Source organism: Nocardia sp. NBC_00508 (assembly GCF_036346875.1).
GTDB lineage: Bacteria > Actinomycetota > Actinomycetes > Mycobacteriales > Mycobacteriaceae > Nocardia.
In genome coordinates this window covers 6,707,272-6,937,957 of record NZ_CP107852.1, presented here as the reverse complement: position 1 = coordinate 6,937,957, position 230,686 = coordinate 6,707,272, and the positions used below count along the sequence as shown (strand labels likewise).

General features: G+C 65.0%; 181 protein-coding genes, 1 tRNA gene and 23 pseudogenes (2 of these 205 running past the window's edge). 91 read left to right on the top strand and 114 right to left on the bottom strand.

What is annotated here, in order from left to right; translation table 11 throughout:
- The 3 genes from OHA40_RS31165 to OHA40_RS31155 all read left to right on the top strand — a co-directional run.
- Positions 1–277, top strand: partial view of a D-sedoheptulose-7-phosphate isomerase gene (locus OHA40_RS31165; RefSeq protein ID WP_330230389.1) — the 3' portion only. 260 nt of this gene lie to the left of the window's left edge; the window shows 277 of its 537 coding nt (coding positions 261–537); the start codon falls outside the window, past its left edge; it ends in the stop codon at positions 275–277.
- Positions 278–530: 253 nt separating this feature from the next.
- Entirely contained in the window at positions 531–1,790 is a 1,260-nt protein-coding gene (locus OHA40_RS31160; RefSeq protein ID WP_330230388.1) for a cation:proton antiporter, read from the top strand.
- Positions 1,791–1,846: 56 nt separating this feature from the next.
- A complete protein-coding gene (locus OHA40_RS31155; protein ID WP_330230387.1) occupies positions 1,847–2,029 on the top strand; it encodes a hypothetical protein in 183 nt (60 codons plus the stop codon).
- Between the two features lie 514 nt (positions 2,030–2,543).
- Here the strand turns inward: OHA40_RS31155 and OHA40_RS31150 are convergent.
- Both OHA40_RS31150 and OHA40_RS31145 read right to left on the bottom strand, forming a co-directional pair.
- Entirely contained in the window at positions 2,544–3,221 is a 678-nt protein-coding gene (locus OHA40_RS31150; RefSeq protein WP_330230386.1) for a GntR family transcriptional regulator, read from the bottom strand.
- 49 nt (positions 3,222–3,270) lie between these two features.
- Positions 3,271–4,518, bottom strand: coding sequence for an amino acid permease (locus OHA40_RS31145; protein ID WP_330230385.1), 1,248 nt, complete (start codon positions 4,516–4,518; stop codon positions 3,271–3,273).
- A 210-nt stretch (positions 4,519–4,728) separates the two neighbouring features.
- Between OHA40_RS31145 and OHA40_RS31140 the strand changes: the two genes are divergently transcribed.
- A complete protein-coding gene (locus OHA40_RS31140) occupies positions 4,729–5,634 on the top strand; it encodes an IS5 family transposase (RefSeq protein ID WP_330228469.1) in 906 nt (301 codons plus the stop codon).
- Positions 5,635–5,855: 221 nt separating this feature from the next.
- Here OHA40_RS31140 and OHA40_RS31135 read toward each other — a convergent pair whose 3' ends face one another.
- Genes OHA40_RS31135 through OHA40_RS31110 form a run of 6 tightly spaced genes read right to left on the bottom strand, consistent with a single transcriptional unit; the run spans position 5,856 to position 12,286 of the window.
- Positions 5,856–6,857 (bottom strand): proline racemase family protein, encoded by a 1,002-nt coding sequence (locus tag OHA40_RS31135; RefSeq protein WP_330230384.1) that lies wholly within the window; start codon positions 6,855–6,857, stop codon positions 5,856–5,858.
- Positions 6,857–8,299, bottom strand: a complete 1,443-nt coding sequence (locus tag OHA40_RS31130) for an FAD-dependent oxidoreductase (protein WP_330230383.1) — start codon at positions 8,297–8,299, stop codon at positions 6,857–6,859. Before OHA40_RS31130 ends, OHA40_RS31135 begins: the two co-directional genes overlap by 1 nt.
- Positions 8,296–8,628 carry a (2Fe-2S)-binding protein gene (locus tag OHA40_RS31125; RefSeq protein ID WP_330230382.1) on the bottom strand — a complete coding sequence of 111 codons (333 nt, stop codon included), beginning with the start codon at positions 8,626–8,628 and terminating at the stop codon, positions 8,296–8,298. The genes OHA40_RS31130 and OHA40_RS31125 overlap by 4 nt, the downstream gene beginning before the upstream one ends.
- On the bottom strand, positions 8,625–9,857 hold the full coding sequence (locus tag OHA40_RS31120; protein ID WP_330230381.1) for an NAD(P)/FAD-dependent oxidoreductase: 1,233 nt from the start codon (positions 9,855–9,857) through the stop codon (positions 8,625–8,627). Before OHA40_RS31120 ends, OHA40_RS31125 begins: the two co-directional genes overlap by 4 nt.
- Positions 9,854–11,326 carry an aldehyde dehydrogenase family protein gene (locus OHA40_RS31115; RefSeq protein WP_330230380.1) on the bottom strand — a complete coding sequence of 491 codons (1,473 nt, stop codon included), beginning with the start codon at positions 11,324–11,326 and terminating at the stop codon, positions 9,854–9,856. Before OHA40_RS31115 ends, OHA40_RS31120 begins: the two co-directional genes overlap by 4 nt.
- 48 nt (positions 11,327–11,374) lie before the next feature.
- On the bottom strand, positions 11,375–12,286 hold the full coding sequence (locus OHA40_RS31110; protein WP_330230379.1) for a dihydrodipicolinate synthase family protein: 912 nt from the start codon (positions 12,284–12,286) through the stop codon (positions 11,375–11,377).
- A gap of 270 nt (positions 12,287–12,556) precedes the next feature.
- Here OHA40_RS31110 and abaF point away from each other — a divergent pair, with 270 nt between their 5' ends.
- The gene (gene abaF, locus OHA40_RS31105) at positions 12,557–13,933 is read left to right on the top strand and encodes a fosfomycin efflux MFS transporter AbaF (protein ID WP_330230378.1); all 1,377 of its coding nucleotides are present in this window, start codon (positions 12,557–12,559) and stop codon (positions 13,931–13,933) included.
- Positions 13,934–14,527: 594 nt separating this feature from the next.
- Entirely contained in the window at positions 14,528–15,442 is a 915-nt protein-coding gene (locus OHA40_RS31100; protein ID WP_330230377.1) for an MBL fold metallo-hydrolase, read from the top strand.
- Positions 15,443–15,775: 333 nt separating this feature from the next.
- Here OHA40_RS31100 and OHA40_RS31095 read toward each other — a convergent pair whose 3' ends face one another.
- Positions 15,776–16,144 (bottom strand): VOC family protein, encoded by a 369-nt coding sequence (locus OHA40_RS31095; protein WP_330230376.1) that lies wholly within the window; start codon positions 16,142–16,144, stop codon positions 15,776–15,778.
- A 63-nt stretch (positions 16,145–16,207) separates the two neighbouring features.
- On the opposite strand from OHA40_RS31095, the gene OHA40_RS31090 reads away from it, so the two are divergent.
- Entirely contained in the window at positions 16,208–16,666 is a 459-nt protein-coding gene (locus tag OHA40_RS31090; protein ID WP_330230375.1) for a MarR family winged helix-turn-helix transcriptional regulator, read from the top strand.
- Between the two features lie 705 nt (positions 16,667–17,371).
- Here the strand turns inward: OHA40_RS31090 and OHA40_RS31085 are convergent.
- Positions 17,372–18,700: an IS630 family transposase gene (locus OHA40_RS31085; protein WP_330230310.1), complete on the bottom strand. Its 1,329-nt coding sequence runs from the start codon at positions 18,698–18,700 to the stop codon at positions 17,372–17,374.
- A 213-nt stretch (positions 18,701–18,913) separates the two neighbouring features.
- On the opposite strand from OHA40_RS31085, the gene OHA40_RS31080 reads away from it, so the two are divergent.
- Positions 18,914–19,906 (top strand): GlxA family transcriptional regulator, encoded by a 993-nt coding sequence (locus tag OHA40_RS31080; protein WP_330230374.1) that lies wholly within the window; start codon positions 18,914–18,916, stop codon positions 19,904–19,906.
- Positions 19,907–19,989: 83 nt separating this feature from the next.
- On the opposite strand, the gene OHA40_RS31075 is transcribed toward OHA40_RS31080, so the two are convergent.
- The 11 genes from OHA40_RS31075 to OHA40_RS31030 form a co-directional block, all read right to left on the bottom strand.
- On the bottom strand, positions 19,990–20,328 hold the full coding sequence (locus OHA40_RS31075; RefSeq protein ID WP_330230373.1) for a hypothetical protein: 339 nt from the start codon (positions 20,326–20,328) through the stop codon (positions 19,990–19,992).
- A complete protein-coding gene (locus tag OHA40_RS31070) occupies positions 20,312–20,512 on the bottom strand; it encodes a hypothetical protein (protein WP_330230372.1) in 201 nt (66 codons plus the stop codon). The genes OHA40_RS31075 and OHA40_RS31070 overlap by 17 nt, the downstream gene beginning before the upstream one ends.
- A 159-nt stretch (positions 20,513–20,671) precedes the next feature.
- Complete coding sequence (locus OHA40_RS31065; RefSeq protein WP_330230371.1) at positions 20,672–21,529, bottom strand: SAM-dependent methyltransferase; 858 nt, start codon at positions 21,527–21,529, stop codon at positions 20,672–20,674.
- 180 nt (positions 21,530–21,709) lie between these two features.
- On the bottom strand, positions 21,710–22,315 hold the full coding sequence (locus OHA40_RS31060) for a TetR/AcrR family transcriptional regulator (RefSeq protein ID WP_330230370.1): 606 nt from the start codon (positions 22,313–22,315) through the stop codon (positions 21,710–21,712).
- A gap of 46 nt (positions 22,316–22,361) precedes the next feature.
- The gene (locus tag OHA40_RS31055; RefSeq protein WP_330230369.1) at positions 22,362–23,330 is read right to left on the bottom strand and encodes a hypothetical protein; all 969 of its coding nucleotides are present in this window, start codon (positions 23,328–23,330) and stop codon (positions 22,362–22,364) included.
- Positions 23,331–23,933: 603 nt separating this feature from the next.
- Positions 23,934–24,308 carry a bacterial transcriptional activator domain-containing protein gene (locus OHA40_RS34830; RefSeq protein WP_442944087.1) on the bottom strand — a complete coding sequence of 125 codons (375 nt, stop codon included), beginning with the start codon at positions 24,306–24,308 and terminating at the stop codon, positions 23,934–23,936.
- Between the two features lie 102 nt (positions 24,309–24,410).
- Positions 24,411–24,917: a hypothetical protein gene (locus OHA40_RS31050; protein ID WP_330230368.1), complete on the bottom strand. Its 507-nt coding sequence runs from the start codon at positions 24,915–24,917 to the stop codon at positions 24,411–24,413.
- 903 nt (positions 24,918–25,820) lie between these two features.
- Positions 25,821–27,068, bottom strand: coding sequence for a lipase family protein (locus OHA40_RS31045; protein WP_330230367.1), 1,248 nt, complete (start codon positions 27,066–27,068; stop codon positions 25,821–25,823).
- 335 nt (positions 27,069–27,403) lie between these two features.
- Entirely contained in the window at positions 27,404–27,655 is a 252-nt protein-coding gene (locus OHA40_RS31040) for a hypothetical protein (protein ID WP_330230366.1), read from the bottom strand.
- Between the two features lie 133 nt (positions 27,656–27,788).
- The gene (locus OHA40_RS31035; RefSeq protein ID WP_330230365.1) at positions 27,789–28,745 is read right to left on the bottom strand and encodes an MBL fold metallo-hydrolase; all 957 of its coding nucleotides are present in this window, start codon (positions 28,743–28,745) and stop codon (positions 27,789–27,791) included.
- Complete coding sequence (locus OHA40_RS31030) at positions 28,745–29,443, bottom strand: TetR/AcrR family transcriptional regulator (protein WP_330230364.1); 699 nt, start codon at positions 29,441–29,443, stop codon at positions 28,745–28,747. Before OHA40_RS31030 ends, OHA40_RS31035 begins: the two co-directional genes overlap by 1 nt.
- A 110-nt stretch (positions 29,444–29,553) precedes the next feature.
- Here OHA40_RS31030 and OHA40_RS31025 point away from each other — a divergent pair, with 110 nt between their 5' ends.
- The 3 genes and pseudogenes from OHA40_RS31025 to OHA40_RS31015 all read left to right on the top strand — a co-directional run.
- Positions 29,554–29,934, top strand: coding sequence for a hypothetical protein (locus tag OHA40_RS31025; RefSeq protein ID WP_330230363.1), 381 nt, complete (start codon positions 29,554–29,556; stop codon positions 29,932–29,934).
- Between the two features lie 147 nt (positions 29,935–30,081).
- Positions 30,082–30,579, top strand: coding sequence for a GNAT family N-acetyltransferase (locus OHA40_RS31020; protein WP_330230362.1), 498 nt, complete (start codon positions 30,082–30,084; stop codon positions 30,577–30,579).
- A 257-nt stretch (positions 30,580–30,836) separates the two neighbouring features.
- Positions 30,837–30,947: pseudogene (locus OHA40_RS31015) on the top strand (group II intron maturase-specific domain-containing protein); the annotation flags it as partial.
- Positions 30,948–31,261: 314 nt separating this feature from the next.
- On the opposite strand, the pseudogene OHA40_RS31010 reads toward OHA40_RS31015, so the two are convergent.
- Positions 31,262–31,449 (bottom strand): annotated as a pseudogene (locus OHA40_RS31010) (transposase); the annotation flags it as partial.
- A gap of 109 nt (positions 31,450–31,558) precedes the next feature.
- A complete protein-coding gene (locus tag OHA40_RS31005) occupies positions 31,559–32,431 on the bottom strand; it encodes a TetR/AcrR family transcriptional regulator (RefSeq protein WP_330230361.1) in 873 nt (290 codons plus the stop codon).
- A 63-nt stretch (positions 32,432–32,494) separates the two neighbouring features.
- Between OHA40_RS31005 and OHA40_RS31000 the strand changes: the two genes are divergently transcribed.
- The gene (locus tag OHA40_RS31000) at positions 32,495–34,228 is read left to right on the top strand and encodes a right-handed parallel beta-helix repeat-containing protein (protein WP_330230360.1); all 1,734 of its coding nucleotides are present in this window, start codon (positions 32,495–32,497) and stop codon (positions 34,226–34,228) included.
- Positions 34,229–34,446: 218 nt separating this feature from the next.
- Positions 34,447–34,692, top strand: a complete 246-nt coding sequence (locus OHA40_RS30995; RefSeq protein ID WP_330230359.1) for a hypothetical protein — start codon at positions 34,447–34,449, stop codon at positions 34,690–34,692.
- Between the two features lie 864 nt (positions 34,693–35,556).
- Here OHA40_RS30995 and OHA40_RS30990 read toward each other — a convergent pair.
- The 8 genes from OHA40_RS30990 to OHA40_RS30955 all read right to left on the bottom strand — a co-directional run bounded on the left by OHA40_RS30990 (position 35,557) and on the right by OHA40_RS30955 (position 43,771).
- Positions 35,557–35,952 carry a hypothetical protein gene (locus OHA40_RS30990; protein WP_330230358.1) on the bottom strand — a complete coding sequence of 132 codons (396 nt, stop codon included), beginning with the start codon at positions 35,950–35,952 and terminating at the stop codon, positions 35,557–35,559.
- A 188-nt stretch (positions 35,953–36,140) separates the two neighbouring features.
- Entirely contained in the window at positions 36,141–37,016 is an 876-nt protein-coding gene (locus tag OHA40_RS30985) for an MBL fold metallo-hydrolase (protein ID WP_330230357.1), read from the bottom strand.
- 29 nt (positions 37,017–37,045) lie between these two features.
- Positions 37,046–37,816 carry an SDR family NAD(P)-dependent oxidoreductase gene (locus OHA40_RS30980; RefSeq protein ID WP_330230356.1) on the bottom strand — a complete coding sequence of 257 codons (771 nt, stop codon included), beginning with the start codon at positions 37,814–37,816 and terminating at the stop codon, positions 37,046–37,048.
- Positions 37,813–39,252, bottom strand: a complete 1,440-nt coding sequence (locus tag OHA40_RS30975; protein WP_330230355.1) for an MFS transporter — start codon at positions 39,250–39,252, stop codon at positions 37,813–37,815. Before OHA40_RS30975 ends, OHA40_RS30980 begins: the two co-directional genes overlap by 4 nt.
- Positions 39,253–39,302: 50 nt before the next feature.
- Positions 39,303–40,484 (bottom strand): thiolase family protein, encoded by a 1,182-nt coding sequence (locus OHA40_RS30970; protein ID WP_330230354.1) that lies wholly within the window; start codon positions 40,482–40,484, stop codon positions 39,303–39,305.
- Positions 40,484–41,974, bottom strand: a complete 1,491-nt coding sequence (locus tag OHA40_RS30965; RefSeq protein WP_330230353.1) for a CoA-transferase — start codon at positions 41,972–41,974, stop codon at positions 40,484–40,486. The genes OHA40_RS30970 and OHA40_RS30965 overlap by 1 nt, the downstream gene beginning before the upstream one ends.
- Positions 41,971–42,705 carry a 3-oxoacyl-ACP reductase FabG gene (gene fabG / locus OHA40_RS30960; RefSeq protein ID WP_330230352.1) on the bottom strand — a complete coding sequence of 245 codons (735 nt, stop codon included), beginning with the start codon at positions 42,703–42,705 and terminating at the stop codon, positions 41,971–41,973. Before fabG ends, OHA40_RS30965 begins: the two co-directional genes overlap by 4 nt.
- Positions 42,698–43,771, bottom strand: a complete 1,074-nt coding sequence (locus tag OHA40_RS30955) for a LacI family DNA-binding transcriptional regulator (protein ID WP_330230351.1) — start codon at positions 43,769–43,771, stop codon at positions 42,698–42,700. The genes fabG and OHA40_RS30955 overlap by 8 nt, the downstream gene beginning before the upstream one ends.
- Positions 43,772–45,181: 1,410 nt before the next feature.
- Here OHA40_RS30955 and OHA40_RS30950 point away from each other — a divergent pair.
- The gene (locus OHA40_RS30950) at positions 45,182–46,249 is read left to right on the top strand and encodes a dTDP-glucose 4,6-dehydratase (protein ID WP_330230350.1); all 1,068 of its coding nucleotides are present in this window, start codon (positions 45,182–45,184) and stop codon (positions 46,247–46,249) included.
- On the opposite strand, the gene OHA40_RS30945 is transcribed toward OHA40_RS30950, so the two are convergent.
- Both OHA40_RS30945 and OHA40_RS30940 read right to left on the bottom strand, forming a co-directional pair.
- Positions 46,246–47,175, bottom strand: a complete 930-nt coding sequence (locus OHA40_RS30945; protein WP_330230349.1) for a class I SAM-dependent methyltransferase — start codon at positions 47,173–47,175, stop codon at positions 46,246–46,248. The genes OHA40_RS30950 and OHA40_RS30945 overlap by 4 nt on opposite strands.
- Positions 47,176–47,312: 137 nt before the next feature.
- Positions 47,313–47,783, bottom strand: coding sequence for a MarR family winged helix-turn-helix transcriptional regulator (locus OHA40_RS30940; protein ID WP_330230348.1), 471 nt, complete (start codon positions 47,781–47,783; stop codon positions 47,313–47,315).
- Between the two features lie 96 nt (positions 47,784–47,879).
- On the opposite strand from OHA40_RS30940, the gene OHA40_RS30935 reads away from it, so the two are divergent.
- Genes OHA40_RS30935 through OHA40_RS30925 form a run of 3 tightly spaced genes read left to right on the top strand, consistent with a single transcriptional unit; the run spans position 47,880 to position 49,968 of the window.
- Entirely contained in the window at positions 47,880–48,542 is a 663-nt protein-coding gene (locus OHA40_RS30935) for an NADPH-dependent FMN reductase (protein ID WP_330230347.1), read from the top strand.
- Positions 48,543–48,554: 12 nt separating this feature from the next.
- Positions 48,555–49,508 carry an alpha/beta fold hydrolase gene (locus OHA40_RS30930; protein WP_330230346.1) on the top strand — a complete coding sequence of 318 codons (954 nt, stop codon included), beginning with the start codon at positions 48,555–48,557 and terminating at the stop codon, positions 49,506–49,508.
- A gap of 43 nt (positions 49,509–49,551) precedes the next feature.
- The gene (locus OHA40_RS30925; RefSeq protein ID WP_330230345.1) at positions 49,552–49,968 is read left to right on the top strand and encodes an SgcJ/EcaC family oxidoreductase; all 417 of its coding nucleotides are present in this window, start codon (positions 49,552–49,554) and stop codon (positions 49,966–49,968) included.
- Positions 49,969–50,270: 302 nt separating this feature from the next.
- Here OHA40_RS30925 and OHA40_RS30920 read toward each other — a convergent pair whose 3' ends face one another.
- The gene (locus OHA40_RS30920) at positions 50,271–50,393 is read right to left on the bottom strand and encodes a hypothetical protein (RefSeq protein WP_330230344.1); all 123 of its coding nucleotides are present in this window, start codon (positions 50,391–50,393) and stop codon (positions 50,271–50,273) included.
- A gap of 54 nt (positions 50,394–50,447) precedes the next feature.
- On the opposite strand from OHA40_RS30920, the pseudogene OHA40_RS30915 reads away from it, so the two are divergent.
- Positions 50,448–50,828: pseudogene (locus OHA40_RS30915) on the top strand (transposase); the annotation flags it as partial.
- Between the two features lie 386 nt (positions 50,829–51,214).
- Here the strand turns inward: OHA40_RS30915 and OHA40_RS30910 are convergent.
- Both OHA40_RS30910 and OHA40_RS30905 read right to left on the bottom strand, forming a co-directional pair.
- Positions 51,215–51,892, bottom strand: coding sequence for a response regulator transcription factor (locus tag OHA40_RS30910; RefSeq protein WP_330230343.1), 678 nt, complete (start codon positions 51,890–51,892; stop codon positions 51,215–51,217).
- A 37-nt stretch (positions 51,893–51,929) separates the two neighbouring features.
- Positions 51,930–53,147, bottom strand: a complete 1,218-nt coding sequence (locus OHA40_RS30905; RefSeq protein ID WP_330230342.1) for a sensor histidine kinase — start codon at positions 53,145–53,147, stop codon at positions 51,930–51,932.
- Positions 53,148–53,417: 270 nt separating this feature from the next.
- Between OHA40_RS30905 and OHA40_RS30900 the strand changes: the two genes are divergently transcribed.
- Complete coding sequence (locus tag OHA40_RS30900) at positions 53,418–55,574, top strand: MMPL family transporter (RefSeq protein ID WP_330230341.1); 2,157 nt, start codon at positions 53,418–53,420, stop codon at positions 55,572–55,574.
- Between the two features lie 113 nt (positions 55,575–55,687).
- Positions 55,688–56,671 (top strand): NAD(P)-dependent alcohol dehydrogenase, encoded by a 984-nt coding sequence (locus tag OHA40_RS30895; RefSeq protein ID WP_330230340.1) that lies wholly within the window; start codon positions 55,688–55,690, stop codon positions 56,669–56,671.
- A 422-nt stretch (positions 56,672–57,093) separates the two neighbouring features.
- Here OHA40_RS30895 and OHA40_RS30890 read toward each other — a convergent pair whose 3' ends face one another.
- The 4 genes from OHA40_RS30890 to OHA40_RS30875 all read right to left on the bottom strand — a co-directional run bounded on the left by OHA40_RS30890 (position 57,094) and on the right by OHA40_RS30875 (position 60,016).
- A complete protein-coding gene (locus OHA40_RS30890) occupies positions 57,094–57,642 on the bottom strand; it encodes a TerD family protein (protein ID WP_330230339.1) in 549 nt (182 codons plus the stop codon).
- 372 nt (positions 57,643–58,014) lie between these two features.
- Positions 58,015–58,143, bottom strand: coding sequence for a hypothetical protein (locus OHA40_RS30885; RefSeq protein WP_330230338.1), 129 nt, complete (start codon positions 58,141–58,143; stop codon positions 58,015–58,017).
- Positions 58,144–58,335: 192 nt separating this feature from the next.
- Positions 58,336–59,127 (bottom strand): ABC transporter permease subunit, encoded by a 792-nt coding sequence (locus OHA40_RS30880; protein ID WP_330230337.1) that lies wholly within the window; start codon positions 59,125–59,127, stop codon positions 58,336–58,338.
- Positions 59,117–60,016, bottom strand: coding sequence for an ABC transporter ATP-binding protein (locus OHA40_RS30875; protein ID WP_330230336.1), 900 nt, complete (start codon positions 60,014–60,016; stop codon positions 59,117–59,119). The genes OHA40_RS30880 and OHA40_RS30875 overlap by 11 nt, the downstream gene beginning before the upstream one ends.
- Before the next feature lie 142 nt (positions 60,017–60,158).
- Here OHA40_RS30875 and OHA40_RS30870 point away from each other — a divergent pair, with 142 nt between their 5' ends.
- The 5 genes from OHA40_RS30870 to OHA40_RS30850 all read left to right on the top strand — a co-directional run bounded on the left by OHA40_RS30870 (position 60,159) and on the right by OHA40_RS30850 (position 65,529).
- Entirely contained in the window at positions 60,159–60,563 is a 405-nt protein-coding gene (locus OHA40_RS30870) for a GbsR/MarR family transcriptional regulator (RefSeq protein ID WP_442944086.1), read from the top strand.
- A gap of 286 nt (positions 60,564–60,849) precedes the next feature.
- A complete protein-coding gene (locus OHA40_RS30865; protein ID WP_330230335.1) occupies positions 60,850–61,425 on the top strand; it encodes a TetR family transcriptional regulator in 576 nt (191 codons plus the stop codon).
- Positions 61,385–62,290, top strand: a complete 906-nt coding sequence (locus OHA40_RS30860) for an ABC transporter ATP-binding protein (protein ID WP_442943851.1) — start codon at positions 61,385–61,387, stop codon at positions 62,288–62,290. Before OHA40_RS30865 ends, OHA40_RS30860 begins: the two co-directional genes overlap by 41 nt.
- Positions 62,287–63,807 carry a hypothetical protein gene (locus tag OHA40_RS30855; RefSeq protein WP_330230333.1) on the top strand — a complete coding sequence of 507 codons (1,521 nt, stop codon included), beginning with the start codon at positions 62,287–62,289 and terminating at the stop codon, positions 63,805–63,807. Before OHA40_RS30860 ends, OHA40_RS30855 begins: the two co-directional genes overlap by 4 nt.
- A gap of 240 nt (positions 63,808–64,047) precedes the next feature.
- Positions 64,048–65,529 (top strand): SulP family inorganic anion transporter, encoded by a 1,482-nt coding sequence (locus tag OHA40_RS30850; RefSeq protein ID WP_330230332.1) that lies wholly within the window; start codon positions 64,048–64,050, stop codon positions 65,527–65,529.
- A 496-nt stretch (positions 65,530–66,025) separates the two neighbouring features.
- On the opposite strand, the pseudogene OHA40_RS30845 reads toward OHA40_RS30850, so the two are convergent.
- Together OHA40_RS30845 and OHA40_RS30840 are read right to left on the bottom strand one after the other, a co-directional pair.
- A pseudogene (locus OHA40_RS30845) lies at positions 66,026–66,304 on the bottom strand (CBS domain-containing protein); the annotation flags it as partial.
- Positions 66,305–66,527: 223 nt separating this feature from the next.
- Positions 66,528–68,072, bottom strand: a complete 1,545-nt coding sequence (locus tag OHA40_RS30840; RefSeq protein WP_330230331.1) for an alanine/glycine:cation symporter family protein — start codon at positions 68,070–68,072, stop codon at positions 66,528–66,530.
- A gap of 328 nt (positions 68,073–68,400) precedes the next feature.
- On the opposite strand from OHA40_RS30840, the gene OHA40_RS30835 reads away from it, so the two are divergent.
- The 5 genes and pseudogenes from OHA40_RS30835 to OHA40_RS34825 all read left to right on the top strand — a co-directional run.
- A complete protein-coding gene (locus OHA40_RS30835; RefSeq protein WP_330230330.1) occupies positions 68,401–68,838 on the top strand; it encodes a hypothetical protein in 438 nt (145 codons plus the stop codon).
- 171 nt (positions 68,839–69,009) lie between these two features.
- Positions 69,010–69,858, top strand: a complete 849-nt coding sequence (locus tag OHA40_RS30830; RefSeq protein WP_330230329.1) for an alpha/beta fold hydrolase — start codon at positions 69,010–69,012, stop codon at positions 69,856–69,858.
- A 792-nt stretch (positions 69,859–70,650) separates the two neighbouring features.
- Positions 70,651–71,361: a hypothetical protein gene (locus OHA40_RS30820; protein ID WP_330230328.1), complete on the top strand. Its 711-nt coding sequence runs from the start codon at positions 70,651–70,653 to the stop codon at positions 71,359–71,361.
- A 108-nt stretch (positions 71,362–71,469) separates the two neighbouring features.
- Entirely contained in the window at positions 71,470–71,913 is a 444-nt protein-coding gene (locus tag OHA40_RS30815; RefSeq protein WP_330230327.1) for a DUF6653 family protein, read from the top strand.
- 180 nt (positions 71,914–72,093) lie between these two features.
- Positions 72,094–72,270, top strand: a pseudogene (locus OHA40_RS34825) (hypothetical protein); the annotation flags it as partial.
- Between the two features lie 91 nt (positions 72,271–72,361).
- Here OHA40_RS34825 and OHA40_RS30810 read toward each other — a convergent pair.
- From OHA40_RS30810 to OHA40_RS30790, 5 genes are all read right to left on the bottom strand, one after another.
- Positions 72,362–72,988: a hypothetical protein gene (locus tag OHA40_RS30810; RefSeq protein ID WP_330230326.1), complete on the bottom strand. Its 627-nt coding sequence runs from the start codon at positions 72,986–72,988 to the stop codon at positions 72,362–72,364.
- Between the two features lie 448 nt (positions 72,989–73,436).
- Complete coding sequence (locus OHA40_RS30805; protein ID WP_330230325.1) at positions 73,437–73,841, bottom strand: GbsR/MarR family transcriptional regulator; 405 nt, start codon at positions 73,839–73,841, stop codon at positions 73,437–73,439.
- A gap of 287 nt (positions 73,842–74,128) precedes the next feature.
- Positions 74,129–75,139 carry a phosphatase PAP2 family protein gene (locus OHA40_RS30800; protein WP_330230324.1) on the bottom strand — a complete coding sequence of 337 codons (1,011 nt, stop codon included), beginning with the start codon at positions 75,137–75,139 and terminating at the stop codon, positions 74,129–74,131.
- A 934-nt stretch (positions 75,140–76,073) separates the two neighbouring features.
- Positions 76,074–76,229, bottom strand: coding sequence for a hypothetical protein (locus OHA40_RS30795; protein ID WP_330230323.1), 156 nt, complete (start codon positions 76,227–76,229; stop codon positions 76,074–76,076).
- A 427-nt stretch (positions 76,230–76,656) separates the two neighbouring features.
- The gene (locus tag OHA40_RS30790) at positions 76,657–78,276 is read right to left on the bottom strand and encodes a Na+/H+ antiporter NhaC family protein (protein WP_330230322.1); all 1,620 of its coding nucleotides are present in this window, start codon (positions 78,274–78,276) and stop codon (positions 76,657–76,659) included.
- A 958-nt stretch (positions 78,277–79,234) separates the two neighbouring features.
- On the opposite strand from OHA40_RS30790, the gene OHA40_RS30785 reads away from it, so the two are divergent.
- Together OHA40_RS30785 and OHA40_RS30780 are read left to right on the top strand one after the other, a co-directional pair.
- Positions 79,235–79,504 carry a hypothetical protein gene (locus OHA40_RS30785; protein WP_330230321.1) on the top strand — a complete coding sequence of 90 codons (270 nt, stop codon included), beginning with the start codon at positions 79,235–79,237 and terminating at the stop codon, positions 79,502–79,504.
- Positions 79,505–79,724: 220 nt separating this feature from the next.
- Positions 79,725–79,955: an SDR family oxidoreductase gene (locus OHA40_RS30780; RefSeq protein ID WP_330230320.1), complete on the top strand. Its 231-nt coding sequence runs from the start codon at positions 79,725–79,727 to the stop codon at positions 79,953–79,955.
- Between the two features lie 789 nt (positions 79,956–80,744).
- Here the strand turns inward: OHA40_RS30780 and OHA40_RS34820 are convergent.
- Positions 80,745–80,957 (bottom strand): hypothetical protein, encoded by a 213-nt coding sequence (locus OHA40_RS34820; RefSeq protein WP_442943850.1) that lies wholly within the window; start codon positions 80,955–80,957, stop codon positions 80,745–80,747.
- A gap of 911 nt (positions 80,958–81,868) precedes the next feature.
- Between OHA40_RS34820 and OHA40_RS30770 the strand changes: the two genes are divergently transcribed.
- Complete coding sequence (locus tag OHA40_RS30770) at positions 81,869–83,500, top strand: peroxidase family protein (protein WP_330234442.1); 1,632 nt, start codon at positions 81,869–81,871, stop codon at positions 83,498–83,500.
- 28 nt (positions 83,501–83,528) lie between these two features.
- On the opposite strand, the gene OHA40_RS30765 is transcribed toward OHA40_RS30770, so the two are convergent.
- The 7 genes from OHA40_RS30765 to OHA40_RS30735 all read right to left on the bottom strand — a co-directional run bounded on the left by OHA40_RS30765 (position 83,529) and on the right by OHA40_RS30735 (position 89,646).
- Positions 83,529–83,711 (bottom strand): hypothetical protein, encoded by a 183-nt coding sequence (locus tag OHA40_RS30765; RefSeq protein ID WP_330230319.1) that lies wholly within the window; start codon positions 83,709–83,711, stop codon positions 83,529–83,531.
- Positions 83,712–84,635: 924 nt separating this feature from the next.
- Entirely contained in the window at positions 84,636–85,490 is an 855-nt protein-coding gene (locus tag OHA40_RS30760) for a haloalkane dehalogenase (protein WP_330230318.1), read from the bottom strand.
- 11 nt (positions 85,491–85,501) lie between these two features.
- Complete coding sequence (locus tag OHA40_RS30755; RefSeq protein WP_330230317.1) at positions 85,502–85,876, bottom strand: pyridoxamine 5'-phosphate oxidase family protein; 375 nt, start codon at positions 85,874–85,876, stop codon at positions 85,502–85,504.
- Positions 85,873–86,688 (bottom strand): SDR family oxidoreductase, encoded by an 816-nt coding sequence (locus tag OHA40_RS30750; RefSeq protein WP_330230316.1) that lies wholly within the window; start codon positions 86,686–86,688, stop codon positions 85,873–85,875. Before OHA40_RS30750 ends, OHA40_RS30755 begins: the two co-directional genes overlap by 4 nt.
- 95 nt (positions 86,689–86,783) lie before the next feature.
- Complete coding sequence (locus OHA40_RS30745) at positions 86,784–87,296, bottom strand: hypothetical protein (protein ID WP_330230315.1); 513 nt, start codon at positions 87,294–87,296, stop codon at positions 86,784–86,786.
- 140 nt (positions 87,297–87,436) lie between these two features.
- On the bottom strand, positions 87,437–88,141 hold the full coding sequence (locus tag OHA40_RS30740) for a DUF4158 domain-containing protein (protein ID WP_330230314.1): 705 nt from the start codon (positions 88,139–88,141) through the stop codon (positions 87,437–87,439).
- Between the two features lie 506 nt (positions 88,142–88,647).
- On the bottom strand, positions 88,648–89,646 hold the full coding sequence (locus OHA40_RS30735) for a methyltransferase (protein WP_330230313.1): 999 nt from the start codon (positions 89,644–89,646) through the stop codon (positions 88,648–88,650).
- 508 nt (positions 89,647–90,154) lie between these two features.
- On the opposite strand from OHA40_RS30735, the gene OHA40_RS30730 reads away from it, so the two are divergent.
- The 3 genes and pseudogenes from OHA40_RS30730 (at position 90,155) to OHA40_RS30720 (ending at position 92,958) form a co-directional block, all read left to right on the top strand.
- Positions 90,155–91,027: an alpha/beta hydrolase gene (locus tag OHA40_RS30730; protein ID WP_330230312.1), complete on the top strand. Its 873-nt coding sequence runs from the start codon at positions 90,155–90,157 to the stop codon at positions 91,025–91,027.
- Positions 90,958–91,425 (top strand): DUF427 domain-containing protein, encoded by a 468-nt coding sequence (locus tag OHA40_RS34815; RefSeq protein WP_442943849.1) that lies wholly within the window; start codon positions 90,958–90,960, stop codon positions 91,423–91,425. Before OHA40_RS30730 ends, OHA40_RS34815 begins: the two co-directional genes overlap by 70 nt.
- Positions 91,426–91,516: 91 nt before the next feature.
- Positions 91,517–92,958: pseudogene (locus tag OHA40_RS30720) on the top strand (NF041680 family putative transposase).
- Between the two features lie 29 nt (positions 92,959–92,987).
- On the opposite strand, the gene OHA40_RS30715 reads toward OHA40_RS30720, so the two are convergent.
- On the bottom strand, positions 92,988–94,316 hold the full coding sequence (locus tag OHA40_RS30715; RefSeq protein WP_330230310.1) for an IS630 family transposase: 1,329 nt from the start codon (positions 94,314–94,316) through the stop codon (positions 92,988–92,990).
- A 456-nt stretch (positions 94,317–94,772) separates the two neighbouring features.
- Between OHA40_RS30715 and OHA40_RS30710 the strand changes: the two are divergent.
- The 3 genes and pseudogenes from OHA40_RS30710 (at position 94,773) to OHA40_RS34805 (ending at position 96,031) form a co-directional block, all read left to right on the top strand.
- Positions 94,773–95,726, top strand: a pseudogene (locus tag OHA40_RS30710) (transposase).
- 55 nt (positions 95,727–95,781) lie between these two features.
- Positions 95,782–95,928, top strand: a complete 147-nt coding sequence (locus OHA40_RS34810; RefSeq protein ID WP_442943848.1) for a hypothetical protein — start codon at positions 95,782–95,784, stop codon at positions 95,926–95,928.
- Positions 95,929–95,950: 22 nt separating this feature from the next.
- Positions 95,951–96,031, top strand: a complete 81-nt coding sequence (locus tag OHA40_RS34805) for a hypothetical protein (RefSeq protein ID WP_442944085.1) — start codon at positions 95,951–95,953, stop codon at positions 96,029–96,031.
- A gap of 72 nt (positions 96,032–96,103) precedes the next feature.
- On the opposite strand, the pseudogene OHA40_RS34800 reads toward OHA40_RS34805, so the two are convergent.
- Positions 96,104–96,508 (bottom strand): annotated as a pseudogene (locus OHA40_RS34800) (helix-turn-helix domain-containing protein); the annotation flags it as partial.
- Between the two features lie 1,441 nt (positions 96,509–97,949).
- Between OHA40_RS34800 and OHA40_RS30700 the strand changes: the two are divergent.
- The 7 genes from OHA40_RS30700 to OHA40_RS30670 all read left to right on the top strand — a co-directional run bounded on the left by OHA40_RS30700 (position 97,950) and on the right by OHA40_RS30670 (position 107,065).
- The gene (locus tag OHA40_RS30700) at positions 97,950–98,330 is read left to right on the top strand and encodes an antibiotic biosynthesis monooxygenase family protein (protein ID WP_330230308.1); all 381 of its coding nucleotides are present in this window, start codon (positions 97,950–97,952) and stop codon (positions 98,328–98,330) included.
- A gap of 53 nt (positions 98,331–98,383) precedes the next feature.
- Positions 98,384–98,914, top strand: a complete 531-nt coding sequence (locus OHA40_RS30695; protein WP_330230307.1) for an SDR family NAD(P)-dependent oxidoreductase — start codon at positions 98,384–98,386, stop codon at positions 98,912–98,914.
- Complete coding sequence (locus OHA40_RS30690; protein WP_330234441.1) at positions 98,803–99,165, top strand: SDR family oxidoreductase; 363 nt, start codon at positions 98,803–98,805, stop codon at positions 99,163–99,165. Before OHA40_RS30695 ends, OHA40_RS30690 begins: the two co-directional genes overlap by 112 nt.
- A 43-nt stretch (positions 99,166–99,208) precedes the next feature.
- Entirely contained in the window at positions 99,209–99,523 is a 315-nt protein-coding gene (locus OHA40_RS30685; RefSeq protein WP_330230306.1) for a hypothetical protein, read from the top strand.
- Positions 99,524–100,071: 548 nt separating this feature from the next.
- Positions 100,072–102,435, top strand: coding sequence for a hypothetical protein (locus OHA40_RS30680; protein ID WP_330230305.1), 2,364 nt, complete (start codon positions 100,072–100,074; stop codon positions 102,433–102,435).
- A 139-nt stretch (positions 102,436–102,574) separates the two neighbouring features.
- Positions 102,575–103,972, top strand: a complete 1,398-nt coding sequence (locus OHA40_RS30675; RefSeq protein WP_330230304.1) for a radical SAM/SPASM domain-containing protein — start codon at positions 102,575–102,577, stop codon at positions 103,970–103,972.
- A 9-nt stretch (positions 103,973–103,981) separates the two neighbouring features.
- Positions 103,982–107,065 (top strand): glycine--tRNA ligase, encoded by a 3,084-nt coding sequence (locus tag OHA40_RS30670; protein WP_330230303.1) that lies wholly within the window; start codon positions 103,982–103,984, stop codon positions 107,063–107,065.
- 134 nt (positions 107,066–107,199) lie between these two features.
- Here OHA40_RS30670 and OHA40_RS30665 read toward each other — a convergent pair.
- Positions 107,200–108,003, bottom strand: a pseudogene (locus OHA40_RS30665) (transposase); the annotation flags it as partial.
- Positions 108,004–108,036: 33 nt separating this feature from the next.
- On the opposite strand from OHA40_RS30665, the gene OHA40_RS30660 reads away from it, so the two are divergent.
- Both OHA40_RS30660 and OHA40_RS30655 read left to right on the top strand, forming a co-directional pair.
- Positions 108,037–108,348 carry a transposase gene (locus tag OHA40_RS30660; protein WP_330230302.1) on the top strand — a complete coding sequence of 104 codons (312 nt, stop codon included), beginning with the start codon at positions 108,037–108,039 and terminating at the stop codon, positions 108,346–108,348.
- A gap of 20 nt (positions 108,349–108,368) precedes the next feature.
- Positions 108,369–108,914: pseudogene (locus tag OHA40_RS30655) on the top strand (DDE-type integrase/transposase/recombinase); the annotation flags it as partial.
- Between the two features lie 89 nt (positions 108,915–109,003).
- Here OHA40_RS30655 and OHA40_RS30650 read toward each other — a convergent pair.
- Both OHA40_RS30650 and OHA40_RS30645 read right to left on the bottom strand, forming a co-directional pair.
- A pseudogene (locus OHA40_RS30650) lies at positions 109,004–109,501 on the bottom strand (IS30 family transposase); the annotation flags it as partial.
- Positions 109,502–109,562: 61 nt separating this feature from the next.
- A pseudogene (locus tag OHA40_RS30645) lies at positions 109,563–110,024 on the bottom strand (ATP-binding protein); the annotation flags it as partial.
- A 124-nt stretch (positions 110,025–110,148) separates the two neighbouring features.
- Between OHA40_RS30645 and OHA40_RS30640 the strand changes: the two are divergent.
- Genes OHA40_RS30640 through OHA40_RS30625 form a run of 4 tightly spaced genes read left to right on the top strand, consistent with a single transcriptional unit; the run spans position 110,149 to position 113,898 of the window.
- Entirely contained in the window at positions 110,149–111,330 is a 1,182-nt protein-coding gene (locus tag OHA40_RS30640) for a tyrosine-type recombinase/integrase (RefSeq protein WP_330230301.1), read from the top strand.
- Positions 111,327–113,306, top strand: coding sequence for a tyrosine-type recombinase/integrase (locus OHA40_RS30635; RefSeq protein WP_330230300.1), 1,980 nt, complete (start codon positions 111,327–111,329; stop codon positions 113,304–113,306). Before OHA40_RS30640 ends, OHA40_RS30635 begins: the two co-directional genes overlap by 4 nt.
- The gene (locus OHA40_RS30630; RefSeq protein ID WP_330230299.1) at positions 113,306–113,485 is read left to right on the top strand and encodes a hypothetical protein; all 180 of its coding nucleotides are present in this window, start codon (positions 113,306–113,308) and stop codon (positions 113,483–113,485) included. Before OHA40_RS30635 ends, OHA40_RS30630 begins: the two co-directional genes overlap by 1 nt.
- Positions 113,416–113,898, top strand: coding sequence for a DUF6262 family protein (locus tag OHA40_RS30625; protein ID WP_330234440.1), 483 nt, complete (start codon positions 113,416–113,418; stop codon positions 113,896–113,898). The genes OHA40_RS30630 and OHA40_RS30625 overlap by 70 nt, the downstream gene beginning before the upstream one ends.
- 568 nt (positions 113,899–114,466) lie before the next feature.
- Here the strand turns inward: OHA40_RS30625 and OHA40_RS30620 are convergent.
- A pseudogene (locus tag OHA40_RS30620) lies at positions 114,467–114,877 on the bottom strand (ATP-binding protein); the annotation flags it as partial.
- On the bottom strand, positions 114,874–116,229 hold the full coding sequence (locus tag OHA40_RS30615) for a Mu transposase domain-containing protein (RefSeq protein WP_330230298.1): 1,356 nt from the start codon (positions 116,227–116,229) through the stop codon (positions 114,874–114,876). The gene OHA40_RS30615 and the pseudogene OHA40_RS30620, both read right to left, overlap by 4 nt.
- A gap of 184 nt (positions 116,230–116,413) precedes the next feature.
- On the opposite strand from OHA40_RS30615, the gene OHA40_RS30610 reads away from it, so the two are divergent.
- Positions 116,414–117,052 (top strand): hypothetical protein, encoded by a 639-nt coding sequence (locus OHA40_RS30610; protein ID WP_330230297.1) that lies wholly within the window; start codon positions 116,414–116,416, stop codon positions 117,050–117,052.
- Positions 117,053–117,323: 271 nt separating this feature from the next.
- Here OHA40_RS30610 and OHA40_RS30605 read toward each other — a convergent pair whose 3' ends face one another.
- From OHA40_RS30605 to OHA40_RS30585, 5 genes are all read right to left on the bottom strand, one after another.
- Entirely contained in the window at positions 117,324–118,466 is a 1,143-nt protein-coding gene (locus OHA40_RS30605; RefSeq protein ID WP_330230296.1) for a hypothetical protein, read from the bottom strand.
- A 31-nt stretch (positions 118,467–118,497) separates the two neighbouring features.
- Positions 118,498–119,868 carry a hypothetical protein gene (locus tag OHA40_RS30600; protein WP_330230295.1) on the bottom strand — a complete coding sequence of 457 codons (1,371 nt, stop codon included), beginning with the start codon at positions 119,866–119,868 and terminating at the stop codon, positions 118,498–118,500.
- 222 nt (positions 119,869–120,090) lie between these two features.
- On the bottom strand, positions 120,091–120,942 hold the full coding sequence (locus tag OHA40_RS30595) for a hypothetical protein (protein WP_330230294.1): 852 nt from the start codon (positions 120,940–120,942) through the stop codon (positions 120,091–120,093).
- 6 nt (positions 120,943–120,948) lie between these two features.
- Positions 120,949–121,269: a helix-turn-helix domain-containing protein gene (locus tag OHA40_RS30590; RefSeq protein WP_330230293.1), complete on the bottom strand. Its 321-nt coding sequence runs from the start codon at positions 121,267–121,269 to the stop codon at positions 120,949–120,951.
- 6 nt (positions 121,270–121,275) lie between these two features.
- The gene (locus tag OHA40_RS30585) at positions 121,276–122,286 is read right to left on the bottom strand and encodes a tyrosine-type recombinase/integrase (RefSeq protein ID WP_330234439.1); all 1,011 of its coding nucleotides are present in this window, start codon (positions 122,284–122,286) and stop codon (positions 121,276–121,278) included.
- Between the two features lie 299 nt (positions 122,287–122,585).
- Between OHA40_RS30585 and OHA40_RS30580 the strand changes: the two genes are divergently transcribed.
- Positions 122,586–122,906 (top strand): hypothetical protein, encoded by a 321-nt coding sequence (locus tag OHA40_RS30580; protein ID WP_330230292.1) that lies wholly within the window; start codon positions 122,586–122,588, stop codon positions 122,904–122,906.
- 146 nt (positions 122,907–123,052) lie between these two features.
- Here the strand turns inward: OHA40_RS30580 and OHA40_RS30575 are convergent, their stop codons facing one another.
- Genes OHA40_RS30575 through OHA40_RS30550 form a run of 6 tightly spaced genes read right to left on the bottom strand, consistent with a single transcriptional unit; the run spans position 123,053 to position 126,271 of the window.
- Positions 123,053–123,496, bottom strand: coding sequence for a YbaB/EbfC family nucleoid-associated protein (locus OHA40_RS30575; RefSeq protein WP_330230291.1), 444 nt, complete (start codon positions 123,494–123,496; stop codon positions 123,053–123,055).
- The gene (locus tag OHA40_RS30570; RefSeq protein ID WP_330230290.1) at positions 123,493–123,969 is read right to left on the bottom strand and encodes a DUF7674 family protein; all 477 of its coding nucleotides are present in this window, start codon (positions 123,967–123,969) and stop codon (positions 123,493–123,495) included. Before OHA40_RS30570 ends, OHA40_RS30575 begins: the two co-directional genes overlap by 4 nt.
- Entirely contained in the window at positions 123,966–124,250 is a 285-nt protein-coding gene (locus OHA40_RS30565) for a hypothetical protein (protein ID WP_330230289.1), read from the bottom strand. Before OHA40_RS30565 ends, OHA40_RS30570 begins: the two co-directional genes overlap by 4 nt.
- Positions 124,247–125,656, bottom strand: coding sequence for a WXG100-like domain-containing protein (locus tag OHA40_RS30560; protein ID WP_330230288.1), 1,410 nt, complete (start codon positions 125,654–125,656; stop codon positions 124,247–124,249). The genes OHA40_RS30565 and OHA40_RS30560 overlap by 4 nt, the downstream gene beginning before the upstream one ends.
- Positions 125,657–125,953 (bottom strand): WXG100 family type VII secretion target, encoded by a 297-nt coding sequence (locus OHA40_RS30555; RefSeq protein ID WP_330230287.1) that lies wholly within the window; start codon positions 125,951–125,953, stop codon positions 125,657–125,659.
- 3 nt (positions 125,954–125,956) lie between these two features.
- Positions 125,957–126,271 carry a WXG100 family type VII secretion target gene (locus tag OHA40_RS30550; protein ID WP_330230286.1) on the bottom strand — a complete coding sequence of 105 codons (315 nt, stop codon included), beginning with the start codon at positions 126,269–126,271 and terminating at the stop codon, positions 125,957–125,959.
- 267 nt (positions 126,272–126,538) lie between these two features.
- Here OHA40_RS30550 and OHA40_RS30545 point away from each other — a divergent pair, with 267 nt between their 5' ends.
- Together OHA40_RS30545 and OHA40_RS30540 are read left to right on the top strand one after the other, a co-directional pair.
- Positions 126,539–127,081: a GNAT family N-acetyltransferase gene (locus tag OHA40_RS30545; protein ID WP_330230285.1), complete on the top strand. Its 543-nt coding sequence runs from the start codon at positions 126,539–126,541 to the stop codon at positions 127,079–127,081.
- Between the two features lie 137 nt (positions 127,082–127,218).
- Positions 127,219–127,758, top strand: a complete 540-nt coding sequence (locus OHA40_RS30540) for a GNAT family N-acetyltransferase (RefSeq protein WP_330230284.1) — start codon at positions 127,219–127,221, stop codon at positions 127,756–127,758.
- 184 nt (positions 127,759–127,942) lie between these two features.
- Here the strand turns inward: OHA40_RS30540 and OHA40_RS30535 are convergent, their stop codons facing one another.
- Both OHA40_RS30535 and OHA40_RS30530 read right to left on the bottom strand, forming a co-directional pair.
- On the bottom strand, positions 127,943–128,389 hold the full coding sequence (locus OHA40_RS30535) for a GNAT family N-acetyltransferase (protein WP_330230283.1): 447 nt from the start codon (positions 128,387–128,389) through the stop codon (positions 127,943–127,945).
- A protein-coding gene (locus OHA40_RS30530; protein ID WP_330230251.1) for an IS3 family transposase occupies positions 128,386–129,548 on the bottom strand; the annotation gives its coding sequence in 2 pieces (ribosomal slippage) (positions 128,386–129,261 and positions 129,264–129,548; 1,161 coding nt in all). The genes OHA40_RS30535 and OHA40_RS30530 overlap by 4 nt, the downstream gene beginning before the upstream one ends.
- Positions 129,549–130,316: 768 nt before the next feature.
- Here OHA40_RS30530 and OHA40_RS30525 point away from each other — a divergent pair.
- Positions 130,317–130,574, top strand: coding sequence for a helix-turn-helix domain-containing protein (locus OHA40_RS30525; RefSeq protein WP_330230282.1), 258 nt, complete (start codon positions 130,317–130,319; stop codon positions 130,572–130,574).
- Between the two features lie 581 nt (positions 130,575–131,155).
- Positions 131,156–132,367 (top strand): UDP-N-acetylglucosamine--N-acetylmuramyl-(pentapeptide) pyrophosphoryl-undecaprenol N-acetylglucosamine transferase, encoded by a 1,212-nt coding sequence (locus tag OHA40_RS30520; protein ID WP_330230281.1) that lies wholly within the window; start codon positions 131,156–131,158, stop codon positions 132,365–132,367.
- Here OHA40_RS30520 and OHA40_RS30515 read toward each other — a convergent pair.
- The 3 genes from OHA40_RS30515 to rfbB are packed head-to-tail and all read right to left on the bottom strand — an operon-like array spanning position 132,349 to position 135,513.
- The gene (locus tag OHA40_RS30515) at positions 132,349–133,476 is read right to left on the bottom strand and encodes a DegT/DnrJ/EryC1/StrS family aminotransferase (RefSeq protein ID WP_330230280.1); all 1,128 of its coding nucleotides are present in this window, start codon (positions 133,474–133,476) and stop codon (positions 132,349–132,351) included. The two genes, OHA40_RS30520 and OHA40_RS30515, sit on opposite strands and share 19 nt — an antisense overlap.
- A gap of 2 nt (positions 133,477–133,478) precedes the next feature.
- Positions 133,479–134,501: an ATP-grasp domain-containing protein gene (locus tag OHA40_RS30510; protein WP_330230279.1), complete on the bottom strand. Its 1,023-nt coding sequence runs from the start codon at positions 134,499–134,501 to the stop codon at positions 133,479–133,481.
- A 1-nt stretch (position 134,502) separates the two neighbouring features.
- Entirely contained in the window at positions 134,503–135,513 is a 1,011-nt protein-coding gene (gene rfbB / locus OHA40_RS30505) for a dTDP-glucose 4,6-dehydratase (RefSeq protein WP_330230278.1), read from the bottom strand.
- 193 nt (positions 135,514–135,706) lie between these two features.
- Here rfbB and OHA40_RS30500 point away from each other — a divergent pair, with 193 nt between their 5' ends.
- From OHA40_RS30500 to OHA40_RS30490, 3 genes and pseudogenes are all read left to right on the top strand, one after another.
- Positions 135,707–136,678 carry a helix-turn-helix domain-containing protein gene (locus OHA40_RS30500; protein WP_330230277.1) on the top strand — a complete coding sequence of 324 codons (972 nt, stop codon included), beginning with the start codon at positions 135,707–135,709 and terminating at the stop codon, positions 136,676–136,678.
- Positions 136,675–137,241, top strand: a complete 567-nt coding sequence (locus OHA40_RS30495) for a peptide deformylase (RefSeq protein WP_330230276.1) — start codon at positions 136,675–136,677, stop codon at positions 137,239–137,241. The genes OHA40_RS30500 and OHA40_RS30495 overlap by 4 nt, the downstream gene beginning before the upstream one ends.
- A gap of 172 nt (positions 137,242–137,413) precedes the next feature.
- Positions 137,414–137,680: pseudogene (locus OHA40_RS30490) on the top strand (cytochrome P450); the annotation flags it as partial.
- A 72-nt stretch (positions 137,681–137,752) separates the two neighbouring features.
- Here OHA40_RS30490 and istB read toward each other — a convergent pair.
- Together istB and OHA40_RS30480 are read right to left on the bottom strand one after the other, a co-directional pair.
- Positions 137,753–138,550: pseudogene (gene istB, locus OHA40_RS30485) on the bottom strand (IS21-like element helper ATPase IstB).
- 503 nt (positions 138,551–139,053) lie between these two features.
- A pseudogene (locus tag OHA40_RS30480) lies at positions 139,054–139,819 on the bottom strand (transposase family protein).
- 779 nt (positions 139,820–140,598) lie between these two features.
- Here OHA40_RS30480 and OHA40_RS30475 point away from each other — a divergent pair.
- The 4 genes from OHA40_RS30475 (at position 140,599) to OHA40_RS30460 (ending at position 145,490) form a co-directional block, all read left to right on the top strand.
- Complete coding sequence (locus OHA40_RS30475; protein ID WP_330230275.1) at positions 140,599–141,855, top strand: hypothetical protein; 1,257 nt, start codon at positions 140,599–140,601, stop codon at positions 141,853–141,855.
- Between the two features lie 5 nt (positions 141,856–141,860).
- Positions 141,861–142,961, top strand: a complete 1,101-nt coding sequence (locus OHA40_RS30470; RefSeq protein WP_330230274.1) for a phenazine antibiotic biosynthesis protein — start codon at positions 141,861–141,863, stop codon at positions 142,959–142,961.
- 8 nt (positions 142,962–142,969) lie between these two features.
- Positions 142,970–144,331, top strand: a complete 1,362-nt coding sequence (locus OHA40_RS30465; RefSeq protein WP_330234438.1) for an aldehyde dehydrogenase family protein — start codon at positions 142,970–142,972, stop codon at positions 144,329–144,331.
- 109 nt (positions 144,332–144,440) lie between these two features.
- Entirely contained in the window at positions 144,441–145,490 is a 1,050-nt protein-coding gene (locus tag OHA40_RS30460) for a zinc-dependent alcohol dehydrogenase family protein (RefSeq protein ID WP_330230273.1), read from the top strand.
- A 657-nt stretch (positions 145,491–146,147) separates the two neighbouring features.
- On the opposite strand, the gene OHA40_RS30455 is transcribed toward OHA40_RS30460, so the two are convergent.
- Positions 146,148–146,438, bottom strand: coding sequence for a hypothetical protein (locus OHA40_RS30455; protein WP_330230272.1), 291 nt, complete (start codon positions 146,436–146,438; stop codon positions 146,148–146,150).
- Between the two features lie 80 nt (positions 146,439–146,518).
- A pseudogene (locus tag OHA40_RS34795) lies at positions 146,519–147,079 on the bottom strand (NAD-dependent epimerase/dehydratase family protein); the annotation flags it as partial.
- A 668-nt stretch (positions 147,080–147,747) separates the two neighbouring features.
- On the opposite strand from OHA40_RS34795, the gene OHA40_RS30450 reads away from it, so the two are divergent.
- The 3 genes and pseudogenes from OHA40_RS30450 to OHA40_RS30440 all read left to right on the top strand — a co-directional run.
- The gene (locus OHA40_RS30450; RefSeq protein WP_442944084.1) at positions 147,748–148,752 is read left to right on the top strand and encodes an alpha/beta hydrolase; all 1,005 of its coding nucleotides are present in this window, start codon (positions 147,748–147,750) and stop codon (positions 148,750–148,752) included.
- A 40-nt stretch (positions 148,753–148,792) separates the two neighbouring features.
- A complete protein-coding gene (locus tag OHA40_RS30445) occupies positions 148,793–149,203 on the top strand; it encodes a hypothetical protein (protein WP_330230270.1) in 411 nt (136 codons plus the stop codon).
- A 464-nt stretch (positions 149,204–149,667) separates the two neighbouring features.
- A pseudogene (locus OHA40_RS30440) lies at positions 149,668–149,861 on the top strand (AMP-binding enzyme); the annotation flags it as partial.
- A 12-nt stretch (positions 149,862–149,873) separates the two neighbouring features.
- On the opposite strand, the gene OHA40_RS30435 reads toward OHA40_RS30440, so the two are convergent.
- On the bottom strand, positions 149,874–150,449 hold the full coding sequence (locus OHA40_RS30435) for a TetR/AcrR family transcriptional regulator (RefSeq protein ID WP_330230269.1): 576 nt from the start codon (positions 150,447–150,449) through the stop codon (positions 149,874–149,876).
- A gap of 63 nt (positions 150,450–150,512) precedes the next feature.
- Here OHA40_RS30435 and OHA40_RS30430 point away from each other — a divergent pair, with 63 nt between their 5' ends.
- A complete protein-coding gene (locus OHA40_RS30430; RefSeq protein ID WP_330230268.1) occupies positions 150,513–150,911 on the top strand; it encodes a nuclear transport factor 2 family protein in 399 nt (132 codons plus the stop codon).
- A 254-nt stretch (positions 150,912–151,165) separates the two neighbouring features.
- Here the strand turns inward: OHA40_RS30430 and OHA40_RS30425 are convergent, their stop codons facing one another.
- Positions 151,166–151,591, bottom strand: a complete 426-nt coding sequence (locus OHA40_RS30425) for a hypothetical protein (RefSeq protein WP_330234501.1) — start codon at positions 151,589–151,591, stop codon at positions 151,166–151,168.
- Between OHA40_RS30425 and OHA40_RS30420 the strand changes: the two genes are divergently transcribed.
- From OHA40_RS30420 to OHA40_RS30365, 12 genes are all read left to right on the top strand, one after another.
- A complete protein-coding gene (locus OHA40_RS30420; protein ID WP_330230267.1) occupies positions 151,487–152,278 on the top strand; it encodes an aminotransferase class I/II-fold pyridoxal phosphate-dependent enzyme in 792 nt (263 codons plus the stop codon). The genes OHA40_RS30425 and OHA40_RS30420 overlap by 105 nt on opposite strands.
- The gene (locus OHA40_RS30415; protein WP_330230266.1) at positions 152,268–153,029 is read left to right on the top strand and encodes a tryptophan 2,3-dioxygenase; all 762 of its coding nucleotides are present in this window, start codon (positions 152,268–152,270) and stop codon (positions 153,027–153,029) included. Before OHA40_RS30420 ends, OHA40_RS30415 begins: the two co-directional genes overlap by 11 nt.
- Before the next feature lie 121 nt (positions 153,030–153,150).
- Entirely contained in the window at positions 153,151–154,035 is an 885-nt protein-coding gene (locus tag OHA40_RS30410; RefSeq protein ID WP_330230265.1) for an amidohydrolase family protein, read from the top strand.
- A gap of 587 nt (positions 154,036–154,622) precedes the next feature.
- The gene (pxpA, locus tag OHA40_RS30405) at positions 154,623–155,372 is read left to right on the top strand and encodes a 5-oxoprolinase subunit PxpA (protein WP_330230264.1); all 750 of its coding nucleotides are present in this window, start codon (positions 154,623–154,625) and stop codon (positions 155,370–155,372) included.
- Positions 155,369–155,620, top strand: coding sequence for an acetyl-CoA carboxylase (locus OHA40_RS30400; RefSeq protein ID WP_330230263.1), 252 nt, complete (start codon positions 155,369–155,371; stop codon positions 155,618–155,620). Before pxpA ends, OHA40_RS30400 begins: the two co-directional genes overlap by 4 nt.
- Complete coding sequence (locus tag OHA40_RS30395) at positions 155,617–156,966, top strand: acetyl-CoA carboxylase biotin carboxylase subunit (protein WP_330230262.1); 1,350 nt, start codon at positions 155,617–155,619, stop codon at positions 156,964–156,966. Before OHA40_RS30400 ends, OHA40_RS30395 begins: the two co-directional genes overlap by 4 nt.
- The gene (locus OHA40_RS30390) at positions 156,963–157,850 is read left to right on the top strand and encodes a 5-oxoprolinase subunit B family protein (RefSeq protein ID WP_330230261.1); all 888 of its coding nucleotides are present in this window, start codon (positions 156,963–156,965) and stop codon (positions 157,848–157,850) included. The genes OHA40_RS30395 and OHA40_RS30390 overlap by 4 nt, the downstream gene beginning before the upstream one ends.
- Positions 157,840–158,826, top strand: a complete 987-nt coding sequence (locus tag OHA40_RS30385; protein ID WP_330230260.1) for a biotin-dependent carboxyltransferase family protein — start codon at positions 157,840–157,842, stop codon at positions 158,824–158,826. Before OHA40_RS30390 ends, OHA40_RS30385 begins: the two co-directional genes overlap by 11 nt.
- A 4-nt stretch (positions 158,827–158,830) precedes the next feature.
- Positions 158,831–159,019: a tautomerase family protein gene (locus OHA40_RS30380; protein ID WP_330230259.1), complete on the top strand. Its 189-nt coding sequence runs from the start codon at positions 158,831–158,833 to the stop codon at positions 159,017–159,019.
- A complete protein-coding gene (locus tag OHA40_RS30375) occupies positions 159,016–160,065 on the top strand; it encodes an LLM class flavin-dependent oxidoreductase (RefSeq protein ID WP_330230258.1) in 1,050 nt (349 codons plus the stop codon). The genes OHA40_RS30380 and OHA40_RS30375 overlap by 4 nt, the downstream gene beginning before the upstream one ends.
- A gap of 500 nt (positions 160,066–160,565) precedes the next feature.
- Positions 160,566–162,020: an NAD-dependent succinate-semialdehyde dehydrogenase gene (locus OHA40_RS30370; RefSeq protein WP_330230257.1), complete on the top strand. Its 1,455-nt coding sequence runs from the start codon at positions 160,566–160,568 to the stop codon at positions 162,018–162,020.
- Between the two features lie 749 nt (positions 162,021–162,769).
- Entirely contained in the window at positions 162,770–163,360 is a 591-nt protein-coding gene (locus OHA40_RS30365; protein ID WP_330230256.1) for a TetR family transcriptional regulator, read from the top strand.
- On the opposite strand, the gene OHA40_RS30360 is transcribed toward OHA40_RS30365, so the two are convergent.
- The 9 genes and pseudogenes from OHA40_RS30360 to OHA40_RS30320 form a co-directional block, all read right to left on the bottom strand.
- A complete protein-coding gene (locus OHA40_RS30360; protein WP_442943847.1) occupies positions 163,357–163,599 on the bottom strand; it encodes a hypothetical protein in 243 nt (80 codons plus the stop codon). The two genes, OHA40_RS30365 and OHA40_RS30360, sit on opposite strands and share 4 nt — an antisense overlap.
- Positions 163,596–163,811: a transposase gene (locus tag OHA40_RS30355; protein ID WP_330234437.1), complete on the bottom strand. Its 216-nt coding sequence runs from the start codon at positions 163,809–163,811 to the stop codon at positions 163,596–163,598. The genes OHA40_RS30360 and OHA40_RS30355 overlap by 4 nt, the downstream gene beginning before the upstream one ends.
- A gap of 310 nt (positions 163,812–164,121) precedes the next feature.
- Positions 164,122–165,933 (bottom strand): acyl-CoA dehydrogenase, encoded by a 1,812-nt coding sequence (locus OHA40_RS30350; RefSeq protein ID WP_330230255.1) that lies wholly within the window; start codon positions 165,931–165,933, stop codon positions 164,122–164,124.
- Positions 165,934–165,968: 35 nt separating this feature from the next.
- Complete coding sequence (locus OHA40_RS30345; protein WP_330230254.1) at positions 165,969–166,916, bottom strand: acyltransferase domain-containing protein; 948 nt, start codon at positions 166,914–166,916, stop codon at positions 165,969–165,971.
- Positions 166,917–166,933: 17 nt separating this feature from the next.
- Positions 166,934–167,893 (bottom strand): 3-oxoacyl-ACP synthase III family protein, encoded by a 960-nt coding sequence (locus OHA40_RS30340; RefSeq protein ID WP_330230253.1) that lies wholly within the window; start codon positions 167,891–167,893, stop codon positions 166,934–166,936.
- 224 nt (positions 167,894–168,117) lie between these two features.
- Positions 168,118–168,936: an SDR family NAD(P)-dependent oxidoreductase gene (locus OHA40_RS30335; protein ID WP_330230252.1), complete on the bottom strand. Its 819-nt coding sequence runs from the start codon at positions 168,934–168,936 to the stop codon at positions 168,118–168,120.
- A 604-nt stretch (positions 168,937–169,540) separates the two neighbouring features.
- Positions 169,541–170,703 (bottom strand): IS3 family transposase gene (locus tag OHA40_RS30330; protein ID WP_330230251.1). Its coding sequence is split into 2 segments (ribosomal slippage): positions 169,541–170,416 and positions 170,419–170,703, totalling 1,161 coding nucleotides; the frame shifts between segments, so codons are not numbered across the junction.
- A gap of 272 nt (positions 170,704–170,975) precedes the next feature.
- Positions 170,976–172,115, bottom strand: a pseudogene (locus OHA40_RS30325) (IS3 family transposase).
- Between the two features lie 60 nt (positions 172,116–172,175).
- Complete coding sequence (locus OHA40_RS30320; RefSeq protein WP_330230250.1) at positions 172,176–172,511, bottom strand: hypothetical protein; 336 nt, start codon at positions 172,509–172,511, stop codon at positions 172,176–172,178.
- Positions 172,512–172,714: 203 nt separating this feature from the next.
- Between OHA40_RS30320 and OHA40_RS30315 the strand changes: the two are divergent.
- A pseudogene (locus tag OHA40_RS30315) lies at positions 172,715–173,924 on the top strand (IS4 family transposase).
- A gap of 265 nt (positions 173,925–174,189) precedes the next feature.
- Here the strand turns inward: OHA40_RS30315 and OHA40_RS30310 are convergent.
- The 5 genes from OHA40_RS30310 to OHA40_RS30290 all read right to left on the bottom strand — a co-directional run bounded on the left by OHA40_RS30310 (position 174,190) and on the right by OHA40_RS30290 (position 181,695).
- Positions 174,190–174,480 (bottom strand): SDR family oxidoreductase, encoded by a 291-nt coding sequence (locus OHA40_RS30310; protein WP_330230249.1) that lies wholly within the window; start codon positions 174,478–174,480, stop codon positions 174,190–174,192.
- Between the two features lie 107 nt (positions 174,481–174,587).
- Positions 174,588–174,755 carry an SDR family NAD(P)-dependent oxidoreductase gene (locus OHA40_RS30305; RefSeq protein WP_330230248.1) on the bottom strand — a complete coding sequence of 56 codons (168 nt, stop codon included), beginning with the start codon at positions 174,753–174,755 and terminating at the stop codon, positions 174,588–174,590.
- Positions 174,742–175,566, bottom strand: a complete 825-nt coding sequence (locus OHA40_RS30300) for a polyketide synthase dehydratase domain-containing protein (protein ID WP_330230247.1) — start codon at positions 175,564–175,566, stop codon at positions 174,742–174,744. Before OHA40_RS30300 ends, OHA40_RS30305 begins: the two co-directional genes overlap by 14 nt.
- Positions 175,553–180,469: an SDR family NAD(P)-dependent oxidoreductase gene (locus tag OHA40_RS30295; RefSeq protein WP_330230246.1), complete on the bottom strand. Its 4,917-nt coding sequence runs from the start codon at positions 180,467–180,469 to the stop codon at positions 175,553–175,555. Before OHA40_RS30295 ends, OHA40_RS30300 begins: the two co-directional genes overlap by 14 nt.
- On the bottom strand, positions 180,469–181,695 hold the full coding sequence (locus OHA40_RS30290) for an acyltransferase domain-containing protein (protein ID WP_330230245.1): 1,227 nt from the start codon (positions 181,693–181,695) through the stop codon (positions 180,469–180,471). Before OHA40_RS30290 ends, OHA40_RS30295 begins: the two co-directional genes overlap by 1 nt.
- Before the next feature lie 766 nt (positions 181,696–182,461).
- Between OHA40_RS30290 and OHA40_RS30285 the strand changes: the two genes are divergently transcribed.
- The gene (locus tag OHA40_RS30285; RefSeq protein WP_330230244.1) at positions 182,462–183,094 is read left to right on the top strand and encodes a LysE family translocator; all 633 of its coding nucleotides are present in this window, start codon (positions 182,462–182,464) and stop codon (positions 183,092–183,094) included.
- Positions 183,095–183,186: 92 nt separating this feature from the next.
- Here OHA40_RS30285 and OHA40_RS30280 read toward each other — a convergent pair whose 3' ends face one another.
- The 5 genes from OHA40_RS30280 to OHA40_RS30260 all read right to left on the bottom strand — a co-directional run bounded on the left by OHA40_RS30280 (position 183,187) and on the right by OHA40_RS30260 (position 206,615).
- A complete protein-coding gene (locus tag OHA40_RS30280) occupies positions 183,187–186,621 on the bottom strand; it encodes a protein kinase domain-containing protein (protein WP_330230243.1) in 3,435 nt (1,144 codons plus the stop codon).
- A 514-nt stretch (positions 186,622–187,135) separates the two neighbouring features.
- On the bottom strand, positions 187,136–187,333 hold the full coding sequence (locus OHA40_RS30275) for a hypothetical protein (RefSeq protein WP_330230242.1): 198 nt from the start codon (positions 187,331–187,333) through the stop codon (positions 187,136–187,138).
- 137 nt (positions 187,334–187,470) lie between these two features.
- Complete coding sequence (locus OHA40_RS30270) at positions 187,471–204,861, bottom strand: helix-turn-helix domain-containing protein (protein WP_330230241.1); 17,391 nt, start codon at positions 204,859–204,861, stop codon at positions 187,471–187,473.
- A gap of 35 nt (positions 204,862–204,896) precedes the next feature.
- Complete coding sequence (locus OHA40_RS30265) at positions 204,897–205,181, bottom strand: hypothetical protein (RefSeq protein WP_330230240.1); 285 nt, start codon at positions 205,179–205,181, stop codon at positions 204,897–204,899.
- Positions 205,182–206,033: 852 nt separating this feature from the next.
- On the bottom strand, positions 206,034–206,615 hold the full coding sequence (locus OHA40_RS30260; RefSeq protein WP_330230239.1) for a TetR family transcriptional regulator: 582 nt from the start codon (positions 206,613–206,615) through the stop codon (positions 206,034–206,036).
- 172 nt (positions 206,616–206,787) lie between these two features.
- On the opposite strand from OHA40_RS30260, the gene OHA40_RS30255 reads away from it, so the two are divergent.
- The 4 genes from OHA40_RS30255 (at position 206,788) to OHA40_RS30240 (ending at position 209,972) form a co-directional block, all read left to right on the top strand.
- Positions 206,788–207,624, top strand: coding sequence for an alpha/beta fold hydrolase (locus OHA40_RS30255; protein WP_330230238.1), 837 nt, complete (start codon positions 206,788–206,790; stop codon positions 207,622–207,624).
- Between the two features lie 39 nt (positions 207,625–207,663).
- The gene (locus OHA40_RS30250) at positions 207,664–208,230 is read left to right on the top strand and encodes a DUF3224 domain-containing protein (protein WP_330230237.1); all 567 of its coding nucleotides are present in this window, start codon (positions 207,664–207,666) and stop codon (positions 208,228–208,230) included.
- A gap of 531 nt (positions 208,231–208,761) precedes the next feature.
- A complete protein-coding gene (locus OHA40_RS30245; protein ID WP_330230236.1) occupies positions 208,762–209,640 on the top strand; it encodes a LysR family transcriptional regulator in 879 nt (292 codons plus the stop codon).
- Between the two features lie 131 nt (positions 209,641–209,771).
- On the top strand, positions 209,772–209,972 hold the full coding sequence (locus OHA40_RS30240; RefSeq protein ID WP_330230235.1) for a hypothetical protein: 201 nt from the start codon (positions 209,772–209,774) through the stop codon (positions 209,970–209,972).
- Between the two features lie 120 nt (positions 209,973–210,092).
- On the opposite strand, the gene OHA40_RS30235 is transcribed toward OHA40_RS30240, so the two are convergent.
- The 3 genes from OHA40_RS30235 to OHA40_RS30225 form a co-directional block, all read right to left on the bottom strand.
- Positions 210,093–210,308 carry a hypothetical protein gene (locus OHA40_RS30235; protein ID WP_330230234.1) on the bottom strand — a complete coding sequence of 72 codons (216 nt, stop codon included), beginning with the start codon at positions 210,306–210,308 and terminating at the stop codon, positions 210,093–210,095.
- A 132-nt stretch (positions 210,309–210,440) separates the two neighbouring features.
- A complete protein-coding gene (locus OHA40_RS30230) occupies positions 210,441–210,740 on the bottom strand; it encodes an integrase core domain-containing protein (protein ID WP_330230233.1) in 300 nt (99 codons plus the stop codon).
- Positions 210,741–210,864: 124 nt separating this feature from the next.
- On the bottom strand, positions 210,865–211,293 hold the full coding sequence (locus OHA40_RS30225) for an IS3 family transposase (protein ID WP_330234436.1): 429 nt from the start codon (positions 211,291–211,293) through the stop codon (positions 210,865–210,867).
- 621 nt (positions 211,294–211,914) lie between these two features.
- On the opposite strand from OHA40_RS30225, the gene OHA40_RS30220 reads away from it, so the two are divergent.
- Positions 211,915–213,147, top strand: coding sequence for an IS256 family transposase (locus OHA40_RS30220; protein ID WP_330230232.1), 1,233 nt, complete (start codon positions 211,915–211,917; stop codon positions 213,145–213,147).
- A gap of 104 nt (positions 213,148–213,251) precedes the next feature.
- Here the strand turns inward: OHA40_RS30220 and OHA40_RS30215 are convergent.
- From OHA40_RS30215 to OHA40_RS30205, 3 pseudogenes are all read right to left on the bottom strand, one after another.
- Positions 213,252–213,457: pseudogene (locus OHA40_RS30215) on the bottom strand (IS3-like element ISMysp3 family transposase); the annotation flags it as partial.
- A gap of 14 nt (positions 213,458–213,471) precedes the next feature.
- Positions 213,472–215,125: pseudogene (locus tag OHA40_RS30210) on the bottom strand (IS4 family transposase).
- A 137-nt stretch (positions 215,126–215,262) separates the two neighbouring features.
- A pseudogene (locus OHA40_RS30205) lies at positions 215,263–215,770 on the bottom strand (DDE-type integrase/transposase/recombinase); the annotation flags it as partial.
- A gap of 55 nt (positions 215,771–215,825) precedes the next feature.
- Here OHA40_RS30205 and OHA40_RS30200 point away from each other — a divergent pair.
- The gene (locus tag OHA40_RS30200; RefSeq protein WP_330230231.1) at positions 215,826–216,092 is read left to right on the top strand and encodes a transposase; all 267 of its coding nucleotides are present in this window, start codon (positions 215,826–215,828) and stop codon (positions 216,090–216,092) included.
- A 221-nt stretch (positions 216,093–216,313) separates the two neighbouring features.
- Here the strand turns inward: OHA40_RS30200 and OHA40_RS30195 are convergent, their stop codons facing one another.
- The 5 genes from OHA40_RS30195 to OHA40_RS30175 form a co-directional block, all read right to left on the bottom strand.
- The gene (locus tag OHA40_RS30195; protein ID WP_330230230.1) at positions 216,314–216,613 is read right to left on the bottom strand and encodes a hypothetical protein; all 300 of its coding nucleotides are present in this window, start codon (positions 216,611–216,613) and stop codon (positions 216,314–216,316) included.
- 29 nt (positions 216,614–216,642) lie between these two features.
- Complete coding sequence (locus OHA40_RS30190; protein WP_330230229.1) at positions 216,643–217,653, bottom strand: tyrosine-type recombinase/integrase; 1,011 nt, start codon at positions 217,651–217,653, stop codon at positions 216,643–216,645.
- Positions 217,650–218,237, bottom strand: coding sequence for a hypothetical protein (locus OHA40_RS30185; RefSeq protein WP_330230228.1), 588 nt, complete (start codon positions 218,235–218,237; stop codon positions 217,650–217,652). The genes OHA40_RS30190 and OHA40_RS30185 overlap by 4 nt, the downstream gene beginning before the upstream one ends.
- 875 nt (positions 218,238–219,112) lie before the next feature.
- Positions 219,113–219,197 (bottom strand) — tRNA-Leu (locus OHA40_RS30180).
- Positions 219,198–219,331: 134 nt separating this feature from the next.
- Positions 219,332–220,204 (bottom strand): NAD(P)-dependent oxidoreductase, encoded by an 873-nt coding sequence (locus OHA40_RS30175; protein ID WP_330230227.1) that lies wholly within the window; start codon positions 220,202–220,204, stop codon positions 219,332–219,334.
- A 142-nt stretch (positions 220,205–220,346) separates the two neighbouring features.
- Between OHA40_RS30175 and OHA40_RS30170 the strand changes: the two genes are divergently transcribed.
- Entirely contained in the window at positions 220,347–220,703 is a 357-nt protein-coding gene (locus OHA40_RS30170; RefSeq protein ID WP_330230226.1) for a winged helix-turn-helix transcriptional regulator, read from the top strand.
- 170 nt (positions 220,704–220,873) lie between these two features.
- A protein-coding gene (locus OHA40_RS30165; protein WP_330230225.1) for an SDR family NAD(P)-dependent oxidoreductase crosses the window boundary here: on the top strand, positions 220,874–230,686 show its 5' end (the start). It continues 11,745 nt past the right edge of the window; only the first 9,813 of its 21,558 coding nucleotides appear in the window; its start codon is at positions 220,874–220,876; its stop codon lies beyond the right edge, outside the window.

Here is a 230,686-nt window from a genome sequence, read left to right as displayed (position 1 = left end):
TGTCGTCGCGGCGGCCGTGGAGGCGAACGGTCTCGGAATGCTCACTCTTGCGGTAACTGGCCCCTTCGGCAGCCCGCTGGCGAAAGTGTGTGACGAGGTAGTGCCCGTCGAGTCGGCGGCGATTTCGACGATTCAGGAATGCCATCTGCTGATCACCCATGAACTGTGCGGCGCCATCGATGCGGCCCTGGCATCGGAAAACGCCGGGGCCGGCGCCGATCAAGCCGCTGACCTACGACGTGGCACAGCCACAGCCATTCGGGTACCTGGTGAGTGACGTGCTCGCTGACTACGACTGTAGTGCTGAGGTCTCGCGGGTGTCGCCCGAGGCTACGGTGCCGTGTTGAGTGAGGTCGCGAAGCAGGGGTGGCCGGGCGTGGAATGGCCGCGATGTCCGCCCTGCTCACCCAGCTAGGGTGGGCGTCCGAGTCCGAGTTGCGTGGCGCCACAGACCTTCTCCGGGCGAAGTATGAGGATAGATGTGCCGCGCCGGGGCTTCAGCCCGTCGCGGCACGGCGAAGGGGTCGAGCATGTCGAGTGGTCAGGTTGTGGTCGTCTTCGTCGACCTTGTCGTCATCATGGTGGCGGCGAGAGCGACGGGGTGGCTGGCGGAGAAGGTCGGACAGCCTGCGGTGATCGGGGAGATTGCGGCTGGGATCGTGGCGGGCCCGACGGTACTCGGCCCCGCTGTCTCGGGTGCGCTGTTTCCGCATGAGGCCCGCTCATATCTGAGCCTGCTGGCCAGCGTCGGCATCGCCGTGTTCATGTTCCTGGCAGGCTTGGAACTCGACGGTTCGGTGTTCTCGGGCCGGCGCCGCACGATCCCGGTGGTGTCGACCGCCGCCTACGCCGTGCCGTTCCTGCTGGGTTGTGGGCTGGCGGCGGTGGCGCTGTCGCGTCACCGGATTGGGGACGGTCGGTACTTCGCGCTGTTCCTCGGCTGTGCTCTTGCGGTCACGGCGTTTCCCGTGCTGGCGCGGATCCTGCACGATCACAGGCTGATCCGCACACCGATTGGGCAGATCAGCCTTGCGTGCGCCGCAGTGGTCGATCTGCTGGCGTGGTCGGCGCTGGCGGTTGTGCTGGCTTTCGCGAACCCGGTCATCGGCGGGCAGTGGCGGTGGGCGGTCCTGATTCCGGTGGTCGGGCTGACGTGGTGGGTGGTGCGGCCGGTGCTGATGCGGCTGGCCTCGTTCGGCACCGATCAGACGATGATCGTGGTCGGCATCGGGGGTGCATTGCTGCTGGGGGCGGTCACCGAGTGGGTCGGGCTGCACTTGGTCTTCGGGGCTTTCGCGTTCGGGCTCGTGTTCCCGCGCGGGCGCCGCGCTGCGGTCGAGTCCGGCGCTCGGGTGCTGAGCTCGGTCCTGTTGCCTGCGTTTTTCGTGGTTGCGGGCCTGGCGGTCGACCTGGGCGCGCTCGACGCGACCGCGCTGGGCGAGTTGGCGATCATTGTGGCAGCCGCGGTGCTGGGAAAGGTCGGCAGCGTGTACGCCGTAGGGCGCATGGTCGGCTTGGGGGCTCGCGCGGCGGCGGGAGTTGCGGCGTTGCTGAACACCCGCGGGTTGACCGAGCTGGTGATCCTCAATGTCGGGCTCAGCGTGGGGCTCATCACCGGGCCGCTCTATTCGCTGTTGGTGGTGATGGCGCTGGTGACGACGGCGATGACAGCGCCGATGCTGCGCTTGGTCGGCGTGACCTCGGCCCGCAGTGTCGTCCAGGCAGCACCACATGACGACGGTGCTGGTGCGGGCGCCGAGGGGACCTCCGTCAGGACACGGACGGCGTAGATTTCGATGCGCAGCGGATCCGAGGGTGCGGCAGCGATGTGGGGTTAGGAGTTCGGGTGAGACGGGTCGGGGTGGACAGCGAGTTCGGGGAGCTGCGGTCGGTGGTGATGCGTCACGCCGGGCCGGTCACGCTGGATCTGTTCGGGCCGCTGGATCCGGTGCTGGCGCGGCAGCGCGAGACCAGCCGGTGGGCGCCGTATTCGCCCGAACGTGCGCGCGCAGCAGCACCGCTTCATTGATCTCCTGCGCGGCCGCGGTGTGGAAGTGGTGCTCGCCGAGCAGGTGCCGGGCTCCTACGGCCAGCACTACACGCGCGATATCGGTTCGTCATCGACGATGTTTTCGTGGTGTCCCGGTTGCATTCGCGGCGGCGGCAAGGGGAGTTCGCGGGAGTTCGGTGCCTGGTGGAGCGCATCGAGCGGGTCGCCGACCTCGATGCAGGCACGATCGAGGGCGGTGACGTTATGCTGCAGACGGGCTGGTGCTGGTCGGCCTCAGCGAGGAGACCTCGCCGGCCGGGGTCGATGCGCTGCGTTACCAGCTCGACCGGCTCGGCAGCGACCGCACCGTCCGGCCGATCGCGTGATGGTGCCGCGCCATTGGATGCGCGCCGCGGCGCGCGGTGTCGGTGCCTCTTCTCAGCCGCACAGTTCGGCTTGTTCGGACTCGGTGCGGTGCCCGGCTGGGCGTTTGGCCAGTGCATCGGCCTGGGCCGGCGCGCCGCCACTTCAGCGCCCGCGCGTTTCCGAGTGGCTACGAGATCTGTTCGTCGGGTGCGTTCCCGGCGGCCCAGATGCCGCGCACGTGTCCGATGTGCTTGCGTAGAAAGAGCTCGACTTCCTCGCCTTGGCGACGTTCGATCAGGTCGATGATCGTGTGGTGCTCCTGCGCCGATTTCTCCAGTTCGCCGCGCTCGACGAGCGCGGCGAGGCCGAACAGCCGAGTCTGGGCGCGCAGGTCACTGACGATCTGTGATAGCCGGGGATTGTGGCAATAGTCCAGCAGCATCAAGTGGAACCGCTGGTCGGCGTCGATGTACTCGACCAGATCGCCGCGCTTGGCCGCGTCGACAATTTTGTCGGCCTGCGCGCGCAGACCCGGGATATCGGAATCGGGGATCTCGTCGATGATCGAGCGGACGCTCGGCGGTTCGAGCAGCATCCGGATCCGGGCGATCGAATCGAGGTCCTCCTCGGAGGTCTCGGTGACGCGAAAGCCCTTGTTCGGCACCGAGGTCACCAAACCCTGCTTGACCAGATCCAGCATCGCCTCGCGCACCGGCGTCGGCGAGACGCCGAACCGCTCGGACAGCCACGGCGCCGAGTAGAGCACCCCGGGCTCGAGCTCACCGGAGATGATCGCCGCACGCAGCGCATCCAAGACATGGTCGCGCAAGGTGTGCCGCTTGACAGTGTCCAACCGCTCAATCATCAATGCGCTCCGCGTTCCTCCTGTGGGCGGGCCTGGACTCTAAGCATAGTTAGCTCTCTACCTCGTTCAGTTTCGAGTTCCGATAGCCGAAGCCCCAGTACAGCGCAAGACCCAGCACCAGCCAGACGATGAAACGCAGCCAGGTGACCCAGTCGAGGTGGCTGATCAGCCAGACCGAGAACCCGATCCCGACCAGCGGCACCAGCGGCACCCACGGGGTGCGGAATGCCCGCTCGGCGTCCGGTCGGGTCCAGCGCAGCCGCCACACGCCCAGTGCGACGACGATGAACGCCATCAGGATCCCGACGTTGGTGAGTTCCGCGGCTTCCCGGATCGGCAGGAAGCCGGCGATGAGGGCCGAAACGACGCCGACCGGCCAGATCACCCGGGTGGGCACCTTGCGGGTGGGACTGCTCTCGCCGAAGTACGAGGGCAGCAGACCGTCGCGGCTCATGGCGAAGCCGACGCGGGTGACGGCGAGCATATTCGCGAACGCCGAGGTGGTGACGCCGACGACGGCGCCGACCGCGATGACCAGGCCGAGGATGCCCATCCCCACCGTGTCGAACGCACTGGAGAACGGTGAGGACACATTGATATCGGTGTAGTTGACCATGCCCACTATGACGAGACAGACCAGCAGGTAGACGACCGATGCGATGCCCAGGCTGATCAGAATGGCCTTCGGCATCAGTTTCTTGCCGTCCTTGGATTCCTCCGCGGCCGCGCTCATCGCGTCGTAGCCGTACACCGCGAAGAACGCCAGCGCCGCACCGGACACCGCGCTTCCGACCCCGAACGGGAAGAACGGCATGTAGTTGCCCGCCTTGATGTGGAATGCGCCCGCGACGACCACCACCGCGACGATCAGCATCTTCAGAGCGACGAGTCCGGTTTGTACGCGGGCGGATTCGCGGGTTCCGCGCGAGAGCAGGAATGCCAGCAGCAGACAGAGCAGGACCGCGAACAGGTCGACCTTGTGACCGGATCCCGTGCCCGGCGCGCCGAGTGCCCAAGTGGGCAAGTCGAATCCGATGTAATGCGTGATGTAGTTCAGGTACCCGGATACGGCGATCGCGACGACGGACACGATGGCGGTGTACTCGAGCAGGAGGTCCCAGCCGATCATGAAGCCGATGATCTCGCCGAGCGCGACATAGGAATAGGTATAAGCCGAGCCGGCTTTCGGTACCATCCCGGCGAATTCGGCGTAGCACAGGCCGGCCGCCCCGGATGCGATGATCGCGATCGCGAACGAGATGAGCACGGCCGGGCCCGACACCTCGTTGGCTATCACGCCGGCGAGCGAAAATACGCCTGCCCCAACGAGTCCGCCGAGACTGAGCGCGACTAGGTTCTGTCTCGAAGTGAAGTGATGGGTGGCACCGCTGTGCGGTGCCACCCATCAGCATGTTCGGTGAAAGTTGTTGGCCGCTTTGGCATATGGGTGAGGTCTCCGGTATTTCGGGTTAGCGACCAAGCAAACCTGAATAGTCCCGGAGACCTCGTGCCCAGCGTAGCGGTGGCGGGGCGGGCGGATCTGACCGATGCCCAGTGGGCGCGGTTGGAGCCGTTGCTGCCTCGACCGAAGAAGGCGGGCCGCCCGCCGAAGTGGACGAAACGGCAGCTCATCGACGGGATCCGGTGGCGGACCCGGGCCGGGGTGCCATGGCGCGACGTTCCCGCCGAGTACGGGTCCTGGCAAGCGGTCTACGGATTGTTCCGACGCTGGCAGCGAGCCGGCGCGTGGGCGGCGATCGTGACATCGCTGCAGGTGCTGGCCGACGCGGCCGGGGTGATCGACTGGCAGGTCAGTGTGGACTCCACGATCGCTCGGGCCCACCAGCACGCTGCTGGTGGGCGCCGCGACAGCGACCGGCAGGCCGAACCGCCAGCCGGGCCTGGTGAACGCGAGCCGGCCGATCACGGGTTGGGGCGCTCTCGGGGTGGGTGGACCAGCAAGCTGCATCTGGCGTGTGAGCAGGGCTGCCGGGTGTTGTCGGTGCTGGTCACCGCGGGTCAGGCCGGTGACAGTCCTCAGTTCACGGCGGTGTTGGACGGTATCGCGGTGCCGAAACTCGGAGGCGGACGTCCGCGGGTGCGGCCGGTGCGGGTGTTGGCCGACAAGGCGTATTCCAGTCGCGGTAACCGGGAGTGGTTACGTCGTCACGGGATCAGAGCAACGATCCCGGTCCCGTCCGATCAGGCCGCGAACCGGCTGCGCCGCGGCCGGGCCGGTGGGCGGCCGCCGACGTTCGATCCGGTGATCTACCGTGACCGCAACGCTGTCGAACGCGGCATCAACCAGCTCAAACAGCATCGGGCCGTGGCCACCCGGTTCGACAAACTCGCCGTCCGCTACCAAGCCACGATCCACATCGCTGTCATCAACCAATGGCTTCGACACTCGTGAGACGACCGGCCACAGGCCAGCCCTCACCACTTCGAGACAGAACCTAGTTGCCACAGGCCCATGCTCTTCTTGAAGTCGCCGGTGTCAGCGACGGTCACGGGCATTCGTCGCATCACCCCACTTCTGGTGATGGGTGGACGTGGGCGTCGGGTGACGACAGACATTGTCGTGGCCTTTCGAGATGGGTGGGTGACCGGAGGGGAAGTGTGGGAGGTCTCGTCCTAGAAGACGAAGCCCTGAGGGAAGGGGTCGGACGGGTCGAGCAGGTAGTTCGCCGTCCCGGTCAGCCATGCGCGGCCGGTGATAGCGGGCACGATCGCAGGGGCGCCACCGACGGTGGTGGTGTCGACGACATGCGCCTGGAAGGTGGTACCGATGAACGAATCGTTGTGCAGCACTTGGTCACCGGAGAGCAGCCCGCGGGCGTGCTGGCGGGCAAGTAGTGCGGAGGTGCCTGTGCCGCAGGGGGAGCGGTCGAACCAGCCCGGGTGGATGGCCATCGCGTTGCGGGTGTGTGTGGGCTCGGCGGCCGGGTCCAGGAACAGTACGTGCTTGCACCCGGCGATCTGCTTGTCCTCGAGGTGTACCGGGCACCGGAACTCGTTGATGGCATGCATGATTCGCAGGCCAGAGTCGAGAATCCGGTCCTTGTCCGCGCGGTCGAACGGTAGCCCGAGCGAGCCGAGATCGACGATGGCGTAGAAGTTTCCGCCGTAGGCCATGTCGTAGCGCACCGTGCCGAAGCCGGGCACCTCGACATTGTTGTCCAGGCTGTCGCAGTACGCGGGAACATTGCGCAGGGTGACCGAGTCCGCGTGGCCGCCGCTGACAGCCACTGAGGCCACCACCCGCCCGGCGGGGGTGTCGAGCCGAATCTCGGTGACGGGCTCGGTGACCGGCACCATGCCTGCCTCGACCAGCGCGGTCGCTACGCCGATAGTGCCGTGTCCGCACATCGGCAGCAGTCCGCTGACCTCGATGAACAGCACGCCGTAGTGCCCGTCGTCGGTGGTTGCGGGCTGCAGGATCGCCCCGCTCATCGCCGCGTGTCCGCGCGGCTCGTTGACCAATAGTTTGCGCAGTCCGTCGAGGTGTTCGGCGAAATACATCCGCCGGGCCGCCATCGTGTCGCCGGGGACCGTGGCGACTCCGCCGGTGACCACGCGGGTCGGCATCCCCTCGGTGTGGGTGTCGATCGCGGAGATGATCATGGTGCTACGCATCAAGACTGTCCTTCACTGTCGAGATCGGCGAGTTCGCGCAGCCGCACCGGGGCGGCCAACGGGCGCCAGGCGGGGGTGGCCGCCGCCAGGCCCTGGGTATCGGCCGTGGGGGAGGCGCCGCCGTCGGGGCATGGCCTGCCCCGCAGCGCCTCGATATTCGCCGCGCAGATCCGGCCCTGGCATGGCCCGAGTCCGGCGCGGGTGGCCAGCTTGGCGGGCCGGTAGCCGTCGCCGCTGGCACGGGCCCAGGCGGCGGCCAGTTCACCACGGCTGGTGCCCTCGCACCGGCAGATCACGGTCTCGGGTCGCGACCAGGTCAGCACGCCGGGCCGGATGGGGTGCGCGGCCGCGAGCCGTGCGACGAACTGCTCGGCCGTGCGGTGACGGGCACGCAGCACACGGTCCGCGGTGGGGTCGGCGCCCGCCGCCGCCAGCCCCGCGACGGTCCCTTCGACGGTGGCGACCTGGGAACCGCCGATGCCGGTGACTTCCCCTGCTGCCCAGACGCTTTCGTTGGAGGTGCGCTGGGTGTGATCGACGCGGACAAAGCCATCGGAGGTGAGCTGTGCCCCGGCGGCGACCGCGAGTTCGTGCTGCGGGGTGAATCCGTGCGAGACCGCGACCGCGTCCACCGCCACCGTGGCGTGGCTGCCGGGAATCGGCGCCCAGTTCTCGTCGAGGCGGGCAATGGTGGCCTCCTCGACCCGGCCATCGCCGGCCACTGCGACCACCGCTCGGGCCGTGCGCACTGGGATGTGATGTCGCACAAGACAACTGGCGTATTCGATCAACTCAACGGCCTTGCCGACGCTGTGTCGAAGCTGCCAGGGCCGGGCGGCCCAATGTGGGAGGACCCGGCGGCCCGGATTGGCCTCGAGCACCGCGCGGACGTCGGCGCCGCCTTCGGCCATCGACTGCGCGACCGGCAGCAGGAACGGGCCGGTGCCGGAGAGCAATACGGACCGTCCGACCAGCACACGCTGGGTCTTGGCGAGAGTCTGCGCGGCGCCCGCGGTGTAGACGCCGGGCAGGTCCCAGCCGGGGAATGGGCACACCCGGTCGTAGGCGCCGGTGGCGAGTACCAGTGCGTCGCCCTGGACCACCCGGTGTGTCCGCCGGTCGCCCTCGACGCCCAGCAGCAAACGCACGGCCGGGCAGCCGCCCCCTGGATGCCGTTCGATCTGGTAAACCGCTGCCCACGAGAGGTATTCGCAGCGCGGGTGATCGATCAGCAGGCGCGCCCGACGCTCTGCCGCGGCATATCCGTGCCCGATGCTCAGCGGGTGCCGCACTCCGTAGGCGGCCGGGACGCGACGGTTGTACTGGCCGCCGAGCGCCTCGTTCGCATCGATCAGCGTCACGGTTGCCCCGTGGAGCAGCGCGGATTCGGCCGCGGCCGTGCCTGCTGGGCCACCGCCGATCACAACCACGTGCCTGTTCATCGCGCGCCTCCGTTTGCCTTGGGCGAGCGGGTCACGCGGGTCTGGGTGGTGACTGCGTCGCCATCGCGGGCAGGGCGGCGGCACAGCCGAATGTCGGGGACGCCGTTGACGGTGGCGACGCAGTCGAAGCAAATGCCGATGGCACAGAACACGCCGCGTGGGGCTCCGGTCGGTGCGGTGCGCCAGTGTGAGCGGTCGGCGGCCAGCAGCACCGAGGCGAGCGTCTGACCGTGCACGCCTGGAATCGGCGTGCCGTCGACGGTGATCGTCATTGGCCGGTCGGCGCGACCGACGGGGTCGGTATCCGGCCGAATGAGGTGGGAACTCAACGGGAAATCCTCTCGTTCGGTCCGGTAGGGCTGGATTCCATCACTGCGGGCCGGTCGACGGCGAAGGCCGCGATATCGACCTCGTCCGGTTGACCGGCGAGCGCGGATGTCAGCAGTTGTGCGGTGCCGACCGACAGACCGATACCTGCTCCCTCGTGACCGGTTGCGTGCCACAGCCCGGGCAGTCGCGGATCAGGTCCGATCACCGGAAGGTGGTCATCGACGTATGGGCGGAAGCCGCCGTAGGCGCGCATGATCGCGATATCGGCCAGAATCGGGTACAGCCGCAACGCCTTGCGCGCGATGGCGGCCAGGCTGTCCGGGCGCAGTCGGTTATCGAAGCCGCACTGGCGCCGTGACGAGCCGAGCAGCAGCGGGCCGCCGCGGGTAGATTCGACCACGGCCGAGGACTGCAGTGCCGTGTCCGAACTGCCGACGGCGCCTACGTAATCCGCGTCGTAGACCTTATGGAAGACGGTCGGCGGCAGCGGCGCGGTGATCAGCACGTCGCCCCGGCGCGGCTTGACGGCGATCGGCGCGCCGAGCAGACCCGAGACCGGGCCCGACCACGGTCCGGCCGCGTTGATCACGATGTCGGCGTGCCGTGGTCCTTTGGTCGTCTGCACCCCGATCAGCCGACCGTCGCGCACGATCGAACCGGTGATCGCACAGCACGTTTCGACGACCGCGCCTGCCGCGACCGCAGACCCGATCAGGGCGGCAGCGGCGCCGACCGGCTGGACCTGGGCATCATCGGGGTAGTACACGGCCGCGGCCACGTCCCGGGTCAGCGCGGGTTCGGCCTCGGCCAGTCGGTCCGCATCGAGGTCCTCGCACCGCACCCCGGCCGCGCGCTGGCCTCCAGCGAATTCGGTCAGCGCGGCAGCGCCCGCAGCGGTGGTGGCAACCACGATGCCGCCCTTGGGTTCCCATTCGACGGCCGCGACATCCTCGGGGAGCCGCTCGGCGACGCGCTCGAGGATGCCGGGCCACAGTCGGCGCGACAGCTGGGCAAGCTCCAGCTCGGGCCCGGGGCCCTTGTCCGAGACGAGCACGTTGCCCTCGCCGTGGGCGGTGGTGCCCGAGGCCAGCCCACCCGCCTCGCAGACCCGCACCGACGCACCGGCCAGCGTGAGGCGGTCCGCTAGCGCGCACCCGATCATGCCGCCACCGATGATCAGCACCTCGGTACCCCGCAGGGACGTCGCGCCGGACGAGTCGAAAGTCATTGCGGGCGAGCCCCGTTCACCGATCGCGGAATGCCGAGCGGGTTGTCCGTCCGCAATTCCGGCGGCAACAGCTCGTCCGGCACCGACTGGTATGCGACCGGGCGCAGGAAGCGCGCGATGGCCGCGGTGCCCACCGAGGTGGTGGCCGGTGTGGTAGTGGCCGGGTAGGGTCCGCCGTGCTGCTGCGCATAGGTGACGGAAAGCCCTGTGGGCCAACTGTTCCAGAGCATCCGCCCGGCCGCGCCCGCGGCGGCGGTGAGCAGTGCGCGGGTGGTGTCGTCGGCTCGGTCGCCGAATACCGTGACGGTCAGCTGGCCGTCCACCGCGCGGGCCAGCTCCAGCAGCTCCGTGGTGTCCCGATAGCTCGCCAATAGCGTTGCTGGGCCGAACATTTCGTGCATCAGCTCGTTGAGGTCGGCGAGCACCGTCCGCGCCGTCGTGGCAAGTAGCAGGGCCTCTCCGGGTCCGCCGCCTGCCAGCACTTGCACATTCGGGTGTTTGCGCACCTGCTCGACGGCGGCGGCGAATCCGGCCGCGATCACGTCGTTGAGCATTTCGCCCGTCGGCACCGGGCGGGTGCGGATCAGCTCGACCAAGTCGCTGAGCACCGCCGAATCCGCTGGCACCACGACCAGTCCCGGCTTCGTACACACCTGGCCCGCATTCGAACTCACCGCGGTCAGCAGCCCCTCAGCGATCTCTGCTGACCGCGCCCGCGCGGCCTCGGCGGTGACGAACACCGGGTTGATCGAGCCCAACTCCCCATAGAATGGGATCGGCACGGGCCGACGGCACGCCAGGTCGTACAGCGCCCGGCCCCCGGCCGTGGAGCCGGTGAACGCGGCGGCTGCCATGGCCGGATGGGTGAGCACCTGCACCCCGGCGTCGCGCCCGAAAACCAGCCCGACGGTCCCGGCCGGTGCGCCGCATTCGGCAAACGCCTCATCGACGAGCCGGCCGACCGCGAGTGACAACGCCGGGTGGCCGGGATTGGCCTTGACGATCACCGGACATCCGGCGGCCAGCGCGGAAGCGGTGTCGCCGCCCGCGACGGAGAACGCGAATGGGAAGTTGCTCGCCGCGAAGTTGAGCACAGGTCCCAGCGGGATATTCATCCGGCGCAGGTCGGGCCGCGGCGCACCCATCGGCCATTCGGCGTCTGCGGTGTCGATGCGCACGTCGAGGAACGCGCCGTCCAGCACCGTCTGTGCGAACAGGCGCAACTGGAAGCTGGTGCGCTGCAACTCGCCGACCAGCCGCGGTTCGGCCAGATGCGTCTCCCGCATCGCCAGCGGGATCAGTACGTCGGCGTGCGCGTCGAGCCGATCCGCGATGCCGTGCAGTATTCGGGCTCGGTCGGCCAGTTCCATCGCCGCCCAGGGTCCGGCAGCCGCTGCGGCGGCAGCGACCGCGGCATCGACCTCCTCCGCCGTCGTGTCGGCGACGGATTCGGCCATGATTCCGGTCATCGTCTGCTCCTCGCTTCCCGTAATCACCGTCGTCCGTGGGTCTTTCGGCTACCGGTAGCCCTTGGCCAGCACGTCGCGGGTATCGGCGCTGATCTTCTCGACCAGCTCCGGCGCGAGCGGGACCCGCGGCGGGCGGCATGCTCCGCCGGTGCGACCGGCCAGATCCATGGACAGCTTGATCGCGTGCACGAATTCGGTCTTGGAGTCCCAGCGCAGCAGCTTGTGCAGGTCGCGGTACAGCGGAAGCGCCTTGTCCAGGTCCCGGTTCACCGACGCGTTGTACAATTCCACCGTCGCCTGGGGGATCGCGTTCGGGTACCCGGCCACCCAGCCGACCGCGCCCGCGATGCCGAGCTCGAGGACCACATCGTCCGAGCCGATGAGCACATCGAGTTCGGGGGCGAGTTCCTTGATCTCGTAGAAGCGCCGCACGTCGCCGGTGAACTCCTTGACCCCGACGATCAGCCCCTCGGCATGCAATTCGGCCAGGATGTCCGGGGTCAGGTCGATGCGGGTGTCGATCGGGTTGTTGTAGGCCACGATCGGCAGCCCCACCTTCGCCACCGTGCGGTAGTGATCCATGATCGAATCCCGCTCGCCGCGATAGGTGTTGGGCGGCAACAGCATTACGGCGTGCGCCCCCGCTTCGGCGGCCTGTTCGGCCCACTTGCGCGCCTGCAGCGCCCCATATGCGGCTATGCCCGGCATCACCGCGAATCCCGCCTGAGCCGCCGCGATGGCCGTGGTCACGACCTTCGCCCGCTCATCATCGGCGAGGGTCTGGTATTCCCCCAGCGATCCGTTCGGGCTCACGCCGTGGCAACCGTTGGCGGCCAGCCACCGCACGTGCTCGGCGTACGCGTCGTAGTCGACCGAGTAGTTCTCGGTGAAAGGCAGGGTCGTCGCGACCAGAACCCCGTGCCACGGCTTATTCGCAGCCGACGTGGTCGTTTCGGACATGTAAGCCTCCATCTGTGTGGTAGTCCGGGAACTGCGCCCGGGCCGCTGTCACACGGTGCGGTGTGACATTGCACTGAAGCTAGCGCGAGTTGTTGGTCACATGCAACCCCTTGCGTGAGCGCCGTCACTTACCTACAGTGCAATGTCACACATCACATCGTGTCGGTTTCCGCTCTCCACATCCGCCATTCGATCCGAAGCGGCGCGCGGAAACTCGAGGTGCTCGGATTTGCCCGATGCGCCGTTCTCTCTCCGACGAAGGTGAACACCATGACCGCTCTCGACAACACCGCACCCGCGTCGCATGCCGAGTCCGCTCCGCCCAATGCCGCCGGGCCGAGACCCGCAGGGCTGCGCCGTATCGTGGCCGCGGCCATGGCAGGCGCTGTCGCCGAGTGGTACGAGTTCTTCTTATACGGCACCGCCTCGGCGCTCGTCTTCGGTGAGGTGTTCTTCCGGTCCAGCGGGAATGCCGTAGACGGGATCATCGCGGCATTCGCGCTGTATGCGGTCGGGTTTCTTGCTCGGCCCTTCGGCGGGCTGCTGTTCGGGCACTTCGGTGACCGCGTCGGGCGCAAGGCCCTGTTGCAGCTCAGCCTGGTCGTCGTCGGTATCACCACATTCCTCATGGGCTGCCTGCCCACCTTCAACGCGATCGGGTACTGGGCGCCGATCCTGCTGGTGACGCTGCGCCTGATCCAGGGTTTCGCATTCGGCGGCGAGTGGGGTGGGGCGGTGCTACTCGTCAGTGAGCACAGTCCCGATCACCGCCGCGGCTTCTGGGCCAGCTGGCCGCAGTCCGGGGTGCCGCTGGGCAATGTGCTCGCGACCGTCGTGCTGTTGGTGCTGTCGGCGAATCTGTCCGACGAGCAGTTCCTGTCCTGGGGCTGGCGCATCGGGTTCTGGCTGTCGGCCATCGTCGTGCTCGTCGGGTACTGGGTGCGGTCCAGTGTCGACGACGCGCCGATCTTCGTCGAGGCGCAGGCCAGGATCGAAGCGGACAAGCGGCGCGCGCTCGGCATCGTCGAGGTGCTGCGGTTCCATTGGCGCGAGGTGCTGATCGGCATCGGCGCCCGCTTTGCGGAGAACATCCTCTACTACATCGTGGTGACCTTCTCGATCACCTATCTCAAGTTGATGGTGAAGGTGGAAACAGCGCCGATCCTCGCGCTGATGCTCGCGGCCCACCTACTGCACTTCTTCATGATTCCGGCGGCGGGGCTGCTCTCGGATCTGATCGGCCGGCGTCCGGTCTACCTCACCGGCGCCGTGCTCACCGCCGGATGGGGATTCGTGGCTTTTCCGATGATGGACACCGGAAATTACACGGTCATCATTGTCGCGATCACGCTGGGTCTCGCCATCGAATCACTCACCTACGCACCGTATTCCGCGCTGATGACCGAGATGTTCCCCACCCACGTCCGCTATACGGCGCTGTCGTTCTGCTATCAGGTCGCACCGATCCTGGCCGGATCGCTGGCGCCGCTGATCGCCATCAGCCTGCTCAACGGATTCCACAGCTCGGTACCGATTTCCCTGTATCTGGTTGCGGCGGCCACGATCTCGGTGATCGCGGTCGGCCTTGCAAGGGAGACTGCGGGAAAGTCGCTGCGGACGGTCGACGCGGAGGCTGCCCGGCGCTGACGGCCTGCGGCCCCTTCCAGTGACCGGCACCCCGAAGAGGCCTTCGCCACGACGGGGTCGATGATGTCACCGGAAGCGGGCTACGTGTGGCCTTGGCCAGCAATGATAACTAGATGATTGCGAAGCCCATCGAACCCCGCTGCCAGCCGTCGCGACGGCGATCTGAAGATCGCGACCGTCTCGTCGGTCTTTCGGTTTTCCCTGCGGTCATCCAGTACGTATGTAAGATCATTGCCCGGGAGAGGCATCCAAGGAGGCGCCCGTGGTAGCACTGATCGCGGTCGTGGTCATTCACAGACTGCGGATGCTCATAAGTAGCTGATGCAACCGGGTCGAGCTGTTCAACGATGCAGACTGTCAGATGGCTCGTGTCGGCGTCTCCCGGCGACAGGCACACCATCGACGCCACCGCGCAAACCCGCGAATCCGGCGGCGAAAGGCTGACGTTTGGAACGTCGCGGGCGCTGCGACCGGTTGGCCGGAACCTCACCTCGCGACATCTTCGAGTCGAGTAGGACCGACAACCGAATCAGACGGGCGCCCACTGGTCGGCGGTGGCGATCGTGCCACATTTCGGCAATCGAGGAGACAATCATGAGCTTGGACAACCCCTCGCATTCCGGCAGACCGGGGCTGGATGAGTTGGTTCCGTCGCGCTACGCGGTGCAGGTCGGCGAGATCGACGTGCTGGTGATCAGCGACGGGGTGCTACCGATCGCAGCCGAGACGATCGCCTACAACGCTGACCCGACCGACCTGGCGGCCTGGCTGGACGACATGTTCCTGCCGCCGGACGTGCTCGAGTGGCCGCTGAACGTTGTCGTGGTGCGTAGCGGCGACCGGACCGTGCTCATCGACGCTGGGCTAGGCGTGGAGTTCCCCAACTTCCAGCAGGCCGGGCGGTTGGCTCTGCGACTGGAGGCCGCCGGGATCGACGCCGCATCCGTGACCGACGTGGTGCTCACCCACATGCACATGGACCACATTGGTGGGCTGCTCGGCGACGGGCTGGGGCGCGGGCTGCGTCCGGATCTGCGGGTCCACGTGGCCGCCACCGAGGCCGAGTTCTGGGAGTCGCCCGATTTCTCCCGCACCTCCATGCCGGCGGGGGTGCCGGACGCGCTTCGGTCGGCCGCCACACGGTTCCTGGAGGAGTACCGCGGCCGGCTGCGGCCGTTCGAGACGGAGTACGAGGTGGCGCCGGGGGTGGTCGCCTGTCGCACCGGCGGGCACACCCCCGGGCACAGCGTGGTCCGCCTGGCGTCCGGCGGCGACCGTCTGACGTTCGCCGGAGACGCCGTGTTCCAGGTGGCGTTCGACCGCCCCGACTGGTTCAACGGCTTCGAACACGACCCTGAGGAGGCTGCCCGCGTCCGCGTCCGTCTCTTGCAGGAGCTGGCGGCCAGCCGCGAGGCGCTGGTGGCCACTCACTTGCCGTTCCCCTCCATCTGCCACGTGGCGACCGCCGGCAACGCCTTTCGTTGCGTTCCGGCTGTCTGGGACTTCTGACCGCTTCTGTTTCGAGGTCAACTGGTCAGATCGTGCTGATCTACCAACTGGGCCTGATCCGTGTGGATTTCGCCATCGAACAGTTTCCAGTAGAAGCGTTCATCGCCGCGGCGGCTGGTGCGTGTCGGGTCAGGATCGCGGCCACCGTCGGAGCCACGTCGGCCGGGATACGGCCAGCCGCGCACTGGAGTACGCACTCGTTACGGGCGACGGGGCCGCCGCTGGTCGGTATAGGTATCACCCTGGGGTAAACAAACGTCGCCCGGATTCTCGAGCCTCGGGCGCAACCGCGGTCTGCGGGGGGCCGGTGATCGTCCGCTGGCGTTCGGCTTGTCAGGCGCGGTCGTGGAGAGTGACCTGGTAGCCGTCGGGGTCGGCGAAGGTGAATGTCCGACCGAACGGGCCGTCCATCGGTGCGGAGACGATGGTGTGACCGTCGGCGACCAGAGCATCGTGAATGGCCTGGACGTCTGTGGCGTGCAGCCAGATCGCGGCACCGATGCCGGGCTGAGCAACAGATGCGAGATCGGTGCCGGGAACGAGGTCGCGGAGTGCGAACGCGATCGGCTTCGTCTCGAAGACGACGGCGTGCGGAGGTCCGCTCTGCGAGCGGACGAGGCCGAGGTACTGCTCGTAGAACGCCTGCGAAGCGTCGAGGTCGCGCGCTTGGAGCGAGATGAAGTCGGGGCCGGTGGCGGGCATGATGATGCTCCTTCTCGTTATGTCAGCTTTCTGACACGAGTCAATCTATGTCAGACTTCTGACATGAGTCAAGACGGTATCGGCGTCGACCTGGAGACGTCACTGGGCTACCTGCTGAAAGAGGCGTCGAGCGCCCTCCGTGCAGCCATGGAGGAGGTGCTGCGGCCGCTCGGTATGAGCGTGACGCACTACTCCTGCCTCGAACTGCTGGCTCAACGACCGGGCTTGTCGAACTCCGAGCTCGCGCGGGGCGCGTTCGTGACCCGGCAGACGATGAACGTGCTACTCCAGACCCTGGAACGAGACGGCCACGTGACCAGGCCTGCGCAGGCACCCGTCGGGAAGGTTCTTCCCACGCGGCTCACGCCTCGCGGCCGACGGAGCCTCGAGAAGGCGACCGTAGCGGTCCGGTCCGTCGAGGTCAGAATGCTGGCCGGCATGACCGAGACCGAGCAGTCAGACGCGTTCCGGATCCTGCAGAGCATGATCCATTCCCTGCGCGATCGAAACGACGGTGCATAGCCGTTCCAGTTTGCCTATGGTCAGCACGACGCCGACGCCGAGCCCTCAGCAAGGCGCGGGTGAGCGATGGATCAGTGGCTCTCGAGGGAGGTCTTCCGTCGCTGGCCGAGCATCCCTGTCCGACAATGAGAATCGGGAACTGACCGTATGCTGGTCTCCCTGGCCGAAGCCGTCGACCGCTACCGAAGTGAGGCCGGCCCTTGACCACAACGCTCGTATGATCGAGGGCTACGACAAGCGCAGGCTGCATCCCGGAATAGTGCTTACCAGCGACGGTGGCTACGAGGCCCACGAGTCGTTCCACTTCCGTTGGAACAACATGAGCCGGGCACTCCATCGGAGCGACAGCCTGTGGATCTGCAAGAGCTGCTGGACCGCTGCCGCGAAGGAGCATGGCCGTGGAGAGTGCCATCGGTGCAGAGATTGGAGCCCTTGCGGGAACGACTGCAGACTCACTCGGATCTACTGCGTGACCTGCGGTACCTCACAGCCGATTGGCTAGTGGCAATCGAAGGTCTGCTCGCAGTCGGCGGAATTTCGCAGGCCTAACGTGGGCCAGGCGCCTTCCATGTGGCTGGCCGTTATCGAGTGTCGAATCGGTTCGCAGGAAGTTCAGGCGGTTCGAGATCGGATCTCATCGCCGGTTACACCTCTGCTGTCTACGGTGCGCGGGTCTGGCCGCTACTCTGCAATCCCTGTGGCCCACTAGTGTCCTGCGCCTGAAATTCGTTGAAGATATTTAGCGAGTGATTCGAGGATCTCTTCCGCGGTTTTGCGCCAGACGAATGGTTTCGGGTCGGCATTCCATTGCTCGATCCAGGCTGTGATGTCTTTGTCCAGTGCCGCAACGCTTTTGTGGACTCCGCGGCGCAGAAGTTGGTCGGTAAGGAACCCGAACCAGCGCTCGACCTGGTTGAGCCATGAGGAGCCGGTCGGGGTGAAATGCATATGGAAGCGTGGATGTTTGGCCAGCCAGGCGTTGATCGTCGGTGTCTTGTGGGTAGACAAGTTGTCGCAGACCAGGTGTACGTCCAGTTCCGCGGGCACGGCCTTGTCGATCGCGATGAGGAATTTCTTGAACTCGGCCGCGCGGCGGCGGGAGTACAGCTTGGAGATCACGGCTCCGTCGGCGATGTCGAACGCCGCGAACAGGCTGGTCACGCCGTGGCGGACGTAGTCGTGGGAGTATCGCTCGGGCATGCCGGGCATCATCGGCAGCACCGGTTGCGAGCGGTCCAGTGCCTGGATCCCGGACTTCTCGTCCACACACAACACGACCGCCTTCTCCGGCGGATTGTGATACAGCCCGACCACATCGACGACCTTGTCCACGAACAACGGATCGGTCGAGAGTTTGAAGCCGTCGGCCACATGCGGTTTCAGATCGAACTTGCTCCAGATCCGCCCAATCGTCGACGGCGACAAGCCGCTTCGTTTGGCCATCGAGGTCCGCGACCAATGCGTCGCGTCTGCCGGCTTCTGCTCCAGGGTCATCGTGACCACTTCTTCGACCTTGTCCAGCAGGATCGACGGGGGCCGTCCCGGACGCGTCTCGTCGGACAACCCCTCGAGACGTCTCTGCGCGAAACGCCTCCGCCACTTACCCACAGTCTGGGCCGTGATACCCAACTCGGCTGCCACATCCTGATTGGATTTACCTGCCGCACAACCCAATACGATCCGGCAACGCTCCGCGAGCGCCTGCGACGACTTCGCTCGACGCGCCCACCGCTGCAACGTCTCACGCTCATCGCCGGTCAACACGATCTCGGCCACCGGCCGCCCACCACGATCACGATCACCCAGCCCTTCCAGACCCTCGGCGGCGAACTGCCCGCGCCATCTCGCCGCCGACCCCACCGAGACACCGACAAGCCGCGCGGCACCCGCATTCGACATACCCTCAGCGCAGGCCAGCACGATCCGAGCTCGTTGCGCCTCACGCCGATCCGGCGACTCCGCCATGCGCGCAAGCTCCACACGCTCAGCGTCGGACACAACGATCTCAACAGCAGAAGGCCCACGATGCGACACACAAACAGCCTAACAACTTAGGGGACGCATTTCAGGCGCGACACACTAGTGGGTGCGCGCCCGTTAGTTCGTCGGGGGATTGCTTTGCGCTGCACGGCCGAGAAATAGTGGCTCTGGAACCAGGTGGTCTCAACATCAGGCGCCGATCATCGGTGGCGTAAGATATGAGCAACCATGAGCGGCGCAAACGGCACATCTGGTGCAATTTCCCACTTGGATATCGCGATCCTCGTTGTGGACGGGGTAGCCGACTTCAGTTTGGCCGCTCTGCTCGATGTGCTGGGTGTCGCGAACGTCTTGCGTGAGGAGCTCGATCCGCCGCCCATGCCGTGGCATGTCGGTACGGTGTCACTCGGCGAAAGGGTCCGCACCGGCCAGGGCCATATTGTGCCGACACTTCCGTTCCCCGATACTCCAGAGGAACTCGGCAGAATAATCGTGCCTGCGGTGAGCGTGATACGCCCGGAAGGGATCGTCGAAATGGTCTCGTCGCCGCCGATGCAGCCGGTCCTGGACCGAATAAGGCGCGCTTACGACAATGGGGCCCACCTTGCGGCGGCATGCACGGGGACCTTCTTCCTGGCCGAAGCGGGAGTGCTGGACGGCTCCACGGCAACGACCAGTTGGTGGCTCGGCCCGACCTTCCGTCAGCGATATCCGCGGGTCGATCTCGACGAGAAACAGCCGTTGTGCCAGGGCGACCACGTCACCACAGCAGCGGCTTCGCTGTTCCAGTTGGATCTGGCGTTATCACTGCTGAATGACCGGAGTCCCGCGCTTGCCCAACTGGTCGCCCGGTACTTGACAATAGGTAACCGGCAGACACAGGCGAACTTCCTCCTGCCAGACGTGGTGGCCAGGAGTAATCCCTTGATCGCCGAATTCGAGCGATGGGTCCGTGCTCATCTCGCCGAACACTTCCGAATCTCCTCTGTAGCAAGCGAACTGGGCCTAACGGAACGCACCCTGCAGCGTGCCACCCATGCCGAACTCGGTATGTCGCCCAAAGACTTTGTGGACGACATCCGCTTGGAGCACGCCGCGCAGCTGCTGCGGACAACGTCGCTGACTATCGACGCGGTGGCGAACAGGGTGGGCTATCTCAGCTCGAACCCTCTGCGCGAACTCGCTCGCCGCCGCCGGGGCATGTCGATCGCGGAAATGCGCGTCACCGGCCTCCCCGTGCTGACGTCATGGAATAGCTGAAACAACCTTCCCCGCACCTCGGGCACCACGACCTGCACGCACCTCGACCAGATGCCGCATAACGCCCGTTGGTTCGTCGGGGGTTATGCGGCGAGTGGGCGGGGTGCGTGCAGGTCGTGGCGGCCGAGCTTGTGTAGTAGGCGGTCGAGGTCGTTGCGGGTGAAGGTCCAGTCGAACGGGCGGGCGGTGACGTTGTAGTGGTTCCGGAAGGCCAGTAGCCGGTCGGCGGCGGCATCGAGATCGGCAAAGTCGTTGGGGCACAACGCTTTTCGCTGCACGATCGAGAAGTAGACCTCCACCTGATTCAACCACGACGCGTGCACCGGCAGGTGGATCATGTGCGCGTTGGGGTGGGCGTCGTTGAGCCGTTTCGCGGCAGCCCAGTTGCGGTGGGAGGCCCCGTTGTCAACGATCCAGAACACCCGCCGCGCACCTGGCATACGGTTCTTGGGTCATGATCTGGGCGGTGAGCCGGGAGAATGGTGCGATGCCGGTGGTGGGCTCGCAGCGGCCGATGACGTGGGCGCGGTGCACGTCGTGGGCGGCGAAGTAGGCGAGCGTGCCGCGGCGGCGGTATTCAGAAATCTGCCGACGACGAATTATCAAGTGCAGCAGGACGTTTCGCTGTCGAACCGGGCGCGACGCGCCGATAGAGCGCGAAGGCGGGACGTTCGTCTCCGACGATCGGAGACTCTGCGGTAGCGTGGCCGCGTCCTCGCCCATCCAAGGAGTGTGGGCGGCAGCGGTTGGCTCGGTTCGCGCCGTTCACTGCTGTGCGTGGCGCAGTCGCGCGGTGACCAGCCAGCCCTCGCCGCTGCCCTCCAGGGCATGGTCGAATGCTCGGGGGACGGGCCGGTGATAGGACCGGGCGAGTACGCGTATGTCGCGAACGGCGGACACCCAGCCGTGCCTGCCGAACCAGGCGCCGAGGTCGCCGACCGGGCCGCCGCGCCACAGTCGCACCAGTTCGTCCGATACGGCCGCCCGGGCTTGCCGCAGCAACGGTGAGTCCTCGGCATGATCGGCGGCCAGCTCGCACCCGGGCGCCGACAATGCGGTGATGCGTGCGATCAACTGGTCTGCCGCGTCGGCGGGCAACGCGTAGAGAATCCCCTCGAGTAGCCAAATCGTCGGCACGTCGGGACTGAACCCGGCGTCGCGCAAGGCTGTCGGCCAGTCGTCGAGAAGGTCCGCCGGGACCTCGATGTGCGCACATGCGGGACGCGCGCCGGTGCCCGTCAACGCGTCACGCTTGAACCGCAGCACATCACCGAAGTCGATCTCGAACACCCGGACATCACCGGGCCAGGCCAACCGGTAGGGGCGTGTGTCCAGTCCTGACGCCACCAGCACCACCTGCGTGCATGTGTCGCCGGCGGCATCGAGTATCACCTCGTCGAAGAATCTGGTGCGGATCGCGACCTGGTCGGCCATCAGCGCGGCGAAGTCGTAGCCACCTACCGGTGCCGCGGTGAGAAACCCGCCGGAGCCACCCGCCGCGTCCAGAAAGCACTGCGCATAGGGGTCGCTGAACAAGCGGTCGGGCCGGTCGTGTTCCAACGCCCGCAATGCCGCGACCCCCAGTGCCGTAGTTCCGATGCCGTGCAATGGCGTTGATTCCATGTCCAACCCTTTCATAAACAGAGTGCTCGTTCGTTTTAAATACTCGACTCATGCGCGGATCCTTGTCAATCAGAACGTTTGTTCTAAGTGCTGTGCGATGCGGGTGTGCGAGCTGCCGGATCATTGCGGTCGTGTTTCCCTGCGGGAGAGCCGGTTCCAGCTCGATGACGCGGGTAGCCGTCACTCGACCGCAGCGGCGGCGGGCAGCAGCGGGTACAGCCCTTTGGCGTAGGCCTTCGCGCCTACGCCGTCCAGCAGTGCCTGCTGGAACAGGAAGCCGGGGCCGACGGTCGTGAGCGTGCGGGCGATATCGGCAGGTTTGGCGGTGGGATCGACCAGTCCCTCCTGCTGGTATCGCTTGATCAGCCGTGTGAATGCGTTGTGCAGGGTCCGATAGTTCTCGGCGAGCAGTGCACCCAGGGTGGGATTGCGCACCGCTTCTGCCCACACCTGGACCACCAGTGCCGCGAAATCGCGGCGATTGTCCTGCTTGTCCAGCACGCCGAGCAAACGCTCCAGGACCTCGGCCAGCGGAGGCAACTCCGCGTCTGCGAGTACATCGTCGAAGTCGGCTGTGATCTCGGCCAGGACCTCTTCGACGATCGCGGCAACCAAGGCTTCCTTACTGGGGAAATAGCCGTAGACCGCACCGGCGGACAATCCTGACTCGGTGAAGATGTCCTGCATCGAGGTCGCGTGAAACCCCGACCGTGCGAAACAGCGCCGAGCTGCGTCAACGACCTGGCGTCGGCGCGCGTCGCGATAACCCTGAGTGAGACGTGGCATGACGTCATCATAGAGAACAAATGTTCCGTTTATGGGCTGGCCGGACTCAGGCGACGGAAACCGGTTCGGGCACCGAAGTATCGGCGGACCGGCCTGGACGCAGCGCTGCGACGGTGAGGACAGCAAGTGCGGTTGCCGTCCACGTCAACAGGACGAGTGTGGGTGCTAGGGCCGCGGCACCGTCGAAGAAGGCCACCGAACGCAGCAGCGACGCACCGGCACCCGGTGGCAGCAGCTGGCCGATCGTGCCCCAGGGGCGCGGCAGCATCTCCGGCCCGGTCGATGCCGCCGACAGCGGGTTGCCCAGCAGCAGGAAGGTCAGGCCCCCGATGCCCAGGCCGATCCGACCGGAGACGACACCGGCCGCCACGATCGTTGCCGATACCGCGACCGACACCAACCCGATGACACCCGCGAGAGCGAGATGCGGCCCGGGCAGCAGCGACAGGACTGTCGCGACGATCGCCGCGCTGGACAGCCCGGCGCCGGCCGCGTAGAGGCCGAGTCCGGCCAGGCGTGCTCCGATCGATGGCACGGCGAGGCTGAGCAGGTACCCGGCGGCCAGGCTGGAGACGACCAGTGGCAGCACCATCGCGGCGAAGCCGCCGCCACCTGCGTCATCGGGATCTGTCGGGACGACGTCTTCGATCAGCGGGACGGGGGCGCCCGACAACTGCTGCGCGATCCGGGTCAGTTGCTGCGCGACCGCCGGGCTGGCCGCCGACGCGATCAGCACCGTTGGCGCGCCACCGTCGGTGACGATCGCTCCGTATGCCTCCCGATCTGTGATCGCGGCATGTGCCGCCGCCGCGTCGACCACGGTCACAATGTCGAAAGCCTCGGCGTCGCGCGCTCGCAAGCCGTCCGCCATCGCCGCGGCGCCCGGCCCGGACACCGCGACAGGCAGGTCTCGCGGTGCGAGCTCGGACGCCGGCCACGCGAACGCGATCAGCATCACCGCTTGCAGCACGGTCGCGGCAACGGCCACCGCAATCGCCTGGTACCTGACTGTCATGAAGACACATCCTTAAACCGAACATCAATTCTGTTTGTTGGACACACCTTCGCAGTAGATCCAGCGTTTGTCAAGAACGAAGGTTCGTTTTATGTTGAATCCTCGCACTGCGGCGACTGCCCCCGTTCGAGTCGGATCATGTTGCGGGACTGGTGAGCCGCGAGAACGACGAATTTTCCTGTAGGTGTTGTGCAGCAATACATTTCACGTCATTCCGTACGGCACCCTGCCCAAGTTTGCGAAAAGTCGCGCTTAGAACTCGGTTCAGAATGAGTCGGCGGTGTCGGTTTGTCTTGCCGCGCAACATTTCTGAGACACGTGGGGTGGTTGATGAGGTTGTGGCAGATGAGCTGCGGGCGAGACTGGAGGCGTTGATTCCGGTGCAGCAACGGCGCTTTCGGTATCCGGGGCGCCGACGGATCGATGACCGCGCGGCGCTGGAAGGCGTCCTGCGATCTGCTCGCGGATCGCACCGCGCCACACCGGCGGTCGATGTCCCGTGAACGGCAAGGCGATCCTGGCGGTGCTGCTGTACGTCGCTCTGGTGGTGGCCGTGACCTGGCTGTTCGTCGCCGGGTGGGCTCATGGCGGCTACCTGTGAATTCATCCGGCCCGTTCGATGCGTTTCCAGAGTCGCAGTGCGCTTCGGCTCGGATCGACGCCGAGTTCGCGACGAATCGTTTCCAGATAGCGGGCGAGTTGTGACCGTGCGGCCACTACGTTGCCTTGCAGCAGACTGACCTCGGCGATCGCCGTGGACGCCGCCTCCGAGTAGGGATCCCGCTCCAGGACCGACAGAGCGATCGGGAGTGCTTTGTGAGGCAGGCCGCGGATCAGGTAAAGGCGCAGCAGGCGGCTCTCCGAATACCGGTGTGCGACCTCATGTTCCCTGCGACAGGAGTCGAAGGCGTCGTCGAAGGTGTTCTCCGGCAGGAAGATTCGTTCGTTGTAGTCCAGCAGCGCCTCGTACGACGCTATCGCTGCCTCGATGTCGCCGTGCGTCTCGGCGGCTTTTCCGGCAGCGTAGAGTTATTCGACCTCGACGACGTCGGTCCACCAGCAGTCGGCGAAGTCGAACCACTACCGGCCCTTGCCATCGGAGCGGATGAAGGTGGACGGCTGCCGGGCGGCCAAACCAGGCTCGAGCAGATGCCGTAGGTAATGCAGCGTCACATGCAGCCGATTCGGGTTGCTGCGCGAGCGACGGCCAGGCCAGAGCAGCTCATTCAGCTGCGGCGACTCGATGCGGACACCCTCGTTCAGCAGGAACCATTTCAGCAGCGTGCGGGCGCTCGTGCGCCCCAGCTCGGCCGCATCGTCGATCGGATCGCCGTCGCGCGAGATCTGGAACGGCCCGAAAAAGCGCGCCGCAAAGTGGTGTGTCGCGGCGGTCGGTCGGTCTCGAACCTCGTTCCGCGCGCGTGCATGCCGTTCCGGCATTTGGGCCTCCCCTCCCAGGCTGAGCCGCATCGAGCAACAGGGGGCGTCGTTGTCCCGGTAGCCGGCCCCGCCCGGATGCGTCGTGCCGATGGTTCCGGGGCCGAAACCGAGCTGTGTGGTCGGTTTACGAAGGCTCATCCCGGACACCGTGATCTTGGGCCGAGTCTAGTGAATACCCGGGAACTTTCGTGATCCTTCCGTGCGACGTAAGCGCACCGGAAGTGGCCGCCGTAATAGTGCTCAAGCGAGGAGGACCATGGCATCAGCGGCGCAATCCGTTGGCGCAGAGGGTAATCGGCCGAGCACCTCAAGGCGCGGCTGTGGCACTCGGCCGCGTGATCGGCCACCAGGAATGCGCGACCCGCTGGGCGGCCCGGGCGCGGCATGCGCGACCTGGACCCGTCGCACGACGCCGTCGAGCAAGGTCGCCTGCTGGTCGTCGACCTGCTGGGCGGATGGATGAGGCGACATTCACGAAAGTGCTGCGGCCCAGGCTGATCGGCGGACAGCTACTGCACCGGCTCTTCCGGAGTGGGACTCCGCGAAAACCGGGGTACATCATCTCAGGACACGCCGGGAGGATTCACTATCTCTCACGCACTCGACGGTGAGGGTGTGCAAGGCGCGGGTGAAGATCTCATTGGTGGTGCGGTAGCTGTTGCGCTCGTCCCGCAGTTCGCCGATACGCGCTTTCAGCTGCGCGACTTTTGTTGTGCAGCTTGGTTTCCCGCTCGGTTGTTCCCTCTCGGGCCCGGCGTAGGCGGCGACCGGCGGGCGAAGCGCGGGGCGCATGCGGCATGTGGTGCAAGGGAGTTGGTGCAGAAGGCGTTCCAGCCTACTGTTCGCGTGGTCAGTGCACGTATGTATATCGGGTGCGGGAGTGGAGGTCGACTAGTCGTGGCGGCCGACTGCCGAGACCGACGCTGGACCTCGTCGACTGATCTGTTGTCGCCGAGCTGCCCGCCGGAGAGTCGACCGCCACGTCCTGCGCCGTTGGAGCGCTTTCGCCCGGATTGAATCTCGCGTGCCACCGAGTGCGGGCCCGGCGCATCAGTTCATGCGGCGGTGGGGGTCGAACTCGGCGGTGACGCGGTCCACGAGCTTCTTGGCTTCGGGGCTGTCGTGGTCGGTGGGCAGCTCCACGGGCTGTCCGTTGATCGGGACGGTTACCGGCCGACGGTTCGCCAGTACCTTCCCGGCACCGTCGCCGAGCGGTGCACCGGCCGAGGCCAGGAGGCGGCCCATCACGGTATCGGCGCCGACCGGCGGGAGGGCTACGACGCCCTGCGGCCACTGGACGCCTTTGATTTCGAAGAACTCATGGTAGCCGCCTATGTGCTGGTACCCGACCTGTTGCAAGTACAATTCGTCTGGCGTCGAGCCTTGCGTTTGATTTATTTCTTTGTTGAACGTTCCTTGGAACACGCCGCTGGTGGGGTCGAAGTGTGCATATTGGCCTGATACGGACGCCTGCGTCTTGAGCAAGTCGAACACAATCTTCATACCATCGGGAGCAGGCTGGTTGTTCTTGGAGTAGAGAGCCTTGGCGCCATCGATGTCGGGCGGGTTCCACATGTGCGGGACGATGTCGAGGTCGTTGGCGTAGCGCTGCACTCGTTGCAGCCGTTGGGTGGTGTAGTTGACGAATTCCTGATTGCAGAAACTCGGTCCGGCGGTCGAGAGCACACTGATTCTGGCTTTCTCGGAATTGTCCCATAGCCACTGGGTGTCGCGCAGGAACAGGGCCAGCGTGGGTGATAGGGCACCGCCGAGGCTGTGGCCGGTGACGGTCAGGTCGATCGCCTTGTCGCCGAGCGTGCTCAGGAACTCGGGCAAAGTGTGACCGGCACCGGGACGGGGGCCGGAAGGTTTGAGACTTATGAGGGTTTTCACCCCGATGGCCGTGCCGATCGTGTGCAGGGCGGCGCTATTCGCGAACCACGGCGTCTGGAGAATGAAGGAGTCCTCGACGAGCCAGTCGAACACCAGTGCGTCGGTGCTGCCGGCCATGGCGATCACGTACCGGGAGCGATCCTCGATGCTTCGCACCATGTACAGGGCGTTGACCGCGTACAAGTCGGTGTCGAACAGCGCGACTCCGGGACCCCAGACGATCTCCCACCCTCCGATGACCTCCTGGTTGGTGTCGAGATACTGCTGGATCTTCTGATAGAGCGTCCCCTCCAGGTCGCTGTCTTCTTTGCTGATGCTGTTGACCAGATTCGCGTACTCGCACAGCTGGTATGTGATCTTGTCTTGCAGAGTCGGCTCGTTGATCGTCGTGGATTGTGCAGTCATGTACCGCTCCTTACCGTATGAGTTTCATCCGAAACAGAGAGGAGAAAGCGGTGACGCGAATTCACACGGGACAGATCATCCCGGACAGGTAGCTGTGGATACGAGTCCAGAAGAGAGCGTACGAACAATTGATCGAGTTGCGCTTCACACCTTTCGGATGATGCACGGAGCACCGTCTACGAGCACCGCACGGTAGGTCCCGCGTGGCCACCTGGAAACTGCCGGGGCTCTACAGCGGCCTGATGTCGGCGGCTTGCTCGCTTGGGCTGTCCGGCCCGCAGATCCGTATGGCGCCGACCTCGCGCAGATCGGCGAGCGTGCCGGTCAAGCCATTTTCACCGTGATCTCCGGCCGATCAGAGCTGCCACTTCGCTCCGGATGAGGTCGCAAGGGCGGCCTTCTCCGTCGGGGCTGGCGGCGCGAAACCCGCCGACTCGGGCTTCGCGGCGGCGGTCGGCGATGTGCCGTGTGTCGGGGAAATCATCACCGGCGTCAATGCCTGTCGACCGGAGCACCTGTAGCTGAAAGTTGGGGGAGATGTCAGGCCAGATGCCGCGAATCTGGCCTTCGGAGGTCGCTTTGATCATGTCGGCCCGCAATGACTTTCACCGGAATCGGAATGCCGCGACGTCGGCGGCGAGGTCGTCGCCGACGAACGAGTCGGCGAATGCGGCTGGGGTCGACCCGCGACATGACGCCCACACCATGTGCGCGCGTGGATCATCGGACCAACGCTGCGCGGATGCCGTCCAGCCACCGGTAGGTGAGTAGGATGTTCAGTCGATGCAGCGAGGCCGCCAACCTGCGGAATGGCTCGGTGGCGGGCAGTTCGATATCCCAGGTGGGCAACTCGTCGTAGAGTTCCTCGACCGGAGTACCCGACTCGTGGGCGGAGGCGACCGCGGCCGCGAGGTGTTCACAGTAGGAGATAAGGCCCGATATGCCGGGTTCGGCGTCGCCGAGGAAACCGTGCCCCGGCACCAGGGTATCCAGCGGAAGGATGGCCCGCATGGTGCGCAATGTCCGGGCGTAGCCGAGCGGATCGCCGATCAACATCATCGGGACGACCCCGGCAGGCATAGCAAAGTTGCCGGTCCAGGCCACCCTGGCATCGGGGACGTAAACGATGGTGTCGCCGGACCCGTTGCCCGGCCCCAGGTGCCACAAGTGCACGACACGGCCACCGAGATCGATCTCGCAGAACCGGTCGAACACCACGTCCGGACGCCGCCAGGTGCGCACGGTCTCGAGTGAATCGTCGCCGTACATGCTCTCGGTTCGTATTCGCTTCTCCGCCGCGAGATCGGTCATCGCGGCCTTGTTCAAGCGCGAGGAGAAGATCGTCACCTCATCGGCGAACGCAGCGTTGCCGAAAGTGTGATCGCCGTGGAATGTGGTGTTGGCCAGGTATCTGATCGGTTTGCCGGTCAGCTCGGCGGCCACGTCCTGAATGTGACGGCCGATCCCAGGGGTGATTCCGGAATCCACGACCAGCGCCGCGTTCTCGCCCACGATCAGTCCGTTGTTGTCTTTGGGGAACTGGTTGGCCATCAATGCCCAGGCGCCCTCGCCGACTTCACGCGGCTGCAGGCGCAGACCTGCGGGACTGAGATTCGGCGCGACGAAATCGGCTGGCCTTTCGTCGAATTCGGTGACGACAGGCAGGTGGCAGTACATCAGTTGATCCTCTCGGGGGTGATGACACATTTCAGGAAGAACGACACGTGGTCCTCGACCAGCGCGCGGGCCGCCGCCAGGTCGGAATCACCGGTGTCAGCACGCAAGTGCAGCAGGCGGGGAATCTGCAACGGCGCGAACAGTTCCCAGACCAATTGCCGAGCCGGGATATCGGAGCGAACGAGACCGTCGCGCTGCCACTGCAGGAACGGTTCCTGTAGCCGATCGCGGGCCGCTTCGATCGCGAGCGCCAAGCCGCCGGGCCCGCCGTCGCCGGTGCCGTCGCGCAGCAGCACGCTCAGGAAGCGCCGCGCCCTCGGCTCGGACCAGCCGTCCATCACCCGGGCGACCAATTCCGGCACCGCGTTACGCGGACCAGCCGCACACAGCGAAGCCACGTCGATTCCCAGCGCCTCGAACGATGCCGGCCCTGCTTCTTCGAACAGTGCGTCGTAGATCGCCTGCTTGCTCGCGAAGTGCCCGTAGATCGCGCTGTCACGCACCCCGGTATCGGCGGCGATCTGCCGCACGGTCGTCGCCGCAAAGCCTTGGCGGGCAAACCGATCCAACGCCGCACCCAGCAATAGGTCACGGGTGGCGGGACCGCCGCTCTTGGGCGGACGGCCGCGTGGCCTGGTCTGAGAAGTCTCCGTCACCACATTATTTAATAAGCGCTCACTCAATTTTGTCAACCACACGTCCGCTAATGTGGCCCCGTCGTCGCAGCAGCCTGACGTGTGGCGCCTCGCATGCGCATCGCCGACCGGCACGAACGCACCAAGACCACCGGCAAGGAGCCGCGACAGTCGTGACCGACCAGGACGAACGTGACGCGATCATCGCCGCCATGGAACGGCTCTTCGCCGGAACGCCACTGCGGTCCTCCGGCAACCTCGACATCATCAGCCTGGCCGAGGAATCAGGGCTGAAGCGAAACAAGCTGACCCACAAGCACACCGACCTCAAAGACCGTTTCTACGCCGAACGTCGAGCACGTGAAGGAACAACCGACCGGGAAGCCAAGCTGCACAACGAAATCGCGCGACTCAAAGTGCGCATCGACGAACTCCGGGAAGAGCGCGACAACTACCGCACCGCCAACGAGGTCTTCGCCCGCGCCCTGAACGCTCTCACCATCGAAACGACAACCTACGGCGCGCCACCAGCCGGTCGCGAACCACACACCTGACAGTCATCGATACCCACCGGCACCACCCAGCCGACTGATCATCCGGGTCCTCCCAAACGACATCTCGGCCGCCACGACTTCACCACCCGCACAACACCACTACCGGCAACACCGCGAAAGTCCGGGGAAGTTCACGAGCACGCTTGCGTGAGGTGCTCGCTCCTTCGACCGGACCCCGCCCAGCGGGCGCGACTCGAAGAGATCCACGACAACCTCGAAGATCATCACGTCGTCGGCGGCGACGCCGAGCGGCGGGCGGCCGTGCACCGCGCTGGCTGGTCCGACTTCGGCTCCCGCCTCACCACAGAGAGCTACCGCAACGTCATGGCCGCCTACCCCTACCGGGAGCAGACCGACCTCGTTGTCCTCGCACCCGACGGCGAGTGGGTGGCCTCGGCACTGGGCTGGTACGACGATGTCAACAAGGTCGGTCTCGTCGAGCCGGTTTCCTGCGCTCCAGCGTTCAGAGGCTGCGGTCTGGCCAAAGCAGTCAACATCGCCCTCCTACACACATTCCGATCCCTCGGGGCGACCCAGTCGGCGATCCTGCCCCGCGGCGACCAGGCATATCCCGCGCCAGCGCACCTATATCAGTCCATCGGCTACCAGCCCGGCCCCCGCACCCTGCACTACACGCGGAACTGATCCATCCTGCGTGCCGCACAGCCCGCGTTCGTCAGCCACGACCAGTACCGATCTACACATCGGCCAGCCCCACGACAACCCAGCAGCAGTTTTAGTTCAGAGAACGCGACGGGTTCGACTTCCTCGGTTTCCGCATCCAGTGGAAACGCAAACGGGGAACACGGACGTGGTTCGTCTACACGTTCATCGCTGATCGCCCGTTCCGGGCGGTGAAGGCGAAGAGCCGTGCCCTGACACATCGAGTCAGCCAAGCAGACATGGGCGCGGTGGTCGGCAGGATCAACCAGATCCGGCGTGGCTGGACGACCTATTTCCGGCACGCCGTATGCAGTCACACGCTCGACCGGCTGCGCTACTTCGTGAACTGGCGGCTCATCCCCTGGTTACGGAAACGGCACCGCTGGAGATGGCGAACGTTCCGCCGCAAGTTCACCACCCCGACCGGGCTGTGGCTTCCGATCGCAGCAGACGGGATCGAATTGTTCAATCCGGCATCGGTGACGGTCCGCCGCTACCGATACCGCGGAAACCGAATCCCCAACCCGTTCCTGCGGCTGAAAACAGCCGGACGGCACCCGATCGTGGAGAGCCCGGTGCGTCGAGAGGCGCACGCCGGGTTCGGCGAGCGGCTCGGGGAACCGGAGCGGCAGCAATACCGACACCGCGCCCCGGGCCGACTCAACCACCTCATCGCCCATCGTGCCTTGCCGCGCCCGGTGGGATCGAGGGATCGGGTCACCAGATACAAGCATTTCAGGGCCGCTTGTTCGCTGGGGAAGTGGCGCGGGCGCGGATCGCGCGCCGGTAGCGGGCATTGAGCGACTCGATTTCATCCGTGGAGCAGATCACTCGCCGGATCTCGACGTCGTACAGGCTGTTGCAGAATCACTGGGGGCTGCTGGCGTGGGCGCGGCAAATCGGACCGACACCGCGGCGGATCCGGGGCTCGTAGGCGCCACGTGGTGGTCGATGTTCGAGCTCAGCCTTGGCGGGCTTTGCGTTTCCGATATGCCTGCTGGCGGCAAGACGCTGAACAGTACATCCGTGGTCGTCCGGAGGCGGAGCGGTCCACCGGTGTGCCGCACACGACGCAAGCCTCATTATTGTCACTAGTTTCGTAACGCTGATGGATCAGTAGTTCGATGCCGTCCAGTAGCCGTGCGAGGCCGAACTCGAAAGGGTTCTCCGGCAAGCCGAAACCGCCCTCTTCCCACAGACGAGTGAGCGTGGGGTAATCGTCCAGTTGCTCGAACAGGGTGTCACGGCTGGCCCACCAGTCCTCGTCGCTGATTCCGCTGTGTCGTTCGGCCTCGGCCGACTCTTGGAGTAGCAGTGCTTCGGAGTCGACGAACCGGCCGACGAGGCCGACCACGGCGATCACCTCGGTAGGAAGCAGCCCGGTATCGGCGACCGCGTCCAGCATCTGCTCATAACGCGCGACCGTGTGCGGTCCGGGCACGCGGCGGCCGCGCACCTGCGCGAGCCAGGGATGGCGCCGACGCAGCTCCCAGGCATTTCTCGCGCACGCCTCCAGTCGTATCCGCCAGTGATTCCCTTCGGGCGGGGCTTGATCGGTCTCCGTCTCGCCCGCCACCGCATCGCACATCAGGTCGACGAGCTGTGCGCGTCCGGGCACGTGCCTGTAGAGCGACATGGTGGTGAAGCCCAGTCGTTCGGCCACCTTCCGCATCGACAATCCGGTCAGCCCCTCGACATCGGCCAGCTCGATGCCCGCATGCACGATCCGATCGAGGCTCAGCCCCGGCCTCGATTCCGGTTTCGGTCGCGTGCCCCGTGCGCGCCACAGCATTTCCACCACATGGTCGGGATCTTCGGTTTCGCCTTGCGTCATAACACCCTCCTCCGTATAGGGTATACACCTTGTGTACGCCATAAACATCAAGAGGTGAAACCCATGCCTGAACTGTTCGTAGACCCCCTCGGAGACGACTCCGCGCCGGGTACGCGTGACCGTCCCTTCGCGACCCTCGGCCGTGCGCAGGTCGCGGCCCGCACCCTTGCCGCCGAGGTCATCGTCCAGCTCAGAGACGGTACGCACGTGCTGAACGAACCTTGGGAACTCACCGCGGCCGACTCGGGAAAGGTCGTCTACCAGCCCTACGGGTATGGCACCGCCGCGCAGGAGAAGGCTGTCGTCAGCGGTGGCCGCCTCCTCACCGGATGGCGGGTGGACAACGGCGTCTGGCTGGCCGAGGTGGGTCATCTGAACACCCGGCAGCTGTACGTGAACGGCCGCCGAGCCGAACGGGCGGGGGTCGACGGCCTGCCCGGCCGGGTCACCATGACCGAAACCGGCTATGTCACAGACAGCGCCGAGCCACTGTCGTGGCACAGCCCGGGCGATGTGGAGTTCGTGCACCGGGGCGTCTACCCGTGGACGGAGGCGCGCTGCGGCGTCGCCTCGGTCTCGGCCAGCAACGGCGGCACTGTGATTACCATGGCCCAACCCGCGTTCGGACGCGCACTGGCCCTGTACAACTCCACCTGGGAAGGTCAAACCTCCCGGGGCCCCGGCCTGCCGACCCACGTCGAAAACGACTCCGCCTTCCTCGCCGAGCCCGGCACGTTCGTCCTGGACCGTTCACATCCAGGCCGTCATATCGTGCGATACCTGCCCCGGCCGGGCGAACATCCGGACCGCACCCCGGTGGTCGCGCCGGCCCTCGAGACGTTGCTACGCGTCAGCGGTGTAAGTGGTGTCACATTCCGGGGGTTGACGTTCGCCGACGCCACCTGGCTCCGACCGAGCGGCCCCGAGGGCTTCCTGCATTACCACGGAAGCGGCTTCTATGCCGGCGGCCCGGTACACTCCGTTTCGCTGGGGGAGGGCATCGGCTCGGTCACGGTGCCCGCTGAGTCCGCGACGATCCCCGCCTGCCTCGTGCTGGAGGAGGTATTCGGCGTACGGATCGAGGACTGCAATTTCACTCGGTTGGGCGCCACCGGGCTGGGGATTTCCGGCGGTGCGGACGTCACGGTGCGCGCATGTGACTTCGACACGCTTTCGGCCGGGGCCCTGGTGGTCGACGGCAGCAAATCCACCCTCGTGGAGAACAACCGGGTCCACCGCGTCGGCCTGGAGTTCTCCGGATCGCCGGGCATCGCACTGACCGGGACAATCGGGTGCACGGTCGCACACAACCATATCGCCGACGTGCCCCACTGCGGCATCGTCGCCGGCCCCGGCCGGAAAACCGCCATCCTGCGCAACCTCACCACGGGCACCATGCAGGTGCTGGCGGACGGCGGAGGCATCTACCTGGCCGGCGAACAAGGCGACTCCCACGGATCGGGCGCAAACATCCAGGGCAACGTGATCGAGGACACGCGCACGCCCTACAACTTCGGCCTCTACATCGACTACGGCGCGACCTGGGTGACGGTCGAAGAGAACGTCGTCGTCCGCGCCGACAGCACCGCCATCCTGCATGTCTCGCCGCCGCTGGACAATGTCGTCTACCGAGGCAACTTCTGGGACGTCGACCCGATCGGCGCGGACGCCCCACCCCCCGGCGTCACCTACGAGGACAACACCACGATCACCGATCGAACCGAGCCCGAGGCCATGACCGCAGTACGCGCCCGAGCCGGACTCCTACGCAAGCCCCCCACCGCCGCGTCCGCCTGATTCGATACCGGGCCGGCCACCGCCGGCCCGGTACTGAACCGTCCGGCTCTGTCCCACTCTTTTCGGTGGTAACCGGATTCCGGTGTATGCCAGCAGGATTCGGTGGCAGAGGAGCTCGAATCCGCGCGGCCGTATATCTGTCGTTTGATCATCTTTGGTGTCGACGCCTTCGACGGGACCGTTGCTGAAGGCAGGGTCAACCCGGCGACCGCGGCGTCGTGGTTCTGGTCGAGGCCGGTGAGGAACGGACGGAGTTCAGTCAGGTCGGCTCCGCGGACCTGCTTTATCCAGCTGTCGAGGTCGCCGCCGTGACGTTCGGTCATGAGCTGGGCGGACTCGCGAACCAGGCTGGCCGGCGCGGTCATCTCCGGGCAAGCAGTGGCGATCTCTTCGAGGTGGGCGCGCCGAGTGTCGGGCAGATCGGCGGGCAGGGTCAGAATCCAGCTGGCGACACGTCTGGGTGAGAGCGTGATGCGGTCGCTGTTGAGGCGACCCTGGTTGATGTAGCGGTAGAGCAGGTTGAGTCCTCCGGTGTAGCCGAGGGCTTGGATCTCGTCGAACAGTTGCAGGACCGGGACCCGGGGTCGGCGGCGGCGCGGCGGGCGCGCAGATGGTCACGGTAGGGGTCGACCCAGGCAGGGTCGGTATTTGCGGTGGGCGGCGCAGGCGGTCGGGTTCGGGCGCGCGAGCGTAGAGTTTCGGAGCGCGGGTCCCGGGGACCGAGTTCCTCCGGAAGCTGGTGCAGGTACCGGGTCGCGAGTTCCGTCCGGGAGAGTGCTGCGCATCCGGTGGCAACAGGCGAATTCCTCGATGATGTGGGCGACCTCGAACAGCATCGGTAGCCCCTGGCCCACACGCAAAGCTGACCCGCCCCTGGAACGTATATCGGTTCCTGCACCGTGTTCGGATCTGGAAGCTGTCCATGTGGCCTTTACCAGTGACGATCCCGGCAGGAGTTCTTCACCATCCAGCCCTGGCATGTGCGCGGAACCTCATCGTGGTCGGCGACCTGGAACAGCTGCCGCCGGTCACGAACGACCGCACCGCCCCTCCTCCGGCACCCGATCCGGCCTTCGAGTACCGGCGCAGCATCCTGTCCTCGGTCATCGAACGCTACAGCGATCAGTTGCCCCGGGTGATGCTTCGTGAACACTATCGGTGCGATCCGGACATCATCGAGTTCTGCAACCGGAAGTTCTACGGCGGCCAGCTGATTCCGTATACGCGCAGCACACCGGGTGTCGCCCCGATGACAGTGGTGCGGACCGCCCCCGGCAACCACATGCGCCGCACCTACGGTGACGACGACCCGAAGTCGTGTGCCTGGGTCAGCCCGATGAGCCGCTCTCGAGCCCGCCCGCTGATCCGCTCGGTAGCCGCAGGCGGGCATCGGGAACCCCGGTGCCGTTCGGATCGAGCATGCCGTCTTGGTGTGCGTACGGGCTCTGGCCGGGCGGCGCCTGCAGGGTGGTGACGTACTTCCAGAGACCGTCGGCCATGGCTGCTCCGCCGAGGACGAGCGTGCCGACGACGCCACCGGCGCCGGCGAACGCGAGGATGGCGGCGGGGGTGGTGGCGAGACAGCCCGGCCCCACGACGAGGCAGGAGCCGAGGCCGATGGCGGCACCGACCAGCGCGCCGAGTACGGTGCCGATGATCGTGCCGATGAGGGGGCCCCTCGCCATATTGTCGGCGAAATCGTTGAAGGCCAGTTGATTCTCCATCGGGGACGCGACCGGACGCGGCGGGTCCAGTGCGATCCCGGTGCGGTCAGGGGTGAGCGTGAGGGTGTGCCGTCCCCGGAGATCTGCTCCGGCTCCTGATCACCCGAGGATCGGTCGATAACGGCTACGTCGCGCGCCTCACCAACGCCACGACGGCAGCCCTCGCTGCCGCCGAGTGACCCACGCCGTCAGTCGAATTCGATCTCGGAGACACCGACGGCGACCCGCCGGACGTTCTGGATTCGCTGATCGATCCGGTCCTGGGCCCGTTGGAATCTCTCGGGCTGTACGTCGACACCCGGCATCACCCAGACGGGCCACTCCGGGTCTCGGTCGAAAGCGAGCGACGACATGTCGGGGTTCATTCCGGTCACGGTGAGCCGGTGTTCTCGCGTGTATTCGATCTCGTTCGCCGAGGTGAGTCGGAACGGCCGATCGTGGCCGGGGTAGATGACGTCCGCGAGATCGAGTATTCGCTCGATACTCTGGTTGGCCTTGTCCTCGTCCCAGAAGACCAGGGGGTTGCGCTTGGTCTGTGCGACATATGCGAAGTGCAGTGCGTCGCCGGTGATCGCGGCCCGACCGTGCTCGGTCTCGATCAGCACGCCGATGCTGCCGATCGAGTGACCGCACATCTCGACGACCCGGACACCGGGAATGATCTCGTAGCCGTCGGCGACTTCCTCGATCGGGAGCTGCTCGAGCACGAGCCCCGTCCACGACGGCGTCGCCCAGTCGTTCGCATGTGGCATGTGGGCGTATCTGCGCTCATCGCGATGTATCAACACCGTTGCGTTAGGGAACATGTCGATGTTCTGGACGTGGTCCCAGTGGGAGTGCGTCAACACGACCTTGTCGATGTCGCCGGGCGTCAAGCCTCGTTCGGCCAGGGCGTTATTCAGGATCGGCCTGCGGCCGACGTGCGCGGCATCGACCAGGATTCGCTCGGTCGCCCCTTCGGTGTCCTGCCCTTCGATGAGGAAGACGCCGCAGAATGCGGGATGACCTTGATCCGTTCCGATCGGAAAGCCCGGCAGCAGGATGTCCAGTCTCGGGTTCATCATCGTGATGTCCTTTCGTTCGTGCATGTCACTCAATGCATGACAAAGCCGGCGGCGACGTTGATGTCTTGTCCGGTGATTGCTGCCGAATCGGCCGAAGCCAGGAACGAGACCACGGCGGCAACCTCGGCCGCCGACACCAGCCTGCGTAACGGGATGGAGCCGACCACTTCGTCACGTACTTCCTGTTCCGGCCGCATCTCGACGGCCGAACGGTTTTCGAAAACCCAGTCGAGCCGCGCGCCGGCCACGTAGCCGGGCGATACGAGATTCACCCTGATGCCGTGCGGACCGGTCTCCGCGGCCAAGGTTCGGGTGAGGCCGATCAGGGCTGTCTTGCTCGCCGCATAGGCCGTGCGGCCGAGCAGCGGATGCTTTCCGGTGATGGAACCGATGTTGATGATCGACCCGCGGTGCTGCGCGATCATGCCCGGCAGGAACGCTCGGCAGCACAGGAATGTGCCGAGCACGTTTACCGCGAATGTCTCCTCCCACGCCTCGGGAGCGATGGTCCATAGGTCGCCTACCGGTCCTCCGACACCGCTGTTGTTGACCAGGACGGTTGCCGGTCCGACTCGTTCTTCGACCTCGTCCCGGAGGGCGTCGACGTCACTCGTCAGCCGGACATCGGCCCGCGTTTCGAACGCGCGGCCGCCGTGCCTTTCGATGAGCCGACGTGACTCGTGCAGAGCATCCGGGTCGCGCCCGGCGAGTACGACGGTGTGCGAGCGTGCGAGCCGGAGCGCGATCTCCCTGCCGAGGCCACGCCCGGCACCGGTGACAACCGCGACCGTGGCGGTCATTCGACCGCCTCCGATCCGATCGGCGCGGCCGTGGCGAGTCGGCGTGGTCCTCGGCGCAGACCCGCGTCGATTTCATCGATGGTGCGGCCCTTCGTCTCGATTCCGAAGACGGCGAAGACCACGGCCGCGCCGGCTGTGCAGGCCGCGAACAACAGGAACGCCGGTGTGATGGCGTCCGTTGTGGCCATGGGGGTCACCAGGTTGCCGGAGCCCGCGATCAACGCCAGCAGCATCGGACCGCCGATGCGGCCGAGGCTGCCCACACCGAGCGCCGAACCCATCCCCGACGCGCGCAGCCGCGTCGGCCAGACCTCCGCGGCATACGGGCCGACGATGGCGAATCCGCCGTCGGCGAAGAAGAAGGCGCCCAGCATCATGAGGTAGAACAGCGAGACACCCCAGAGGGTCGGCTCGGTCGAGCCGAACGCGGCGGCGATGAAGAACGGTGTCGACGCCGTGCCCAGCAGGACCCCGGACATCCGGCGGCCGATCCGCTCGGAAAGGTAAGCGAACAAGGCTCGGCCCGCCAGACTTGCCACGCTCATGAAGATGAAGAGAAAGGCGGCGCGGGCCGGGGTAATGCCGAGGGTGAGCACCAACAGCGAAGGACCCCAGAACAATACGCCGTAGGCCGCTGTGGTGATGGTCAGGTTGGTCAGCCAGCTCACGGTGAGCGCATGTGGGTAATGGAAAAGCTCTCGCCAGCGCGGCCTTGCGGTCTGCTCCGCCGGTGGCAACTCGACGTCCTCGGGAGCCAGCTCGACGGCCCACGCGATCGACTCCCGCGCCTGCTCCGCGCGTCCCTGGCTCATCAGCCACCTCGGCGACTCGGGGACGACCTTGCGGATGTACAGCGAGAGCAATGCGGGCAGCAGTCCGATGAGCACCAGACCCCGCCACCCGAGCGTGTCGCCGAGGAGCGCGGTCGACAAACTCCCGAGAAGCAGTCCCGCCGGGATGAACATGGTCACCAACCCACCGAGCTGACCGCGGCGCCTGGCCGGGACGAATTCCTGAACGAGAGGAAGGTCCACCGCGTACAGGCCGCCGACCCCGCATCCGACGACGAAGCGCAGCAGCGACAGAAACAGCCATCCACCCTCGGGAACCAGCGCCATGGCTCCTGTCGCTACCGAGAACGTGACCACCGTCCACATGAAGACCTTGCGCCTCCCGATACGGTCCGCGATGTATCCGCACAGCACCGCGCCGACGAGGAAACCCACGCCGGAGGTGAGCAGGATGACCGCCGTCTGGCCGAAGGTGAGGTCCCACGTGGAGGTGATGATCGACAGAATGAATCCGAGGAGGAAGTAGTCGAAGAATTCCATCATGTCGGCCAGCACGGCCGCCGCGACAATCTTCTTCTGCCGCAGGGTTATCGGGTGTTCGTCGATGATAGAGACGAAGTGATTTTCTGGTGTCGGGCCTGGCATCCTTGCCATCCCCTCTCGAGATCAGTGATGTGGAAAAGAGAAATCGGCGGTCAGCCGACGCGAAAAATGGCGGCGAGGGCTTGGCCGCCGCCGATGCACATGGTCACGAGACCGTGCTCTTTTCCGGTACGCCGCAGGTTTTTCAGGAGCCGTATGGTGAGGATTGCGCCCGTGGCACCGATCGGATGCCCCCAGGCGATAGCTCCGCCCAGCGGATTGACAAGTGCGGGATCGAGTTCGGCGTCGCGGATGACGGCGACAGCTTGCGCGGCGAATGCCTCGTTGAGCTCGATCCAGCCGATGTCGGAGAGGGTCAGCCCGGACTTTTGGAGCACGCGCCCGATTGCTGTGGTCGGCGCGTAGCCCATGATCTCGGGCTCCACTCCGACTTTCGAGAAGGCAACCAGCTCGCCGAGGACCGGCAGCCTTCGGTCCCGCGCGACGGCGGCCGTTGTCATGACGACAGCTGCGGCGCCATCGTTGATTCCCGAAGAATTGCCTGCGGTCACCGTGCCGTCGTCGGCGAATGCTGCCCGCAGATTCGCCAGTTTCTCCACCGTGGTGCCCGGCCGCGGGTGTTCGTCGTCGGCGACGACCCGTGCGCTCCTCCGCCCGGCCACGGTGACCGGAACGATCTCGCCTTCGACCAGCCCGGCTTCGAGTGCGGCACCGGCCCGGCGCTGGCTTTCGGCGGCGAATTCGTCCTGCTCCCTTCGGTTTACACCGAACCGGTCGGCGACTCGTTCCGCGGTCACGCCCATCGGATACTGGCCCCATGGATCGGTGACCAGTGACCGGGTGCCGTCTACGAGCAGATGGTCGGCGAGGCGGTACCCGTCCCTCGCTTGAAAATCCAGAAATGGTTGGCGAGACATGTTCTCGTTCCCTCCGGCCACCGCGATCGCGGCATCGCCGCCTTGCAACTCCAGCGCCGCGGAAATGATGGACTGCAGCCCCGATCCGCACAGCCGGTTGACGTTCATCGCGGTCGAACCCGCACGCGCCCCGGCAGCGAGGGCGACCCGCCGGGCGTTGAAGGCATCCGGGCCGACCTGCCCGACACAGCCGATGACGAACTCGTCGACCTCATCCACCTGGATGCCGGCACGGTCGGTCGCGCCGCGGACTGCGGTCGCGCCGAGTTGGTGTGCCGGCACGTCGGCCAGCGCGCCGCTGTAGCTACCCACCGGAGTTCGGGCACCGGCAACCACGACAGGGGGGGTGAACATCATTACTCCTTGGATTCGGACGAACGCTCGAGTGAGTCGGTGAGGATCGGAATGTTGCGCAGGACATCGCCTGTTCCGACGGACGGATCCAGGTCGTGCACGACCCACCCGGCCGCGGTCAGCCGCAACGTGACGTCCTCGGTGGCGAGATACACCTGCTGGTCCTTGGCCAGCGCGGCCTGCCCGCTGAAGGTCGTGTGATCGACGTGATCGACGAACTTCCGGTTGCGCCCGCCCGCGGAGAGCAGGAAACAGATGCGGCGGGCGCCGTCCAGGATGTCGATGAACCCGCCGCATCCGATCACTCGGCCACCGAGCACGGAGACGTTGACATCGCCGGTGCCGCTGACCTGCCCCGCACCCATGAAGGCGATATCCGCGCCACCGCCGTTGTAGAAGTCGAACTGCGCCGCGTGCCCGATAATGGCACTGGGGTTCCTGGCGGCACCGAAATCCGTACCGCCGAGTGGTAGTCCGTCGTAGACACCCGACTCGATGGTCATCGTCACCTGATCGAGCAGGCCGGCCCTGGCAAGCGCGCCACCGATGGTGTCGCCGGGGATTCCCGTCCCGACGTTGATCACATCGCCGGGTTCGACGAGCCGCGCACCCCGTTCGCCGACCCGCGCCCGCTCGCGGGTCACCGGCGTGGACGACAGCGCCGCCGATAGCTCATCGACAGTGGCGAACCCGGAGACCAGCGCGCGGTCCAGCGTCGCGGAATCCGTCTGGCGGTGACCGGTATCGACGTCGTCCACCGGGACGATGTAGTCGATCAGCGTCCCGGGCACGCTGACCTCACGCGCAGCGATCGCGCCCCTTGGCACGACCTGTTTGGCCTGGCAGATCACGAACCCTCCGCTGTTACGCACCGCCTGGGCAAGGGAAAGGGCGTCCAGGCCCGAAGCCTCCTCGGACTGGCTGGCATTGCCTGCCTCGTCGACCGCCGAGGCCCGGAGAATCCCGACATCGATCGGGAACGACTTGTAGCGCAGGTAATCCCGGCCATCCAAGGTGACGACATCCACGTACGTATTCGGCGCGATCATGCCGCGAGCGGAATGATTGATCCGGCCACCGTCGACACGTGGGTCCACAAAGGTCGCGATGCCGACGGTGCTCAGGTTGCCGGGCCGCCCGGCGGCTATAGCGCGGTACAGCGTCGACAACTGCCCCTGAGGAAGGCACACACCGGGTACTTCGTCCCCGCCGAGCAAGGCGCTCATCCGCGGCGCAAGACCCCAGTGCGATCCGACGACGCGGGCGACAAGGCCGCGGTGCGCGAAGTGGTCGAGACCAGCAGCCCGGTTGGCCTGCCCCGATGCGTGCACCAGGGTCAGTCCGTGTGGGCGGCCGGACTCGAGGAACGAACGCTCGATTGCCGCGTACACCTCCTCGGCGACACCCATCATGGTGAATCCGTCGACGGCAACAGTGGAGCCCTCAAGGATGAGATCCGCGGCTTGCTCGGCGGTGACGATGCGTGGGCTCATAGCGTGTAGCCGCCGCCCACCGCGATGACCTCGCCGGTGACGTACTCGGCGGAGTCGCTGGACAAGAAGGCCACGACCTCGGCGACGTCCTGGGGAACACCGGCGCGCCCGAGTGGGATCCTGTCCAGCTGGGCCCGATAGATCTCAGCGGGAAGACCACGAGTCATGTCCGTGTCGATGAAGCCGGGGCACACCGCGTTCGCGGTGATGTGAAACCGAGCCAGTTCCTTGGCAACGGAGCGAGTCAGGCCGACGACACCCGCCTTGGCGGCGGCGTAGTTGGTCTGGCCGATATTGCCCATCCATGAGGCAGACGAGATGTTCACGATGCGGCCGTATCCGTGTTGGCGCATGTGGCGGCCGACTGCGCGAACCGTGTAGAACACGGCGGACAGATCGACCGCGAGCACGGCATGCCACTGGTCGTCGGTCATCTTGTGCAGCATCGCGTCTCGGTTGATGCCAGCGTTGTTGACCAGGATGGCGATCGGACCGACACGATCCTCTGTGTCTTCGACGACGTCGTCGACCGCGGCGCGGTCGCCGACATCGAGTTCGATCCCGATGCTGCCGTTGCCTGCCTCGCGTGCCGTCGCGGCCGCCAGGTCACCATCGATGTCGGCAGCCACAACGGTGTCGCCGCGCGCCGCGAGCGCGGCGCAGATCGCCTGCCCGATACCGCGTCCCGCGCCGGTGACCAGCGCGATCCGGCGGCCAGGTGTGTCAGCCATCGTAGGGCTCCTTTCGTACGCAGCCGCAGGTCCGGCCGATCCGGAGCTGATGACGGCAGATAGTGGCGGTGTACTTTCGTGGCGCGGCCTCGATGCGGCGAAGCAGCAGCGCCACCGAGCCGCGCGCCATCTGCTGCCGGGGCTGGGTCACCGTGGTGAGGTCGACCAGCGGAGACGTCGCGAGCGGAAGCCCGTCGAAGCCGGTTACCGCGAGGTCGTCGGGAATACGGAGGCCCGATCCGAGCGCGGCCGCCATCACGCCGAGCGCGATGGCGTCGCTACCGCATACCACCGCTGCGGGCTGCTCGGGTAACCCGAACAGGTGCTCGGCCGCGGCACGTCCGCCGGCCTCGCTGAGCTGTGTGCTGATCCGCCAGGCTGCGGGCAGACGCATGCCGCGCTCGCGGGCAACCTCTGCGAAGACCTTCTCGCGGGCGGCGGACGCGCTGGATGCCCGCGGCCCGACGACGACGGCGATAGTCGGATACCCGTGTCCGACCACGTGATTCATCAGTTCGCGAGCGGCCGCAGCGTCGTCGATACCCACATAGTCACCGGCTACTTGCGGAATGCGGCGAGACAGTTGGACGTAAGGGATGTGGGCGCGGCGCAGCTCCCGGATGGCCTCCGCATCGTCACGGCGCAACGCGGTGAGGACAACGCCATCTACCTGACGCTCGATCATCACGCCGACCAACCGTCGCAGTGTGTCCGGATCGTCCTTGGTGTGCCCGAGCAAAACCTCGTATCCAGAAGCATGAGCAGCGTCTGTGACGCCGGCGGCAAGCTCAGGGTAGAAGGGGTTGGCGATGTCTGCGAGTACCAGCCCGATGACGTTGCTATGCCCGCGGCGGAGGCTGGCGGCAAGGGCATTCGGCTTGAAACCGAGTTCGTCGGCCAGCTCCAGCACCCGCTTGCGGGTGGCTTCCGAAACGCCCGGCTTGCCGTTCATCACGTAGGAAACCGCCGCGCACGACACTCCGGCCGCACCGGCGACGTCGGCGGCCGAAACGCGGCGTAACCGCTGATTGCCGATTTTCGCTCCCGGTCGCTGCCGGTTCACCATCTCAGGTCCTTTCGGCCGAAGGTCTTGCTCAGCAAAGACGATAAAAGGTGGTGATTCGTTTAAGCAACGTTAAGCAGAGTCATCGACAAGTCGCCCACGCGATAGCTGGGCTGAATCCAACCGAGCGTGAATCGCGGCCAATCACCAGGCCCGCCTCTGCGTTTCGCGCAATATCCGTCGGCGGATATTGTGATCCGGGGAAATCGCCGTGATACTCTGCACCTACGAAGCAGCGTTTCGGCGCGTGTCTCGAAACCCCTGAACGCATCGCATTACCTTGCAGCACAGTCACTTTCGGTTGACGGCTCTTCACAGGTAGGCGACCGAGTAGCAGCCGTCATAGGCTTGATGCCGATCGAAGAAAGATGACCTCCTGCTGCGACAGCCCGAACCGGGTAGAAGTTGCGAGGCCGTAGTCCGCGAAATAGAGGCGCCGACCGTCGGTCAGGATGTTCCCGAAGTGGGTGTCGAAGTGCAGGAGGCCGCGACTGCTCATGAACGAGATTCCAGTTTCGAGGTTCTTTTCCACCATGGCGCAGGCCCGGTTTGGTGGCCTCGTCGCGGGCGTCCATCTGCTCGTCCAGCCACTGGTGCAGGGTCTGGGGGATGTACTCCCGGGAACAGTGCCACGCTCGCGGAGGACTGCCGGATATCCTCGATACGGTGGCGCACTTGCGGACCGTCGCCCCAGTAATCTGCGCTACCCGGCTCCCGACCTGCTGCGCATTAAGCGCGTCGAACAACCGGTCATCGGGGTCGGTCGGGGCGGACGAGCGTCCGGCTGGCTGCTTGTCGGCTGCCGCCCCGTTGGCGGGCGATTCGGCGGCGGCGCAACCCTGTGGCCTGCCAGGTGGCGTACCGGCGACAGGCCGCCACGACCGAGCGGATGGCCAAGACACGGGTATCGAGGTCGGCGTCGCGCCGATCGTCTGTGTCGCCGGTGGGCGCGAGGGCGGCGGGGTCGGCGTGGTGTAGCGGTCGGCGAGGTCGGCCAGCCAGCGGCATTGCCGGGCGAGGGATTCCCACGGCGAGGTCATGCGCGCTCGGCCGTCCAGCTGAGCATGACTTCGTCCGGGTTCTGTTCCTCGGCGAGCGCCTTTACCACGTGGACGTGACCGGCGAAATCATCGCGCTCAGCCGTCTCGACTGCCTGACGTACAAGATCGGCGTGTGGCCGATTGGGGGGTGGCCGTGCGTATTCGGGACCAACTGCAGACGGCCGCGACACGCAGCTGGTCAGCAACGTCCGCCATCTGCTTCGGGCGGTAGACGCCAGCGGGGTCTCGGATCCTCTCTTCCGAACTGACCAACGGAGTTGGAGGCCGTGTTGGTGTTTGAGCGCCGGTTGACTCGGAGTGCGCAACCTGCTCACTCTCATCTTGGGGCGGGTCTGGGCTAGGCTGGGCAGCCATGTCCGTCTACCTCGTGACCGGCGCCGCGGGCTTCATTGGCGCGAACTATGTGCACCACCTGCTGGAGTGGGAGCCGGACGCCCAGGTGGTGGTGGTGGACTACATCGGCTTCGCTGGCAATCTGGCGAACCTTGACGCGGTGATCGACCGCATCGTGTTCGAGAAGGCCGATATCGCCGACCTCGAGGTGATGGAGGCCCTCTACCGTCGGCACCGGCCGGATTTCGTGGTGAATTTCGCGGCGGAGTCGCATAACGATCGCGCGATTCTGGGTCCGTCGTCGTTCATGCGCAGCAATGCCCTCGGCGCGCAGGTGATGGCGGAGTGCAGCCGTCTGGTGCCGGTTCGTTCGCATGTGCACGTGTCGACGATCGAGGTGTACGGGGAGTTGGCGGTCGGGGACAAGTGGTTCACCGAGCGGTCGGCGTTGAACGCGAAAACGCCGTATTCGGCGGCGAAGGCGGCCGGGGATCAGATGGTGCGCGCCTACATGCAGACCTATCCGGAGATGAATATTCGGATGACGCACTGCGCCAACAACTATGGCCCGTTCCAGCTGCCGGAGAAGTTGATCCCCCTCGCTGTGACGAATGTGCTGCGCGGGAAGAAGGTGCCGGTCTACGGCGACGGGTTGCAGAGCCGGGACTGGCTGCACGTGGCCGACCACTGTGCCGCGGTGCATCGGGTGCTGCATGCCGAGCTCGACCCGATCCCGGCCGCGGCGGCGACCGACCCGGGGCTGCTGCCGATCTTCGATGTGTCCGCCCGGTTCGAGGTCACCAATATCGACATCGCCGCGATGGTGGTCACCGCACTCGGGCTGAGTCCGGACGAGTGGATCGAGCACATCCCGGATCGGCCGAACCACGATCGCCGGTATCTGATCAATCCGGACAAGATCGAGTCGCAGCTGGGTTGGGCACCGACCCATGACTTCGCGAGCGGGATCGCCGAGACCGTCGCCTGGTATGTCGAGCACCGCGCATGGTGGGAGCAGATCATCGCCGACAAGGGCGAGCTCGGCTTCGACTGGAGCCAGGTCGGTCCGGCGGCGACCCCGCGCTAGGTGTGGGCGGTCAACACTGTGTAGCCCTTCGGGTCGCGCCACGGTCCGCCGTGGCGGGCGAACCAGTCGCGTACCTCGCCGCCGATGCTGTGCGCGATCTGCTGACGGTGCGGTGAGTCCTCGGGGACACCGCACGCGAATCGGGCGAGCACGTCCGCATACCGGAGCACGCTCCCGGGGGTAGGAAAGAGCAGGGCGTTGTCGCGCCGCCACACGGTGGCATGCCCGAACTCGATGCGCATCAACTCGGCGGCGGAATCAACGTCCAATGGCGTAGCCGTGGTCGGTGCACTGGCCCATATCTGCGTCGCCGGGCGCGTCGCGAACCCGTGCCGGGCGGCGTGTTCGGCGACGAGGGCCCGCAACCGGGGCGCGGTGGCCGTCTGGTTGAGGGTGACAGCGACCCTGCCTCCGGGGCGGGTCACCCGATGCATTTCCGCCAGGCCCGCCGCCGGATCGGACAGGTAGTACAGCAAGTGCATCGCGGTCGCGCGATCGAAATCGGCGTCTGGAAACGGCAAATGCAGTGCATCGGCTTGGAAGGCGTGCAGGGTGTCGAGCGCGGTGACCGCAGCGACGGCGGCGGGGTGGATATCGGTTCCGACGAGACAGCCGCGGTGCCCACTGTCTCGGACAGTGCGCAGGAATTGTCCTGTGCCGCAACCGATATCAACGATTCGTTCAGTGCCGGAGAGTGCCAAGCTGGTCCGGACGTCGGTGCTGAGTGCCGCGAATTCCTCCGCACCGCCGTCCCGCCACGGGTAGGGAAGCACCGCGGTCCCGGCGCCGACTGCTACCGATACGGCTGTGGTGAACGACAACACATCGACTACCACCAGCGCCGCGCTATGCGGGCCCAGCGCTCGGGCGCCGGCCTGGCCCCACTCGACCCGGATACCCGAACCCGACTGCACAACCCAATCCACGATGTTCACCCTATGACTGGAGAGGCCATGGTGAGAGTGGTTGCACCTGAGTCTCGACCGGATCCAGGACGGTTCATTTCAGTATGTTGTCCCGCACTCCGAACAGGGTCCATGGCCGCTACGTCGTGGCACGCGCATCAGTTCGGGCCTTCTGCAGGGACATCAATCAGTCTCAGCAGCAATGCATTGAGTTGGGCTTGTTCCTGTTCGGTCAGGTTGCGTAGCAGTTCGTTCTGGGCCGCGTTGACGACAGCATCGAGTTCGAGCAGGACCTTGGTGCCTGTCGAGGTGATTTCGACGATATTGCGTCGGCCGTCCGTCGGGTCGGGGATGCGGCGGGTGACTCCCTCGCGTTCCATGCTGTTGAGCGCCGATACGGCATCGCCGCGATCGATTCCCAGTCTGCGGCACAGTTCGGCCTGGCTGAGCGGGCCGTACTCGGTGAGGCCGGCGAGGATGGCGTATCGCATCCGCACGCCTGGGCGGTGACCGGCCTTGGCGGCGACCACACGCTTGGACCGGGCGGCGGCGTGGTTCAGCAGCCACGATGTCAATCCCCGCAACCGCGCCGGTGGGTAGGGCGCCGGGTCGGGTGTCGGCTCGTCCACGCAGGAAAGCTACCACATTCGTTGGATACCCAACGAATGTTTGATATCGTTGGAACTCCAACGATCAACGGTTACGTGACTTGGAAGGGATATGCCATGACCCGAATAGCCGTCATCATCGGAAGCACCCGGCCGGGCCGGCGAGGACCGATGGTCGCCGAATGGGTGTACAAGCTGGCGTCCCAACGGACCGACGCGACCGTTGATCTCATCGACTTGGCCGACTATGACCTACCGCATCTCGATGAGCAGGTGCCTGCCGCCATGGGGTCGGACTACGCCAAGCAGCACACGCGGCGATGGTCGGAAACGATCGCCGCGTACGACGGGTATGTCTTCGTGACACCGGAATACAACCACGCGATCCCGGGTGTGCTGAAGAACGCGATCGACTTCTTGTATGCCGGGTGGCGGAACAAATCCGCGGGCTTCGTCGGATATGGCCTGCTCGGCGCCACCAGGGCTGTCGAACAGTTGCGGTTGATAATGGCGGAGCTGCACATCGCCGACGTGCGTGATCAGATCGCCTTGTCGGTGTTCACGGACTTCATCGACGGCGCCGACTTCGCACCGGCGGAGCACCACGAGCCCGTCTTGCGACGCATGCTCGATCAAATCATCACGTGGGCCGATGCCTTGGCGCCGCTGCGTGCGGATGTCCGGTCGCAGACGCGACCTCCCGATCACCGACCCGGTCACGCGGATGGAGCCCAGGACCGAAGAACCAAGCCGTTTTGTAGCCGAGGGATTTTGGAATGAAGAGGAGAACCGGTGCCCGAGATAGTGCACAGATACCTGCAGGTCGGCACCATTCGTATGCACATCGCCGAAGCGGGGACGGGGCCGCTGGTGGTGCTGCTGCACGGCTTCCCGGAGTCGTGGTATTCGTGGCGCCACCAACTGGTGGCTCTAGCCGCTGCGGGGTATCGGGCCGTGGCACCCGATCAGCGCGGATATGGGGAGACCGACCGGCCGGAGGCCGTTAAGGACTACACGATTCTGCACACTGTCGGTGACGTCATCTGCCTGATCGACGCATTGGGGGAACAGCAGGCGGTAGTAGTCGGCCATGACTGGGGCGCGGGGGTGGCCTGGCACAGTGCCTTGATGCGGCCGGATCGGATCCGGGCGGTGGTGGCGCTCGGGGCGCCCCAGGGACCCAGGCCTGCGGTCCCTCCGCTGACGACGATGCGGGCGGCCGTAGGGGACAACTTCTACATCGCATACTTCCAGCGCCCCGGGGTCGCCGATCGAGAGCTGGCGCAAGACCCGCACACCACAGTGCGTCGAGCGCTACACGGTGCGTCGGGTGAAGGCTATCCGTGGAATCCGGTCATACCGTACGGCGGCGGACTTCTGGACACCTGGCCCGAGCCGAAGCAGCTACCGGAATGGCTGTCCGAAGACGATATCGGAGTCTACGCAGCGGATTTCGCACGCACAGGATTCACGGGTGCACTGAACTGGTTTCGCAATGTCGACCGGAATTGGGCGCTCACTGCGGCCTGGCAGGGCGCCGTGGTACAACCGCCCGCCCTTTACATCGCCGGGGACCGAGATACTGCCGCGGCGCTGCCCGGTGCACACGAATTGATCGCGGGAACCTCGCCCCTGGTGCCCAACTTGAAGTCGGCCGTCGTGCTGCCCGGATGTGGTCACTGGACCCAACAGGAACGGCCCGCCGAGGTCAATGACGCAATACTCGCTTTTCTCAATGCTCTGTGACACCAGAGCGCACCCACCCGAAATCACGACGAATGGAGTGAAGATGTCCGACCGACCCAGTGCATTCAGCGCTGTGGCCGATGAGACCGATGCCGAGCAGTTACAGGAACTGATCGCCGGAATTGTGGAAGGCTTCAACCGCAAAGACGCAGAACTCCTCGACGCCCGGTTCGCTGCCGATGCGGTTCTCGTCGCCCCCGACGGCCGGATGGTCCGTGGATGGGACGAACTGTTCGCGTACCACACAGAACGTCTGGCCCACGCGGTCGTAGACTGGTCGACCGATATTTCGATTCTCTCCGTAAACCAACTGAGCTCTGACGTGGCCGTCGTTCATGTCCGGCAAGACACGACGACCCCGGATCGGGCATTCAGTAATCACGGCACGGTCGTCACGATCGAACGGGACGGGAAATGGTGGATCGCCGCGTTCCACAACACCACAGTGTCGATCCAATAGGCCGCCGGGAAAGCGCACCTACTGGTGGGCGCGTTGGCGCATCCGAGTGTGCGGCGGTGGCGCTGGTGCCGGGCGGCAAAAGCACGCTCATCGGCTACTTAATACTGCAACGACACTCAGGTGAGTCGATGGCCTCGGCGTCGGTAGTGGGATAGGCGGGCTTGGTGTTGTCGGCGGCGGCGCCATCGCGACCACGCCCAGACGTGGCCGGGGTCCTCGCGGCAGGGCAGGACGAGGGCGATCAGTAGACGCCGGATCCCGGGTAGTGTGAAAGCGATCATGTCTTCGCCGGAGTCGGTGAGTCACCCTTTGCGGCAATGGCTTTCGCTGCCGACGGCCAGGGCGAGGGTTGAGTCCAGCAGGATGGTGTACGACCAGACGCCAGCAATGTTTGGGCGTGTCGTAGCCGGATAGAGGGTGGTCACCGCGTGATCCTTCAACAGACCTACCAAGTCACTGAAGGAAGAAAGTTTCACGCGATGACCGCTGTCCAGCCTATCGACCCGTCCAAGATGTTGTCGGAACAACTCGCCGTCGCGAGCCCGGATCTGCTGCGCGACATGATGTCCACGTTCATCCAGGCGATGATGAGCGCCGAAGCCGGCGCGATGTGTGGCGCCGGATACGGCGAACGCTCCGAAGAGCGGGTCAACAGCCGAAACGGCTACCGCGACTTCGACACTCGTGTCGGCACGATCGACGTCGCGATCCCCAAGCTGCGGTCGGGCAGTTACTTCCCGGACTGGCTGCTCGAGCGCCGCAAACGCGCCGAACGCGCCCTGACCTCGGTCGTGGCAACCTGCTACCTGCTCGGCGTCTCTACCCGTCGTATGGAGAAGCTGGTCGAATCACTCGGTGTGATAGGGCATGAGCAGACGCTCCTTCCAGGAGGCTGGGTAGCCGAAGTGCCACTGCATGATCGAGAGTTCGGGTGTGGCTGGATCCGGATGGTCACGAGGACTACCGGAAGACGGCGGACACCTCGGTGCACCAGGCCGACGCCCGGCGCCGCACCTTCGCGGGCACTATCCGGGCGAGACGCTGCGCCACCGGTCGTGGGCGCTCGGGCTTTCTGATCAGGTGTGGTGTGATCGGGTCGTCGTCGAGGTCGACGCGGTAGGTGTCGCCGTCGGGGTTCGGTCACGTCGATGTGCCTCGAGCACGACCCCGCCAATCAACCTGACCAGGTGGGTAGTCAACCACAAGAAGATCCAACGCTGGTGGCCGGATGAAGGCTTCCGGGTGGTCAATGACCGATGCTGTTGTCGCCTGCTTCGACCAGGCCGCTCTCGTAGGCGAAGACGACGATCTGGGCGCGGTCGCGCAGGCCGAGTTTGGTGAGGATGCTCGAGACGTGGGATTTGACCGTCGCGGCTCCGATGAACAGTTGCGCGGCGATCTCGGCGTTGCTGGCTCCGCGCGCGACGGCGACCATGACGTCGCGTTCCCGGTCGCTGAGCCGTTGCAGGCGGCCTGCGACGGCGGTGTCGACGGTGAGACGACGTGCGAACCGGCCGATCAAGCGGCGAGTGATCGAGGGCGCGAGCAGCGCCCCACCGTCGGCCACGGTGCGCACGGCCGCGGCCAGTTGGTCGGCGGGCATGTCTTTGAGTACGAAGGCGCTGGCGCCGGCCCGCAGTGCCCGGTAGACGTATTCGTCGGGGTCGAATGTGGTCAGGATCAGCACCCGGACGTCCCAATCCGCCTCCGCCATGATTGTGGCGGTCGCCTCGAGTCCGTCCATTTCGGGCATGCGGATGTCCATCAGGATCACGTCCGGACGATGCCGGTGCGCCGCCTCGATCGCCTCGAGTCCGGTCCCGGCCTCGGCTACTACCTCGATGTCGGGATGGATCTGCAGCACCATCGTGAAGCCGGTGCGGACGAGTGCTTGATCGTCGACGACGATGACGCGGACACTCATGCCGGGGTATGTTCCGGCGCGAGTGGTCTCATGGAACTCACGACTGCGCCCCTCCTGTGGGTAGTTCGGCGAGCACTCGGAAACCACCGCCGGGTCGTGGCCCCGCTTCGAGGCTGCCACCCAACAGTAGGGCCCGTTCGCGCATGCCGATGATCCCGTGACCAGCCGGGCGCTTGTCGATACTCGGCCCAGGTCGTGTACCGCGGCCATCATCGAGCACTTCAATCGTGATGCCCTGGCCACACGGGGTGCCGCGCAGGTGCACTTCGGTCCGGGTCCGCGGGCCGCTGTGCTTGAGCACGTTGGTCAGCGCTTCCTGCACGATGCGATAGGCCGACAGTTCCACGCGAGCCGCCAGGGGGGCTCGGACGTTGTTGGTCGTTACCGAGATATCGAGGCCCGCCCGGCGCACCTCCTCGACGAGACCGGGAAGGTCGGAAAGGCCGGGTTGCGGACCGAGCCCGTCATGATCGAGGTCCGGCCGCAGCACTCCCAGCAGATGGCGCAGTTCGTCCAGCGCTTGGCGCCCGGCGTCCTCGACCGCGGCCATCGCCTGGTGGGCCGCTTCGGGGTCGTGGGTGGCCACGACCTTGGCAGCTCCCGCCTGCACCGTCATCATGCTCACTCGGTGGGCGACCACATCGTGGAGTTCGCGGGCGATGCGGGTACGTTCCTCGGTGCGGATTCGGTGTTCCTCGTCGGCTAGTTCCCGGCGCAGCCGCTCGGCGCGTGCGGCGCGCAGACGCACCCGGCGGCCGATGTACCACGCCAGTTCCATGGCGACGAGACCGGCGATGATCTCCGCCCAGGCGGAGTGCGCGAGCAAGCCATCGACGGTGACTACGACAAAGGCACCCGCGACACCGGCATAGCCCCATCTCAGCTCGCCGGAATAGCGCCCCGCGCTGTACAGCGCGACGAGCGCCATGCCTCCGAAGTCGGGATAGTCGGTACTCGACGCCACGACCAGCCAGGCCAGCAGTGCCGCCGCCAGGACCGGTAGGGGTGCGCGGCGGCGCCAGCACAGCGCCGCGCCCGCTGCGGCGAAGACCAGCAGCACGGCGACCGGTACGGATCCGATCGAGCGGAAGGCGATGGCGTCACCGGGCGCGTCCACGATGTGCACGGCCAGCAGGAACATCGTGACCGCGAGGATCGCGTCCGAGATGCGTGGCCAGCGGGTGAACGGACCCCGGAACCCCGCCGGCGCGCGGTGCGGCGCACGCGAGGACCGGAGCGCAGCGCGGTCGGTCATCGCCCCGAGACCGGACGGCTGGTGTTGCGAGATGAGTCGATGCGCACCAGGCAACGGTAGGCCACACCGGGACGGGCGGTCATCACACTGCGTGCGGATACCGCCTCCGCCGCTAGGAGGAGGACCGCGGCATGACAACCCGACGCACGGGGGGCAAGCGAATCCCCTGGCGGCGGGCGACCGCGCAGGTGCCTGCCGCCCACGATGGAACCCGTTGTCCAGCAAGTGCCTTCGGAACAACCGGCGGCCAACGCCCAGGAGCCCGTGATCATGAACCGACTCACCCGCCGCATCGGCGACGTCAGTGCCCGCCGACCATGGGCCACCATCGCTGCCTGGGTGGCAGCCGTCGCCCTCGTGCTGACCCTGGCCGGGACTGCGGGCGGCGCGTTCATCGACGACTTCGTCGCGCCGGGCAGCCAGAGCGAAAAGGCGATGGAACTGCTCGAGCAACGCTTCCCCGAAGCGGCCGACGGCAGCGCCATGGCTGTTTTCGCCGCGCCGCCGGGGGAGCGGCTCGACCGGCACCGATCCGCCGTCGATGCCGCGGTCGCCCAGATCGCCGACGTGGACCACGTTGCCGCGGCGGCCGACCCGTTCACCACGGGCACAGTCTCCTCCGACGGGCGGATCGGATTCGCCGAAATCACCTTCGATCTGCCGTCGACCGATCTGGGGCCGGAAACACTGGCCGCGCTCTTCGCGGCGATGGCGCCGGCACGGGACGCCGGCCTCGCGGCGGAACTCGGTGGTGAGGCGGCGTTCATCAACTCCGATACCGAGACCTCGGGTGCGGAGGCCGCCGGTGTGCTGGCCGCGCTGATCGTGCTGGTTGTCGCATTCGGCACCATCGTGGCCGCACTACTTCCGATAGCGCTGGCCCTGATCACGGTTGCCGCCGGAGTCGGTGGCATCGTAGTACTGGCCGCCGCCCTGGACATCTCCTCGGCGGCACCGACGATCGGCGCGATGATCGGCCTTGGTGTCGGCATCGACTACGCCCTGTTCATCGTGGCCCGCTACCGCGAGAACCGCGCCGCAGGCCAGGACAACGCGGCAGCTCTGTCCAACGCGATGGGATCCGCGGGCTCTGCTGTGCTGTTCGCGGGCGGCACCGTCGTCGTGGCCATGACCGCCCTCGTGCTGACCGGTGTCGGATTCCTGACCTCGATCGGCCTCAGCACCTCGCTGGTGGTACTGCTTGCCGTCGCGACCGCACTCACGTTGTTGCCTGCGCTGCTGTCACTGCTGGGCGACCGTATCGAGGCGGGGCGCCTGCTCGGCCGCAATCGCCCCGCCGAGCAGCCGACCGGCACAGGGTGGTGGCGCTTCGCCCACCGGATCGCCGGGCGGCCGTGGCCGTATCTGGTCGTCGCCGCAGCGGTTCTCCTGGCGCTTGCCGCCCCGGCCTTCAGCATGTATACCGGCTTCCCGGACGCTGGTGACGACTCGACGAACACCACCCACCGCCGCGCCTACGACCTGCTGGCCGAGGGTTTCGGGCCGGGCTTCAACGGCCCGCTGTTGCTGGTCGCCGATCTGCGCAGCACAGGAGTCGATGCCGGGAACATCCCTGCCCTGGCCGAGCGCATTGCCGCCGACCACGGGATTGTGTCGGTGGGCGTGCCCCGGACCTCGCCCGCCGGGGACACGATCGTGCTGTCGGCGATACCCGCCACCGCTCCTGCGGACGCGGCGACGTCGGACACCCTGCAGCGCATCCGCGACCTCCTCCCGGACAACGTCGCCATATCGGGCCTGACGGCCATGACCGACGATCTCACCGAACGGCTGGACGAAGCCCTGCCGGTCTTCGTCGCCGCGATCCTGGCCGCGTCGTTCCTGCTGCTGATGGTGGTGTTCCGCTCCCTCGCGATACCGCTGAAGGCGGCGGTGATGAACCTGCTGTCGATCGGCGGCGCCTACGGCATCGTGGTCGCGGTGTTCCAGTGGGGCTGGTTCGCCGCCGTATTCGGTCTGGAAAGAACCTATCCGGTCCCCTCACCGATGCCGATGATGCTTTTCGCCATCCTCTTCGGCCTGTCCATGGACTACGAAGTGTTCCTGCTCTCGCGTATCCGCGAGGAATTCGACGCCACCGGCGACAATGCCGAGTCGGTCGCGCGCGGGTTGGCGGGCACAGGCCGCGTGATCACATCCGCCGCGCTGATCATGACCGCAGTGTTCCTCGGCTTCGTCGCGAGCCCGTCGCCACTGGTGAAGATGATGGGTCTGGGGCTGGCCGCCGCGATCGTGCTGGACGCGACGATCGTCCGGATGGTGCTGGTACCCGCCACCATGGCATTGCTGGGCCCGGCCAACTGGTGGATGCCCCGCCGGCTCGACGCGCTGCTACCGCGAGCGCGCAAGCACGATACCGAGCCGCTACCCCGCACTGCGCCGCTGCCGGTCACCGAGCGCAGCTGACGCTCCCCACCGAAACCGCTTCGGCCCCTGGCTATTTCCGCTGTACAGCGCCCTCCCGGTGATCGGAAGCGCGCGATCAATGGCTCGACAATCCCTAGGAAGGTAAGGAACGCATGAAAGCGATCGTTCACGACGAATACGGTGCACCGGACGATGTTCTCGAACTCCGTGACATCGACGCTCCGACGCCGGAGGACAACTCGGTACTGGTCCGCGTGCACGCGACATCGGTGAACCCCGCCGACTGGCACTTGATCAGAGGCATTCCCTACATCGCCCGCTTGCAGGTGGGACTGCGGCGACCGAACAACACAGTGCCCGGCTGCGATGTGGCAGGGCAGGTGGAAGCGGTCGGCGCGAACGTCACCGGATTTCGGCCCGGAGACAAGGTATTCGGAAGCCCGTTCCTGCGCGGCTTCGGTACCTTCGCCGAATACGTCTGTGTGCCAGAAGATCTCCTGGCACCCAAACCGGAGAACCTCTCCTTCGAGCAGGCCGCGGCCGTACCATTGGCCGCGACCACGGCCCTGCAGGGACTGCGTGATCACGGGCGGATCGGTCCGCGCCAACACGTGCTGATCGTCGGCGCGGCGGGCGGTGTCGGCACATTCGCCGTGCAACTCGCCAAGCACTGGGGCGCCGAGGTGACCGGTGTGTGCGGCACCGGAAATGTCGAGCTGGTTCGATCCCTCGGCGCGGACCACGTCATCGACTACACCCGAGTAGATTTCACCCGCGGCGGGCAACGCTATGACATCGTCTTCCAGTTGTCCGGAACCCGCGCCCCGTGGCACTACCTGCGTGTACTCACCCCCGGCGGCACGCTGGTGCTGGCCGGCGGCGACTCCGACGGCCGCTGGATCGGCGCTGTGGATCGCCTGCTCGCCGCTCGCCTGATGTCTCCATTCGTGAGCCAGCGCTTGACGAGCCTCACGGTCGCTCCGAACGCGGCGGATCTGGTGATGCTCCGGGATGTCATCGAGGCGGGCGAGGTGACCCCAGTCATCGACCGCAGCTACCCCTTGGACGAACTGCCCGCTGCCATCCGCTACCTGGAGCAGGGGCACGCCCGCGGCAAGATCGTCATAGCGCGGTGAACAGCTCGAATCCCCGTCGGTGACATGACATCCAGCGGTGCGCCGATGCCGCACCCGGCACGCCCCTGATGGTGGTGGCCCGAGGGCGTCCGGGACCCGGTTGCCGATGCTCGGCCAGATGCGAGATGGGATCGGACTGCGGTCAACGCTGCCCCACACTGCGGAATGCAGGCTACTCGCGATCCGGAGCCGAGGCCGAACGTGGTTCACATCGACGCGACCGGCAGCCGGATAACGAATCGCGCTCCGCCACCAGATGTCCAGGTTCAAGGTCAAACGCGACAAGCACCGCAAACCCTTCCCACGACAACAGAATCCGACCGATGCCATAACCATCGCGCCACACTGGCGCACCACCTCGACCACCCCGGCGGCCAGGAAGGCGTCTCGCAGACCGAAACATTAAGTCACTGGTATTGAGGCTAGGCCAAGAAAGCTGCCAACTGAGGCACTGCCTCGACAGGGTGCTGGGCCCGGATGCCCTCGCAGATCGACTCGAATTGCCAGCCGCCGCTCGTGCGAAGCACCCGTCCCATCACCATGCCGGTGTTTTCCCCGTGCGCGCTCAGATCGTATCGAGCGATCTCTGTGTCGGAGGCACCGTCGACCATACGACAGAACGCGTTGTCGATTTGGCCGAAAGGTTGTCCGGAGTATGAGGTTACGAGAAAGATCATGCTGGTGGCCTGTTCGGATAGGCGCGTGAGATCCACGGTGATCACCTCGTTGTCGCCTTTGCCTTCGCCTGTCGTACTGTCGCCGAGATGCCGTACCGCGCCATCCCTGGAGATGAGCTGCTCGTGATAGACAACATCCATGATTCTGTCGGCGGCGAACACCAAGGCGGAGGCGTTGAGATCGATATCCCGGTCCCGCATACCGAAACCGCGCCGCCGGACCGGATCCCACCCGAGCGCCATACGGATGAACTGGAGCTCCGCGCCGCTGTCGTCGGGCAGCGAAATCACCATGGAAGAGCCTCCTCGCACCGGCGACCGTGATATCGAGAGTGACCGCGCCGCCGAACGGTCCTGACTATCAACATTACGGTCGGGTGGGGAATGACATCGGAGAACAGCACGTGATGAGCCGGGCAACATGAACGCCGTCCGCCTGGTCCGTGCTATCCCGGCGCTCTGAGTCGCACGTGGAAAGTATCCTGCCGCAGATTCTTTCGAGGCCTCGCCAATGAGTTCCACGTTTGGGGGAGGCGGTATGGCGACGGCGACGCTGGTCGTGCGGCCCGTGCGGCCGCCTGCCGACGACGGCCCTTGGCCGCCGGTGGACGGCTATTCCGGTGGATCGAATCGTCGATGACTTCGCCATGTGACGAACGCCTTCGGCTATTCGTCCAGGTGAACGTATTCGGGCTGGGCTGCCGTGTTTTCAAGAGGCGTCGCTGTTTTCGTCGCATCGGTCGACAGGCCGCGCCGCTCCCTGGCCCGGCATATCGTGAAGGTGTCGTCGGTCACCTCGTGCTCTGCGCACGGCTCTGCTCAACCGAGCAAACGGGTCGGCGCGAGGACTCACACACCGCTGTCACTCACGCTCACTGCGCGCTCCATTGAGGTGGGCCACGCTGCGACAGTGCCTTGAATGCGGTCATGGCGCCGCTGTTCGAGGGCGCCCATCGCCCAGGGTGGGTGATGGGCGCCCTCGAACTGTCAGGAGTTGAGATCCCGTCGGTTGAATCGGTTCAGGCCCAGCAGTATCAGGACAGCGGAGATCGCCACGAGGATTGCGGCGTCAGCCCATTGCATTCCGTTTCGCAACGGTTCTCCGCCGATGTAGTAGTGGAACGGGGAGAGGTATGTCAGCCAGTCGGCGCCGATGACGCCGGCGAGGCTGTGTGCGGCGTAGGTGAGCACCCCGATTCCCGCCGTCCCGGCGAGGACCGGGCCGCGTCGTCCGGTCGCGCCGCCGAGGCCGATCGCCAGTGCGCCGAAGGTGATCGCCAGGAGGGTCAAGTTGAGGCATTGGGCGGCGAACTCGCCGATGCTGATCGAGGCGAGGTCGGCGCCGGAGCGGATGGCGATCATGCCGAGGAAGACCAGCAGCCCGATCGCGGCGGCGCCGGTGGCCAGGGCGGCGAGGCGTTGCAGTGCGAGGCGGGTGCGGCTGAGCGGGTAGGCCAGCAGCAGGTCGAGGTATCCGGCTTCTTCGTCGCCTGCGATGGCGCGGGCGCCGAAGGTGATTCCGAAGATCATCGCCAGCAGCGGCAGCAGCAGCCCGAATACGCTGGACCCGAGGTAGCCTGCGGCCGAGGACATATCGTCCAGACGCAGCGCTTCGCGCATCGCGTCGGGGTAGCTGTTCACCGCATCGGCCATGCCGCCCTCGGCTACTTGGGGATAGAAACCGGCGTACATCAGGCCGACCGCGGCGATGCCCACCGACCAGGCGATCAGTGACCTGCGGTGGTCGGTGACGGTCTGGGTGTAGAGGTCAGGCAGCATCGGATTCTCCGGTGTAGAAACTGTGGAACAGGTCCTCGAGTGCGGGTTCGGTTACTGACATCGCGATCACACGGTGCGCCACGACGGCGCGCAGCAATGCGTCGGGGCTGCCGGCGATCTGGCAACGCAAGGTGGTCCCGTCGACCCGCACGTCACCGACGCCCGCTAGCGCGGCGAACTCGCCTGGGCCGACCGGTTCGCTGAAGGTGATCTCCACGTCGCGAATAGCATTGGCGCGCAACCCGGCCACCGTGTTCAGGGCGACCAATCGGCCCTCGCGGATGATGCCGACGCGGTCGGCGACCGCCTCGACCTCGCTCATGATGTGGCTGGACATGAACACCGTCTGGCCGTTCGATGCGGCCTCGGCGACCATGTCCAGGAAGGTCTGCTGGCCGAGCGGGTCCAGCCCCGAGGTCGGCTCATCCAGGATGAGCAGCTCCGGGGCGTGCATGAACGCCTGGACCAGGCCGAGTTTTTGCCGGTTGCCCTTGGATAGTGCCTTGACTTCGGCGCGTTGGTCCAGCTCGAGCCGCTCGCACAGTGTGTCGATACGGCGGGTGTCCACGCCGCCACGCAGCGCGCCGAGAAACCGCAGCGTCGCGCCCACTCGACCGCGTCCCGGGACGACGAAATCGCCTGCGAGATAACCGATCCGCTCGTGCAACTGCACCGCGTCGACCCGTGGGTCCAGACCGAGAACTCGGGCGGTGCCGTCAGTCGGCCGGATCAGGTCCAACAACAGCCGGATGGTCGTCGATTTGCCGGCCCCGTTCGGACCGAGATAGCCGAACACCTCGCCGCGGCGGACCTCCAGCGACAACTCGGCCAGACCGCGGACCGTGCCGTAAGTCTTGCAGAGCCCGTGCAGCTCAATCACATTCGCCATGAAGACGATAGTACTGAATTTTCAGAAATCTGTAAATATTCAGTGATATCTGAGGTTTGCTAAGGTTTGGGGTGTGGGAACCAACGAGCGATTGCGGGCCGCTGCGGAGAAGCTGGCCCTGACCTTGTCCGACGGTGGCGGCATGCAGCGCTCGACCGCCCGGGTGATGACCGCGCTGCTGTACACCGAGCAGGACACGATGACCGCTGCGGATCTGTGCGAGGAGCTGTCGATCAGTTCCGGCGCGGTCTCCACCGCTATCAAGCAGCTCATCCCGGTCGGCCTGATCGAACGCGTCCCGGCCCCGGGTAGCCGTCGCGACCACTACCGTTTCCGCAGAGGAGCGTGGGCGGCGTTGATGTCGCAGCAGAACGCCATGCTGGCCACCATGCGCGAAGCCGCGCAGGAAGGCATCGACGCCACCGGCGACGACACGGTCACCGCGCGCCGGCTGCACGAGATGCAGGACTTCTACACCTACATGACCAGTGAACTGGTCCCCCTCATCGACCGCTGGCGCGAGCGATACACCACCGGCCACGACTGACGGAGCAGGCGGCGGCGCGGGAGGTCGAGTGATGTTCCTCGGCGAAACATGCGGACAGTGACGACTATGCGCCGAGCGTAGACATCGACACCGGCGTCAGCCGATGGAATATCCCGGACGGCCGCCCGGTGGCGCATGCTGCGACAGCGCCCATACCTCCCGCGGCCGCCGGTCGCGCGGTCATTACGGCTCCGCCCGTCGGCATCAGCCTTCAGGCTGCATCGGGCCCTTGCCCGATATTTGCGTTAGCTACTAACATGTTAGCTACTAATATCTTGGAGGGCGGATGGTCACGGACTGGCGGGCTGCCAAGCGTGCGCGCACGCGGGAGACGATTCAGCAGACCGCGCTGCGGCTGTTCGCCGAGCACGGCTACGACGGCGTCACCGTGGAGCGGATCGCGGCGGAGGCGGGGGTATCGCATACCACTTTCTTCCGGTACTTCCCCACCAAGGAGGATGTGGTCCTCAGCGACAACTACGATCCGCTGATCGCCCGACTCGTCGCCGCGTGTGGCGCGGCGGACCCGGTCGAGCGGGTCCGCCGTGGACTCGGCGAAGCTCTCGCCCAGTTGGATGAGCATGAGATGGCTGTCGTTCGCGAGCGCACCAGGCTGATGCTTTCCGCGCCGGCCCTGCGTGCCCGTCAGTGGGAGAACCAGGCATCTACCCAGCGCCTGCTGGAGGAGGTTCTGCGCGGCGAAGGGCGTGGCCCGGTCCCTTTGGCCGTGCGGGTTACCGCCGCCGCCTGCACGGCCGCTCTGGCCACGGCGGTCACCGTCTGGGCCGAGGACGACGACGCTGACCTGGCCGCCACGGTTGATGCAGCCTTCGCCGCGCTTGAAGGGAACCACCGTGGCTGAGTTCGCGATCGAGGTCGGTCACCTCACCGTCACCTATCCCGGCGCCCAGACGCCTGCAGTGCGCGATATGAGTTTCACCGTCGACCGTGGCGAGGTGTTCGGCTTCCTGGGCCCGTCCGGGGCGGGCAAGACCACCGTGCACCGGGTACTGACCCGGCAACTGCGCCGCTTCACCGGCGAGGTCGGTGTTCTCGGCCTGCCCGTGGGGCGGGGGAGTGACCGCGATTTCTTCGAGCGGATCGGTGTCGGTTTCGAGTTGCCCGCTCGGCTGCCCGGGCTCACAGCCAGAGAGGACCTGGCCGCCTTCGCCTCGTTCTACCGCGGCCCCACCGAGGACCTGGACGCGGTGCTGGAGCTGGTGGATCTGGCTGCGGCCGCCGATCAGCCGACCGCTGAGTTCTCCAAAGGCATGCTCACCCGGCTCAACCTGGCACGCGCCCTGGTCCACCGGCCCGAACTGCTGCTCGTGGACGAGCCCACCTCAGGACTGGATCCGGTCCGTGCTGAACGCGTCCGCGGCATCCTGCTTGATCGTGCCGGCGCCGGCGCGACCGTGTTCGTCACGACGCACGACATGGCCACCGCCGACCGCGTCTGTGACCGGGTGGCCTTTGTGGTCGACGGTCGCATCGCCGCGGTGGACAGCCCGCGCAGCCTCAAGCTTGCCTACGGTCAGCCAGACGTGGTCGTCGAATACCGCAGCGACGGTCGCCTGGAACAGCGCCAGCTACCTACCGAGGCTCTGGCCATACTCGTGCCAGGAGTCATCGAAACCATCCACAGCCGCGAGGCCGCCCTGGATGATGTCTTCGCCGCCGTCACCGGACACCGCTCCGGCCTCGCCGAACCCGGGACGCAGCGATGACCACGCCGGTCCTGCACCGCCTGCGCGCGGCCCTGGCCCTGGAGTGGCGCGTCCAGCTACGCCTGCGGCTGCCGCTGCTCGCCGCAGGGTTGGCCGCGGTGTGGGCGGGTGCCGCCGTCCTGCTTCCGTCGGATCTGGCACGCCCTTTCACGAGCCTGATCCTGTTTCTCGACACCGCGGGGTTCGGCGTGCTGTTCGCGGTCTTCCTTCTGCTGGGCGAACGCACCAGCGGTGCATGGGCCGCACTATGGGTCAGCCCGCTCGGCGCAGGCGAATACGTAGCTGCCAGGTTGACCGTACTCACCCTGTTGGCAACTGCATCGACGGTCCCCATCGCGCTGGCTGCCCGCCCCGCCGCCCTGGTCGGCGGGGTAGCTGCTGCCGCCGCGGGAACTGCGCTGCTCACCGTCCTGTTGTGTGGGCTGTCTCTGGCCGCGTGTGCCCGCGCCCGCCACCTGTCCGACGTGGTGGCTGCCGTCCCGCTGATGCTCGGACCGTTGCTGGTTCCGGCTTTGATGCTCGCCACCGGTCTGGTCGAGCATCCGCTGCTGTACGCCGCACCAACCTCTGCCGCGCATTCGCTCGTCCTATGGGGACTGGACCCGGCCGCGGTGCCGCTGTCCGGGGCGAGGATCGCTGCTCTGGCCGGGTACGCCGCCGTGTCCGCGGCCGGGGCGTGCGCGCTGGCACGCTGGGCACTGGCCCGCACCGGCACACTGGAGACGCCCGACCACCGCCCTCGAAGCCGCCCGCGCTCGATGGGTACCCGGCCGTGGCCGTCGGGGTCGCCGCTGCGCACCCTCGCCCACATCGACCTCATCGGCGCAGCCCGCGACCCCGTGACCTGGGCCTTGCTTGCCGGGCCTGCCCTCACCGCCCTGGGGCTGCGCTTCGGTCTGCCGCTGTTGGACGAAACACCTGTGGTGATACGGACCGGCCTGGACCTGAACCGGCTACATCCAGTGCTGCTCGCGGCATTGGTCCTGCTCCACGTGCCGCTCATGGTGGGCGGCATGGTGGCACTGCGTACCGCCGAGGACCGCGAGCAGGGCGCGGTGACGCTGCTCGGTGCCTCTCCGTTGGGTATCGGCCACTACCTCGCCTACCGGGCGGTCACCGCTGCGGTGCTGACCGCGGCGGGCTTGGCGGCTGCCCTGCCGCTCAGCGGGCTGGCCGACGGCGCCACCTGGCCGCTGACCGGCGCCGCACTCCTCGCCACCGCATTGGCCCCTGCCTTCATGCTGATCGTCACCGCAGCAGCCGCCAACCGCGTTCGGGCCTTGGCCATGGCCAAAGCGGCAGGGGCGCTGTTCACCCTGCTCCCGGTGGCCGCCTGGGCACTCGGCCCCACGTGGGCTTGGGTGCTGGCGCCGCTCCCGCCGCTCTGGCCGGTCGCGGCCCTGCCCGGATACGCGATGGCACCCACCGGAATCACCGTCCCAGCAGGCGCCACGGCCGCCTTGGTGCTCACCGCCGCCCTGTGGCGACGGGCCAGCCATGTACTCGGCGGCTGCTAGCGATGCATCGTCAGTCGGGGACAGTTGGTGGGCGGCGTGAAGGGCGGCGAACCTCCACAAGTCGGAATTCGCCCGGCTAGGCCCGCGTCCGGCCGCTGTGCGTCCCGGTTTCACAGTCCAGTTTGATCTACAGCGTTTTTTACGGCATCTTTACTATTAGGTGCGCCGGGAAGTCTGGTCGGCAGCCCGGCTTCAGCAGGGGACGGGTGTGGTTACGCCGAGTTGTGAGGTGCCCTCCTGATGCTGCAGCGCATTGCCAGAGAATCGTTGTCGGGTCTGACGGTGGCGATCGTCGCCTTGCCGCTGGCGATAGCGTTCGGTATCACCGCGACCGGCACCGCCGAGGGTGCGCTGGTCGGTCTGTACGGTGCGATATTCGCCGGTTTCTTCGCGGCACTGTTCGGGGGGACACCAGCTCAGGTGACCGGGCCGACCGGTCCGATCACGGTCGTTGCGACCGGGACCATCGCCGCGCACGGTCTCGAGGCCGCGTTCATCGCCTTCGCCATGGCGGGTGTGTTCCAGATCGTGTTCGGGGTCTGCAAGCTCGGCTCCTACATCCGCTACATCCCCTATCCCGTGGTGTCGGGATTCATGGGCGGGATCGCGCTGATCATCATTCTCGGTGAGGTGGACCAGGTTCGGCAGAGTTTCCTGCTGGTGTTGCTGACGATCGTTCTCATGCTGCTGTCGGGCAGGTGGATCAAGGCCATCCCGGCGAGCCTGATCGTGCTCGTTGCGATCACGGCGACATTGCCGCTGGTGGGGTCCTTGCTGGAGGATCTCGTCGTGCCGCTGCCGTTCGGGTGGTCACTGCCGCTCAACGGGGTCATCGACTACATCGGGGAGATTCCTTCGGCGATACCGTCGATCGCGATGCCCGAACTGAGCGGGCCGCTGGTGCTGCAACTGCTGTTGCCCGCACTCGGAATCGCGTTGCTGGGATCCATCGACTCCCTGTTGACCTCGGTGGTGATGGACAACCTCACCGGCACCCGGCACCGCAGCAACCGGGAGTTGATCGGCCAGGGTCTGGGCAATATCGCCAGTGGTCTGGTCGGCGGGCTCGCGAGCGCCGGTGCGACGGTCCGGTCGGTGGTGAACCTCAGAAGCGGTGGCCGTACCTCGCTGTCGGCCATGGTGCACAGTGTCGTGCTGCTCGTGTTCGTCGTCGGTCTCGGTGTGGTCGTGCAGTACATTCCGCTGGCGGTGCTGTCGGGCATCCTGATTCTCACCGGCATCGGGATGTTCGACTGGGAAGCGATGAAGAAAGCGCACGTCATGCCGAGAGGTGATGCCCTCGTGCTGTTCTCGACCATGCTGATCACCGTCATGGTCGACCTCACCGCGGCGGTGGCGTTCGGGGTTGTGCTGTCGGTCCTCGTCCATGCCCTGCAATCGCGGCAGCGGCGAGCGTCGATCATCACCGAAGACAACGACGACGCGACGACCTACACGGTTCACGGGCCGCTGTCGTTCCTGTCCGCCGACCATGTCTTCACGTCGGTGCGAGCCGCGCGATCCGATGTCGTCTTGTCCTTGCAGAACGTGAACTACATGGACACCTCCGGTGCGATGGCGCTGCTGCACTACGTCGAGCACTCCGCGCGAACCGGCATCGGAATCACCCTCGGCCCGATGCCACCGCACGTCGAGGCGCGGGTGATGACACTGGCTTCCAGCGAACAACGCGACAAGCTCGCGGAGATCGGGAAGAGCTGAAGCGCGACCGGGCCGAGGTCACCACGGGGATGGCGTGGATCTGTAGACCGAGTTCGGACGCGGGCGGACATCGATGACGGTGCGGTCCTCAGCTCTGGCAGGACAGATTGCGGGCCGCGCTGACAAATCGGATGTACACAGTTGAACGCCCGAATCCGAGTTCCATCCCGTGGTAAGCGGCCGAGACCGGACCACGATCGGTCCGTCAGTCGATGAAGGCGATGACATCAGCTGCGGGAAGACCGGCTGTCTGCTGGCAGACCTCCGGATGGGAGTCGACCAGTGCACGTGCGGTATCGACGAGGTCCTGCTGAGTCACGGCTGCACACCACGACGAGTCGGAGATCTCGAAGAGGAATCGGCGCACGGGGTCCTGCTGCGCAGCGGGCTCGTGTCCTCGATCCAGGAACAGTCCGGGGGCGAGCGCGAGATGATCCGTGCAGTCGGGGCGCGCTCGTTCGGCACGTGCCACCGCAATCATCGGCTTGGTCTTCGACGGCAGCAACTCGCCAACGGTCTTGCCGTGCAGTCTGTCCGCGATCCGATCGGCCGCTGACTCCGACAGCACCGCAGCCAGCGACGGATCTTCCTGCACGTATCTCGGCACCAAGAACCCCACCACATCCGAGGCAGGCAGAACCGCGTGCAACGTTGCATCGCCGTCGGTGACCACGATGCCCGGCAGGCGATGCTCGGCCAGCAGCCGCACCGCCGCAAGCGCGGCGGAATCCATCGTCACCGACGGATAGTCCTCGGCAATCTGAATTGCCTGCACAACAGCACAATACGACCACCGCGGCCGCTGCCGCAGCGCTTTGCTGTGGTCGCCGCGGCAGCGCAGACCAAGTCGTGTGCTGGCACCGGCATCTGCGCGATGGCGCGAGGTGGATTTCCGGGCTGCGGTGCTGGGCGGCGAAACCTTGCTCGACCGTGCCAATGACCATCACGGCGCGGCCGACCACGTAGTTGAACAAATGACCGTGGCCCCGCTTTGTCGGTTACACCGTTGTCCGAATGTGGTCCTTGTCGGCTGCCGGGCGGTAGGTCTCCCAGAACGTGGCTCCCGGGATGCTCAGTGCCAGCGGGTCGAAGACGGGGTCCACACCGGCCTTCTGCTGACGTTCGAAGTCACGAAGTGCCTTGTATGCCGGCTGCTGCAGCACGATAATGCCGACGATGTTGAGCCAGGCCATCAAGCCCACGCCGATGTCGCCGAGCGTCCACGCCTCGGTCGCGGTCGAGACCGAGCCCACCACGACGGAGACCAGGATCAGCGCCTGCAGCACAAGGGTGGAGTTGGACCCGATCGAGCCGCGAATGACCGGAACCGGAATCGGTGAATACTTGCCGAGTAGGAACCGCAGGTTGGTTTCGGCCATGTAGTAGTACGCGATGATCGTGGTCAGGCAGAAGAAGGCGAGCGAAACGGCGACAAAGGTCGCTCCGGCACCACTCCACAGCGTGTCGAATCCCACTTGGGCGAAGGCCGGTCCTACCGCAGCATCCGCAGGCAGCGCGCCGCCGTCGGCCAGCACAGCGCCTGTCGCGGACTCGCCCTCGAACACCCGGTAAGCGCCGGTCGACAAAATGAGGAATCCGGTCGCGGTACAGACGAACAGGGTGTCGACGTAGACCGCGAAGGCTTGCACCAGTCCCTGCTTGGCAGGATGGGAGACCTCGGCGGCCGCAGCGGAGTGCGGCCCGGTGCCCTGCCCTGCCTCGTTGGAATACACCCCGCGCTTGACGCCCCACATGACCGCCGATCCGATGATCGCGCCGAACACAGAGTCGGCGCCGAACGCGCTGGCGAAGATCATCCGTACGACACCGGGGAGTTCCGCGGCATTGACGACCACGATGACCAGCGCCAGCCCAATGTAGACGACCGCCATGAACGGCACCACGACCGACGCGAACGCCGCGATGCGCTTGACACCGCCGATGATCACGAAGGCCAGCACGATGACCGTGCCGACGGCCACCGCCCATTCCGAGATACCCCACGCCTGATGCATGGCCGAGGCCATCGAATTGGATTGCACGCTGGGCAGCAGTAGGCCGCAGGCGAGCACGGTCACCGCCGCGAACACGAATCCGTAGACCTTGAACAGCGGAGCCGCACGGGTGTGCGCCATCGCTTTGCTGAAGTAATACGCGGGCCCGCCGCGATACTCGCCGGTGAGCGGGTCCCGCGTCTTGTAGATCTGACCGAGGGTGCACTCGACGAAGGAGGTCGAGGCTCCCAGGAACGCCACGGCCCACATCCAGAACAGCGCCCCGGGCCCGCCGAAGGCGATGGCCGTGGCGACACCGGCGATGTTTCCGGTGCCGATCCGGCCCGACAGCGACATCGCTAACGCCTGGAACGACGACACGCCGGACGGTGACTTTTCGCCGTGCCGCATCAACCGGATCATCTCCCTAACCTGCCGCACCTGGACGAACCTGGAACGAACCGAGAAATACACCCCGGCCGCCAGACACAGGTAGATCAGCGCATCGCTCCAGATATAGCCATTCACCGTGTCGAGGAATTCAGTCAAAGCACGCGCTCCCATCGAGGTACGACATCGACGGAGATACTGACACGTGCGAGGGAGTCAACTGTTACAAATCGGTCACAACGGTGTTATCGAAGCGGCTGTCCTGAGGCTCTCTGCGGCTCCGGAAAGGAGGCGGCTGCGCTGGGGTGGCTATGTACGCCGCGTCGTCGTCAGGTTCTGCGCATCCATATTCCCCTCAGCGGGAAGGTGTGAATCGTAGCGGCTCATTATCTATCGTACCGTTATTTAGCGTTACATAGTGCGGCTCATGCATTCGGGCGCGCCAGGTGCGGGTACGCCGAGCTCGAACGGACGAAGGTAGGTCTGTATGTCCCCGGAAGTCATCGGCTTCGAGTTGTTGCTGATCGGCGTGATGATGCTGATCTCGAGGATCATCCGAGTGAAGTGGCGATTGGCGCAGAAGCTTTTCATCCCGAGTTCGATCATCGGTGGCGCGCTCGCGCTGCTGATCGGGCCCGACGTATTCGGCCGGATCGCCGCAGCGATGGGGATCGAGAGGTTCACGGAATCCGGGCTGTTCACCCCGCAGGTTCTCGATGTGTGGAAAACGCTTCCGGGACTGCTCATCTCGCTGGTCTTCGCCGGCCTGTTGATGGGCCACAAGCTACCCCCACCGCGTGAGGCGTTCCGTATCGCGGGCCCCGGACCTGCACATTTCCGCCTGACGACACCGACACCCGCCACGACCAGGCGCGGCCCAGATTCCGACGCGCTCGCCACACATCGCGGCGCGCATCACCGCTAGCTTGACCACGAAATATCCAGCACGGCAACCGATTCCGCACTCTCGCGGTTGCATGCGGTAAAAACCGACGCTCAAGGCTTCAAGATCAAACAGGCAGCTAGCCAGCAATAGTGCCGAGACGGACGACCTACCGATTTTTTCGAGCCGTTACTCGTAGTGCACGCTGGCTCTGTGGAATACGCAACCAACCCTATCGACGGGACCCGCATCGCCTATCGAGCGATCGGCAATGGACAACCGCTTGCCCTCCTTCACGGGACGGCCTTGTCGAGCGCTATCTGGCGTGGATTCGGATATGTCGGTGCTCTGAAAGACCGCTACCAACTCGTGCTTATCGATCTGCGTGGACACGGACGAAGTGATAAGCCTCGCATAGCTGGCGACTATTCGATGAACCTCATGGTTACGGACGTTCTGGCTGTTTTCGATGCGATGGGAATTTCGTCCACCCACTTGATGGGATACTCCCTGGGCGGCCGAGTGTCGCTGTCGCTCACCACCCATGCGCCCCACCGGCTGAAGAGCGTCATCGTCGGTGGCGGAAGTAGCCGGCCACAGGACGGCGTCCTCGATGAACTGTTCTTTCCCGGCTGTGTCGACACCCTCACAAATGAGGGCATGTCCGCCTTCCTTGATCAATGGGGTGCGCATCGCTCGACTCCGATCGACTCAGGCACACGCATCGCATTCGAGTCCAACGATGCGACGGCCTTGGCTGCCTATATGAGGCAGTCGGGTTCAGAACCGGGTATCGACGACATCACGCTCGGCGCAATCGATCTCCCGACGTTGCTGTTTGTCGGTTCAGAAGATGCGGAGCGTTTCGATGACACCCGCCATATTGCCCAGATGATCCCCGGAGCTCACCTCGTGATCATTCCAGGGCGTGATCACTCGACCACACTCGCTGCCAGCAGCGAAGTCCTCGGTATCGTTGCACCGTTCCTCAGTGCGCTCGACCGAGGCGCCGACAGTCGACGTCAGGGCTTGAACGAAGGGAAAACCCTGATTCAGGAATGATCGCCATGCGGCCACGGCTGAGGCAAGAGACAACGTCGCAGCTCTGACGCTGATGATCACCAAAGTTGCCTTGCATGAGAGAATCGATGGCCTCGTCGGTCACTAGGTGACCCACGAGGGTAAGACCCACCGCCATCTCGGCATGCAGAATAGTTGTTTCGGTCAGCGGTACCGGGTTCCTCTTGCGACAGAAGGAATCTCAAGACCAAGGGCTTCGATGAGAGGTGTATACGACACCGGTCGCGCTGGAGGCAGTAGTCGTTCCCGATTGCCCTCGCGGGCCGGCTAGTTCACAGCGCCGCTGATCAGTGAGCATCTGAGCGTAAACGACATTCGACACCCGGCGTTTCTGACTAGCCGACGTGCGAATGCTGGGAAGGTACCCGTCCGTGCAGAGCTCACGATCGAATATGGGTTCCTGATCGCTCCGCCTCGGTGACGTGGTGGGGTGGCCTGGGGTGACCCCGCCTGCGACCTCCGCAGCCCCACGCAGAACAGCTTCGGGGTGGGGGCGGGCCAGGACGGCTCGCCGGGGCGGGCCGCGCGCCACACCAGCGCGTCGATGGTGTCGCGTTTGCCCGGGCGGTCCGGGTCGCCGCCGCGCTCGGCGAACAACCGCTCCATGGTTGTCTTGCGGGTGCACCACCAGATAATCGCGGTGATGACGGCGACTGCGAGGGTCGGGTTGAGCTGGGTGGCGGAGCCGGCGCCGGCGGAGCGGTCGGCGAACTCGGTGCCGAAGTCGATACGCATCAGCGGGGCGCCGAGGAAAGCGACCGTGTTGAGGACGGCGTGGAGAACGATCGCGATTTCCAGGCCTCCGGTACGCTGCTGGTCGCTACTCGAATCACTCGTGGGGAGGAGGACACCGGACGCTGGGATCTCCTGCTCGGCGGGCGAGCACGCATGTTGGATCTTTTTGCGCGCGCCGCCGGCACGCTGGCCCTTGCCGCGGTCCTGATCGCGACGGGGGTCGCAGCGGGTCTGGTCGTGACAGGCACCGACTCCACGGGAGCTCTGCTGCACGGCCTGTGTGTGTTCGGCACGACCATGGCCTTCGCGAATCTGGGATTGTTCACCGCGCAACTGCTTCCGTCCCGCTCGGCGGCCACCGGACTCGCCTCGGCCGTTCTCGGGGCCGCGCTGCTGCTACGAATGCTCGCCGATGGTGTGACCGCTCTGGCCTGGGCCGCCTGGCTCACCCCCTTCGGCCTCGCAGCCCGCACCGCCCCCTACGCCGACAACCGCGTCGAACCCGCTCTCGTCTTGCTGTCTCTGGCCGTTGCTCCCGGTGCGGCGGCGCTCCTCGCCGCCCGCCACCGAGACCTCGGCGGCGGCCTGATCGTCTTGACCAGCACCCGGGCCGCCCGGATGCGGCTCTCCTACTCGATGTCATCGCGCAGAGCGCCAGCGCACCAGGCTGGGTCCGCGAGATCTCCCCGTTCGCGCACCTCGCCGCGGTTCCCGACACCGCACCGGACTGGCCCGCAACCGCCGTACTGACAGCCATCGCCGCAGCCGTGACCGCGATCGGCCTCTACGGTTACGCACACCGAGATCTCGACGACTGACCCGGCAAGTCTGATCGAAACCGAAAGGAGCACAGTGAATATGGAGTCTGGAAGAGCTTTCGCCCGTGTTCGCAGCGCGGTTTTCGCCAGGCATTCCAACCCTTGGAGCGCCTGGTCCCGTTGGGCGACGGCACCCTTGCTCCTGGTTCCGGTGTGGAAGCGAAGCTGGCCGCACGCGGCCGTCATCAGCGCGTGGTTCGCGGTGAACCCGGTGCTCTTCCCCGAACCTGCCGACCAACGGGCCTGGGCGACGAAAGCCGTGCTCGGGGAGGAACTGTGGCTTGTCGACCATCCCAGGGATGCGGCATTGGCCGTGAACGCCGCGGCCGCCGGGGCGGGGATGATCGCGTTGCTCGGGGCGTGGCGTCGCCGTCCCGTTCCCGCGGCTGTCGCGATCGGCGCGCAGATGCTGCTGTTACTCGGCTACTGGGAGCTCATGGCCAGCTATTACGAAACGCACAGGGCCGCCGACGCGAGCGGATGAAGCCGGTCGGCCGGACGATCATCGGCACTCCGGTCACTCGTGCGGCGCGCCGCCGCCTCACGCACTTTGTCCGCGCGTTGGCTTGCTGCGCCAGCGGCTTTGCGGCATCTTTACAAGATGGTGCGCCGGGAAGTCTGGTCGGCATAACCCGATCCCGTCCGGGGCCGGGTCGGACCGGCGATGGGCAGACATCCAGGTGTATCCCCAGGCGCAGCAGTAATGAGCTCTTCTGGCTCACGTCCCTTCTTCTCGCCCGGCACGTGGCCGGAGACACAGCGACTCACCAAGGTTCTGCGCAAGGAGACAGGCGGCGGCATCCCCCTGATCATCTCCGCAGCCATTGCATTGGGCTGGGCCAACAGTCCCTGGGCGGATTCCTACAACACACTGCGCGATTACCGGATCGGCCCGGCGAGAATACATTTCGATCTCACGATCTTCCCGGGGTTCACCGTTTCGCTCGGCGTTGGAGTTCGGCGACGCCGCCGGGGCGGGTACCACCTTCGAGCAGCATGCGGTCGTAATCGAGGAGGAAGGCAGCGAGCAGGGGGCGCAGCGGTGGCGGGGTCACCGGTGCCAGCGCCGTGTGGTTGCGGCCGGGGGCTAAAACGAAACGGGCATACGGGGTTTCGTCGACGCCGGTGGCCGCCCAGGTGGAGTCGGTGACACCGGTGCTGGCGAGATACGCACGCGGGGTGCCAGTAGCATCGAAGATGGTGTAGCTGAGGCGGTTTGCGGCGTAGCGGTCGGCTTCGATCCTTCCGGCAGGGGTACCGTCGGGGTAGTCCAGTGCGAGCACGCCGTCGGCGGATCGCACGTGGAAGTTGGTCGCGGCGTCCGGGGCGGTGATCTCGGTGAGGCGCCGCCGAGCTCGGCAGCCATGCCAGAGCGGAGTGCCGAGCGGGTCGGTGATCGCTGTGTTGCTGGAATGCCAGATTTCGTGCCCGGCTTCCACCGTGCTGTCGAAAGCGGCGGCGACGCGGCGGCTTCGGATCAGCATGTACGCGATCCACACCCACGCGACGAGGGTCATCGCGTCGACCAGGATCGCCCAGAACAGGCGAGACCCGAGCACCAGCCCGCTGTCCTTGTACGCACCGGTGAGAGGTGCGATCCGTATGCTGACCGTTTCGCCGGGTCCAGAACTCCCCGCTCCCGCAACGCCGCCGCTGCCCGCCCGGCCGTCCGGCAATACCCACCGCCCGCGGCACGTGCTGAACTTTCCGCCTGAGCAAACCGTTACCTGGGCCTGTACCTGCGGCCCCACAGTGAACGCGTACAGCGCGAACCCCGAATAGGTGTTGGCCGCCAACAATATTCCGAGGCTCAACCCGATGGCAAACAGTCTGCGAGGATGCACGTCCAGAACCCTAAGTCGATGGCCAGCACAACGCGTTGCCCGATTGAATCACGTTGGTAGCAACTCCATTGCGGGCGACCGCACCAAATCAGGGAGGATTCGATACAGCTCACTGTGCTGGACCCGACGAGCTGATCACAGTCATCGACGATGGTCGGCTCGGTCAAGGATGTTCAGCGGCGTTGCGCTCGCGCCATCGGTCGATCAGCGGGACCAGCTCGTTGAGCATGAAGGTGTAGAAGTCCTGCATCTCGTGCAGGCGCCGGGCAGCGACGGTGTCCGGGCCGGTGGCGACGATGCCTTCCTGCGCCGAGTCGCGCATGCCGGCCAGCATCGTGTTCTGCTGCGACATCAGCGCAGCCCACGCGCCTGCGCGAAACTGGTAATGGTCGCGTCGGCTGCCCGGCGCGGGTACACGTTCGATCAGCCCGACCGGCATCAAATGTTTGATCGCGGTCGATACCGCCCCGGAACTGATCGACAACTCCGCGCACAGGTCCGCGGCGGTCATGGTGTCCTGCACAGTGTAAAGCAGAGCCGTCAGCGCCCGGGCGGTCGAGCGCTGCATCCCGCCTCCCGCGGACAGGGTCAGGGCCAGTTTTCCGCGGCTTCCCGCAATCGCTCGTTGGTTCCAACCTGTTGAAGGTACCAGACCTCCAAATTCCCCGAGTATTTACATATCTTTGAAAGCTCGATATTTCGTTCTCATGGTGAAAGCAATCGAGCTGAGCAGGCTCACGAAGACCTTGTTCACTGCCGCACGGGTATAGGCGTTGGTGGGGTGGTAGTTGATGAATTGAGCAATACGGATCGGTGGTGCCGCTCTCGGGGCGCTGACCAGTTACATACTGGGCGCTAATCGGGGGATTCTGGCGAGACAGTGTGCATTGTCGGCTCCGATACGGACAAGGCTCCGTCGGATCCGGTGGCGTTGTGGACCGTGGATGCGCGACGACTGCGGCGTTCCCAAGCCACGGCCAGCATGATGGTCAGTACTGCGTATGCCCAGCCGGATAGCACATCGACCATATAGTGTTCGCCACCGTAGACCAGGGTGAAGGTCATCGACAGCGGGAATATCGCGAGGACGGCGCGTAACCACGAATTGGTGAGCAGCGGCCACAACGTCACGGTCACCAGAAGCGCGAAGGCTGTGTGTAGTGAGGGCAGTGCGGCGACGTGGTTTCCCTGCGCCTCCAGCCATTGTGTGCTGGTGTCGATAGGGATCATGCCGAATCCGAATCCGGCGATGCGGTCGACGCCCTCGGTGATCACCCCCTCCCTGGAGGCATACCACGGGGGTGCGGCAGGCAGGAGGATGTAGGTCGCCAGACCCAGGTAGGACAGTATCAGGATACGGCGCATGTAGCGGGCCCACAGTGGTCGTGAACGCACGTAGAAGATCGCGGCTAGCAGCCACGGCACGATGAAATGGGTGGAGTACACGGCCCCTGTGACGGGCGTCCACCAGGGCTGCCCGTCCGCCGCCAGGCGCTGCTGCAGCCACACTGTCGGAATCGTGCCGTTGAAAAGCCCGCGTTCTACCGCGGCGAGTTCTGTCATGCGCAGTGGCATTCCGAGTTCGTCCGCAAACCCGCGTGTGTAGTCGTACAGCACCAGCGCGCCGAGCAATGGCAGCCAGTCGGCCAAGATCCGTAGGTGGTTACGCCACGGACGGTCGATTGTGAATGCGGCGATACCGGCGAGAATCCACACAGCCTGATAGGCGCGGCTTGTCGGCAACCCGGCGGTGTAGATCGTGGCAACCAGGCCCACCAGGTACCCCGACCAGACCGCGTCACGGGCCACTCGTCGTGTCGGCGACTGGCGGTTGGTCTGCGCCCTTCCCGCGCCTGGGCCGCTCATTCGTCCCAGTGTTCCCCCCGTTCACGCCAGATGGGCGTGCACGCGCCGGACGATCACACAGCAACACCGATGCATCGCCTGGGACGATGGTGCGCCGACTCCTGCATGTCGTCTCGGCTCGCTACTACCGGATCGTGACGCTGCCCGAGTTCCTCGATCGGCCATGCGGATACGGGCGGACGGGATGCACGGTAGCGCGGACTGAGGTGAATATCGATGCAATTTGGCCGTTTGCGACGACGGTTTCGATGCGGCTAGGGGTGAAGTCGCTGCCACAGTGTTTGGCCGTGGTGACGTCGAATTTCTCGCGCAGGCCTCCTCGCGGAATGCAGCCGGCCGCGATGGTCGAGCGGAGGCCCGGTCTTCGTCGAAGTCGATGTAGTCGATTATGCGGCCGGTGCTCGAGTGCGGGATGCGCGCGTTCTACCGAACTCCGGACGCACCATATGGTGGGCGCTGATGCGTTCGGGGATAGGCTGTAAAGAACGCGTCAGTGGGCGCGGAGTGTGCCGGGAAGCCGCCGGAACGCGCGGTGGTTGCCCAGGCTCTGCGGACAGAGACGGCCGGCGGGCTGGTGCTGCTGGCTGCGGCGGTGGTGGCACCAACCAGATGCGAGGCGGGGGAGCGGCCGCATCCGGCATGCCGTAGGCGCCTGGTGTCGCACGCAGGAGCGCAACAGTTTCGGCGATCGCGTGCATCGAGTAGTTGTTGCCGGCACCGCCGAAAAACGGCGGACCACCGGTCACGGTGAGCCCGCGCGAATCATCGGCGGACAGCCCCAGCCCGTCCGCGACGGCGGACACCGCGATGGGAGGCAGCTGTAGAGATCGATCGTCGACAGTTCTTCTACCGCGACTCCCACGACCTCGAGCGCGTGCTCGGCCGCACGCACCAAGGCCGGTGCTGCCGCAAAGTCGGGGCGCTCGAGCAGATTCTATTCCCGCAGATCGGCGTGTCCGGGTAGGAACACCCACTTGTCCTGCGCTACAACGAGTTTCCGTGCGACCCCGATCGAGGTGAGGACGAGGGCGGCGCCCTGGTTCACCTGGTCACGGGAGACCATGAACCGCGGATACGGCTCGGTGATCATCCGGTTGCGGTCTGTGATGGGGCCAGTTCCTTCGCGCTACGGTCCACCGGTGCGGCCGCATAGGGATTCTTGGCCGCGACGCGGGTGAACGGCGCGAACAACTCACTCATCTGCTGGCGGTACTGCTCGCAAGCGGGTTCCTGTGGGGCGGGCAACATCTGGATCAGGCACCCCTCTGCCGAGTCGTCGTTCGTGCGGAGGCGCCGTCGTCACGCTTGCGCCCGTGGACCCGCAGCCGATGGTCGCCCCCGCCGAGCAGTTCCAGTGACCTGGCCGGGTCTTCGACGACGTCCTACCTGCCGGCGCCGGGACGGGAGATCCCGCCCCGGCGCTTGCAGTAGACCAGTTCAGCCGGTCGTTGCCGCCACTCGGCGGAGGGTTGGCTCCATGGTGGTGCCTTCCTCCACCGGTCCGTTGCCACGTCCAATCACAGGATAACGAAGGCAAAGACGGTGGATGTTACTGCAGCGAGGCTTGCCGCGGCCAGGGCGAGGGGGAGCTGGGTTTTCACGTGGTCCATGACGTCGCCGCCGCAGGCGAGGGCGGACAGGATCGTCGTGTCGGAGATCGGGGAGGCCTGGTCACCGAATACCGCACCGCCGACGACAGCCCCGAAACACAGGTGCAGGTACATCGGGTTGGGATCGATGGCGTAGGCGAGTGGCATCGCGAGCGGGAAGACGACCGCGAATGTACCCCAGGACGATCCGATCGAAAACGCCACACCCATGCAGATAGCCATGAGGATGGCAGGCAACAGCGGGTCCACAACCCAATCCGAGGTGGTTTCGACAATGTAGTTTGCGGTGCCGAGCTGCTTGGACACGTAGCCGAGCGTCACGGCCAAAGCCAGGATCAGCGCACCGACGGTCACGCCCTTGCAGCCGTCGACGAAGCCGTCGATGGCCTCACCGAGCGGGAGCCCCTTGATCAGCGCCAGCACGATGGCGGTTATCACTGCCAAGCCGAACGCCTGCGCGATGAGCACTTCGCCGGTCATGATGTAGGAGCCGATCACGATGGTGAGCAGCACGCCCATAGGGACGGCGAAATCAGCGACGCTGGGCGAGTAGTCTTTCGGCAGCTTCATCGTGACCAGCTCGTCGGATGTGATCGGTTTCGCGGTCGGGGCGTTCAGCTGCCCGGTGGTGCGCGCACGGCGGATCGCCTGTTTCATAGCGCTGCCGACCCAGGGCAGCTTTCCCCAAGCAAAGAGCAGCGTCGCCAGGAGAGCGAAGATCGCGTAGAAGTTGAAGGGGATCGAACTGATGAAGAACGCGACGCCGTCGTCCTCCGTCACGAACAGCGGCGTAGTCCCCACCACCAGGCCCGCCACGTACAGTGGCCAGGCATTGAATGGGAGCACGGTCGCGACCGGCGAGGCGGTGGAGTCGACGATGTAGGTCAACTCCTCCTTCGACACCTTGTGCTTGTCGGTGAGCGGGCGCACGGTAGTGCCGGCAAGGATCGTCGAAATGGTGCCGCCCTGGTGGAACAGCACCCCCACCAGCCACCCGAAGATCCGGGCACTCGTCGCTCCGCGAACCAGTGTGCGGCCAGCCATTTCCGCGAATGCCTGGGCGCCGCCGGTGCGTGTCCACAGGCCGATCATTCCGCCCAGTGCCCACAGGTAGACCAGCAGGATCGTCGCGAACGAGGCAGTGCCCAGCGCCGGGAGCATGAAACCATCGACGACGTTGTACTGCGCACTGACGACGCCGCCCGTGATGACGCCCAGGAACAGCGCGGCCACCACGTTCTTGGTAGCGAAGACCACCAGCAGCGTGATCAGCGCGGGCAGCAGACTGAACAATCCCACATGATCGCCCTCTCCCGGAACCCTTCCGGGAGAAAGGAATCCGAGGACGATCAAACCAGCGGCCACCGCTGCCACCCCAAGGAGTCCGCGTGACGTGCCTATTCGAGAGGTATCCAAAACATTCCTCAGTCGAGTGAGAACTGAGGAATTCTCCCCGACTGTGGAACGACTGGAATCTCTGCTCGGATCTTGGGCCTCGGGCTTTACGCCTACGGCATTCTCAGACATTGCGCCCCTTCCATGCGATCCCAGTGCGCTCGACCCCGGGATACGCGCTTCAATCACGTTGGGTGGACCTGCACGCGGTCCTTATGTGTTGTTATCGATCGGGCACCATCCCGCAGGAGCCGCATACCGTGCAGGCTTACCTACTGCAACCCGGCAAACATGTACCGATGATGTTTCACCACAACGGCATTCAGGATCTACGTGGCGGATCCCGAGCAATGCGGCGACCGAATGACCTTCCCTTAATTAATGCGCCGCTATCCAACGGTACGCTATGGGATGTAACGCAGATGTCGAACTGATCTTCCCATCAACGGGAAGGGCCGTCGCACAGTGGTTTACGAGGGACGGAGCCACCAACTGGACAAACTTCCGGGTCCGACCAGGGCTGCTGCATGGATAGGTGACCCCGATTACCTGCCCCCCTTGGGTTCCAGTCGAGGTCGCTAACAGACAGCGGAAGCAGGTCGGGTCGGAGAGTGGTTCGTATTCGATCGGGGCGTGGTAGATCTGCATCGAGGACCAGAACGATTCCATCATCGCGTTGTCCAGCCCCGCCGGGCTCCAGTCCCCGGCGGCGAGCAGGTTGCCGATCACAGTGCGCAGCTTGGTCGGCGGTAATGGTGGCGGCGTCGTCCCCGGGCGCCAACCGCACCGTATCCAGCAGATCGAACACCGCATCCGCCCGCTGGGACGGACACCGATACAACTCCCGCCCGTGGTGCCGGTCTCGGTCCTCGAACCGGCAGACGCGGTCCGCCGGAACGTCGAGGTGGGCGGTTGCAGAATCTGCACTCCACCTGCGGGTTACGGGTTTTCAGCCCTGATGAGGCGTCCTCCAACCGAATCAATATCAGCGAACCGAACCCGCCGTGGTTGGTGGAGGTACTCAACCAGGAGCTCTGCACATCTACATCCCCGCCGAGACGCCCGCGCCGCAGCAGCGGTGACGTTCGCCATGCGTAAACTCGGCCGCAGCAGCCTGGTGATCGCCTCCAAACATCCGATGCCCGAGCACCCGCTCGACACCCTCGACGCCGAGCTGCGCGACGGCTACGCGGTCTGGTCCCATATCACCGACGACGAGCATCCCCAGCTGGTGCTGATCTCGGCTGGAGACATCGCCGCCCACGAACTATCCACGGCCGCAACCGCAACCGCAACCGCAATCGCCGCCGCACGCCCGAATCCGCTACCTGCACATCCACGACCTGGCATGCCTCGGTGACCCCGGCCAGCCAGTCCGAACGCCAGCAAGTTCAGCAACGAACTCGCTCGGCGATGGACGCCCAGGTCCTCAACGAGGGACGACACCAGGGTGGCCGTGCTGCCCGAGCCCATTATCATCGACTACACCGCTACCAAGGCGGCTCTGGCCAATCTCACCAAGGGTCTCAAAGGAGTTCGGGCCGAAGGGGATTCGTGTCAAAACGATAAGTCCGCGTCCAGTGTCCACCGATTTGTGGTTCGGCGCGGGCGGCATGGCAGCCCAGGTCGGTTCGGCGAGCGGCAGCAGCCCCGAAGACGTCGTGAAGTCGGTAGGCGCAGCCGCTGCGACAGGGCGATTCACCACACCCCAAGAGGTCGCCGATCTGGCCGTCTTCCTGGCCAATGACCGTTCCGCCAACATCACCGGCTCCGATATCCGCATCGATGGCGGATACGTCACGACCGTTTAGACGCATCGACCTCGCGACTCGAGGGAAGGGTCTGGATAGAACGTAGAAGAGTGCGGACATCTCGATCGATTGCAGCCGGATCTGAAGACGAAGGAACACCGAAATCGTGGTGCAGCTCCGGTCGCTGTACACCGTCGCGCTATCGCCGCCGATCCAAGCTCTGGCCGCCGCGGAACTCTTTCGGACGAAGTGCAGACACGACCACGATCAGTTCGGAGGCTGGTCATGCGCGTCCGGAGGACACTGTGGTTCGTCACTTGTCCGGGTGCTTCCCCGCCTCGAACGCGGCGTCGGCACTGCGGCCGACGAGCACACGAAGGGCGTTCGCGGACGGTGATCCGGGCTCGACGGTGCACAGACCCAGCGTCTGGTCGGGGTCGCCGACGGAAATGGACGACTTCGAAGCCGAGCGTGAGCTTACCGACCACCGGGTGGCGGTATCGCTTGGTGCCGCATGTGGGGCGGTACACGTCCTGGGCCGTTGGCAGGATCGTTCCGCTCCGACTGGCGCACCCACTACCGATCACCGAACAGCCCGCACATCCGGGTCGGTGCCTTTTGACCGATTGCCTGCGCAAATTTTGCAGATCGATGGTGTCCAGACACCACAGGGGACCCAAAAGAATGCATCCTCTGCAAATTTGCGGAGGATGCCTGACAAAACGTGTCCGGAGGGGGAGTCGACCACTACGCACGCGCTCTTCGTCGACGACAGGTACTGACTCTGGCGTGAGTGCCTGACTGCCATGTCGTCCCGCAGCGAATAGTAGGTGACGTTGCCGGTACCATTCATCGCGACTTCCCGCCGGGATACACGTTCGTATAGTCACCTTTTCTGCACGTCCCAGTGCGGGTCGTCGTGCGCGGTCGAGCCCTGGCCAGTCGGAATAACACCCCTCCATCGGCAGCCAGCCACCCGGACCCCTCACCATTCGAGACACACTTGTCACCGCCTTTGGGCGGCACGAATCCTTCGGCTTCGCCTGTATGGCCCGGCGCCATGGGGGTTCATACGCGTTGGCTGGCGGCTTGTAGTTCGAGCAACTCACACGCCGTAGCCGCCGAGTCTCGATGCCCCTCGGCGGTAGGCCGCCGCTGCTTCACGCTCATCGCCCGCCGTACATCGAGTCCCGCACTCGGCTTGGTCGAGATCTTGCGAAGGACTCTTTGAAGCCACGGGCGCGCGTTGTCACCTGGTCGATGTGGTCGAGGTCGAAATCGAACTGCGAGGGCATCTCTGCTCGCATATGATGGTCGCCTCTTCGAGCGCTTCCGCTTCGGCGAACTTGCGTTCGGCCGGTGTGAGCGGCTGTCTTGCTGGGCCGTTGACGGGCCTGCTGGTGCTCCATGGGTTCTCCGGCCGCCCGGCGGATCCAATTGCGCCAGGTGGCTGTCCAGTCGGCGCGATTCTCGCCTTGGACAGCCAGTAGTCGGTGAACTTCCGGTGTGCGGCTTGCAGGATCGACGGTCGGGCATTCGGACCGGATGGCGGCGATGACGTCGCGGGTGGGTGTCCATCCGTCGGGGAGAGCGGCCGCGCGGTTTTTGCGCGGCTCTCTCTTGATTACTTCGTCAGAAGTAGTTGGTTCTGGTTTTGGTTCAGGTGCGTAGCCCTTTTAGCCAGGATCCGCGGTTGGAATGCGGTCCACCCGGAATGTCTCAATACCTCGCGTGTGAAAACCTCTCCACAGCACTCGACTTCGACTTGTCGGAGGCGACTCCTGGATCGCCGGACCGAGCCATGTTCCGTATCTGCATTTCTATGGAGCGGAAGGAAAACGCTCGACACGATCGATATCGGACACGCAGCGAACATGACATCGCTATACTGGCGGCAGGTGACAGGATATCGCACCAGGCTGCACTCGAAGGTATTGTCCGTGAACTTTACCCAGCCGCCAGGAGGAAGCGTGATGTTCGAGCTGCCGGGCGTTCCATTCGGCCGACAACTGTCAAGGACGATCGCAGGACTCGGGCTACGGCCGCCGATACTGCCGCCAGCGCTCAGTCAGTTTCTGCCGAATGTGATCGAACCGCTAGCCAAAGTACCGGGCCTGCGGCGCTCGCTGAGCCAGTTTTTCGTCAACTACTACGGCTATGCGACCTCACCGCGGCCGCGCCCGCTGACACTCGGCCGCGACTACACGACCTGGCGGACGCTGACCGACCGTACGTACACCGGGCGCCACCTACCGCCGGCTACCTCGGAGCAGCAGGAGAAATGGCCCGATCAGGCCGATGTAGTGGCACTATTCCGGCGGGATCAGGAAATCAAATCCACTGACACCAGCGTAATGTTCATGTTCTTTGCTCAATGGTTCACCGACAGCTTTCTGCGCACCAGTCGCGGCGATTATCGACGCAACACATCCAACCATGAAATAGACTTGTGTCAGATCTACGGCCTCACCGAGGAAAAGACCTCTCTGCTGCGTTCGAAGACCGGCGGCCGACTGAAGACTCAGCAGATCGACGGTGAGGAATTCCCGGTCTTTCTCTTCGAGCGTCGGCGGCCGGGCGACCCGCTCGTCGTCAAGCCAGAATTTCGAGGTCTACACGACGAGGAGTTCATAATCAATACTATCCTCGACGGCGCCTCGGAAGAGCACAAGGACATGATGTTCGCCGTCGGACTCGAGCACGGCAACGCAACCATCGGCCAAACGATGTTGAATACCCTCTTCTGCCGCGAACATAACCGGATCGCACGAATACTCGAGCAGGAGTACCCGGAATGGGACGATGCGCGGTTGTTCGAAACCACACGCAATGTGATGATCGTCCTACTTCTGAAGCTGGTGATCGAACAATACATCAAGCACATTGCGCCGTTCGACTTCCCGATCGAGACGGTCCCCTTTTTGGCGGACGGGGAACGCTGGAACCGCTCGAACTGGTGCGCCGTCGAGTTCAACTTGCTATACCGATGGCACTCGCTTGTGCCGAACAGCATCGGCAACGGTGCCTATCGGCTGGAACCGTCAGAATTCCGCAATAATAACCCGTTGGTGTTGCGGCGGGGAATCGAGGCGCTGATGGCGCAATGCTCGCAGGAGCGAGCGGGAAAGATCGGACTTCGCAATACCCCATACTTTCTTGTCGACCGGTCTCGGCCGGACCAACCCTCCATCGAGGAACGGACAGTCGCATTGATGAGAAACGCGCGTTTGCGCTCCTACAACGAATACCGGGAAGCTTTCGGGCTCCGACGATTGTCGAGCTTCGAGCAGCTGACCAGTGACCCGCGATTACGTCGTCGGATCGAAGAACTCTACAAGGAGATCGATGATCTCGAGTGGTATGTCGGGATCTTCGCCGAGGACTACCCCGATTACCTCATGATGGGTGAGTTGTTGACGACGATGGTGGCGCACGACGCGTTCACTCAAGCCCTCACCAACCCGCTGCTGGCTCGCAACGTGTTCAACGAGGCGACATTTTCACGCATCGGTCTTGAAATCATAGAGGAGACCAACTCGCTCCGGCAGATCGTCGCCCGCAACTCCACCTCGCCTGACAAAGTGGTGGTCGAGTTCAGTTGCTGAACTCAGCCCTCGGAATCCGCGCGGACTGCTACCTCGCCGAGTACCCGAACGGCGCCATACCGTGCGCGCCATAGCCGCTGTCGTGGAGCGCGGCGCCCAACTCCGGCGCAGACGCTTTCAGCAAGGTATAAACCAGCACCCGCCCAGGGGCCAGCACATCGTCCCACGCCAACTCGCGGGCTCCGGTATGGAACGTCAAACGCAGACGCATCGCGGCATTCCTCGACAGGCTCGGATCTCTGGTATATGGACGCTTGGCGACGCAGGCGCGGCCACGCGGTCGATCTCGCCAACCGCGCTTCGAGAAGCCGAAGCACTCTGCACCGCAGCACTTCTCGTGCAGATACGAATCCCCACTCTCGGCCTCACCGACGCCTCCAATCCCCAACGTCAAGCAGCATCGGCCACCGTACCGGCACCCACCGACAAACCGAGCCGCGATTAGAAACCAACCTTCAGTTGGTTTTACGCCCACCCACATTTAGATACCGGTCAGTTGGATATTCTCGGCTTCAATCTTTGGTCTTGCGATTTCTCTGGGCCGAAGGCCCTTGTGCGTAATCGCCTAAACATCCTCGTGGGAGACAGCAACCGATTGCAGATTTCCGACTCCGGCCGCGACTGCCCAACCCTCGCAGGCGGCGATGTCGACACGCTCACCGTTGTTCACGGCGACTGCCCGACCGGAGCGTTGTCAACCCTCGCAGCGCGATGAGGACCGGGCACGCACCCGTGACGGCCATGTCGAAGGCATGTTGCTAACCCTCCCAGGGCGATGAGGACTTCGGACCGGCACGGCCGCCCCTGGCGATCATCATGTTGCCAACCCTCGCAGGGCCGATGAGGACGAGGTGGACAATGCTGTGGACATGCTGCTGTCGATGATGTTGCCAACCCTCGCAGGGGCGATGAGGACCCCGATGGTCCGCGACAATTCGGGGTAGGGCAATTGTTGCCAACCCTCGCAGGGGCGATGAGGACCAGTGTGCGCGGCGACCATTCGGAGCGGCATCGAGTTCGCAATGCCAACCCTGTCGCTTGCCAGGGAGATGGGACCGGAGGCCGAGGGGAATCGGATCGCGGGGGTGGTTCGCACGAGACTGCTGCCGGGCGTTCACCGGGGTCGCGTGACAGGTCAGCGGAGGTTGTTGCGGTCCAGCCAGTCGGAGATGGCGGCGGCGAGCAGGTCGGGCTGGTCCTCGGGGGTGTGGTGGCCGGCGACCTCGTCGTACCGCTGGATATGAAGGCCCGAGATGGTTTTCGCGCACCAGTCGATGACGGCGGGTTCGGTCATCGTTCCGTACGCCGGCGTGAAGGTCACCATGAGCTTCGGTACGTCTGGGCTGGACGCCAGCCATTCATCGTACGCTTCGGCGCGCGCGACGACGTCGTTCGGTGTCCCTTCCAGCGGCATCGAACGTGCCCAGCGCAGCAGTGGGAGCCGGCTTTCCCGTGTCGGGTACGGCCGCTGGTAGACCTCTAGGTCGGCAGGGCCGAGTTGGTCCGAGATCGTACGTAGCCCGTCGCGGACGAAGGAGTCGTCCAGGAACATGGACTCGCCGACGCCGTCGGTCCGGATGGCGCGCCACAGGTCTCGACCGGCCTCGGGGAACTCGTCCCAGCTCATCGGTTTGACGATGGTCTCGGTGAACGCGACCCCGCGCACCCGGTCCGGATGACGGGCCGCCCAGTCGAATGCGAGCGCGCCGCCCCAATCGTGGCCGACCAGCACCACGCGGTCCAACCTCATCGCGTCGAACCAGGCATCCAGGTATCGCGCGTGATCGGCGAAAGTGTAGTCGATCGGTGGCTTGCCCGAGTCCCCCATGCCGATCAGGTCCGGGGCGAGTAGCCGGCCGGGGCCGACAGCGGGCAGGACGTTGCGCCACAGGTACGACGAGGTCGGATTCCCGTGCAGGAAGACGATCGGTACGCCGGTGCCGGTTTCGCGGTGGTGGATGGTCGAGTCGAGTACACGGGTGTCGGGCATAGATGTCCTGTTCAGAGGTTGAGAGCAAGGATGCGATCGACTGCGATCTCGATGACGACGCGGCCGGTTGGGTCGGGTGGGGTGCATCCGTAGCGCCGGTGGTACCGACGGGCGGCGAGGGCCACCCGGTCGGCGGCGTCGGACAGGGTGGCGGCACCTTCGAGCGTCACCCAGCGGAAACCGTCCGGCTGGCAGAGGGCCACGCGCCCGCCGCCGGCCACGTTCCGTGCCTTACGAGATGTGGCTACCGTTAGGACGCGGGCCGTGCTCGTCACAGCGTCCCAGGTGAACCGCACCGGTGCGACATGCGGTGTACCGTCCGAGCGGATCGTGGTGAGGGTCGCGATCCGCGGCTCGGCAAGGAACGCCTTGATCTCGGGCTTCACCGGAAAGCGTCGGCAGTGCGGGTAGCCCAGTCGGCGAAGGTGCGCGGGGCACGACCGAGGACGTGCGCCACGTCGGGGCTGATGCGCTGCTCGGCGGGCAGCGGGTCGCCGAGGATGGCGAGGGTACCGTTGACGACCGGTTCGGGCATGAACGTGAGCATCTGGGCACGCGCCTCGTCGCGGGTCTGTTCGATGTAGTGCACCGGGGCGCCGAGTGCGGCGCCGATGGCGGCGGCCCGATCACGCGGGGTTACCAGCTCCGGGCCGGTCAGCTCGTATGTCCGGCCGCCGTGCCCGTCCTCGCCCAGCGTCACTGCGGCGACCGCCGCAACGTCGGCCGGGTCTACGGTCGGCAGCCCGACGCTACCGAACGGTGCTGCGGCAGTGCGGGTGGCGCGGATGGACTCGACCCACGCGAACGCGTTGGAGTCGAGGCCGCCGGAACGCAGGATCGTCCAGTCCAACCCGCTGCCGCGCACCGCGATCTCGAACATCGCTGCGTGCCCGAATGCCGCCGGTCGTGTGCCGACACCCTGGGACGACATCAGCACGACCCGCCGGACTCCCTTCTCCTTGGCGATGCCAAGGATCGCATCCGGCTCGTCGCCGGCGACGAGCAGGAACAACGCGTCGGCTCCGTCGAACGCGTCCCGCAGGCCGTCCGGGTCACCGAGATCGGCCGCCCGGTGCGCCACGCCGTCTGGCAGTGGCCCGGGTCGGCGGGACACCGCGACTACCTCCTCGCCTGCAGCCGTGAGGATCCCGACCAGCTCGCCGCCGACATTTCCGGTCGCGCCCGTTACCACGATCACTGCCACTCCTTGATACTAGTTAGTTGACTGACTTACTTGCTTGAAGACGTTAGCCGGAGTACGCCGACTTGTCTAGAGTTAGTCAGGTGACTCACTCAACTGCGCGACGTCGAGCCAGCGAGCTGGCAGTCCGCGTTGCGGCGAATCTCGCGGGCCCTGAGATCCGCCAACTCCCGCATCGCCTTCAGCACCGGCAAGCCGTCACCGACCGCGCCGAAGTCGATGTGCCGCATCATCGCCGGTAAGAACACCCGCACCGTGGCGAACCGGCCGGCCATCTCCTCGAGCCGTTGGGAATCAAACTCCGGATCCGCCTGCGGCACCAGCTCGTCGATCGTCGCGACCGCTGCCTGCAGCTCGGCCCGGGTTACGGTGTTCTCGATCAGATCCCCCACCAGCTGCAGCGACAGCTCCGGCTCGGTCTCGGTCATCTCCAGCAGTACCCGCACTGCCCGCGCCAGCTTGCCGGCGTTCTTGCTCATCCGCGGGTACCGGCGCAGCTTCTCCTCCTTGGACTGCCGCTCTGCCCTGGCCATCAGATTGGTCACCATCAGCAGGTCGAACAACTCGAGCACGTCGTCGACCGCCTTGGCGCGCAACGTGAACACCGTCGCGCATAGCAGCGCCAGCAGCCGGTCGCGCTGAGTTCACATCCGCCGAAGATGCGCGGTCTTGCCGGTCAGCCCGTGCGAGGCCAGCGCGATCAGCCGTCGCGCAGGCACCTTCGAGATATCCACCGACGCCGGGATCACCGCGTTCGGATCCCGCACCCGCGCCAGCGCGTTTCGCATTCCCGTCGATGTCGGCGTGAACGCGCCTTTACGCAGCCGCTCCAGCTCAACATACTTGCGGCGGTTCTCCTCCCGGGTGTCCAGCAACCCGAGCGCGTCCCGGACTGCCCGGCCGTCAGCTGGCCGGCCAGATGCGTCCACAGCCGCTGATCGGCCAACTGCTTGCCCTCCGTGACCTGTCGCTCCAGCGTGGTGATGCCAGGCAGCAGCGCGCCTTTCTCCCTCAGCCACCGCACCGCCCCGGCGGTGAGAGCTTTGGGCCCGTCGCCGGTCGTCCACGCCTGATCGGCGATCCACGTCGCCAGCTCGCCCTCGATGTCGGCGAACTCGATCAGCCCGTGTTTGCGGATGATCTCGGCCTGATGGTCGTACCGGGTCTGCTTGCGGTCGGTATACGCCTTCACGCACGACGGGTCGTCGATGCCCAGCTGCTCGGCCAAGTGGTCGACCACCTCGACCGGCACCTCCAGCGGATTGGCCAGGAACATGCTCAGGTACCGGACCGTGACCAGCTGGACCGCGAAACCCAATCGATTGCTATCGCGACGCCGCGCAGCGATCAGTTCGTGGTCGTTGTCGTCGAGATGGAAGAACCGTTCCAGGTCGACTCGCGTCAGCCCTCCGAACTGGCCATACCCCGGCGCTGCACCCTCTTCCCGCACAGCCGCTCATGAAACCACCAGCGCCGCAACAATGCTCAGCAATCACCCGAATCGGTCGATCCGATCTCACCGTCTCCGCTTAGCGCGGCTTTCGCGCCACTGGACTCAACGTGCCGTAACGCTCTGCCCGGACTCAGCGCTTGTCGACAATCTCGCCGATATCGTCGCCGACCAAATCGCACCACCGATCCGGCACCAGCGTGAGAAACACGAACTCGATCGGCTCAACACGATCCTGGAGAATCATCGATGAACCCTACCGCCGCGCCGGAAACCGACCCGATCCGCAAGAAGATCCTCGCCGCCATGGACCGCCTCCTCGACGGCAACCCCTGCGATCCACCGGCCGGCTCAACGTCTCCCAGCTCGCCGTCGAAGCCGGACTCGGCCGCTGGCACCTCACCCACCAGCACACCGACCTCAAGGAGCTATTCCAGGCCCGGGTCAAAGCCGCAGCCTCGACGAGGGGGTCCAGCGACTACGACAAGCAGAATTTTGAAAAATTATCAAGCGGATCGGACCAGGTCTCCCGGTTTCCTGCCGAACACCATCGATGTGGGTCCTATCAGGCCGCGTTTCTTGATCCCGATGAACCCCGCGTCACGAAGCCAGTCCGCGCATTGGGTCGTGGTGGCTTCGAAGCCTTCTCGTGTCTCCAGCATGATGTTCAGACTGGAGAGGAATCGCAGCAGGTTACGTCTGCCGCGCGGATCGATCATGGCGTCGTAGATCAGTAGCGCCCCGCCCGGCGGGAGCGCTTTGTATGACTGGGCGATCAGTGCGCGTCGCGTGGCCTCGCCGTATCCGTGTAGGACGTGCCCGAAGCTGATGACATCGGCGCTGGGCAGCGGACCGTTGTGCATGTCTCCGGGAATGAAACGAATCCGCTCGGCAAGCCCGAACGATGCGACGTACTGCTCGAAGATCGGCTCAACAGGTGCCAGGTCATAGCTGGCTCCGGTCAGATGGGGATGGGTGAGCGCGACACGTACCGGCAGGGCTCCTTGGGCGGCGCCGATGTCGACGAATGTCCGGAATTTTTTCCATGGGAACCGGGCGGCGATCATCACCGCCTCTCCGGTCGCGATTCCAGTCATTCCGGACAGGAATTTCTCCAGTGCGCTCGGGTCGCGGTAGAGGGTGGCGAAGAATTCGTTCTCGCCGCGCTCTTCTTCGGCTTCCGGAAGACCGGTTCGAAGAAGGGCGGGCAGTCCGGACCACAGGGTATAGAGCCGCTTGCTCGACAGCTCGAGAATTCCGCCGATGTAACCAGGTTTGGATCTGTCCAGGAACAGTGCGGCCTCCCGGGAATTCGAGTACCGCCCGGCCCGATCGCGCCGCAGCAGGCCCATCTCGACGAGCGCGGTCAGGAACGGCCTGCTGGACCGCGGATGCCAGCCGAGTTCCGCGGCCAGCGCGTCTTCGGTCACAGCGCCTGGAGCGAGGTGGGTGAACAGATCGAACTCGATGGCCGTGAGAATGACCTGCGCGGAGCAGAACGACATCCCAGAGGTCAGGATCCTGTGGGGGTCAGCGACGCGCCGCAGCAGCGGACCAGAAATTCTTCCCTGAAATACCCGCATCAGTAGCAAGTCACGGCGAAGATCGGCACCGAATACCGACCGGATGGCATCGACCGCATCCCATACATCCGCATCGGTGGAAGCATCACGATCCTCGACTTGATTTTCAGGTTTCGGCATCGTTCCTTGCCCTAGATCGGGGAACCAGAATGACGAGCAGCGTACCGCCCGAGTTCCACTCGAGCCCCCAGAACTGGGGACAGGCGAGAATCGAGGCCGTATCGACTCCAGACCAGGAGAACCGCGTGTGACTGGACTTCCTTCCCCGGTGCGGTCGTGGCCCCGCAGTAGGGATCGCGCAGCCGGCCTCGCTGTCGTCCTATTGCTGCATGCGGTGCTCGCGCTACGTGCCGCAGCCGATGCGGCACCACCGTTCGCATCGCAGTACCAGCCTGTCGGCACCGCGGTACCGTCGGCGGCGCATACGGCAGTGATCGATCGTGTCGAGCCGATCACCGAGCGTTGGTTGCGTGTGTTCGTGGGATCGCCCGCGATGGGCCGTGTGACGCAGGTCCAGGTGCTGCTACCTGAGGACCGCAGCCGGCCGCGACCGACTGTCTACCTGCTCGACGGCTTCGGCGCACGGGACGGTGCCAGCGACTGGCTCGTCCGCGGCGGCGCAAGGGAATTCTTCGCCGACAAGAACGTCACGGTCGTGCTCCCCACCGGCGGTCCCGCGAGCTACTACGCCGACTGGCAGCGAACCGACCCCGTATTAGGCACCAACCGATGGGAAACCTTCCTCACCCGCGAACTGCCCCCACTGATCGATGACTCATTCGACGGCGACGGCCGCAACGCCGTTGAGGGCGTGTCGATGGGCGCCGAAGCCGCAGCGATGCTGGCCAGCAGGAACCCCGGTTTGTACACGGCTGTGGCGGCCCACAGTGGCTGCTACGGTCCCAGCAGCGATCTCGAGCAACTCGGGGTTCGAACGGTGGTGCTTCACGGCGGCGGCGACGCCGACAACATGTTCGGTCCACCGCACGAGTGGCGCGAGCACGACCCCACCGTGCACGCCGAAGCGTTACGCGGGACCGCGATCTACCTGTCCGTAGGCAGCGGCATACCCGGCGAACATGATGTACCCGGCAACCCCGATCTTGTCCCCATCGTCGTCGAGGGCGGGCCGCTCGAAGCCGCCGCCAACTCCTGCACGCACCGCTTCGCCGAGCGGCTCACCGAACTGCACATCCCGGCCACCGTCAACTTCCGGCCCACCGGAACCCACTCATGGCCATACTGGGCCGACGAACTGCAACGCTCCTGGACGACCATAGCCACCGGCCTATACCAGCAATGACCGGCGCCGAGGCGCGGAACCGTCCTCATCGCAAGCGCAGGAAAGACAACCAGTTTCCAGTCTTTGAGGAAGGGAAGACTAGCGGCGGTGCTATGCCCGTTGCTGGAGCCTTCGTCGGGCCGACACCGCGCAGGATCCGCGTCCGGCTCGGCGGTGTCTTGGTGGCCGACAGCAGCCGAGCGCAGTTGCCGGTCCAATATGGTCGCGACGCGCTGCCCACTTACTACCTACCCCACGACGACGTGCGGCCAGGAGCACTCGTCGACGAAAGCACCGGCATCGGCGGTCAACGGAAATGGACCGTCCGCACCGACGTCGCACAAGCGGTGGACGCCGCATGGACAGGTCGACGACCCGACCGGGCCCTTCACCGCCCTAGCTTGAATCTTAACCTCTGAGCTGGGTTTTTAGCACCCGGGTGATCATGGGTGAAGCCCTGGTTGATCATGTCTTCTTGCGACAGAAGACTTTCGATAACCAAGGGCTTCGGTGAACAGTGCGCACGACACCGGATGCGCCGGTGCGGTCGGGGAGCTGTCGGCGTTCCGGCAGGAGTTGTATCGGTGCCTGCCCCGGCGGGCGGACGCAGTGTTCGATCTGGTGGATGCGGTGTTGTGTGCGGAGGGGCCGGTGCGGTCGCTGCCGGAGCTATCGCTGGTCGGCGAGCATCGCCGGGGATACGGCAGTGTGCATGCGGCGCTGGAGCGGGGTCGGATCGACATCGCACGGTTGCGGCGGGCACTGGTCTCGGTGCCGCTGCCGCGGACGGCCGACTGGTGCTGGCGGTGGACATCACCTCCTGGCTGCGGCCGGAAGCGCATACCTGCCCGCAGCGAATCCTGTGTCACACCTACGGGCGCGCCAAGAACACCCATCAGATGGTTCTCGGCTGGCCGTACTCGGTGGTCTGTGCCCTGGAATCGGGGCGTAGTTCCTGGACCGCGCCACTGGATGCGGTGCGGCTGGCACCCGGTGACGACGCCGCCACGGTCACCGCGGACCAGTTGCGCACCGTGATCGGCAATCTGATCGAGGCCGGGCACTGGCAACCGGGTGATCCGGAGATCTGGATCGTCGCCGACGCCGGCTACGACGCACCCCGGCTGGCGTTCCTGCTGGCAGATCTGCCCGTGGCCGTGCTGGGCCGGATGCGGTCGGACCGGGTCCTGCGCCGCCGCGTACCCGCATGGCAGCCCGGGACGACCGGCCGCCCACCCAGACATGGCGGCGAGTTCGTCTTCGGCGATCCCGCGACCTGGGGTGAGCCCGATACCGCCGTCACGACCGACACCCGCCTCTACGGACCAGCCACAGCACGGTCATGGAATCGCTTGCACCCCAGGCTTACTCACCGATCATCCTGGACTGTCCAGGCCGGGAAGCTGCCGGTGCTCGAAGGCACTGTGATCCGCCTCGCCGTCGACGGGCTCCCCAGCGGCGCCACCCCCAAGCCGGTGTGGTTGTGGCATTCGGTCATCGATCTGGATGCCGCCGAGGTCGATGTGCTGTGGCAGGCATTTCTGCGGCGGTTCGATATCGAGCACACCTTCCGCATGCTCAAACAAACCCTCGGCTGGAACGTCCCCAAACTCCGCGACCCCGCCGCCGCGGACAGATGGACCTGGCTGCTTCTGGCCGCCTACACCCAGCTGCGCCTTGCACGGGAACTCACCGCCGATATCCGGCGGCCCTGGGAGAAACCCGCAGCCCCACAACGACTTACACCAGCACGTGTCCGTCGATGCTTTCGGCACCTCCGCCGGAAAGCAGCCTGTCCCGCCAGTGCACCGAAACCCTCCCGTCCCGTACCCGGGCGACCAGCCGGCCACCGCAACCAGCGTCCGACACCCCGCTACGACGTGCACATCAAGACCACCGGTAACCAGAAACCATCCAAACCCGCCGGGCCACGACCCCGCCGCAAAGGATAAAAACACCAGCTCAGAGGTTAAAACTCAAGCTAGTGTCCTGCGCCTGAAATTCGTTGAAGATATTTAGCGAGTGATTCGAGGATCTCTTCCGCGGTTTTGCGCCAGACGAATGGTTTCGGGTCGGCATTCCATTGCTCGATCCAGGCTGTGATGTCTTTGTCCAGTGCCGCAACGCTTTTGTGGACTCCGCGGCGCAGAAGTTGGTCGGTAAGGAACCCGAACCAGCGCTCGACCTGGTTGAGCCATGAGGAGCCGGTCGGGGTGAAATGCATATGGAAGCGTGGATGTTTGGCCAGCCAGGCGTTGATCGTCGGTGTCTTGTGGGTAGACAAGTTGTCGCAGACCAGGTGTACGTCCAGTTCCGCGGGCACGGCCTTGTCGATCGCGATGAGGAATTTCTTGAACTCGGCCGCGCGGCGGCGGGAGTACAGCTTGGAGATCACGGCTCCGTCGGCGATGTCGAACGCCGCGAACAGGCTGGTCACGCCGTGGCGGACGTAGTCGTGGGAGTATCGCTCGGGCATGCCGGGCATCATCGGCAGCACCGGTTGCGAGCGGTCCAGTGCCTGGATCCCGGACTTCTCGTCCACACACAACACGACCGCCTTCTCCGGCGGATTGTGATACAGCCCGACCACATCGACGACCTTGTCCACGAACAACGGATCGGTCGAGAGTTTGAAGCCGTCGGCCACATGCGGTTTCAGATCGAACTTGCTCCAGATCCGCCCAATCGTCGACGGCGACAAGCCGCTTCGTTTGGCCATCGAGGTCCGCGACCAATGCGTCGCGTCTGCCGGCTTCTGCTCCAGGGTCATCGTGACCACTTCTTCGACCTTGTCCAGCAGGATCGACGGGGGCCGTCCCGGACGCGTCTCGTCGGACAACCCCTCGAGACGTCTCTGCGCGAAACGCCTCCGCCACTTACCCACAGTCTGGGCCGTGATACCCAACTCGGCTGCCACATCCTGATTGGATTTACCTGCCGCACAACCCAATACGATCCGGCAACGCTCCGCGAGCGCCTGCGACGACTTCGCTCGACGCGCCCACCGCTGCAACGTCTCACGCTCATCGCCGGTCAACACGATCTCGGCCACCGGCCGCCCACCACGATCACGATCACCCAGCCCTTCCAGACCCTCGGCGGCGAACTGCCCGCGCCATCTCGCCGCCGACCCCACCGAGACACCGACAAGCCGCGCGGCACCCGCATTCGACATACCCTCAGCGCAGGCCAGCACGATCCGAGCTCGTTGCGCCTCACGCCGATCCGGCGACTCCGCCATGCGCGCAAGCTCCACACGCTCAGCGTCGGACACAACGATCTCAACAGCAGAAGGCCCACGATGCGACACAAAAACAGCCTAACAACTTAGGGGACGCATTTCAGGCGCGACACACTAGGGCACGAAGAATCCAGCGTGTCGCGTGCTACCCAGGGGTTTTCCTCAAAAGCATTCGTCTCTTCGGTCGCGTAGCCACGGGCTGTCAGCGTAGGAGGCCACCACCGTCGTACACGAGGGATCGACCGGTCATCATCAGGCAGTCGATATTTCACCGCGCTACGGATCTGCGGGGCGCGGTCACGATGTGCCTTCGTAGTCGACGCGTGTGCGCCGACGTAGAAAGGAGCCTGTCTCATATGTCTTGTATCCAAGGGCTTGTGAGACAGGTAAGGCCTTCGCTGTCAGCTTGTCGTCGCCGGCGTCGTGGGTCGCGCCGAGGTGGCCGGCGTGCATACGCGCGTTGTGCACTGCTGCGGGGTCGGCCTTGATCGGCGAGCAGCAACGGCGCGAACCGATCCTTGCGAAGTGATCGATGCGGCGACCGCCGAGCTGGAGCCGGTGGTCGGGGTGAGAGCCGCCTGCGCGGTGACCGGCAAGTCGCGGGCGACGCTGCATCGGCAGCGAAATCCGAGGCCGCCGAAACAGGGGCCGCGGCGGCCGGTGGTGCATCCGGCCGCGTTGTCGGCGGCCGAGCAGGCCACGGTACTGGCCGAGTTGCGGTCGGATCGTTTCGTCGACAAGTCGCCGGCGTGGGCGTGGGCGTGGGCGACGCTGTTGGATGGGGGACGGTATCTGTGCTCGATCTCGACGATGTACCGCCTGTTGCGCGCGGCCGGCGAGGTGCGCGAACGCCGTCGGCAGGCCACGCATCCGGCTGCACGGCCCGTTCAAGGGCGTCTACTACGACCTTCTGGAGATGTTGGACATCTTCTCCCGCAAGGTGATCCATTGGAAGCTCGTGCCCGAGTGAATCCTGGTGGATCCCAGGCAATTCCAGATAGACGCGATCGCGGCCAACAACGGGATCGTGCCCGACTACATCCATGCCGACAACGGCGGGTCGATGACCAGTAAACCGGTCGCCGAGTTGTTGATCGACCTCCATATCACCCGCTCGCACTCGCGGCCTCGGGTGTCCAACGACAACCGTACTCCGAGGCGCAGTTCAAGACGCTGAAGTACTGTCCGGCGTTCCCGGACCGGTTCGCCTCTATTCGAGAGGCCGAGCGGTTTTGCCGCGCGTTCTTCACCTACTACAACGCCGTCCACCGACATTCGGGGATCGGATTACACGCTCCCGCAACAGTTCACGACGGTACCGCCACCGCGATCCGCGCCGAACGCGGCAAGGTGCTCGCCGCGGCCTACGCCGCGAACCCCGCCCGCTTCGGTCGTCCCCCGGCACCGCCCGGCTGCCGAAAGCCGCCCTGGATCAACCAGCCCCCGAAGGAGAACATCAACACAGAATTCGTAGCCTGACCGGTCTCACCTGGATGACAAATTCCGCTACGTGGGCGGGATCCGTTGGCGCCTCATGCTACTCGCGATCGCAGCCGTGACCGGGATCGTTACGCTGCGAGTTGGCAAGGGGAGCGTCGACGTCTTGGGACTCATCGGCGTAGTTGCGTTCATCGGGGCAATCAGCATTGAAATGCTCGCTATGGCGTCAGCGGCCGGATGAGGCATGGTATGACGCGCGTGCGGTGGCAGAGTCGGCCAAGACACTGGCTTGGAAATACGCGGTGGGCGGCTTGCTGTTTCCGATGAAGCGACGGCGGCGGTGATTCCGGCGGCGAGCCGGTCATGCCGAGGTACTCCGTTGGTGTGACGCCGGTGAACCCGCGGAAGTCTCGATTGAAGTGGGACTGGTCGGCGTAGCCGTAGGTGGCGGCGACCTCGTGCAATCGTGATTCCGGATGCTGGAGGAGATGTCGCCGAGCCCGTTCGAACCGCACCAGCCGCGCTGCGGCTTTGGGTGGAACCCCGACCTGCTGGGTGAACTTGGCGATCAGGTGTTTGTGGCTCCAGCCCACGTCCTCCACGATCCGGCGGATCGGAATTGCACCGCCGGTGGCGGTTAGCAGGGCCCATGCTCGCCGGACCTCAGGCGACACCTGGCGGCCGATGGCCGCGCGGTCGAGTAGGAACCCATCGAGAAGCTCGAATCTGCTACGCCATGTGGGCTCATCGCGGATCCGGTCGGCGAATTCGCGGCTGCGGCGCCCGAGGACGTCGGCGAGCTCGACCAATCTTCCACTCATCTCGATGCCGGGAGTATCCAGCAAGCTGTAGGCTCCGAGGGGGTCCAACGACAGCTCGATGTAGGACGGGGTACAGGCGCCCTCGATCGCGACATGCGAATTGCGCGAGCCGATGAGAAATTGGGGCGGTCGACGGGACGAGTCAACCAGTTTGATGACCATCTGCGTAGCCATACTCGCTGGCAGCGTGAAGTTCCCGTGCGGCGTTGTTGTTGTCGGGTAGCCTGCGTAGTCGCGCACCAGCATCGACCGCAGCTGCGGGTGCGGTGCGCCGTTCACCCGCAGCGACTGAGTGTCGTCTGACGGGTTAACCGTCTGAGATCGAGTAGTCACACGCGTCCGCCCCCCTGGTGCTCGGCTTGTAATCAGCACGCGCGGTAAGTCATCGACTCAATCCACAACAAACTTCGGCCCGTTGTTAATAAGCGGCGCCAGCCAGCCGACCTCGACTGCGCTCGATGCGGTTGCATTGCCGCCGTATAAAGCCGGGACCTCGGAATGGGTATTGTAAGACGTCGACTACCGATGTGCGACCGAATGGATTCTCTCCTGCCGCGTCCACGGTAGCGGCCCTCGAACTGGACTGCAAGCCCGAACAGCATTGCGCACATGCCACATTCGCCAAGGCCGCGCTCGATGCGTCATCGGCTGTGTGGTCATTTCGTGTAGTTCAGTCGTGGGATCCGGTATTAACCGAAACTAAATACGAACCCGTCAGTATTGTTTTGTATCGCACTGTTCATGTGAGCGAGTGGCACCGGATCGGGGGCGCTGCGTGTTGCGGGGATGGTTGCGCAACCGGCAAGCCCACGTTCATGTCCGTTTGTATGAGATCGCGGGCCGCACGAGCCGTACCTGGCCGCGCCACCTGGCTACGCCTCAAAGCTTGATGCCGGTCGCCTTGCTCGCCGGCCTCAGTTGCGCAGCCTCGACTTCGTCGTGAACCAGCTATCGGCGGGAGGTCGGCACCGCAGCCAGCCGCGATGTTGAGGCCGATGTGAGGACACGTAAAATTCATTCTATTCTACTGTTCGACTCCCCGTCGACAATGGTTGTCGTTGCATGGTGTGCGTTCGGTTCCTCGAAAACCGAGATCTCCCGTCCTGGCAACGTCAAGGTCTTGTCGATCGAAGGAGACGAATTCCCCGTACTTCTGCTGAGAGGCATGGGATCGGCTGCGGTGGTCCTCGTTCCAGCCGGAATATCCTACGCAGCCCTCCCGAGACCCTGCTGAGTACCGACCGGCGCACCGTCATCTGCTCGGCCCTTCGAATGCAGGTGACCGCCAGAACCGAGACAGGATGCGGCGGGCATCAAAGCGAAAATCACACTGTCAGAAGGGTGTTGTCGGACGGCTGGCAACCACATTCCGAGGGATGGTGCGAGCAAACGCCGAATCTCCGCTTAACCGATATCAATACGAATGAAAGAAGGGCAGACAGTGGCATCGGAACTGAAACTCGAAGGCATCAACCTCGACGACACCACCGTCGACCATCCCGCCACGTTGATCAACATCTTCAAGGTTCCGGTCGACGAGTCCGGCCCGTTCCTGGAGCGGTGGAACGACAACGCCAGGATCATGGCGCAGCAGGCGGGCTTCATCAGGGCACGGATGTTTCGCTCCTTGGACGACGATGTCGAGCTTCGTTTCATCAACGTCGCCGAATGGAAGTCGGGGAACGCGCTCGACACGGCCCGGGCGAATCTGGAGTGGCGCGCTTCGGTCAAGCGAGTCCTCGAGGACCCGGACCTGCACATCCACGCGAGGCCGGTCGTGTATGGGACCGACCTGGATGTCCGTCCGGGCGACACCCTGTGACTCCCACATGACTGTCACCTCCCGGAAGTACCCGAGCACGTGAGGAACTTCAGATGAACGAACCACGAATGGTGGCAATCGTCAGCGGCGCAAGTCGTGGAATCGGCGCCGGCGCCGCCCGCGCGCTCGCAGGGCGCGGATACCACCTGATCGTCAACTACCTGCGCAACGATGCCGCGGCCAAGGAGGTCGTGCGTCAGATCGAGGCGGCTGGTGGCAGCGCGGAAGTCGCCCAGGCCAGCGTCTGCGATGGTGACCGGGTCGCTGTGCTGGTCGAGCAGGTCCATCGTGACCACGGCCGAGTGGATGTGTTGGTGTGCAACGCCAACACCGTGCATCCGCCGTTCGAGCAATTGGACACCCTGACGTGGGATGCGTTCGCCAGCAAGCTGGCCGGCGCCTTCTTCCTGACCAAGGAGGTTCTGGCGATCATGCGCGAGCAGCGATCGGCCGGATCGTGTACGTCTCGAGCATCGACGCCGACTTCTCCGCTGGAAGCGTCGCACACTCCGCGGCGAAGTCCGCGCTCAATACGTTCGGCCGCCACGCAGCAGGGTATGCGGCCCGATTCGGGATCCCGGTGAACACGGTCGCGCCCGGTTCGGTCCGCACTGATGCGAGCGCCTTGGTCAACACCGCCGAGATCATCGACTATCTGGCGGAGCGGTCGTTGCTCGGCCGACCGCTGGAGCCCGAAGACATCGGCGAAGTCATCGCCATGACAGCCGATGCTCAGTTCGGGCCGGTCACGGAACAGATCATCACCGTCGATTCCGGCATGCGCGTACTTGACCAGCAGATTTCGATGGTCGGTAAGCGGTTCGGAGACGACTGACATGGCAACTACGCGGGCAGCCGACGGCCTCGGAGATCGCGCGGTGCAGAATTCGGCATCTGCCGGGTGGGAGTCCCGCAGAACGGTCGCACTCGCGCGCGCCGAGAAGTTCATCGAAACGCAGGCGGAGCATAACGAGGCGTTCCCCGCCACTGTGCAAGCCGATCTCAAGGTCCGCGACCCTGAATTTCGCTCGCATCGACCTTCGCACCTCCTTTGTCGCGCCGCCGCGCTCGGCGCCGACCACGGCGAGCAGGCCACGGATCGCGGGCCCGACGCGGGTGATGGTGTCCATCGTGGCCACCGCGTCATACAACGGGGCGGGCAGGAAAACACCAGCCACATAGGCGTGCTCTAGCCGTCGTCATTTCTGCGGATCGATGCCGAATCCGAATCCGCCAGCCACGCAATAGGATCGACTCAACAAGCAGGGGCGAGACAGTGCCGATTGATCGTGCTGACCAGGTGGGGGTAATGGACACAGAATCTGTCATGCCGGGGGGAAACCCGTTGCAGCCTGCTCTGCATACCTCGGAAGGACCTCCTGGGTTCACCGGGGCGGCCGATGTGTACCGCCTGATCGGTGCGTTGTATCAGCGTCCGCGCTTCGGTGATTGGCCACGAAAACTCACCGCCACGAATACGAGCACCTACTGGACCGGACGGGTCCCACGGGATGAGCGATCGAAGCGTCAGGGTTTGCCGATGTTGTGCCTGGTCCAGCCCGCGGGCCCGGACATCGTGGCCGCTGCGGTCAACCGGTTGCTCAACAACGCCAAGCGTGCAGGTGTCCCGCATGCCTACGTCCGGGCCGGCGACAACGGCGATCAGCCCGGACAGGCAGGATCCGCTGGTTTCCAGGGACGCCCGTGGCAGGCCGGTAGCTTGTCGAAGGCGGATGTCGTGATGATCCGCGATCTGCTCGGCAACGCGCGCAATTCGCTGATCAGCTCGAGCAACGCGCGTGGCCGTCGGCTGCGATTCCCGCTGTTCTCGCTGGTCTACACGTTGATGGACAGCACCCTCGACCCAGACGACAGCGATCCGGACAGTACCGTTCGGCAGCTGCTCAGTGAGCAAGGGTTGATGCGGCGACTCAGGATGGTTGCGGAAACGATCGACCGGGAGGTCGCGGGAGACAGGCTCTGGTGGAGGATTCCGCTGTGGTCGGTGTTCGTCGCGGCAGCTGGCCTGTTCCGGATGGTGTTGACCGGCCGGGTTCCGCTGTTGTCCGGCCGATACCGATGGTTCATGCGCCAACCGCATCTCGCGCCCGAGATGTCCGGCACTTTCGTTCGGTTCGCCGAACGGCTGATCGGCTGGCAGGGTGAAGCCCCGGAGTATGTCGCGCGACTGCTGGTCAACTCCTTCCTGGAAGATCTGCGACGCGGCTATCGGTTGGCTCCGTGGGATGTGGTGAACTCGCGCCGGATGACCTACTCCGTGCTCTTGCTCGATACCGAGGCGATGCGAGCTGGTGGCGACCGGCTGCTGTATCTGATCAACGAAGTCCGTAACCAGACGGGGCTCTTCGATCCGCTGCTGATCATCGCTTCCAGCAGAGCCATGCCACTCGATCCGCGTCGGACTGCCGCCGTTCAACCCCATATCGGCCCTGCAGCGGAGGCCGCTCAGGCTTATCTGGAATGGCAAGACCATTTGCTGAAATATCGGCGGGAACGTCGAGATATCGCATGGTATCTGCCTATCCACATTCCGCCGCCACGGAATGACCCGGGCATCAGGTTCGAGTTCGCACCGGATCCGGCGGATGTTCACCCGCCGTGGGTATCCAACCGGTGGGTACGGATCGTCGGTGTCCTGATTCTGGTGGTCGCCGCCGCGGGGCATGTGTTCGATTGGCGGTCCGGCCATTGCGGAAGCTGGAACGACCAGGTGCACACCAGCGGGTTGGAGTGCATCGGTGTGAGCGATGGCGGATTCAGCTTGTTCGATCCGCCGGATTCGACCACTCGGCAGGTGGAGCAGGTCATTGCTGTTCAAAACGCGCGAGCCGAGCAGCAGCACAAGAACTTTCCGCAGCGGCCGTACATCACGATTCCAGTCCTGCAGGCGCTCACCTCCGCGGATGGTACCGCCGACGGCCTTACCGCAGCGCGGGAATCACTGGAGGGGGTGGCGGTTGCCCAACTACAGCAGCTCGAAAAATCCGGCGACGCCGATCCGATCGTGCGGGTGCTGATCGCCAACGGCGGCAAGGAAATGCGCAAAGCGGCCACGGTCGCCCGCCAACTCGGCGATCTAGCACGACGCGACGACTCTCTGATCGGCGTCGTCGGGCTCGAAATGAGTAGCCGACAGACCGCGGATGCGGTGCAAGAGCTCAGCCGGGCCGGCCTGCCCATGGTCTCGTCCACCCTGTCGGATCCGAGTCTTGCCGAAGGCCATCCGATGTACTTCCAGATTGCTCCCACGAACAAGACCGAAGCAGTGGTCACGGCGGCATTCGCCGACAACCACGCCACGAATACGAACGTCCCACGGACGGTTCGCATCTTCCACTCCGACGATCCGTCGGATACCTACAGTTCGGGGCTGAGCGGCGATGTCAAGAAAGCTTTTACGGGCCGGGGATTCGCGGCGACTGTGCACTCGTTTCCGGCGGGCAAGGCCAACGCCGCTGGGCTGGAGGCCTGCGGATACAACGGATTCGTTTTCTTCGCGGGCCGGGGGGTGCCCGACTTCGGCGATTTTCTCGCCAGCGCGGCCCAATGTTCCAGCAAGGCAGTGTTCATCGGAGACGACGACGTCAGTCGCTATGCTGCCGCTGCCCCTAAACGCCAAGCCAATCGATCCATTGATTTCTACTACGTCTCCTTCGCGGTTGTTCCCCCCATCAAAGAGCGCTCCGGCCCAGAGCGAAGTTTCTACGAGCGACTCGACAGCCTGTTTCCCTTTGAGACCGACCCAGAGCACGGCCGGTCACCGGATGGTCGTGCGGCAATGGCTTATGACGCCGCACAGGTCTTGATCACCGCTACCAGCTACCTGCGTACCGGTGCCATCGAGCATCCGGTCACGCCGGGGACTGTGTGGCGCGAAATCACCAGCATCCATAATCCTACGACGGGTGTACACCGCCAGATCGACGGTGTCAGCGGCACAATCGATTACGGGGGCGACGTCACCCAACAGGTCCCGTTGAACAAGCCGGTGGCTATTCTGCAGGTCGTCCAGGGCGAAGTCTCACCTGACATCGTCGGTATCTGCGGCGACACCAGGCACCCCGAATCCTCATGGTGTCCGTAAACACCGATTGAGGTTCACGGCTTATATGAATGTCAGCCGCCTTGTCGACCGAATCCAGTGCGCCACTGGAGCAAGTGACCGCCGATGTGTGCAAGCTGCTCGACCAATTGGCCCCTCAAACTGTGCGGAGGGCCGCGTGATGACCGCCACGATCGAAACTTTGGTCGCCACATTGCGTTACCGGCCCGACCTCGGCCTGCTATTCGATCCCAAGTCGGGCACCTTCCACCGGCTGCGCAACACGGTCGCCAAACAGATGGTCTCCCAGATCTTTTCTGGTGCCGACCGGCAGACTGTGATCGACACCGTCAGCAACCACTACCGCGCAGACTCCAGCGTCGTCGCCGCCGACCTCGACGCCCTTGTCACCACCCTGACGACTGCGGCAACCGCACAGGCCGCGCCGCACGATAGAGCCCTACAGGAGATCGACAAACGGTTCGACACCGAATTGGACTTCCCGCTGCGCCTGGAAATCGAGCTGACCGCGGTCTGCAACTGGAACTGCGGCTTCTGCTACAACGTCTGGAAGATCGACCCGACAATGTCGGATCGCGACGTACGGATCGCGGTGCGTGAGCTGCCCGAGAAACACATCCCGACCGAGCTGGCCACTGCGATCCTGGACGAATGCGCCGAGAAAGGCTGCTATGTCATCCGCTACAGCGGCGGAGAGACCTTGCTACACCCAGACGCGATGGACATCTTCGAACACGGCGGCCGACTCGGCCTCTACCAAGTCATCTTCACCAACGGCCATTTCATCACCGCCGACCGCGCCGCCCGGCTCGCGGCCGCAAATGTGCGCTGCGCCTTGGTGTCCATCCACGGCGACCGCGACCAGCACAACCACCTCACCGGACATCCCCGCGCCTACGACAAGGCAATCACCGCGATGCAGCTGCTGCTGGACGCAGGCATCAACGTCGTCGCTGAACTCACCCTCGTCAAGGAGAACATTGCCGGCGCACTGGAGGTCATCCGCGATGTGCACCGCATCGGCGTCCGCGAATTCGGCGTCATGCGCTACGTCCCGACCGGACGCAACGACGACCAATACGGAGTGCCGATCTCGGTGACCCTGCCGCTGATGCGAGAAATCGACCAGCTCACCGCCACCGAATGTTCCGGCATGACCGTGGCATGGCCATGCGCACAAAAGCTGTGCACCAGCGACACCGACACGCCGCTGCACGCCGACGACCCCACCCTGGCGCTGAGGTTCTCCCAAATCGCTGGCCACTGCGAATCGGGAATGGTGTGGGCCAGCGTCAGCTACGACGGGCAGCTGCGCAACTGCCCGCACAGTAACGTCTACTTCGGTCGTCTTGCCGACCACCCTGTCGCCGAGCTGTGGCCAACCCTGACCAAGCGCGTCCACGAGGCGGTCACTACCCGGGACACCTGCGCGGGCTGCGCGGTTGCCGACGCCTGCCGCGGCGGTTGTCACCTGCCCAGTTTCTTTGCCCCCAAGCAGGTCACAGGGTTGGGCATGCCGAGCCTAGGCGCCGAATCCGTGACCGGAATCAGCGGATAGGATCTCTCGATGGCCGACGACGCATCGTTCCGCGCAGGGTCCCAGCCGACCCTGTCCATGCAAGAAGCGATCCTCCGTCTACAGAACTACTGGGCGGGTCACGGTTGTGTGATCGCCCAACCGTTCAACACCGAAGTCGGTGCGGGAACGATGAATCCGGCCACCCTGCTCAGCGTGCTCGGCCCCGAACCGTGGCGGGTCGCGTACGTCGAACCCTCGGTTCGCCCCGACGACAGCCGCTACGGCGAGAACCCGAACCGACTGCAAACCCACACTCAGTTCCAGGTCATCGTCAAACCCGAACCCGGCAACCCGCAAGAGCTCTACCTGGGGTCACTCGCCGTGCTGGGCATCGACCTGCACGCCCACGATGTTCGGTTCGTCGAAGACAACTGGGCCCAACCAGCCATCGGCGCATGGGGACTGGGCTGGGAAGTCTGGCTCGACGGCATGGAAATCACTCAATTCACCTACTTCCAGCAGGTCGGCGGACAAACCCTAGACCCAGTCCCCGTCGAGATCACCTACGGCCTCGAACGCATCCTCATGGCTGTACAGAACGTCACCCACTTCAAAGACCTCCTGTTCGCACCGGGCGTCACCTACGGCGAATTCCTGGGCCAATCCGAATACGAGATGTCGCGGTACTACCTCGACGACGCAGACACCGAAGCCACCCGAACCCTGCTCGACATCTACTCCCGCGAAGCGGGCAGGCTCATCGAACTGCGACTGCCGATCCCCGCACATTCCTTCATCCTCAAGAGCTCGCACGCCTTCAACGTCCTCGACGCCCGCGGCGCCATCTCGACCACTGAACGCGCGAAATGGTTTCAGACCATGCGGACTCAATCCCGTTCGGTCGCCGAGCTGTGGATCGAACTGCGCGACAAAGCGGGTCACCCGCGTGGCATCCACCAACCTCTCCCGCTCGCCGCCACGCCAGTCGAGGTTGCAGCACAGCAGGCGCGTGGTGGTTTGCTGGTGTTCGAAATCGGCACCGAAGAACTGCCCCCGCACGTTGTCGACGCCACCGTCGAAGCCGTGGAACAAGATCTGACTCGCCTGCTTGCCGAGACCGCACTGGACCACGGCCCGATCCGAGTTGACGCCACCCCGCGCCGCGTCGTCGTACGCATAGACGACGTCTCTGACCGCGAGCCCGACAGCATTCAAGTCCGCCGTGGTCCCAAGACTGCCGCCGCATACAACAGCGACGGCACTCCCACCCGAGCGCTCGAAGGATTTCTCAAATCCCAGCAAATCACCGAAGCTGATTTGACTCGAGTTGAAGTCAACGGTGTCGAACACATCACCGTCGAGACCCTGCGGCCCGGTCGCATCGCAGCCGACATCCTCACCACCATGCTTGCGCAGATAGTGACCGGGCTGCGGTCGGAAAAGAACATGCGCTGGAACGACCCGATCCTCAGCTTTAGCCGCCCCATCCGATGGCTGCTCGCCCTCCTCGACGACACCCTGCTTCCGGTCACTGCTGGCGCACTGGCCGCCGGACGCACCACCCGCAGCCACCGCCAATCCGAGCAACCCGAGATCAGCATCAATCATGCTGCTGACTACGAAGCCGTGATGCGCGCCGAAGGGATCCTCATCGACGTCGCCGAACGTCGGGACACCCTCACCCAGGCCGTTGCTGAATTGGCCAATCACCACAGCGGCACGATCGAGATCGAAAACGAGACCGATCTGATCGACGAAATCACCAACCTGGTGGAGACACCGTTCGCGATTCTCGGCCAGTTCGACCAGAAGTACCTCGAGCTGCCCGAACAAATCCTCACCACCGTCATGCGCAAGCACCAGCGTTATCTTCCCGTTCGCGCTCAGCACGGCAACCTGCTCCCATTGTTCGTCACTGTTGCCAACGGAGCTTGCGACCCTGACGTCGTCCGAGACGGTAACGAGAAGGTGCTGCGTGCACGCTTCGAAGACGCCTCATTCTTCTGGAACAGCGACCTGCACACGACCCCGCAGGAATTCCGGGCCCGTCTCACGGACCTCACCTTCGAACAACGCCTCGGCTCCGTGGGCGACCGTGCTGACCGCATCGCTGTAGTTAGCCGAGAGCTCGCGACGCGAATCTCTCTGTCCGCTAACGACTCCACAACACTTGCTCGGGCTGGGGAGTTGGTGAAGTTCGATCTCGCAACCCAGATGGTCATCGAAATGACCTCCCTCGCTGGCACCATGGCTGGCGAATACGCTTGCAAAGCAGGAGAACTCGCCCCGGTCGCCGAAGCACTGCTCGAGACCGAACTTCCGCGGCATCACAGCGACCGACTGCCCGCCACACTGCCCGGAGCCCTGTTGGCCCTTGCCGACCGGTTCGACCTGCTCGTTGCGATGCTTGCCGTCGGTGCCAAGCTCACCGGAACCTCGGATCCGTTTGGGCTGCGCCGCGCCGCCCTGGGCATAGTCCGAATCCTGCGCGCACACCCTGTACTCGAAACGCTCACCTATCGCCAGGTGCTCGACACTGCGGCTGAGGCACTGCGCAGCCAAGGCGTCGCTGTCGACACCGCGGTCCTCGACACCGCCGAAGACCTGCTCATCACCCGCTACGAACAACGACTCCGCGACGAGAGTATCCCCGTGCCTCTTATCGATGCAGTCCGGCCTGCGGCAGGAAATCCCCGCCGCGCCGACCAATTGCGCGCCGAGATCGACCAAGCCCGCAACATCCACGGTCCACGTTTTGTCGAGCTGGTGGAAGGACTTCAGCGCATCGTTCGGATCTTGCCGCCGGGCACGCCGCCCGATTGCGACACACGTCGACTTACCGAACCAGCTGAACAGCGGCTCATTGACGCTATCGCCACCCTGCGTCGCACCCACGCCACCTCGTTGCCGGACTGGGTTGCCAGCGCCATGCCACTGGCTGATGGTCTGCGAACCTTCTTTGACGACGTACTTGTCATGACCGACGACACAGCCGTGCGCTCTGCCCGCCTCGGTCTGCTCGCTGGTGCCCTTGCTGTGGCTCCGACAGGAATCGATTGGAAAGCTGTGCATCTCTTGCGGTCCGAGACCTTCGATGTTCGGGCTGACACCAACACCGTGGCGCTCAGCTGATCTCGGTGAGTCTCTCAGGTGAGCCGCGGACGCGATCACCTTCGAAGGCCGGATCACCCGACCGGTAACGAACCAACACCGGGACCGGATCCACCGTTAATCAGGCTCTGGTGCACTTTCGGTGGTGGTCGGCGCTAGGCCAGAAGGATGCGATGCCGTAGTAGCGGAAAACCAGCGCGACCATACATTTGTCGTTTGATCAGTGTGGTTTTCGTGTTGACACCTTCGACGGGGCCGTTGCTGTAAGGCAGGGTGAGGCCAGCGACCGCAGCGTCGCGGTCTTGGTCGAGACCGCGCAGGAAGGGATCGAGTTCCGGAAGCCGCGCTTCGCGGACCTGCTTCATCCATGAATCAAGGTCGCTGCCGCGGCGCTCGGTCATCAGCTGCGCGAAATCGGCGACAAGCCTGGCCAAATCGGTCATCTCCGGGCAGGCGGCGAGCAGTTCGTCGAGGTGGGTGCGGTGGCCGTCGGACAGGTCGGTAGGCCGGGTCATGATCCAGGAGGTGAACCGCCGCGGTGACGGCGCGATCCGGTCGCTCTCGGCGCGGCCTTGGTTGAGGTATTTGTGGAGCAGGTTGATGCTGCCGGTGTAGCCGAGGGCTTTGATCTCGTTGAGCAGGTGCAGAACCGGGACGCCGGGTTCGGCGGCGCGACGGGTGGGCAGGTGATCGCGATAGGGGTCGACCAGGCAGGCCCAGTATTGGGGCGGACGCCGCAGCTGGTCGGGTTCGGAAGTACGGGCGTAACGCTTGACGGTGTTGAGGCTCAGGCAGAGCCGGCGGGCGCAGTCCAGCAGCCCGACACCTTGGTCAAGCAGGTTGTGGACGGCGTGCCAGCGTTCGAGTGTTGTTTTCTCGCGGGTCAGCGTTTGTCGTTTCGGTCCGGCTGAGCTTCCCCCGCATCCGCTGTGGGCGGCCACTGAACCGCCCCGACTTTCTGGCCGCTTCCTTCTCTGTGAAGGATGTGGGCCATGCCCAAGCGTTATCCGATCGAGCAGCGTGAGCGTGCGGTGAAGATGGTGCTGGACCGACTCGACGGTTATGCGTCGGCGTATGCCGCCTGCCAGGCGCTGGCACCGAAAGTCGGCATCCACGCCGAGACACTGCGTGTCTGGGTGAAGCAAGCCCAGATCGACACCGGGAAGGCTCCCGGTGTGACGAGCGCGGAGCAGGCGCGGATCAAGGAACTCGAACGCGAAGTCCGAGATCTGAAGGAGGCCAACGAGATTCTGAAAGCGGCCTCAATTTTCTTCGCGCGGGAGATCGACCCGCGCCGCCGTTGATCTGCCAGTTCATCGATCAAATGCGTGCACAGGGTTACCGGGTCGATCCGATCTGCCGCGTGCTCACCGAGCAAGGCGTGCAGGTCGCCGGACGCACGTATCGGAACTGGAAAACCACCCCTGCTTCGGCCCGGACGGTGACCGACGCGTATCTGACCGACGCGCTGCGCGCCACCATCGGCACTCCTGAGGGAATGTATGGGCGCCGCAAGATGACCCCATATCTGCGTCGCCAGGGCTACCGGGTCGGCATCGGCACCATAAACCGGCTCATGCGCGACGAAGGACTGTGCGGTGTGATCCGTGGCGCTAGGCACCGCACCACCATCGCCGGTAAGGGCGCCGACCACCGGCGCGCCCCAGACCTTCTCGACCGCGATTTCACCGCAATCGAGCCAAATCGCAAGTGGGTCACCGACTTTACTTACGTGCCCACCTGGACTGGGTTCGTATACGTGGCGTTCGTGATCGATTGTTTCTCCCGTTCCATCGTGGGCTGGCAGGCTGCCACGATCAAGGACACCGCGATGATTACTTCGGCGTTGAAGATGGCGTTGTGGAGACGCGACCACGACGGCCACACCGTCGCCGAGGGGTTGATCCATCACAGCGACGCGGGGTCGCAGGGCGGATTCAACTGGTCGTCGCAACGCTCTTATACCGGAAGCGATTGTAGGTGTTGCTCCATTGCTTCGGCGGGAGTGCGCCATCCGAGCGTCTTTCGCGGGCGGGTGTTGAGTGTGTGCGCGACGGCCGCGAGGTCCTTTCCGGTCCACCGTGATAGGTCCGTTCCCTTCGGGAAGTACTGCCGCAGAAGGCCATTCGTGTTCTCGTTGGTCCCGCGCTGCCATGGGCTGTGGGGATCGGCGAAGAAGACCGCGACACCGGTCTTCGATGTCAGCGCGGAGTGCGCGGACATTTCCTTTCCTCGGTCCCAGGTCAGCGACTTCACCATCGGTGCCGGGAGCCTGTTCAAGGCCGCCGCCAGCGCCTTGTTCATAGACAGTGCCCCGTAGCCGCTGAGCGCGGGACCGTTCTTCACCGGTGCCGATTTGCCCCATTCATGTTCGCGTGGCAGGTGGACCAGGACCGTGAACCGGGTGGTCCGCTCGACAAGAGTGCCGATCGCGGAGCGGCCGGTTCCGATGATGACTGCGCTCATCGAATCTCCCCAACCGGGCTCGTCGAAACGCCCCACCCATGAGCGGTCCTGATTATAGGGGCTGCCGGTTCCCGGTCGTGGCGCGACGGAGGTTGTCGGCGGTGGCCTGATGATCACGCAGCCGATAGGAATCGCCGTCGAGGTTGATGACCATCGACCGATGCAGCAAGCGGTCCAGCAGCGCTGCCGCGACGGTGTTGTCGCCGAGGATCTCGCCCCAGGATCCGACACCCCGGTTTGTGGTGATCACGATGGAGGTCTTCAAATAGCGTTGCGACACAACCTGAAACAACGCTGATGCCGCCTCGGCGGGTAAGGGGAGGTAGCCGAGTTCATCGATCACCAGCAACGCCGGACCGGCGTAGAAGCGCATCGTGGTCGCCCAACGGCCCTCGATCGCCGCCCGGTGACAGCGGGCCGCTAGATCGGCGGCGGTGGTGAAGTAGGTGCGGTAGCCAGCGTGCGCGGCCGCCCGCGCGAGCCCGGTCGCCAGATGCGTCTTGCCTGTGCCGGGCGTTATCAGCGGGGCCTGACCCGTCCTCATCGATGTTCACGACGAAGACCTATGGCGGGCAGCGGTTGTCGTTGTTGCCTGCTTATCAGCGGGGCTTCAACAACGTGATGAGGGAATGGCTCTGGTGGCCTATGGGATTGCGGTGCGCCCGTCCGGCGGCGCGCGAACATGGACGGTGGTCGACGCCGAATATCGGACGGTCGGCCCGGTCGAGGAATGGATCGAAGCACATCGGCATCTGTGGTCGCCGAACACGGTCCGCGGGTATGCGACCGCGCTGGCGCAATGGTGGACCTTCCTCGAGCACCGCGACGAAACCGGCCAGTGGCAGGAGGTCGGCGTCCCGGCGGTGACCGGGTTCTTGTCGTGGCTGCGCAACGGCCGCACCGTCGAACACCGCCTGGTCCCCGCCGAGGAACAGCCGTCGGCGACGACGCTGGAAGCCCGCCTGGCCGCGTTGATTTCGTTCTATCGCTGGCAGCAGGACGTGTTCGAGGTTCCCGTCGCCGGGCGTTTGCTGCGGGGGACGCCGCGACGGATGCCGGCACGGGGGCTGCTGGCGCATCTGGATTCTCGCTCGGCGCCGGCGCCGTCGTCGCTGGTTCGGGTGCGCCGTCAGCGTCACTATGGTCGGCAGCCGATCCTGCTGCCGCAGCAGATCCAGGCCATCCTCGACGGCTGTGCCGTCGTCGACCCGGTCACCGGGGATTGGTCAGGAAACCTTCGGGACCGACTGCTGTTCGCGCTCCTTGCTGAGACAGGCGCACGGCTGGGTGAGGTGCTGGGGCTTGCCATCAGTGATTTCGTGCTGGGCCGAGGCGGCACCGCGTTCGTCGACATCGTGCCGCGCGAGGACAACGAGAACGGGGCACGGGTGAAAATGATGCGGCCCCGCCGGGTCTATGTCGGGACTGACCTGGAACGGCTATTCGCCGACTATCTGACCTATTTGGCTTGTCGCGCGACCAGTCTCGGCTTGGTCGTGACGGTCGACTCGCCACTGCTGGTGAATCTGGATCGGCCGCCGTTGCTGGCGCCGTTGCGGGAAGGGACGGTGCGGGACAAAGTTAACGCGTTGCGGCGCAAAGGAATCGGACCGAAAGACTGGACGCCGCACTGGTTCCGGCATTCTCACGCGTCTGCGCTTCTGCTGGCGGGGACGCCGGACTGGGTGGTAGCGCGTCGGCTTGGTCATGCCCATGTTCAGACCACTCTCGATTTTTACGGATGGGTCTGCGAAGACGAGGCGTTGCGGGCAGCGGCGAACTGGAAGTCCTATGCTGCGGGCTGGCAGGTGAACCAGTGAACACGACCCAGCCGCCGTTCCTGCGCCCGGTCGACGATGTCGATCCGATCTGGCGACTCTGGCGCGAGCTGCCCGGCGCCTGGCAGGGGTCGGTCATCGGTCCCGAGGTCGAGAACTGGGAGGCGTTCACCGAGCTCAAGGACCACAACATCATCCTGACCGGACTGCCGGAGCTGATGGCTGCCGAACTGGCGTGGATGGCGCACTGGCAGGCCCAGGACGGCACCCGGTCCTCGGTGCTGGCGATCAATCATCTGGCTGGCATCGTCCGGCACGCGATCAAGAAGGACCATCCGTTCCCGCTCTCGATCCGTGAAATGGATTGGGAGACAGCATCAACACTGCAGGGCTGGTATTACGCCAGTCGCTTGGGACGGATGACGAACAAGGGCGTGCGCGCCCGGCTGCGCATCCTGTTCCGATTCGCGCGGCTTGCCCTGCTGGCCCGCTGTCACGACGGGCATTGGTGGGAGCTGGACTACTGGCATCCCCGTTGCGATCCGCGGATTCCACTGTCACAGCGCGAACCCCAGGCCAATTACGGCGCCATCCCGGGCCAGATCACCCAGCCCTGGCTGCGTCCTGCGGTGAAGTGGTATCTGGGGACCGCGCTGGAGGCCGGGACACTGCGCTGGAGCACCGTCAGTCAGGAACGACTGAAATGCTGGCGCCGCTTCGATACTTGGCTCACCGAATGCGTCGATGACCCGACCTCGATGCTCGGCGACCCAGCGGTCGCGGCTGGCCAGGCAACACAGTTCCAGCGCTGGGCGGCGGACCCGCGCAACCGGCTGCGTTACCCGGGCGACCAGCGCGATCTCAGCAAGAAGGTTCATCCTCGCCTGGTCAACGACGACCTGCGGGCAGTGGCGGAGCTGATGGACTTCATCGCCGCCAATCCCAGCGAAACCCGCGCCATGCTCGGTCCCTCGCCCTGGGACCAGATCACTCCCGCGCACGCGGCCAGCTGGTTCGCCCAGGTCACACGGATTCCTCACACCCGCGAGTTCAACGACGCCCACTACGTCGACGACCATGCGCTGGCCCAGATCACCGCCGCGTTGCCAGTCATCGGGTTGCCCCGCGACGAGCAGATGGCGATCACACGCGGTGACCGAACGCAGATCACCGCGGACGGGTTGAACAACCCGCAAGCCATGCGGATGATCCTGCTGCAGATCCTCACCGGCCGCCGCTCCAGCGAAATCCGCACCTGCGCCTTCGACTGTCTGTCGGCTCCACCGGCCAGCACCGTCACCGGCACAGATGGCGATCAGATCGCGCGGTTCCACTACGCGCAATCGAAGATCGACGTCGCACCCGACACCATCCTGGTCGACCAAGAGGTCGTCGAGGTCATCGAGGAACAGCGCCGCTGGATCCGGGAACGGTTCCCCGACCAGCAACCGAGATTCCTGTTCATGCAGCGCAGCGGCAACCGGAACGGCGACAAGCCCTACCCTTACGGCAGCTACGCCTGGATCTTGCGCCGATTCGGCGATCTGCTGCAGATCACCGACGGCCAGGGCCGCCCGGTCCGGCTCAGCCACACTCACCGATTCCGGCACACCCGCCTGACCCGGCTGGCCGAACTCGGGCTGCCGATCCACGTGCTGCAACGCTATGCCGGGCACGCCACCCCGACCATGACCATGCATTACATCGCCGCCCGCGAACAGCACGCTGAGCAGGCGTTCCTGGCCACGGTGAAACTCAAAGCCGACGGCACCCGCGTCCAGTTCTCCCGCGACGACCACGACAGCATGCACCTGTTCGACCGCGCCGACCGGTTCCTGCCCAACGGCTGGTGCCTGCTGCCGCCACTCCAGTCCTGTGACAAGGGAAATGCATGCTTGACGTGTTCAGTATTCGCAACCGATTCCACCCACCGGTCCGTGCTGCAACGCCAACTCGACGATACGGCAGCCCTGATCAACCGCACACAACAGAATTCGAGAAGCGACATGGGCGGGTAATGCCCGAGGACAACGTCTGGCTCGCCCACCGCCGCGCCGAACAGCAAGCCCTCACCCGGCTGCTGGAAGCCCTGCCCGCCGACCCCGGCCGCGCCGTCCAGGGCGGCGGCTGCGGTGGCGGCAACACCGGACCCGTCCCCCTCGCCCTCAGACCCATCCCACGAAGGACCCGACCCTGACCAGCCGATCCGATCGCACCGCGGCCCTGGTTGCCGCCGCGAAAGCCAAATCCGGCAAGAAAACCGACGACGCCGAACAAGGCATCCGGCGGCTGCTCAAACGCGGCGAACCCGTCACCTTCCAGGCGGTCCAACGCGAAGCAGGCGTCTCCCACGCCTTCCTCTACAACCACCCCGAACTGCGGGCCCGCATCGAACGCCTCCGCGCGAACGCCCGCTCAACCCGAACCGACACCGCCCCAACCGATTCAGCGAACACCCTCGTCCAGACACTCAGCTTGCAGATCACCGAACTGAAGAAACGACACCGCACCGAAATCCAAGCCCTGCGCGACGCTCTCGAACAAGCCCACGGCGAAAACCTCGAACTCCGACGGCAGATCGCTCGCGGCGGACCAGTGGGCGGTCAGTGAAATCATCTTCTACGCAGCATAATTCGGCAGTCCCCGGCAGCTGACCTTGCTATCCTGGCCGACGCAGACTGCACAGGGCGGTCAGCAACCAGAGCGCAAGGCTCGGAAAGGGACAAAAATGTCTCAGAACGTTCTGTTCGTGTCGGTCCAGCAATCCTACGAACCGACTTTTTCTATCGCCGAACTCGAAAGATGGGTCTTCGAGGCATGGCCGATCTCGGCAGCCAAGGCTGCCACATGCGATCGAGTCGTCGCCATCTATTCCGGACTCCCAGTCGCGGCTTGGCGAGTGCGGGGAGCATATAGCTCACCGACTGCGACCTACATCGTTGCTGGCGGCCAAACTCGACCGAGAGCCACACTATCCCTGGGGGATCCATTGCCGATCCACCCGGCATACGTTGGCAACGTCCCGGCACTGCGCCGCGGATGCGCGGTCACTGCACTCGACGTCGAACCGCTGGAGAAGGAACGCTAGCCCCTCGAGCAATGGAAAAAGACGACCGTCCTGCCACTCGCTCCTGCAATCGAAACCACGAATTCAGCAGGGAAGACGCAGGCGGTCGCCTGTTTTCCCGGTGATAACCGGCGGCCCGATGAGCAGGACGTTGGTGCCGGTTTCCAGGTAGCGGCAAGTGCCGAGCTCGTCGAGCAGCGGCCGGTCGATCCCGGACGCGGCATCGACGTCGAAGTTCTCCAGCGACGCCGGGGTCGGCAGGTTTGCGAATCGCAGCCGGCCGGTGAGGCGGCGGGCTTCGGTGTCGGCGACCTCGATCCGCAACAGTTTCTCCAACGTCGCGGTCGCCGAAAGATTCTGTGCGGTGGCGTCTTCCAGGATCTGCGGTAAGGATTCCGCGGCCGCGTGGAGTTTCAGGGTGGCCAGGTGTGACCGGAGTTGCTGGTAGCGGGTCGCGGTCTCGTCGGCGCCGACGGCTTTCGTGGTGCGGCGGCCGGCTTTCTTCGGGGCGGGTGTGGTCATTTGCGGCTCCTGGCAGTGGCGGCGCGCTCGTAGGCGGCCAGATCGGTGACCGTCGCGCCGACGGCGTCCGTGGCGGCGGTCGAGACGGTGGGGTCGGCGGCTGCGCGCAATGCCGCGGCGGCGGCGCGCGCGGCGTCGCCGGGCGGGATGCGTTCCTTGCGGCGGTGCGGGCGACCGGTGTTCGCCGCGGCCATCGCGGCGGCGTCCAGCGCGACGACGTGACCGTGGTCGCGGACGGTGGCGCCGAGCCCGTCGGCGGCGCGTTCGTGGCGGGCGATCACGATGCCGGCGGTGGTGGCGATGTCGATGTGGTTGCCGCGCAACGGTTGCGCAACGACCACTGTCGCCGACGCCAGCTGCGGTGGGACCGAGTAGCGGTTGCCGCGCCAGGACACCATCGCCTGCCTGGATGCGACTCTCGGTTCGGCGACCATCGCTGGATAAGGGTCGGCGGGCATGGGCCGCAACGGTTCCCGAGCCGCGACCGTCGCGACACTGGCGCGGCCGTCGGCGGTCGGCCGTAGCCGGGTGTCTCCGCGCAGCGTGCAGAATTTGTCGAGTGAGGCATGAGCTTGCTCGACGGTCGTCTCGTCGGCGAGTGTGCGCCACCAGCGTTGCGCGGCAGTGTGATTGACCTTCTCTACCACGCCCTTGCGGTTCCCGCGCCGGGGCGGGCAGATCGCCGGCACCACGCCGTAATACTTGGCGACCGCGGCGAACGACGCGGTGACCTGCCCGCTGGCGGGGTGGCAGACCGTGGACATGCGGTCGAACCGCCACGACCCGGTCACCCCGCCCAACGCCCGGGCGACGCGGTCCAGGCCCTCGATCAGATGCGGCTGATCGGTCGACGGGGCAAGGTAGCCGCGCCAACGCCCGGAATGGGCCAGCGATCCGACGAGCAGATGCGCGTTCGCGCCCCAGCCCCAAGCTGCGGGCGGGTTCGGCAGATCCACCCAGTCCCACTGGGTTTCACCACCGGGTGCGTGAGGGATGACGGCGTTGGGGCGTTCGGTCGCGGTCCGGCACGCCTGGCAGACCGGCCGCAGTCCGCGGGCGCGGATGTTGCGGGTCAGCGACTGATACGACAGCGGGAAACCCAGCGGTTCCAGCTCGTCCATCAGCGTCTGGGCCCACAGGTGCGGGTCCTCGGCCAGGCGTGCGGTCACGTACTCGACGAACGGCTCGAAAGGGTCCGGCAGATGGCGTTTGCGGACGCCGGGGGTGCGTTCCCCGGCCAAGTAGGCGCGGATCGTCTTGCGGTCGCGGCCGGTGTGGCGGGCGATCTGGGAGATCGTCCAGCCTCGGGCGCGTAGGGCACTGATTTCCACATCTTCCTCACGTGTCAACATGGAAAAGCGGGCCTCCTCCGAACGAAAGCGCTGGTCAGGTGTGGTAACCACCAGCATCGAAGGAGGCCCGCCCTTCACGGCGGAGCCACACGGGACAAATGGGGAATTTCGGTGAGCGTCAGTGGGGAAATTCAGTGAGCGCCGTCACTGGCGGTCACCGGCGCTCGAAACCAACGATGGTGCCATGGCCGACAACGCAGGCAGCGCGACGCGAATCGAATGGCATGAACTGCCGCAGCCGGTACACGCCGGGATCGAGCGCCGCCTCGGCTCCCGGGTACGGTCGGCGGTCACGCAGCCGGGTGGGTTCAGCCACGGCACGGCCGCGCGGCTGCTGTTGACCGACGGCCGCAGGGTTTTCGTGAAGGTGATCAACCTTCACGACGCTCTTTACGGGATGTACCAGACCGAGGCACGCACGGCAGCGCGGTTACCCCGCACAGTGCCGACACCGTCGGTCCTGTTCACGATCGACATTGCCGGGTGGTTCGCCGTGGTGTTCGACGACGTCGACGGCCGCCATCCCCGCCTCGACCGGCCGGGCGACCTGGACGCGGTGCTCGACACCGTCGAACAGTTGGCAAACGCGCTGACGCCCAGTCCCCTCCCCGAGGTTCCCACTATTGCCGACAGCTACGGGCCGAAGTTGAATGGCTGGCGGCAGTTCGCCGAGCACGGGCCACCTGCCGACCTCGACAGCTGGTCGCTGCGCAATCTCGACCGGCTCGCCGCGCTGGAATCGACCTGGCCCGAACACGCTGATATCGGTAACGTCCGTTATTCGAAGTGGCGGAATGTGTTCCGGCTGAACGCGATGAGCTAGATAACTGATCTCAAGGGTGGGTGGCCAGCAGACCGGCCACCCACCCTTGGTTGACCTTGTGGTCGTAGGGGTCAGCATTCGGTGGGTCGGTGTGCCAGATGACGGCGGTGAGCGAGAGCGGGTATCCAGGATTTGGATGGTTTTTCAGGAGGTGCAGTAACTGCTACGGGTGGCCTGTGCGTGGGCTTGGAGGTAAAGCAGACTGAGACTGTATTCGACTGCAGGGCGGGCGGCGAACAGGACCGCCGGACACGATGGTGAATGCAGACGGCTAAGGCGCGTCGTTACGCGCATCTGCCATCGCCTGTTCGCCGTCCTCGTAGAGCACTATTACCGATTCCAGGCCCTGGATATCGGTGGGTCGTAAGGCGGGGGCAGCCGGGTCGACGACGACCCGTAACGGCGTTATTTTCCTGCCGGTCGACTCGAGCAGCGGTAGCGAGGCGGCCTGAATACGTAATGGCAGCAAGAACGCCTCCACGCCCGGCGATTCGGCGAACGACAAACAGGTAAGGTCCACCACGCGCGGACCCCGGACCGGGTTATTCGCCCAGTGGCCCACGAGCGAGCCGACCGTGGGGGCGGTCTCATCGGTCACCCGGCCGGTGATTTCCTGAACAAATGGCGTGCCCCACGACAATGTGTCCGTACGCAGCCCGGGGCCATGCCACTGTGGCCTGTCCTTCGCCCAGACCATGCGTGCGTCCGATTCAGTCGACAACTCCGGTTCCGACTGGCTCGCCGGCGAAAGGGCATGCCAGTCGACGACATCCGATTCGGCTATACCCAACTGCAGCAACTCGATTGCCGCCGAACCAAATCCGGTATGCAGCGCACCACTGATCGCGGTCTGCGTGTCGGCCGACCGCTGTGTGTTGTCCGCAGTCGCGGTGAGTACCCGAATACCAGGGTCGACCATAGCGATCTGCTGACGGAGCCGCCCATCCTCATCACCATCGTCGACCTGGGGCAGCAAGACCGATAGTTCCGCGGTGACCGGCCCGAGCCCGTCGAGCATGGCACCGGTCACCAGGGCCAGTGCGCGGAGCACCTCGCTTCTGTGGCCGCCGATTTCGACCGAATCTGCGGGAACCACGAGTACCAGGTCCGTTGCCGCCCGCATCGCCGACTCGGCATTCAGGAACCCACTGCCATGCGCGTTCGTGTCGACTACCACCGCGTCGTATCCGCCGGCGGAAACCTCTGCCAGTCGCTCATGCAGATCCGGTGTGGGCCAACCTAATACCGGCATCGGCCAGCCGGCCGTAGCCGCCCACCGGCTCAGATCCTGATTACCGGCGATATCCACCCCCGCCACAGACAGACCGTATTCGTGTAACGCGTGCAGCATCCATGCCGCTGTGGTCGTCCGCCCGGACCCTGATTCGCTGTTGATAATGCCGATAACCTTCACAGCGCCGTAACTGTAGTAACAATATGCCCGCTCAGCAGGAAATATTCTTCCCACCGCTGGTCATGCTCGTCGTGTTATCTCGGTTTGGCGGGGTGCTCGGTCTGCGTTGCACCTCTGCTGCGTAGGCGGCCCATCCGCCGTCGGATGTCCAGCCCGATGCAACGCGGGCGCTGATGCCGAGTGTTCTTGCGATCACCGCTGCGGGCACCTGGGTGGCAAGGTCGAGCAGTGCTGCTCGACGACCCGGCGCGGAGTAGACGCCGATCCGGCGAAGGCGACGGCCGAGTTGGGCCGCGCTCAAGTGTCGGTCGGGGTGCGTGCCGGGGAAAAGCCACGGGCTATCAACACGGCGACCGACCACGGCGTAGCTGCCTCGGCTGCCGAGATGGTCTCTGATCAGCGTGGCCAGCCTGCCCGGCACAAGCAGCGGACTCTCACCGAGTAATACGTAGGTCCCAGTGTCTCTGACCTCGATGTGCGCGACAGTCAGGCGCGTGATGACCGTGAAGGGTTGGGCGTAAAGCAGATTGAGCAGTCCGGCGATGCGGTCGAGAGCCTCCAGCGAGCTGTCGGAGAGCAGGCGTTCAGCCAAGGCCCAGCGTTGCTCGGACCCGAGGGGGCGAGTCTGTATCTGGTTGGTCCAGCTCGGGATCTCGACCGCGTGGGCGTGACCCTGGCGGACGGCCCACTGGAGGAACCGGCCGGAGAGGTAGCGTTCGGAGTTCCCGTCGGCCAGATAGCCGTCGATGTCGATCTGCTGGCAGCCCGCGAGCGGGATGTCGCCATTGAGCCAGGACAGCAGCACCAGCGCAGCGCGGACCTTCCTTCTGATGGTCGTTGTCTGGGCCGGCGAGGCTGGCGAGCCTGCAAGGCGTCTGCGCAGCCGGCCGATCTCTGCCCAAGTAGCGTAGGCGCGCACGATTTGGCGATGGTGTGTGTTCTCAACGGTCGTCAGCGTTTTGTCCAACCACGAAACCAGGCGGATGAGGTGCTCGTCACGGGGTTCGAGCAGCCCAGCAGTGACAAGCAACCCGCGCAGGTGGTCACCGTCCTTGCCGGGAAGTCGGCGTTCGATGCTGTCGTGGGTCGACGGGCAGGTGCCGGCGGCGATCTCGGCGAGCGCGGTCGCGCCTTCGGACAGCGACAGCCACTGCAACAGCGAGTCGGGCTTGGCCGCGATCAACGTTGCGCGCAGCCGCAGGAGGTCCGCTCGTTCTAGCGGATCGAAGTCGCCGAGCAGGGCGTCCACTTGGTCGGCTGCGACGCAGCCGGTGCACAGTCCATGCAAGCGAAGGTGCTCGACGACACCGCAGCGGCTGCACGCCTTGAATGACAGCGGATTCTTCATGAAGCAGCGTTGACACTGGTCGCCAGCGGGGGTGACGGCAGAGACGATCCGCATCTTCCCGCAACTGATGCAACGTCTGCGAACCGTCGAACACGACAGGCAGCGCGGGGTTCCGTCGGCGACGTTGCGGCACGGCCGCTGTCGCCCGCAGATCGTGCAACAGGCCGTCGGCAGCCGATAGCAAGCCTTGCAGACAGGGCCGTCGGATGTGCGGGCGACGGGGTAACGCATGTTGCCGCATGTGATGCAACGCTCGTGCACCTCGGGACGCTGTTTCTAGCATGGCGCGCAGACGGGCTCCCCGGTGACGGTGCGGCCGCCGAAGCGGTCGGTCTTGCCGCACTCGATGCAGACCAGGGCAGGCCCGGCGGCCAGATAACAGCGCCTGCATACCCGTTTGCCATCAAGTCCGTAGCCGAGGCGGATCAACCGTCCGCAACCCGGACATGGCGGGACGACAATCGATCGATCACCTTCTTCGGCCAGAATCGTCAACAGCCGCATCAGCATCGGGGAACCGTCGGCGCCGTCGCCGGTCAACCGTCGAGGGTGGTCTTCCAATTCCCATGCCAGCTGCATCAGCGCATACGGCTGTCGGCTGACCTTCTCGACCACACTCCGCAGTCCACGGTCGCCGACGCCATGGCGCGTCAATATCGCACACACTTGCCCGGCCGGGTCGTCGATCAGCGGCGGAGCGCACATGGTGCAAACCAACTCGCCGGCCCTGTTGCGGTGTGTGAGAGACCGCGTGTTGTTGGCGCATCGTGCGCACTGTGCCTCGCCGCGGCGGTGGTTCCGGGCGCATGGGCGGCACATTCGCATCCCACCAGCTTTCAGGCCCAACGCCTTCGGCTGGCCGCAGCCTGGGCAACGCGGGGCCACGACCGTGCTCGCCCCTACAGCCAGCAGTTCGTGGATGAGGCGGTCGACTACCAGTGGGCCGTCCGGTCGTGCGCAAGTGAGCAGGCCGGGATTCTCGGTCAGGGCGTGGACGAGGCGTCGGCGCATCGGCGCGGTGTTCAGTAGCCGGTCGAGGACGCCGAGGACGGTGTTGGCGTCGAGTCCTGGTTCGACGCCGCGCACGATCGGCAGTAGGGTCGCGAAGTCGTCGCGGCGGTCGGCCATCGTCGTTCACTCGGTGACGCGCGCACGTTTGGGCCGGAATTCTCCGACTCCGTGGTCCTGGCCGCCAACAGCCTTGCGCGCCTTGGTGGTCTGCGCGGCGACAGGCTCGATCAGCTCGTCCATCCGGCAGTCGAGGATGTCCAGCAGCGCCATCAGCACTTTCAGGCTCAGTCGCTCGGGGCGCTCGGTGACGAGCCGCCACACCTGTGTCGGCGACAGATCGACGCCCCGTTCGAGCAACAGCGGGCGCAGGTCCGTCGTGCTGAACATCTCTCGGCTGGCCATGAGCTGGCGCAAGTGCCAGCGGTAGTCGAGTTTCGCTGCCATGACTGCTCAGCCTTCCGTCGTGAACGCACGGCTCAACGCCTTACGCATCATCGTGTTCATGAAGTCTTCGCTGACCGAGGTGTAGATCGCGGTCGTGCTCGAATACTCGTGGCCGACGATCCGCTGCACCAGTTTCGGATCGACGCCGTCCTCGGTCAGATGGGTGACGAACGAGTGCCTCAGGCAGTGGGGTGTCAGATCCCGATCCAAGCCGAGCGCATCGCGGTATTGGCTGAATCGCTCGTTGATCTCGCGCGGCGCGAGCCGCCCTCCCCGTTCGGTGACCCACAGCGCCGGATGTTCCGTGAACCCGAATCGTGGACGGACGTTCTCGATGTAATCCTCCACCACCTCCACTACCCACGGCATCAGAGTAGGCACTTCCCGTCGGCGCGGCGGTGAGCCCTTCGTCCGCTTGCCGTACCGGACATGAAGCATCCCGAAGTTGCGCAACTCGGGCGCAAGCGCATTGCGGTAGAAGTCGACCACATCCAACCGCGACGCCTCGGTACGGCGTAGGCCCCACGCGTAGATTGCCTTGAACACCGTCGCATCCCGATAAGCCGCCAACGATCCCTTCCGACGCGCACGCACCGCGCAATCGACCTGCTCGTCGGCGTAATCGAAGAACACCTGCAGCTCGGTGCGAGTCATCGGCCGTCGCCCCGGCCGACCCTCGTAGTCCACCAGGTGCGCGGCAATGTTCCACTCATGACACACCTGAACCGGGTGCGTGCCGAACCGCCGCTCACACTCGGCGGCCCAGCCGTAGTTCGGGTCGGTCAGATAGTCGCAGAACTGACGCACTGTGCCCTGATAGTTGCGGATCGTCGACTCCGACAGATTCTTCTCGCCGATCAACGACGTCATCCACTCGTCCAAGTGCGATGCCGTCCAGTTCCACGGGTAATCGTTCGTGTACCGGACGAACGCGGCTATCACACTCTTACGTGAGTCGATCGTCTTCGGCTGGAGTCGACGCCCGCCACGTTGCTGCCGCTCCCATCCAGCCAGCATCGCTTCCAGCACAGCCTCTTCCGGATGCAGTAGCGCAACCCCGTCGACAAGCTCCAACCGCGCAGCCCCGGCCGACTCCCTGCCCTCGAACCCATCATGCTCCTTCGGTTAGATGTAGGAATCTTTCATCTAACCGAAACCTGTCGTCAAATCGGCATGTCAACCCACCTGATTTTCGTCGCACGAGTCACCGCTAGAATTCCGTTGCCCCGCAAGGAAACAATCGAGTAGCTCGCAGTTGATGCAATTCCTCGCACAGCGGTGCAACCCTGCTGCACACCGACCTGCGGCCGGATAACATGCTCCTGCGCCCCGACGGAACCGTCGCGGTGATCGACTGGGCCTGGCCGTGCCTCGGCGCCGCCTGGATCGAACTCGTCTCGCTGGCACCATCGATAGCCGCCAGCGGAATCGACCCCGACCCGATCCTCACCACGCACCCGGTCACCCGCACAACCGATCCGGTCGCTGTCAATGCCTTCCTCGCTGCGCTGGCTGGCTACTGGGCGCGCAACAGCCGCATGCCCGCACCGCCACGGTCGCCGAAACTGCGCCACTACCAAGCGCGTTCGGCGCGCGTATCGCGAGAATGGCTGCGTCGACGACTTGCATGGCCGTAACCGCCCGGCCCACAACGCGGAGGTTGCACACCCACCCGATCCAGTTGTCGGACGCCACAGCTTGCCGTCGCCCGGTCGGCGAACTAATGCCTGGTGAACCGGAAGGTCGTTCGACTCCAGCCAGCGATGCCGAGCGGGAAGCCGACTCAGTGTCGGTCGGTGCGCCAGCCGAGCCGGTTCATGCGCTCGAAAAAGAGGTCATCGGCGGCTTGGATCTCCGCTTCGGTCATTTCCTTGTGGGTTTCCGGTGTCGGCGCGGAATTCTGCTGAGCGAACAGCTGTCGCAATGGCTGCTGGAGACGCGGGTCCGCGCGCTGGACGATCTGTTCGGCTTTGGCTTTGGCGTCGGCGCGGGCGCGGCGATGGCAGTCGAGTAGCGCGGTGGTGAGCTGGGTGTTGTGCCAGCGCATGGCGGCGGGGGCGATCTGCAGGTTGGTGATGTCACCGGCAGCGTTGACCTCGACGGCGACACCGCGGACTTCGCCGCGGCCCCGCACCGCCGCGACAGCGTTGGCCAGTCGCTGGCTGTTGCGGCGGACCTCGGCGAGGTCGTGCTGGAGCTGTTGCTCCCAGGCGGTCAGATCTGTCATCGACGGCCCAGCTTCTTGAGGATCTGCTTCATCACTTCCGGCATCGGCCGCTTCTCGTCTTCGCGAATTTTGTCCTGGCGGGTGTAGAGCCGGTAGTAGCGGGCGAGGTTGGGGCCGAGGAGGGTGACGACGTCGGGATCGTCGTAGACGTTTTCGACGAAGGATGTGGCGATCAGGTCGGAGACCGGGTTCTGTCCGTCACCCCACCCCTGCTCGAGCCGATCGAAGAACGGCTGCAGACGAGTCGCGGGGTCTGGGCTGTCGTGCGTCACGCTGATCACCCATCGGGCGATGTCGCCCATGAACAGGGTGGGCAGCATTTCGTCGTAGTCGCGGATGTGTTCGGCGATCAGCGGCCGGATCTCTGGTTCGAGGTCGGCTAGTCCTTCGATGAACGCCGCCAGGTCGGGTACCAGACTGCGGGTCCAGGTGTGGAGCAGGTCGAGGATCTGTTCGCCGGTTTGCTCGGTCATGACGGCTGGCTTGTCGAGGCGGTCGGGTTGGGCTGGTCGACCAGATGTTGGCCGACGCGCACATGGTCGGTGTCGGCGCGGTCGACGACGAGGATGAATTGTCCTGGTTCACCGCCGCCGTGGAATTCGAGGCCGATCACTCGTACGGGTGCGCCGCTGACCGAGTCGTAGAGGACGTCACCGGAACCGATGTGTCCGGATGCGAGGCTGCCCGCCACCAGCAGTCCGCCGCGGCTTGTGATGTCGAAGACATCGGTGACCGTGAAGTGGACCTCGCTCATGGATGCTCTCCTCGGTATCGGGCTAGTGCGGCCGCTTCGACAGCGTAGGCTTCGGCCTCGAGGTCACGGATGCTGTCCGAGCCGACCCGTGCTCCGCTGCGCAGCTGTTCGACATGTTTCATTTCGTGGGCGATCGTCGCAACCAGGGTTTCCTCGTCGGAGAAGGCTGCGGGCCCGAATCTGATCTGTTGTCCGCCCAGCTCCGAGGGCGTGACCGCGCACGCGTCCTGGAAGTCGAGATAACGCACCTCGTCGAGTTCTTTGACGAGGTGGATGTCCACTCCCGTGAAGTCGATACCGGCCTTCTGGGCGGCTGCGGCGATGGTGTCGGCCGACAACTCGAGCGCGCCACCATTTTCGAGGACGTCGAGGTTCGTCCGCGGACCGCTGCGCGAGAACAACTGGATGCCGGCCTCACCGCTGCGGCCCCACAGCCTTGGCACAGCCTGTTGCAGCCATCGGCCGAGCCGGGCGAACATAGACTTCAGGGTTGTCCCGATGTGGCTGGTGACGCGGGCAGCGATCGTGGCGACCTTGCTGACCAGCCGTGTGATGATGGCGCCGATCCTGCTGGCGTACATACCGATACGCGCGACGATGCCCGCGTTACCCAGCTCTGACAGTCCACCGGTGAACGGTGCCGCGACCTGCAGCGCCGCCTCCGTAGCGGCGGTTTCGATGAGCATCTTGCGCAGCTCATTCAGGATCTCGTGATGTGCATCGTCGAGATGCTGCGCGTATTCCTCGCACGCGTTTCCCAGCACCCGGAAGCCCGCGGCGACCTGATCGAGATTCACACCCATCTCCGAGCACGTCGTGATCGCGGAAGGGATCTCCGGCGACTGCTGGTTGCCCAGCATCCCGACAGCGGTAGAGATCGGGCCACCCGCATTCACCAAAGCATCGGCAGCGCCGTGCCATACAGTCTTCGCAGCCTGCAGCTGGTGCTGGTCACCATCGGGCCACATCAACCCCGAAACCGCTTTGATCAGCAACCAACCGAACGGCTCGGGCCCACCCGCTCCGGACGCCGACGGCACAAAAAGCGCAAGACACGGCTCGAACCCCAACGCCGGTAGCGGAGGTGGCGCCGCCGTAGCGGGGTTCGATGCGGCCTCCCCCGATGCATGGTTGTATGCCCCCGCAGCGAGCAGATCCGATGTTCGCGCGCACGCCGAGATCAGCTTCGCCGAGGTCTGGATCGCGGTGCCAGCTGCCTCGTCGTAGGCCTTGGCCCACGTCGTGCCTGCGTTGTCGGTGCCGCCCATTCCCGCGTATCCAGCCAAAGTCCGTACCAGCCCGGCGTGGACGTCGATACCGCTGTCGCGCACGGATCCGAAAGCTTCGCCCGCCGAATGATATTCCTGATGACGGCAGACGATGATCGGGAACGTCGGTGGCGCCATCTACGGCCACATTCCCTGATTCAGCTGGGCCGCACCCGAGTAGTTGGTGTGCGCCCGCCGCGCCACCTCACGTAACTCGTCGAGGTTCTCCCGCATCTCCGCCACACCGGCCGTCCACCGCGTGTGCGCGGCGCGCTGGGCGTCGGCGGCGTCGCTATACCACGACAGATGCAGGTCGGCGATATGCTGATCAACCTCGCTCAGCCAGCCCTCGACCTCGGCGCCGAACTTCGCCATCGTCGCGATCGCGTCATCGAGCTGCTGCAAGTTCACCCGGTAGCTGTAATCGTCAGGCACCGGCTACACCTGCCTTCCAACACCGTTGATCGCATCGCGACGCGCGGCGTCCTGCATCTCATGCCGGTTGGCGGCGTCGGCCAAACTCACCGCCGAGGACTCCAACGCCGCGACGATTTCCTCGGCAGCGTCCCGCCATTCGACCCACGACTCGTCATACGCCGACGCCGCTTTCCCCTGCCAGCCGTCGGCCAGCAGCTCGGCGCCGATCGTGCGATCCAGCTCCCGCACCCGTTCCCTGATGACCTGCGCCTTGTTGCCGATGAACCGCGCCGCTTCCCGCAGCCGGACTACATCCACCTGAATTTCACCGGCCATGTCCGACCCCCTCCTCACACCGTCCACAGATCTCTACGCACTATAAGACGCATCCCGCACACTCCGCGCCGAACCGGTCTCGTCTCCACGGCAGCCATGCCCGGTCCCTCCAGGCCTGCAGCTCGGTGGTGCAGAGTGTGCTGGTCTCTGCACGTTGTCTGGTCGCTTATTGGCCTCGCCACCTTCGCTGTCGCGGAGATGGCGGGCAGGGGGTTGCGGGACGAAAATCCGTCGACGACGGTCGTTTCGCTGGCTACGGTGCGGGCCATGTCAACTGCTCCCCGGACCTCGCCCATTCTTGATGCGGTGCGGCTGCGGCCGTTGCGCGTGTCGGATGAACAGGTGGTCCGCGCGGTGCATGAGGCCATGGCCGACGGCGACGGATTCCCCTTCGCGTTGGGGCTCACACCGGCCGTGACGTGGCCGCAGTATCTGTCGATGCTGGAGGACTACCGCCAGGGGAACAACCTGCCCGACGGTATCGTCGCAGCCACCTTCCTGGTCGCCACCGTCGATGACCAAATCGTCGGCCGCGCGTCCATCCGGCACACCCTCAACGACGCACTGAACCGGCGAGGCGGTCACATCGGCTACGCCGTCCTGGCACAATATCGGCGCTGCGGCTACGGCACCGCCATCCTCCGCCACAGCCTCACCATCGCCCGCGCGATCGGCATCGACCGGATACTCCTCACCTGCCACGACACCAACCTCGCCTCTCGGCGCATCATCGAATCCTGCAGCGGCGTCCTCGAATCCGTCGAACCATGTACCGACCGCATCCTGACCCGCCGCTACTGGATCGACTGACAGACATGTGGCGCGCGCCGCCCACCACGATCGGACTCATCGATTGATTGGCGGTCGAGGTGGTCCTTCAGCATCGGGGGCGGCGCAGCTTGAGACCGCTGAGGAATCTATCCCACGTCGAAATCTCGTTGCAGCCAATGGACTTGCCGCGTCAGCATCGTCCCGTGACACATTTGCCGACGCTGGTCGTCCGGCCGCTTGGACCATGCGACGAAGAACGCTTCCTGACCCTGCGGACAGCGATCATGGATGAGGGGCTGACGTTCGCGAAGGACTACCAGCCGGGCATCACGTGGGATGAGTACCTGGCGCTGCAGGACAACGCCTGCCGCGGCGTCGGCCTACCCGCGAATACTGTTCCGTACACGTTCCTTGTCGCCGAGATCGACGGCGCGCTCGTAGGGAGTAGCGACATACGACACCATCTCACTGACGACCTCATGCGCTGGGGTGGCCACATCGGCTACGTCGTCGCGCCACAGTTCCGCCGTCGCGGCTGGGGAACCGAGATCCTCCGCCAAACGCTGCCGCTGGCAAAGGCTCTCGGTATCACCCGCGCCCGGCTCACCTGCCGCGTCGACAACATTGCATCACGCCGGATCATTACCGCATGTGGAGGCACGCTCGACGCCACTACCGCGGGCGGCATATGCCAGTACTGGATTCCCGTCGGGTGACGTCATCGTAAAGGCAGAAAGCCGTGGCGAGATTGTCGTGTGAGATCACTGCCGCCGCCAGAATCCGCATCAGCGAGGTGCTGCGCCAGACCGGCAAGACGCCACTGCTAAACGATCCGGAACGCCAGTGGCCTCATGTAGTCCGCCGGGTGCAGCCGTTTGAGCAAGTCGCTAGCTTCGCCACTCAAGTCAGAGGCAGTTCGTAGACAGCACGGCTTCGGCCCGGGCCTTTGAAGTCGGTGATGACGGATATGCCGTTGGTTTCATGGTCGCCGGGCACGTTGACGAAGCCAAGGGTAGTCCAACTGGCGTGCGCTGCATGGTTGTCGGGTTCGGATGTCAGATACAAGCGCTCGCAGCCCCACTTCTCGGCCTGTGATCGCACGCTGTGCAGAAGCGCTCGCGCGACGCCGCGTTGCCGGTGCTGGGGGTGGGTCATGACGTCCTGGACGTACACGTCTGTGGGGTCGTTTTGGCTTCGGAATGCGATCACCGCTCCAGTGATGGTGTTGTCCTCGCCAATCGCGATGGGGCAGGTCGAGGAGAACAGCTTGGCGTAGAGCCAGTAATCAGACAGCGTGCGTGCACTAATAAAGGGACTGCTGCACGATCGGGTGACAGATTCGATCACGCGGCCTGACTGGCCGGTGGGGTCATGATGGTCTCGTATTGGACCGGCGTCAAACGGCCGAGGGTAGCTTGGCGTCGGCGGCGGTGGTAGGTCCGTTCGATCCAGGTGACGATCGCGATGCGCAATTCCTCACGGCTGCACCAGGATCGGCGGTCGAGGACATTCTTCTGCAGCAGCGCGAAGAAACTCTCCATGGCGGCATTGTCACCGGCCGCGCCGACACGGCCCATCGACCCGGCCATGCCGTGACGAGTCAGGGCTCGCACGAATTTCCGGCTGCGAAATTGCGATCCGCGGTCGGTGTGCAGAATGCAACCGGCCACCTCGCCACGGCGAGCCACCGCATTGTTGAGCGCGTGCACCGCCAGCGCCGATTTCATGCGTGAGTCGATGGAGTAGCCGACGATCCGGTTGGAATAGACGTCCTTGACCGCACAAATGTAGAGCTTGCCCTCGCCTGTCTGATGTTCGGAAATGTCGGCCAGCCACAACCGATTCGGAGCCTCAGCGGTGAAGTCGCGTTGGACCAGGTCATCGTGGACCGGCGGGCCGGCCTTGCCCTTTCCGCGTCGCTTCTTGCCGAACGCACTCCACCAGCCCTGGGCCGAACAGATCCGCCATGCAGTGCGGTCGGCCATCGGTTCACCGGCGGCGCGGGCCTCGTCGGCGAGAAATCGGTACCCGAATTCGGGATCGTCGCGATGGGCGTCGAACAGCGCGTTGGCCCGATACGCCTGGTCGAGTTCGGCGGCAGTGACCGGTTCGGCCAGCCATCGGTAGTACGGCTGACGAGCCAGTTTCAGCACCCGGCACGTCACCGTGACGGGGATCCCGTCTTCGGCCAGCTCGCGGACGAGCGGGTAGATCATTTTCCCGGCAGGTTCGCCTGCGCGAAATAAGCGGCGGCCCGTTTGAGGACCTCGTTCTCCTGCTCCAGCAACCGGATTCGCCGTTTCGCCGCCCGCAGCTCGGCCGACTCGCTCGTGCTGGTGCCCGGTTTGGTTCCCTCGTCGACGTCGGCCTGACGCATCCATTTCGACAGCGTCATCGGGTGGATCCCGAAATCGGCGGCGATCTGCTCCAGCGTCACACCATCGTCGCGATTGCGAGCCACACGCACGACATCGTCGCGGAACTCACGGGGATAGGGCTTCGGCACGATGACATCCTTCCAGCCCACCCGAAGGGCAAGCCAACTCGGTTGTCACCTATCCGTGCAGCAGTCCCCACCTCCGCGTTGTCGTGGTGGCGGGCTGCGAGGAGGGCAGCAAGCACGTGGGGCGGATAGAGCGTCACCGATGACCGAGTCACGGACCCGACCATCAGGACGTGATCGCCTGGGCAGAGCAGACACCCGCGGCGTATGTCGGCCGAGAGGTATATCCAACCGTCGCGCAGCTGCGCCGATCGCGCCGCCGACCCCGCCGTGAGAACGACCGCTCCGGCATCAATGCCCACGGCAAGGGATCGCGAATCCGACCAGCCCAGCTCGTCGGTTATTCGTTTCAGGCACAATCGGCCATGCTGGTTCATCGTAGATACGGCGTAGTGCTGGTGCTCGCCACGGATGGGTGCCAGGGCAGCCAAATCCGGCAACGGGATCGCCGGAATCAGCGGGCGAGCCACCGCCGCGGTCGTACCCGTCGGCCGTTTAATCGGCGTCATGCAGCCTCCACGGGGCCAACGCCAACAAGGTACATGTCATGCTCCGATCTCTTCGTTGGGAACGGATGTGCATTCACTGCATGGTTGCCGAGAAGTGGCTATCACATGGTGTCGTGCTGAGAAAGCGGGCAGCTGATGCGATGCGCCCGATGAAGCGCAGCGTCGCGGACCCGCATTATAGGACGTTTACGCATGAGACGGAAGGGCATAGGACGATTACGCTCTGGATCAATACGCGTGGGACGTATGTGCTTGGGCCGATATGTCCAGCCCAGGCAAGCCCGCGCTCAATCCGACCGCTGCGGCGTTCGGAGCACGAGTACGCGCCCGCCGCACCGAACTCGGCTGGAGCCAAGAAGCCGCCGCGCACGCCTGCGGAGTCCACTGGACCTACCTCGGACAAGTCGAACGCGGACAACGCAGCCCACGGGTGGAGAACATCATGAAGTTCGCTGCCGGTCTGCAGACCACACCAGGACGACTGATGGACGACCTTCCTGTGCCGGAGGACTTGACGTAGGGAGTCCCGTCTCGCACGTCAAATTTTCGGCACCCGAGCCATTACGGCCCCCGATGCCACGGTTCGGGGCAGGTCGCTGCGAGCGATGACCACGATTCCTTTCACACGTTCGCCCGACCCGGTGACCGCCCCAGTGGGGCAATAGGCCTGGGCGGCGCCCACACCCAGCGGTGTTCAGTTGACTGCCCTGGTTCGACCCGCCACCGACCCGTCGCGTCGTGCGAGCACCGCGTACAGGATTTGGTACGCACCGCGATAGTTTGCGCTCCGCGCGGATCGCCGATTACCACTACCGGGACCGGTTGATGTCGAGGGAGGTCGGCCAGTGCGGAACCGAGATCTTGGACTTGTTGAGGTCGAACGATTCAAGGTCTGGGCGTTACAAACCGATCCTTGCGCCTACAGTCACTGCCCACACGGTCGTGCGAACGGCATGATGCCGCCGTGAGGTACAAACACGTTGCAGCACAGTACAAACCAGTCGTGGACGGGATCGGCACGAAGGAGCTCGCGTTGCTCACGGGTGACAGCCCGTTCAACTGATAACGTCGTGCCCTCCAATCCAAACGGACCTCGGCTTCATGAGTGGGAGTACAGCCATCAACGGAAACTCGGCAGGTTCGCGGCATTCGGATGTTCAGCTGCTCGTGGCCGCAGGTGGTACTGGTGGGCATGTCTATCCTGCCGTCACCACAGTTCGAACGTTGCGTGAGGAACTGGCCGCCCGCGGGTATCGGCTCGAAGTGTTGTGGGTCGGGCAGGCCGGCGGGTTGGAGTCCACAGTCGCGGCTGGCGAGGGTATCCGGTTCGCTGCGGTGGCGACAGGCAAGATTCGTCGCGCGGCCAACCCGTTGAAGATGTTCACTCGTGCCAATGCTGTGGACATGCTGCGTGTCCCGCTCGGTATCGCCCAAGCCTGGCGCACGGTGGGCCGGTTCCAACCGGATGTCGTGCTCGCGACCGGCGGGTATGTCACCGTGCCGGTCGGGTTGGCGGCCTGGCTGCGGCGTCGGCCGTTGGTGGTGCACGAGCAGACGGTCCGGTTGGGCCTGGCCAACCGGGTGCTGGCCCGCCTTGCGACCCGCGTCGCCCTGTCGTCGGAATCAAGTCTGCCGTTGCTGCCGCGGCGCGCTGTAGCGAAGTCCGCCTTCACCGGTAATCCTGTGCGGCCCGAACTATTCGACGGCGACGCTGACAAAGCGATCGCCGCCCTCGGCGTCCACGGGTTCGATCGCAGCTTGCCGACCATTTATGTCACTGGTGGTGCGCAGGGCGCGGTCCAGATAAACCGTGTCGTGCGTGAGCTGTTGCCGTGGCTGCTGCAGCGTGCCAATGTCATCCATCAATGCGGCAAGACATCGGTCACCGAACTCCGCGAGCACGCCGCCACCCTTGACGCAGCGTTGGGCAAACGCTATGTGGTCACCGAGTTCATCGGTCCTGAGTTGGCGGATGTGTTCGCGTTGGCTGATGTGGTCATCTCACGTAGCGGTGCGGGCACCATCGCGGAGCTCACCGCGCTGGGCAAAGCATCGGTGCTGATCCCGCTGGCGTCCTCGGCGGGTAACGAGCAAGCCCACAACGCCGCCACCCTCGCTGAGCACGGGGCGGCGGTCGCGCTGCTCAGGGACGTTGCGGCGCCGAGGTTGCGGGAAGCGATCGAACCGCTACTCACCGACCCGAGCCGCCGAGCAACGATCGCCGAGCACGCCCGCGAACACGGGCGCCCCAACGCAGCAAGGGAACTGGCGCAGATCCTGATCTCCGTAGCCTGCTACGACCGTCGGCTGTAGGCGATCGCGTCCCGGAGTGTCGCCGCAACCCGGGCCACGTCCGGTTCGGTCATGGCCGGATGAAACGGCAGGCTCATGATCTCGTCGGCGGTCGCCTCGGTGACCGGCAGCGGCCGCGACCACTGCGCGAATGCGGGCTGGGTGTGGTTCGGCGGGTAATGCACTCCGACACCGATCCCGCGGTCACGCATGAACTGGAATACGCTGTCGCGCTTCGCGACTCGCACTACGCAGTTGAATGGCACACTGTGTTCCACGTCGACATCAACCATCGTGACGCCGTCCAGGTCCGCCAGCGCGCGGGCGTAGGCACGCCACAGCGTCTTGCGCGCGGTCTCGATCGCGTCGAAACGGGCCAGCTGCGCACTGCCGATCGCCGCGTGCAGTGCTGATAGGTGGTAGCGCCAACCGAAGGTGTCTACGTCGTAGGTGGTCGAGCGGATGCGGGTGGCCTGCGACTGGCTGACCCCGAGCAGCCGCAGGGTTCGTGCTCGATCGGTTTGCGCGGGTGTGCGCGGGATCAATGCGCCGCCTTCGCCGCAGGTCAAGTTCTTGATCGGTCCGAAGGAGAACGCCGTCAGCGCGCCGGTGGCGCCGACCCGGATCGTGCCGAGGCGAGAGCCGAAGGCGTGCGCGGCGTCCTCGACCACCGTGATACCGCGCTCGTCCAGTTCCCGCTGAAGGTCGCCGAGATCGACCGCGCGTCCGCCGTAGAGGACCGGCACCACCGCCCGCGTGCGCGGCGTGATCGCCTCGAGCACCGTGGCGCTAGTGACAGACAGCGTGGTGGCGTCGATGTCAGCGAATCGGGGGTGCGCGCCGGTCATCAGGATCGCTTGGACGGTGGCGCAGAAGGTTTGTGACGGCACCACGACTTCATCGCCTGGCCCTACACCGGCCAGCAGCAGTCCGACGTGCAGTGCTGCGGTGCACGAGGAGACCGCCACAACCTGCGGTACCCCTAGGAACTGTGCTAGTTCGGATTCGAATCTTTCGGTTGCGGTGTTGTGGCCGTATTGTCCGGCCTGCAGCGCCTCGGTCACCGCGGCGAATTCTGGGCCGTGTAGAAACGGTGCGGCGTTCCTGCTGACGGGATCAAAGTTGGTCATCGTCACTCCTTGCGTTCCGCGTTAGGAACACTGACGTGTCCGGTTGAGCTGCTTGCCCCGAGCCGGGTGTCTTCGACGACTGCAAGGGTCGTGGTGGCTTTGGCCAACCGAACGCCAGGCCGATAGGTCAACCGATCGTGATCAATCGGGCGTTGCCACAGTCCCGCCAGAGTCTGGTCGACCAGGTCTGCGCCGGCTGCTTCGGCGAGCATGAACCCTCCTGCGATCCGGGCGTTCATCTCTGTGATGAGCACCCGTTCGCCCGGGGAATCGCGCACAAAACCTTGGACGCAGCACAATCCAGACGTGCCGATAGCCTCCAGCGTGTGGACAACGCGGTCGTGCACCTGTTGGTCGTGGAAGGTTTCGCTGACCATTGACAATCCGCCCTTGGTGAGCAGTCGATACCGCAGGACAACCGATGCTCGACCGCCGCGGTCGATCACGCAGTCCGCGGTGAACTCGTGCCCGTCGAGCTTGGTTTGAATGATCGGTTCGGGCACCAGCTCGCACAGCATGCGCGCTTGCCGACGCGTCGAGCAGAACACCACATTCTTCGATCCCTGACCGCGCCGCGGCTTCACAACCAACGCGACCCCGTCCGGAACCTCGTCGATCTCAGACGGCAGCCAACTGGCTGGGGTGGGAACGTTGTGTTCGGTCAGTAGTTGATGGAACAGCGCCTTGTCCAAACACGCCCGCACCGCTGGCCGCGGCGGAAGCCACATCCGCACCCCTGTCTTCTCCAGATCGCTGCTCAGATCCAGCAGGTGGGGGAGTTCGGATTCGACCGCCGACCAGAGCGCATCCGGCCGAGTCTCCCGGCACAGCGCGAGCAACTGGCCGGGGTAGTCGGCTGCTGTGACCGGTGGTGTCAGTCGCGGGGTCACGCCGGGCAGCAGGAGACCGTTGGCGAGTGGATCGGCGTCGGTGGCGACGACTTCACAACCGAGTTCGAGCAGTCGGCGCGCCAGGTCGAAGCCAGGCTGGCCACCGACCCCGGTGACCAGTACACGCTGTGCCATCTCACTGCCCATCCGCCGCGTCGAGCGTGATAACCGCGATCGGCGCCGATGGATCCCGTGGCAGCGGCGCCCACCGGCTGGGGTTGTCGCGATACCAGCGGACGGTGTCGGCCAGTGCTTGCCCGAACGCGCGTGTCGGCTGGTAACCCAGCGCGGCGATCTTCGACCAGTCCATCGCGTAGCGGCGGTCGTTGCTACGCCGATCCGGAATGTACCGGACACGGCCCCAACCCAGTCCGAGCTCGGCGAGGATCCGCCCGGTCAGCTCATGGTTGGTCAGATCGGCGCCGCCGCCGAGGTTGTACACCTCGCCCGGTACCCCCTCCCGCAGCACCAACTCCAGGCCCTGGCAGTTGTCCTCGACAGGCAGCCAATTGCGGACATGCCCACCGTCGCCGTGCAACGTCACGGTTCCGTCCTTGAGCAGCCGAGTGATGAACAGCGGAATGATCTTCTCCGGATGCTGGCACGGACCGAAGTTGTTGCTGGAGCGAGTGATACACACCGGGACACCGAAGGTGCGGAAGTACGACATCGCCACCAGATCCGACGCCGCCTTCGACGCGGCATAGGGGACTGTCGGCTGCAGCGGGTACTGCTCGGTCGCGGCGGCGGAGTCCAGCGGCCCGTACACCTCATCGGTGGAGACATGCACGAACTTGCCGATCCCGTGCCGCATCGCGGCCTCCAGCAGCACCTGCGTGCCCAGCACGTTCGTGGTCAGGAAGTTGCCTGCCTGATAGAAGCTGCGGTCCACATGCGACTCGGCAGCCAAATGAATCACTGCGGTGTGGGTGCGCATCAGGGAGTCGACCAACCGCGCGTCGAGGATGTTGCCCTCCACGAACCGCAGCCGCGGCGAGCCGAGGACGTCTGCCAGGTTGTCGCGGTGGCCGGCGTAGGTCAGCGCGTCGAGGACCGTCACCTCGAACTCGGAATTACGGCGCAGCAGCCGACGCACCACATGCGAGCCGATGAAGCCCGCCCCACCGGTGACGAGTACCTTGTTCATTCTCTGTCCCCTCCTGAAATCGGCAACAGCCGAGTGTGTTTCAGCCGCAGCGCCACCGTGGTTGACGGTGGCCGACCGGCTGCGGTCAGGGGTTCAGTGAATCGGTGGCGCTGGGGGTGAGGGAATGCTGAACTGGACTCACTCACGGTTCATTCCATTCACGCGATCACGCCGAAGTCCGGGGGCTCAAGGGTTGGACACACCACAGCGACAGCAGACCATCGGCGTCGAACAGGCCGCCGAAGCCTTCTCCGCCGAAGTCGCCTACTGGCGCGACGTCAAAGGACTGGCGAAGAAAGCCCTCGCAGCGAGGATGGGTTTCGACGCCTCCTACGTGAGCCACATCGAATCCGGCCGCCATCGTCCGACTGAGGACTTCGCCCGCCGCGCCGATGTGGCCCTTGAGTCAGGCACCGCGATCTGGAAGCGCTGGCGCGACTATGAGACCGCCAAACTCCATGCATCCAAGCCCACACTGACCACCACACCAGCGTTGTCCAGCCAGTACCCCGGAACCGATCTCATAGTCGAGCACGACGCCGCCCGCCTCGACTACGACGGCACCGCCTACCGGCTCACGATGCGCCGGCTCCTGCGCAACACCGGAGTCGAGCCGGTCACCCGATTCCTCATCCGCATCAGCGTCGACCGGTACCCCGGCGAGCCTGAACGGTCCAAGCAGCATTACCGGCATAATCCACTGACCTGGGACGAACTGGATCTGACGGCGGCATGCCAGGAGGAGCCGATGCGGTGGGAGGCCAAACACGACCACGACGCGTTCAAAGAAGTGTGGCTGCTGTTCGAAAACGACAACGCCCGATTCCCGCTCTATCCGGGCGATTCGGTATGGATCGACTACGTCTACAGTGTCGGCGACAACAAATGGGGCCGCTGGTTCCAACGGGCCGTACGCCTCCCCACCGAGCGACTGGAGGTCACCCTGGCATTCCCGATCACGCTCGCCCCCGCCGTGTGGGGTATCGAAACATCGATGACCGCCGACGCCAGGCCACTGCCCACCGCACCGACCCGACACGACGACAACGACACCGCGATCTTCACCTGGAACACCACCCGACCACCGCTACACACCCGATACCGGATGGAATGGCGATTCCGATCCTCACCCGAGGCAACCACGCAGGGAAGGAAGCAACCGTGATCGAAGCCAAACCCAGCGACGCCATGCGCGGCATCGGAATCGTCCAATCAGGTAGCCCCATACTCCACCAACCCGCGCAGCCACTGAACCTTCCCATCGAGCACGACCTGGCCGCTGCGATCGTCAACGACCTCGTCGCCGCCATGCACCGCGCTCGCCGCATCCACAACTTTGCCAAAGGGATGGGTATCGCCGCCCCACAACTCGGCATCAGCCGCAGAGCCGCTGTCGTTCAGCCACCCGCACCGGACGCGCCGGTTATTACCTTGCTCAACCCCACCATCATCTCCCGCTCCGACGACGAAGACGAGCAGTACGAAGGCTGCCTCAGCTTCTTCGACGTCCGCGGAAAAGTACCGCGACCACTGCGAATCGAGGTCGAGACGAACACCCCCACTGGTGAGCTCCGACTGGCGGAATACCGGGATGGTCTCGCAAGACTTATCCAGCACGAGATCGATCACCTCGACGGCATCCTCTACACCGCGCGCATGAAGCCCACACTCCAGACGATCCCGGTCGAGCAATACCGCCAGACCGGGCGCAGTTGGAGCTACGGATAGCACCAACACGCCCTCGCCGCCAACCATTTAAGGAGCGGTGAATATTGCGTCCGGCTGATCGAGGTTCCTGACGCCTTCACCGGCATTGACCTGGACGCCTAATGGAGCCGATTGTGATCCTCTCGCTGGACCCCGTGATTCGGTCGACCTGTCTGGCCCCCTCAGGGAGGCCACGGTGCTGTTGATTCTGACCGATGACCGTTTCGGGGGTGAGCTGCTCGGGGGATCGCTGTCTATCAGAGACGCGATCGATGAGGTGCTGTTCACCGATCCGCCTCGAGAGAATTCCTGCTTCAGCTATCCACCTCAGCCCCAAATCGTCGGGGGCGTATGGCTGCCAGCGCATCAACCAGTGCTGATCGGTTTGGCGGCATGCAACAACGATCCGGAAGCGGTGACCGGCGACCGGCAAGACAACCGTTCGCACCTGGCGTCGGGCGCTGTCAATGGCCATGTGTAGGTCGCCGCTGGTGGCCAGGTGAAGTCCCCACCCCCTTGCGGGGTGGGGTGGTTAGTTCAGGGGCCGGTCACCTCGCTTGTTGCGGTGTTTCATGCGGTAGGAGTCGCCGTCGGTGATGACGACGGTGGCGTGGTGCAGGAGCCGGTCGAGGATGCTGGCGGCGGTGGTGTGTTCGGGTAGGAACCGGCCCCATTGCTCGAACGGCCAGTGTGATGCGACGGCCAGAGATCGGCGTTCGTAGGCGGCTGCGACGAGCCGGAACAGTAGCTGGGTGCCGGTGTCGTCGAGCGGGGCGAACCCGATCTCGTCAAGGATCAGCAGGTCCGTGCGCAGCAGTGTGTCGATGATTTTGCCGACGGTGTTGTCGGCCAGGCCGCGGTAGAGGGTGTCGACGAGGTCGGCGGCGGTGAAGTAGCGGACCTTGTGCCCGGCGGCGACCGCGGCGTAGCCGAGCCCGATCAGGGTGTGGCTCTTGCCGGTGCCCGGCGGCCCGATCAGCGCGAGATTGTGTTGCGCGCGAACCTATTCCAGGCTCGACAGGTAGTCGAAGGTGGCTTGCGGGATCGATGACGCCGACACGTCGAAGCTGTCGAGGGTTTTCGTGACGGGGAACGCGGCGGCCTTGAGCCGGTTGGCCGCGTTGGAGGCATCCCGGGCGGCGAGTTCGGCTTCGATCAGGGTGCGCAGCACCTCTTCCGGGGTCCAGCGCTGGGTTTTCGCGACCGCCAGCACTTCCGGCGCGGTGCGCCGGATGGTGGCCAGTTTCAACCGGCGCAGCCCGGCGTCGAGGTCGGCGGCGAGTTCCGGGATCGGTTTGGGAGCGATAGTTTTCGATCGTGTAGTGGTCATGAGGCGCTCCCGTCACGGGTGATCTTGTATGCGTCCAGCGACCGGGTCGGTGCGGTGGGCAGGTCGAGCACCAGCGCGTCCCCGGCCGAGCGCGGCTGCGGGGCGCCGGTGCCGGCAGAGTGGCACGAGGACTGGGTTGTAGGCAGCGGGAACCTTATGGAACTTGTCTCAGGCAAACATCGAAGCGCGGATGTCGGCGCGTACACCACGGTGACCAAGTTGGCCGATGACGGAGGCCTTGCCCACTTGTTTAACCGGTGGTTCGCATTGGGCCAGAAGCACATGTGTCGCCTCGTGACAACAGGCGGTCTCACCGTGGGGCCCGCACGAGAGCTGAAGACCCTGACTTCTCGACTGCGGACGCTCGAAACCGAACCGGCCCTCACGCCGGACGAGGCAAAGGTTGTCAGGCAGATGCGCGCGGCGATCATGACTCATGACAAAGGCACGGCTGAGCGTTGGAAGCACACTGAGCCTTTCCGGGTAGCGGTGTGTTGTGGTGGTCAGGTTGTGCGGCCGTGTTCGACGTGGAGTAAGACGAGTGCGGCGGCGGCGATCGCGCCGATCCGGTAGGGGCAGAGGCTGATTCGCCGTAACGCCTTGAAGGTGGTCTTCAGCAGGGAGTTTCCGCGTTCGCCGAGGGCGCGTTTGCTGTTGTGCGCCTTGTTCGAGGTCTTCTGCTCGCTGGTCAGTTCGCCGTCGGCGGGTTTCTTCGCCGATCCAGGTCTCGAGCGCGGGCAGTATCCCGGGGTGGGTGCGCAGCGCGGTGAGGTCGTGCTCGCGGCCTGGCCGCACGTCCGAGGTCCACAGCGGCCACCCATCCGGGGCGGTGACGACCTGGATGTTGCCGCCGTGGTGGCGGTGTTTCCCGGACCACCACAGGTCCACCGGCTTGCCGTTTTTCAGTGTGGGGCCGGGTTCACGGATGCGGTCGGTGTAGATCAGGGTGCCGTCCACGCCGAGGTGCTCATGACCTGCGACCTTGGCGGCCAACAGGGCATTGTGCAGGTCCGGGGCCTGCTCGGCGAGCATGTCGATGGTTTCGTGGAGGTAGGCGTAGGCGGTGGTTTTGCCGATGTCGTTGTCACAGGCCAGCTGCTTGAGGCGGGTGCCGTCGACGAACCAGCGCAGCACCAGAACCGCCTGGTCGAAGCAGGTCAGCTTTCGCCAGCGAGTGCCGCGGCGCTGTCGTTCGGTATCAAGCAGCCCGGCCACGAACTCGACCGTGGCCTCGGCGATCGGCAACACGGCCGTGTATGTCACACTCACGATGCGCAGAACCTCTGTGAAGTTGATCTTTGGAAGGACCACCTTCATACCCGGGGTTCTGCGCTTTCTCATTGCACCCCAACCCCTTCCGGCGTGTCGCCAGCTCAGGCCGCCAGCCGACCCGCTACCCGGAATGGCTCAATGTCCTCGTCGTATAGCTGGCCGCGCAATTCGGATCGAGGCGCATCGGGTGGAGCTGGCCGATCGAACAACGATCACCGCGGCACTTGCGGGGTTTCGGCCGAACCGGCGAGCGCAAGGCGCTCTCACTGAGACCCACCGCTTCGGCTGCCGCGGCTATCAGTAGTTGCTGGAAGGTGACGTCGAAGCGCGCTTCGCGCTGGTGAAGGCTCTTCCTGTCTTTTGCTCGGCTGGCAGCGGCGTCTGGTAACTGGGGCTGCCGCAGCCGTAGAGCGGAATCTGCAAGCCTCCGGAGACTGCCGGGCCGGAGCCCGCAGCCACGACGGATGACGGTGGGGTGGCCGGAGGATGTTGGGAGAATTCATGGTTATGAAGTGAAAGGTCGTTGATGCGTCATCGTCTACACGGCAGCATTGGTTCCCGCTGGCGACCGGTCCCCGTTCAACATTCCCGACCCGCAGACGCCCAACCGGATGCGCTTGGGTCTCGGGGACATGGCCGGCAAACGAGCACGACGGATTGGCGGGAAAGGAATGCGTACAGCAATCATCGGTGATGGGCGCCCAGGGGCATTCCCTCGCGCAGGGTTTCGCTGGCACGATGTGCAGGAGGGCACGGGGTCGTGGCCGGTCCCCGGGGTGGACAATCTAATGCATCTTTGTGGGAAATGGACGAATGATGGCAGCCCTGATTTCGGTTCAGTACCGGACCCGGCGATCCAGAAAGCGCCAGCCCGGCGATTGCGTCGGCTGAGGCAACTTATTCGCGCGCTGGACATCGATACGGACGCGGAGGATCCCTCGGTGTTGTGTGAGGTCCGTGGGAGCAGCAAGCTGTACGTGCGTGCCTTTCCCCGCCTGAATATCAGTGGGGCGCCCCCGATGTTTGTGTTTCCGCGTGCAGGTAATCATTCGCCCCTTCATATCGCGGACCAGTCGAGGGTGTCGTTTGTGGTGGCGGTGTGCCTGTTCGGTGCGTGGAGTGTCCTGCTGCGCGACAGGCACCAAGGCATCACGCGACCAATGCCGATTACGAGCGAACCGTTCGCTGAGAGGGTTGATGCCATCGAGGCGGAGGATCGCTTCAGTCTGTATGAACTGGAGACCACGGCACGGCTTACTCGACTCACAGCTGCCATTGGGCAGCGGATGCCCGCGGGCATGCCCATCGAAGTGGTCATGCAGGTACCCCGGCAGCAGTACTACATGTATCTGCTCGACGCCTGGGAACAGGGGCTGGTGCCGACGAGCGTGTTCTGTCGGTGGCTGCGTCTGGTGGACCAACGTCACGCTCGGGTCTGTTCACTGCTGCGCCAGCAGCTCCGCCAGCGTCTGAGCGGTCCGATGATGATCAGGGTGGCCGATAGCCTGGAAGAGATCGGCTCGGCGCTGACCGACTGGGCGGCTGGCGGCAGGCCCGTCAGCCTGGCCTGGTGCCTGGCCCGACTGGCCGACCGGCGTCCTCTCTGGCGCCGGGTCCTTGAGTTCCACCACCCGCGCACGTGGTCGCAACTGTGGCGACTCAGCTATGTGGTGGAACAATTGAGTGCCGGCCGGCTCGACGAGCCAAACGATCGCACCCTTATGGTCGCGATTCAAGATCCGGCCGAGGAGCTCACGTTCGAAGCCGCGGATCGGATCGCCAGCCAAATCCGCGGTGCCTATCCGGGATCGTATTCCTCATGCGGCCTGTATCCACTGGAGCGAGTCATCGCTACCGAGAACGCGCAGCGGATCAGCCTGTACCGCGGCAGCCCTCCCCGTGACCTCGTCGACGACCGAGACAAACCCTGGACTCCGCGACAAATCGTGAACGATATCTACCAAGATTCTCTGGTCGATTCCCTCGCGGTCGAGCACTGCCTCCCTGTTGCTGGATTGAGAACTGAAGGTTAAAGAAGATGTCGCGTATTGCCGCTTCGGAACTCGACTGCCCGCCCGACCAAGCACCCGAACCCGACGCACTGATCCGTGCGGCGATGCGGTGGCATTTCGGACCGGACACCGGCTCGCCCTACTGGCTGGGAAAGGTGCGGGAGCTGGATTTCGACCCGCGCCATGACGTCCGAACAACTGCGGATCTCGCGCTGTTCCCCAATCTCATCGACGAGTTGCGCGATATCAGCGTCGAGGCGTTGATCCCGCGCGGCTATTCCGGAAACGCCGAGATCGTGGCTATCTTCGAAAGCGGCGGGACCACCGGTCCACCCAAGCGGGTGGTGTGCCTGTCGGACTGGGCCGACCGCACCGTTGTCCATGTGTCGCGCGAGATGGACAAGCGTGGCCACCGCCGCGGAGTCAACTGGCTCGCCCTGACCCCAACCGCACCACACATGGCCGGCGAATACATGCCACGACTAGCACGATACCGCGGAGGCACCGCGTTCACCCTCGACATGGACCCACGCTGGGTGAAACGCTGCCTCGGCGAAGGTCGCACCGACGAGGCCGAACGCTACATCGACCACATCCTGTCGCAGGCACGGGTCATTCTGCAAACTCAGAACGTCGGCGTCCTGGCGACCACGCCACCTCTGTTGGAACGACTGTGCCGCAACCACGCCCTCGTCAAGCTTGTCCGGGAGAAGGTTCAGGTGATCCAGTGGGGTGGCGCCCGCATGGACCCCGATACCCGTCACCTGCTGCGGACCGAGGTCTTTCCCGGGATCGACCTCATGGGCACCTACGGCAGCACGATGATCGCCGGCATGGTGACCGAGCGAGCACCGGTCGCTTCTGGCAGCGCGTGCGTGTTCGACGCGCTGTCGCCGTACATCTCCTTCTCGGTCGTCAATCCCGGCACCGACACCAAGGTCGACTACGGCGAGCGGGGCCAGGTCGTGATGAACCATGTCAGCAAGTCGCTGCTGGTGCCCAACAACCCGGAGCGTGACACAGCCATCCGAGTTCCGCCACCGCCCGGCCACGTCGGAGACTCGCTGAGCGACGTGGCTCCTATGACCACCTTCGACGGCCGTCCTGTCATCGAGGGGGTTTACTAGTGGACGCGCTGATCCAGTTGGACGCACTCGGACCCGACGGCACCTATCGCGCACACCGGCGAGTGCCTATCGCCGATGTAGCGGGAACCCCACTGGCCCAACTGAGCCTGGTACCAGGCTTGTTCGTGCAGCGAAGCCTGGCAACGCTGCGTAACGCCCCGACCATGCCGGCGGACGAGCGCGCCGCCGCGCTCGCCCGAGCCGGTCATGCCTTCGCCACCGCCACCCTCAACGGGTTGGCCCCGCGCTATTACGAACACCTCGTCAGCCGAGTCTCCGGTACACCGATCTCGGCGGTCAGGGAAGCGACCCGATTGACGGCACAGTGCGCGGCCGAGTGCTACCGCAATGTGGAATACGCCCGTCCAGTCGGTGCGACCCATCACTGGACAGACCCGCTGACTCGCCGGGGAAGCGGCGTGTGGATCCGGCGCGGCGACGTGTTTTCCGTGCACGCGGCTGGCAACCATCCAGGCGTCCACATTCTGTGGCTGGAGGCGCTCGCCATGGGCTACCGGGTGGCCGTGCGCCCTTCGCAACGGGAACCATTCACCCCGCACCGCCTGATCGCTGCGCTGCGGGAAGCAGGATTCAGCGACGACCAAGCCATTCTTCTGCCCACCGACCACACCATTGCTGATCAGATCATCCGCAGCGCGGATCTCGCGATGGTTTATGGCGGTGACGACGTCGTCGACAGGTACCGGGCGCAACCCACCATCCTTCCCCAGGGACCAGGCCGCTCCAAGATCCTCCTCACCGAGGGCCGTTGGGAAGACCACCTGGACACCATCACCGCCTCGATCAGTCACCACGGGGGAACCGCCTGCGTGAACACCACCGCCGTGTTCGTCCAAGGCGACCCGACCCCGGTCGCCAAGGCCATCGCGCAGCAACTGTCGACAATCCCCAGCCTGCCGCCGCACGACGACAAGGCGGTACTCCCGGCCCGGCCACTAACGGCTGCGCAAACTCTCGAGTCCTATGTCCTTACCCACGCTAAAGGGGCCACGGCCCATCTCGGCGGTGAGGGCATCGTCGACGTACTCGCCGACGGCAGCGCCGTGCTGCGCCCGGCGGTATTCGAGTTGGGCAGCGCGAATGCCCCACAAACAGGCATCGAAGTACCCTTCCCGTGCGTCTGGATCGCCCCCTGGGAACCAAGCGACGGCATCGAACCGCTTCGCCACACCCTGGCACTCACGGCCATCACCGACGACCACGACCTCATCGACCGACTCGTCGGCGAGCCAACGATCCGCAACGTCTACATCGGAGACCGCCCCACTTATCAGACCGAGTTCGGCCTGCCACACGACAGTTATCTCGCTGACTTCCTCATGCGGACCAAGACGGTCATCAGAGCGTGACCATGACCGCCTGGCGCGGCCTCGGAGCCCTCTGGCGATGGATGGATCAAACGCTGTGCGACCGACCGGAAGTCGGCAACGTTCGTGGATATCGACATGAGGAGGAAAGATGCGAGCAGCAGTACTCCATGGCCCCCGAGACGTCCGTATCGAGCAGGTCCCAGACCCGAGGATCGAGCGACCGACCGACGCGATCGTCCGTGTCGTGGCAGCCTGTGTCTGTGGTTCCGACTTGTGGTCCTACCGCGGTATTCAGCAGGTTCCTGAGCCGACGCGGATGGGACATGAGTTTGTCGGCGTGGTCGAAGAAATCGGTGCCGAGATCGACACGGTGCGCCCGGGTCAGTTCGTCATCGCCCCAATGCATGCAAGCGATGGCATCTGTGTGCATTGCCGCAACCGGGTCCCGTTCTTTTGCCCACGCAGGGCGCACTGGGGAGCCACCGACGAGTACGGACTGTTCGTCGATGGCGGCCAAGGCGAGGCCGTCCGCGTGCCGATGGCCGACGGCACGCTGGTCGCGTTGCCTGAGCAGCCAGACCCGGCGCTGATCCCTGACCTGCTCGCCTTATGCGACGTGATGGGTACCGGATACCACGCGGCACTCTGCGCGGGCGTAACGCGCGGTAGCACGGTGGCGGTCGTGGGCGATGGCGCGGTGGGACTGTGTGCCGTGCTGGCGGTTAGGCGTTTGGGTGCTGAACGCGTCATCGCGATGTCCAGCCACGCCGAACGTCAAAAACTCGCCCGCGTATTTGGCGCATCGGATGTGGTCACCAAACGCGGCGCTGATGGCGCGGCCCAGGTGGTGGAATTGCTCGGTGGTGTAGGAGCGGACGCGGTATTGGAATGCGTAGGGACAAAGGAATCGTTGCAGCAAGCCATCGACGCGACCCGGCCAGGCGGCCGAGTCGGGTACGTTGGTCTTCCGCATGGAAGCCCTGAGCTGCCCGTGCAGCAGTTGTTCCTTGCCAATATCAGCGTTCGCGGAGGCCTGGCGTCGTCACGCGACTACATCACCGAGTTGTTGCCGTCGGTATTGGATGGCTCGATCGAACCCGGCCGTGTCTTTGACCTGGTGCTTGACCTCGACGCGGTGGCGGGAGGATATGCCGCGATGGATCAGCGTCGCTCGATCAAGGCACTGCTGCGTCCGTGATGTCTCAGCCCGGATCCACCTGCCGAGAGCACCCACTACGACATCCACGCCGAACTGGCCAGACTCAGCGCCGCGGCGGTGGCGTTCTGGTGTTGCGGGCGGTCTAGCTAGTCCGGATGAACCGCGCTCACTGGCGCCGAAGCCATCTCCAACGGTGTCCCCGCGTTTCCGAAACCCACGGCTCGCAACGCGGCGTTCACCATGGCAGCCATGGGCGCGATCTCGATCACTATGTTCCTCGATATCACTGTGCTTGTGCTGATCTCCGACACCCGCATCTTTCTGTAGTACCGAGATACGGAACGAGAGTGCAAGATCTGCTGACGAATAGCCATGCTCAATGGCGCATGCTTGACGTCTTCAGCCTCGATCGGCGCTCGAAGGGGACACGGTACGATAGGTGCCGAGTTCGATATTCTCATTATGCAGTTCTAAATGTCCCTATCGCCCGGCTAACAGTGGTTTTCGGTGCATAGAGTTGTGCTTCCGACTGAAGCCACCATCCGCCCGCCGGAGCGCTCTGCTTGGGCGACAACCGGGATCAGGAGGGTGTTCTGAGTCGTTCGGTCAATGGCAGACACCGGTCGGTTGTTCTCCGAGGGGCCTTCCGCGGTCGTGGCGACCGTGCGCTGAGATCCGGCTCCGCGTGACACCGCATCACCAGCTCCGGGCGGAGTTCCTGGCCTCGAGCGTGGCCTGCACCGCTGCTCGGGTCGGGGTGGGCTCGATACCGAACTTCTTGGTCGCGGCCGTGGAGTCCACCACGAACGGATGGTCGAACTGGTAGCGCAACTCACGTATCTCACGGGCGTCGGCATTGAGCAGACCGGCGGCCCCAGTAGTGCCGACGGCATGCGGCGGACTCGTGCTGGGGATGCGGCCGCGAGGGTGGCGGTCAGGCCGGCGAGGGCGCGGACCGACATTGGAGCCGCTGTGGGCACGTGCCACGCTCTGCCCCAGGATGTTTCGTCATCGGCTACCGTGATGAGGGTGCGTGCCACGTCGCCGATGGCTGTCCAGCTGTGCGGAGCGTCTGGGTCGCCGGGAAACAGCACGGTCTTGCCCGTCGTCACTGCGGGCAAGACCACGGCCGTGAAGGTCGAGTTGGCTCCGGCCCCCAGGTAGTCGGATCCGCGTACCTCCGCGGTACGGATGCGGCCGTCCCTATGCGCGGCAAGGGCCTCGTTCCATAAATCAGCGCGCACCCGCCCCTTGACCGAGTTGGGGTGCAGCGGATGTGATTCGTCCACCGGATCGTCGAATTCGCCATAGCCATAAAGGTTTCCGACGGTGAGCAGTAGCGCGCCGGAGGCTTCCGCTGCGCTGATCGCGGCGTGGATGAGTGGCGGGAAACCGGTGGCCCATTGGGCGTATTCTAGCCCGGCGCACTGATGGATCGCGGTGGCTCCCGCACACCGGGCCATGAGCGCTGAGGCGTCGGTGGCGTCGACCCGGATGCGTGCGATGCGCGGATGCTCGGGCCCGGATCCGCTGCGGGTTAGTAGGCGAACGTCGTCGCCCCGCTCTGCCAGCAGTAGTGCGGTGGCCGATCCGACGGGTCCGGCTCCGACGACGACGTGCAGGGACATAGCGGTTCTCGATTCTGTCAGGCGTTCCGTTTCGATAACAATGTTCTCGCATGAGGTAGTGTCGATCTGCAGGGCGACTCTCTTCTCCGCCAGCCGAGCGCCGAGCGAGATTCGGTGACCGGTTAGCTGGACAACAGCCACCTCACTGACCTGCGAACCGTTTCAGGACTTCCACTAGCTCGAAGACGCTGTCTCCCAAACGATCCTGATCCGGCCCCTGCGCATCCGGCACGGCTGCCGAGCAGCGCTGCGCGAGCCGATCTTGTCAATGAGGCCCCGATAACGCCGGGTCGCCAAGTTCTGAGCCCTCGCGCGACGGAGTTTGTTGGTGGCCAGCGCTTTTCATGTCGTGCTGTTTGCCATTTGGATTTGGGCGGCACTTGGTCCGAGTTGATCCTTACGGGTTGGGACCATTTGGTGTGCAGCGGCAGCTCGGGTATGCCTACGCGAGGCCGCGATCATGAAGCATCGCTCCTCGATCGTGCCTCAAGCCGGCGTTGATTCAACGCGCCACCCTATTACGCTCGCTAGCGGGCCGTTATTTAACGGCATAATCTACAGGTTAGGGGCCATGTTTGACCACGCAGCAATTTCGGATCCGGTTCCGCCGTGTTCGCCGTCGGTCAAGGCGCCGGGATGTCGAGATCGTCGCAACGGTCGCAGTGCTGCTGGGTGTGGCAGTGCTCGCGCCCTTGCCAGCGTGTGCGGAACCGCTGACACCACCACCGAGTTCGGGGTCCTCAGGAAACTCCGAGCCGCCGCCGGAGGGCACGTACTTGCCGGGTCCGCCTGTGATCGATCACATCGAGCCGATCAGCGATCGCTGGCTGCGGGTGTATGTGGCCTCACCGGCGATGGGCCGCCTCGTGCAGGTGCAGGTGCTGCTGCCCGCCGATCAGAGCAAATCCCGCCCGACGGTGTACATGCTCGATGGCCGCAACGCGGAGAACGACAACAGCGGCTGGGCCGAGCACGGCGGCGCTGTGGGATTTTTTGCGGACAAGAACGTGAACGTGGTGCTGACCACCGGCGGCGCGGCCAGCTACTACACCGACTGGCAGCATCGCGACCGCGTGCTCGGCACGAACAAATGGGAGACGTTCCTGACCCGGGAGCTGCCGCCGCTGATCGAGGCGCGCTTCAACGGTAACGGCCGCAACGCGATCCAGGGGGTCTCGATGGGAGCCGAGGCCGCGATGATGCTGGCGACACGGACACCCGGCTTGTATAAGGCGGTTGCCGCGCACAGCGGGTGCTATCTGCTGAGCTCTGAGCTCGGGCAGGCGCAGGCTCGCGCGATAGTGGAAACCTGGGGTGGCGACTCGAACAACATGTTCGGCAAACACAACGACCCGGATTGGCGGGCCCACGACCCGGCGGTGCACGCGGATGCCTTGCGCGGCACCGCGATCTACCTCTCGTCCGGCAGCGGACTGCCCGGTGAGCACGATGTGCCGGGCAACCCCGAACTGCGCGACGCGGTCCTGTACGGGGGGCCGCTGGAGGCCGGCGCCGACACCTGCACCCGCCAATTCGCCGACCGGCTCACTCAACTGCATATCCCAGCCACAAAGAGCTTCCGGCTCACCGGCACTCACTCCTGGCCCTACTGGGCCGACGAACTACCCCGGTCCTGGCCCACCATGGCCACAGCACTGGACAACACGAACTGAAAAGCGCAACGAAACGCCACATCGAGAAGGGAAGTTTTACATGATCAACGCTAAGAAGACGATCGCCGCGTGTGCGGGCGTACTCGGAATCACTGCCGGGTTGACGGCCTTCCTCCCAGTCACTGCGTCCGCGGCAACCTATGAAGAAGGTATGTGCGGTGCCGGATACAAGGTGATCGACTCGCACGAGCTCAAGAACGGTACCGTCTTCCTCACCTACAACGGTGATCAGAAGTGTGTTGTCACCGTGCGGAACCACCGCGGAGCAGCTGAGCGGATGGGGGCTGGCATATCGCTGGAGAAGGACGTCTACAACGACGTCGCCGAATCGGGCGATTTCACCTGGTACGCGGGTCCGGTGCGCATCGCCGCGAAGGGGCAGTGCATCGTCTGGGTCGGCTGGATCGGCAGCGGCGAAGACGGGTTCATCGGCAAGGGCCACTGCGACTGAAGGTGAAGAGGAGGCTGTGCGGAATAGCTGCCCAAGTCCCTCTCCTTCGGCCGACTGACGACGCGAAACCTCGTCGCGGCGCACTCCTGGCGGCAGGGCAATGCCAGCCGTCCAGGTGGTCGCCCACTTGCGCAGGTTCGCGTGCAGGTTTGCATAGAACGGGTTGCACCGGCGATTCGGGTTCCACGGCGTCGGCAGCGAGAGTGATGAGCAGACGGGCGTTGGCCTGGCGAATGAAGTCGATCGCGCACGCAATCGCCCCATCGAGGCCGGTGACCTGCTCGGTTTGATCCTCGATCGTCGTCATCATGGTGTCGATCACCGCACTGGAGCAGTCCGTGCTTGTTGCCGAAATGCCAAGAGATCGATCCGTGGCTGATGCTCGATGTAATCCACGATGTCCGCGAAAGTCGTCTTCCGGAACCGTGTTCGGCAAAGCGTTTGGTCGCCGACGCCACCAGGATGTGCTCGGCGCGCCGTACCCGGACTGGGGCGAGATCGTCGTCGTGTTCATGGTCGGGAACGTGTCGGCCGACGAACTCGACTGAAACGTATCGCACGATTCAAGCGGCCGAAACGCTACGAGTTCATCGAGATGTTGCCGAAAAGCAGCTACGGCAAGGTCCTCAAACGCGAACTGCGCACTCGAATCGTTTAATGGTGGCTTACGTCAATCCTCGGCAGCATGAGCTGTTCGGGCAGCCAATCCGGTGCGCAGCAGTGCGACCAGGCGGCGTGCGTGTTCGGCGTCGGTGGCAAGGGCCGCACCGCTGGCCAGTGCCAACACGTCGGTCACCGTGACGTCCGGCCGCAGCTCCGGTCGGGCGCGCTGTACGAGGTCGCTGGCGGTGGCAATGATCGAAGCATGCCACCGTTCGAAAAGTGGCGCCCGACGGCTGCTGGGAGCCTCGGTCGCGGCCAGCGCGAGCGGCCGTTTCGTCGCGACGTGCACGACGAATTCATCGAGCCAGGTGAAAAGCGCGTCGAGCGGCGAGGCAGCGTCGGCCAGCGCCGTGCCGGAGCGACAGAGGGCCACCACCTCGTCGGCGTAGACGGCGGCGAGCAGATCCGCGCGGGTTGGGAAGTGGCGGTACAGCGTGGCATTTCCGACGCCGGCGCGTCGTGCGACCTCATCGAGCGCGACCTCGTTGCCGGTCTCGGCCATGAGCTCTCGGGCACTGACGAGGAGCCGGATGATGTTGCGCGATGCGTCGGACCTGGGCCCGCGCTTGCTATTCGGGGACATCCCCGATTATGGTACCGGTACGTAAGTGGGGATCTCCCCGAATAGATGCTGGAAGGTCCAACAATGTTGACTCCTGAAGACCGGCTCGCCATCACAGACTTGATCAACTTGCATGGGCATCTGGCAGACCGCGGCGATTTCGACGGGTTACACACACTGTTTGCGGAGGGCGTCATATACGACGTGAGCGCCTTGGGTGGCGGCGTCCTTGTTGGGTTGAGCGCGTACCGCGAGGCCGCTCTGGCGTTAGGTGAAGCTAACCCGGTAGCCCACCACGTCACGAACATCGTGGTTGACGAAGCGCCGGACGGAACGGTCCACGTTGTGTCGAAGGGGCTCGGCGTCATGGCGGGCGGCTCCTTCGGTAGCGTCACCTACGAGGACAGCGTCGAACGGGCCGTCGGAGGCTGGAGAATCACACGCCGGGTCGTCCGGCCTCGCCGCGAGCCACTGCGACCGTGACCGTAACGAGACGAGGACTTCTGGTATCGGGCCGCATCGTCGTTCGGAATGACCGGAACCAATGCCCGCGCCATCCTGGCCATGCCTGGAAGGGGCCCGTCCTGAACCGCTCGTAAACTGGGCCGTCGTCATGGACTCGGCGTGGCCGCGTTGTGCCGCGATTTGGCTTCTGCGCACAGCGGCAGGCATTAATCTAACAAGGAACGTGTCGATCTTATTCGTTCCGACACTTGACAGGATGGGCCAGGCGAAAGTTAAAAACGTGGTCTGTTGAATATGCGGCGCGTGGATCCGGCCAGCCATTTGTCCGATCCTGGCCCCTGGCCGAGCGCGAAAGTCATAGCAGCGCCTCGATACAGCGCAATGATCGACCGCGCAGTATAACGCGCTTCTTGAGCTTTAAGTGACCGAGTGACGAACCCATCGGCAATAGCCGACTCAATCTGTTCATCGAATTCCGCCAGCGACCGGGACATACGCTGGGCAGCAGGTTCGGATTCGCGTAGAGCGTACAACCAAAACTCGATGAACAACAGAAGTTGGTCTGGCCGCGAACTGATCAGTGTCATCCAGGCTTGCGCCGCCTCATCCGCGCCGAGCGAGGCGTTCGCGAGCGATCTGATCTCGGGCTCCAGCAACCGGATTCGCCGTTTCGCCGCCCGCAGCTCAACGCGCAGCACAATCCCACCGGTGCCAACTGGCGGCCCGATCTTGTTCGGCGGGCACTCGCCGCGGCACGTACAGCTGGGTCGGCGATCCTGCTGGATGATGCGTATTTCGGCGCGCATGACCTGCGGCGAACGCCCACGTCCGCGCTGCGCCTACTGCTCGAGGAATCGCCTGCATCGCGCTGGCTGGCGGTGCGGTCGCTGGGAAAACAGTTCCATTGCAGCGGTTGGGGGATCGGTGCGATGACCGCTCATCCGCGCACCCTGGACGAACTGGTGAATCAGTGGCAGTTCCACCGGAGTTTCGCCAGCGCAATCCCGTTGCAGGAGGCAATGGCCACCTGGCTGGCCAGCCCGGAATCCGAAAACTATCTCGCCGAGCAGGGCCGGGAGTACACCCACAAACGCGCCGTAGTACGAGAGCTTCTGTCCAGCGAACTCGGATATCCAGAAACCATAACGCAGGTCGGCGAGTTCGCTCCTTTTGCGCGCGTCCCACTGCCCCGGGCACGCCGGCGAGGTTCGGTGACACAGTTCCGCCGCGAATGCTTGACCGGGACCGGCGTGTTGGTGGGTGTCGACCGATGGAGCGCCACCAGTGATGACGAGCCGTTGTGCTACCGGCTGTATCTGGGCCCGTCGCTGCCTGTGCTACAGGAGGCACTCCACCGGATGAGCAGAGCAGGCCATGGGTACTGACCGGGGCAGGGCGGCCTACGCCGAGTACCTGATGCTGTATCAATTACTGGGTGCGCAGCGCCCCTGCACCAGACCGGAACAGCACGACGAAATGCTGTTCATCATCTTCCATCAGGTCACAGAGCTGTGGTTCAAACTTCTGCTGCACGAACTGAACGTCGCACGGGAGGCGTTCCGAGGGAACGTGCCGGGGTTGCCCGCTCTGGCTCGGGCACAACGAATACTGCTTCTCCTGAACGATCAATGGCCGGTGTTGGACACCCTGACACCGGATGCATTTCATCGGATTCGCCCGTTCCTCGGATCAGCCTCCGGGCTGTATTCCGAGCAGTACCGGGCCCTCGAATTCCTCCTCGGGCGAAGGCATCCAGGCTGGCAGAATCTTGCCCCTGGATATGTCGCGGAGCCGAGCCTGTTCGATGAGCTGATCCGCTATTTGCATCGGCGTGGCTATCCGGTGCCGGACCGTTATATGGAGCGGGACTGGAGCCGGGGCCGCCACACCACACCGGAACTGCTGCGTGTCTTCGAACAGATCTATGCCTGCCGACACGGAGTCGAATACGAGATCTGCGAACAGCTTTCCGGTATCGACATGTACCTGCGGGGCTGGCGACAGCGTCATCTGGAAACAGTAAAAAGACAACTCGGCGACAGGTCGGGCACGGGAGGGACCTCGGGCGCGGACTACCTCGCCGCGACGATCGATGCACTTTACTTCCCCGAATTGGTGAAGCCACATGCTCTTTGACCGACTGCTCACCGCCGACGCGGCCTGGCTAGGTGGTCGAAAGCTCGTTGGTCCCACCGCTATCGGCGTCCACAGGTGCAAGATCAGTTGGGTCGGACCGCTATCGGCCGCACCTGCCGCGATGGACCGAACGCATGTCGACGGTGTAATGCTGCCAGGGCTCACCGACCACCACGTGCACGCTGCCCTGATCGAACCGGAGAGAATGCTGGCCGCGGGCGTGACCACGGTGGTGGACCTGGGTTGGGCCCCCGACGACATCTGGCCGCTGGCGGACCGCTCACGACATGACCCGAAACTGCCACACATTCGTGCTGCCGGGCCGTTCCTGACCACTCCTGGCGGTTACCCCACGCGGCAGGAGTGGGCACCACCGGGAATCGCGCTCGAAGTCGACGATCCCGCCTCGGCTGCCCAGGCGGTTGAATCACTGGTCGCCCACCACCCCGTGACCATCAAAGTTGCGCTCAACTCGGAGGCCGGCCCGGTCGTCGACGACGTCACGCTGGATGCGATCGTCCGCACGGCGGCCGGGCACGGCATTCCGGTCACCGCGCATACGCAAGGACCTGGTCAAGTACACCGGGCACACAGGGCCGGCGTACGGGTGCTCGCACACACGCCGTGGACAGAAGAACTCGACGACAAGCTCATCGCCGAATTGGCCAGCGACACCACGATAATCTCCACCATCGACATCCACGGCTGGGGTGAACCCACTCGTGACCGCACTGTCGCGTTGCGGAACCTACACCGCTTCCACAGCTTCGGAGGAGTCGTGCATTACGGCACCGACTTCGGCAACGGCCCGCTTCCACCAGGGGTCGACGTCGGCGAGATCAGCGCGCTAACCGAGGCCGGGCTGCATCCCACTGACATACTGCGCGCAATCACCGAAAAGCCGCTGGGTATGGGTGCCGCTGCGGACGTGAGCGCTGTCCCCGGCGATCCGACGGCGAATCCGGCAGTCCTCGGTCGAGCGATCACCGTGCTGAAGGCCGGTTGAGATCTACTCGTTTCGGGTAGTCAGGCGCGGTTCGGGAGACGAGTCAGGGCTTCAGGAATGAAGGGCCGGGTGGTCGGCGCGGGCTTCGCCATCGAGACGGCCGTCGTACCTTGTCGCCCGCCGCGTTCGGGCAGCGGCAGCACGAAGTGTTGGCACAGGCTCGAGCCAGGGGAAGGCAATGTCGGCGTTCATGAAATCCGGGTGCGACACGGGTTTGCGCACCGCGAGCGGGTTGCCTCATGGGGGTGGAAAGCCCGAGGGTTCCCGTCCCATCCGGGAACTACAGGTGAGGGGAAGGCTGGACGGGTGAATGGAAAGTAGACCTCAGATAGGCCTCGTAACGAGATTCTCCGTGATTGGGGTCGAGCCGGGGTTCAAGGGCTGGCCGCGGAGAAGCGGCAGAGAGTTTGCGGAGCGTGAGCCGCTGGCATTGACAAGTGGCACTGAGAGGCGTTTTACTATCAAGTGTCAGTTAGTTAGCGGAGTTGCGGTCAACAGTCGCGACCTCGCCTTCGCTCACATGCAAAGGGGTTGTTCGTGATTGGCGATCGTCATAGGTACGAGCCGACCGAGAGGATGGTGGGCGGATGACCGCGTCGAGTGGGATTGAGATCAACTGCGACATGGGGGAGGGGTTCGGCATTTACCGCCTTGCAAACGACGAGCGGCTGATGGAATCCATCACGATGGCAAACGTCGCATGCGGTTTTCACGCGTCGGATCCTGCGATCATGCGGCGCACCGTTTCCCTCGCGGCTGAGCACGGCGTCCGGGTCGGGGCGCATCCCGGATTCCCCGATATGCAGGGCTTCGGACGACGCGTTATTCCGATGGAGGACGAGGAGCTGTTCGCGGCGATCGTCTACCAGGTGGGAGCACTGCAGGCATTCTTGAACATCGACGGTCTGCCGCTCTCCTACGTCAAGGTCCACGGCGCCCTCTACGGCCTAGCTGCGCGTGACGAGCGGGTCGCCGCCGTGATCGGCCGGGCGGCGGACGCCTTCGACGTACCGCTGATGGGTATGGCTGCCACGATGCACGAGGCGGTGTGGGGCGGACGTGCGCAGGGGTTCCTGGCCGAGTACTACGTCGACCTCGACTACGACGACGACGGATCCCTCATCATCACCCGCGAGCACGTCGCCTACGAGCCCGAACGCGCCGCGCAGGCCGCGGTTCGGGCGATCACCGAGCACACCGCGATCGCCCGGTCGGGCAAGGAGATCCCGATGCGTGCCGACTGCGTGTGCGTGCATTCCGACACGCCGAATGCCGCCGAGATCGCGACCGCGGTGTACGCGGCGCTACAGCCGTACCTCAGTAAGGGGATCGGATGAGTGCGTACGAAGTGGTGGCGTCGATCCCGGGCACGTTCTACCGTCGCCCGGACCCGGCGAGCGAGCCCTTCGTCGAGGAAGGTGCACATGTCTCTGCGTCGGACATGATTGGCCTGATCGAGGTGATGAAGACCTTCCACAACGTCACAGCTGGCACAGCTGGTGTTGTGTCGCGCTTCGTCGTCGCCGACGAAGAGGCCGTCGATGTCGATCAGGTATTGGTCGTGCTGGAGGTCGATGAACCGTGAGGCGACTGCTTGTTGCGAACCGGGGCGAGATTGCTGTGCGCGTGATTCGGGCGGCGCGAGACATGGGTATCGAGACCGTCGCCGTCCACAGCAGCGCCGACCGCGATGCCATGCACGTCGGGCTGGCCGACTCGGCGATCGAGATCGGGCCGCCCCCCGCGGTTCGCAGCTACCTGGACATCGCCGCGGTGCTCGACGCCGCAGCGCGCACCGGTGCGGACGCAGTCCATCCCGGCTACGGGTTTCTTGCCGAGCGGGCGGACTTCGCCCGTGCCTGTGCGGACCATGGGCTTGTCTTTGTCGGTCCCGGTGCGGAGACGATGGAGCTTCTCGGCGACAAGGTAGCCGCCCGCGCGGTCGCTACCGCAGCCGGGGTCCCGGTCGTTCCCGGCAGTGCGGGGCCCGTGGAGAGCGCGGCGGAGGCAGCGGCGATCGCTCGGGCTGTGGGGTACCCGGTCATGCTCAAGGCGGTGGGCGGTGGCGGTGGGCGCGGGCTGCGCGTCGTCAACGACGACGACGAGCTCGCAGGCGCGTTCGGCGTGGCGGCTCGCGAAGCGGGGGCGGGGTTCGGCGATCCGCGTCTGTACGTCGAGCGCTGCGTCGCGACCGCCTCCCACGTCGAGGTGCAGATCCTCGGCGATGGCACCCGAGTGGTCGCCGTCGGCGAGCGTGACTGCTCGCTGCAGCGTCGGCGTCAGAAAGTGATCGAGGAGGCGCCCGCGCCCCGGCTCGACCCGGTCGTTCGACCCCGCCTGAGCGAGGCAGCCGTGCGGCTCTGTGAGGCGGTCGGCTATCGCGGGGCGGGAACCGTCGAGTTTCTGGTGGACGCGCGCAGCGACGCCTTCTACTTCATCGAGGTCAACACTCGCATCCAGGTCGAGCATCCGGTCAGCGAGATCGTATTCGACGTCGACCTCGTAGCCGAGCAGCTGCGCATCGCGGCCGGCGGCTCGGTACGCCCGCTGTCCGCGGGATCGCGCCATGCGCTCGAGCTGCGTATCTGCGCGGAGGATCCAGCCGCGGAATTCGCGCCGTCGCCGGGCCGGATCGACGGCCTGGCCCTGCCTACGGGCCCGTGGGTGCGCGTCGACACCTGGATCGAGCCGGGAACCGTGGTGTCACCGTACTACGACTCGCTGCTGGCCAAATTGATCGTCTGGGGCCCGAGCCGTGCGACGGTTGTCCATCGTGCCAGGCGCGCGCTCGACGAGCTGCGGATCACTGGCATCAAGACCACCGTCCCGTTGCTCGCCGAGATTCTGCGCCAGGGGTGGTTCGAAGCGGGGGAGTACGACACTCTCATGCTCGAGCGGTGGCTGCAGACCCGTGAGGAGGTGGCGTCGTGACCACCGGCGGGATCCGCTACAGCTTCGGCGGTGACGAGTGGTTACTCGCCGAACTCGCGCCGGAGATGAGCTTCGTCGCAAACCTGCGTGCCACGGCTATCACGCGTCGGCTGAACCAGCGGCGACCGGAGGGAATTGTGGAGGTCTGTCCGTCCAACGCGTCCTACCAGGTCCGTTTCGATCCCGAGCGCCTGGACCCGCGGCAGCTGCTCGAGTTATTGCGAGAGCTGGAGGGCGAAGTCTCCGACGTGACGAAACTGTCACTGAGCACGCGCATCCTCGAGCTTCCCGTTTTCTACCGCGACCCGTGGACGCACGAGATCATGATGCGCTTCCGCGACTACCACCAGGAGCCGACGCTCACCGACAGCGAGTACGCGGCGCGCATCAACGGCTTCGCGGATGCCGACGAGTTCGAAGCTGCCCACACCGGTTCCCCGTGGTTCACCTCGATGATGGGCTTCGTCGCCGGCGTCCCGTGGCTATACCAAATGGTGCCGCGCGCACGCCAGCTCGTTGTCCCCAAGTACGTCCGTCCGCGCACCGCGACGCCGGCGCTCACGATCGGGCACGGTGGATGTTTCGGCTGCATATACTCGGTCCCCGGGGCGGGCGGCTTCCAGATGTTCGGCATCACGCCGGCCCCGATCTACGATCCCCTCCAGCGCGGCCCGGACTTCGCCGACTTCGTCGCGTTCTTCAGACCTGGCGACATCGTCAAATACCGCGCGATAGCACGCGACGAGTACGACGCGATCCGCGCCGACGTCGAAGCCGGGCACTACCGAATCCGGCAACACCCGGTCACGCTCGACGTCGGCGCGTACTTGGCGGATCCCGACGCCAGCAACGCCCGGCTGACGGGGGCGCTCGATGGCGATTGAGGTTATGGTCGGCGGACTGGCGAGCACCGTGCAGGACTGCGGCCGGTTCGGCTACTACCACGTTGGCATCCCGCCGTCGGGCGCACTCGACGACGTCTCCCTGGCGCTGGCCAATCGGCTGGTCGGGAATCCGCCCGATTCGGCCGGCATCGAGGCGGTCTACCTCGGCCCGACGCTGCACTTCGAGAGCGCCGGCGCGGTCGCCGTCACCGGGGCGCCGACCGAACTGCGCCTCAACGGCGAGGAAGCGCCGATGTGGGAGTGCCTCACGGTGCAGCCGGGTGACGTGCTCGCGCTGGGCAAGATCAAGCACGGGGCACGTGCGTACATCGTGCCGGCCGGCGGAATCGACGTTCCCGTCCTGCTCGGGAGCCGCTCGACCTACGGTCTGGGCGGGCTCGGCGGCCTCGACGGTCGGGTGCTGCGCGACGGCGATCGGCTCCCGCTGGGTGCGTCGGGCGCCGTCGTCCCTGGAGCCGCCCTGCGGGAACGTCTGTGGCCGACCTTCGCCACCGAGTTGGAGTTGCGCGTGGTGATGGGACTCTACGACCACCTGCTCACGCCTGAGGCGCGCGAGACGTTCCTGCGCGAAGCCTGGACGCTGACGCCACTCTCGGACCGCGTCGGGCTGCGCTACCGAGGCTCTGGGCTGCCGTTCGTCACGCGAGAGCAGCCGTTCGGTGCCGGTCAGGATCCATCGAACATCGTTGATGCCGGCTATCCGGTCGGCTCGATCCAGATCCCCGGGGGCGTGGAGCCGATCATCCTGCACCGGGACGCCGTGACCGGCGGCGGCTACGCCACGGTTGCCACGGTGATCAGCGCCGACCTGAGTCGGCTCGGGCAAGCGCGGCCGGGCAGCACTGCCCGGTTTGTCGCATTGAGCCCGCAGGACGCGCTGCAGGCACGCATCGAGCGCCGCCGGTGGCTCGCGCAAGCGTGTGACGAGATCGCCGTGCAGGCGAGAAAGAGGTGACGAGATGCCACTGGTGAGGATCGACTGGCTGCCGGGCCGAGGCCAGGAGCAGAAGCGCGAGCTGTCCGAGCTGATAACGCGCGAGCTGGCCCGCATCGGCCAGTGCACGCTGGATTCGGTGACAGTCATCTTCCGCGACGTCGCGCCAGGCGACTGGGCCGAAGGCGGGACACTCCTGGAGGACCGGCGATGAGATTCGGACTGATGTTCGGTTGTCAGACGCTCCCCGGCGCCGAGGCGAGCCTGGACCAACCCTATCGCGACATGCTCGACTGCCTGCCCGAGGCCGAGGCTCTCGGATACGCGTCGGTGTTCATGCCCTCCCATCACGCGCAGCCGGACGGTTGGTGCCCGAGCCCGCTGCTCGGGCTCGCCGCGGCCGCAGCTGTGACCGAACGCATGCGGCTGGGCACGGCGGTCCTGCTGCTGCCGCTGTATGCACCGGTCAAGTTAGCCGAGGACGTCACCGTGCTGGACAACCTGTCGGGCGGTCGCGTCGTACTCGGCGTCGCACCGGGGTACGTCTCCGACGAGTTCGCGCTCCACAATGTGCCGCGGGCCGAACGAAACGGCCGCTTCGAGGAGGCCGTGGACATCCTGGAAGCCGCGCTGAGCGGCGAGGAGTTCGCCTTCGATGGCCGCTACTTCCATGTACCGGCCACACGGCTCACGCCGCCGCCGGTGCAACGGCCGCACCCGCCGATCTGGTACGGCGTGTCGGGCGAACGCGCCCTGCGGCGTGCTGCCCGCCGAGGCTGCGTGGTCGTCGGATCGCCACGCCATAACCTCGACGAGCTGCGCGAGCACCGGCGGACCTATGAGTCCGAGGCGCGCGCTGTCGGTTTCGAGATACCGGAGCGACCGCTCGTTCGCGAGGTCTTCGTAGCGGAGACCATGTCCGAAGCAGTCCGGGTCGCCGGGCCGGGCATCGAGCATCAGTTCCGCGAGCTCTACGGGGCGAAGTCTCAGCAGGGCGAACGCATGCTGCGGACCGATGCCGGAACTGCGGTCGCTGACAAGCAGGAGGTCGACCTCGACGCGATCCGCAGCCGCCTGATCGTCGGCGACCCTGAGCATGCTATCGCCCAGCTGCGACAGCTCGAGGCGCAGCTCGGCATCACCGAGACGATCTGCTGGATGCACCTGCCGGGAGTGGACCGTGATCGAGCTATGGCGTCGGTCCGCCTATTCGCGGAGGAGGTCATGCCGGCGTTCTCCGACATGGGAGGCAGCACATGAGCATTCACCGCCACCATGCGTCCAAGCCGGTTCTCGCGGGTGCGATCAAGCCGACTCACCTGGCGCCGACGTGTTGCTCGCCCTTTGTCCCGGGCGCCGCCCCGCCGCTCCCGATCACGGGGCAGACGCTGGCGGAGTGTCTCGGTGTCAGATCCGAGAGAAGCGGACACTCAACCTGTTGCGTGCCCGCGTGTATCAAGTCCGCGCCGTGTCGCCCTAATGGACGGGCTGGCAGCTCGGCAACGTCACTGAACTCGAACAGATGGCCGGCCACAATCGAGGGCGGGGATGCAGTAGCGGTCGGCCGCCATGCAGAACGCCACGTCGTTGGCGCATATGCGGTCGCGGTCGAGATGCTCTCCAAATCTGAACTCGAGTCGACGTAACACCGGTCCGCATCGTGAGCACAACAATCCTTCGAACTATCAATCTCGTCACACCAACTCAGCGCGGCCGCGCGCGGTCCCGCGCGTTCTGTGCAATATCGGCAGGAGCACACGATGCACGACATTGCAGGATTCCTGGAGTCCCTTCCAGTCCGGCTGTGGATCGACGGATCAGAGGTACCGGCCCGTGACGGCAAGACCTTCTCCGTACACAACCCGGCCACTGGAGAAGTCCTTGTCGATGTCGTCGACGCCACTCAGTGGGACGGAGACGCCGCTCTGGATGCGGCAGCCGTTGCTCAACCGACCTGGGCGGCGACACCGCCGCGTCGCCGTGCCGAGATCCTTCACCGGGCATGGGAACTTGTGGAATCACGTGGTGACGAGTTTGCGCTTCTCATTACACTCGAGATGGGCAAACCGCTAGGGGAAAGCCATGCTGAAGTGACCTACGGTGGCGAATTCCTTCGTTGGTTCTCTGAAGAGGCGGTGCGTATCAACGGCCGCTACACCCGTTCTCCGACCGGCAACGGCCGTATTCTCGTCACGCGGGAACCGCTCGGAATCACGCTCGCCATCACACCGTGGAACTTTCCGTTGGCGATGGGGACACGCAAGATCGCACCGGCGCTGGCCGCAGGGTGCACCGTTATCGTGAAGCCCGCCCAGGAGACACCGCTCACGATGCTCCTGCTCGCTCAGGTCCTCGCCGATGCTGGACTACCCCCAGGCGTTCTGTCGGTGCTACCAACCTCTTCGCCGGCGAGCCTGACCGACCACATGCTCACCGACCGTCGCCTGCGCAAGATCACTTTCACTGGATCCACGCGCGTGGGGAAGCTCCTTCTGTCCCAAGCAGCACGCGGAGTTCTGCGGACATCGATGGAGCTCGGCGGCAATGCACCATTCGTGGTGTTCGCCGATGCAGATCTTGACGCCGCCGTAGACGGCGCCATGGCTGCCAAGATGCGTAACAACGGCGAAGCGTGCACGGCCGCCAATCGCATCTATGTCGAAAATTCGATACGAAGGGAGTTCACTCGACGCATCACCACACGCATGCGGAACCTCGAAGTCGGTGCAGGCTACCGGGCCGAAAGCCAAGTAGGGCCGCTGATCTCAGCCGACCATCGCGCAAGAGTCGCCGAGCTCGTCGACGATGCTGTATCCACTGGGGCGGTCGTGACAACTGGCGGCAAACCAATCGAGGGTAGTGGCTACTTTTACGAACCGACCGTACTGGCGGATGTCCCTGCCCATGCACGAATACTGAAAGAGGAGATCTTCGGACCAGTCGCTGCAATCGCGGGCTTTGACGGCGACGAGCAGGGCATTTCGGCCGCGAACGATACCCAATATGGACTAGCCGCTTACATCTACACGTCGAGCTTGGACCGTGCACTCCTGATGTCAGATGCCCTGGAAGCCGGAATGATCGGGATCAATCGCGGGATCATCTCCGATGTTGCCGCACCTTTCGGCGGTGTCAAACAATCAGGCCTTGGACGTGAAAGCGGATCAGAAGGCATCAACGAGTACCTCGAGACCAAGTACATAGCACTTCCCTAGACGGTGCCTCACGTCGCTGATTTCGCCGGCTTCTTGTGGCAGGTCAATGCCGCAGCGCGAGTTCTGAGCGCTTCGACATCGCTGGTGTGGCGGCCGAGATGCTAACGGACAGAGGGATTCCCACGCGATAGGAGAGTACGTGGATCTTCGAGCCGGATTTGCCGCCAGTCGACCAGCTCGGCCCGGTCATGGATCCCCCTATATGACCGGCGACGGTCCAGCCCCGCACGCGGCGGGAGTGCTCGTCTTGGATCGCGCACAGGAACATGTCGCACTCGCCGCAGGTCAGGTCGGTGATATCGGTCCGACGACCACCCGAGATCGGGACGGCTGCGGTCGAGGCGGCGACCGGCCAGGTCGGGCGGGAATTCCGCGACTGGATCGACCACAGCGGTGGGCTTGAACGAGCGTGGGCTGATGCCCTCGATTGCGAGGTTGGATGTTCACTATTCAGGGGAGCCCCACAGTAGCGGCGCGTATCCACATTCGAGGATGCTCCCGACCTTTCCGACCGAGACGGACATGTATACACCCACGCCCATCTGGCCAGAACGCCTCGAGAGGCAGACATGGCAGGAGATGCTGATGCCACCCGTAGCCGAATTGAGCACCGTGTCGGCCGCCACCCAAGGCGATGCGTGCCGCGACAACATACTGACACCGATGGGCAGACGCGCCGGTATGTCAATTGCCGCCCGCAGCATCTGTGCCGCTACGCTGTACACACATCTCCGTACAACCTGGGCAGGGTGGGCGCCGACATGAGTCTTCGTGAGCGTAAGAAGGCGCTGACCAGGGCGGCTGTCGAGGACAGCGCGATGCAGCTTTTCCGAGAACGCGGATACGACCTCACCACCATCGACGACATCTGTGAGGCGTCACTGATCTCCCGTCGCACCTTCTTCCGCTACTTCACGTCCAAGGAAGACGTGCTGCTGGCGCGATTTCGCGAACACCTCACGGAGGCGGCCAGCTTTCTCAACAGCCGTCCTGCAAAGGAGCCGATCCCAGATTCCCTGTTGGCGCTCTGCAACGAGCTCACAGCTCGCTACTTTGACAACAACCCCAACCAAGTCAACGCGCTCCGGATTATTCAGGAGACCCCGGCACTGACCCTCGGTCACCTACAGGCGTTGAACAACTTCGAGAAGCTGCTGCGCGACTTCGTCGCCAGCCGCACCAAGAAAGAACCGGATGCGGTGCAGGTGCGGCTTCCCGCCGCCGCCGCCGTCACAGCCTTCCGGGTGGCGATGGAAGCCTGGCTTGACAGCGATGGGCGCCAATCCCTCCGGCGGCTGGCGCGGAACAACCTTGAGCTGCTAATCGGCGACTGGCACTAGGTCGGGTCTCCCAATGACTTGAGCCATTCGACGATGAGGGCCAGGACGAATCCGGCTCGGTAGGTGATCGCGAGCTTGTCATAGCGGGTGGCCACCGCGCGCCAGTGCTTGGCTTTGTTGAAGGCACGTTCGACGACGTTGCGCCGTTTGTAGGTCTCGGTGTCGAAGCTCGGTGCCCGCCCACCAGCGCGGCCCTTGCGTTTGCGATGGGCGACCTGATCGCGGCGTTCAGGAATCACGGTCTGGATGCGTTTGCGGCGCAACAGACTTCGATTCGACGCTGCGGATAGGCGCGGTCGGCGATCACCACATCGGGATTGCGTCGGGGTGGGCCGCCATTGAGGCGGGGCACCGCGACCGCGTCGAGCAGCGGCGGCAGCAACGGTGAGTCGTTGGTCTGCCCGGGTGTGAGCAGCACAGCCAGGTCGTGACCGTTCCCATCGGCGGCCAGATGAACTTTGGTCGTCAGCCCGCCGCGGGAGCGCCCGATGGCGTGATCGGCGGGTTCATAGCCCCGCGACCATGATGCACGATCAGCCCTGCTGCGCAGGGCTGTTCAATCAATGCCATTGGGAGACACATGGCCCGTCCCCACTAAATGAGACCACCTGATCTGGCCCCCGCTCAGGAGGCCGCGTCATCGGGGACCGGTCATTGTGGGTCAACACTATTGCCGGTAAGCAAAGCCTGCCTCGGAGAGGGTTCGAGCTGCCCTGAGCCCTCGTCGTTGTGTTGGACGGCCTTCGACCGATCGCGTCAGGTCAACGACACAGATCAGGAAAGTCGAACACTCCTACTAGGTCTGCGATGTGGGGTTCCAACTCGTCACAAAGTCCCCGGCGCCGACTCCAGACGCGGTCGAGCAGATCTGGCGGTACGAGCCGCATATCCATCAGTATGGCCGCGCGGTCCTCGATCCACGCCAATCCGTACAGACGAAGTAACCGGCCTACTGGATTCGGAGCAGTGTCGTGCACCGCAGACAACAACTCCAGAAGGAGACGATCCGCATGCACGGATGCCGCAGTTCGAGCAAGGGTGAGATTCTCGTTCCATGCGGTGAATTCATCGGCTCCTCCGTTACGGCTGGTTTCGAGACTGATGACAAGTCGTCGTTGTAGCTCGTGCTCGGCTGCGCGGGCCAGCGGGAGCCAGGTCGATGGTTCGGTAAGGTCCGCAGTGGAGGCGATGGCCGGTTCGGGGGCGGGCGGCTGGTAGCCGTTCAAAGCGGCCATACCATGTGCGGTGTCCAACAGGATGAGACTGTTGTCTCCGCCTGCGGCGGTGTATGCATGTGCCCAGCCATGGAAGGCGTTGAGCCGATTGTAGGCGGTGAAGCCGTTTGCGCCGCAACATGCTCGGCACCGCTCGACGATGTCAGCGCAGGTGCGAGTCGCGATAACTTTGAATAACGGCAGCTCGCGGTCTACGGCAGACCACGGCGCCCAGATCGCTTCGCTTGCATGATGTGCACTCTGCGCTGGGCGCCTTCCCGTCGTGTGATTGGCGACGATCGCCAGCACGTATGCGGATGCCACAGCGCCGAGCCGCGTCTCCTGGACCGGACGATACCGGCCAAGTGGTTGAGCCGGGGCCAGCCGACCCATCGTCACGTGGTCTTTGACGTGCGTGTGCAGTATCTGAGCGGCGCCCTGCGTTACGCCGGCACTCGCGGCGATTATGCTGCGCCACACGAGCGGGGCTCCGATACTCATCGTCCTGGTCCGGCGAGCGTCGACGTCACGTTCGGGGTCGTGGAACCCGCCGTGTGCATCTAGGGTAGCGCCGTCGGGCAGCCACGTATGGAAGGGAATGCGCATCCGGTTGAAGCGCACGTATGTATAGTCTGATGCGAGCGCGAATGAGTCCGGGGCGGCCGTCAGCTCCACTCCGGGGGCCACGGTCCCGTCCGGCCCGCGCAGTGAAACGATGAACACGAACATCCCGCGTTCGTGACCGTCTACGACAAGCTGTGCATAGACGGCGCCTGTCTTGGCGACGGCCGGATGTCCGGTGTTGTTAGGGAATTTCGCAGCATCGCCATCGGGTGTGTCCAGAACGAAATCATGGTTGGCCGGGTCGAACGTGGCTCGCGTACACGGGTGCAGGTGACTGTTACTGCGGCGCGAGCTCTCGGTTATCAGTGCGGCACCGAAGGATGCCATAGACTCCAGGTCGGATCGGATGTCGCGCAAGCCGTTTCGCTCAGCGTCGGGATCCGACTCCAGGATCGGCGCCAGCACCAGTGTGTAATGCACCAGGCAAATATGGAACATCACCGGATCGGCCACCGCTAGCCGGGTCAGCAGTGCGGCCAATGCGCGTGGGTCCCTGATCAGTTCTTTGGCGGGCGGAGCTGATCGGCCCGCCGCCCGCGATCGTACGTAACACAGGCTCAGGCGCTCGTGCTGCGCCATGCCATCGGGCCAGTAGAATGCAGAGTCAGGAACGGCTTTGTGCAGCCACTGCACCACGTCCGGCGAAGACTGCGACTCCAAACCCGCGAAAAAAAGCCGTAGGTCGGCCACGAGGGACGTAGCCGAGGATTTGCTTCCGGGGTGATGTGCAGTCATCTAGAACTCCAGTTTTCTTCACCGGCCGCAACCTGTCAGCCGAAGTCCGGACAAATTTCGGTCAGCCATGAAAGACTGCCGTTCAGTGGTGCAAGCGTGCGCGATTCGGGCCTTGTGGCTTGGACGCATCGGCATAAGCTGTCGCCCACTCCGAGCTCGATGAAAAAAGGCGCACGGTCAGCCGCGACCATATCCAATATCTCCGGAAGATAGACGGGTTTGGTCACACAGTCGGCCAATGCGTCATAGAGATCATCGCTATCGGTGTATGCACGACGCCGAACCGGCGAGAACACCGGAACCCCCAAGGGACGGTGGGGTATCCGGCGCAAGCCCGCCCGGAACCGCTCGGCAACAGCCTGAAGCTCGGGATGGTGAGAGGCGTATGGCACAGGAAGCCTGACCAGGCGGGGACCGACTGCACTCCGCGACAGGAGAGCGTCGACGGCATCCATCGGTCCACTGACAATCGTCTGCTGTGGAGTATTGACGCAGGCGACTACCAGGTCCGAGCGCCCGAGGTCGGCGAGCATCGACCGCGTCACGCGTTCCGATGCACACACCAGCACCATTGCGCCCTTACCTTCAAAATCTTTGAATGCGGAATTCAGAGCATCGACCGCCCGGACTCCGTCCGATACGTCGAAAACACCGGCGCATACCAATGCTGCAATCTCACCGAAGCTCTGGCCGACTACCGCATCGGGACGTACGCCCACCGTCGCGAGAACCCTCGCTAGAACCACAGATATTGTATAGTTGGCGATCTGCGGAACACCCGGTCCGAGCGGTGCTTTCCAGTCTTCTGTCAACAGAATATCTCGAACTGCCGTGGCCGATCCCTCCGCCGATTGTTCGACCTCGTCAAGAAGCCCGTCGACCTCCCGACGAACACTTTCAGCCGTCCGATACAAGCCGAGTAACGCTCCCCGGGGATCGCTCCCTTGGCCGGGTACAAGAAAAATGAAAGGATTGGATCGCATATCGGTTCACCGCCTCGTCACAACAACGACAAAGTGTCGGTGTCCCAGGTGAGAACGGTGCTCCCCCAGGTCAATCCGGCACCGAAGCCGACGATGAGCACATGATCACCTCGACATAGCCGCCCATCGGCATGAGCCTCGGCCAGTCCGTAGGGCATCGAAGCCGCGCCGATATTACCGACTTGATCACCCACGACTATCAGGCGATCAGGATCGAATCCGGCATCCTTACAGGCCTGGCGTAGTAACACCGGATTGGGCTGATGTGCGACAACTGCGTCGATTTCGGATACAGACAGAGATGATCTTTTCAACGCATCTTCGGCCGCCTTCGGAAAGACATCCAATATGAAGTCTCGCACCGCCCGGCCATTCATGTGAATACGATGCCGACCACGGTCGATGCTTTCGATGTCGACCGGTTCCCTACTCCCGCCCGCGGGAATCAGAACATCGCCCGCCTGACGTCCATCCGAACCCAAGCCGATATGACCGAAACCCGAGCCCGGCGCGACCGGTCCCAGAATCGTCGCCGCCGCTCCATCGCCGAACAACACGGCCGTAGCACGGTCGGACAGGTTCAGGAACCGGGAGTACACCTCAACACCCACCACCACCGCACGCCGCACATCGGTGTCGACGCGCAGCCAGTCGACTGCCACTCGCGTAGCGAAAAGCCAACCGGCGCAGGCCGCGGACACATCGAGAGCTACTGCTCGCTCGGCACCCAGCAACGCCTGCAGCCGGCACGCAGTGGACGGACCGAGTTCGTCGGGCGTCGAAGTCGCCAGCACGATCAGATCGAGATCTCCAGCAACCATGCCTGCGGATCGCAAAGCGCCGCGCACCGCCTCGGCGGCGAGGTCGGAAGCGGCCTGATCTCTGCCGGCGACATACCGATTCCGCACCCCGGTACGCTCCGTGATCCAGTGTGGCGTCACTCCGACATGGGCAGCCACCTCTTCGTTGGTTCGCACTTGCTGCGGCACGTACCTACCGGTCCCGAGTACTCCGATACCGATTCGGACGTCCGATGACTTTTCGAACCTGCCGTCGGGCCTGCGATTGTGGCGATCGCCGACTTGTAACCGCAGGGAAGATGTCATGGTTTTGCTACACATGGATTCACTCTTCAGCCAGGGGGACGTGACATGATCGGCGGCAGGCGCCAATGGTTCGACCAGTACTGATTGCTGGTCTGTCAGACCGGAATGCGACCGAGATCGAGCAGATCGATCATCGCCGGGCCACCTACGAAACAAGTCGTTCCACCATCCATCATCAGACACGCACCGGTGATCAACCGTGCCGAGTCGGAGGCCAAATATATTGCTGCGCCAGCAATATCGGAGGGCTCACCCCACCTACCCTGAGGAACGGCCATCATCAGGCCGTCTGAAACGCGCGCGTTGTCAACGAAGGTCCGCGTCAGGTCTGTGGAGATCCAGCCTGGTGCGAGCGCGTTGACACGCACGCCGGCCCGGGCCCATTCAGCCGCGAGAGTCCGGGTCAGCGAGATGACCCCCGCCTTGGCTGCGGCGTAAGGCGCAAGCATAGGCATCCCCGCTGTGCCCGCCATGGAGGCCACGTTGATGACCGTGCCGCCCTGTTCGATCAGACGCGGGCCGACGGCCCTGCATACATTGACTACAGACCCGAGTGTGGTGGCCATGACCTGTTGCCAGTCATCATCCTGCAGGTCCAAGAAAGGTCCGACGTGCTCGACACCACCAACGTTATTGACAACGATATCCAGGGTTCCGAACTCATCGAAAACTCGGTCCACGGCGACAGCCACCGACGACGCATCGCTGACATCGCACACGCACGTCAGTGCCCGGCGACCGGTGTGCTCGATTTCCGTCGCCACCTTGTCCAGTTGCCCAGCGTCGCGGGCCAGCACCGCGACGTCGGCCCCCGCCTCCGCCAGGCCAACCGCAATCGCCCGGCCGATACCTCTCGATGCACCTGTAACGAACGCGGTCTGGCCATCGATTCTGAACGGATTCTTTACTGACACTGCCCTACCTCAAACTTTCGAAACTGAGCCGATCGCTATCCCCGACCGATCGCCGGTTCCAAACTGGCCTGCAGCCGGTGACTGCCGCGGGGTGTCATCATCCGGCCACACAAGCGGCCCCCACCCAGCGCGAGACTCGACGAAACGGACGCAGAATACCCTCACGCACACCACAGGATTTTGTGAACCGACTCTAACCCGCGCCCCGATCGACATCATGTACAAATTTGACAACGTTCGTGAAGCAGTCTGATATGGATCAAACTGGCAGGCCAACCTACATTAGAGTCGCAGCCTTCGTAAGACGACCACACGGCCCGCCGATGCGGTGTAAGTTCCCAGCGGCCTGCGGTGCATTCAGCCGAAATCGTCTGCACCGGCACGCTTTTGGGACACTACAGAGACGCGCGTGTCTGCGCTGGTCAAGCGGCGCGAGCTGGATTTCACTATCTCCGATAACCCTAAATCTCGAAAAGTCTGCCGTCGACTTAAGCCGCGGTTCGTGGTCGGGTCAGCTGCCCCAGGAGGGCGACCGGTGTTTTGCCGAGCGACCCCGCGACCGCAGCCTCGAAGGGACTGCTGCACGATCGGGTGACAGATTCGATCACGCGGCCTGACTGGCCGGTGGGGTCATGATGGTCTCGTATTGGACCGGCGTCAAACGGCCGAGGGTAGCTTGGCGTCGGCGGCGGTGGTAGGTCCGTTCGATCCAGGTGACGATCGCGATGCGCAATTCCTCACGGCTGCACCAGGATCGGCGGTCGAGGACATTCTTCTGCAGCAGCGCGAAGAAACTCTCCATGGCGGCATTGTCACCGGCCGCGCCGACACGGCCCATCGACCCGGCCATGCCGTGACGAGTCAGGGCTCGCACGAATTTCCGGCTGCGAAATTGCGATCCGCGGTCGGTGTGCAGAATGCAACCGGCCACCTCGCCACGGCGAGCCACCGCATTGTTGAGCGCGTGCACCGCCAGCGCCGATTTCATGCGTGAGTCGATGGAGTAGCCGACGATCCGGTTGGAATAGACGTCCTTGACCGCACAAATGTAGAGCTTGCCCTCGCCTGTCTGATGTTCGGAAATGTCGGCCAGCCACAACCGATTCGGAGCCTCAGCGGTGAAGTCGCGTTGGACCAGGTCATCGTGGACCGGCGGGCCGGCCTTGCCCTTTCCGCGTCGCTTCTTGCCGAACGCACTCCACCAGCCCTGGGCCGAACAGATCCGCCATGCAGTGCGGTCGGCCATCGGTTCACCGGCGGCGCGGGCCTCGTCGGCGAGAAATCGGTACCCGAATTCGGGATCGTCGCGATGGGCGTCGAACAGCGCGTTGGCCCGATACGCCTGGTCGAGTTCGGCGGCAGTGACCGGTTCGGCCAGCCATCGGTAGTACGGCTGACGAGCCAGTTTCAGCACCCGGCACGTCACCGTGACGGGGATCCCGTCTTCGGCCAGCTCGCGGACGAGCGGGTAGATCATTTTCCCGGCAGGTTCGCCTGCGCGAAATAAGCGGCGGCCCGTTTGAGGACCTCGTTCTCCTGCTCCAGCAACCGGATTCGCCGTTTCGCCGCCCGCAGCTCGGCCGACTCGCTCGTGCTGGTGCCCGGTTTGGTTCCCTCGTCGACGTCGGCCTGACGCATCCATTTCGACAGCGTCATCGGGTGGATCCCGAAATCGGCGGCGATCTGCTCCAGCGTCACACCATCGTCGCGATTGCGAGCCACACGCACGACATCGTCGCGGAACTCACGGGGATAGGGCTTCGGCACGATGACATCCTTCCAGCCCACCCGAAGGGCAAGCCAACTCGGTTGTCACCTATCCGTGCAGCAGTCCCGAAGATCGAGGCTGCAGACCACGAACCGGCTCCGATTCAACAAGTTGGTACCTCTCTACTCATCGAGGCTTGACACCGAGAGGAGCCGTTAGCGAGATAGACCCGCAATCAAAGTAACGAACTACGACTGTTGCTAGGTTGTGTGGCCGGTCCCCGATGGCGGGACCACCCGGTCTTTGAGTCCGGGTTGTATTCGATCCAGTTTCAGTTGATGGTGCAGGCCACTGGGTGGTGGCGGTGGGTGCAGCGGGCTGCGTATTCGGTGGGCGTGAGATAACCCAGAGCCGAGTGGCGATGCCCTCGGTTGTGTTCATTCTTGAAGTCGCCGATCACCACGCGGGCCTCGAGCAGGCTGGTCCAGTGGTTGCGGTTCAGGCATTCGGTGCGCAGCCGCCGGTTGAACGACTCGACGAACCCGTTGTTCCACGGCGTGCCCGGCGGGATATAGACCATTCCGACCGTGTTCGCGCAGAACCGTTGCAGCGCTTGGGAAATCATCTCCGGCCCGTTGTCCATCCGCAGCACCTTCGGCGCGCCGCGGACCGCGAACACCTTCTCCAATTCGTCGACAAGTCGCTCAGCCGTGATCGACCGCTCCACCAGGTGCAGCAGCGACTCGCGGGTGTGCTCGTCGACCATCGACGCGATCTTCACCGCCCGCCCGTCGATGGTGGAGTCGAACTGGAAGTCCAACGCCCACACCACCTTCGGTGCATCCGCGTCGATCGGCGGCATCGACGAAACACCCGCGCGTTTGCGCGGGTGATGCTCACGCACCTGCAGGCCCTCCTCCCGCCACAGCCGGTGCACCCGCTTCTTGTTCACCGCGTGGCTCTCGTCGAACCGCAGCGACGCCCAGGCACGGCGGAACCCGTGACACGGATGTTTCGTGGCGTAGCCGCGCAGCCAGGCCCCGCAGACCGGCCGGATCGGCCGGCGTGGCAGCCACCGGCACACGGCGATAGGTCGAACGCGAAAGCCCGACCACCCTGCACGCGAAGCGTTCCGACATACCGAAACCGTCTTTCAGCATGTCCACGACGCGGCGGCGAGCGGCCGGGCTCACCATTTTCCCTTGGCGATCTCCCGCAGCGCGTCCTTCTCCAACTCCGCATCGGCCAACAGTCGCTTCAACCGCGCGTTCTGCTCTCGCAGCTCCTTGAGCTCTTTCGCGGCGTCGGTGCCCATCCCGCCGTACTGGCGGCGCCAGTTGTACAGCGTGGCCGCCGAGACCTCCAGCTCGGCGGCGATCTCCTCACCCGAGCGGCCCTCCGCGGCCAGCTCGTCGGCACGGCGCAGCTTCCGCACGATCTCCTCCGCGGAATGCCGCTTGCGTCCTGCCATGTCCCTCAGTGTCCCTTCCGACCCTCATCAGGGCCATCAGGACTCTAATACCGAGCGGTCTCATTCAGTGGGGACGGGCCACGACCGCCACTGCCGGATCCACTCGCGTCGCTCCTCTGGCAATTGCTTGCCGCGGGAGGTGGGATTGATCTTCGAGTTCGGCCACAACAGATAACTCACACCAAGCCAGAACCCACCAGGCTCGGCTGCTTTGGCGACGTCTGCGGTCACCTCGAGATGCTGAGTCATCATCTCGACCACGTTCGTGAACTGCTCAGGCGTCAGTTCCTCGGGATGCTCGATCTCGGCTAACGCGGCGAGAGCGAACGCGCCGATTCGCTGAATAGGACTCGGGGTCAGAACAACCCGATACTGGTGAACCGATACGTCAGACATCCATCCTGGCTCTCAGAGCTGAGTGAGTGAAGCAGGTGAGAAAGGTGCAGGCCCGGCCGTCGTCTCGCGCGACCGCCTTAACGATGAAGGCCATAGATCTAGGTACAGATCCAGCCCATACCGGCGGCATTGTTCTGGCCTAAACCCAATACCAGTGACTTAAGTGTTTTGACTGGTAGGGTCTGCGGCTGGGAGGTATGTGGATGCCGAGGCCGGGGCAGGTCAAGACGGAGACCGAGGAGCGGTTGCCCGACCGCATCGCGGTCGGGTTGCTGACGAGGACGTTTCCGCCGGAGTTGGTGGATCGGGTGGTGGCCGATTGCGGGGCGGGCGGGACAGCGGACACGGTTGCTGCCGCCGCGTGTGGTGGTGTATTTCGTGCTGGCGATGTGCTTGTTCTCCGGTCAGGGTTATGAGGAGGTTGCGCGGCTGCTCACGCAGGGTTTGGTGTGGGCCAAGCGCTGGTCGGGGTCGTGGCAGGTGCCCACCACCGCGGCGATCTCGCGGGCTCGGGTGAAGCTGGGTCCGGCGCCGTTGCGGGCGTTGTTCGCTGAGGTTGCGCGGCCGTTGGCGACCGAATCGACCCCAGGTGGCTGGTATCGGCGGTGGCGGCTGGTCGCGGTGGACGGCACCACCTTCGATGTCCCCGACAGTGCTGAGAACGCAGAGCATTTCGGGCGCCCGAAGACGCATCGCACCGAGCGGTGCGCGTATCCGCAGGTGCGGATGGTGGCTTTGGCCGAGTGCGGCACGCATGCGATCACTGCGGCGGCTCTGGGGTCGTTCACGACCGCTGAACCGGTCCTGGCCCGTGGACTGTTCGGGCATCTGAGGCCTGGCGATCTGTTGCTGGCCGACCGCGGTTTCACCGGTGTGCAACTGTGGCGAGCGGCGTGCGCTGGTGGTGCTGATCTGTTGTGGCGCATACGATCCCACCTCATCCTTCCGGTGGTCGAGGAGTTGGGCGACGGCTCGTATCTGTCGGAGATCGTGGAGGCGAAAGATCACCGCAAACGCGCCGATCCGACGAGGGTGCGGGTTATCGAGTACACCCTCGAGGGACCGGGATTCCCGGAGCAGGAGGCGCCTTACCGGTTGATCACTACGATCCTGGATCCCGCCGCGGCCCCGGCGACCGAGCTGGCCGCGTTGTATCACGAGCGCTGGGAGATCGAGACCGCACTCGATGAGTTGAAGACCCACCAGCGCGGACCCGCGCAAGTGCTGCGGTCCCGTTCGCCCGAGGGTGTCGAGCAGGAGATCTGGGGACACCTGCTGGTGCACTACGCCATTCGCACCCTGATGCACGACACCGCCGACGCCGCCCGTATCGACGCCGACCGGTTATCGTTCACCCGCAGCATCCGCCTCGCGCGCCGCCAGGTGACCGCGCAGGCGGGTTTTTCCCCCTGACCCCTGGCCACAGCATTGGCCGAGGGCCTGCGTGAGATCGCCCGCCACCTGCTGCCACCCAGACGCGGACGAACCAACCCCCGCGTCGTCAAACGCAAAATGTCGGGCTTCAAGGTCAAACGCGATAAACACCGCAATCGGGTTCCACGACAACCGAATCCGATCGAAGCAGTCACCATCGCCCCACACTGGCGAACCGCCTCGACAACGCCAGCAGCCAACACAACACCGAGAACTGAATATCCTTAAATCACTGGTATTGGGGCTAGGGGGTGGCTCGTTCGAGTGCGGTTCGCAGTGTGTCTGCTTCAGGGAATTGGGTGAGTACCGGTGAGTCGAGCGGTCCTGCCGATGCGGTGTTCACTCGAATATTCAGTGGCGCGTATTCCGCGGCGATGTAGCGGGTGAGTGTTTCCACCGCCGCCTTGGTCGCGGCGATGGCGGAGTAGCCGGGCAGGATGTGTGGCACTCCGGAGGAGGACAGGTTGACGATCGCACCTGTGCCGCGTCGTGCGATCAGCGGCGCGGCCTGTTGTGAGCACCAGAGGGTGCCCATCAGGTTGGTGTTGATCGCGCGGTCCCAGTCCGAACATCTGTTGCACCTGTTCAGGTTTGGCCACCGATCCGCGCACCAGTTTGTGACGAACGTTCATCGCGGTGAATTCACCGGCAAGGGTTTGGAGCGTCGTCGACGGCGTGGAAGTAGTTGATCAGCACGTGAGCGCCGGCCCGTGCGAAGCTGTGCACGATCACGCGCCCGACACCGCGTGCGCCGCCGGTGACGAGTACCACTTTCCCTTCGAACGGGCGTGTCGGATCATCGCGTGTCACGCGGTCTCCTGGTCAGGTCGACGGCCCGCAGGCCGATGAGGTGTGCTATTGGATGTCCCGTAGGTGTCGTGGCGATGACGTCCGCGTCTCGTGCGCCGCGCGTCTCGGCATGCAGTTCGATTCCTTCGGGATGCCGGGCGAGCAGCTGCCGGTCCGTCTCGGGGCAATCGACGCGGACCGCGTCCCAGCCGCTGGGTAGTAGCTGATGCATTCCGCCGCGCCGGGCACCCAGGCTGACCAGGGCCAGTTGGATCATGGCGTCGACCAGTCGCGCGCAGATCGGGAAATCCGGATACATCGTCGGGGTGTCGGGTAGCCGTGGCTGGTAGCGGGCCCGGGCGCGACCGGCACGGGCCCGTAGCTGCCGCAGTCCCACGAAGGGCCCACTCATATCCAGAGCCGCTGTGCCGACGTACGGCCCGTATACCGTGCTGATCAGGTCCGCAGGCTCGGAGGCGGGGCCGGGCAACTGCGCGGGACAGTCGCGTATGTCGAATTCCGCACACGTCAAGCCGTTGGCCGGATCCCCGAACACGATTCGCATACCTGCTGGATGCGGAAGGAAGCGGTAGGCGGCAGGGATTGTCGATGCGTACATCGGGGCATGGAAGGTGACGTTCTCGAAGGAGATCGGTGCCCGCCGGCCGACGGCTTCGGCCGCCAGCGCCATAGCGAACGCGGCTGGAAGCAGCGGTTTGGTGTGCAGGCGGTGATGGTTCAGGAAACTGTCCCTGCCGGGCAGATCGGTGGTCCACACCTGGTCCGGTCCGAGCAGCCCGGACGAGACGGTTGCTCGTTCAGCCGTGCACAAAGGACGGTCCTGACTCGGTGGTATCGGCGGCAACGGTGCCGGCATAGTCGTGGAACTGCCGGGTGGTCAGGTCGTAGTGGCCCAAGTCTGCGGTTTCCACACCTGCGGCCCGCAGGAGCAGCGCGCCGTCGGCGATGGCGAGCAGGCCGCCGCCGCGGTGCGGCGGTTCGGCAAAGAATTCCAGCTGTGAACCGTGGGCTGCCAGCACCGTCGCATCGTTGTGCGGGGTGTACAGGTCGATCTCGGCGATCCGGTGGATGAGGACCATCGGAATCCGTTCTTGCCCGGTGCCGGCGAGTACCGCCAGTTCCAGCACCCCCTGCAGCAGAATCGTGGGCACGCGGCCGAACGTCGCAAAGCCCGGTGCAGTGCCGGAGTCGGCGGCGAAGGTGGAGTGTGCCCCGGCAGCGTCGGCGGCATGCCCGGTAGTGGTCACGTAGGGCCCGAACACATGACACAGGTCGTTGGGCAGGTAGATGGGATTGGGCACCGAACGTGCGGGCATCGGGTTGGGGCGAGTCCAGGGTGCCGGTACGGAAAGGTCGCGGGCCAGCAGGACGTCGAGTTCGCTGTGCAGCCGCTTGTCGAGAACCCGCCCGTCGCCGGGATGCCGGATATCCGAGGTTATCCAACAACGGATTCTGGCGTGGTCGTCGCCGCGTTCGATGATGGTGGCGCTGACCCGAACAGTCTTGGGCCGGTTCGCTGTCGCACGCAGCGGGACGTGGAGTTCGAGGTCGCGGAAGCCGGTCGGCCGCAGGCCGGGGGCCAGGCGCAGAGCGGCCTCCAACGCCAGCTCCATCGGCACCGACCCGGGCATGAGCGGTCTGCCACGAACGATATGGGCCGCCAGGTAGCTTTCCTTGGCGGTGTCGTAGGTGTACTCGAAATACACGTGACTGTCGTCAGGGAAGACGAATTCCGGTACGGGGACCGACTCGGGCCCGATCTGCAGGCGCGGGGCCTGCGCGGCCACCACATCACGTTCGGATCGCGGGAGATGGACGATGACCGGCGGCCGGTCCGGGTTGTCGATGGCCTGCCGCAAACGCAGATAGGCTTCGTCGGCCGACATGAATTCGGTGATCCCCAGCCCGCGCATGGTGTCCTGGACGACGGGGTCACCGGTCAGGCCCAACCCGTCCCAGGCCGTCCAGTTCACTGTCACCTCGGCGGTGTTGTCGATGCGCGCATTCCACATCGCCGAGGTGCTGAGAAAGTCGTTGGCCGAGGCGTAGTCGGCTTCCGCGGGCCAGCCCACGAATCCGATGACCGAGCCGAAATTGAACCACAGCCGGGGACGGCGGCCTTCGAGCGCACGGCGCAGATTCACATAGCCGGCGACCTTGGTGTCACGTCCGCGCCGGAACGCCGAGATGTCCTTGCGGGTGATGGCGGCCGGTGCGGCCCCTGACGCGGCGTGGATGAGTAGATCGATGCCGCCTTCGGCGTGGTGGATGTGATCGATGGCCTTGCGCACCGCCGCTTCGTCGGTGATGTCGCAGGCCAGGTAGTGAACTCGGGCCCGGCCGCTGTGCTCGGCCACGTCGGTGATCAGATCGCTGATCGCCTGTTGCTTTCGCGCTGATTCCCACTGCGCTGCCAGAGTTTTCGGTGACAGCCGGCTACATTGCCGGAGCTGCTCGGTGATGTAGCCGGCGCGGTCGGGGGCGGGAGCGTGGAAATCCGGCCCAGGAGCAGCGGTGCGGCCCAGGATGTAGACGACTGGCTTGTGGTCGCGGGCCAGGGAGGTCAACAGTGGACCCATCACCCCACCCGCGCCGCCGGTCGCCACCACCACACTGTGGTCGGTGAGCAGACCGGATGCGAGGGATACGCCGTCGTCGGCAGCCGTGTCGAGCGCGGTCAGCACATAGCCGAGCCGGTGTTGCCCGGAGCGCAGGACGAGTCCCAGATGGTGCTCGAGTGCCGATTCGGCCGCAAGCTGATCCAGCGCGTCGTCCAGATCCGGGGTATCGGTACAGACACACCAGCAGCGTGCCTGCGGGAACTCGACGGCAACTGTTTTCATCAGCCCGCTGAACAGTCCGGTACTAGGGTGTGGCAGGCGGTTCCAGACGGCGTCCATGAGCAGAACCGCGAAACTCGCGCCTGCGACCAGTTCGCTCGCGCAGCGCTGAAGTGCGGTGAACGTCAGATCGTGCAGCGCGCACAGCTTCTCGATGGTGCCGCCGGACCAGGGATCGAGCCTGTTGGAGGCATGCAACCGACTCAGTACCCGCACATGCTCGACCGGCGCGGTCAAATCGGGAAGTTCTTGGCCGACAACCCATATCGTGCACGGCACCCGTTTACCGAGGGCGCGTGCGAGCACCGGATCGTCGGTCACCACCAGGGTGGTGGGGGTGAGCGCCACTACCGGGGTGCAGTCGGCTGCCGCCTCGGCCAGCGCACCGAACTCCAGGCGAGTGCGAGTGACGATCAACTCCGGTGTGCCCGGAGCGGTGCTGTCGGCGTCACGATCCCGGCTCGGAATGCCGGCATCACCACCTGCGATACCACCGTCGCCCGAATCCTCACTCGTCCGGCTGTGATTGATGCCGGCACCGGAACCGGTCGATTCAACAGGTGCTGCGATATCGACAATGACAGTAGGACAGTCGGATCGGCTCGCATTGATCCGGGCACTCTCGCCGGCCGCGACGGCACGCAGGATGGCGAGTAGGCCATCCGCGCCGACGTAGGTGCGGTTGCCGATCCGTGCTGATCCGGCGTTCTCCACCGCCGATTCCATCTGCGTGCACACGGTCGCGAGAACGGGCACCGCGAGCTTGTCGGTGACGTCCCGGCGAGCCAGCGCGATGGCCACCGCCCCCTCGGCGACGTCCGCCTGCGCACGCAAGTGCGCCGGCAACGCGGCGGCGAGTTCGGGTTCGGAGTTGGCGTTGACACCGATCACGAACATCAGGTCCATGCCGCCGTGACGCAGATAGTATTCGGCGATCCGCACAGCCGACAGACCGGCGTTGTCGGTGTTCTCCACCGCCAGATGCGGGCCCTGCAAGTTGAAATAGTTGGTGACCCAGCCTCCGATGAGGCTGGCGCCCACGGTGGTTACCGCGGTGTCCTGGGCCATCGCCGGAACCTGCGCGTGCAGTGTCGCGGCGACAGCGTCCACGGCGGCCTGGAGTTCGGTGTCGTACTGGGCGCCGATCGCGTCCGCGCAATCCTCCAGATAGCACCGTTGAGCGCTGAGTACCGCCGCACGCATGTGCCCGGCGTGCGCGACGACCACGCCGGTGGTTCCGCGCAGCTCCTCCCACCGCATTCCCAGCTGGTCGATGAGTTCGGCGACAGAGCGCAGAGCGAGGATCTCCGTGCGATCCATGTGCTCGACGGCCACCGGCGGGATCCGCAGCTCGGTGAAGCCGGGCAGGGGAAAGGTGTCACCGAACGACTTCGGTGGCGGGGCGCCCGCGCCGGTCAACCACTGTTCGACAGCCGACCGGTCGATGTCCCCAGGAAATCGGCCACTCCAGCCGGCCAGCACGATCGGATTCGGATCAGCGGCAGGGCGGTCGAGGTGACCGGTCGGGCCGTCGCTGAGGATCAAGTGGGTGTTGACACCGCCGAGGCCGAAGGCCGACAGGGCCGCCACCCGCGGCCGATCGGCGCGAGCCGGCCATGGTGTCGGGGTGGTCGGCACGACCAGCCCACCCAGATCCCGGTCGGCCGAGGTGAAATATTGTTGGGCGGGGATGGTTTCGTGCCGCAGCGCCAGGATCCCGTGCAGGATCGAGACCATGCCGGCACAGATTCCGGTGTGGCTGACCAGCGACTTGTTACTGACGACCGGTAGCGGGGCGGACCGGTCAGTGACCATCTGACGCAGAACCTCGACCTCGACCGGGTCACCTGCCCGGGTCCCGGTACCGTGTGTCACCACGACGTCCAGGTCATCGGCACCGATACCGGCAGCCTCCCAGGCACGGGTGATCGCCAGCTGCTGTCCGCGTGGATTAGGCGCTCCCGGCGACCGGCCCCGGCCGTCGGAGGCCGCGCCGGAGCCCGTGATCACCGCCAGCACCCGATGACCGGCTGCCCGGGCCCGATCCAGAGTTTCCAATGCCACCAAGGCCGCGCCGTCACCGAAGGCCGTGCCGTGCGCGTCCTGGTCGAGCGCACGGATCTCCGGAATATCGCCCAGCACACCAGCATTGGACAATGCCACCATGGCCCGTGGGGTCAACTCGTGTGCCGCACCGCATATCGCGATGTCGCATGCTCCGGCCCGCAATCGTTGCACTGCGAGATTGATCGCGGTCAGCGCCGACCCGCAGGTCGCGGTGACGATATCCAGTTCCCGCAGGGGCGGGAGCAGACCCGCGAATGCCCTGCGGCAGATGTCGTCGGGCAGATGGCCGTCGAGATCACTGCCGTATCGACGACTCAGAATCTGACGTATTCGCAGGCATTTCGCCCGGCCGCTGTCGTCACCCAGTTCCAGGGCATCGCCCAGCATCCGGCTCAAACCATGCCCGACCATCCGCGATTCCAGGGCTTGCAGCGTGTCGACGGCGACCGCCACCTCGAGCAGAACACGGTCGTGAGCGCCGAGTTCGAGTCCCTGCAGGGTCTGCAGGGCACAATGCCGTAGCCAGGTCGCGGGCGGATCCTCCGCCGCCGACCATGCACCCGACCGGATGTCCGCCATGAGCTCGGGATGCGGGACGAACTGTTCGATGAAGCCCCCGTACCGGTGACGGGATTTGTCCGCGCCATCGGGATCGGCAGACCAGAAGTGCCGCAGATCCATACGGTCGGCCGACGGCTCGGTCAAGATGTTGCGATCGCCGCACAGGACCCGCCACAGATCGTCCGGGCTGCTGATGCCGGGCAGCACCACACCCATGCCGACGACGGCGACGGGCTGACCAGCCATCACCGGGCGCCCGCGGTCAATTGCGCGGTAACCGAGTCGACGATGGCTCCGAGGGTCGGGTACTCACTGATCCGAATCTCGTTGCGGGGCAATGAGAACCGCTCGGCGACCTTGGTCAGAAACGCCACCTGCCGCAACGAGTCGATGCCCAGGTCGCCTTCCAGGTCGACGTCCTCGGTGAACACCTCGGCGGGATAGCCCACCACCGAGGCGTACATCGTGGCCAATTCGGCCACCAACTCCCGGCGCGCGAACGGCGCAGCGGGCACGGGGGACGGCCGCTGCACATCCTCGGTGCTCGCCGGGACCGGCGGCGGGGGCGGTATCTGCTCGGTTGCCGGCGGCGTCGCGACATCTGCGGTCTCGACGGATCGGGTGACCGACGGCTGAGGTGGGGCGGGCTTGCGGTGATCCGAGCGTGCACCGGTCACGCCCGGCGAACACGAAATCTCCACTGCCGGCACAGTAGCCTCCACCATGCGGGCGATCGCGCCGTCACCGTAGTCGACGAATCGATCGACACCGGCGTCGTAGAGACTGCGGATGCTGTCCAGGAAACGAACCGGCCGCACGAACATCTCGGCGATATGCCCGAGCAAGTCGTCCTGATCGGTGTGCGGCCGGTTGTCGCACACACAATGCACCGGAGTGCGCAATGCCCGCTGGCGCACACCCGACTCGGCGAGCTCGGCTCGCAGCATGTCCACCAGCGGCGCCATCATCGGGCTGTGATAGGCGTACCGAACCGGCAATCGGACCACATGCACACCGAGCTTGTCGGCCACCCGTGCGGCCACCTCGAGGTCACTGGCAGTTCCGCTGATCACCGTCGATCGGGGTGCGTTGTGGCACGCCACCGCAAGCGACGGCGAACCGATGACCCGGACCAGGCGCTCGGCTCGCCGGGCGTCGGTGCTCAGGACCGACATCCCGCCGTGGTCCAGCATCCGGGCGGCGATCCGCATCCGCATCCGCACGATCCGCACCCCGTCCGCCGGCAGAAACGCCCCACCGGCAACCAGGGCAGCGATTTCACCGAAACTGTGCCCGAGCAGGACACCCGGGGACGAGCGGTCGGCACCACCCACCGCATGCGCCGCGACCGCCGTGGTCAGCTGGACCAGCGACGCAACCGCCGGATCGGGATGATCGCGGAGATCGGCCGGGTCGCGGGCCACGAGCTCGAGCAGCGGCGGCAGATCCGTACCGTCCAGGCCGCTCGTCATGTCATCGACGGTCGCTGTGAACTCGGGGCGGCCTTGCAGCCCTCGCACCGCCTCGACAGGGGCGAAGCTCGTGGCTCCCGCAAAGATTCCGGCACATACCGACGACGCGTACATTCGCTCGGACCTCCTCGTGTGACCAGTGCCGATGGGCTCCGCTCAAGCGACACTTGACAATTCGCTCAATACCCTACAGAGACCCGCCCGCGGGTCACGGCCGACGGTCACTGCTGGCGGCGGCTGGGAGCGGCATTAATATTGCCATGCACGAGATGGCGTATCAATTTAGTTTTTCTTCATGATCATGAACTTTCCCTACATGCAGCCACCCCACCACCATCCGCGACGGCTGCAGGCAGTGCCCCGACAGTCCCCGGAGGCGCAGATTTGAATCGCCTGTAAGTCGATTTATTGCAAACTCCGCGGCCCTTTTTCAGGCAACCCTAAATCTGATCGCGATCAAACATCATGTGCCAATTCCGCGACGTCTGTAAAGCCGCTCCTCCTTGATTGGATTAGGTTCAGCTACCCAATGTTCATCTTGGTCCCGACGCCCTGCCGCAGGTGCAGCCGGACGGCTTCCTCTGCGCCGATTCCGTCCGCGAGTCGCTGGTACTGCATGAGGCCGACAGCCTACAGCCGCGGACCATCGCCGGGCGGTAGATAACTGATTCAGACGAGCTGCTTCGGCGTCAGCTTGCGTGCGGGCGACCGTCAATGGCTGCCAGAGGCTTGCGTAGGATGGGGCGCATCGGATTAGCTCCTGAGCATGACCCACCCCGTGCTATTTCTACTGGCGGCGGTCACGCTCGTCGCCATTCCGGGACCCAATCACCTATACATCACCGCGCGTAGTATCGCCGAAGGGCGACGTGCGGGGATCGCGTCGGCGTTGGGTGTGGAGACGGGAACCCTGCTGCACGTGACGGCGGCAGCGGCCGGGCTGTCGGCGCTGATCGCGGCCTCCGCCACGGCGTTCGGGTTGTTGCGGTACGCGGGTGCGGCCTATCTGCTGTATCTGGCGTTCCGGGCGTTGCGCGGCGGCAACGATCGTGAAGAACCCGTGATGCCGTCGAGCTCACTAGGACGCGTCTACCTCGACGGGGTGCTGGTCAACGTGTTCAACCCGAAGGTAGTGCTGTTCTTCCTCGCCTTCCTTCCGCAGTTCGTTGACCACCACGCCGGTGCGGTGCCGCTGCAGATCGCGGTCCTCGGCCTGGTGACTGCGCTCTTGGGACTGGGCTCGGACGTTGTCTACGCGCTGGCTGCCGGATCGATCGGCGGCTGGCTGCGGGCCCGGCCTGCCTTCCGCCGCCGCCAACGGTACGCCACTGGTCTCGTCTATCTGGGTCTCGGCGCGGTCGCCGCCTTCGCCGACACGCCAGCACGCCGCGCGGTGTGAATTACCGGCGGCGGTAACCGCAATCATTCTCGCCGCCCACCGCCATGACTGTGAGCAGTCCGAGCCGCGGCGGAGGCGTGTCCTGATGAGCCCTAGTCAACGGTTTGGTTAGTCGTGGTGCTGCTTCGCTGGAGGAGTTGCTCGAGGAAGATCGCTACACGCGGTGTGGTCCCAGGGTGGTCGTAACGGGCGAGGACCGCGTTGATGTTCGGGCCGGAGTCGGACACAACGCGCACCATGCGCTGCTCGGCGCATCGGGCGAGTGGTGGGGCCAATGCGATTTTGGCTGCTTCGGTCTGCCCAGCGGCCCATAAGCAGCAGGCGTGCATCAGCTGTGCTTGTGTCAGCGCGCGTGGTCGGTGTTGAGTCCGGATTTCGTGAACCATTTGCTCTGCGCGACGGAGAGCTTCATCCGTAGCAGATATGGTTCCCATTGCCAGGAGTAGGCGTATTGCGGAGTCTTGGTCCAGTTCGGCTGTGGCCGATCGGATGGTGTTGTTGTGCTTGATGTACAACGGCAGATGCAGGAGGAGGCCACAAGTTTCTTCTGGGACCGGTAGGCCGATCCTGATGCGTTCGTTAGTGATTCGAGCAGCCAAGCGCGGTACCGACTCGGCATCGGCAATCGCCTCACCCTCGATGAGCCGCTGTTGTGCGGCGTCGATATCGCCGCGCAGCGCCTTGATCCGTGCTCCGATTCCGAATGTGGCCAGCTGGAACCAGACGGCGCCGCCGTAGCGACCGAGTTCAGCACCAGCATCGAGCAGTTCCTCCGCGTCATCGAAGTTTCCCTGTTCGTACCGGAGGGCGCCAAGCAACACACCGGACAGCAGCGAGCCGTAGGTTTGCGAGCCGCTCGGACGCGCCAGGGCGATCGCCGCTTCAAAATGTTGCTCCGCGCGGACGAGGTCGAGTTGTTCGGATGCTGCCAGGCCCGCGATGCAGTGGCCTTCCATCACACCGAAGGGGCCTTTGCATCGACTGTGATAGGGCTTCGCCCACTCTTGCCAACGCCGGGCGCCGGAAAAGTCGAAGCGGTTGAGGGCATCAATGGAGGCGAGATTCGCCGTGCCGGTGGCGATGAATGGGGTCGGCGCTTGCTCCAGATGCTCTTCCAACAACTTGGATAGGCTGGTGAACCGGTCGGTCATGAATTGCTCGGCCCCAGCCGCAACCTCCGCTTCGATGCGAAGGACGACTTCCTCATCGCCGTGTGCCGCAAGGGAATCGAGCGCGATATGCGCGCGACGGAGTGCGATCCGGATTCGTTCTGGCCGCTGCAGTCCGACATATGCCCATGCCAGGCAGACCTGTAGCCGCGGTCGAGACTCCGTCAGCTGCTCAGGTAGCTTTGCCATCAGGCCGAGAAACGTGGCCATGCATAAGCGTTCGATCAGATTCATGGCATGCTGCTCAACCAGTTCCACCGCGTATTCGGGTTCGCGGGCGGCGAGCGCGTGATCGACTGCGGCGGTGAGAGTGTCGTGTTCGGCGAACCATTCGGCTGCCCGGTGGTGCAGATGTGCGAGCCGTCCAGGGTCACTTCGGACGAGCCTACGTTGCAAATAATCTGCGAACAGCCGGTGGTACCGGAACCATTCTGCCTCCTCATCCAGGCAGCGCAAGAATAGATTCCGATCTGCTATCTCTTCCAGCAAATCCTGGCTGTCCGAGCAGTCGGAGAGCCGGGTCGCCAGATCCGCGCATACCCTGTCGGTGATTGCGGTGGCCATAAGGAAGTCAAGCATCGACGGCTCCAGGGAGGAGAGGACATTCTCCGCGAGGTATGCCGCAACAGCGCGATGACGGCCGGTGAGGTGATCGATGAATGTGGCCGGATCGTCGTACTGTCGCAGCGACAGCGACGCCAACTGAAGCGCGGCGGGCCACCCCTCGGTCGAGTCCTGCAGCCGGCTGACATCATGGGCCGTGAGCGGCAGGGCGTTGGCTTCCACCAGGAAGGCGTTGGCCTCCGAGACATCGAAACGCAATTCTGAGGCGTCGATCTCGACCAGTTCGTCGCGTACACGCATTGTGCTCAGCGGAAGGCCTGTCCGTGTTCGGCTGGCAATCACCAAGCTGACGTGATGACAGCCGTTTTCGAGAAGGTAATCGATGGCTGCGTGGGTGCTTGTGCTCTTGACTTGATGCCAGTCGTCGATGAATATCAGCATAGCCCTGTCGCTGGAATGGATTTCATCGATTAACGAGGATAATACGTACCTTGTTGAGTCGGACGCTCTCTCTTCGAGCAGAGTGCCCAGTTCCCGCGCCAATTCCGGGCGTGCGCGGCGGATGGCTTCGACCAGGTGGGACAGAAACCAGACGACGTTGTCATCGTCCGAATCGGCGGTAAGCCATGCCACGGACATTCCTTCAGATTCCACATCCCGGGCCCATTGTGCAGCGAGGGTGGTTTTTCCGAATCCGGCGGGGCCGTGGATCAGTGTCAGCTGCCGGTCCTTACCGCGACGCAGCATTTCCACCAGGCGGGTCCGCTCGATCATGGTGCCGGTAGCCGATGGCGGTCGGAACTTCACCGCAGTGCTCGGCGGCGGGAGAGATGGCAGGGGGCTGGGAGTCCGCAGCCGCGACGAGGTGGTCGACGCGGAAGTTACGGCGATTTCATCGACATTCGATGGTAGGGCGATACCATCCACTGCCTGCCCAGAATCGTGTTGTGCCTGCCGCAGTCGTTCGCCGAGCTCGATCACCGAAGCCGGTCGATCCTTCGGTCTCGGTGCCATCGCCGCTTCGACTGCCTCGCAGACGGCAAGCGGTATGTGCTGGTCACGCAGGCTTGGTGCGGCACCGGTGGCAATGCGGGCGAGCTGGGCCACGAGCGGTTCGCCGGTACGGCGTGCGAATGCGGCACCGCCCGTCAGCAGGCAGTGCAGGGTGGCGCCGAGACCATAGATGTCCGATGCCGAGGTGGGTGTTTCGCCTGATAGCACCTCTGGTGCCGCGAAGGCGGGTGTACCTTGGATTCTTCGTGAGGAAGTCGTTGTTTGGTCCACCAACTTGGCGATTCCGAAGTCCGCCAGTTGAGGTTCGCCGTAGTCGGTCAGCAAGATGTTGCCAGGCTTCACGTCTCGGTGCACAATTCCGATTGCATGCGCGGCGGCCAACGCGCCAGCCATCTTCACCCCGATCGAAAGCACCAGTGGCCAGCGCAGCGGACCCGATGCGCGAAGCACGGTGTCCAGTGAGCCTCGCGCATAAAATGGCATCACGATATACGGCCGTCCAGTGGCCGTGATATCGACCTGCAGCACCTGCACGATGTGCGGATGCCCAGACAATCGTCCCAGCGCGCGCTGCTCCTGGACGAATTGCTCACGCTCGTCGCCGCGGACCTCCGACATGAGCACCTTGACCGCGACGTGACGTTCCAAGGCGTATTCGTAGCAGCGGTAGACCACACCGAAACCGCCGCGACCGATCTCTTCGGCCTCGCCGAAGCCTTCCGCTGCCAACTCCGCTGCGAGACCAGTGGGAAGGTCCTGCTGGGTCGCGGCCTCGTCCAACTTCGCCCTCGGATCCCCCCGGTCACCGCGACCCGGCCCGCCCTGCGGAGGCCGGACTCGAAATTTGAGCGGCATAGGTCCGCTGCGGCGCTGTCGAGCCATATGATCACCTGGGTACCAGGGTACAGAACTCGACGTGTTCCGAGTATCGGTACTGGGCGTCGAGGCTCGTGAGGTTGGCGTAAGAGTTGTACGACCTGTACATCCACTCGTGGCCTCAAGGGTAGGCGTCGCGAAGAGCCGATCCAGGTCGCTTCCCACGCTTCCGTTGCCGGACCATGCTGCGTAGAGGCTGCCCTCACGGAGGATGCCGAGGGCTTCGTTGATCAACAAGGGGCGGGTGATCCATCCGCCACGGCCCACGACGCTGACCGTGGAGGTCTTTAGAAACATGCGACCACCCCGATGAACCAGTCGCCGGCAATGTGACGCAACTGGTCGACCCGGCACCGGAGACATCGTGGAGCGATACCGAAGTGCGTCGGATGGGACCGTGACACGCTGCGAGCTGGTGTCACCCATCGAGCGGTCGCAACCCGCGAAGCGCCACATGGCAGTGGAATTCGGCATCGAGGGCCTGCCCATTCAGCATTACCGGCCCGATGCGCATGTTGCGGAGGTGTTCGCCGCCGAGGCGCGGCGCCAGCACCTGGCCGCGCAGGTCATTGTCGTGGCGGCGGGGATGAACCCTTTTCCCGCCGCCTCCTGCCATGACAAACACTACACCGCAGAAGACACGATCCCTTCGGCAACACCATTTCCTGAGGCGGACCGGCGCGCTTGGTGTGCGCTCGATTGCACTGGCTCAGGTGGCGGCGGCGTTGACACCTGCTGCGGTCAAGCCGACGCTCAGTTCGGGTTGCCGTCCGCGATGAGACGGAGCGCCTCGGCCCTTCTATCATCGGATTTTTTCGACTGGCGAGTGGTGCCGAGGTGAAAGCGCCGTGCTGCCATCGCGACGGGGATGGTCAGGTCGAATTCGTCCCGAAGCCGCCGCAGGAAGGATAGACCAGAAAGGTGGCCTGCCTCGACCGCGAAAACACTATCCTCCCTTACGCCGAGTCGGCGGGCGAACTGCTGCTGGGACAGCCGAAGATAGAATCGTATGTCGCGCCACCAGTCAGGCTCTCGATCTTGTTCGTAGTCGGCCGAGTTGGGAATGGCTTCCCCGAATGGATTCATCCGGTATCTGTGTCCCCATGCCTCGGCGAGATTGTTCCAGGGACCCGCGCGGTGCAGAATTCTATCGTAGACCTTCAGTACGTGTATTTCGAGACTTGGTTGGTGGACCCCCCCTCTTCGGCGGTAAAGAGTGTGCTCATAATTGACTCCGAGTATTTTCGCCACACTCGTCAACGACAGGCTGTTTACTTTGCGGAAGTACTCTGTGTATTCTTCCAACGATTCAGCGACGGAAAACGAAGGGAATATCAATGATTCCCTGGCCAGGTCGAAATTCTCGGCAACTTCATCGCGCGTCACTTCATCGAAAAGGATCTCGGAGAGAGCATCGACTTCTGTTCTTCGGGGTTGGTATATCCCGTTCTCCCAATGACTTACCGTGCTATCGGACTTTCCGACCGAGTTGGCGAGTTCCTTTCTGCTCAAGTTCTTGGATTCGCGTTTGAATCGAATGTATTCGTTGAAGAGTGGGTGGCCTTCGGGGTATTTCGGCTTGCCGTCTGGTGTCAGGAGTTCGGGGTAATGGCGTGCTGCTGTGGTGTAGAACTCGCCGACGTGGCGGAGACGGCGTAGTAGTGCTCGCAGATGGATGAGGTCCAGTTCTATTTCGCCGTGTTCGGCGGCGTCCCATGTTCCGGGTCGTGCGTGGGTCAGGTCGTCCATTCGTCTCGATGTGACTGCCAGGTAGCGGCGTAGGGCCGTCAGCCATGCTGGTTTGTCTTCGCCGCGTTCGGGGAACTGTCCGATCGGTGCGAGGCGGAGATCGTTGCGATCGAGGCCGATCTTGGCAAGCCACCGTTCTACTTGGCTGTCGGTCAGCTGATGCATCGCGACGTACTCCGCGAACCCTTGCTTGGGTTGCCCCGACTCATCGGCCAGCCGCGCCCGGCACCACTCCACCAACCGCTGCTCGTCCGGAGACCGAGGAACTGCCGGCTCCGTAGTGGTTTCGTTCTCGTTGCCCTCCGCGAGAAGGCGCTGCGCCTCGGCCCGGGCCTTGCTGGATTCCTTGTTCGCCCAGGTAGCGGGGTGAAAGCGCCGCGCCGCCGACGCCACGGGCTCGGCGAGGTCGAAGGCATCTCGAAGCCTTCCCAGGACGGCCAGGCCAGACCTGCGACCCTTCTCGATATCGTCAACCGACGGCTGTGATATTCCGAGCCGGCGGCCGAACATCGACTGAGTCATCCGAAAATAGCATCGTACCGCATGCCACCAGTCGTACTCTCCTGCGAAGTCGGCCGAGCCAGGAATGGTTTCTCCGTTGGGATTCATCCGGTAGCTGTACCCCCACGCGTCGGCCAGGTCGTTCCACGGACCCGCGAGGTGCAGAACACGATCCCAGATATTCAACATGTCGGTTTCATCGCTCGGCCTACTCCTTCCTGCTTCCTGGTCAATTATTGTGGAAATGTCGACGTCGAAGATTCGGGCCGCGTCACCTGTCGTAAGATTGTTCACGTGCCGGAGGTGCCGTGAGTAATCGCCGAATGATTCGGTAGCGCGCAGTGACGGAAATATCAGCGACTCTCTGCGTAGGTGGGTGAAGTTCTCGGCCAGCTCATCGGGCGTTACGACATAACGAGAGGGTAGCGCTTTGTTGAAGGCTGTTACGTTTTCTGTCGTGGGCTGACGGATTTCGTTTTCCCATCTGTAGATCGTCGACTTCGGCTTGCCGAAAAGGTTGGCAATCTCTTGCAGGCTAAGGTTATTGTGTGTGCGCCTGAAGCGAATATATCCGGCTATTCCGGGATATCCTTCGGGGTATGCGGGAACACCCTCCGGTGTCAGCAGTCCGGGATACAGCCGGGCCGCGTCGATGTAGGTTTCTCGGGCGTCGGGGATGCGGCGGAGCAATGCGCGGACCTGGGGGAGGTCCAGCTCTGTTTCCCCGTGTTCGGCGAGGTTCCATGTTCCGGGCGGTGCATCGATCAGTTCGTCCATTCGTCTGGATGTGACTCCGAGGTACCCTCGTATGGTCGGCAGCCAGGTTGTTGGGCTGGCGTCGGGTGTGGGGAAGTGTCCGATCGGTGCGAGGCGGGAATCGTTCTTGTCGAGGCCGAGTTTGGCAAGCCACAGTTGTACCTGGCTGCCGGTCAACCTGAACATTTGGACAAACTTCTCGAGCCCTATCCGCGGCTGTCCCGGCTGCCCGATCAACCGGGCCTGGCACCACTCCGCAAACCACTGCTCCTCCCGCGACTGCGGAACTCGGAGCCTGTCTGCGGCGGGCGATAGATTGGGTAGCTCGCCCGATTCAATGGGTGTTGGGGCAGGCGACGGATGGGGTAGCTCGGCTTGAGTGGTCTGCGGCCGTGCGGCGTGTTCGGGCGCGACCGCAGTTGCCAGTCTGCGGATCGCAGCCCAAAGCTCGAGGTTCTCGCCTGCGTTCTCGCTGGGTACGAACCTCCGGGGTTGCGGGTCGCGGTGTGTGGGCCACATTTGGCGGATACGCTGCTGCTGGCGGGGGTGTAGAGCCTCTTGGATGAGCTTGAGCAGCGTTGATTTGGGTACCGTGGCCAATGCCTGTGCTACCGGATCGACCTCCTCGACACCAACACCGGCGATATAGGCGTCTCGGATACGTTTCCGGAACTCGTCGAACACGCGGTGTTCGGCCATCAGGGTTCGGGTGATGACAGTGATCGCTTGCTCGATGCTTCGATCGCCCAGCCGGGTAAGGCTATCCACTAGCCTCGAGCATGCCTGGTCGGTGATCTCTCGCGCCGTCTGCTGTTCGCCCACCCGAGCCAACACCCATCCGAACACCGTGTTACCGATGTGCCGCTGGACGAGGTCGGTTGCCTGCTCCGGATGACCTTGCGCGACATGTCGTTGCAGCAACTGCCGCAGTTGCCCGTCCGGCGCCTCGCCCGGGCCGGTTACTTTGCCGGTAGCGGTTCGGTCTTCGGATCGCTTTCCCGGCGCGGCCGGCGCCGGCGCGCCGGAAGTTGCTTTCGGCTTGTTCGAGTCCGCGGCATCTCCTTGGGCCCATTCCAGCCCGTCGCGGCGGCGGACAACCTCATCCGGCCGAGGTCCACGGTTTCCGAATGCCCCGGCCTCGGGTCCGTTCCGATCGGCCGCGTGGAAGGCGATCTCCGTTGCGGGCGGACGCCAGCCGCGCCCCGGCGTGCGGCTGGCGCTCCATGGTGTCAGTCGGCGGCCGGTGGTGTTGGTGGCGGGTTGTTGTGGTCCGCCCTCCGTGCTGGCGGCGGCTATTGCTGTGTCGAGTTCGAGGACTGCCCAGATGTCGTAGCTGTCCGAGTTCGTCGCTGTTCCGGTGTCCATGGCGCGCAATCCGTATCTGGCCAGGTCCGGTTTATGGAGCGTGTTGATCGGCGGCGTTGGTGGTTCACCGGTGCCCCAGACTCGGAGGCCGATGCGGAGAATTTCGGCTTGTTCGTTGCCGTTGTGGACCATGACGAGTGTGAGTAGCAGCGTTGCACGCGCGCCCGGCTCGATCCCGTGCAGGATCATTTCCTCGACGATCGTGTTCACCGTGGTTTTGATCTCGTCGGGCCAAAAATTTTCCATCAAAATGTGTGCGGCGGCGCGGCCCAGGCCCGCGGCCAAACCGGTGTGCATGCCGGGCTTGATGTTCACTCCACGCATTTCTGCGTGGAGTTCGGGATCACCGTGCACGGTGGCGGCATCACGGAGCCTCAGCTGGTCGCTGCCGTGGATGGGTGCGAGCTGCTGCAGTGGTTGCCCCTCGCGTGCGGCCTTGCGAATGATCGGTGGGCCCGCACCGGCTTCCGGTATTTCGAAGAGGATACGTCGGTCGCTGGTGGAGACCTCTGTGTCGCCCCAGACGTGGTCGAGGATGATTCCGATCGACGGGCCGTCGATCGTGGTGCCGTCCAGTCCCCGAGCGCGAAGGTTGACGTAGTGATCCAAAAGCTGACCGGCAGCCTCGGACGCTGTATTCGCAGCTGCGTCCTCCGACCAGCTCCCTAGTGCCGCCTTCACCAGTCGGCGGGTCTCGTCGGCGACATAGTTCAAGGCAGCCGGGATGGGCACACCGGTGACGGCAGGCCGGCCCGGCGTTGTTGTGCCGGGCCCAGCAGTAGGTGACTCTGCGGGCAAGTCAACAGGAGCGGATGTAGTCCTATTTTGCTCCGAACTCCCACTAGAGGACAAATCACTACCGTCCGCGTTGAATAGGGCGAGTTCATCCACCCGCGCCGGTTTCAGGTGCAAGCGGTCGTCCCACGGGTTCTCCACGATGCCGCTGGTAGAGGGTGGGACCGCGCGCGGGGGCGTCGGCTTGCGGAACCATGGTGTCGTAAGACCACGCTTTATGGTCGATTCATCATCCGGAACGGTCCCTGCCGTGCGGGTGGAGCGCAATGTCGATCCGTCCGGAATGTGCTCAGACCGCCTGTCCGACTGTGTGCCCGGTTCCAATTGCCGTGTCTCGACCGGCGATTCGCGAACATTCTGATTGAGTGCTGTCGCCGGACCTCCTCCTGAGGGCGGCTTGTGTTTCCCGCCACCTCTGCCGGGAGGAGGTTGGAGGTAGCCGTAGACGTACCTCCGGTCATCGGCTCTGATGTAGGCCTGGGTCAGTGTGCAGGATGACCCTAGGATGAGGACTTCGAACGTGGCGGTGATCGGTTCCATCAACAGAGCCGGAGTGCCCTTTCGGGCCAATAGGAAACCGATGTCGCTGTCGTCCAGTCTGTCCGACGGGATGGTGCCGAGCTCGGCGGAGAGGTATTTGGCAATCGGTAGCCGTGCCCCAGGCAGGGATTCGGGGTTGGCGTAGTCGACGGCATCCAGGTTGAGCGGGATCATGACGATCATGTCTCGGGGAAGGGGCATGAGCCGCATGGCCTTACCGACACGCCGCACTCGGTCGTGGTCGGCATGGCCGGCTGGCACCGATGTGGGATCGTAGGCATTGATCGCCGCGTATCCGAAGGGGCCGGAAGCCCGATCCTTCGCCCACCGCAATGCCCGTAATGTTCTTTCGTCGAAGCTCGCGACGAGCGGGTTCCAGTAGTTGCGGGCGAACGCCTTCGCCGCTTTCACGGTCTCGAAAACCAGTGCACTGGCAGACAATTCAGAAGCGGCAGCCCAGTGTTTGAATTCGTCGTCGGAAGACGCGTTGAACCGTTGGGGGGAAACGGTCCGGAGGTATCCGTAACGGTGTCCTTCGGTACCGGGAGCGTCGTCTTCGGCGACGGCTGGGCCCGGCTGGGCGTCCCGGTCACCGTCGAGGTGGTCATGGGCCAGCTTGTCGAGCCGCTGGGCCTCTGTATTCAGCTCATGGAACGCAGTGACGTACTGGACCAGGGTGTTGAGCTCAAGCAACGAATCGGCCCGCTCGGCATCCGCGGGCCGGCTCGCATCGGCGATAATCTCCTCTAGCCTCGTGGACAGCTCGTCGGCCTCCATATCGGCCGGAATTCCTAGTTCCTCGCGGATTTCGTCACGTTTGCGTGCCAACTGTTCCAGCGGGGAATCCGGCTTCAGTCCGGCCAAGAGTTCCTCCGGACCCTCGGCCATGTTGTCGAGCAAGTCCCGCGCCTGCTCCCGTAGCGAGTACGCGCGTACGACGTCTGCAAGGCGTTGGGCGTGCCCATCCCACAAATGGAACAGTTCGGTCTGTTCGACCACGGTGTTCAGCTGCGGATACCGCTCCTCGGCGAGCAGGAGTAGCCGGGCATCATCCAGTGACCGGTCTTTGATCGGTGTGCTGCTCTTCTCGAAGATCACCGTCTCCAGCCTCGCGGTCACATCCTCGGGGCTCGCATCGGCTGGAACCCCCAGTTCCTCACGCAAGTAGGTAAGTTCGCGCGTCAACTGCTCCAAATCGGCTGGATCGACCTCGCACAGATCGGCCATGTCGTCGCGCTGCGCCCGCGCGTGCTTGCACCGCGCCTCGGCATCCGCCAGCTCGCGGCGGACCTCGTCCAGCCGCTCGGGCTGATCCCGCCCCGGCCTGCTGAGTGCCCATGCGTTTTCGTCCACGGGATCATCCGGCACCGCATCGGTGTTGGGTGTGTCACCCGGTTTGGGCTGTTTACGGCGGGACCAGCCACCGCCAACCGCGTCGACTTCTGCGAGCTTGTGTACCTGTCTCGGGTCCGGGCGGCCGTGGTTCCACGCTCTGTCGCGGTCGCCGAAGGGGTCTTCGGGGACGCCCACGGCCCCAGGCGGGGCCGCGGGCCGTCGAGGTGCGCGATGTTTGCGACCATTCTGGTCGGCCGCCGTGCCCTGCTGCAAGGAGGTTCGGTTGCTCCGCACATGACTGTTCGTCGTCGGCACTTCTGATGTCTGTGCCGTCTTCTGCGTCGGCTGATCAACTATGGAGTCCGGTCCGTGGGGATGGCGCGCTCTGTTCCATTGGGGGGTCAAATGCTTCATCAGCAGCGAATAAAGCACTCGCTGCCCGTCGGTGGGCTTCGGTCGCTCTCCGTCGACGGGATCCCCCGATTTGAGTACCACGGCGATGACTGACTCTGCCAGAGCTGCTCTCTCGTCCAAGTGCAGATCTCGGAAGGGCGACCAGTGATCATCTCGGTAGCGAGCGTGGCGACTGTGTGTCTTGAACTGCGCCCTCAGCCATTCTCCGAAGTATTTTTCGTAGCCATAGCGCCCTTCGGCTCTTCCTTGGTGCCATCGGGTGAGCAACGCGGGAAATACATCATCCAAAATCGCGCTACCGGCGTCGGCTACCATGATCAATGCGAAGCGGTAACCGGCCTCGTCGAACGATTCACGAGGCTTGAACCTGAATCCATTGACATAGTCGGTGGGATACTTCTCCATGAGATACGTTTGGTTAAAGATTATCTCATTCGCACCGTCGATGGAGTTCTCGTCCGGCGTTGCCATTACCGAAATGTCCATCTGGCGAAAACCTGCCGCGTGGATTTCGACACCGGGGAAAAAGTCACCCATGGCGCGGAGCCCATCGAAGAAGCCCCGGACCTTGTACATCTCGCTACCCTGAATATCGGCCCCTATCACCGGGATGCCGCGTTCGGCCGTGAACGCCGCGGCAAGATCTGGCACATTGTCGTAATCGCGGCCCCTGCGCATCCAGCCGTACCGGTCGAACTCCGGCACGGCAGTATCGGGGAGATCCAGCGACTCCGGGTCGCTGCGCAGTTGCGCGAACAGCAGCCGATACAACGTCCGCGCCGCGTCCGAGGCGTTGTCCCACCCGTTGACCACCACGTCGGCTGTCGCCGCCCGAGCGGCCCGCTGCATATCGAAGCGTTTCGACAAAGCACGTCGTCCGAGGTGAATCGGGCTGCGGGGCTTGATGACAGACTCGCCGAGCTGGCCGCGCACCCACTCCTCGAACGCGGTCTCGTCATCGACTCCCCGCTCAGACCGAGACCTTATGTAGTGGTCGAAGAGATACTGGAATCCACGCTCCCGCACCACGGCGACACCAGTGCCGTACTGGAATCCGCGATGCCGCTGCACGCCGACACCAACGTCGACGAGAACACCACCGATCGCGCCGACAACCGACGCATAGAGTTTCTGGCCGCCAGGTTCGGACGGTGTTCCGATCAGCCGCGGGTCGACGGTTATCGACTCGATGAAAACCTGCCCATGATCGTTGCGATGCGCCGCGACATCGACGCCATTGCCACCAGAGACTTTGCCGACCGTGACGACGGCACCATTCTGTACGACGAACCGTGGATATTCGGTAACCATGTGGTTCAGTCCGCGAGCCACATTCCGGGACGCCTCCGGCCTGTCGTCGAAGCCGACCAGCTCCGCCTGCCACGTGCGCGACAACCACGCCGCGACTTCGACAGCCGTACCGCTGCGCAATACGTCCTCGTCGAGCCAGTCACCGGAATCGTCCAGTGCACGTGCCACACTGTCGGCCCGAGCATCGGAATCCGGATTTGCCACGGTGCGGTCGACGTTGTACTCGAACCACACCGTCTTGCCCCGGTCATGCAGTTCGACACCCCATCCATCGGCGGTGTCGTCCACCATGGTGATGCCTCGGCTCACCGTCCGTGCCGGGTCCAGCGCCGGCAGACGTTGGCTGTTGTCGGTGACCTCGACCCGCACCATGCCCCGATCGATCATCGTCGCGCTCACCCACGCATCCGAATCGGTATGCCGGAACACGTTGTCGACCAACGCCGAGAACGCAAGCTCCGGGAACAAGGACTGACTCCGCCCCGCGCCCGTGAGCTGAACGATGGCCTGCCGAACCTCCGCGACCAACTGCCGCTGATCCCGCCTGATCCGCACACCGGTCCTCAGATCGAGCGGCCCGCGCTCACTGGAGGCATTGATGTGGACACCAGCCCACCAGTCCGGCTTTTGTGTGGGAAGGTAGTCGTCCTGCTCGAGAACGAAGCTGACTTCCCGACCCGGCGGCTTCCGGCGCAACGCGAAGCCCCACGACCAGGCCACTCGCTCCAACTCTGGGACCCAGGAGTCTTGCGGCCCCGGCACATCCGGTGTGGGCAACGTACGGCCTTGGGCGGTGACGGTGCAGTGCAAATCGGCGTAATGCACCGAGATCTTTATTCGCGCGCTGCGGCTGTGACGAAACGCATCGTCCAACAATGCAGAGATCAACCGAACGGCGAGGGGCTGGTGGGGCGCGTTGGGCCAATGCCCTGGCAGCAGACTTCTGATTTCCAGGTGGCCTAGTTCCCATTCCTCTCGGCCGATTGTTATCTCATTCGATGCGGCTCTGTCTCTCGGCGTGGGGCTACCCGGCACCTGCCCGCCCTCGGACGCCTCGCGGGCCGGGGGCAGCTGATGGGGCACGGTGCTCGAGTCCTGTATGTCCCCGGGTTCTGGCTGTTGCTCGTCTCCGCGGACCCCACCGCCATCGACTGCGTCGAGTTGCGTGAACCCGTCGATCTGCGATTCACGGTGATGGAATTCGGTATTCGCCGCCTGATAGCGCGACACCGCCGTCTGCAAGGCTCGATACTGCCGCTCGTGCCGCTTCACGGTCTTCGCATTATCAAGCGTGGGCCACGGCTCGTAATTTTTCAGGCTGTTTTCGTAGTCAGCAGAGCGAAGCGCTGCCAGAGTCTCCGAATACGGCGATGTCTCCACCCGATGGGCGGGCACGGAGAGATTCGGAATGCTCAGATTCGGTCGGCGCCCCGAATCCCGTGCTGCCTCCACCATCTCCACGACCGTGCGCAAATTGGACGCGGCCGCGACCCGGTTCGTCGCTGCCTCGACCAGACTCATCAGTTGCGTGTGCCGCTCGGTCCACTCCGATGCAAGCGGTGTGTCCAGCAGCTGTCCGGCGGCGGCCACGGCACGACCCGCCTCGTGATAGCGCAGCACCGCGTCCCGCAACACCATGGTCCGCTCAGCGACGACGTATTCAGGGGCAGGAGTGTCGCGCCAGGATTCGACGTAACGCTCCAGCCCGGCCTGGTACTCGCCCATGGACCGCAACGCAGGCGACAATTCTCCCGGCACCCAGAGCAGATCGAACTGCTCGATCAGAGCCCTCTCCGCCGCCTTCTGTTCGGCGACCAAGGCCTCGTGGTGCGACCGGATCTGCTCGGCAACGTCGTCGTGGCGGGATACCCCTCCGGACGCCGATTTCTTCCACCACCGCGGCTTGTACCACGCCTGGGCGTCGTTCGGCTTCGCCGATACCGGCAGTCCGGTGTCGACCGCCGCCAACGGATCTACTCGTTCTGCCTCGGCTGCCGATTGTTCCGCGGAGGTGTTGTCACCCGGTGGCTTCTGAGGCCCGAAGGCGTGCGCACCCGCTCCTGGCGGAATGTCCGGATCGGCGGCGAACCACACATCGAGGTTGCGGGGCCTACGCTGCGCGATCTGCCTCCGCTCGGGGAGATCGAGCGCTTCTGCCCGATCCACGTCGTGAAAGGGCTCCACTCCGCTTGGGGGCTGCCAGCCGCCCCCTGCCCGTTTCGGCTGCTCAAGGGGGGCCGACAGGGTCGGGATCTCGTCGGCGGTGGTCACGTGCTGCTCGGGCTCATGCTGGTCCGCCGAGTCGGGCAAACGACGGTCGAAGGTGTTCGACGCGAATATCAGCCCAGTGAGCGCACCGGGATGGTCCGGCACCGGGTCAGTAGACCCGCGCAGCGGCCGGAATCCGAGTCGCGCCACCGCATCCCACACTCGCCGGGCGGCATCCGGGTCGATCACCTCTTTGCCTCGGAGTACGCGGTAGACCGTGGCACGGTTGACACCGACCGCCTGTGCTATATCCTCCACGCGCGCGCGCCGCAGCCTGCCGTCTTCTGGCAGGTCCTCACCAAATGCGGTGCGCAGGTGCTCGGCCAACCGACGAACCGCCGCCTCTCCGAGTCGTTGGGAGTCTTCTGCCCGAAGACCCAGCGCGGCTGTGGCCTGTGCGGGGGAGTATCCCTCCAGGTAGCGCAGTGTCGCATAGGCCGTCAATCTTTCCGGGAGTTCTCCGATCGCGTGCTCCAGCACAGCGCGTGGTATCGCTATCACGTTTGCGTGGCCAGGCGTGTCGGATTCGCGCTGGGGAAAGAGCTCTCGGACCGCTTCCCACACTCGCCGGGCGACAGCCGGATCGACGATCTGCCCGCCCAGCACGGCGTAGACCTGAGTGTCCGTTACACCGGCCCACTGCGCCACGTCCGGCAGCATCACCGGCTGATGCTCGTCCTTGTCGTTCGGTTGGCCGTTTGGTTGGGGTCGGTGCGAATACCCGACGCTCTCGGCCGCGTCGAGCACTTGCCGCGGTATGTGCGGTTCATCGACGGCTCCGCCGAGCAGCACCCAGTGAGCCGTCGCGACGTTAACCCCGGCTTCTTGCGCGACGTCAGCCACGGTGGCGTGCTGTGGCCGGTCTCCCGACTTCGGCCGTGCGGCCGGGTTCTCCAAGATGTCGACCCCGGGATGACCGACACCGGCGTCGGCTTCTCGCTCAAACACCAGCCCGGTGGCCACGTTCGACTCGGATTCCGGAGACGAGGCAGCGGGTCGCAGTCCGAGCCGCCGGACCGCCTCCCGCACTCGGGCGGCTAACGCATGGGGGACCTCATCACCCGCGAGTGCGCGCGCAGCCATATCCGTGTTCGTTCCGGCCAGCCAAGCCACATCCGCGGTGGTTGCCTGCCGCACCGCGCCGTTCACCTCCACGTCGGCTCCAACCGCAGTGGCAAACCGCTGCACAGCGACATCGCCCGCGAATGCAGCGGAAAAATGGGCGCCAAGATAGGCGAGGGCCGACCTGTGCAGCAGGTCGGCATCCACATCGGAGCCGAGCGCGGTCGCAATGTTCTCTGGTGAATCCCCCTCCAGATACCGGATTCTGACGTAGTCGGCCACCTCCGGTGGTAGCTCCTCAATGGCGCTTTGCAGCGCAGAATGGGTCACCACCCGCAGGGCAGGCGCACCAGGCGACTGAGGCCGGAATCCGATCTCGTCGGTTGTTTCCAGCACGCGGGCAGCGGTTTCGGGATCACGGCCGCTCTCCCCTCGGAGCACCCTATAGACCTTCGAAGTGGACACTCCCACCCGCGCTGCCACATCCGCCGCGCCGGCCTCGGACACCGGCCCGGTAGGTGGCAAGACGCGGTTCGAGGGCGGCTGCAGAAGCCCATGACGGTAGGCAGCTTCGCGTACGACACGAGCGGCCTCCGAGGTCAGTACCGGTCCGTTTCGCAAGACCTTCTCGACGGTTGACACGCCTACGCCCGCTTCACGGGCCACTGCGGCACGTGTGATCCTGCCGGTGTAGCCGATCTCTGCGGCCACGGTGAGAACCCACTGTCTGATGTTCTCGTCCACCCTGCCGCGCCCGTTGCCCAGCACTTTGTCGACTGTCGTCAGACTGATACCAGCGGCACGGGCCACGTCCGGTTTGGTGACCTGATCCCGGTACCCGAGCCGAGCGGCCCCTTCCCTCACGCGTGTGACGGCCTCTTCGGCAACCGCGGACCGACCCTGCAACACCATCTCGACGATTTCGTGACTGACACCAACCTCACCGGCTACCTCGGCAATGGCTGCTTGTCGCTCGGCGTCCACCCGCGCACTCTCCGCCGCCTCCGTGTCGGTCGTGGGCGGAGCGGAACCGGTGTGCGGAGCGGTGTGAGCACCGTCGGGCGGCGGATCGCTGCCGACGTCGGGCTGGGGGTTCAGGTGACGGGCAGCAGCGCGCAAGCCCGCTGCCGCAAGGGCGTTGACCTCGTCAATTGGAATGCCCAGCTCGGTCGCAACCTCGCCGGTCCGACGGTCTTTGTAGAAACGCAGTTCCAAGCAGCGAATTTGGGCAGGCTCCGGCTGCTGCATGGCCTCCCACAACTGCGATCGGGTGGCTTCCGTGATGAGGCGGATGCCGGGGTCGGAGGCGGAGACGCCGTCGAGGTCACCGTATTCCGAGGCAAGCCGAGTCCGGAGCCGAGAGAACTGGAGATACTGATTGGTGCGTGCAACGGCGATGGCGTCGAACCATGGACCGGGTGCGTCCACCGAAATTCTGTCCATTCGGCGACCCGCATATGAAAACGTCTCGTCGGTGAGTCGGGCGGCCAGCGAGCTGTCCTGCGTTATCGACGACACGAGTCGCCGAACCGCGTCGTGATAGTGGTCGCGCAAACGGGCGAACGCGGCGGTATCGCCGTCGCGGGCGGCCCGCGCCAACTCCTGAGGAGTGTCGGCGGAGGCTTCGGGCTTCTTGCGGAAGCGGCCCAGACCGTCAGTCATGGGATTTTGGGTGTTGGGCGGCGGCTCAGGCTCGGACCCGCCGGGCGGCGTGTGAAAGGCCAAGGGCCCTTCTATCGGCAACCCCTTCGTATAACGGGCCAATACCATTTGACCACCGTCACCCCGGGCTACGCTTCCTGGGGGAACATCCAGAGCGTCATCCGGTGTACCCGGATACTGCTTCGGCGCGGCCTTCGGCTGAACCGCAGGTCTGACCGGTTCGTCCGGATGCCCTACCGTCGGCACGGGCTGGCTATCAGGCGTACCCGGTGTGGGTCGGCGAGAAGACGCCGTGGCTGACGACTCGGGGAGTGCGCGTGGCGCGTCGTCGGCCTCGTCCAAGTCGAGGCCGAATTCCGACCATCGGATACCGTCCGGCAGAGTCTCTCCGGCGGGGTCGTCGTTGCGCAGCAGGTCGGAGAGGGTGGTGTGCGGGACACTGGTCAGCCGTTCGGCTTCGGGGATATCGGGTCCCGACCGGGCGTGGTAGTCCGCCAGCACCGCTTCCGCGGCCTGCCGCATCGCGTTACCGGCCTCATCAATGGCGTGCTCGCCCTCCGGTGAGTTGTTGGCCGGTGGTTGACCGTCTCCGGCATTGCCGAGTTGATCGGCGGCGATTGCTCGGGTGGCGTTGTTTACCTTTGGCGTTTGCTCGCTGAGCGACTGGTCTTCTCCGGCTGGGCTCTCGGCCTCGGCACCCGGGGCGCCGGGGCGTCCACCGTCCGGCGTGGCATCCGCATCACTAAAATCTGGGCCCCCACCGTGTGGTGTGTGCAGTTCGAACCAGGTGGATTTGCCATACTCGTGCACGGTGGTTCCATAGGCGTGCGACATCAGCGCGACCAACTCACCGCCCCGGCCGCGCTCGGCATCCCAGTCCGGCATCCCGGTTCGCTCCGGGACGACTCGGCTCTCGTCGGTGACCGTGAAACGGATCTTGCGCGTGTCGTCGGTATCCGTTGCCGTGACGGTGACCGCGACCTTGCCTTCGGTCCACCGCAGCGCATTGGCCACCGTCTCCGAGACTAGCAGGTTCGCGGTTTCGATCTCGTCGTCGCTGATGGGAAGCGACCGTACGAATTGCCGGGTATCGCGAACGGCGGCGATTCGCTCGCCTTCGTCACCGACGGCGCCGATCGCTTCGCCGGCCCTGCGCACCACGAACTCTTCGCGGACCAGTGGTGCGGATGGCTGGCTGCGCTTGCCAGGCTTCGGCCGCGGGGCCGGTTCCGGTGCCAGCGCTGGCGGTTCGGGCGTCGGCTGTGGTGGTTCGGGTGGTGGGGGCGGGAGTTGTTCGCGGGGAGTTTTGGGTTTCTTTTTGCGTTTGTCGTCGGATTCGCCGCCCATTGCTGCCTGGGCTTTGAAGATCAGGCGGTTTCCTTGTACCGGGGCCTTGGGCGTGGCACGTTGCGCGCGTGGCAGTTCACCCATGACGGGAACGCCGGTGTCGCGGGGGTTGTATTCGAGGCTGTCCGGATTCCCTTGGGGAGCCATCGGTTTTTCCGGTGAGCCGGGGGTTTCGGGGTTTGGTTCGAGGGCGTACCCGCTGGGCAGGACGGGTGTGGGGTCTGGTCGCTCGGGGTTGGCGTCGAGGTGGGTTGCGGGCGCGGCCGGGTGTCGGCCTGGCAGTGGTTCGGGGACCTCCGGGGGGCGTGGCTGAGCGGAGCCGGGGAGGTTCGCGCGATTGTCGTCGGGGTCCTGGGAGCTGGGAGTGAAGGCAGGTGAATCGGCGGGCAGGCGGGTCGGGGTTGCGGAGGGTACGCGCGGTATTACGGGTATGGCGTTGGCGGGTGGTTCGTCCTCCAGGGGGTAGGAGACGCCGGGGATGGTGACGTAATCGCCCGGCGGGCGCTTCCAATGCTCGGCTCGCTCGGCCGGGTTTTCCCATACGTTGTGTTCCCGGGGGTCGGGCACGATGGTTCGGGGTGTGTCGGGCACGATCGTGCCCGGTGTGGCCGGGAACTCCTCGGGTTCGGCGGGGGGTTCGTCGTCGTTGCCGGGTTGGGCGGTTGCGGCGATCGGGTGCGGTGGGGTGGTAGTTGGTGGGTTTGCGGTGGTGTTGGTTGCCGGGGATGTCGGGGTCGGGGTCGCGTGGGCGGCAGGGTGGTCGGGACCCGGAGTGTGGCCCGGCAGTGTTGCTGGCGCGGTGTACGCGAGGGCGTTTAGTGGGTGTGCTTGTGCGCCAGGGTTATTCGTCTCGGGTGTACAGCCCGATGCGGCGCGTGCGGAGGGGTCGTGGGGATGTTCGGGTGGCCTCGTGTGCGCAGCAGGGTCGTTGGTGTCGATCGCGGCGTGAGTTGCAGACGGCGGGGTATCCGGCGTCGAAGGTGGGTGCCCTTGCGCGAAAAGGTTGTTCGCTTCCGGTGCCGGATGTGTCGACGCCGATGGTACGGACTCTGGTTTCGGCGAGGTTGTGTGTGCGGCGGGGGTTTTCGTGTCGGTCCCGGCGCGTGTTGCGGTGTTCGTGGCGTCGGATACCGGGAGTGGGTTGGTTTGCTGGGCAGAGTTCGGCTCGGGGGCGGGCCGCGGAGGCGCCGCGGGAGGTGTGCTGTCAGGACCTTGCTTCGATGGAGTCGGTGGGCTGTTAGTGCCGATGCGGGATGACGCCGGTGGTGTGGTGTCGGTGGCTTGTTGTGCAGCGGGTTGATTACCTGTTTCCGGTTGATCCGGACTTGGCGCCGATTCCGCGTCGAAATCGAGGTCGACGAGGAGGCGTCGCTTGTGGGGCGCTGCGAGCGGTTCGACAGTGTCGCCAGGTGCAGGTGAGGCAACCGGGTGCTGTGGCGTATCGATCGCCGCTTGCTCTGGCTTCAGCAGCAACCGTGTCTCTCCGGGAGGGCCGATGTAGGTACTGCTGCCGTCCTTGAAGACGAGGATTTCAGCGGTGTGTCCAAAGGGATCCGGTGGTGTGATCGGCGCGTCTGTGATCACGTCGGTGCCCGTCCGCTCCAGGCGCAGCTGTGTGCCGCCGGGTTCGACCCGATTGCTGGCCGACATCGGCCCGCCCACACCGTGTTGGGGTGGGTCCGCGGTCGTGATCGTGCTGTGCATTTGCGTGATGTCCCAGGCCCTCCACCAGCCGCTGTCGGCTGGCAACGAGGACGGCCAGTTCGGTGACGAGGAGTGTGACTGCGAGTACGGCGAACCCGGTTCCTGGTCTGGGCCTTTCCTAGGTGAAGCAGTTCCGCCTCCCTGATCGAGGCCCTTCAGCATCTCCAAGTGCTCGGCATCGGCCATGCTCCCGAGTTCCTCGATGCTCGTCGGCCGCAGCCGACCGGGTACACGGGGCCGGCTGTTGCTGAAGTCGGCGTCAGGATGCGGTCCTGCCGGGATGTTGCGGCGGAGCACTCCTTCGAGGTCGCGGCCGAACGTGTTGACCTCCGCCATTTCAGGCGATACGTATGGTGCCTGACCATCTCCGGATACGGGTTCGGAGGTCTTTCCCTGCGATGGAGTGCTGTCGACAGGTATCCCGGTATCCAGGGTCGCTCGGTTGGCGACCGGCGTCCCGGTGTAGGCGGCAGCTCGCGCCGCGCGCACCCCGGCCCCCACGGAACTGGCGAGACCGGAACCGAACCCGGTCCATACCATGGTGGCAAAATCCTGACCCCGCAATTCACCACCGGTCAGACTCCACGCGGTCAGGCCACCCGCCACACCACCGGAGACACCACCCACGCCGCCCGTCGCCACCGTACCCAGCACGCGTCCGCCCACCCGCATCAACGCAGGCGCTACGACACGAGCAACCTGAACACCCACGAACCCGCCGACAGCACCGGCCGCCGCTCCCAAGCGCACCTGCTCCCAATCCACCGTCTCTCGGTGGCCCTGCGCGATCTGAACCCGCTGCGCGACATAGGGGACGCCGCCACCGATCGCCGCACCGAAGAACACGCCTTTGGTGGCCAGCACCACCCCGGGGCGCTCGAGACTGAACCGCGCCATCCGTGCGAGCATCGCCAGCAGGAACTCGCGCTGCGCGAGTTGCATCGTCGCCCTGCCCTCGGCTCGATGAACAATCGCGGCAGCGATGCTGCCGGGAGGAGGCATCGCCATGTCGATGATTATTTGCGCGAGGATCACTCCCGCGATGCCGATGATCATGTACTGCTGGTACTCGACGGCATTTGCGTTGTCGTACAACTGCCGGGCCCTGCAGTTGTTGTAGTCGATCTGTGCCCGCGTATCGGCAATCAGTTGCCGGTGCTGCTTCTGTATCGCGTTACCGGTTTCGCCCTCGACCGCCTGCGCCAGTCGCTCCCGCGCCGCTTCGAGCCGTTCCACCACTTCCACAAGCCGATTCGCCGAATCCGACCAGGCGTCGGCGGCCTGGCGCTCCGATTCCGGATCTCCGTCCGGAAAGTGCCCGAGCACCAACTCCACCAGCCACTCGGGGAAGCAGTCCGGGATTTGTACCACTAGGCGCTCGACTGTCCGCGTACATGCTCGACGGCCCGCCGTTGCAACGCCCTCGCCAGCCCGCCCACGCCCTGTTTTCCCTCTACCGCGGTGTCAGCCTGAGTTTCGAAATCGGCGTCCAGGCAGCGCAGTATTTCCACCGCCGCTGCTTCTGCGGGTGACAATGAATCGATCGACAGTTCATCAGCAGCCTCGGCGGCGGCGGTATTGAAAGTAGCGCGAGTGGTAAGAATCGCCAGTTCGCTACGGTCGGGGTGCAGGTGCATTGAAATTGCTATCTCCATGAGAACGCCGAACTCGGATCCAATAGAGCCGGGTCGAGGGTAGTCTTCCGCGCATTCGAGCTACTGGGATGAAATCGCGCTGAGGGCACGGGGGCCACGGTGTAGCGCGGGCGTGCCTACAATCTCGACCGCACAGCGCAGCGGTTGTGAAGATCCAATTTGGTTCAAATAACGCCGGATCGAATTTGCCGTGGGATCTGCGTCGTTGCTGCTGCATGCATCTAGCATTAGGGCGAGAAGGGCTCCGTCGATCAGGAAATCCGCTCTCGGCCGATGGCAGACTAAATTTACTCACCAATACCTCCGCGCCGCTTATTCTTCCTGGGCGAAGTCGCCAGCGAGAGTATCAAACCTACTGGAAATGGGAAAATCAATGGCCAATGAAGTCTGAAGTCGTCAAGCACATGTCATTGAACATGTCTATTCGTCGGCAAATCTTACCCTCTCGTTCCGTATCTCAGTCTTACAAGAATCCACTGCCAGCGGCGAACGATAACGGTATTAATGCTGCCGGGCGGACGGGTGGCGCATCAACGACATGTTTCTTCATGACCATGAAGTTTCCCTGCACGCGGCCGCCCCAACGCCATCCGTCGTGGCTGCAGTCGGCGGCCCGACAGTCTCCGGAGGCGCAGATTCCGTTCGACGGCCGCGGCCCAGTTGCGAGGCGCCGCCGGGCACCCCGCCGGGCGAGAGGTAGCCGTGCCTGCCGCGATCGGTGGGCGCGCGGGGGGATCGATGGATCCTCTGAGCCGGTACTCGGCCTCGTTCGACGTCTGCTTGTGGTGTCGGCCGCGCCCAGCGTGGGGCCGTGATGGCGAACACTGTGCGGCAGGGGTGCGTAGCACCGGATCAGACGCAGCCAGCGATCACAACGTCGAGGTTTCGCACGATCACGGGTTGCAGCGACTCCTCGCCGCCGGTGTCTCGCCAGGTTTCCAGCGCTACCCGGAAGGCCGCGACCGCCGCCGCGCCTATCAGCCATACGCGATTGCCGTCGCGCTCGGCGAGCTTGGCTGCGATGAAACCGCGCAGCAGGTACTCGAAATCCACCAGAGCCTTGAGATAGGCCGAGGTGAGTGATTCGACGCTTTCAATGAGTCTCAGCCTGGCCAGAGTGCTCTCACGGTCGTTGTCGTTGTCGTATCGCGCGGCCACCCTCTCACAAAGCGCGTGCAGTGCATCCTGAATCGACTCCTCGGCGGGGCGGGTTGCCAGATACTCGCCGGCCTCGGCGAGGTCGCGCCGAAAGGGGGACAGCACCACGTCTTCCTTCGACGCGAAGTACCGGAAGAAGGTGCGGCGGTGAACGAGCACCGCTTTGCAGATGTCCTCCACCCTGACCTCGTCGAAGCCGTGCTTCAAGAACAGCTCGAGGCCCGTGCTCTCGATGGCCGAGCGGGTCACTTCCTTCTTGAGTTGCCGCAATGTCATGGATTCACTCCCCAACTCGATGGCGCACGGGCCCGCCGCCTGGCGGGTTACCCGTTGCAGCCTGCCGTATATGCGCCCAATCTTGACAAGTGACACTGAGGCGCGTTCTACTATTTTAGGCAAATGCGTCCATGGGACGCCACTTGGAACGGATGCCGAAGGGAACGCGCAGATGGACACAACCGACGCCGTAGGGCTGGTCGAACTGGGGGATGTGGCGCTCTACCATGAACGACGCGGCACAGGACCCTCGATCGTGCTGGTGCACGGAGGGACGGTCGATGGGGGCTTCTATGCGGAGATCGCTGAGCTGCTGTCTGACGAATTCACCGTGGTCAGCTACGACCGCCGGGGCAACTCCCGCAGCCCCGCACCCGAAGATCGGACCACCAGCATCGCGCAGCAGGCCGACGACCTCGCCAGGCTGATCGAGACTCTCAGCCTGGCGCCCGCGTTGGTCTGGTCGTCCAGCGTCGGCGCCGTGATCGCGCTGGATCTGCTGTGCCGCCGACCGGAGCTGCTGCGCGGGCTCATCGTGCACGAGCCGCCACTGTTCCCTGTGCTGGACAACGCGGAGGAAGTGCTGCAGCAGCTGGCCGAGGGGACCCAGGAGGCGATCCGGCAAGGGGGTCCCGCCGGGGCGCTCGAACAATGGGGCCGCCAGGAACTGGGCGCCACCTTCGACCGGCTCTCCCCGCAGCGGCGTCAGCGAATGTTCGACAACGCCGATGCATTCTTCTCCATCGAACTTCCCGGATTCGCCACATCGATGCCTGACGCCGCGACGTTGGCCCAGCGGCTGAAAACCACGCAGGTGCCGGTGCTCGCGGCCGCCGCCGTCGAATCCGAAGGCGATCTACTGCACCGGACCTCGCACTGGGTGGCCGACCAGGCCGGTACCACACTGCGTGGACTTCCCGGAGGGCACCTGCCACACGTCGAGGAACCATCGGCCACCGCTGAACTCATCCGTTCCTTCGCCCATCAGACCGTCGGCGATCGGCGCTGACCGATCTTCGGCAGCACAAGAAATAGAAAGAGGAAAACAATGTCCGAACACCACGCGATCGCGACAATGCCCACGGATGAGTCCCTCGGCTTCACACAGCCACCAGAGCACACGTTCCGGGGAATCGAGGCAGCTACCGCATTGCCGCGCGGCTACGCCAATCGGGCGCAGGTGAGCGGGGTCAACATCGTCTTGATCGACACCTTTCAACAGACCGAGGTCGACCCCGCCGACGAGTCCGGGGTGTCCCTGGTGCGATACGGCATGACCGAACAGTTCTCCGGGGGTGTGACCGGCACCGGCACCGCCTCGCACGTCAGCGTCGTCCGCAAAGACGGAACCTCCACTTTCACCGGAATCGAGCGGATTGTCGGCACAGTGGGCGGGCGTCAGGGGTCGTTCGTCATCACCGACGCCGGCTATCACGACCGCCACAACATGGCACACGGCCGTTGGACGGTGGTGGCAGGCTCTGGCACCGGGGAACTCACCGGGCTGCGCGGCGAAGGCGAATTCACCGTCGCGATCGAGGGCCCCGGCGGTCCGCTGTCCATCTACACCCTGACCTACTGGTTCGAAGAGGAAGACGAGCAGGGCGCCGCATAGGCGTTCATGCCGGGCTCGTCCGGCCTCCTACGACACATCTCGTGTCGCGGGAAGCTGGCGAGTTTCTCAGGTATAGCCAGTCGCTTCGTGGACAAGATGGCCAGGGCGAGTCGAGGACATCAGGCGCCGCGGCGGGGAGTATTGATCCGGCCGGATTCGGTCACGCTTTTGTTAAAGCGGCAACGAATTCATGCTGGCCACTGCGGATACTTCTATAAGGCCACGCACCGGGCCCCGCGACGGCATTCTGTCGGCTTACGGTCACCAGCTCGCTCACTTCTGAGACTGACCTTTCGAGACGTTGTGCTTACAACGGCGGCAGAGATTGTCTGCGGGAGTTGGCCGCTTTGCGCGAACCGGTCCGATGGCGCAGGGCGGCAAATCCGGAAGGCAGTGATCCCCGGGCTAGGCATGCGAGCGCCCTCATGTGCTGCGATTCGACCGAGCCGACCTGGGTGAGACCAGAACCCGAAGGTGCCGGGTTCGCCTGGCGGGGCCCGGAGAGCCGCGAGGGAAGGAGAGAGTGCGGGGATGCTGGAGCGGCATCAGGTGGAAGCCTTTCTGACACTTGCCGAGGAGCTACATTTCGGTCGGACAGCAGAGCGGATACGAGTGACCCCGACGCGGGTTAGTCAGACGATTAGAAAACTTGAGCGGATCGTCGGTGCCGAGCTGTTTGCTCGCACAAGCCGGCGAGTAGAACTAACTACCATCGGGCGACAACTCGAGCAGGACCTTCGCCCCGCGTGGACGCAGACTATCGCGGCTTTCCAACGGGCTGTCGAAGCCGGTAGAGGTGTGACGGGAACATTGCGAGTCGCGTTCGACAACGTTGTCGGCGGAACATTGCTCGCTGCGGCCGCAGAGCTGTTTTGTGAGAAGAACCCTGATTGCGCCGTCCAGCTCCGGGAAGCGCAACTCCGGGAGATAATGCACTGGCTTTGCGAAAACGAAGTGGACGTCGCATGCTCAGCACTGCCCATCCAGGAACAAAGCATTATGGCCGGACATACGCTCATCTCCGAGCCTCGCTTGCTGGCTGTATCGTCGTCACATCCCCTCGCTCGCCAGAACTCTGTTTCGATCGAAGAGTTGGCTGGAGTCACTGTGCTGCGCCCGCCGGAATTCTTGGCGAAATCCCTCTGCGACGAGCACGCACCATGCGCGGCCGAACAGCCGATCGGTTATGGTCCTTCGGCTGCGACATTCCAGGGGCTCCTGGTGCTCGTTGGTGCTGGGCGGGGCGTCCTCGCAGTCGGCGCGAGCGTAGCGACGTACTACCCTTGGCCTCAAATATCGTACATTCCTTTCCGCAACGCCGAACCGGTCGAGTGGGGACTGATCTGGCGGGCGGCTAATACGAACGCGCGAGTACAAGCATTCATCGGATCGGCACGCGAGTTGTGTTGACGGTGTATGAGCAAGTCCGTCAGGTGACCGTTGACTAGTGACAGGTCCCCGGGAGCCCGTAGGTTCGGTCCGGACCGAACCTACGGGGTCACATCAATCGCCTCAACCACCAAACCGAGGTGAACACCCCCATGGACCAGCCCCTGCGAATCCGGCACATCCACATCGAATCCGGCACGCTCAACCTGCACTACCGCGCACCCGCCGAACAAGCGCAAGATGTCGCAGACGCACTGGCCGCCAGCCACCCCGAGTCGGAACTCAGCGTCACGATCGACGACGAGGTGCAGGAAGACCTGCCCCCACTGCCGTGCACACAGCTGTGGGAATGAACCCGCTGGCGCAGTTCCGAAGCACTCTCTGCCGACGGTGGCTCTTCGGGTGTCGGCGAACGCGCGCGGGCCTGCCTGAATTGCAGCACCGGACCCGCCTGCGTCGCCGCGGCGCTGCGCCTAGCGGGCCACCAACGCCGTATCGACCAACTCGCCACTGAGGTCGTCGAAGGACTGCGGAAATCGCGACTGCGGCAACCGGAATCGGTGGAGAAGGCGATGGGCCGCCGGGCGCTGGCATTGCTGGCCATGCTCGACGCCGCATGCGCCGGCGCGGACGACCTCGAGCAGGCTGCCGCGGGGGAGTTCCGCAAGCACCCGAGACTCCCCGATCATCGCCAGCTTCCCAGGCCTGGCCGACCTGACGGGAGGTCGCATGCTCGCTGAGATAGGCGACGACTGAATCCCCCCCGGCTTGTCCGGAGACTCTGATGTACCCCCGGTTTCGTGGAGTCGGGATACCGGACTTCAGGCCACCGGTTGGACGGATGATTGCATCGTCTCGTACTCGATCGGAGATCGCATACCGAGGGCCGAATGACGGCGTCGACGGTTGTGGAAGATCTCCAGGTATTCGAATATCGCGTTGGCCAGCTCGATTCTGGTTCTCCACCGTTGCCGGTTCAGTAGCTCGGTCTGCATTCTGCCCCAGAATGATTCGATGAGGGCGTTGTCGTAGCAGTCGCCGATCGAGCCCATCGACGGCACCAGCCCGGACCTGCGGGCCCTGTCGGTGAAGGCCCAGGACGTGTATTGGCCGGAACCCACGACGCACGCCAGCGCGGGGACGGTCCCGCAGACACTGGACCGAATCACGTTCTCGTCAAACGACCTACAATCAAACGCGATCACTCACAACGTGCGACATCACGTCGCACAGCTGTCCTCAGGTTCAACCGATCGGCTGCGACCGACCGGTGGCGGTGTCCTTCCACACCGCAGGGTTCAGGAACGCCTCGTGGCGCTCGATGCCGGTGACCCACAACTGATTTGGCTGCGATAGCGTGTACGACCGGTTGACCATATCGCCAGCGGTCGGGGTCTGATGCTTCGGCTTGGGCCGGCGGTTGCCGGGAGGCCCCTTGATCCCGGCGCGGGCCATGAGCATCGCGATCCGGTTGTGGCCCACGCTGATCCCGAGGCCGAGAGTGAGTTCGGCATGGACACCATGGGCGCCGTATGTGCCCCGGGAGGCTGTGTGCACGGCACGGATCTGTTCCAGTAGCCACGCATGCCGGATCGATCGCTGGGACGGCGGCCGTGATCGCCAGTGGTAGTAGCCCGATTCAGCGACGTCGAGGAGCCGGCACGCGGCCTGCACCGGCAAGCCCTCGGACGCCATGGTGGCTATGGCCGCGTATCGCCTTTTGGGTCGCCTCCCTGTTTTTTCAGCAGTTCACGAGCCCGTTTCAGGATCGCCACCTCCTGCTCCAGTTCCCGGATCCGCCGTTTGGCCACCGACAGTTCGGCCTGCTCGGTGCGGGTTGCGCCGGGTAGCTGGCCGGTGTCGATGAGTTCCTGCTTGCGCCAGAAATAGTCGTCTAGTCACTGATGCCCAGATCGGCGGCCACCTGCGCGACCGGACGACCGGATCCAGGACCTTGCGGCGGAACTCTTCGGGATAGCGCCTTGGCACGAGCGAGTCTCCTTCGACGGTGTCGTGACCAAGAAGTCAACCAAACCGACTCCGAGAAACCCCGGGGACATCACTCCAGACTCACCGGGGGATTCGCTCGGTGCGAGCGCGAGCAACACCCAATCCGAAGCACTGGCGGCTGTCGAGAAAACCGGGTACCGAACCGGCGCGGACGGTTGAGTCCAGCAGGATGGTGTACGACCGGACACCAGCAAAGTCTGGGCGTGTCGTAGCCGAGTAGAGGGTGGTCACCGCGTGATCCTTCAACAGACCTACCAAGTCACTGAAGGAAGAAAGTTTCACGCGATGACCTCTGTCCAGCCTATCGACCCATCCAAGATGCTGTCGGACCAACTCGCCGTCGCGAGCCCGGATCTGCTGCGCAACATGATGTCCACGTTCATCCAGGCATTGATGAGCGCTGAAGCCGACACGGTGTGTGGCGCCGGCTACGGCGAACGATCCGACGAGCGGGTGAACTCACGAAACGGGTACCGCCACCGCGACTTCGACACTCGTGTCGGCACGATCGACATCGCGATCCCGAAGCTGCGCTCGGGCTCCTATTTCCCGGATTGGTTGCTCGAGCGCCGCAAACGCGCCGAACGCGCGCTCACCTCGGTGGTGGCGACCTGCTACCTGCTCGGTGTGTCCACCCGCCGCATGGAGAAACTGGTCGAATCACTCGGTGTGACAAAGCTTTCCAAGTCCCAGGTGTCGATCATGGCCGCCGACCTCGACGCCCAGGTCGAAGCGTTCCGCACCCGACCACTCGACCAAGGCCCGTACACGTTTCTCGCCGCGGACGCGCTGGTGCTCAAAGTCCGCGAGAACGGCCGCGTGGTCAACGTGCATGCCCTGATCGCGACCGGTGTCAACGCCGATGGCTACCGCGAGATCCTCGGCATCCAGGTCACCAGCGGCGAGGACGGCGCGGGCTGGCTGGCATTCTTCCGCGACCTGGTCGCCCGCGGCCTGTCCGGCGTCAGCCTTGTCACGTCCGACGCCCACGCCGGGCTGGTCGCCGCGATCGGCGCGACACTGCCCGGAGCTGCCTGGCAGCGGTGTCGTACGCATTACACGGTGAACCTCATGTCGATCACCCCGAAATCGTCGTGGCCGTGGGTGCGGACTCTGTTGCACTCGGCGTTCGACCAGGCAGACGCCGAATCGGTTGCTGCCCAATATGATCGGATGCTCGATGCACTGACCGAGAAACTGCCGAAGGTGGCCGGACACCTCGACGCAGCACGCGCTGACCTGCTGTCGTTCACCGCGTTCCCCAAGCAGATCTGGCGCCAGATCTGGAGCAACAACCCCCAAGAGCGGCTGAACAAGGAAATCCGCCGCCGCACCGACGTCGTCGGCATCTTCCCCGACCGTCAAGCCATCATCCGGCTCGTCGGCGCCGTGCTCGCCGAGCAACACGACGAATGGATCGAAGGCCGCCGCTACCTCGGCCTCGACGTGCTGGCCCGCTCCCGCGGCCTCACCGACCCCGCCGAACAGGAGGACACCACCCCAGCACTGACCGCCTGACCGAACAGGGTCACGCGGCAATCACCCCGATACACCACCCGCTTGGACTTGACCGCGCGGACCTTTTCGGCCTCTGAACCACCCCGGATTCCGTGCACACCCGGTTATCTGTCTCCAGCCGGTTGCTGGGAGCAGTTGGCATAGTAGTCGGCTTCGTACTCGACCGGCGGTCGGCGGCCGAGCCGGTGCATCAGCCGGGAGTCGTTGAACCAGCTGACCCATGCGTGGGTGAGTACTCGACATCAGCTAGTCGGTGCAAAGGACCCCGCCGGAACGGCGAATCATCACGAACCGCCTCGGTCTTGTAAAGCCAATGCCGCGTAGTTAAGCAATGGGGCTGTGTGTCGAATCGTCTGATGTTGGTGGCCGGGGTGTCAGCCATTGGCGGGTGAGACGGTAACGCCCGCGCCTGGTCCGTTCGAGGAAGCCTTGATCGGTCCATCGGCACATCTGTGCGGTAAGACTTCGGTAGCGAACGCCCTTCAGATGCGCGGCGACCTCTTGGGGGCTCCATTCTCGTTCGGGGTCGGTGCGGAGAATCTGGAGCACCTGCTGGCGATGGCCCGGATCAGCGGCTGCACCGAGATGCTCTGGGGCTGGGGGTTGTTCAGGGCCGGTGAGCGCGGTGATCTCCAGGCTTGTGACGGCTTGGCTGCGGGTGGGGCGGGTATCGGTGGGCGCGGCGCCGTAACGGGACAGAGGGCATTTGACCTTGCGAATACTGGTGCGTGGGCGGCGAGCGGGCAGGAGGTTGTCCAGAACGGCTCGGGCAATTGAGTTTTCGGGCGAGATGTTGTCGGTGACGTTGGCCGCGGTGATGATCTGGTCGGTGGCGGCGGTCAGGGCCACGGTGAAGCTGGCGCGGTCGGGATCGGTGCCGGGAACTGTTTCCACGGCATCGCACATCGCTCGGCGCAGGGTCTGGTAGACGGTCAGCGCCGCCCAAATTTCCTGTTCGAGGCCGACGGGATCGGTCGAGCGCAGGACACGGCCACCGAACAGGGTGTCGCGCAGCGCGAAGAATGCCGACTCGATCTCCCAGCGCTCGTGGTAGAGGCCCACGATCCGGATCGCTGGATCGGTGCGATGGTCCAGCAAGGTGGTGATGATCCGGTAGCGGTCGCTCACCAGGGATCCGTCGGCGCAGGTGAGGGTGACCTGGGCGTCGATGATACGGAATCTGTGACCGTTGATCCTGGTCAGGAAGGATCCATCGGGCAAGGTCGCCCACACGGCCGGGCGGCGACGGGCGGTGAGCCGGACCACAAGTTGGGCGCCGGTGGCGGCGGTGCGGGTGAGGAAGTCGTCGCCACCGAAGTTGCGGTCGGCCAGCACCAGCATCGTGTCATCGAGTAGAGGCAGCAGGGCGGCGGCATAGTCGGTCTCACTGCGCCTGACCGAGCCAAAGACCGCGCCGAGCAGACCACGAGTACCGGTCTCGCACAACGCCAGGACCCGCAGGTGCGGATAGCCCTCGATGCCCCGATATCGGGTGATCTTGCCCAGCCACAGACGGATTCGCGTCTGGTCGGGAGCCTCCAGCGAGCTGCAGCCGTCGAAAGCCACCGTGCGCCAACGCCGATAACACACCCCCCGGCGTTCTCGGTCGGGCCAGGGGTCCGGCCACAACCTCGAACAACGCCTTCAACGGCGCCGCCCCCAGGCGTCGTCGAAGGTCGCGCAGCCCTTTCTCCGAGGGCCTGCGTGGGCGTAATGATCCCAGCCCGGCGACCAGCTTGTCCCACACCCGTTCATAGCCCAGGGCAGGGAAAACGGCCAGGGCCAGAACGAAATACACACCCACACGCGAGGGCAGCAATCGGGTTCGGCGCTGCACCACCCGGGTCTGGGTCAAGATGTCATCGATCAACTCGAACGGCAGATACTGCGTCAACTCCCCGAGGTGACCGGGCGCGAAAATTCCTCTGGCCACGGTGATGGTGCGGGTGAGCGTCATGGTGACAGACTGGAAGGGCAACGGGACCTCTCGGATGCAGGAAGACCTTGGACGGCTTCTCTGCAATAGCAGAGGTCCCGTTGCCATGCCTCCCACCGCCACACTCGCGAGTTCATCCGAGTTGACTTGCCCCCCAAGGTTTTAACTACGCGGCATTGCTTGTAAAGCCCGATCGTCGTCTCGGCGAGGGCATTGTCGAAGGCATCCCCAACCGACCCGATCGACGGACGCAGACTCGAAAGCATCAGTGTCTCACCAAATTTCACCGAAGTATACTCGGCGTCGATGATGGATCGTGGACCCGATCCACGGCCGCCCTTCGCGTGCCCGGACAGCGGCGGCCAGCCGGATCGCCGATTCCACGAACGCGGTCTGTTTGCTCGTCGAGCATTCCCAGCCCACGATCCGGCCCGCGTAGGCGTCGACGACGAACGCGGTGTAGACGAAGCCACCGCCCGCCAACCGGACATAGGTGAAGTCGGCCACCACGAGCAGGTTCGGGGCCGAAACCCGGAAATTGCGATCGACCAGATCCGCCGCCCGCTGCCCGGCCGGATCGGCCTCGGTGGTGCGAATCGCTTTGCGCCGCATCACACCTTTCCACCCGTTGGCGCGCATCAGCCGTTCCACGGTGCATCTGGCTACCGGGATGCCCTCCCGCTGCAGGGTCAAGTGGACACCGATTTAGCAGGACGCCGGTCCTGCTGGAAGGATGTCCATCATGCCTCCTCGCAAGCGTCGGTCGTATGCGACCGAGTACAAGGTCGAGGCTGCACATCGTGTGATCGATACCGGCCGAACGATCGCCGAGGTCGCCCGGGAACTGGGTATCGACGCCGGGATGCTGAGTAACTGGGTCAGAGACGAACGCCGCCGGGTCGAGGCGGCCACCGTCCATGGCGACGAACCGTTGTCGGCGTCGGAGCGAGCCGAATTGCAGGCTCTGCGAAGGCGAGTTTCCGAGCAGGACAAAACATTGCGTTCTTGAAAAAAGCCTCGGCTTATGCCGACCGGTGGGTTATGCCGACTGCTGCCTGAAACCTCCTGGTTTGAGTGGTCCTGGTCGGCATAATCCGGTGGGTCGGGTCAGAGTCCTTCGAGGAACGCGAGCAGCTCGTCGGGAGGATGGCATCGGCCGGGGCTGGTGTTGATCGGTTGGACGCGGGCGAGGGCTTGTTCCTTGATGGTCATGTGGGCGTGGAGGTAGATCTATGTAGTGGCGAGGGTGACGTCGGTGACCAGGAAGTCCCACCAGCTGCCGAGGTGCCGACGCAATTGCTGCACCGGATAGAGGCCGTCACGCGGTCGGCCGCCGCTGCCGCCTGCTATCGGCAGGGTCCTACGTCGCTCAGGAAGCAGAACAGTCCGCATCTGCGGGCAAGCGCCGGTCGCCGTCTCCGGCGGATTCAGTATCGCCGATGACGCGCTCACCCACAGCAACGATTGAGACAACGCTATCGTCGGATACCAGTTGAACAGCACCGCCAGACCGGCCGCAGTTAGAGTCACGAGTAGTACCAACAGACCACAGCGTCGCGCTACTGGCGGGCGAGTGGGTGCGGCTCGCCGGTGAGTGCGACCAAGGCCTCAGCGACCGGCGCCAGGTTCCTAGGGTCGTACCGATCGTGGTCTTCGTCGTTGTCGATGCGTACGGGTCCGCGTTTGAACAGGCTCGCAGTGCGACGCCCGAATTGCTTTTCGACGAACGCCTCTGTCGTTTGACAAATCCAGTCCATGTTCACCTGTAGTTCATCAGCCCAGGGGAGTTCACGACGGAACCGGTGGACGAGCAGTTGGTGGCGTGCGCGACGGACCGGCCTACCGTCTTGGTAGCGCAGTACTTGATCGGTGGCTTTGCGACCACCACGGTGTCTGATGTGGCCGAGCAGTCGGTTCATCAGAGTGGGGGAGATCGGCTGCCACCGGATCGCGCCACCGTATTCGCGGAGTCGGACCAGGCAGTCGTCGCGTTCGAGGTCCTCGATACGCAGCGCGAGGACTGGGCTTTTGCGGCAGGCTGTTTCGATGTGTAACCGCACGATGAGCGCGTCGAGTTCGGTGTCGTCACCAGTGGTCGACGCCACACGGCCAAGATCCGCGATTTGGTCGAAACTCAATGCCCGCGCCGGCCCCGGATGCTGTGGTGTCTTGCCGGCTTTGGCGGCCGGATTCGCATCCGGTTCTATCAGGCCGTCATCTTCGGCGTCCTGGTAGAGAAAGCGCATCGCGGAGATGACGTTGGCTTCAGCGCCGCGTCCACCCCTGCTGTTCGCTCGCACGACAGCTCGGCGCCGGTGCCAGGCCGCCAGTTCCTCGATCTCCACCTTTGTGAGCGAGTCGAGAAACCTTTGGCCCCAAGCTGTTTCGATGATCGGCCAGTAAGAGCTGTAATGACTCGTGCCTTTCGGTTTCTTGATCGCCAACCGCCGGAGGTACTGGCTGATCGTGGGCATGCCCGCTCGCTCGGATTGCGCCGATGCCACGTCGTCGAGGGTCAACCCGAGCGAGCCCACGAACTCGAGCGCGATATCGACATCGTCACGCTTCATGCGACAACAGCCTCGAACAGATCCTGTCGATACGACCACAACGCCGCACCGACTGCCCGTAGAGGGCAGATGACGAGAACGTCGCACTCCAGCCCGCCAGCCATCAGAACCCGCTCGCCGGCACGCAGACGCGAAGCGCGGCGTGCTGAGACCGGGAGGAACACATAGCCATTCGCCGCCACCGATGACTCGCTCTCGCCGACGCGTGTGATGCGCAGCATTCCCTGGCTGGGCTCGATCGACACCGGTTGACCGGCACTCCAGCCGAGACATTTGATCACCGACCGGTCACCCAACCGGCCTGCCGGATCGATCGTTGTCGTCGCACAGGTGAACTCACCCATCGGCGGCACGGGTAACTCGACGACAGGGAAGGCGAACGGGATCCCGGCCACCAGGGCCTTCTGCGCCTCCGGTGAATAGCCAACAACGCCATCTGCTCGGTCGAGCCGGCCGCTGATTTCTCTATCACCGCTTACGACACCAGAGAGTGCTTGGTGCGTCGAGGACATCGACTCAGTTTTCGAGGCACCCGGGTTTGCCCACGTCGAGCTGAATGGCAGATCGCCAGAAATAATGTCCACGCTTCGGTAACTCCTTCTCAACCCTGCGACCAATCCGCCACCGCGCCGACCGCGCGATCACCATCGCCACGACCGGACCTCTGCCGCTGTTTCGCGGCCCAGCCCTGGTCACGCGTGTCTCCTCTCCCGTGACGGCAACACTCCCCTCTGAGCAGGCGCGACCCACCCGAGGGCCAACAGGATTGCCGCACAAGCGCTTACAACGCACCCACCGGCTATCGGACGATACTTGTGGTGTCCCAACCGATCGGCGTCGTCGTGCTTCAAGCATTCAAAATGACCACCCGGCGCGTCAAGATCAAAAGGACACCCACGTTGTACGACTTTTCGGCGGAATACACCCAGCGTGGGTGCCTTTTCGCTGTCGATTACTAAAATGGCACCCACGCTGGGTTGGTTTTCAACCGAACCCCAGACCGGGTAACTATTCGACCTCGGTAGACGAAGACGACGACAGCTGCCGTACAGACCGCCGCGATGCAACGAGCAGACGGAACACCGCCCCGCAGCCATATACCGACACCCGCGACCCGGACCGCTCCTCCCGCCGTGACAGCACCACAGTCCCTTCGACCCATCCGGCCCGGGCCATAGGAGCGCATCGACGCCTCACCGGCTACCAGCGAGGAGCACAGAGATACCGCCGCGAGGCGCCCGGCAGCGCAGGGCCTCGGCCGGAACGATCCGCGTTTCGACTGCCGCACCAACTCGCGACCACCGAACAGCTCACTCACCGGTGCCGCCATCTACGCCTTTTGACCGGCTACCTGAGCAAATTTGCAGATCGACGGTGTCCGGACCCCCTCCGGACACCGTCCACATCCCAAAAAGGAATGCATCCTCTGCAAATTTGCGGAGGATGCATGACAAAACGGTGTCCGGAGGGGGACTTGAACCCCCACGCCCGATAAAGGGCACTAGCACCTCAAGCTAGCGCGTCTGCCATTCCGCCACCCGGACCGGTGTGCTCAGCAAGATTATCGGATCACTCGGCGTGGACCAAATCGCGCTCTGAACTGGGATTCTTGGATGGCTGCGGAGGGTGGTTCGGCGCGGACCGGACTGGGTTTGGGCAGTGCGGCCCGCGCGGCGGGTCAGTGGAGTTCTTCGAAGGTGCGTTCGAAGGCTAGGGAGCCGTGGCCGTCGGCTACCTGGCGGTCGAGGAGGTTCTTGAGGGGGGCGACGAAGTCGAGGGCGATGCCCGCATCGCGGCTGGCGCGGTTGATCGCGTCGAGTGCCGCCTTGTGGAAGGTGATGGGTTGGATGGACGAGCCGGTGTAGTCGGCGGCATCGATGGCCTGGCCTTGCAGCGGGAGTGTCTGGGTCATCGCGGTGACCCATGCGGCGGCACGCTGGGCGAACTCGGCGGCAGGTACGCCGACCGAACGCATCATGGCGGCGCCGTGCAGGAAGCCGCCGAACATGGCGTACATCGCGGCGAGCAGGGCGAAATCGTAGGTCGACGCGAAGCCGGCGTCGTCGCCGAAGTACTCTGCGGCGGCGAGCAATTCGAGCGTCTCGCGGTGAGTGTCGAAGACGGTCTGCGAGCCACTGTAGAGGATCGAGGCGCCGGGCTGGCCGATCATGGACGGCACCGCCATGATGCCGCCGTCGAGGTAGGCGATGTCGTGCCCGACCGCCCAGCTGGCGAGTTCACGAGCCTCGCCCGGTGCGGTGGTGGTCAGGTTGATCAGCTGCCGCCCCGCCAACCGGTCGGCCACCGGGTCGAGGGTGGCGTGAACCGAAGCGTGGTCGAGCAGGACGGCGATGATCGGGCCACCCGCGCTGATCGCCTCCTCGACGGTCGCGACGCCGACAGCTCCGGCGGCGACGATTTCCGCGTCCTTACCGGAGGTGCGGTTCCACACCGTTATCGGCAGGCCTGCCTTCAGCAGGGTCGCGGCCAGGGCCTGGCCCATTGCGCCCAGTCCCAGGATGGTTACCGGGGTGTTCGTGGTTTCCGCCATTGCGGGTTCAACTCCTTGGGTCGAGAACGTCCTGGTCAGCGCGCCGCAACCAAGATTGCTCGGTACCCGGCGAGTCGACAAGTACCTACTAATTTGTCTGGTACTTACCATTTGGTATGGGAACAGGTAGAGAGGATGCACGATGGGTGCGAAGCGATCAGGGCCATACTTCTGCGGTATCGACGCCGCGATGGATGTGGTCGGCGGCAAATGGAAGGCGCTGATCCTGTGGGAGCTGGAGAACTTCGGCGTGCGGCGCTTCGGCGAACTGCGCAAAGGGTTGCCGGGCGTCTCGGAGAAGATGCTGATCCAGCAGCTGCGTGAACTGGAGGAAGACGGCATCGTCGCCCGGACCGTCTACCGCGAGGTCCCGCCGCGGGTCGAATACCGGCTGACCGACCTCGGTGTCGCGCTCAACGCCGCGCTCGAGCCACTGGGTGCGTGGGGTCGCGACCGGATCGATCGGATCGGCGCGGAACGGGTGCATCAGGGCGCCTGAAATGAATCCTTCAAAAGTGAATGTTTCATTCTGGCAACATCATCGAGAGAAGATCAAGCTACTAGTTGGTAACTTTAGTTAATTTTGTGCATACAGCCGGTAATTGACGGCAAACCGGGGTCGTCGTATGTTCCACGTCACAACTTTGCACGATGTGGGTGGCGTGGCAGATGGCGGATGATGGGTACGACCTTCGGGTCTTGCTGACGCGGGCGCTTCGCCGGATTCAGGAGTTGGAGGCACGACCGCAGCACGAACCGATCGCTGTGATCGGTATGGGCTGCCGGTTTCCCGGCGGCGCCGACAGCCCGCGGCAGTTCTGGGAACTGCTCTCCTCGGACCGGGGCGCGATCGTCGAAGTGCCGGAAACCCGTTGGCCGGTGGCGGATTCAGCACCTCGGCGGGCGCGACGGCGGGCCGGTCTGCTCGCCGGGCCGATCGACGCCATGGACACGGAGTTCCTCGGTATCGCGCCGCGGGAAGCGGCATCGATGGACCCGCAGCAGCGGCTGGTGCTCGAAGTCGCTTGGGAGGCGATGGAAGACGCCGCACTGGCGCCGGACGGTCCCGCCGCGGCACGCACCGGCGTGTTCCTCGGCGTCAGCTGGCAGGAGTACCAGCGCACGATCACGCCGGACTGGGTGAGCTCGGTGGATGCGCACACGCTCACCGGAACGATGTCGAGCATTGTGGCGGGACGGGTGTCCTACGTGCTCGGGCTGCGTGGCCCCGCGGTGGCGATCGACACGGCGTGTTCGTCGTCGCTGGTGGCCGTGCATCAGGCGTGTCGCAGTCTGCGCGCGGGGGAGTGCGAGGTGGCGCTTGCGGGCGGGGTGAATCTGCTGCAGTCCGAGCTCACCTCGGAGGCGCTGGCGCGGATGGGCGCGCTCTCGCCGGACGGGCACTGTCGTCCGTTCGACGCACGGGCGAACGGGTATGTGCGCGGCGAGGGTGCGGGTGTCATTGTCCTGAAACCGCTGTCCAGGGCACTTGCCGACGGCGATCCCATCCGGGCGCTCATCCGAGGCTCGAGCGTGAACCACGACGGTCGTTCCATGGGACTGACCGCCCCGAACCCGACCGCGCAACGCGAGTTGCTGCGTGACGCGCTGGCCGACGCGGGGTGCGCCGCCGAACAGGTCGGCTACGTCGAGACACACGGCACCGGTACGCCACTGGGCGATCCGATCGAAATCGAAGCGCTGTCCCAGGTGCTCGGCACTCCGCGCGCGGACGGGTCGGTCTGTCTGCTCGGTTCGGTCAAATCCCAGATCGGTCATCTCGAAGCGGCGGCAGGCGTCGCCGGGTTGATCAAGGCGGTGCTCCAGCTGGAGCACGAACGCATCCCGCGCCAGCACGATTTCGCCACGATGAACCCCAAGATCGTGCTCGACGGCACGGCTCTGGCGGTGCCGAACCAGGATGTCGCGTGGCCCCGCACCGACCGGCCACGGCTGGCGGGGGTGAGCTCATTCGGGTTCGCCGGTACCAATGCGCATGTGCTGCTGGAGCAGGCGCCCGAATCCGCGCCGACCGTGGACCCTCGAGAGCCTGCGCTGCTTGTCCTTTCGGCCCGGACCAGCTCTGCGCTCGACGCGCTGTCCCGGCGCTACGTCCAGCATCTGGACCAGAGGCAGCTGCCACTCGCCGACATCGCCGCCACCGCGGCGCTGGGGCGCTCGCATTTTGGGCACCGACGTGCGGTCGTGGCACCGACGACCGCGGAGGCGGCGCGAAGACTCGCAGGGCCGTCTGGCCGTTCGACCGATTCGAGTTCGGGGAAACCGCGGGTCGCGATGCTGTTCACGGGGCAGGGCGCGCAGTACGCGGGGATGGGAGCGGCGCTGGACCGCGGGTATCCGGTTTTCCGCGCGGCACTCGACCGCTGTGACGATCTCCTGGGACCACTGCCCGGCGGGATGCGTTTGCGGTCGGTGTTGTTCGACGCGAACGACGAGGTGCTGACCCGCACCGAGTATGCGCAACCTGCGCTGTTCGCGATCGAATGGGCGTGTGCCGAACTGTGGGCGGCGTGCGGCGTTCGCCCCGATATCGTGCTCGGACACAGCCTCGGCGAGCTGGTGGCCGCGACCGTCGCGGGAGTTCTCGACCTGGAGGCCGGGCTGCGCCTGGCGGCTGAGCGCGGTCGGCTGATGCAGAGCGTTACGCGGCAAGGTGCGATGGCGGCGGTCTTCGGCAAACCCGAAGAGTTCGACGGGCTGCTGGGCGCTCTGACGTCGGATGTGGCCGTGGCGGCGGTCAACGGACCCGGTCAGTTCGTCGTCTCCGGAACGGTGGAGGCGGTGCGCCGGATCCTGCAGGACGCTGCCGAGCGGTCGGTGCGCACCGTGATGTTGTCCGGCAGCACGGCATTCCACTCGCCGCTGCTGGATCCGATACTGGATGAATTCGAAGCCCGGGTCGCCGAGCTGGTCCCCGCGCCGCGACCGGCGGCGATTCCGTTGGTGTCGAACGTGACCGGCATGCGGACCGAGGCCCGCGTGGACGCCGCGTACTGGCGTGCGCATGCCCGCGGCACGGTGCGGTTCGCCGACGGCGTGCGCTCGGTGGCCGACTTCGGCGTGGACGCGTATCTCGAGGTGGGACCGCATCCGGTGCTGCTGGAGTTCGGCCGGCAGGCCGATCCGGACGCCTTGTGGGTGCCGAGTATGCGCCGGACGTCCACCGACGACGAGGTGCTGCTGACCGGGCTCGGCGAGATGTATTGCGCCGGTGCGGATATCGACTGGTCGTCGGTGGTGCCGCGGGAAGCCCGGCGGCGCAATGGGCTGCCCACCTACCCCTTCGAACGAGAGCGGGTCACTGTGCCGATCGCGGGCACGTCCTCGAACACCGGATATCTCGCCGAGCATCGATTCCAGGGCCGGGCTGTGGTGCCCGCCGCGTATCTCGCGCTGCGTGCGTTGCGTGCGGCCGGGGAAGCGGACCGTGAGCTGGTCGACTTCGTCGCGGCTCGGCCGGTGCCGCTGGAGGAATTGGCCGACCCGGTCGTGTCCGGCGCGGATGGCCGCATCGATGTTCGGTTCCAGGTCGACGAGGGCGTCGTCACAGCGGTTTCCGGATCGGTGCAAGCCGCCACCTCGAATCGGCCGCGTGACTCCGACGAACTGACCGAGGCGCGGCGCGCGCCGTCCACCGTGTGGGAGGTCGCCGACTTCTACCGCCGCTGCGCGGACGCGGGGTTGACCTTCGGACCGCGGTTCCGCTGGATCACGCGGCTGCAAGTCACCGACAACAGCGTGCTCGCCGAACTGACACGCCCGGCGGAACTGGCCGGCGAACCGGACGCCGCGCTGCCGTGCCTGCTGGACGCCGCGGTGCAGACCGGTCTCGCGCTGGCCGTCCGGCACAGTCATGCGGCGCAATTGCCGGTCGGCATCGGCAGGTTGCGCTTGTCCGGTGCGGACGCGGCGGCGAAGGCGTGGGCGTTGGCCGAACGCACCGGCCGCACGATCCGTATCACCGTTTTCGATACCGCGGATGCGGTGGTCTGCGAGATCGACGACGTATGGTTCGCCGAGTCCGCCGCGGCCGGGCAGTCGGAGGATCGAGACCTCGCCTCCGGCCTGGTACACCGTCCGAGCTGGGTGCCTGCCGCGACGTCGGCGAGCGGCCGCGGCCCTGGCGCGGCGCTGGTGGTCGGCGTCGGGCAGCAGGCCGATCGGCTCGCTGCCGCGCTGCGCGCCGCCGGCACCGACGCGGTGGCGGTGGAGCGCACGACCGATCCTGCCGTCTGGCCCGATGACGATCGGGCTGTGGTCTATCTCGCCGACGTCGAGGCCGACGACAGCGCCGACACGGCCCGCACGGAGACCCAGTTCGCCATGGGTGTGGTCCAGGCGATGGCGCGGGTGACCTCCGCTGGCCCGCTGTACCTGGTGACGGTGGGGGCAACCGGCGCGTTGCCCGGCGAACGTGTGCGCCCCGCCGCCGCCACGCTGTGGGGGTTGGGCGCGGTGGTGCGCACCGAGCTGCCCGAGCTGGGCTGCCGCCTGATCGATCTGCCGATCGGCGCACGCTGCGACGACCGCCGCCTGGTGGACGAACTCTGTTCCGACGCTACGGATTCCGCGCTCGCGCTGCGCGGGCGCCACCGCTACGTGCCACGGATGGGTCCATTCGACAACGCCGGGGGAGTACCGAGACTCGATCGCGACGCGGCGTATTTGATCACCGGCGGGCGCGGAGCGCTGGGATTGACGGCCGCGCGGACGCTGGCGGAGGCCGGTGCGGGCGCTGTGGTGCTGGCCGGTCGAAGCGCCCCGGACGCTCGAGCCGAGCGGGAGATGGCGCGGATCGCCGCCCCGGGTACCCGTGTCGAGACCGCGACGGTCGACGTCGCCGACCGAAACGCCCTGTCCGGCTTGCTCGCTCGCTTCGGTAGCGAGTATCCCCGGCTGGCCGGTGTGGTGCACTGCGCGGGCGTCCTGGACGACGCAATGCTGATCGAGCAGACCTCGGGCCACGTCGAGCGCGTGTTCGGGGGGAAAGTCGCCGGGGCATGGCATTTGCATGAGCTGACTGCGGAACGGTCGCTCGACCTGTTCGTGCTTTTCTCGTCGGTCAGTGCCACGGTGGGCACGGCCGGACAGGGCAACTACGCCGCGGCGAACGCCTATCTCGATGCCCTCGTGCGCCTGCGACTCGCCGAAGGCCTGCCTGCCGTCGGTATCGCGTGGGGACCGTGGGCTGGCATCGGCATGGCTGGGGGACTGAGCGACGCGGCCCGGCGGGCCTGGGCGCGGCACGGTGTCGCCGAACTCGGCGCCGAGGATGGCGCTCGGGTACTGCGCCGCCTGCTGTCGTCCGAGGGAGTCGTCGCGGTATACCCCACTGCCGCAGCCGCTTCGGCGCGGCCGGAGGCGGTCGCCGACGCCGACGAGAAGAACATGGAATCCCCGCGCGACCCGGCGGAACTGCTCGAGCTGGTACGCGGCCACGCGATGACCGCGCTCGGCCGCACCGCGACTGTTTCCGATCGGACGCCGCTGCGGGACCTCGGACTGGATTCGATGATGGCTGTCGAGCTGCGCAACGCGCTCTCCGCCGAACTGGGGGTGCGACTTCCGGCGACCCTGCTGTTCGATCATCCGACCGTCGCCGCGGTGTCCGAGGAGATCGCCCGGCGCGGTGCGCGGTCCGCGCGCAACGGCGGCGACCCGCGCCGCGCTGCACGGGAGCAGGCCGAACAGCGACCGGTCACACGCACCTCCGAGCAGCTCACGTCCTCCGTATACCCAACCGAACCGCCGGCGACACCTAGTAACTATAACGTGTTGCAGCTCACAGAGCGTGAACCCGGTGCCACCCCCGAGGATTACGCCGACGCGATCGCGATCATCGGCATGGGATGCCGGTATCCCGGTGACGTAGGCGGACCGGCGGACCTGTGGCATCTGCTCACCACCGAGACCGACGCGGTGACAGAGGTGCCGGCGCACCGCTGGGATGCGGACGCCTATTTCGATCCCGACCCCGACGCCGAAGGCAAGACCTACACGCGCTGGGGCGGTTTCGTCGACGGTGTCGAGGAGTTCGACGCCGGATTCTTCGATATCTCCGTCGGCGAGGCACGCATGCTGGATCCACAGCAGCGGCTGCTGCTGGAAACGTCCTGGGAGGCACTGGAGCACGCCGGGTATCCGGCGAGCCGGCTGGAGGGCAGCCGGACCGGAGTGTTCGTCGGTTTGATGTCCAACGACTACGCCGAGCGGATGGCGCGGGCGGATCTGGCGCCCAATGCCTGGTTCGGCACCGGCAATCTCTCCAGTGTCGCGTCCGGACGGCTCTCGTATTTCTTCGGCGCCAACGGACCGAGTCTGACCGTCGATACGGCGTGCTCGTCGTCGCTGGTGACGGTGCATACCGCGGTGCGCAGCCTGCGCAGCGGCGAATGCGATCTCGCATTGGCCGGCGGAGCCACCGTGGTGCTGACTCCTTCGCTCGACATCTACTTCGCCCGGGCGCGTGGACTGGCCGCCGACGGCCGGTGCAAGAGCTTCGACGCGCGCGCCGACGGTGTGGTCTGGAGCGACGGCGCGGGGGTGCTCGTGCTCAAACGGCTGGCGGACGCCCGTCGGGACGGCGATCGGGTGCTCGGTCTGGTGCGCGGGTCGGCGGTCAATTCCGACGGCCGCAGCCAGGGGTTGAGCGCGCCGAATGGTCCGGCGCAGGAACGGGTCGTCCGAGCGGCGCTCGCGGACGCCGCGGTCGAGGCCGCGGAGATCGACTATGTCGAGACGCACGGCACCGGCACCGCTCTGGGCGACCCGATCGAGGTGAACGCGCTCGCCTCCGTGCTGGGTGACGGCCGCACCGAGGCCGCTCCGCTGTGGATCGGATCGGTGAAGTCGAATCTCGGGCACACCCAAGCCGCGGCGGGTATCGCCAACATCATCAAAGTGATCGAGTCGATGCGGCACGAGCGCATCCCGGCCTCGCTGCACTTCCGGTCGGGCAATCCGCACATCGACTGGGATTCCGTCGCTGTCCGCGTCGTCGCCGAGGAGCGGTCGTGGCGGCGCTCGGGGCGGCCGCGCAGGGCGGGTGTGAGCGCGTTCGGGATCAGCGGAACCAACGCGCACGTGGTGATCGAGGAGGCGCCGCCGGTGCTCGAAGCGCATCCGGTCGACCATTCCGGCCCCCACTTGCTGGTCCTGTCGGCCAAAAGCGCTGACGCGCTGCGCGAACTGGCTGCCCGCTACCGGGATTTCGTGGCTGCGCATCCCGAGATTGGGCTGGCCGATGTGTGTGCGTCGGCCGCGCTGGGTCGTACGCATTTCGACGAGCGGGTTGCGATCACGTTCGATACGGCGGCACAGGTGCGCGCGGCGCTCGACAACGTCGCCTCCGGGATGACCGCGAGCGGGTCGGTCGCCGATCCGGCCGAGTCGGGTGCCGCGGGCGACCTGGCCCGCCGGTATGTGAGTGGAGCCGAGATCGACTGGGGAGAGGTCTATTCCGGTCGATCGCGGCGTCATGTGGACCTGCCGACCTACCCGTTCCAGCGCAAAAGGCACTGGCTCGAGCTCGCGTCGCGGCCGGATGCCGCACCGTCGTCGCGCACCCTGCGGATCGCCCCGGAGATGTTCGCCGGACACCGGCTGCGCGGCGTGCCGACCGTACCTGCGGCATGGCTGTGCACTCAGCTCAGCGACATCGCCGCCGAGTTGCCCGGAACGTGGGCCGTCACGCAGCTGCGGCTGGTGACGCCGTTCGAGGTCACCACCGAAGGATCGGTGCGGGTCACGCTCGATCCCGGCTCGGACGGATACGGTGTGCGATTCGTCCGCGCCGACGGCACGTCGATCGCGGACGCGAAACTCGCTGTCGCCGAAGCAGTTTCGTCCGATCGACCAGATGAGGGCGCGGCACTGCCCGACGCGGATGCGGGGGTATGGCCCGCTTACTACGAGAAGCTTGCGCGACTGGGGCTGCATTTGGACGCGGACCATCGCTGCGCCATCGAGTTCCGGCGCATCAGTGACACCGAGGCCGAGGCCGTGTTCCGGTTGCCCGAGCACGACCCGGCAACCCTCGATCCGATCCTGCTCGACGCCTGCCTGCACAGCGTCGTGCTGACCGGCGCCTCGGCGGACGCGCTGTTTTTGCCATCCGCTATAGATCGTGCTCAATTGTTCGGCAGGCCGACTGTCGGGGATACGACCGTCGGATGCCGAGTACGCGTGATCGAACGCGGCGGACGAGTCGTCGTCGGTGACGCCACACTGCGCAGCGCGTCCGGGCGACTGCTCGCGCGCCTGACGGGGGTCTGTCTGCTCGCCGCGAACACCGAGGCAGCGCCGGAAACCGGCGCCGCCGATGGGGACTCGTCCAGACTCGAGCGGCTGCTACATCACGTCGAGTGGGTGCCCGCCGAGAAGGACGGACCAGTTCCGGGCGAGAGCGCGGGTCGCTGGTTGATCTTCAGTGACGGCGCGGTCGGCGACACCGTGGCCGCCGGACTGGCCGCGCGCGCCGCCCAGACCGTGGTCGTTCGCCCCGAGGACATCGACGGCCCCGCATCTCCGATCTATTCCGGCACAGTCGACCCGAGTTCGGTACACGGCATCATTTTCGCCTGGACCGCCGCCGCGGCACAGACGCGCATCGACGCCGCTCTCCGGCTGGCCCGTGCACTGGACGCCGCCGGGCGTCCGCCTACGGCCCTGTGGCTGCTCACCGTCAACGCGCAGCACGTCGCCGCCGCGGACCGGCCCGATCCCGATCAGGCTCTGCTGTGGGGTTTCGGTCGCACGCTGGCGACCGAACACCCGGAGTTCGGCTGCCGCTTGCTCGATGTGTCCGGCGAATCCACGGACGGCGCGCTGATCGCCGAGGGCATGCTCGGCGGACGTGAGGCTGGTGAGTTCGCGATCCGAGACGGCCGTTGGCTGGTCGCACGCCTCGCGAAAGGTCCCGCGCCCGCCGAGGACTACCGTTTGGTCGCCCACCGTTCCGGCGAGTTCGACAGGCTGCGGCTGGATTCCGGTGCTCGGCGTGCACCGGGAGCCGGAGAGGTCGAGATCGCCGTGGCCGCCACCGGTCTCAACGCGCACGACATCTGGGTCGCCGCCGGCTTACATCCGGACGCCGCCGCGGCGTTGGGCTCGGAATGCGCGGGACGCATCGTGGCCGTCGGTGCAGGTGTCGAGGGTCTCGCTGTCGGCGATCGAGTCGTCGCGCTGGCAAGCGGGAGTTTCGCCGGCTACGTGACGGTGGACCAGCGTCTGGTCGCTTCGCTGCCGGGGCACCTGTCCTTCGCCGAAGGCGCGACCATACCGGTCGCTTTCACCACTGCCTGGTACGCGCTGTTCGACGTCGGTGCTCTGCGGGCCGGTGACCGCGTTCTCGTGCACGCGCCCGCCGACGGGATCGGCATGGCCGCGGTTCAGCTTGCCGCGCACGCGGGCGCGCAGGTGTTCGCGACAGCGGCGCTGCGGCGCTGGGCCGACAACGCGGGGCTGAACGTGACGCCGATCGAGACATGGCGTGACCATGAGCTGGCCGAACACGTCCAGGTGGCGACCGCCGGACGGGGGCTCGATGTCGTTGTGCACGCTCTTGGCAGCGACATCGCTGCCCCCGGCTCCGAAATCGTCTGTGCAGGTGGGCGATTCGTGAATGTCATCGATCCGATGCAGACCCGAGTGAGCCGGCACCACGATTTGGATCACCGTGAATTCGATCCGGCTGCCGTCGACCCACAGCGGCTCGGCGCGATCCTGCGTACGGTGATGGCACTGTTCGAGCAGGCTGCGCTGCATGCGCTGCCGCACGCCACGCACGGTATCGATCAAGCCGCCAAGGCATTTCGGGCCATGGCACAGCGCCATCATCCCGGTCGGGTCGTGCTGCTGGGCAGGGATGCCAGACCGGCGGCTATCGGGCGCAACGACCGGCTCACCGACGGCACGTACCTGGTCACGGGTGGATTCGGTGGTCTCGGCGCGGCGGCCGCTCGGTGGCTCGCGGCCCGCGGGGCGGGACATCTGGTGCTGGTCGGCAGACGAGCACCGGACGCGGCCGGTTCGCGACTGCTGGAATCGTTGCGCGCGAGCGGTGTTCGCGTGGCCGCGCGCCAGGCCGATGTGAGCGACCGTGCGGCGGTCGCGGCGCTGCTGCGGAGCATCGAGCAGACCGGCTTCCCGCCGTTGCGCGGCGTGGTCCACTGCGCGGGCGTGCTCGACGACGGCGTGGTGACCGAACAATCGTGGTCGAGATTCGAGACCGTACTCGGGCCCAAATATCATGCGGCGCGCCACCTCGACGAGCTCACTCGCGATCAGCCGCTCGACCTGTTCGTCGCCTATTCGTCCGTGGCGGGCGTGCTCGGCACTCCCGGTCAGGCGAACTACGCCGCCGCCAACGCGGCGTTGGACGCGCTGGCTTGGCGACGGCGCGCCGAAGGACTACCTGCGCTGAGCATCGCGTGGGGGCCGTTCGCCGACGTGGGAATGGCC

Excerpts from the sequence above, each read along its gene's own strand:
- rfbB (WP_330230278.1), bottom strand. The coding sequence starts at position 135,513 with ATGAACAAGGTACTCGTCACCGGTGGGGCGGGCTTCATCGGCTCGCAT.
- OHA40_RS31040 (WP_330230366.1), bottom strand. The coding sequence starts at position 27,655 with ATGATCAAAGCGACCTCCGAAGGCCAGATTCGCGGCATCTGGCCTGAC.
- OHA40_RS30295 (WP_330230246.1), bottom strand. The coding sequence starts at position 180,469 with ATGGCTGGTCAGCCCGTCGCCGTCGTCGGCATGGGTGTGGTGCTGCCC.
- OHA40_RS30345 (WP_330230254.1), bottom strand. The coding sequence starts at position 166,916 with ATGCGATCCAATCCTTTCATTTTTCTTGTACCCGGCCAAGGGAGCGAT.
- OHA40_RS30430 (WP_330230268.1), top strand. The coding sequence starts at position 150,513 with ATGTTGACTCCTGAAGACCGGCTCGCCATCACAGACTTGATCAACTTG.
- OHA40_RS31090 (WP_330230375.1), top strand. The coding sequence starts at position 16,208 with ATGAGTCAAGACGGTATCGGCGTCGACCTGGAGACGTCACTGGGCTAC.
- abaF (WP_330230378.1), top strand. The coding sequence starts at position 12,557 with ATGACCGCTCTCGACAACACCGCACCCGCGTCGCATGCCGAGTCCGCT.
- OHA40_RS31120 (WP_330230381.1), bottom strand. The coding sequence starts at position 9,857 with ATGACTTTCGACTCGTCCGGCGCGACGTCCCTGCGGGGTACCGAGGTG.
- OHA40_RS30510 (WP_330230279.1), bottom strand. The coding sequence starts at position 134,501 with ATGGCACAGCGTGTACTGGTCACCGGGGTCGGTGGCCAGCCTGGCTTC.
- OHA40_RS30910 (WP_330230343.1), bottom strand. The coding sequence starts at position 51,892 with ATGAGTGTCCGCGTCATCGTCGTCGACGATCAAGCACTCGTCCGCACC.
- OHA40_RS30370 (WP_330230257.1), top strand. The coding sequence starts at position 160,566 with ATGCACGACATTGCAGGATTCCTGGAGTCCCTTCCAGTCCGGCTGTGG.
- OHA40_RS30545 (WP_330230285.1), top strand. The coding sequence starts at position 126,539 with ATGTCAACTGCTCCCCGGACCTCGCCCATTCTTGATGCGGTGCGGCTG.
- OHA40_RS30290 (WP_330230245.1), bottom strand. The coding sequence starts at position 181,695 with ATGACGAGCGGCCTGGACGGTACGGATCTGCCGCCGCTGCTCGAGCTC.
- OHA40_RS30445 (WP_330230270.1), top strand. The coding sequence starts at position 148,793 with ATGATCAACGCTAAGAAGACGATCGCCGCGTGTGCGGGCGTACTCGGA.
- OHA40_RS30815 (WP_330230327.1), top strand. The coding sequence starts at position 71,470 with ATGGAGTCTGGAAGAGCTTTCGCCCGTGTTCGCAGCGCGGTTTTCGCC.
- OHA40_RS30260 (WP_330230239.1), bottom strand. The coding sequence starts at position 206,615 with ATGACATTGCGGCAACTCAAGAAGGAAGTGACCCGCTCGGCCATCGAG.
- OHA40_RS30770 (WP_330234442.1), top strand. The coding sequence starts at position 81,869 with ATGTTCGAGCTGCCGGGCGTTCCATTCGGCCGACAACTGTCAAGGACG.
- OHA40_RS30800 (WP_330230324.1), bottom strand. The coding sequence starts at position 75,139 with ATGAGCGGCCCAGGCGCGGGAAGGGCGCAGACCAACCGCCAGTCGCCG.
- OHA40_RS30610 (WP_330230297.1), top strand. The coding sequence starts at position 116,414 with ATGGCCGACAACGCAGGCAGCGCGACGCGAATCGAATGGCATGAACTG.
- OHA40_RS30525 (WP_330230282.1), top strand. The coding sequence starts at position 130,317 with ATGTCCAGCCCAGGCAAGCCCGCGCTCAATCCGACCGCTGCGGCGTTC.
- OHA40_RS30460 (WP_330230273.1), top strand. The coding sequence starts at position 144,441 with ATGCGAGCAGCAGTACTCCATGGCCCCCGAGACGTCCGTATCGAGCAG.
- OHA40_RS31000 (WP_330230360.1), top strand. The coding sequence starts at position 32,495 with ATGCCTGAACTGTTCGTAGACCCCCTCGGAGACGACTCCGCGCCGGGT.
- OHA40_RS30630 (WP_330230299.1), top strand. The coding sequence starts at position 113,306 with ATGCCCGAGGACAACGTCTGGCTCGCCCACCGCCGCGCCGAACAGCAA.
- OHA40_RS30550 (WP_330230286.1), bottom strand. The coding sequence starts at position 126,271 with ATGGCCGGTGAAATTCAGGTGGATGTAGTCCGGCTGCGGGAAGCGGCG.
- OHA40_RS34810 (WP_442943848.1), top strand. The coding sequence starts at position 95,782 with ATGCTACTCGCGATCGCAGCCGTGACCGGGATCGTTACGCTGCGAGTT.
- OHA40_RS30835 (WP_330230330.1), top strand. The coding sequence starts at position 68,401 with ATGTCCCCGGAAGTCATCGGCTTCGAGTTGTTGCTGATCGGCGTGATG.
- OHA40_RS30590 (WP_330230293.1), bottom strand. The coding sequence starts at position 121,269 with ATGGCAGCGAAACTCGACTACCGCTGGCACTTGCGCCAGCTCATGGCC.
- OHA40_RS30520 (WP_330230281.1), top strand. The coding sequence starts at position 131,156 with ATGAGTGGGAGTACAGCCATCAACGGAAACTCGGCAGGTTCGCGGCAT.
- OHA40_RS30580 (WP_330230292.1), top strand. The coding sequence starts at position 122,586 with ATGCTCCTGCGCCCCGACGGAACCGTCGCGGTGATCGACTGGGCCTGG.
- OHA40_RS30435 (WP_330230269.1), bottom strand. The coding sequence starts at position 150,449 with ATGTCCCCGAATAGCAAGCGCGGGCCCAGGTCCGACGCATCGCGCAAC.
- OHA40_RS30310 (WP_330230249.1), bottom strand. The coding sequence starts at position 174,480 with ATGGGCACCCTCTGGTGCTCACAACAGGCCGCGCCGCTGATCGCACGA.
- OHA40_RS30375 (WP_330230258.1), top strand. The coding sequence starts at position 159,016 with ATGAGATTCGGACTGATGTTCGGTTGTCAGACGCTCCCCGGCGCCGAG.
- OHA40_RS30850 (WP_330230332.1), top strand. The coding sequence starts at position 64,048 with ATGCTGCAGCGCATTGCCAGAGAATCGTTGTCGGGTCTGACGGTGGCG.
- OHA40_RS30855 (WP_330230333.1), top strand. The coding sequence starts at position 62,287 with ATGACCACGCCGGTCCTGCACCGCCTGCGCGCGGCCCTGGCCCTGGAG.
- OHA40_RS31095 (WP_330230376.1), bottom strand. The coding sequence starts at position 16,144 with ATGCCCGCCACCGGCCCCGACTTCATCTCGCTCCAAGCGCGCGACCTC.
- OHA40_RS30760 (WP_330230318.1), bottom strand. The coding sequence starts at position 85,490 with ATGCCCGACACCCGTGTACTCGACTCGACCATCCACCACCGCGAAACC.
- OHA40_RS30615 (WP_330230298.1), bottom strand. The coding sequence starts at position 116,229 with ATGTTGACACGTGAGGAAGATGTGGAAATCAGTGCCCTACGCGCCCGA.
- OHA40_RS31035 (WP_330230365.1), bottom strand. The coding sequence starts at position 28,745 with ATGTACTGCCACCTGCCTGTCGTCACCGAATTCGACGAAAGGCCAGCC.
- OHA40_RS30870 (WP_442944086.1), top strand. The coding sequence starts at position 60,159 with ATGCAGCGCTCGACCGCCCGGGTGATGACCGCGCTGCTGTACACCGAG.
- OHA40_RS30400 (WP_330230263.1), top strand. The coding sequence starts at position 155,369 with ATGAGTGCGTACGAAGTGGTGGCGTCGATCCCGGGCACGTTCTACCGT.
- OHA40_RS31160 (WP_330230388.1), top strand. The coding sequence starts at position 531 with ATGTCGAGTGGTCAGGTTGTGGTCGTCTTCGTCGACCTTGTCGTCATC.
- OHA40_RS30570 (WP_330230290.1), bottom strand. The coding sequence starts at position 123,969 with ATGACCGAGCAAACCGGCGAACAGATCCTCGACCTGCTCCACACCTGG.
- pxpA (WP_330230264.1), top strand. The coding sequence starts at position 154,623 with ATGACCGCGTCGAGTGGGATTGAGATCAACTGCGACATGGGGGAGGGG.
- OHA40_RS30265 (WP_330230240.1), bottom strand. The coding sequence starts at position 205,181 with ATGGAGATAGCAATTTCAATGCACCTGCACCCCGACCGTAGCGAACTG.
- OHA40_RS30675 (WP_330230304.1), top strand. The coding sequence starts at position 102,575 with ATGACCGCCACGATCGAAACTTTGGTCGCCACATTGCGTTACCGGCCC.
- OHA40_RS34820 (WP_442943850.1), bottom strand. The coding sequence starts at position 80,957 with ATGGCGCCGGGCCATACAGGCGAAGCCGAAGGATTCGTGCCGCCCAAA.
- OHA40_RS30585 (WP_330234439.1), bottom strand. The coding sequence starts at position 122,286 with ATGCTGGCTGGATGGGAGCGGCAGCAACGTGGCGGGCGTCGACTCCAG.
- OHA40_RS30735 (WP_330230313.1), bottom strand. The coding sequence starts at position 89,646 with ATGTCGTTCTGCTCCGCGCAGGTCATTCTCACGGCCATCGAGTTCGAT.
- OHA40_RS30975 (WP_330230355.1), bottom strand. The coding sequence starts at position 39,252 with ATGCCAGGCCCGACACCAGAAAATCACTTCGTCTCTATCATCGACGAA.
- OHA40_RS30320 (WP_330230250.1), bottom strand. The coding sequence starts at position 172,511 with ATGTCTGACGTATCGGTTCACCAGTATCGGGTTGTTCTGACCCCGAGT.
- OHA40_RS30600 (WP_330230295.1), bottom strand. The coding sequence starts at position 119,868 with ATGCGGATCGTCTCTGCCGTCACCCCCGCTGGCGACCAGTGTCAACGC.
- OHA40_RS30255 (WP_330230238.1), top strand. The coding sequence starts at position 206,788 with ATGGACACAACCGACGCCGTAGGGCTGGTCGAACTGGGGGATGTGGCG.
- OHA40_RS30790 (WP_330230322.1), bottom strand. The coding sequence starts at position 78,276 with ATGTCTGAGAATGCCGTAGGCGTAAAGCCCGAGGCCCAAGATCCGAGC.
- OHA40_RS30795 (WP_330230323.1), bottom strand. The coding sequence starts at position 76,229 with ATGATCACCGAGCCGTATCCGCGGTTCATGGTCTCCCGTGACCAGGTG.
- OHA40_RS30175 (WP_330230227.1), bottom strand. The coding sequence starts at position 220,204 with ATGGCGGAAACCACGAACACCCCGGTAACCATCCTGGGACTGGGCGCA.
- OHA40_RS30470 (WP_330230274.1), top strand. The coding sequence starts at position 141,861 with ATGTCGCGTATTGCCGCTTCGGAACTCGACTGCCCGCCCGACCAAGCA.
- OHA40_RS31135 (WP_330230384.1), bottom strand. The coding sequence starts at position 6,857 with ATGCGTAGCACCATGATCATCTCCGCGATCGACACCCACACCGAGGGG.
- OHA40_RS30220 (WP_330230232.1), top strand. The coding sequence starts at position 211,915 with ATGACCTCTGTCCAGCCTATCGACCCATCCAAGATGCTGTCGGACCAA.
- OHA40_RS30240 (WP_330230235.1), top strand. The coding sequence starts at position 209,772 with ATGGACCAGCCCCTGCGAATCCGGCACATCCACATCGAATCCGGCACG.
- OHA40_RS30905 (WP_330230342.1), bottom strand. The coding sequence starts at position 53,147 with ATGACCGACCGCGCTGCGCTCCGGTCCTCGCGTGCGCCGCACCGCGCG.
- OHA40_RS30540 (WP_330230284.1), top strand. The coding sequence starts at position 127,219 with ATGGACTTGCCGCGTCAGCATCGTCCCGTGACACATTTGCCGACGCTG.
- OHA40_RS30565 (WP_330230289.1), bottom strand. The coding sequence starts at position 124,250 with ATGAGCGAGGTCCACTTCACGGTCACCGATGTCTTCGACATCACAAGC.
- OHA40_RS30880 (WP_330230337.1), bottom strand. The coding sequence starts at position 59,127 with ATGCTGCCTGACCTCTACACCCAGACCGTCACCGACCACCGCAGGTCA.
- OHA40_RS31110 (WP_330230379.1), bottom strand. The coding sequence starts at position 12,286 with ATGTCCGAAACGACCACGTCGGCTGCGAATAAGCCGTGGCACGGGGTT.
- OHA40_RS30875 (WP_330230336.1), bottom strand. The coding sequence starts at position 60,016 with ATGGCGAATGTGATTGAGCTGCACGGGCTCTGCAAGACTTACGGCACG.
- OHA40_RS30955 (WP_330230351.1), bottom strand. The coding sequence starts at position 43,771 with ATGGTGAACCGGCAGCGACCGGGAGCGAAAATCGGCAATCAGCGGTTA.
- OHA40_RS30350 (WP_330230255.1), bottom strand. The coding sequence starts at position 165,933 with ATGACTGCACATCACCCCGGAAGCAAATCCTCGGCTACGTCCCTCGTG.
- OHA40_RS30860 (WP_442943851.1), top strand. The coding sequence starts at position 61,385 with ATGCAGCCTTCGCCGCGCTTGAAGGGAACCACCGTGGCTGAGTTCGCG.
- OHA40_RS30560 (WP_330230288.1), bottom strand. The coding sequence starts at position 125,656 with ATGGCGCCACCGACGTTCCCGATCATCGTCTGCCGTCATCAGGAATAT.
- OHA40_RS34815 (WP_442943849.1), top strand. The coding sequence starts at position 90,958 with ATGGCCATACTGGGCCGACGAACTGCAACGCTCCTGGACGACCATAGC.
- OHA40_RS31045 (WP_330230367.1), bottom strand. The coding sequence starts at position 27,068 with ATGACTGCACAATCCACGACGATCAACGAGCCGACTCTGCAAGACAAG.
- OHA40_RS30925 (WP_330230345.1), top strand. The coding sequence starts at position 49,552 with ATGTCCGACCGACCCAGTGCATTCAGCGCTGTGGCCGATGAGACCGAT.
- OHA40_RS30935 (WP_330230347.1), top strand. The coding sequence starts at position 47,880 with ATGACCCGAATAGCCGTCATCATCGGAAGCACCCGGCCGGGCCGGCGA.
- OHA40_RS30595 (WP_330230294.1), bottom strand. The coding sequence starts at position 120,942 with ATGGCCGACCGCCGCGACGACTTCGCGACCCTACTGCCGATCGTGCGC.
- OHA40_RS30385 (WP_330230260.1), top strand. The coding sequence starts at position 157,840 with ATGGCGATTGAGGTTATGGTCGGCGGACTGGCGAGCACCGTGCAGGAC.
- OHA40_RS31055 (WP_330230369.1), bottom strand. The coding sequence starts at position 23,330 with ATGACAGTCAGGTACCAGGCGATTGCGGTGGCCGTTGCCGCGACCGTG.
- OHA40_RS30170 (WP_330230226.1), top strand. The coding sequence starts at position 220,347 with ATGGGTGCGAAGCGATCAGGGCCATACTTCTGCGGTATCGACGCCGCG.
- OHA40_RS30980 (WP_330230356.1), bottom strand. The coding sequence starts at position 37,816 with ATGACCGCCACGGTCGCGGTTGTCACCGGTGCCGGGCGTGGCCTCGGC.
- OHA40_RS31065 (WP_330230371.1), bottom strand. The coding sequence starts at position 21,529 with ATGGAATCAACGCCATTGCACGGCATCGGAACTACGGCACTGGGGGTC.
- OHA40_RS30865 (WP_330230335.1), top strand. The coding sequence starts at position 60,850 with ATGGTCACGGACTGGCGGGCTGCCAAGCGTGCGCGCACGCGGGAGACG.
- OHA40_RS30895 (WP_330230340.1), top strand. The coding sequence starts at position 55,688 with ATGAAAGCGATCGTTCACGACGAATACGGTGCACCGGACGATGTTCTC.
- OHA40_RS30415 (WP_330230266.1), top strand. The coding sequence starts at position 152,268 with ATGGGTACTGACCGGGGCAGGGCGGCCTACGCCGAGTACCTGATGCTG.
- OHA40_RS31150 (WP_330230386.1), bottom strand. The coding sequence starts at position 3,221 with ATGATTGAGCGGTTGGACACTGTCAAGCGGCACACCTTGCGCGACCAT.
- OHA40_RS30890 (WP_330230339.1), bottom strand. The coding sequence starts at position 57,642 with ATGGTGATTTCGCTGCCCGACGACAGCGGCGCGGAGCTCCAGTTCATC.
- OHA40_RS30950 (WP_330230350.1), top strand. The coding sequence starts at position 45,182 with ATGTCCGTCTACCTCGTGACCGGCGCCGCGGGCTTCATTGGCGCGAAC.
- OHA40_RS30805 (WP_330230325.1), bottom strand. The coding sequence starts at position 73,841 with ATGCAGCGCTCGACCGCCCGGGCGCTGACGGCTCTGCTTTACACTGTG.
- OHA40_RS30380 (WP_330230259.1), top strand. The coding sequence starts at position 158,831 with ATGCCACTGGTGAGGATCGACTGGCTGCCGGGCCGAGGCCAGGAGCAG.
- OHA40_RS30985 (WP_330230357.1), bottom strand. The coding sequence starts at position 37,016 with ATGATGAACCCGAGACTGGACATCCTGCTGCCGGGCTTTCCGATCGGA.
- OHA40_RS30285 (WP_330230244.1), top strand. The coding sequence starts at position 182,462 with ATGACCCACCCCGTGCTATTTCTACTGGCGGCGGTCACGCTCGTCGCC.
- OHA40_RS30670 (WP_330230303.1), top strand. The coding sequence starts at position 103,982 with ATGGCCGACGACGCATCGTTCCGCGCAGGGTCCCAGCCGACCCTGTCC.
- OHA40_RS30765 (WP_330230319.1), bottom strand. The coding sequence starts at position 83,711 with ATGCGTCTGCGTTTGACGTTCCATACCGGAGCCCGCGAGTTGGCGTGG.
- OHA40_RS30965 (WP_330230353.1), bottom strand. The coding sequence starts at position 41,974 with ATGAGCCCACGCATCGTCACCGCCGAGCAAGCCGCGGATCTCATCCTT.
- OHA40_RS30515 (WP_330230280.1), bottom strand. The coding sequence starts at position 133,476 with ATGACCAACTTTGATCCCGTCAGCAGGAACGCCGCACCGTTTCTACAC.
- OHA40_RS30190 (WP_330230229.1), bottom strand. The coding sequence starts at position 217,653 with ATGAAGCGTGACGATGTCGATATCGCGCTCGAGTTCGTGGGCTCGCTC.
- OHA40_RS30660 (WP_330230302.1), top strand. The coding sequence starts at position 108,037 with ATGCCCAAGCGTTATCCGATCGAGCAGCGTGAGCGTGCGGTGAAGATG.
- OHA40_RS30785 (WP_330230321.1), top strand. The coding sequence starts at position 79,235 with ATGCGTAAACTCGGCCGCAGCAGCCTGGTGATCGCCTCCAAACATCCG.
- OHA40_RS30245 (WP_330230236.1), top strand. The coding sequence starts at position 208,762 with ATGCTGGAGCGGCATCAGGTGGAAGCCTTTCTGACACTTGCCGAGGAG.
- OHA40_RS30410 (WP_330230265.1), top strand. The coding sequence starts at position 153,151 with ATGGACCGAACGCATGTCGACGGTGTAATGCTGCCAGGGCTCACCGAC.
- OHA40_RS30235 (WP_330230234.1), bottom strand. The coding sequence starts at position 210,308 with ATGATCGGGGAGTCTCGGGTGCTTGCGGAACTCCCCCGCGGCAGCCTG.
- OHA40_RS30900 (WP_330230341.1), top strand. The coding sequence starts at position 53,418 with ATGAACCGACTCACCCGCCGCATCGGCGACGTCAGTGCCCGCCGACCA.
- OHA40_RS31005 (WP_330230361.1), bottom strand. The coding sequence starts at position 32,431 with ATGACGCAAGGCGAAACCGAAGATCCCGACCATGTGGTGGAAATGCTG.
- OHA40_RS30275 (WP_330230242.1), bottom strand. The coding sequence starts at position 187,333 with ATGGCAGGAGGCGGCGGGAAAAGGGTTCATCCCCGCCGCCACGACAAT.
- OHA40_RS30990 (WP_330230358.1), bottom strand. The coding sequence starts at position 35,952 with ATGGAGAATCAACTGGCCTTCAACGATTTCGCCGACAATATGGCGAGG.
- OHA40_RS31060 (WP_330230370.1), bottom strand. The coding sequence starts at position 22,315 with ATGCCACGTCTCACTCAGGGTTATCGCGACGCGCGCCGACGCCAGGTC.
- OHA40_RS30250 (WP_330230237.1), top strand. The coding sequence starts at position 207,664 with ATGTCCGAACACCACGCGATCGCGACAATGCCCACGGATGAGTCCCTC.
- fabG (WP_330230352.1), bottom strand. The coding sequence starts at position 42,705 with ATGGCTGACACACCTGGCCGCCGGATCGCGCTGGTCACCGGCGCGGGA.
- OHA40_RS31100 (WP_330230377.1), top strand. The coding sequence starts at position 14,528 with ATGAGCTTGGACAACCCCTCGCATTCCGGCAGACCGGGGCTGGATGAG.
- OHA40_RS30575 (WP_330230291.1), bottom strand. The coding sequence starts at position 123,496 with ATGACAGATCTGACCGCCTGGGAGCAACAGCTCCAGCACGACCTCGCC.
- OHA40_RS30970 (WP_330230354.1), bottom strand. The coding sequence starts at position 40,484 with ATGATGTTCACCCCCCCTGTCGTGGTTGCCGGTGCCCGAACTCCGGTG.
- OHA40_RS30200 (WP_330230231.1), top strand. The coding sequence starts at position 215,826 with ATGCCTCCTCGCAAGCGTCGGTCGTATGCGACCGAGTACAAGGTCGAG.
- OHA40_RS30680 (WP_330230305.1), top strand. The coding sequence starts at position 100,072 with ATGATCCGCGATCTGCTCGGCAACGCGCGCAATTCGCTGATCAGCTCG.
- OHA40_RS31130 (WP_330230383.1), bottom strand. The coding sequence starts at position 8,299 with ATGAACAGGCACGTGGTTGTGATCGGCGGTGGCCCAGCAGGCACGGCC.
- OHA40_RS31115 (WP_330230380.1), bottom strand. The coding sequence starts at position 11,326 with ATGACCGGAATCATGGCCGAATCCGTCGCCGACACGACGGCGGAGGAG.
- OHA40_RS30695 (WP_330230307.1), top strand. The coding sequence starts at position 98,384 with ATGAACGAACCACGAATGGTGGCAATCGTCAGCGGCGCAAGTCGTGGA.